At 64.1% G+C, this 230,686-nt stretch carries 211 protein-coding genes, 2 tRNA genes and 1 other RNA gene (2 of these 214 cut by a window edge); 61 read left to right on the top strand and 153 right to left on the bottom strand.

Annotated features, from left to right (window positions below):
- The 6 genes from R2669_RS19655 to rpsB all read right to left on the bottom strand — a co-directional run.
- Positions 1-808, bottom strand: partial view of a phosphatidate cytidylyltransferase gene (locus tag R2669_RS19655; protein ID WP_316901777.1) — the 5' portion only. Its footprint begins 11 nt before the window's first position; 808 of the gene's 819 nt are visible here — the first part of the coding sequence; the start codon lies at positions 806-808; its stop codon lies off the left edge, out of view.
- A 3-nt stretch (positions 809-811) separates the two neighbouring features.
- The gene (uppS, locus tag R2669_RS19650) at positions 812-1,588 is read right to left on the bottom strand and encodes a polyprenyl diphosphate synthase (RefSeq protein ID WP_147218392.1); all 777 of its coding nucleotides are present in this window, start codon (positions 1,586-1,588) and stop codon (positions 812-814) included.
- A gap of 52 nt (positions 1,589-1,640) precedes the next feature.
- On the bottom strand, positions 1,641-2,201 hold the full coding sequence (gene frr, locus R2669_RS19645) for a ribosome recycling factor (protein ID WP_147218394.1): 561 nt from the start codon (positions 2,199-2,201) through the stop codon (positions 1,641-1,643).
- Positions 2,202-2,377: 176 nt separating this feature from the next.
- Positions 2,378-3,088 (bottom strand): UMP kinase, encoded by a 711-nt coding sequence (gene pyrH, locus R2669_RS19640; RefSeq protein ID WP_009238238.1) that lies wholly within the window; start codon positions 3,086-3,088, stop codon positions 2,378-2,380.
- Between the two features lie 292 nt (positions 3,089-3,380).
- Positions 3,381-4,271, bottom strand: a complete 891-nt coding sequence (gene tsf, locus R2669_RS19635) for a translation elongation factor Ts (protein WP_027677473.1) — start codon at positions 4,269-4,271, stop codon at positions 3,381-3,383.
- 272 nt (positions 4,272-4,543) lie between these two features.
- Complete coding sequence (gene rpsB / locus R2669_RS19630) at positions 4,544-5,287, bottom strand: 30S ribosomal protein S2 (RefSeq protein WP_009238240.1); 744 nt, start codon at positions 5,285-5,287, stop codon at positions 4,544-4,546.
- A 302-nt stretch (positions 5,288-5,589) separates the two neighbouring features.
- On the opposite strand from rpsB, the gene map reads away from it, so the two are divergent.
- The 3 genes from map to R2669_RS19615 all read left to right on the top strand — a co-directional run bounded on the left by map (position 5,590) and on the right by R2669_RS19615 (position 11,040).
- Positions 5,590-6,414, top strand: a complete 825-nt coding sequence (map, locus tag R2669_RS19625) for a type I methionyl aminopeptidase (protein WP_316876181.1) — start codon at positions 5,590-5,592, stop codon at positions 6,412-6,414.
- 119 nt (positions 6,415-6,533) lie between these two features.
- Entirely contained in the window at positions 6,534-9,122 is a 2,589-nt protein-coding gene (locus R2669_RS19620; protein ID WP_316901776.1) for a [protein-PII] uridylyltransferase, read from the top strand.
- Complete coding sequence (locus R2669_RS19615; protein WP_316901775.1) at positions 9,106-11,040, top strand: pseudouridine synthase; 1,935 nt, start codon at positions 9,106-9,108, stop codon at positions 11,038-11,040. The genes R2669_RS19620 and R2669_RS19615 overlap by 17 nt, the downstream gene beginning before the upstream one ends.
- 75 nt (positions 11,041-11,115) lie before the next feature.
- Here the strand turns inward: R2669_RS19615 and R2669_RS19610 are convergent, their stop codons facing one another.
- The 7 genes from R2669_RS19610 to R2669_RS19580 form a co-directional block, all read right to left on the bottom strand.
- Positions 11,116-12,237, bottom strand: coding sequence for an alpha/beta fold hydrolase (locus tag R2669_RS19610; protein ID WP_316901774.1), 1,122 nt, complete (start codon positions 12,235-12,237; stop codon positions 11,116-11,118).
- A 68-nt stretch (positions 12,238-12,305) separates the two neighbouring features.
- Positions 12,306-12,839, bottom strand: a complete 534-nt coding sequence (gene def / locus R2669_RS19605; RefSeq protein ID WP_147219019.1) for a peptide deformylase — start codon at positions 12,837-12,839, stop codon at positions 12,306-12,308.
- Entirely contained in the window at positions 12,836-15,277 is a 2,442-nt protein-coding gene (ligA, locus tag R2669_RS19600) for an NAD-dependent DNA ligase LigA (protein ID WP_316901773.1), read from the bottom strand. The genes def and ligA overlap by 4 nt, the downstream gene beginning before the upstream one ends.
- A gap of 10 nt (positions 15,278-15,287) precedes the next feature.
- On the bottom strand, positions 15,288-16,502 hold the full coding sequence (locus R2669_RS19595; RefSeq protein ID WP_316901772.1) for a cell division protein ZipA C-terminal FtsZ-binding domain-containing protein: 1,215 nt from the start codon (positions 16,500-16,502) through the stop codon (positions 15,288-15,290).
- The gene (gene smc, locus R2669_RS19590) at positions 16,503-20,018 is read right to left on the bottom strand and encodes a chromosome segregation protein SMC (RefSeq protein WP_316901771.1); all 3,516 of its coding nucleotides are present in this window, start codon (positions 20,016-20,018) and stop codon (positions 16,503-16,505) included.
- Positions 20,019-20,267: 249 nt separating this feature from the next.
- Entirely contained in the window at positions 20,268-21,305 is a 1,038-nt protein-coding gene (locus R2669_RS19585) for an alpha/beta fold hydrolase (protein ID WP_316901770.1), read from the bottom strand.
- Between the two features lie 37 nt (positions 21,306-21,342).
- Positions 21,343-22,263, bottom strand: a complete 921-nt coding sequence (locus R2669_RS19580) for a DMT family transporter (RefSeq protein ID WP_316901769.1) — start codon at positions 22,261-22,263, stop codon at positions 21,343-21,345.
- A 141-nt stretch (positions 22,264-22,404) separates the two neighbouring features.
- On the opposite strand from R2669_RS19580, the gene dapC reads away from it, so the two are divergent.
- Genes dapC through prmB form a run of 7 tightly spaced genes read left to right on the top strand, consistent with a single transcriptional unit; the run spans position 22,405 to position 27,948 of the window.
- Positions 22,405-23,604 carry a succinyldiaminopimelate transaminase gene (dapC, locus tag R2669_RS19575; protein WP_316901851.1) on the top strand — a complete coding sequence of 400 codons (1,200 nt, stop codon included), beginning with the start codon at positions 22,405-22,407 and terminating at the stop codon, positions 23,602-23,604.
- Between the two features lie 45 nt (positions 23,605-23,649).
- The gene (dapD, locus tag R2669_RS19570; RefSeq protein WP_004626643.1) at positions 23,650-24,477 is read left to right on the top strand and encodes a 2,3,4,5-tetrahydropyridine-2,6-dicarboxylate N-succinyltransferase; all 828 of its coding nucleotides are present in this window, start codon (positions 23,650-23,652) and stop codon (positions 24,475-24,477) included.
- A gap of 60 nt (positions 24,478-24,537) precedes the next feature.
- A complete protein-coding gene (locus R2669_RS19565; protein WP_316901768.1) occupies positions 24,538-24,951 on the top strand; it encodes a hypothetical protein in 414 nt (137 codons plus the stop codon).
- A gap of 14 nt (positions 24,952-24,965) precedes the next feature.
- The gene (locus R2669_RS19560; RefSeq protein ID WP_027677486.1) at positions 24,966-25,310 is read left to right on the top strand and encodes an arsenate reductase; all 345 of its coding nucleotides are present in this window, start codon (positions 24,966-24,968) and stop codon (positions 25,308-25,310) included.
- A 37-nt stretch (positions 25,311-25,347) separates the two neighbouring features.
- Entirely contained in the window at positions 25,348-26,499 is a 1,152-nt protein-coding gene (dapE, locus tag R2669_RS19555) for a succinyl-diaminopimelate desuccinylase (protein ID WP_147219025.1), read from the top strand.
- A 10-nt stretch (positions 26,500-26,509) separates the two neighbouring features.
- Positions 26,510-27,028 carry a class IV adenylate cyclase gene (locus R2669_RS19550; RefSeq protein ID WP_316901767.1) on the top strand — a complete coding sequence of 173 codons (519 nt, stop codon included), beginning with the start codon at positions 26,510-26,512 and terminating at the stop codon, positions 27,026-27,028.
- 17 nt (positions 27,029-27,045) lie between these two features.
- Entirely contained in the window at positions 27,046-27,948 is a 903-nt protein-coding gene (prmB, locus tag R2669_RS19545; RefSeq protein WP_027677489.1) for a 50S ribosomal protein L3 N(5)-glutamine methyltransferase, read from the top strand.
- Between the two features lie 320 nt (positions 27,949-28,268).
- On the opposite strand, the gene R2669_RS19540 is transcribed toward prmB, so the two are convergent.
- The 9 genes from R2669_RS19540 to R2669_RS19500 form a co-directional block, all read right to left on the bottom strand.
- Positions 28,269-28,634, bottom strand: a complete 366-nt coding sequence (locus R2669_RS19540; RefSeq protein ID WP_027677490.1) for a chitin-binding domain-containing protein — start codon at positions 28,632-28,634, stop codon at positions 28,269-28,271.
- A 324-nt stretch (positions 28,635-28,958) separates the two neighbouring features.
- Positions 28,959-29,774, bottom strand: a complete 816-nt coding sequence (locus R2669_RS19535; RefSeq protein ID WP_316901766.1) for a M55 family metallopeptidase — start codon at positions 29,772-29,774, stop codon at positions 28,959-28,961.
- 9 nt (positions 29,775-29,783) lie between these two features.
- Positions 29,784-30,809 carry a DmpA family aminopeptidase gene (locus R2669_RS19530; protein ID WP_316901765.1) on the bottom strand — a complete coding sequence of 342 codons (1,026 nt, stop codon included), beginning with the start codon at positions 30,807-30,809 and terminating at the stop codon, positions 29,784-29,786.
- Position 30,810: 1 nt separating this feature from the next.
- Positions 30,811-31,710 carry a glutathione ABC transporter permease GsiD gene (gene gsiD / locus R2669_RS19525; protein WP_147216610.1) on the bottom strand — a complete coding sequence of 300 codons (900 nt, stop codon included), beginning with the start codon at positions 31,708-31,710 and terminating at the stop codon, positions 30,811-30,813.
- A gap of 10 nt (positions 31,711-31,720) precedes the next feature.
- Entirely contained in the window at positions 31,721-32,644 is a 924-nt protein-coding gene (gene gsiC / locus R2669_RS19520) for a glutathione ABC transporter permease GsiC (protein WP_316887708.1), read from the bottom strand.
- 76 nt (positions 32,645-32,720) lie between these two features.
- Positions 32,721-34,286: a glutathione ABC transporter substrate-binding protein GsiB gene (gene gsiB, locus R2669_RS19515; RefSeq protein ID WP_316901764.1), complete on the bottom strand. Its 1,566-nt coding sequence runs from the start codon at positions 34,284-34,286 to the stop codon at positions 32,721-32,723.
- A 49-nt stretch (positions 34,287-34,335) separates the two neighbouring features.
- On the bottom strand, positions 34,336-36,183 hold the full coding sequence (locus R2669_RS19510; RefSeq protein WP_430708831.1) for a dipeptide ABC transporter ATP-binding protein: 1,848 nt from the start codon (positions 36,181-36,183) through the stop codon (positions 34,336-34,338).
- 87 nt (positions 36,184-36,270) lie between these two features.
- Complete coding sequence (locus R2669_RS19505; protein WP_147216604.1) at positions 36,271-37,233, bottom strand: isoaspartyl peptidase/L-asparaginase family protein; 963 nt, start codon at positions 37,231-37,233, stop codon at positions 36,271-36,273.
- A 17-nt stretch (positions 37,234-37,250) separates the two neighbouring features.
- Positions 37,251-38,240, bottom strand: a complete 990-nt coding sequence (locus tag R2669_RS19500) for a MurR/RpiR family transcriptional regulator (RefSeq protein WP_102067103.1) — start codon at positions 38,238-38,240, stop codon at positions 37,251-37,253.
- Between the two features lie 239 nt (positions 38,241-38,479).
- Between R2669_RS19500 and R2669_RS19495 the strand changes: the two genes are divergently transcribed.
- Positions 38,480-40,417, top strand: coding sequence for an ATP-binding cassette domain-containing protein (locus R2669_RS19495; RefSeq protein WP_316901762.1), 1,938 nt, complete (start codon positions 38,480-38,482; stop codon positions 40,415-40,417).
- A 31-nt stretch (positions 40,418-40,448) separates the two neighbouring features.
- Complete coding sequence (locus R2669_RS19490) at positions 40,449-41,555, top strand: CaiB/BaiF CoA transferase family protein (protein WP_316901761.1); 1,107 nt, start codon at positions 40,449-40,451, stop codon at positions 41,553-41,555.
- Here R2669_RS19490 and R2669_RS19485 read toward each other — a convergent pair.
- From R2669_RS19485 to alr, 4 genes are all read right to left on the bottom strand, one after another.
- Entirely contained in the window at positions 41,538-42,065 is a 528-nt protein-coding gene (locus R2669_RS19485) for a 2-thiouracil desulfurase family protein (RefSeq protein ID WP_316901760.1), read from the bottom strand. The genes R2669_RS19490 and R2669_RS19485 overlap by 18 nt on opposite strands.
- 16 nt (positions 42,066-42,081) lie before the next feature.
- Positions 42,082-42,561: a disulfide bond formation protein B gene (locus tag R2669_RS19480; RefSeq protein WP_024975827.1), complete on the bottom strand. Its 480-nt coding sequence runs from the start codon at positions 42,559-42,561 to the stop codon at positions 42,082-42,084.
- 110 nt (positions 42,562-42,671) lie between these two features.
- Entirely contained in the window at positions 42,672-44,042 is a 1,371-nt protein-coding gene (radA, locus tag R2669_RS19475; RefSeq protein WP_009238271.1) for a DNA repair protein RadA, read from the bottom strand.
- Positions 44,043-44,110: 68 nt separating this feature from the next.
- Entirely contained in the window at positions 44,111-45,235 is a 1,125-nt protein-coding gene (alr, locus tag R2669_RS19470) for an alanine racemase (protein ID WP_147216596.1), read from the bottom strand.
- A gap of 646 nt (positions 45,236-45,881) precedes the next feature.
- On the opposite strand from alr, the gene lplT reads away from it, so the two are divergent.
- Positions 45,882-47,198 (top strand): lysophospholipid transporter LplT, encoded by a 1,317-nt coding sequence (gene lplT / locus R2669_RS19465; protein ID WP_147216594.1) that lies wholly within the window; start codon positions 45,882-45,884, stop codon positions 47,196-47,198.
- A 27-nt stretch (positions 47,199-47,225) separates the two neighbouring features.
- Here the strand turns inward: lplT and R2669_RS19460 are convergent, their stop codons facing one another.
- The 3 genes from R2669_RS19460 to tsaB are packed head-to-tail and all read right to left on the bottom strand — an operon-like array spanning position 47,226 to position 49,284.
- Positions 47,226-48,026, bottom strand: coding sequence for a uracil-DNA glycosylase (locus R2669_RS19460; RefSeq protein WP_316887699.1), 801 nt, complete (start codon positions 48,024-48,026; stop codon positions 47,226-47,228).
- Positions 48,023-48,550, bottom strand: a complete 528-nt coding sequence (rimI, locus tag R2669_RS19455; RefSeq protein WP_316901759.1) for a ribosomal protein S18-alanine N-acetyltransferase — start codon at positions 48,548-48,550, stop codon at positions 48,023-48,025. Before rimI ends, R2669_RS19460 begins: the two co-directional genes overlap by 4 nt.
- Entirely contained in the window at positions 48,547-49,284 is a 738-nt protein-coding gene (tsaB, locus tag R2669_RS19450; RefSeq protein ID WP_316887696.1) for a tRNA (adenosine(37)-N6)-threonylcarbamoyltransferase complex dimerization subunit type 1 TsaB, read from the bottom strand. The genes rimI and tsaB overlap by 4 nt, the downstream gene beginning before the upstream one ends.
- 173 nt (positions 49,285-49,457) lie before the next feature.
- Here tsaB and R2669_RS19445 point away from each other — a divergent pair, with 173 nt between their 5' ends.
- Positions 49,458-49,727 carry an acyl-CoA-binding protein gene (locus R2669_RS19445; protein ID WP_004626591.1) on the top strand — a complete coding sequence of 90 codons (270 nt, stop codon included), beginning with the start codon at positions 49,458-49,460 and terminating at the stop codon, positions 49,725-49,727.
- Between the two features lie 43 nt (positions 49,728-49,770).
- Here the strand turns inward: R2669_RS19445 and R2669_RS19440 are convergent, their stop codons facing one another.
- From R2669_RS19440 to R2669_RS19425, 4 genes are all read right to left on the bottom strand, one after another.
- A complete protein-coding gene (locus R2669_RS19440) occupies positions 49,771-51,228 on the bottom strand; it encodes a DHA2 family efflux MFS transporter permease subunit (protein ID WP_147216586.1) in 1,458 nt (485 codons plus the stop codon).
- A gap of 91 nt (positions 51,229-51,319) precedes the next feature.
- A complete protein-coding gene (locus tag R2669_RS19435; protein WP_232042998.1) occupies positions 51,320-51,790 on the bottom strand; it encodes an SRPBCC family protein in 471 nt (156 codons plus the stop codon).
- A gap of 240 nt (positions 51,791-52,030) precedes the next feature.
- Positions 52,031-53,611, bottom strand: coding sequence for a malate synthase A (aceB, locus tag R2669_RS19430; RefSeq protein WP_316901758.1), 1,581 nt, complete (start codon positions 53,609-53,611; stop codon positions 52,031-52,033).
- 73 nt (positions 53,612-53,684) lie between these two features.
- Positions 53,685-54,383: a haloacid dehalogenase type II gene (locus R2669_RS19425; protein WP_316901757.1), complete on the bottom strand. Its 699-nt coding sequence runs from the start codon at positions 54,381-54,383 to the stop codon at positions 53,685-53,687.
- Between the two features lie 216 nt (positions 54,384-54,599).
- On the opposite strand from R2669_RS19425, the gene R2669_RS19420 reads away from it, so the two are divergent.
- The 5 genes from R2669_RS19420 to R2669_RS19400 all read left to right on the top strand — a co-directional run bounded on the left by R2669_RS19420 (position 54,600) and on the right by R2669_RS19400 (position 59,246).
- Positions 54,600-55,529, top strand: a complete 930-nt coding sequence (locus R2669_RS19420; protein WP_316901756.1) for a LysR family transcriptional regulator — start codon at positions 54,600-54,602, stop codon at positions 55,527-55,529.
- Positions 55,530-55,613: 84 nt separating this feature from the next.
- Positions 55,614-56,048, top strand: coding sequence for a universal stress protein (locus tag R2669_RS19415; protein ID WP_027677510.1), 435 nt, complete (start codon positions 55,614-55,616; stop codon positions 56,046-56,048).
- 178 nt (positions 56,049-56,226) lie between these two features.
- Positions 56,227-57,717, top strand: a complete 1,491-nt coding sequence (locus R2669_RS19410; protein ID WP_316901755.1) for an NCS1 family nucleobase:cation symporter-1 — start codon at positions 56,227-56,229, stop codon at positions 57,715-57,717.
- Between the two features lie 25 nt (positions 57,718-57,742).
- Positions 57,743-58,477, top strand: coding sequence for an aspartate/glutamate racemase family protein (locus R2669_RS19405; protein WP_092970622.1), 735 nt, complete (start codon positions 57,743-57,745; stop codon positions 58,475-58,477).
- A gap of 67 nt (positions 58,478-58,544) precedes the next feature.
- A complete protein-coding gene (locus R2669_RS19400; RefSeq protein WP_316901754.1) occupies positions 58,545-59,246 on the top strand; it encodes a GntR family transcriptional regulator in 702 nt (233 codons plus the stop codon).
- A gap of 134 nt (positions 59,247-59,380) precedes the next feature.
- On the opposite strand, the gene aceA is transcribed toward R2669_RS19400, so the two are convergent.
- The 31 genes from aceA to R2669_RS19245 form a co-directional block, all read right to left on the bottom strand.
- Positions 59,381-60,685, bottom strand: a complete 1,305-nt coding sequence (gene aceA / locus R2669_RS19395) for an isocitrate lyase (protein ID WP_024975843.1) — start codon at positions 60,683-60,685, stop codon at positions 59,381-59,383.
- Between the two features lie 391 nt (positions 60,686-61,076).
- The gene (locus R2669_RS19390) at positions 61,077-61,496 is read right to left on the bottom strand and encodes a gamma-glutamylcyclotransferase family protein (RefSeq protein WP_147216572.1); all 420 of its coding nucleotides are present in this window, start codon (positions 61,494-61,496) and stop codon (positions 61,077-61,079) included.
- Positions 61,493-61,990, bottom strand: a complete 498-nt coding sequence (rraA, locus tag R2669_RS19385) for a ribonuclease E activity regulator RraA (RefSeq protein ID WP_027677514.1) — start codon at positions 61,988-61,990, stop codon at positions 61,493-61,495. The genes R2669_RS19390 and rraA overlap by 4 nt, the downstream gene beginning before the upstream one ends.
- Positions 61,991-62,036: 46 nt before the next feature.
- Positions 62,037-63,752 (bottom strand): thiamine pyrophosphate-binding protein, encoded by a 1,716-nt coding sequence (locus tag R2669_RS19380; RefSeq protein WP_316901753.1) that lies wholly within the window; start codon positions 63,750-63,752, stop codon positions 62,037-62,039.
- A 69-nt stretch (positions 63,753-63,821) separates the two neighbouring features.
- Positions 63,822-64,658, bottom strand: a complete 837-nt coding sequence (locus R2669_RS19375; protein ID WP_316887689.1) for a LytR/AlgR family response regulator transcription factor — start codon at positions 64,656-64,658, stop codon at positions 63,822-63,824.
- Between the two features lie 3 nt (positions 64,659-64,661).
- Complete coding sequence (locus tag R2669_RS19370) at positions 64,662-65,930, bottom strand: sensor histidine kinase (RefSeq protein WP_316901752.1); 1,269 nt, start codon at positions 65,928-65,930, stop codon at positions 64,662-64,664.
- A complete protein-coding gene (locus R2669_RS19365) occupies positions 65,930-66,241 on the bottom strand; it encodes a 2TM domain-containing protein (RefSeq protein ID WP_102067086.1) in 312 nt (103 codons plus the stop codon). The genes R2669_RS19370 and R2669_RS19365 overlap by 1 nt, the downstream gene beginning before the upstream one ends.
- Before the next feature lie 130 nt (positions 66,242-66,371).
- Positions 66,372-67,331, bottom strand: coding sequence for a CysB family HTH-type transcriptional regulator (locus tag R2669_RS19360; protein WP_316901751.1), 960 nt, complete (start codon positions 67,329-67,331; stop codon positions 66,372-66,374).
- A gap of 42 nt (positions 67,332-67,373) precedes the next feature.
- On the bottom strand, positions 67,374-68,483 hold the full coding sequence (locus R2669_RS19355) for a sulfate/molybdate ABC transporter ATP-binding protein (RefSeq protein WP_316887685.1): 1,110 nt from the start codon (positions 68,481-68,483) through the stop codon (positions 67,374-67,376).
- Between the two features lie 109 nt (positions 68,484-68,592).
- On the bottom strand, positions 68,593-69,570 hold the full coding sequence (cysW, locus tag R2669_RS19350) for a sulfate ABC transporter permease subunit CysW (protein ID WP_316901750.1): 978 nt from the start codon (positions 69,568-69,570) through the stop codon (positions 68,593-68,595).
- 1 nt (position 69,571) lies between these two features.
- A complete protein-coding gene (gene cysT, locus R2669_RS19345; protein ID WP_316901749.1) occupies positions 69,572-70,486 on the bottom strand; it encodes a sulfate ABC transporter permease subunit CysT in 915 nt (304 codons plus the stop codon).
- A 117-nt stretch (positions 70,487-70,603) separates the two neighbouring features.
- The gene (locus R2669_RS19340) at positions 70,604-71,278 is read right to left on the bottom strand and encodes an RBBP9/YdeN family alpha/beta hydrolase (protein WP_316901748.1); all 675 of its coding nucleotides are present in this window, start codon (positions 71,276-71,278) and stop codon (positions 70,604-70,606) included.
- Between the two features lie 7 nt (positions 71,279-71,285).
- Positions 71,286-72,170, bottom strand: coding sequence for an EAL domain-containing protein (locus R2669_RS19335; protein ID WP_102067081.1), 885 nt, complete (start codon positions 72,168-72,170; stop codon positions 71,286-71,288).
- 40 nt (positions 72,171-72,210) lie between these two features.
- A complete protein-coding gene (locus tag R2669_RS19330) occupies positions 72,211-72,426 on the bottom strand; it encodes a TOBE domain-containing protein (protein ID WP_004626558.1) in 216 nt (71 codons plus the stop codon).
- A gap of 70 nt (positions 72,427-72,496) precedes the next feature.
- Positions 72,497-73,336: an ATP-binding cassette domain-containing protein gene (locus tag R2669_RS19325; RefSeq protein ID WP_147216555.1), complete on the bottom strand. Its 840-nt coding sequence runs from the start codon at positions 73,334-73,336 to the stop codon at positions 72,497-72,499.
- A 19-nt stretch (positions 73,337-73,355) separates the two neighbouring features.
- On the bottom strand, positions 73,356-74,162 hold the full coding sequence (gene ssuC / locus R2669_RS19320) for an aliphatic sulfonate ABC transporter permease SsuC (RefSeq protein WP_316887680.1): 807 nt from the start codon (positions 74,160-74,162) through the stop codon (positions 73,356-73,358).
- A gap of 18 nt (positions 74,163-74,180) precedes the next feature.
- Positions 74,181-75,344 carry an FMNH2-dependent alkanesulfonate monooxygenase gene (gene ssuD / locus R2669_RS19315; RefSeq protein WP_316887679.1) on the bottom strand — a complete coding sequence of 388 codons (1,164 nt, stop codon included), beginning with the start codon at positions 75,342-75,344 and terminating at the stop codon, positions 74,181-74,183.
- Positions 75,345-75,387: 43 nt separating this feature from the next.
- Positions 75,388-76,419, bottom strand: coding sequence for an aliphatic sulfonate ABC transporter substrate-binding protein (locus R2669_RS19310; protein WP_316901747.1), 1,032 nt, complete (start codon positions 76,417-76,419; stop codon positions 75,388-75,390).
- Between the two features lie 5 nt (positions 76,420-76,424).
- Positions 76,425-77,417: a sulfonate ABC transporter substrate-binding protein gene (locus tag R2669_RS19305; RefSeq protein ID WP_316901746.1), complete on the bottom strand. Its 993-nt coding sequence runs from the start codon at positions 77,415-77,417 to the stop codon at positions 76,425-76,427.
- 115 nt (positions 77,418-77,532) lie between these two features.
- Positions 77,533-78,156, bottom strand: a complete 624-nt coding sequence (ssuE, locus tag R2669_RS19300; RefSeq protein WP_316887676.1) for an NADPH-dependent FMN reductase — start codon at positions 78,154-78,156, stop codon at positions 77,533-77,535.
- A 37-nt stretch (positions 78,157-78,193) separates the two neighbouring features.
- Positions 78,194-79,213 carry a sulfate ABC transporter substrate-binding protein gene (locus tag R2669_RS19295; RefSeq protein WP_316901745.1) on the bottom strand — a complete coding sequence of 340 codons (1,020 nt, stop codon included), beginning with the start codon at positions 79,211-79,213 and terminating at the stop codon, positions 78,194-78,196.
- Positions 79,214-80,489: 1,276 nt separating this feature from the next.
- Positions 80,490-83,078: an ATP-dependent chaperone ClpB gene (clpB, locus tag R2669_RS19290; RefSeq protein ID WP_316901744.1), complete on the bottom strand. Its 2,589-nt coding sequence runs from the start codon at positions 83,076-83,078 to the stop codon at positions 80,490-80,492.
- A 169-nt stretch (positions 83,079-83,247) separates the two neighbouring features.
- On the bottom strand, positions 83,248-85,425 hold the full coding sequence (locus tag R2669_RS19285) for a 3-hydroxybutyrate oligomer hydrolase family protein (RefSeq protein WP_316901743.1): 2,178 nt from the start codon (positions 85,423-85,425) through the stop codon (positions 83,248-83,250).
- A 167-nt stretch (positions 85,426-85,592) separates the two neighbouring features.
- Entirely contained in the window at positions 85,593-85,973 is a 381-nt protein-coding gene (gene crcB, locus R2669_RS19280) for a fluoride efflux transporter CrcB (protein ID WP_147213568.1), read from the bottom strand.
- A 15-nt stretch (positions 85,974-85,988) separates the two neighbouring features.
- A complete protein-coding gene (locus tag R2669_RS19275; protein WP_147213567.1) occupies positions 85,989-86,510 on the bottom strand; it encodes a molybdenum cofactor biosynthesis protein MoaE in 522 nt (173 codons plus the stop codon).
- 16 nt (positions 86,511-86,526) lie between these two features.
- Entirely contained in the window at positions 86,527-86,784 is a 258-nt protein-coding gene (moaD, locus tag R2669_RS19270) for a molybdopterin converting factor subunit 1 (RefSeq protein WP_316901742.1), read from the bottom strand.
- A gap of 12 nt (positions 86,785-86,796) precedes the next feature.
- Complete coding sequence (locus tag R2669_RS19265; protein ID WP_147213566.1) at positions 86,797-88,056, bottom strand: molybdopterin molybdotransferase MoeA; 1,260 nt, start codon at positions 88,054-88,056, stop codon at positions 86,797-86,799.
- Between the two features lie 81 nt (positions 88,057-88,137).
- Positions 88,138-88,755, bottom strand: a complete 618-nt coding sequence (locus R2669_RS19260) for a uracil-DNA glycosylase family protein (RefSeq protein ID WP_147213565.1) — start codon at positions 88,753-88,755, stop codon at positions 88,138-88,140.
- 4 nt (positions 88,756-88,759) lie between these two features.
- Complete coding sequence (thrC, locus tag R2669_RS19255) at positions 88,760-90,205, bottom strand: threonine synthase (RefSeq protein ID WP_316901741.1); 1,446 nt, start codon at positions 90,203-90,205, stop codon at positions 88,760-88,762.
- A 15-nt stretch (positions 90,206-90,220) separates the two neighbouring features.
- Positions 90,221-91,540 (bottom strand): homoserine dehydrogenase, encoded by a 1,320-nt coding sequence (locus tag R2669_RS19250; RefSeq protein ID WP_316901740.1) that lies wholly within the window; start codon positions 91,538-91,540, stop codon positions 90,221-90,223.
- A gap of 100 nt (positions 91,541-91,640) precedes the next feature.
- Positions 91,641-92,882 carry a pyridoxal phosphate-dependent aminotransferase gene (locus tag R2669_RS19245; protein ID WP_004626525.1) on the bottom strand — a complete coding sequence of 414 codons (1,242 nt, stop codon included), beginning with the start codon at positions 92,880-92,882 and terminating at the stop codon, positions 91,641-91,643.
- 297 nt (positions 92,883-93,179) lie between these two features.
- On the opposite strand from R2669_RS19245, the gene R2669_RS19240 reads away from it, so the two are divergent.
- The 12 genes from R2669_RS19240 (at position 93,180) to R2669_RS19185 (ending at position 105,055) form a co-directional block, all read left to right on the top strand.
- Positions 93,180-93,560 carry an Mth938-like domain-containing protein gene (locus R2669_RS19240; protein ID WP_316901739.1) on the top strand — a complete coding sequence of 127 codons (381 nt, stop codon included), beginning with the start codon at positions 93,180-93,182 and terminating at the stop codon, positions 93,558-93,560.
- Between the two features lie 4 nt (positions 93,561-93,564).
- Positions 93,565-95,235 (top strand): glycosyltransferase family 39 protein, encoded by a 1,671-nt coding sequence (locus tag R2669_RS19235; RefSeq protein ID WP_316901738.1) that lies wholly within the window; start codon positions 93,565-93,567, stop codon positions 95,233-95,235.
- Positions 95,236-95,361: 126 nt separating this feature from the next.
- Positions 95,362-95,733: an SMR family transporter gene (locus R2669_RS19230; RefSeq protein WP_012761830.1), complete on the top strand. Its 372-nt coding sequence runs from the start codon at positions 95,362-95,364 to the stop codon at positions 95,731-95,733.
- Positions 95,734-95,773: 40 nt separating this feature from the next.
- Positions 95,774-96,934 (top strand): DegT/DnrJ/EryC1/StrS family aminotransferase, encoded by a 1,161-nt coding sequence (locus R2669_RS19225; RefSeq protein ID WP_316887890.1) that lies wholly within the window; start codon positions 95,774-95,776, stop codon positions 96,932-96,934.
- 7 nt (positions 96,935-96,941) lie between these two features.
- Complete coding sequence (locus R2669_RS19220; protein WP_316887892.1) at positions 96,942-97,937, top strand: glycosyltransferase; 996 nt, start codon at positions 96,942-96,944, stop codon at positions 97,935-97,937.
- The gene (locus R2669_RS19215) at positions 97,934-98,875 is read left to right on the top strand and encodes a formyltransferase (RefSeq protein ID WP_316901737.1); all 942 of its coding nucleotides are present in this window, start codon (positions 97,934-97,936) and stop codon (positions 98,873-98,875) included. The genes R2669_RS19220 and R2669_RS19215 overlap by 4 nt, the downstream gene beginning before the upstream one ends.
- Positions 98,876-98,891: 16 nt before the next feature.
- Positions 98,892-99,950, top strand: coding sequence for a bifunctional UDP-4-keto-pentose/UDP-xylose synthase (locus tag R2669_RS19210; RefSeq protein ID WP_316875996.1), 1,059 nt, complete (start codon positions 98,892-98,894; stop codon positions 99,948-99,950).
- 23 nt (positions 99,951-99,973) lie between these two features.
- Entirely contained in the window at positions 99,974-100,867 is an 894-nt protein-coding gene (locus R2669_RS19205; protein ID WP_316887895.1) for a 4-deoxy-4-formamido-L-arabinose-phosphoundecaprenol deformylase, read from the top strand.
- 94 nt (positions 100,868-100,961) lie between these two features.
- Positions 100,962-101,426 (top strand): peroxiredoxin, encoded by a 465-nt coding sequence (locus tag R2669_RS19200; RefSeq protein ID WP_009238321.1) that lies wholly within the window; start codon positions 100,962-100,964, stop codon positions 101,424-101,426.
- Between the two features lie 466 nt (positions 101,427-101,892).
- A complete protein-coding gene (locus R2669_RS19195) occupies positions 101,893-103,620 on the top strand; it encodes a PhoH family protein (protein ID WP_147213558.1) in 1,728 nt (575 codons plus the stop codon).
- A gap of 118 nt (positions 103,621-103,738) precedes the next feature.
- Positions 103,739-104,164, top strand: a complete 426-nt coding sequence (locus tag R2669_RS19190) for a hypothetical protein (RefSeq protein WP_316887898.1) — start codon at positions 103,739-103,741, stop codon at positions 104,162-104,164.
- 141 nt (positions 104,165-104,305) lie between these two features.
- The gene (locus tag R2669_RS19185) at positions 104,306-105,055 is read left to right on the top strand and encodes a C40 family peptidase (RefSeq protein WP_316901736.1); all 750 of its coding nucleotides are present in this window, start codon (positions 104,306-104,308) and stop codon (positions 105,053-105,055) included.
- A gap of 81 nt (positions 105,056-105,136) precedes the next feature.
- On the opposite strand, the gene R2669_RS19180 is transcribed toward R2669_RS19185, so the two are convergent.
- The 9 genes from R2669_RS19180 to R2669_RS19140 all read right to left on the bottom strand — a co-directional run bounded on the left by R2669_RS19180 (position 105,137) and on the right by R2669_RS19140 (position 111,972).
- Positions 105,137-106,147, bottom strand: a complete 1,011-nt coding sequence (locus tag R2669_RS19180; RefSeq protein ID WP_004626498.1) for an inorganic phosphate transporter — start codon at positions 106,145-106,147, stop codon at positions 105,137-105,139.
- 14 nt (positions 106,148-106,161) lie between these two features.
- A complete protein-coding gene (locus tag R2669_RS19175; protein ID WP_147213555.1) occupies positions 106,162-106,788 on the bottom strand; it encodes a DUF47 domain-containing protein in 627 nt (208 codons plus the stop codon).
- A 146-nt stretch (positions 106,789-106,934) separates the two neighbouring features.
- Positions 106,935-108,323, bottom strand: coding sequence for a replicative DNA helicase (locus R2669_RS19170; RefSeq protein WP_027677550.1), 1,389 nt, complete (start codon positions 108,321-108,323; stop codon positions 106,935-106,937).
- A gap of 142 nt (positions 108,324-108,465) precedes the next feature.
- A complete protein-coding gene (gene rplI / locus R2669_RS19165) occupies positions 108,466-108,918 on the bottom strand; it encodes a 50S ribosomal protein L9 (RefSeq protein ID WP_027677551.1) in 453 nt (150 codons plus the stop codon).
- Between the two features lie 24 nt (positions 108,919-108,942).
- On the bottom strand, positions 108,943-109,221 hold the full coding sequence (rpsR, locus tag R2669_RS19160) for a 30S ribosomal protein S18 (protein WP_037022304.1): 279 nt from the start codon (positions 109,219-109,221) through the stop codon (positions 108,943-108,945).
- Between the two features lie 12 nt (positions 109,222-109,233).
- Positions 109,234-109,560 carry a primosomal replication protein N gene (gene priB, locus R2669_RS19155; RefSeq protein ID WP_316901735.1) on the bottom strand — a complete coding sequence of 109 codons (327 nt, stop codon included), beginning with the start codon at positions 109,558-109,560 and terminating at the stop codon, positions 109,234-109,236.
- Between the two features lie 43 nt (positions 109,561-109,603).
- On the bottom strand, positions 109,604-109,972 hold the full coding sequence (rpsF, locus tag R2669_RS19150; RefSeq protein WP_027677553.1) for a 30S ribosomal protein S6: 369 nt from the start codon (positions 109,970-109,972) through the stop codon (positions 109,604-109,606).
- Positions 109,973-110,065: 93 nt separating this feature from the next.
- Positions 110,066-111,058: an asparaginase gene (locus tag R2669_RS19145; RefSeq protein WP_316901734.1), complete on the bottom strand. Its 993-nt coding sequence runs from the start codon at positions 111,056-111,058 to the stop codon at positions 110,066-110,068.
- A gap of 137 nt (positions 111,059-111,195) precedes the next feature.
- Complete coding sequence (locus R2669_RS19140; RefSeq protein ID WP_316875987.1) at positions 111,196-111,972, bottom strand: ferredoxin--NADP reductase; 777 nt, start codon at positions 111,970-111,972, stop codon at positions 111,196-111,198.
- 254 nt (positions 111,973-112,226) lie between these two features.
- On the opposite strand from R2669_RS19140, the gene lexA reads away from it, so the two are divergent.
- Positions 112,227-112,877 (top strand): transcriptional repressor LexA, encoded by a 651-nt coding sequence (gene lexA / locus R2669_RS19135; protein WP_147213552.1) that lies wholly within the window; start codon positions 112,227-112,229, stop codon positions 112,875-112,877.
- Between the two features lie 119 nt (positions 112,878-112,996).
- A complete protein-coding gene (locus tag R2669_RS19130) occupies positions 112,997-113,182 on the top strand; it encodes a hypothetical protein (protein WP_147213551.1) in 186 nt (61 codons plus the stop codon).
- A gap of 342 nt (positions 113,183-113,524) precedes the next feature.
- Here R2669_RS19130 and R2669_RS19125 read toward each other — a convergent pair whose 3' ends face one another.
- Positions 113,525-113,836 carry a cupin domain-containing protein gene (locus R2669_RS19125; RefSeq protein ID WP_316875982.1) on the bottom strand — a complete coding sequence of 104 codons (312 nt, stop codon included), beginning with the start codon at positions 113,834-113,836 and terminating at the stop codon, positions 113,525-113,527.
- 16 nt (positions 113,837-113,852) lie between these two features.
- The gene (locus tag R2669_RS19120) at positions 113,853-115,583 is read right to left on the bottom strand and encodes a dipeptidase (protein WP_316901733.1); all 1,731 of its coding nucleotides are present in this window, start codon (positions 115,581-115,583) and stop codon (positions 113,853-113,855) included.
- A 132-nt stretch (positions 115,584-115,715) separates the two neighbouring features.
- On the opposite strand from R2669_RS19120, the gene R2669_RS19115 reads away from it, so the two are divergent.
- Both R2669_RS19115 and R2669_RS19110 read left to right on the top strand, forming a co-directional pair.
- Positions 115,716-116,111 carry a nuclear transport factor 2 family protein gene (locus R2669_RS19115; protein WP_316887905.1) on the top strand — a complete coding sequence of 132 codons (396 nt, stop codon included), beginning with the start codon at positions 115,716-115,718 and terminating at the stop codon, positions 116,109-116,111.
- Positions 116,112-116,201: 90 nt separating this feature from the next.
- Positions 116,202-116,277 (top strand) — tRNA-His (locus R2669_RS19110).
- Between the two features lie 73 nt (positions 116,278-116,350).
- Here the strand turns inward: R2669_RS19110 and dusA are convergent.
- Together dusA and R2669_RS19100 are read right to left on the bottom strand one after the other, a co-directional pair.
- Positions 116,351-117,385: a tRNA dihydrouridine(20/20a) synthase DusA gene (gene dusA, locus R2669_RS19105; protein ID WP_316901732.1), complete on the bottom strand. Its 1,035-nt coding sequence runs from the start codon at positions 117,383-117,385 to the stop codon at positions 116,351-116,353.
- A gap of 43 nt (positions 117,386-117,428) precedes the next feature.
- Positions 117,429-118,538 carry an enoyl-CoA hydratase/isomerase family protein gene (locus R2669_RS19100; RefSeq protein ID WP_316901731.1) on the bottom strand — a complete coding sequence of 370 codons (1,110 nt, stop codon included), beginning with the start codon at positions 118,536-118,538 and terminating at the stop codon, positions 117,429-117,431.
- A 146-nt stretch (positions 118,539-118,684) separates the two neighbouring features.
- Here R2669_RS19100 and R2669_RS19095 point away from each other — a divergent pair, with 146 nt between their 5' ends.
- Positions 118,685-119,590, top strand: coding sequence for a sterol desaturase family protein (locus R2669_RS19095; protein ID WP_316901730.1), 906 nt, complete (start codon positions 118,685-118,687; stop codon positions 119,588-119,590).
- Here R2669_RS19095 and R2669_RS19090 read toward each other — a convergent pair.
- Complete coding sequence (locus R2669_RS19090; RefSeq protein WP_027677563.1) at positions 119,583-120,452, bottom strand: LysR substrate-binding domain-containing protein; 870 nt, start codon at positions 120,450-120,452, stop codon at positions 119,583-119,585. The genes R2669_RS19095 and R2669_RS19090 overlap by 8 nt on opposite strands.
- A gap of 187 nt (positions 120,453-120,639) precedes the next feature.
- Here R2669_RS19090 and R2669_RS19085 point away from each other — a divergent pair, with 187 nt between their 5' ends.
- The 7 genes from R2669_RS19085 (at position 120,640) to metC (ending at position 127,235) form a co-directional block, all read left to right on the top strand.
- Positions 120,640-121,476: a transporter substrate-binding domain-containing protein gene (locus tag R2669_RS19085; protein ID WP_316901729.1), complete on the top strand. Its 837-nt coding sequence runs from the start codon at positions 120,640-120,642 to the stop codon at positions 121,474-121,476.
- A gap of 16 nt (positions 121,477-121,492) precedes the next feature.
- On the top strand, positions 121,493-122,185 hold the full coding sequence (locus R2669_RS19080) for an amino acid ABC transporter permease (RefSeq protein WP_316901728.1): 693 nt from the start codon (positions 121,493-121,495) through the stop codon (positions 122,183-122,185).
- A gap of 4 nt (positions 122,186-122,189) precedes the next feature.
- Positions 122,190-122,882 carry an amino acid ABC transporter permease gene (locus R2669_RS19075; protein WP_024975903.1) on the top strand — a complete coding sequence of 231 codons (693 nt, stop codon included), beginning with the start codon at positions 122,190-122,192 and terminating at the stop codon, positions 122,880-122,882.
- Positions 122,883-122,910: 28 nt separating this feature from the next.
- Positions 122,911-123,666 (top strand): amino acid ABC transporter ATP-binding protein, encoded by a 756-nt coding sequence (locus R2669_RS19070; RefSeq protein WP_316901727.1) that lies wholly within the window; start codon positions 122,911-122,913, stop codon positions 123,664-123,666.
- An 80-nt stretch (positions 123,667-123,746) separates the two neighbouring features.
- On the top strand, positions 123,747-124,340 hold the full coding sequence (locus tag R2669_RS19065) for a cysteine dioxygenase family protein (protein WP_316875965.1): 594 nt from the start codon (positions 123,747-123,749) through the stop codon (positions 124,338-124,340).
- Between the two features lie 91 nt (positions 124,341-124,431).
- Complete coding sequence (locus R2669_RS19060; RefSeq protein ID WP_316887916.1) at positions 124,432-126,021, top strand: rhodanese-like domain-containing protein; 1,590 nt, start codon at positions 124,432-124,434, stop codon at positions 126,019-126,021.
- Between the two features lie 26 nt (positions 126,022-126,047).
- Positions 126,048-127,235, top strand: a complete 1,188-nt coding sequence (gene metC / locus R2669_RS19055) for a cystathionine beta-lyase (RefSeq protein ID WP_316901726.1) — start codon at positions 126,048-126,050, stop codon at positions 127,233-127,235.
- Between the two features lie 73 nt (positions 127,236-127,308).
- On the opposite strand, the gene typA is transcribed toward metC, so the two are convergent.
- Positions 127,309-129,129, bottom strand: coding sequence for a translational GTPase TypA (gene typA, locus R2669_RS19050; RefSeq protein WP_027677570.1), 1,821 nt, complete (start codon positions 129,127-129,129; stop codon positions 127,309-127,311).
- Between the two features lie 250 nt (positions 129,130-129,379).
- Here typA and R2669_RS19045 point away from each other — a divergent pair, with 250 nt between their 5' ends.
- The 4 genes from R2669_RS19045 to R2669_RS19030 all read left to right on the top strand — a co-directional run bounded on the left by R2669_RS19045 (position 129,380) and on the right by R2669_RS19030 (position 134,413).
- Complete coding sequence (locus tag R2669_RS19045) at positions 129,380-129,898, top strand: MarR family winged helix-turn-helix transcriptional regulator (RefSeq protein WP_316901725.1); 519 nt, start codon at positions 129,380-129,382, stop codon at positions 129,896-129,898.
- Positions 129,899-129,967: 69 nt separating this feature from the next.
- Entirely contained in the window at positions 129,968-131,497 is a 1,530-nt protein-coding gene (locus tag R2669_RS19040; RefSeq protein ID WP_316875960.1) for an AdeC/AdeK/OprM family multidrug efflux complex outer membrane factor, read from the top strand.
- Positions 131,498-131,563: 66 nt separating this feature from the next.
- The gene (locus R2669_RS19035) at positions 131,564-132,853 is read left to right on the top strand and encodes an HlyD/EmrA/EmrK family protein (RefSeq protein ID WP_147213538.1); all 1,290 of its coding nucleotides are present in this window, start codon (positions 131,564-131,566) and stop codon (positions 132,851-132,853) included.
- A 3-nt stretch (positions 132,854-132,856) separates the two neighbouring features.
- Positions 132,857-134,413: a DHA2 family efflux MFS transporter permease subunit gene (locus R2669_RS19030; protein ID WP_147213537.1), complete on the top strand. Its 1,557-nt coding sequence runs from the start codon at positions 132,857-132,859 to the stop codon at positions 134,411-134,413.
- Between the two features lie 65 nt (positions 134,414-134,478).
- On the opposite strand, the gene truB is transcribed toward R2669_RS19030, so the two are convergent.
- From truB to R2669_RS18990, 8 genes are all read right to left on the bottom strand, one after another.
- Positions 134,479-135,435 carry a tRNA pseudouridine(55) synthase TruB gene (truB, locus tag R2669_RS19025; RefSeq protein ID WP_316901724.1) on the bottom strand — a complete coding sequence of 319 codons (957 nt, stop codon included), beginning with the start codon at positions 135,433-135,435 and terminating at the stop codon, positions 134,479-134,481.
- Between the two features lie 2 nt (positions 135,436-135,437).
- On the bottom strand, positions 135,438-135,809 hold the full coding sequence (gene rbfA, locus R2669_RS19020) for a 30S ribosome-binding factor RbfA (protein ID WP_004626422.1): 372 nt from the start codon (positions 135,807-135,809) through the stop codon (positions 135,438-135,440).
- 126 nt (positions 135,810-135,935) lie between these two features.
- Positions 135,936-138,830, bottom strand: coding sequence for a translation initiation factor IF-2 (gene infB, locus R2669_RS19015; RefSeq protein ID WP_316901722.1), 2,895 nt, complete (start codon positions 138,828-138,830; stop codon positions 135,936-135,938).
- A 62-nt stretch (positions 138,831-138,892) separates the two neighbouring features.
- On the bottom strand, positions 138,893-140,368 hold the full coding sequence (nusA, locus tag R2669_RS19010; protein WP_147213535.1) for a transcription termination factor NusA: 1,476 nt from the start codon (positions 140,366-140,368) through the stop codon (positions 138,893-138,895).
- The gene (gene rimP / locus R2669_RS19005; protein ID WP_024975916.1) at positions 140,365-140,853 is read right to left on the bottom strand and encodes a ribosome maturation factor RimP; all 489 of its coding nucleotides are present in this window, start codon (positions 140,851-140,853) and stop codon (positions 140,365-140,367) included. The genes nusA and rimP overlap by 4 nt, the downstream gene beginning before the upstream one ends.
- A 206-nt stretch (positions 140,854-141,059) precedes the next feature.
- Positions 141,060-142,844 (bottom strand): pseudouridine synthase, encoded by a 1,785-nt coding sequence (locus tag R2669_RS19000; RefSeq protein ID WP_316901850.1) that lies wholly within the window; start codon positions 142,842-142,844, stop codon positions 141,060-141,062.
- 90 nt (positions 142,845-142,934) lie between these two features.
- The gene (gene scpB / locus R2669_RS18995; RefSeq protein ID WP_316901720.1) at positions 142,935-143,777 is read right to left on the bottom strand and encodes an SMC-Scp complex subunit ScpB; all 843 of its coding nucleotides are present in this window, start codon (positions 143,775-143,777) and stop codon (positions 142,935-142,937) included.
- A 487-nt stretch (positions 143,778-144,264) separates the two neighbouring features.
- The gene (locus R2669_RS18990) at positions 144,265-145,008 is read right to left on the bottom strand and encodes a sulfite exporter TauE/SafE family protein (protein WP_316875952.1); all 744 of its coding nucleotides are present in this window, start codon (positions 145,006-145,008) and stop codon (positions 144,265-144,267) included.
- Positions 145,009-145,189: 181 nt separating this feature from the next.
- Here R2669_RS18990 and fnr point away from each other — a divergent pair, with 181 nt between their 5' ends.
- The gene (gene fnr, locus R2669_RS18985) at positions 145,190-145,918 is read left to right on the top strand and encodes a fumarate/nitrate reduction transcriptional regulator Fnr (protein ID WP_147213530.1); all 729 of its coding nucleotides are present in this window, start codon (positions 145,190-145,192) and stop codon (positions 145,916-145,918) included.
- 21 nt (positions 145,919-145,939) lie between these two features.
- On the opposite strand, the gene R2669_RS18980 is transcribed toward fnr, so the two are convergent.
- The 9 genes from R2669_RS18980 to R2669_RS18940 all read right to left on the bottom strand — a co-directional run bounded on the left by R2669_RS18980 (position 145,940) and on the right by R2669_RS18940 (position 154,010).
- Complete coding sequence (locus R2669_RS18980; RefSeq protein ID WP_004626404.1) at positions 145,940-146,194, bottom strand: hypothetical protein; 255 nt, start codon at positions 146,192-146,194, stop codon at positions 145,940-145,942.
- Positions 146,191-146,418, bottom strand: coding sequence for a FixH family protein (locus R2669_RS18975; RefSeq protein WP_316901718.1), 228 nt, complete (start codon positions 146,416-146,418; stop codon positions 146,191-146,193). Before R2669_RS18975 ends, R2669_RS18980 begins: the two co-directional genes overlap by 4 nt.
- 26 nt (positions 146,419-146,444) lie before the next feature.
- Complete coding sequence (gene ccoG / locus R2669_RS18970; protein ID WP_316887924.1) at positions 146,445-147,908, bottom strand: cytochrome c oxidase accessory protein CcoG; 1,464 nt, start codon at positions 147,906-147,908, stop codon at positions 146,445-146,447.
- Positions 147,905-148,828 carry a cytochrome-c oxidase, cbb3-type subunit III gene (gene ccoP, locus R2669_RS18965; RefSeq protein ID WP_316887926.1) on the bottom strand — a complete coding sequence of 308 codons (924 nt, stop codon included), beginning with the start codon at positions 148,826-148,828 and terminating at the stop codon, positions 147,905-147,907. The genes ccoG and ccoP overlap by 4 nt, the downstream gene beginning before the upstream one ends.
- A gap of 12 nt (positions 148,829-148,840) precedes the next feature.
- Positions 148,841-149,023, bottom strand: a complete 183-nt coding sequence (locus tag R2669_RS18960; RefSeq protein WP_009238364.1) for a cbb3-type cytochrome oxidase subunit 3 — start codon at positions 149,021-149,023, stop codon at positions 148,841-148,843.
- A 3-nt stretch (positions 149,024-149,026) separates the two neighbouring features.
- Positions 149,027-149,710, bottom strand: a complete 684-nt coding sequence (gene ccoO / locus R2669_RS18955) for a cytochrome-c oxidase, cbb3-type subunit II (protein ID WP_147213524.1) — start codon at positions 149,708-149,710, stop codon at positions 149,027-149,029.
- A gap of 10 nt (positions 149,711-149,720) precedes the next feature.
- Entirely contained in the window at positions 149,721-151,178 is a 1,458-nt protein-coding gene (ccoN, locus tag R2669_RS18950) for a cytochrome-c oxidase, cbb3-type subunit I (RefSeq protein WP_147213523.1), read from the bottom strand.
- A gap of 95 nt (positions 151,179-151,273) precedes the next feature.
- Positions 151,274-151,453, bottom strand: a complete 180-nt coding sequence (ccoS, locus tag R2669_RS18945) for a cbb3-type cytochrome oxidase assembly protein CcoS (RefSeq protein ID WP_147213522.1) — start codon at positions 151,451-151,453, stop codon at positions 151,274-151,276.
- Positions 151,454-151,463: 10 nt separating this feature from the next.
- Positions 151,464-154,010 (bottom strand): heavy metal translocating P-type ATPase, encoded by a 2,547-nt coding sequence (locus R2669_RS18940; RefSeq protein ID WP_316901716.1) that lies wholly within the window; start codon positions 154,008-154,010, stop codon positions 151,464-151,466.
- A gap of 176 nt (positions 154,011-154,186) precedes the next feature.
- Here R2669_RS18940 and R2669_RS18935 point away from each other — a divergent pair, with 176 nt between their 5' ends.
- Positions 154,187-155,029 (top strand): 2-phosphosulfolactate phosphatase, encoded by an 843-nt coding sequence (locus R2669_RS18935; protein ID WP_316887929.1) that lies wholly within the window; start codon positions 154,187-154,189, stop codon positions 155,027-155,029.
- Between the two features lie 27 nt (positions 155,030-155,056).
- Here R2669_RS18935 and zapE read toward each other — a convergent pair whose 3' ends face one another.
- From zapE to ugpB, 9 genes are all read right to left on the bottom strand, one after another.
- On the bottom strand, positions 155,057-156,154 hold the full coding sequence (gene zapE, locus R2669_RS18930) for a cell division protein ZapE (RefSeq protein ID WP_147213519.1): 1,098 nt from the start codon (positions 156,152-156,154) through the stop codon (positions 155,057-155,059).
- Between the two features lie 101 nt (positions 156,155-156,255).
- Positions 156,256-157,692 (bottom strand): dihydrolipoyl dehydrogenase, encoded by a 1,437-nt coding sequence (lpdA, locus tag R2669_RS18925; RefSeq protein ID WP_147213518.1) that lies wholly within the window; start codon positions 157,690-157,692, stop codon positions 156,256-156,258.
- A 187-nt stretch (positions 157,693-157,879) separates the two neighbouring features.
- Positions 157,880-159,133: a 2-oxoglutarate dehydrogenase complex dihydrolipoyllysine-residue succinyltransferase gene (odhB, locus tag R2669_RS18920; RefSeq protein ID WP_024975929.1), complete on the bottom strand. Its 1,254-nt coding sequence runs from the start codon at positions 159,131-159,133 to the stop codon at positions 157,880-157,882.
- Positions 159,134-159,267: 134 nt separating this feature from the next.
- Positions 159,268-162,132 (bottom strand): 2-oxoglutarate dehydrogenase E1 component, encoded by a 2,865-nt coding sequence (locus R2669_RS18915; RefSeq protein WP_316901714.1) that lies wholly within the window; start codon positions 162,130-162,132, stop codon positions 159,268-159,270.
- A gap of 291 nt (positions 162,133-162,423) precedes the next feature.
- A complete protein-coding gene (ugpQ, locus tag R2669_RS18910) occupies positions 162,424-163,176 on the bottom strand; it encodes a glycerophosphodiester phosphodiesterase (RefSeq protein WP_316901711.1) in 753 nt (250 codons plus the stop codon).
- On the bottom strand, positions 163,173-164,270 hold the full coding sequence (locus R2669_RS18905) for a sn-glycerol-3-phosphate import ATP-binding protein UgpC (protein ID WP_316901709.1): 1,098 nt from the start codon (positions 164,268-164,270) through the stop codon (positions 163,173-163,175). The genes ugpQ and R2669_RS18905 overlap by 4 nt, the downstream gene beginning before the upstream one ends.
- A gap of 10 nt (positions 164,271-164,280) precedes the next feature.
- Positions 164,281-165,129: a sn-glycerol-3-phosphate ABC transporter permease UgpE gene (gene ugpE / locus R2669_RS18900; RefSeq protein ID WP_027677598.1), complete on the bottom strand. Its 849-nt coding sequence runs from the start codon at positions 165,127-165,129 to the stop codon at positions 164,281-164,283.
- A gap of 17 nt (positions 165,130-165,146) precedes the next feature.
- On the bottom strand, positions 165,147-166,028 hold the full coding sequence (gene ugpA / locus R2669_RS18895; RefSeq protein ID WP_316887932.1) for a sn-glycerol-3-phosphate ABC transporter permease UgpA: 882 nt from the start codon (positions 166,026-166,028) through the stop codon (positions 165,147-165,149).
- 76 nt (positions 166,029-166,104) lie between these two features.
- Positions 166,105-167,421, bottom strand: coding sequence for a sn-glycerol-3-phosphate ABC transporter substrate-binding protein UgpB (gene ugpB, locus R2669_RS18890; protein ID WP_147213513.1), 1,317 nt, complete (start codon positions 167,419-167,421; stop codon positions 166,105-166,107).
- Between the two features lie 197 nt (positions 167,422-167,618).
- Here ugpB and R2669_RS18885 point away from each other — a divergent pair, with 197 nt between their 5' ends.
- The gene (locus R2669_RS18885) at positions 167,619-168,512 is read left to right on the top strand and encodes an HAD family hydrolase (protein WP_316901708.1); all 894 of its coding nucleotides are present in this window, start codon (positions 167,619-167,621) and stop codon (positions 168,510-168,512) included.
- Positions 168,513-168,677: 165 nt separating this feature from the next.
- Positions 168,678-169,007, top strand: coding sequence for a hypothetical protein (locus R2669_RS18880; RefSeq protein ID WP_147213510.1), 330 nt, complete (start codon positions 168,678-168,680; stop codon positions 169,005-169,007).
- A gap of 113 nt (positions 169,008-169,120) precedes the next feature.
- Here R2669_RS18880 and ntrC read toward each other — a convergent pair whose 3' ends face one another.
- From ntrC to R2669_RS18860, 4 genes are all read right to left on the bottom strand, one after another.
- Positions 169,121-170,629, bottom strand: a complete 1,509-nt coding sequence (gene ntrC, locus R2669_RS18875) for a nitrogen regulation protein NR(I) (RefSeq protein WP_147213509.1) — start codon at positions 170,627-170,629, stop codon at positions 169,121-169,123.
- A gap of 67 nt (positions 170,630-170,696) precedes the next feature.
- Complete coding sequence (gene glnL / locus R2669_RS18870) at positions 170,697-171,899, bottom strand: nitrogen regulation protein NR(II) (RefSeq protein ID WP_147213507.1); 1,203 nt, start codon at positions 171,897-171,899, stop codon at positions 170,697-170,699.
- 7 nt (positions 171,900-171,906) lie between these two features.
- Positions 171,907-172,431, bottom strand: coding sequence for a hypothetical protein (locus R2669_RS18865; RefSeq protein WP_024975940.1), 525 nt, complete (start codon positions 172,429-172,431; stop codon positions 171,907-171,909).
- Positions 172,432-172,589: 158 nt separating this feature from the next.
- Positions 172,590-174,005 carry a 3-hydroxylaminophenol mutase gene (locus R2669_RS18860; protein WP_147213506.1) on the bottom strand — a complete coding sequence of 472 codons (1,416 nt, stop codon included), beginning with the start codon at positions 174,003-174,005 and terminating at the stop codon, positions 172,590-172,592.
- Between the two features lie 468 nt (positions 174,006-174,473).
- Between R2669_RS18860 and R2669_RS18855 the strand changes: the two genes are divergently transcribed.
- Positions 174,474-174,950: a rhodanese-like domain-containing protein gene (locus R2669_RS18855; protein ID WP_147213505.1), complete on the top strand. Its 477-nt coding sequence runs from the start codon at positions 174,474-174,476 to the stop codon at positions 174,948-174,950.
- A gap of 11 nt (positions 174,951-174,961) precedes the next feature.
- On the opposite strand, the gene R2669_RS18850 is transcribed toward R2669_RS18855, so the two are convergent.
- From R2669_RS18850 to hrpA, 6 genes are all read right to left on the bottom strand, one after another.
- Entirely contained in the window at positions 174,962-175,780 is an 819-nt protein-coding gene (locus R2669_RS18850) for a competence/damage-inducible protein A (RefSeq protein WP_147213504.1), read from the bottom strand.
- Positions 175,781-175,803: 23 nt separating this feature from the next.
- The gene (locus R2669_RS18845) at positions 175,804-176,661 is read right to left on the bottom strand and encodes an EI24 domain-containing protein (RefSeq protein WP_147213503.1); all 858 of its coding nucleotides are present in this window, start codon (positions 176,659-176,661) and stop codon (positions 175,804-175,806) included.
- Positions 176,662-176,738: 77 nt separating this feature from the next.
- Entirely contained in the window at positions 176,739-177,713 is a 975-nt protein-coding gene (locus tag R2669_RS18840; RefSeq protein ID WP_316901706.1) for a sterol desaturase family protein, read from the bottom strand.
- Position 177,714: 1 nt separating this feature from the next.
- Positions 177,715-178,545 carry a polysaccharide deacetylase family protein gene (locus R2669_RS18835; protein WP_316901705.1) on the bottom strand — a complete coding sequence of 277 codons (831 nt, stop codon included), beginning with the start codon at positions 178,543-178,545 and terminating at the stop codon, positions 177,715-177,717.
- A 16-nt stretch (positions 178,546-178,561) separates the two neighbouring features.
- On the bottom strand, positions 178,562-179,557 hold the full coding sequence (locus tag R2669_RS18830) for a YncE family protein (protein ID WP_316901703.1): 996 nt from the start codon (positions 179,555-179,557) through the stop codon (positions 178,562-178,564).
- Between the two features lie 116 nt (positions 179,558-179,673).
- Positions 179,674-183,675, bottom strand: coding sequence for an ATP-dependent RNA helicase HrpA (gene hrpA, locus R2669_RS18825; RefSeq protein ID WP_316901701.1), 4,002 nt, complete (start codon positions 183,673-183,675; stop codon positions 179,674-179,676).
- Between the two features lie 71 nt (positions 183,676-183,746).
- On the opposite strand from hrpA, the gene argA reads away from it, so the two are divergent.
- On the top strand, positions 183,747-185,144 hold the full coding sequence (gene argA, locus R2669_RS18820; protein WP_430708825.1) for an amino-acid N-acetyltransferase: 1,398 nt from the start codon (positions 183,747-183,749) through the stop codon (positions 185,142-185,144).
- 107 nt (positions 185,145-185,251) lie between these two features.
- Complete coding sequence (locus R2669_RS18815; RefSeq protein ID WP_147213497.1) at positions 185,252-185,527, top strand: oxidative damage protection protein; 276 nt, start codon at positions 185,252-185,254, stop codon at positions 185,525-185,527.
- A gap of 145 nt (positions 185,528-185,672) precedes the next feature.
- Here the strand turns inward: R2669_RS18815 and rpiA are convergent, their stop codons facing one another.
- Positions 185,673-186,359: a ribose-5-phosphate isomerase RpiA gene (gene rpiA / locus R2669_RS18810; protein ID WP_316901699.1), complete on the bottom strand. Its 687-nt coding sequence runs from the start codon at positions 186,357-186,359 to the stop codon at positions 185,673-185,675.
- 150 nt (positions 186,360-186,509) lie between these two features.
- Here rpiA and tal point away from each other — a divergent pair, with 150 nt between their 5' ends.
- Positions 186,510-187,469 carry a transaldolase gene (gene tal, locus R2669_RS18805; RefSeq protein WP_316875913.1) on the top strand — a complete coding sequence of 320 codons (960 nt, stop codon included), beginning with the start codon at positions 186,510-186,512 and terminating at the stop codon, positions 187,467-187,469.
- 15 nt (positions 187,470-187,484) lie between these two features.
- Here the strand turns inward: tal and R2669_RS18800 are convergent, their stop codons facing one another.
- The 3 genes from R2669_RS18800 to rnr are packed head-to-tail and all read right to left on the bottom strand — an operon-like array spanning position 187,485 to position 191,629.
- Positions 187,485-188,234: an SIR2 family NAD-dependent protein deacylase gene (locus R2669_RS18800; protein ID WP_316901698.1), complete on the bottom strand. Its 750-nt coding sequence runs from the start codon at positions 188,232-188,234 to the stop codon at positions 187,485-187,487.
- Entirely contained in the window at positions 188,234-188,986 is a 753-nt protein-coding gene (gene rlmB, locus R2669_RS18795; protein WP_147213494.1) for a 23S rRNA (guanosine(2251)-2'-O)-methyltransferase RlmB, read from the bottom strand. The genes R2669_RS18800 and rlmB overlap by 1 nt, the downstream gene beginning before the upstream one ends.
- Positions 188,987-189,034: 48 nt before the next feature.
- A complete protein-coding gene (rnr, locus tag R2669_RS18790) occupies positions 189,035-191,629 on the bottom strand; it encodes a ribonuclease R (protein ID WP_316901695.1) in 2,595 nt (864 codons plus the stop codon).
- A 70-nt stretch (positions 191,630-191,699) separates the two neighbouring features.
- Here rnr and R2669_RS18785 point away from each other — a divergent pair.
- Positions 191,700-191,784: transfer RNA gene (locus R2669_RS18785), tRNA-Leu, on the top strand.
- A gap of 369 nt (positions 191,785-192,153) precedes the next feature.
- Here the strand turns inward: R2669_RS18785 and R2669_RS18780 are convergent.
- From R2669_RS18780 to ndk, 17 genes are all read right to left on the bottom strand, one after another.
- Positions 192,154-192,726 (bottom strand): phosphoribosyltransferase, encoded by a 573-nt coding sequence (locus tag R2669_RS18780; protein WP_147213493.1) that lies wholly within the window; start codon positions 192,724-192,726, stop codon positions 192,154-192,156.
- 115 nt (positions 192,727-192,841) lie between these two features.
- The gene (locus R2669_RS18775) at positions 192,842-194,182 is read right to left on the bottom strand and encodes an adenylosuccinate synthase (RefSeq protein ID WP_316887944.1); all 1,341 of its coding nucleotides are present in this window, start codon (positions 194,180-194,182) and stop codon (positions 192,842-192,844) included.
- A gap of 95 nt (positions 194,183-194,277) precedes the next feature.
- Entirely contained in the window at positions 194,278-195,441 is a 1,164-nt protein-coding gene (locus R2669_RS18770) for an ATP phosphoribosyltransferase regulatory subunit (protein WP_316901693.1), read from the bottom strand.
- A gap of 54 nt (positions 195,442-195,495) precedes the next feature.
- Positions 195,496-195,696 (bottom strand): DUF2065 domain-containing protein, encoded by a 201-nt coding sequence (locus tag R2669_RS18765; protein WP_316875905.1) that lies wholly within the window; start codon positions 195,694-195,696, stop codon positions 195,496-195,498.
- Between the two features lie 76 nt (positions 195,697-195,772).
- On the bottom strand, positions 195,773-196,687 hold the full coding sequence (hflC, locus tag R2669_RS18760) for a protease modulator HflC (RefSeq protein WP_147213489.1): 915 nt from the start codon (positions 196,685-196,687) through the stop codon (positions 195,773-195,775).
- Between the two features lie 12 nt (positions 196,688-196,699).
- Positions 196,700-198,076, bottom strand: a complete 1,377-nt coding sequence (gene hflK / locus R2669_RS18755) for an FtsH protease activity modulator HflK (protein WP_316887945.1) — start codon at positions 198,074-198,076, stop codon at positions 196,700-196,702.
- Between the two features lie 55 nt (positions 198,077-198,131).
- Positions 198,132-199,385 (bottom strand): GTPase HflX, encoded by a 1,254-nt coding sequence (gene hflX / locus R2669_RS18750; protein WP_316887947.1) that lies wholly within the window; start codon positions 199,383-199,385, stop codon positions 198,132-198,134.
- 73 nt (positions 199,386-199,458) lie between these two features.
- A complete protein-coding gene (gene hfq / locus R2669_RS18745) occupies positions 199,459-199,698 on the bottom strand; it encodes an RNA chaperone Hfq (protein WP_004626316.1) in 240 nt (79 codons plus the stop codon).
- 301 nt (positions 199,699-199,999) lie between these two features.
- The gene (der, locus tag R2669_RS18740; RefSeq protein ID WP_027677626.1) at positions 200,000-201,343 is read right to left on the bottom strand and encodes a ribosome biogenesis GTPase Der; all 1,344 of its coding nucleotides are present in this window, start codon (positions 201,341-201,343) and stop codon (positions 200,000-200,002) included.
- Between the two features lie 195 nt (positions 201,344-201,538).
- Positions 201,539-202,717 carry an outer membrane protein assembly factor BamB gene (bamB, locus tag R2669_RS18735; protein WP_316887949.1) on the bottom strand — a complete coding sequence of 393 codons (1,179 nt, stop codon included), beginning with the start codon at positions 202,715-202,717 and terminating at the stop codon, positions 201,539-201,541.
- Between the two features lie 48 nt (positions 202,718-202,765).
- The gene (locus R2669_RS18730) at positions 202,766-203,401 is read right to left on the bottom strand and encodes a YfgM family protein (protein ID WP_147213485.1); all 636 of its coding nucleotides are present in this window, start codon (positions 203,399-203,401) and stop codon (positions 202,766-202,768) included.
- A 63-nt stretch (positions 203,402-203,464) separates the two neighbouring features.
- A complete protein-coding gene (gene hisS / locus R2669_RS18725; RefSeq protein ID WP_147213484.1) occupies positions 203,465-204,787 on the bottom strand; it encodes a histidine--tRNA ligase in 1,323 nt (440 codons plus the stop codon).
- Positions 204,788-204,885: 98 nt separating this feature from the next.
- Positions 204,886-206,172 carry a flavodoxin-dependent (E)-4-hydroxy-3-methylbut-2-enyl-diphosphate synthase gene (gene ispG / locus R2669_RS18720; protein WP_147213483.1) on the bottom strand — a complete coding sequence of 429 codons (1,287 nt, stop codon included), beginning with the start codon at positions 206,170-206,172 and terminating at the stop codon, positions 204,886-204,888.
- 49 nt (positions 206,173-206,221) lie between these two features.
- Complete coding sequence (locus R2669_RS18715; RefSeq protein ID WP_316901690.1) at positions 206,222-207,304, bottom strand: RodZ family helix-turn-helix domain-containing protein; 1,083 nt, start codon at positions 207,302-207,304, stop codon at positions 206,222-206,224.
- On the bottom strand, positions 207,297-208,094 hold the full coding sequence (gene pilW / locus R2669_RS18710) for a type IV pilus biogenesis/stability protein PilW (RefSeq protein ID WP_102067007.1): 798 nt from the start codon (positions 208,092-208,094) through the stop codon (positions 207,297-207,299). The genes R2669_RS18715 and pilW overlap by 8 nt, the downstream gene beginning before the upstream one ends.
- Positions 208,091-209,242: a dual-specificity RNA methyltransferase RlmN gene (gene rlmN, locus R2669_RS18705; RefSeq protein ID WP_316901688.1), complete on the bottom strand. Its 1,152-nt coding sequence runs from the start codon at positions 209,240-209,242 to the stop codon at positions 208,091-208,093. Before rlmN ends, pilW begins: the two co-directional genes overlap by 4 nt.
- A 43-nt stretch (positions 209,243-209,285) precedes the next feature.
- Positions 209,286-209,711, bottom strand: coding sequence for a nucleoside-diphosphate kinase (gene ndk / locus R2669_RS18700; RefSeq protein ID WP_004626298.1), 426 nt, complete (start codon positions 209,709-209,711; stop codon positions 209,286-209,288).
- 368 nt (positions 209,712-210,079) lie between these two features.
- Between ndk and R2669_RS18695 the strand changes: the two genes are divergently transcribed.
- Positions 210,080-210,781 (top strand): Bax inhibitor-1/YccA family protein, encoded by a 702-nt coding sequence (locus R2669_RS18695; protein ID WP_147213480.1) that lies wholly within the window; start codon positions 210,080-210,082, stop codon positions 210,779-210,781.
- A gap of 93 nt (positions 210,782-210,874) precedes the next feature.
- Here R2669_RS18695 and rlmD read toward each other — a convergent pair whose 3' ends face one another.
- Positions 210,875-212,227, bottom strand: a complete 1,353-nt coding sequence (rlmD, locus tag R2669_RS18690; RefSeq protein WP_316901849.1) for a 23S rRNA (uracil(1939)-C(5))-methyltransferase RlmD — start codon at positions 212,225-212,227, stop codon at positions 210,875-210,877.
- A gap of 160 nt (positions 212,228-212,387) precedes the next feature.
- On the opposite strand from rlmD, the gene R2669_RS18685 reads away from it, so the two are divergent.
- A complete protein-coding gene (locus tag R2669_RS18685; protein ID WP_316901686.1) occupies positions 212,388-213,251 on the top strand; it encodes an endonuclease/exonuclease/phosphatase family protein in 864 nt (287 codons plus the stop codon).
- A gap of 37 nt (positions 213,252-213,288) precedes the next feature.
- Here the strand turns inward: R2669_RS18685 and rpoS are convergent, their stop codons facing one another.
- Genes rpoS through surE form a run of 4 tightly spaced genes read right to left on the bottom strand, consistent with a single transcriptional unit; the run spans position 213,289 to position 216,978 of the window.
- Positions 213,289-214,425, bottom strand: coding sequence for an RNA polymerase sigma factor RpoS (gene rpoS, locus R2669_RS18680; protein ID WP_316887953.1), 1,137 nt, complete (start codon positions 214,423-214,425; stop codon positions 213,289-213,291).
- A gap of 8 nt (positions 214,426-214,433) precedes the next feature.
- On the bottom strand, positions 214,434-215,261 hold the full coding sequence (locus tag R2669_RS18675) for a peptidoglycan DD-metalloendopeptidase family protein (RefSeq protein ID WP_147213477.1): 828 nt from the start codon (positions 215,259-215,261) through the stop codon (positions 214,434-214,436).
- Between the two features lies 1 nt (position 215,262).
- Positions 215,263-216,207, bottom strand: coding sequence for a protein-L-isoaspartate(D-aspartate) O-methyltransferase (locus R2669_RS18670; protein ID WP_147213476.1), 945 nt, complete (start codon positions 216,205-216,207; stop codon positions 215,263-215,265).
- Positions 216,208-216,222: 15 nt separating this feature from the next.
- Positions 216,223-216,978, bottom strand: coding sequence for a 5'/3'-nucleotidase SurE (surE, locus tag R2669_RS18665; protein ID WP_009238415.1), 756 nt, complete (start codon positions 216,976-216,978; stop codon positions 216,223-216,225).
- 211 nt (positions 216,979-217,189) lie between these two features.
- On the opposite strand from surE, the gene R2669_RS18660 reads away from it, so the two are divergent.
- Positions 217,190-218,164, top strand: coding sequence for an NADPH:quinone oxidoreductase family protein (locus R2669_RS18660; protein ID WP_147213475.1), 975 nt, complete (start codon positions 217,190-217,192; stop codon positions 218,162-218,164).
- A 76-nt stretch (positions 218,165-218,240) separates the two neighbouring features.
- Here R2669_RS18660 and R2669_RS18655 read toward each other — a convergent pair whose 3' ends face one another.
- The 7 genes from R2669_RS18655 to R2669_RS18625 all read right to left on the bottom strand — a co-directional run bounded on the left by R2669_RS18655 (position 218,241) and on the right by R2669_RS18625 (position 225,131).
- Positions 218,241-219,347 carry an alkene reductase gene (locus tag R2669_RS18655; RefSeq protein ID WP_102066998.1) on the bottom strand — a complete coding sequence of 369 codons (1,107 nt, stop codon included), beginning with the start codon at positions 219,345-219,347 and terminating at the stop codon, positions 218,241-218,243.
- A 97-nt stretch (positions 219,348-219,444) separates the two neighbouring features.
- Positions 219,445-220,074, bottom strand: a complete 630-nt coding sequence (locus tag R2669_RS18650) for a TetR/AcrR family transcriptional regulator (RefSeq protein WP_316901682.1) — start codon at positions 220,072-220,074, stop codon at positions 219,445-219,447.
- Positions 220,075-220,153: 79 nt separating this feature from the next.
- Complete coding sequence (locus R2669_RS18645) at positions 220,154-220,945, bottom strand: ABC transporter permease (RefSeq protein WP_012435311.1); 792 nt, start codon at positions 220,943-220,945, stop codon at positions 220,154-220,156.
- A 23-nt stretch (positions 220,946-220,968) separates the two neighbouring features.
- Entirely contained in the window at positions 220,969-221,781 is an 813-nt protein-coding gene (locus R2669_RS18640; RefSeq protein WP_147213473.1) for an ABC transporter ATP-binding protein, read from the bottom strand.
- 65 nt (positions 221,782-221,846) lie between these two features.
- Positions 221,847-222,896 (bottom strand): ABC transporter substrate-binding protein, encoded by a 1,050-nt coding sequence (locus tag R2669_RS18635; protein ID WP_147213472.1) that lies wholly within the window; start codon positions 222,894-222,896, stop codon positions 221,847-221,849.
- An 89-nt stretch (positions 222,897-222,985) separates the two neighbouring features.
- Complete coding sequence (locus tag R2669_RS18630) at positions 222,986-224,194, bottom strand: CaiB/BaiF CoA transferase family protein (protein WP_316901680.1); 1,209 nt, start codon at positions 224,192-224,194, stop codon at positions 222,986-222,988.
- 22 nt (positions 224,195-224,216) lie between these two features.
- Positions 224,217-225,131 (bottom strand): LysR substrate-binding domain-containing protein, encoded by a 915-nt coding sequence (locus R2669_RS18625; protein ID WP_316901678.1) that lies wholly within the window; start codon positions 225,129-225,131, stop codon positions 224,217-224,219.
- Positions 225,132-225,294: 163 nt separating this feature from the next.
- Between R2669_RS18625 and R2669_RS18620 the strand changes: the two genes are divergently transcribed.
- Positions 225,295-226,653: a carbohydrate porin gene (locus R2669_RS18620; protein WP_316901676.1), complete on the top strand. Its 1,359-nt coding sequence runs from the start codon at positions 225,295-225,297 to the stop codon at positions 226,651-226,653.
- A gap of 17 nt (positions 226,654-226,670) precedes the next feature.
- Here R2669_RS18620 and recR read toward each other — a convergent pair whose 3' ends face one another.
- From recR to R2669_RS18600, 4 genes are all read right to left on the bottom strand, one after another.
- The gene (recR, locus tag R2669_RS18615) at positions 226,671-227,291 is read right to left on the bottom strand and encodes a recombination mediator RecR (RefSeq protein WP_102066993.1); all 621 of its coding nucleotides are present in this window, start codon (positions 227,289-227,291) and stop codon (positions 226,671-226,673) included.
- Positions 227,291-227,590 (bottom strand): antibiotic biosynthesis monooxygenase family protein, encoded by a 300-nt coding sequence (locus tag R2669_RS18610; protein WP_316901675.1) that lies wholly within the window; start codon positions 227,588-227,590, stop codon positions 227,291-227,293. Before R2669_RS18610 ends, recR begins: the two co-directional genes overlap by 1 nt.
- Before the next feature lie 23 nt (positions 227,591-227,613).
- A complete protein-coding gene (locus R2669_RS18605) occupies positions 227,614-227,961 on the bottom strand; it encodes a YbaB/EbfC family nucleoid-associated protein (protein ID WP_316901673.1) in 348 nt (115 codons plus the stop codon).
- 85 nt (positions 227,962-228,046) lie between these two features.
- Positions 228,047-230,239 carry a DNA polymerase III subunit gamma/tau gene (locus tag R2669_RS18600; protein WP_316901671.1) on the bottom strand — a complete coding sequence of 731 codons (2,193 nt, stop codon included), beginning with the start codon at positions 230,237-230,239 and terminating at the stop codon, positions 228,047-228,049.
- A gap of 126 nt (positions 230,240-230,365) precedes the next feature.
- Here R2669_RS18600 and ffs point away from each other — a divergent pair.
- An RNA gene (gene ffs, locus R2669_RS18595) (signal recognition particle sRNA small type) lies at positions 230,366-230,464 on the top strand.
- A gap of 53 nt (positions 230,465-230,517) precedes the next feature.
- Here ffs and R2669_RS18590 read toward each other — a convergent pair.
- On the bottom strand, positions 230,518-230,686 hold the final stretch of the coding sequence (locus R2669_RS18590; RefSeq protein ID WP_316901669.1) for a UvrD-helicase domain-containing protein. It continues 3,353 nt past the right edge of the window; 169 of the gene's 3,522 nt are visible here — the last part of the coding sequence; the start codon falls outside the window, past its right edge; the stop codon is at positions 230,518-230,520.

The following is a 230,686-nucleotide window of genomic DNA, read 5'->3' as shown; positions in this document are numbered from 1 at the left end:
GCAGCGCAGCCAGCGGAAACACCGGCAGCAGCGCGTCGATACGATCGAGCACGCCGCCGTGGCCGGGCAACAGGCGGCTGCTGTCTTTCATGCCGACCTGACGCTTGAGCAGGGATTCAAACAAATCGCCACCCACGCTTGCGGCCACGAGGAAGATGGTCAGCACCAGGGCGACGACGGCGCCGCGCTGGTCAAACTGGTGCGAAAACCACGTCGGCGCAAACCAGTGCGTGACGCCGGCCACGGTGGCAATCACGGCGACCAGCACGGCACCGCCGATCGCGCCTTCCCACGACTTGCCAGGGCTGATGGTCGGTGCAAGCTTACGGCGGCCAATGGCCTTGCCGACAAAATACGCACCCACATCGGCCGCCCACACGAGCAACGCGACCGACAGCAGAAAGGCAACGCCGTGCGTGCGCAATTCAATGGCGCCATGCACAAACGCCGGCAGCATCACCAAGCCCAGCAGCGTAAAAACGATCCTGCGTGTGCCGTGCAGCTCGCGCACGCCCCCAGCCAGCAGCGCCCAGGCGATCACCCAGGCGATGACTGCGCCGTGGAACAGCGGCTGCACATCGCCGCGAACGGGAATGTCGTGCCAGGCGATCGTCAGCATGACGACAACAACGGCATAGAGAATCGGCCCCCACCAGCCCGGCAGGCGGACGAGACGCCCCCACTCCCACGCGGCGAGGGCTGCAAATACCGTCACCAACCCGGCCAGGCCGGCGGGCGGCGCGAAGAACAGAATGGGCAGGATGACAATCAGCAGGCAGACAGCGGTAATGACGCGAGTCAGCAGCATGTGTCAGGCTCCGGCGGATAGCGCGGGGGGAACGTCGGGCTCGAGCTGCGCGCTGGTACGGCCAAAGCGGCGCTCGCGGTTGCGATACCACGCAAAGGCGCGATCGAGTTCTGCTGCATCGAAGTCGGGCCAGTAGCGATCGGTGAAGTAAAGCTCCGAATAGGCAAGCTGCCACAGCAGAAAGTTGCTGATGCGCTGCTCGCCACCGGTGCGGATGAACAGATCCGGCTCCGGCGCGTAGGACAGTGCCATATACGGCGCCAGCATCTCTTCGGTAATGGCCTCAGGCGCAATGCCAGGCTGCGCCGCCAACAAGGCGCGCATGGCTTGCAGGATGTCCCAGCGCCCGCCGTAGTTGGCGAGGATCGTGACCGTCAGACCAGGGTTGGCAGCCGTCTTGGCCTCAGCCTCGCGAATCAAAAGCTGGATGCGCGGGCTGAACGCCGCCAGATCGCCCACCACGCGCAGGCGGATGCCGTTGTCGTGGAGCTTGCCCACTTCGCGACGCAACGCCGTCATGAACAGCTTCATGAGGAAAGTGACTTCCTCGGCCGGACGACGCCAGTTTTCGGAGCTGAAGGCAAACAGGGTGAGGTAACCGACGCCACGGCGTGCCGCTGCTTCAACGGTTGCGCGCACGGCATCGAGGCCGCGGCTGTGCCCGGCCACGCGCGGCAGGTGCCGTTCGGTGGCCCAGCGGCCGTTGCCGTCCATGATGACGGCAACGTGGCGCGGCGTGTCGGCGGTGTCCGGCACCGCCAGTGTGGAACTGATATGCATGAATCGGGCTTCCCGCCACCTGCGCCCAATGCGCCGGCGACGGGAGACGGCCTTACACCGTCATGATTTCCTTGTCTTTCTCGGCGACCAGTTTGTCGATTTCGGCGACGAACTTGTCGGTGAGCTTCTGGACTTCGTCACCACCGCGACGCTCGTCGTCTTCCGAGATGGCCTTGTCCTTCACCAGCTTCTTGAGCTGTTCATTGGCATCGCGACGCAGATTGCGCACGGCAACCTTGGCATCCTCGCCCTCGCCCTTCACGACCTTGGTCAGCTCCTTGCGGCGCTCTTCGGTCAGTGCGGGGGTCGGCACGCGAATGATGTCGCCCATCGTGGCAGGGTTCAGGCCGAGGTCCGCTTCACGGATGGCCTTCTCGACGGCTTGCACCATCTTCTTTTCCCACGGCTGCACGCCGATCGTGCGTGCGTCCACCAGCGTCACATTGGCAACTTGGCTGATCGGCACCATCGAGCCGTAGTAGTCGACTTGCACATGATCGAGCAGACCGGTGTGGGCACGGCCAGTGCGGATCTTGGCCAGATCCGCCTTGAGAGCCTCGATCGACTTCTGCATTTTCTGCTCGGCATTCTTTTTGACATCGGCGACGCTCATACTTCCTCCGAACGATAACGGCGGTCTGCCGAACTTGTGCCCCGGAACACGACACAGGGCACCGGCAAGACCAAAAAGACAATAGACGATTTTACATGGAAGCCGCTCGCCAACGCCATTCAAGCGGGGTCAGCGAACGGTAAAAAAGGCGCCTGCAACGAGGCTAGCCGCTGGCCTTAGACGTGCACCAGCGTGCCTTCGTCTTCACCCAGGATGACGCGCTTGAGCGCGCCGGGCTTCTGGATCGAGAAGACCTTGATCGGCAGCTTCTGGTCGCGGCACAGCGCGAAGGCGGTCGCATCCATCACCTGCAGGTTGCGCGAAATGGCTTCATCGAAAGTGATGGTGGTGTAGCGGGTGGCGCTCGGATCTTTCTTCGGATCGGCGGTGTACACGCCATCGACCTTGGTGGCCTTGAGGACGATCTCGGCGCCGATTTCCGAGCCGCGCAGCGCAGCGGCGGTGTCGGTCGTGAAGAACGGGTTGCCGGTGCCGGCCGCAAAAATCACGATCTTGCCCTCTTCCAACTGGCGAATCGCACGGGGGCGGATGTACGGCTCGACCACCTGGTCAAGGCGCAGCGCCGATTGCACGCGGCCTTCGAGGTTGGCGTGACGCATGGCGTCCTGCAGGGCCAGCGCGTTCATCATGGTGGCCAGCATGCCCATGTAGTCGGCCGTGGCGCGGTCCATGCCGGCCGCGCCGCCCGCGACACCGCGGAAGATGTTGCCGCCGCCGATCACCACTGCTACCTGCACGCCCAGCTTCACGATTTCAGCGATGTCGTTGACCATCCCTTCGATGGTGCTGCGGTTGATGCCGAAGGCATCGTCGCCCATCAGGGCTTCGCCGGAAAGTTTGAGTAGAACGCGCTTATAGGCAGGCATGGAGATCCTCGTGACGATTCCTGGTAGGGGAGACAGGAAAGGGGGAAATGACGCTGCGGAGATGACAACGACGTGCAAAGCGGGGACTTCGCACATCCCGCAACCTTCTTGCGCGGAAGCCGTCGGGAAAATCCCCAACGATGCCCGCGCAAGCAGGCTGCACCTGCAAACAGGGCACCTTTCGGTGCCCTGTCTGTTTGGCATTATACGGCTGCGCCAACGGTGGAAACGCCCCCTGCCGGCCTGCGCCGGAAGGTGAATCGCCGCACCGTTGGAAACGGCCGCTGCAGCATTACGCCTGTTGCTTGGCGGCGGCCACTTGGGCAGCCACTTCAGCAGCGAAGTCGTCTTGCTTCTTCTCGATGCCTTCGCCCACCACGTACAGCGTGAAAGCCTTCACGGTCGTGTTGGCGGCCTTGAGCATCTGCTCAACGGTCTGCTTGTCGTTCTTCACGAACGGCTGGTTCAGCAGCGAGACTTCCTTCAGGTACTTCTGCACGCTGCCTTCCACCATCTTGGCAACGATTTCAGCCGGCTTGCCCGATTCGGCAGCCTTCTGCTCAGCAACGCTGCGCTCCTTGGCAACCAGATCTGCGGGCACGTCGTCAGCCGAGAGCGACACCGGCTTCATGGCGGCAACCTGCATGGCCGCATCCTTGGCCGCAACTTCGTCACCCTCGTACGCCACCATCACGCCGATGCGGGCGCCGTGCAGGTACGACGTCAGCTTGGTGCCGTCGAAACGCTGGAAGCGGCGGATCGTCATGTTTTCGCCGATCTTGCCGATCAGGCCCACGCGCACGTCTTCAACGGTCGGGCCGAAGCCGTCTTGCGACAGCGGCAGCGCGCCGACAGCGGCAACGTCAGCCGGGTTGTTCTTGGCGATCAGTGCAGCCACCGAGTTGGCGAAGGCCAGGAACGAATCGTTCTTCGAGACGAAGTCGGTTTCGCAGTTGATTTCGACCAGCGCGCCGGTCGTGCCTTCCACTGCAGCCGCCACCACGCCTTCAGCGGTAACGCGCGAGGCGGCCTTGCCTGCCTTGTTGCCCAGCTTCACACGCAGGATTTCTTCGGCCTTTTCCAGGTTGCCTTCGGCTTCCGTCAGGGCCTTCTTGCATTCCATCATCGGCGCGTCGGTCTTCGCGCGCAGTTCTGCAACCATGCTTGCGGTAATTGCCGCCATTTCATGCTCCTTGTTTCAGATCGTCGTCCGGTCGCGCGCTGAAAGGTCTTTGCGTCTTCGCTGCACGCCGGCCTGTCGTCCGGTTTCCATCCGGTCGCCCCACGAGATACGACGCGTGTGGGACATCCGCATGACAAATTAAAAAAAAGGGGCGTTTATTACGCGCCCCTGTCTGGCCTTCACCTCGGATGCACCGCCTTCGCAGAACATCACCGATATGGCCTGACGCGCTTCCCGCTCGGCAATGCGGCGGGCGCGCGCCTTCTTGTGTATTAGCCTTCTTGGACTTCGACGAAGTCGTCGCCGCCGCGAGCGGCTTCAACCACTTCCTGGACCGCGTTTGCGCGGCCTTCCAGGATCGCGTCGGCCACGCCGCGCACGTACAGCGCAACAGCCTTGCTCGAGTCGTCGTTACCCGGGATGACGTAGTCGATGCCTTCCGGCGAGTGGTTCGTGTCGACCACGCCGATCACCGGAATACCCAGCTTCGCAGCTTCGGTCACGGCAATCTTGTGGTAGCCAACGTCCACCACGAAGATGGCGTCCGGAATGCCGCCCATGTCCTTGATGCCGCCAATGGACTTCACCAGCTTGTCCATTTCGCGTTCGAACATCAGCGCTTCCTTCTTGCTCATGGTTTCGGTCGCGCCGGCTTCCTTGGCGACTTCCATGTCCTTCAGGCGCTTGATCGAGGTCTTGACCGTCTTGAAGTTGGTCAGCATGCCGCCGAGCCAGCGGCTGTCGACGAACGGCATACCTGCGCGAGCCGCTTCTTCAGCCAGGATCTCACGCGATTGACGCTTCGTGCCGACGAACAGAATGGTGCCCCGGTTGGCTGCCAGCTGGCGCACATACTTCAGTGCGTCCTGGTACATCGGCAGCGTCTTTTCCAGGTTGATGATGTGAATCTTGTTGCGATGGCCGAAGATGTAGGGGGCCATCTTGGGGTTCCAGAAGCGAGTTTGGTGGCCAAAGTGGACACCGGCTTCCAGCATTTCGCGCATGGTCACGGACATGAAATTCTCCAGTCGGGTTAGGTCTAAAGCCGCCTCAGACATTTTTCGCATGCGTTACGAAAAACACCCGCGGTGAAGCGGCTCGCGATTTCAAGCGCCACCGGCCACACGACCGGCAACTGCTTAGCCGGCGATTATAGCGGCAAAAAGCCAATCGACTCAATACCTTCCGAGCATTCGCGGCAAACGGGCCGAGGCTGGCGCGCAGCGCCCGAAAACCCCGGCCGGCGTGCTTTGGTGCGATAATTCATGCTTTAGCCACGACGCGGCGCTTTGCGCTTGCGTGCAGAAAGAGTCACAGCATGGCCGTTACCATTCACACCGCCGAAGACATTGCGCACATGCGCGTGGCCTGCCGGCTTGCGTCGGAAGTCCTGGATTACATCACCCCATTCGTCGTGCCCGGCGTGACCACGGGCAAGCTGGACCAGCTCTGCCACGCTTACATGCGTGACGTGCAAGGCACCGTGCCGGCGCCTCTGAACTATGCCCCGCCGGGCTATCCGCCATTCCCGGCATCGATCTGCACGTCGGTCAACGATGTGATCTGCCACGGCATTCCCGGCGACAAGGTGCTCAAGAGCGGCGACATCGTCAACCTCGACATCACCGTCATCACCAAGGAAGGCTATTACGGCGATACCAGCCGCACCTTCGTTGTGGGCGAAGGGTCGATTCTGGCCAAGCGCCTGACGCAGGTGACGTTCGAATGCATGTGGAAGGGCATTGCCGCAGTGCGCCCGGGGGCCCGCCTCGGCGACATCGGCCACGTGATCCAGCAGCACGCCGAAGCCGCCGGCTACAGCGTGGTGCGCGAATATTGCGGCCACGGCATCGGCAAGAAATTCCACGAAGATCCGCAGATCCTGCATTACGGCCGCCCCGGTACCGGGATGGAGCTGAAGGCCGGCATGATCTTCACGATCGAACCGATGATCAACGCAGGTAAGCGCGACATCCGCACGATGCCCGACCAGTGGACCGTCAAGACGCGCGATCGCAGCCTGTCGGCGCAGTGGGAACACACGCTTCTGGTGACGGAAACCGGCTACGAAGTGCTGACTGTATCGGCATTGACGCCGCCGGCACCCGAATTCGTACACGAAGGCGCGCCGGCCACGGCCTGATCATCGCGGGCGAGCCGCGCCGCCAGCGGCAGCACCGTCACGCTGATCTCGCCCCCACACCGGCTCAACACCAGCAGCGACCGGCTCGTTCCGGTCGCTGTTTCATTCACGCTCCACTCATGCCCTCCGCTGCCGCCGCCCCTGCCGAAGAAGTCCAACCGCGTGACGCCCTGAAAGCTGAGCGCGCGCAGCTGTTCGCGCAGTTCGACCAGCACGCCAATGTTCAGCAGCTCGTGACCAAGCTGGCACGCGCGGTGGACCGTGCGCTGGTGCGGCTCTGGCGGGAAGAGCAGATGCCAGCCGACTGCGCGTTGATTGCCGTGGGCGGCTACGGGCGCGGCGAGCTGTTCCCGTATTCCGACGTCGACATCCTCCTGCTGCTGCCAGGCACCGCCGACAAGGCACTGGAGGCGCGGCTGGAGGCCTTCATCGGCCGCTGCTGGGACATGGGGCTGGACATCGGCTCGTCAGTGCGCACGGTCGACGAGTGCATCAACGAAGCGGCACAGGACGTCACGGTACGCACATCGCTGCTGGAAGCGCGTCTACTGACCGGCGACGAAGGCTTGTACCGCACGTTCGAGACGCACTATCAGGGCCATCTGGACGCGGCCGACTTCTTCCAGTCGAAACTGCTGGAGATGCGTCAGCGGCATGCCAAGTACCAGGACACGCCCTACTCGCTCGAACCGAACTGCAAGGAAAGCCCTGGCGGCCTGCGCGACCTGCAAGTCATTCTGTGGATGACGCGCGCGGCCGGCTTCGGTTCGAGCTGGAACGAGCTGCTTGCCAATGGCCTGCTGACGCGCCGTGAAGCGCAGGAGCTGGCAAGCAATGAGCGCTTGCTCAAAACCGTGCGGGCACGCCTGCACCTGCTGGCGGGGCGCCGGCAAGACGTGCTGGTGTTCGACCTGCAGACGCAACTGGCCGAATCGTTCGGCTACCGCCCGACTACCGCCAAGCGCGCGAGCGAACAGCTCATGCGCCGCTATTACTGGGTCGCCAAGGCCGTCACGCAGCTCAATACCGTGGTGCTGCAGAACATCGAGGCGCGGCTGTTCCCGAGCGAGCTGGGTATCACGCGGCGGATCAACGATCGCTTTGTCGAGCGACAAGGCATGCTCGAGATTGCCGACGCCGATCTCTACCAGCGCGAGCCAACGGCGATCCTGGAAACCTTCCTGCTGTACGAGCAGACGCGCGGCATCAAGGGATTGGCGGCCAGCACGATGCGCGCGCTTTACAACGCCCGGACGTTGATGGACGCCAAATGGCGCAAGGATCCGGCCAATCGCGCGCTGTTCCTGTCGATCCTGCAGCAGCCGCAGGGCATCACGCACGCGCTGCGCCTGATGAACCAGACCAGCGTACTCGGCCGCTACCTGGTCAATTTCCGCCGCATTGTCGGGCAGATGCAGCACGACCTGTTCCACGTCTACACGGTCGATCAGCACATCCTGATGGTGGTGCGCAATATCCGGCGCTTCTCCATCGTCGAGCACACGCACGAGTTCCCGTTCTGCAGCCAGCTCATGGCGAACTTCGACAAGCCGTGGGTGCTGACCGTGGCGGCGCTGTTCCATGACATTGCGAAGGGACGCGGCGGTGACCACTCCGTGCTGGGCATGTCCGACGCACGCCGCTTCTGCAAGGAACACGGCATCGCCAAGGAAGACGCCGACCTGATCGTCTGGCTGGTCGAGCACCACCTGACCATGAGCCAGGTCGCGCAGAAGCAGGACCTCGGCGACCCCGAAGTCATCCGGCATTTCGCCGACCTGGTCGGCACCGAACGTCGGTTGACCGCGCTGTATCTGCTCACCGTTGCCGACATCCGCGGCACCAGCCCCAAAGTCTGGAACGCGTGGAAAGGCAAGCTGCTGGAAGATCTGTATCGCATGACGCTGCGTGTGCTGGGCGGCGCCACCACCGACCCGCACGCGGTGCTCGAAGGCCGCAAGGAAGAAGCGCGCGCGCTGCTGCGCCTGGCCGCACTCGACGACACCGCGCACGAGGCGTTGTGGAAACAGCTCGACGTTGGCGTGTTCCTGCGTCACGACGCGCGCGACATTGCCTGGTTCACGCGGCACTTCTACAACCGCGTCGACACGACAATCCCGATCGTGCGTGCGCGCATTTCGCCGGCGGGCGTTGGCCTGCAGGTGGCGGTGTATTCGCCGGATCGGCCCGATCTTTTTGCGCGCATCTGCGGCTACTTCGAGCGCAAGAGCCTGACGATTCTGGACGCCAAGATCCACACCACCAAACACGGCTACGCGCTCGACACCTTCCAGGTGGCCGACCCCAGCAGCGGCCTGGTGGAGCCCGGCCATTACCGCGACATCATCACGCTCGTCGAACATGAACTGGCCGAGCAGATCTCGCGCGAAACCGCCCTGCCCGAGCCGCCGCGTGGGCGCATCTCGCGCCAGTCGCGCAGCTTCCCGATCAAGCCGCGCGTCGACCTGCGTGCGGACGAGCGCGGCCAGTATTACCTGCTCTCCATTTCTGCGACAGACCGCACCGGTCTGCTCTACGCCATTGCCCGCGTGCTCGCACACCGTCGCGTGTCGGTGCACACCGCGCGCATCAACACGCTTGGTGAGCGCGTGGAAGACATCTTCCTGGTCGACGGCACCCGCCTGACCCAGGACAACAAACTGCAGCTCGAGCTTGAAAGCGAGCTGCTCGATGCGCTCGCCATCTGAGCGCCAGCCTTACCGGTCTAGATTCATGACTACCGATTCCGATGATTTTCCGGGCGACGACGACAAGCGCCGCGCCAGCGACCCGACGCAGCGCGCCACCCGCCCGGGCAAGCGCACCACGCTCGGCGTGCGCCGCGATGACGAAGGCAATGCCGTACGTTCGACCGGCAAGCCGCTGCGCTCGTCCGACCTGAACCGCGAGCGCCAGCCGCTGCGCCCATCGCAACGCCGCCCCAAGCCGGAAGAAGGCACCGGCAAGCCTGCGCGCCCGGCACGCCCGCCCCGCCGCGACGACGATGGCCAGACGCGCGACGCCAAGCCACGCCGCATGCAAGGCGATCGCCCGCCGCAACGCTTTGACGACGAGCGCCCGCCGCGCCGGTTCAACGACGAGCAACGACCGCCCCGCCGCTCTGACGATGAGCGTCCGCCGCGTCGCTTCGAAGATCGCCCGCCCCGCCGGTTCGACGACGAACGTCCTCCGCGACGCTTCGACAACGACCAACGGCCGCCCCGTCGCTCCGATGATGAGCGTCCGCCGCGTCGTTTCGAAGATCGCCCGCCTCGCCGGTTCGACGATGAGCGTCCTCCGCGCCGTTTCGACAACGACCGCCCACCGAGGCGCTTTGACGATGAACGTCCGCCGCGCAGGTTCAGCGACGATCAACGCCCGCCCCGTCGTTTCGATGACGAACGCCCGCGCCGCTACGGCGATGATCAACGCGCACCGCGCCGCGATGGCGACCAACGTCCCCCGCGACGCTTTGATGATGAGCGTCCGCCGCGTCGTTTCGACGATGAGCAACGCCCGCCGCGCCGGTTCGAGGATCGCCCGCCACGCAAGTTCGGCGACGATCAACGGCCGCCCCGTCGTTTCGACGGCGAGCGCCCGCGCCGCTATGGCGACGACCAACGCGCGCCGCGTCGATTCGACGATGAGCAGCGGCCGCCCCGCCGCTATAGCGATGACCGCGCACCGCGTCGTTTCGATGACGAACGCCCTCCGCGCCGTTTTGACAACGACCGTCCGCCGCGCCGCTTCGAAGACCGTCCGGCGCGTCCGCAACGGCCCGAGCGCGAGCGTGAGGAGCGCGCTCCGCGTCATGCCGAGGAGCAGGCACCGCGCCAGGCCGCGCAAACCGAATCGAGCGGACTGGTCCGTCTGTCCAAACGCATGTCCGAACTGGGCCTGTGCTCACGCCGCGAGGCTGATGAATGGATTCCGCGCGGCTGGGTATTGGTGGACGGCGAGCCCGTCACCGAGCTGGGTTCGCGCGTCAAGCCGGATTCGATCATCGAAATCCACCACGCAGCGCGTTCGGAGCAAGGCGAGCGCGTGACCGTGCTGATGCACAAGCCGGTCGGCTACGTGTCTGGCCAGGCAGAAGACGGCTATCAGCCGGCGATTTCGCTGTTCGTGCCGGAAAACCAATGGGAAGGTGACCCCACACGCAAGCGCTTCGCGCCGTGGCAGCGTCGGGCGTTGGCGCCGGCCGGTCGACTGGATATCGATTCCACCGGGCTGCTGGTGTTGACGCAAGACGGCCGCGTGGCACGCCACCTCATCGGCGAGGATTCAACGGTCGAGAAGGAATACCTGGTGCGCGTGGTGTGGCATTCGCCGAACGGCGTGGTCGAGCGCGACATCTCCAAGGTGTTCCCGGAAGAGCTGATGGAAAAGCTGCGCTTTGGCCTGTCGCTCGACGGCGAAGCACTCAAGCCCGCGAAGGTGAGCTGGCAGAACGAAGAGCAGCTGCGCTTCGTGCTGCGTGAAGGCAAGAAGCGCCAGATCCGCCGCATGTGCGAACAGGTGGGACTGGAAGTGGTGGGCCTGAAGCGCATCCGCATGGGCAGCATCGTGCTGGGCGACCTGCCGGTCGGCCAGTGGCGATTCCTGGGGCCGTTCGAGAAGTTCTGAGGCAGCCTCTGCCGCAAAGAAAAAACCGGTCAGCGCGCAATACGCTGACCGGTTTTTTTATGCCTGCCACCTAAGTCAGAGACGCGGAGCCTGACAGGCTGCCCCGGTGGTGTTGGCCGATGCGGGCATGCCAAACACGGCTTGCGCGCCGCAACGCGAGCCGAACATCTTCGCCTGGTCGTGGCCTACGCCCACCACTTCGTGCGCCTGGTGGTTGACGCGCTTGCGCCCCGCCATGTGGTGTTCGTAGCGCCAGTAGTTGCGCGCGCGGTCCAGGCGCGTCGGACCTTCGGCCTCGGCACCGCACAGCTTGTCGAGCACGCGGTGGTTCGGGTCGTTGTCGTTCGTGCCGGCCAGGTAGGTCACGTGGCGCTGCGCATATCGGTTGAACAACTGACGGCCGGTCTTGCCGGCGGCATACGGCACCATGTCGACCATGCCGTATTTGTAGTGGTCGTAGTCCGGGCAGACGCTGGTGCTGTAGCGCGCAAAACCTTTGCCGCGCGGTCGCTCCGGCGTGAAATACAGATACGACGACGGATTGGCGACGACGTAGCGCAGGTCGATGCCGCGCTTGCGGATGGCCTCGTCCACGTTGTTGAGCACGGCGTAGCGCTGCACGATCTGGCCGCCACCCGAATGGCCTGCCACCGTCACGCGCTTGACGTTGGGCGCACGCGCGGGGTCGGTCACGTAGCCGATCAGGTCATCGAGCACCTTGAGCGAACTCAGGTCCGTGTACGGCGCGTTGGTGGCGTTGAAGCCGCCGATCCAACCATCCACCGACCATACCGGCATGCCGTCGAAGCCCTTGCCTTCATCGGGCGTGCCGGGAAAGTTCGGGGCGATCAGCAGGACTTCCTCGGGATTGCGGCCGCTCGCCTGAAGCAGATCGGCCCCAGCGGTGTAGTAGTCGTTGCCGTTGCGCTGCAGGCCGTGCTGCACGAACACGACTTCGCGGATGCCGCGCAGGTCGCCATCAAGCGGATGGTTGGCGTAGACAGGGAAATCGTAGGCCATAGCATCCGCGCCCAGATGCACGCGTTGCCAGACCGGCCCCTGAGGCTTCTGGGCAACCGGTGCGGCCGCCGTCGTTTCGGGCGCCTGCGGCCCCGCGCACGCAGCCAACCCCAGCATCGCCGTCATGGCGACCCCAAGCGCCAGCCCGCGCCAGCCCCTCAAACCATCGCGCTTCATATCGTCTCCGTGGTGGATGAAACACACGCCTACCCGCCCCCGCAGGTCCGACGCTCCCGCAGTCGCGATCAGTCGTCGTGATTGGCGGGCAATTCCGGGAACAGCACTTCGGTAAAGCCGAAGCGGGTGAAATCCTTCACGCGCATGGGGTACAGCACGCCCTGCAGGTGATCGCATTCGTGCTGCACGACGCGGGCGTGGAAGCCCTCGGCAATGCGGTCGATGGCGTGGCCGTGCTGGTCGAAGCCGGTATAGCGCAGGCGTGTATGGCGCGGCACGACGCCACGCAGGCCGGGCACCGAGAGGCAACCCTCCCAGCCGTCTTCCATCTCGTCCGACAGCGGCTCGATGGTGGGGTTGATCAACACGGTCTTCGGCACGGCCGGTGCATCCGGATACCGATCGTTGCGATCGAACCCGAAGATGACGACCTGGAGGTCCACACCGATCTGCGGCGCGGCCAAGCCTGCACCGCGCGCCGCATCCATGGTGTCGAACATGTCTTCGATCAGGGCAGTCAATTCGGGCGTGTGAAAGCGCTCGACCCGCTTGGCCACCCGCAGCAGCCGGCTGTCGCCCATCTTGAGGATGTTTCGGATCATGACTGGTCTCCCGCCGGATTTTTTAACAGCGCGAGCATACCCGCTTCGTCCAGAACCTTCACGTTCAATTCCTGGGCTTTGGCGAGCTTGCTGCCGGCGTCTTCTCCGGCGACAACGAAGTCGGTCTTCTTCGACACCGAACCCGACACCTTGGCGCCGGCCGCTTCCAGCATGGCCTTCGCTTCGTCACGCGTGAGGTTCGGCAAAGTGCCGGTCAACACGACGGTGTTGCCGGCCAGCAGGCCTTCTTCGGCGGCTTCGGCGGGCATGGTGGCGAGCAACTCGTCGCGCAACGCGTCGAGCTTCGTCAATTGCGCGCGATGGTCGTGCGAGGCGAGCCATTCGAGCAGCGACGCAGCCACATCCGCCGGCAGGCCAGCCAACTGCTCGGGTCCCACGCTCGCCAGCTGGGCAAGCGTTGGCGCTGCCACAGCCAGTTGCTTCGCACGCGTGGCCGTCAGCTTGGGCACGCCGAGCGTGGCGTACAGCTCTGCCGGCTCCAGCTTCTCGCGCAGCTTCGCGTTGGGCGCGTGCTCCCCTTGCGGCACAACACCGGCTTCGAGCAGCGCATCCAGCGCCTGCTGATTCTTCGGCTCGGCAAAGAAGTCGGCGATGGCCTCAGCCACCGTGGCGCCCACGTCGGGCAGCGCAAGCAGCAGCGGCGCGGGTGCGCGCCGGATGATGGCCAGGCTGCCGAGCCAGTCCGCGAGTGTCTTGGCGGTCGACTCGCCCACGTGGCGAATGCCCAGCGCAAAAAGGAAGCGCGCCAGCGGCGGCGTCTTGCTGGCCTGGATGCCCTCCAGCAGATTCTCGGCCCACTTGGTGGCGATCTTGCCGGAGGAAACCGTCTCGGGCGTCACGCCATCACGCTCATCCGCGCGGCGCTTCATCTCCAGGAAGTCTTCGAGCTTGAGCTTGTAGAGGTCGGCGATGCCGTGCACGTAATCCAGCTCGACGAGGTTGTCGATGTAACGCTCGCCCAGGCCTTCGATGTCCATCATGCGGCGGCCGGCAAAGTGGCGGATCGCCTCTTTGCGCTGCGCCGAGCAGAACAGACCGCCCGAGCAACGGGCCACCGCCTCGCCCTCTTCGCGCACGACATGCGAGCCGCACACCGGGCACGTCTTCGGCAGTTCGAACGGCGGGTACTTCGGCTGCTGCTTCGGATCGAACAAGTCACTGCCCGGCACGTCGTCCATCGGGCGGCGGTCGAGCACCACGCTCACCACCTCGGGGATCACGTCACCGGCGCGCCGGACGATCACGGTGTCGCCAACGCGAACGTCCTTGCGGCGCACTTCGTCTTCGTTGTGCAGCGTGGCGTTGGTGACCGTCACCCCGCCAACAAACACCGGCACCAGCCGCGCTACCGGCGTGATGGCGCCCGTGCGGCCAACCTGCACGCCGATCGACTCCACCGTGGTCAGCGCTTCCTGCGCCGGATATTTGTGCGCGACCGCCCAGCGCGGCTCACGCGTGCGAAAGCCGAGTTCGCGTTGCAGCGCGAGTGAGTTGACCTTGTAGACCACGCCATCGATGTCGAACGGCAAGCTGTCGCGCTTGGCACCGATGGCGTCATGAAACTCGACCAGCCCGTGTCCGCCCTTCACTGCAGCGCGTTCCGTGCTGACCGGAAAACCAAACGCCTGCAGCGCGTCGAGCATGCCGGAATGCGTATCGGGCATGCCCTTCCAGCCGACCACCTCGCCCAGCCCATAGGCGAAGAACGACAGCGGGCGCTCGGCAGCCATCTTCGGATCGAGCTGGCGCACAGCGCCGGCCGCGGTGTTGCGCGGATTGACGAAGGTCTTGTCGCCGCGCTCGCGCTGGCGTGCGTTGAGCTTTTCGAAGTCGTCACGGCGCATGTAGACCTCGCCACGCACTTCCAGCACGTCGGGCACATGACCATCAAGAGGCGACAGCCCCAGCGGAATCTGGCGGATCGTGCGGATGTTCTGCGTGACGTCTTCGCCCGTGGTGCCGTCGCCGCGCGTGGCCGCCTGCACGAGATAACCGCGCTCGTAGCGCAGGCTGATCGCCAGGCCGTCGAACTTCAGCTCGGCGGCATATTCGACGGGCGGGTCGGTATCGTCGAGGCCCAGCTCGCGGCGTACGCTGGCATCAAAGGCGCGGGCGCCGTTGGCGGTGGTGTCGGTCTCGGTGCGGATCGACAGCATGGGAATGACATGCCTGACCGCCGCAAACTCGGGCAGGACCGCCCCGCCGACGCGCAGTGTGGGCGAGTCGGGCGTCTTCAGCTCGGGATGTTCGGATTCCAGCGCTTCCAGCTCGCGATAGAGCCTGTCGTATTCAGCGTCGGGCACGCTGGGCTGGTCGAGCACGTAGTACTCGTGGGCGTAGCGGTTCAGCTCGGCGCGCAGCCAAGCTGCCCGCGCCTCGGGTGTGGCGCCGGACGCGGGTTCTGCAATCTTGCTCATCGCGGGCTCGTCAGTGGCTGAACAAGCGCACCGCGGTGCTGGAACCGGCCGGGATGCCGCGCGCTTCGAGCTTGTCGTACAGCACCCGCAGATGCTTCTGGATGGCGACGAACGATTGCTCCGTCAGCGGACGCAGGTTGTCATCCACCACCTGTGCGCCCATGCGCTGCGACAGGGTGTAGGCGTATTCGCACACCAGCTTGAAGGGCTTGCTCGCCTCTTCCGCTACCGGCACATCGAGCAACAGCGTGATCTGACGACCCGCCTTGACGGTCAGGTCATCGCGCAGGAAATTGGTGTCGCCAAACTGCAGCGTGAACAGCGCGCGCTGCACGCCATCGGCACCGGCGTGGAAGCGCGTGAAGCGCGTGCCGTCGCGCGAAAGCACCAGTCCGTCCTGCGTGGCCACCGTCTGCACATACGCCGCCGACCACGGCGCCCCGTCGGAGATCACGCTCACGCCCAGTTGCACGTCGCACTCGGCGGCAAACGCGTCGAGTTCGCGCGCGTTGGAAATCGTCTCGTTCATGTCCGGCAGTTCTGGCACGGCATCGGCCGCTTCCGACAGCGGATCGATCGCGCTGATGAATTCCGAGAACTCCAGCGCATTCAGCGGGCCCGTACGGTTGGCCAACTGCACGGCCACTTGCACGTCAAGGTAGCGCTGACCGGCGCGGATGGCTTCCCACGCATTGGCGGCGGGGTTCAAACCTTCTACGTGGATCTGCTTGGTGCCCGCGCGGCGCAGCTTGGCCAGCGACGGCAGCAGGCGGTCGCCCGACACTTCGCGTTCCGGATGCAGCGGCACGATGCAATCGATCAGCGGATCGATCACGCCATTGGCCGGCTCCAGCGAACCCGGCGCAAGCTCGGCAACCTCTTCCGTTTCGGCCGTTTCGAGCGCGGCATCGTCGGCCGAAGGCGTGATTTCAGCGCCGATCACGCCGGCTTCGGTTTCGGCGCTGCCCGTGGCAGGCGTATGCGTCTTCGCCGAGAACCCCGGCTCAAGACGCGGTTCGACGCGGTCGATTTCATCGCGCTCGCCGCCGAGGGCAGGTTCGGCGCGCTCGGTCCAACCTTCGCCGCGGGGCGTCTCGTCGACGGTCGGGTTGTATACCTCGGGGCGGCGCGCCTTGCGGATCTGCCACTGGTTGTAGACAACGATCACCAGCACAAAGACCACGCCTGCGCCCAACAGGGCCATCACCAGGTTGTTGTCCTGCATTTATGCCGCCTCCGCCATGGTCAGCGCGGCATCCATGTCCACCGCCACGATCCGGGACACACCTTGTTCCTGCATGGTCACACCGATGAGCTGTTGCGCCATTTCCATCGCAATCTTGTTGTGAGAAATAAAAACGAATTGGGTCTTGTCGGACATGCGCTTGACCATGTTGGCGTAGCGCTCGGTGTTGGCGTCGTCCAGCGGCGCATCCACCTCATCCAGCAAGCAGAACGGGGCCGGATTGAGCTGGAACATCGCAAACACCAGCGCAATGGCGGTCAGCGCTTTCTCGCCGCCCGACAGCAGGTGAATGGTCGAGTTTTTCTTGCCCGGCGGCTGCGCCATCACCTGCACGCCCGCATCGAGAATCTCTTCGCCCGTCATCATCAGCTTGGCCTGGCCGCCGCCGAACAGCGTCGGGAACAGCTCGCCAAAGTGATAGTTGACCTGGTCGAACGTGCCTTGCAGCAGCGCGCGTGTTTCCTGATCGATCTTGCGGATGGCGTCTTCCAACGTGGTGATGGCGTCGGTCAAATCGGCCGATTGCGCATCGAGGAAGCCCTTGCGCTCGCGCGCCGCCGCCAGTTCGTCGAGCGCGGCCATGTTGACCGGGCCGAGCGCGTTGATGGCGTTGTTGATGCGCGTGACTTCGCCTTGCAGGTACGACGGCTTCAGGTCGCCCGTCAGGCGTTCGGCCAATGCGGTTTCGTCCACGTTGGCAGCGGTGAGCTGCTCAGTGAACTGCTCCTGGTTCAAGCGCGCGGCCTGCTCCTTCAGTTGCAGTTCGGTGATGCGATCGCGCAGCGGTTGCTGGGCGCGCTCGGCGGTCAAGCGTTGCTCGTCGTGCGTGCGCAGTTGCGCGGTCAGCGCATCCAGTTCCATGCGCGCCAGCCCGAGCTTTTCTTCCTTCTCGGCACGGCGCTCCAGCGCTTCCTGCAGTCCGGTATGCGCAGTCTGCTCGTTGATGGTTTCCAGCTCGGCACGCGCGTTTTCCAGCGTCAGCACGATCTGCTGCGCCTGGTCGCTCGCCACCTGGATGTTGCGCTTCAGTTCGGCAATGCGGTTCTGCAGATTGCGCTCGGCAAAGTGCGCCTCTTGTGCGCCGCGCTCCTGATCGCGCAAGGCGTTGCGCGCGTCGCTCAGGCGAACTTCCAGCGCTTCGAACGCCTGCTGGTTATCTTCGAAACGCGCCTGCATGTCGGCGAGCGCCGCGTCGTGCTGCTCGAACGTCGCTTCGGATTCGGCACGGATGGCACGTTGCTCTTCGATCTGCGCGCGAATCTCTTCCAGCTCGCTGTCGATCTGGCCGCTGCGCGCGTTGTAGCGCTCCATCGCCTGCGACAGCTTGAGCACGTCCATCTGCAACACGTGCACGCGGCGCGTGGCCTGCTCGGCGCGAGCCCGCACCTGCGTGAGGTTTTGGCTGGCCTGGCTGTACGCCGCTTCAGCGCGCACGGCGGCGCTTTTGGCTTCGTCCGCCAACAGCATCTGCGCACGCACCTGCTTGCTCAGGTTTTCGATTTCCTGCGCACGCGCCAGCATGCCGGCCTGCTCGGAATCAGGCGCGTACAACTGCACGGACGACCGGCCAATCAGGTGCCCAGCCTGGACGACAAACGTGCCGCCTTCCGGCAGCGTCTGGCGCGCGGCGAGCGCAGCCTGCATGTCGTCGGCGATATAGACGTCGGCCAGCCAGTCTTGCAGCACGGCCCGCATGCCGGGCTCCGTCACTTGCACCAGCGACATCAACGGACGCAACCCGGCCGGCGCCTCCACCGGACGCGCAGCGGGCGGCGGCGCATAGAAGGCGAGCTTGGCGGGCGGCGCGTCGGCCGCAAACGCCTTGATCCAATCGAGGTTCGAGACTTCGAGCGCGCCGAGCTTCTCGCGCAGCACCGCTTCGAGTGCGGGCTCCCAACCCTGCTCGATCTGCAGCTTCTTCCAGAAGCGCGGCAATTCGCTCAGTTCGTGCTTGGCCAGCCACGGCTGGACCTTGCCGTCGGTCTGCACGTTCTCCTGCAGTTGCTTGAGCGCGGCAAGGCGGGCTTCCAGGCTGGCAATCGCGGCGGCTTCCGATTGCACGCGGTCTTGGGCGGCGCGGCGTGCCTCGTCGAGCTGCGGCACCTGCGTCTCGGCGTCTTCCAGCGCGGCTTGCGCTTCGGCCAGCACCTCTTCCTGCTCGGCCAGTTCGGCACGCAGCGTTTCGAGCTGCACGTCGTCCGGCTTGTCGAGCCCGGAGGACTCCTGCGTCAGACGTTCGCGACGCTGCTCAAGCTGCAGCACGGCCTGATCGGCATTGCGCTGGTGCGCGGCTTCGAGCTTGAGCGCCTGTTCCGATTGCAGGATCGCGGCGCGCTGGTCGTTCAGCGCGGTCTGCGCGTCGCGCCACTGCGCTTCCATGGCGGGGAGTTCGTCGGCTTTGCGCGCGACGTCCTCGGCGGCCTGCGCGGCACGCTCCTCGGCCATGGCCAATTCTTCCTCAGCGGCGGCGAGGTCTTCCTGCGCCTGCTCGCCCTGCGTGTGCCACTGCTCCTGCTGCGCGGTCAGCGTGGCGATCTGCTGCTGAATGCGGTTGCGCGATTCCACCACGTAGCGGATCTCGGCTTCCAGGCGGCTGACTTCGGAGTTGGCTTCGTAGAGCGCGCCCTGCGCGGCATGCATCGCATCGGACGACGCGTAATGCGCCACGCGCATCGTTTCCAGTTCGGCCTCGATGTGGCGCAACTGCGCGGTCTGCGCTTCCAGGTCGATCTGTGCCTGTTCGATGGCGCGCTGATGGCGTTCCTGCTCAGCCTGCGCTTCACGCTTGCGGAGCAGCCACAGCAGATGCTGTTTCTCTTCGCCGTCGGCCTGCAGCGCCTGGAAGCGCTGCGCGACCTCGGCCTGGCCCTCGAGCTTTTCGAGGTTGGAGCCGAGTTCGCGCAGGATGTCTTCTACGCGTGTGAGGTTTTCACGCGTGTCGGAGAGGCGGTTTTCGGTTTCGCGGCGGCGCTCTTTGTACTTCGACACGCCCGCGGCTTCTTCCAGGAAGATGCGCATGTCATCAGGCTTGGCCTCGATGATGCGCGAGATCATCCCCTGCCCGATGATGGCGTAGGCGCGCGGCCCGAGGCCCGTGCCCAGGAAGATGTCCTGGATGTCGCGGCGGCGCACCGCCTGGTTGTTGATGAAGTACGACGAGGTGCCGTCGCGGCTGAGCACACGCTTGACCGCCACTTCGGCGTATTGGCTCCACTGGCCGGCGGCGCGGCCTTCCGCGTTGTCGAAGACCAGCTCGACGCTGGCGCGGCCAGCAGGCTTGCGCTGGGTCGAGCCGTTGAAGATGACGTCTTGCATCGATTCGCCGCGGAGTTCTGCGGCGCGTGATTCGCCCAGCACCCAGCGCACGGCGTCGATGATGTTGGATTTACCGCACCCGTTCGGACCGACGATGCCGACAAGCTGGCCCGGAACATGGAAATTGGTCGGATCGACGAAAGACTTGAAGCCTGCGAGCTTGATCGAAGAGAGGCGCACGTTGTGTTCGTCTCGAAGGGATCAGAAAAGGGATAAAGCGGGCGCCCCAGGAGCGCGCCTTTACCGTCACACCAGCGCCGTGCGGCGCGGACTGACAAGGCGCACCCCAGGGGCGCGGATGGCGCCATCATACCATTCGCACCCCAGCCTCCCGCCAACCAAATCGCTACAAAAATGCACGAAATTTGCGGCGCGGGAGGCCAAATTGCTGCGGATTTGTAAGCAGTTTCACCTTTATGACAAACGGCGTCAGTCGGGCCGGCGGGTGCGCGAAGGCTCCGGCGTGGCAAGCCAGTCAAGCAGCGCATGGTGCAGCGCATCAGGATCCTGGATTTGTGGCGCATGGCCTGCATCCGGGAATTCCACTAGCGTCGCGCGCGGGATGGCTTTGGCGGCGGCACGGCCCAGTTCAGGGTAATGCCCCAGCTGCGCCCGTGCTTCGGGCGGCGCCGCGTCCTTGCCGATGGCGGTGGTGTCTTTCTGGCCGATGAGCAGCAGCGTCGGCGGGCGCACCTGGCCGAACTCATAGACGACGGGCTGCGTGTAGATCATGTCGTACAGCAGCGCGGAATTCCACGCCACCAGATCGCGCCCCGGGCCGCGGTACATGCCGGCCAGCATCTGCACCCAGGGTTCGTATTGCGTGCGCCATTGCCCGGCGTAGTACGTGGATTGCTCGTAGGCGCGGATGCGCTCGGCGGTGGTCTGCTTCTCACGCGCAAACCACTGGTCGACCGTCATGGGCGGCACACCCTTGGTCTTCCAGTCTTCCAGGCCGATCGGGTTGATCATCACCAGCCGCGACACCGCGTTCGGATACATCAGCGCGTAGCGCGTCGCCAGCATGCCGCCCGTCGAATGGCCGATCATGATCGCCTGCTCGATCCCGAGCGACGCCAGCAGCGCATGCGTATTGCTCGCCAGTTGCTGGAACGTGTACTGATACGCCCGCGGCTTGCTCGATTTGCAGAAGCCGATCTGGTCCGGGGCGATCACGCGGTAGCCGGCGCCCGTGAGCGCGGCGATGGTGCCTTCCCAGGTGGCCGCGCAGAAGTTCTTGCCGTGCAGCAGCACCGCTACCTGGCCATTGGGCTGCTTGGGCGCGACGTCCAGATACGCCATCTCCAGCGCACTGCCCTGCGACTCGAACTTGAAGAGCTTGACGGGCGCCGGGTAATCGAAGCCTTCCAGGCGCGGGCCATACGCGGGGCCGGTCTCCGCCGGAGCGGCGTGCGCGGCCGTCGACAGCACAAACGTCAGCGCGATGGAAATCGAACGAAGCAACATCGGCAACTCCTTGGTTGGTTGGCGAAACGCCGGCGGCCTACTTGCGCCGCGACAGCCCCGACAGCGCGCCCGCCAGGATGATGCAGGCGCCGCCCACCATCTCCTGGGGGGACAGACGCTCAGCCGTCAGCAGCGCCGACGACACAGCCGCGACCACGATTTCGAACAGCATCAGCAGCGCCGCACGATTGGCCGGCAAGCGTTGCAGGCCGCGCTGCACCATCGCATTGCCGCCGACCAGCACGCAGGCCATGCCCGCCAGCAGCAGCCACGTATTGCTCTGTGAGAAAGCCGCCGGCACCGCGCGCACGCCATCGAGCATCAGCGCAGCCGGAAAGCCCACCAGCGCGCAGCCGGTGAAGACGACCACGGTCCGCATCTCCGGACGCATGGTCGGATGACGCTGCCCCGCCAGGCGTGACAGCACGTTGTTGCACGCAAAAGCGAGCCCCGCAATCAGCCCCGCCCATTCCGCCGCTGAGCCTGGCCATGGCGTGCCGGCTTGGCCCGACCACAGCATCATCACCGCGCCCGACAGCGCCAGCGCGAGCAGCACACCGCCACGCCAGCCCAGCCTCTCGTGCAGCCACAGGCGTGCCAGCAGCGCAGTCCAGACGGGCGTCAGATAGAACAGGAGCAGCACCCGCATGACCGTGCCGTGCACCGTGCCCCAGACAAAGCCCGCGTTGGTGATGCCCGCCGCAATCCCGAGCGCTGGGATCAGCCACGACCATTGAAACGTCGAAAAGTGACGACGCAGCACCACGGCAGCCAGCACAGCCGCAGCCGCGCCCGTCATCGACGATGCCAGCATGCTGCCGAGCCCCCAGCCGGCCAGCAGGCGGTACGGATACCAGGAAATACCCCAGACCGAGGCGCCCAGCAGGATGAAGAGTGCCGCCGCCCATTGCGGCTCGTGGTGAGCGGAAGCGTCCGCCGAGGAGGCTATCGATGTCATCTAAGCAATAAAAAAACGGCGGAAATCCGCCGCATGCAGCATTGTCTTGGGGCGGCCAGCACACGTTGGCCGTATAATTTCGGGCTTCCCGGCAAGCGCCAAGCTTGCCCGCTGACCAGCCCAACACCGCCGCCCAACACCGTGAATCCGCGCCTGTCCGCCCTCCAGCCGTATCCGTTCGAGAAACTGAAAGCGCTTGTGAAGGACGTCACGCCCAGCGCCGTCCATGCGCCGATCAGCTTCGGCATCGGCGAGCCCAAGCACCCGACGCCGGCCCTGGTGAAAGACGCGCTGACGGCGGCGCTTGGCGGGCTGGCGAATTATCCCACGACGCTCGGTTCCAATGCACTGCGACAGTGCATCGCCGCATGGCTGGAGCGCCGCTACGGCTTGCCGAAGGTCGACCCGGCCACCGAAGTGATCCCCGTCAACGGCTCGCGCGAGGCGCTGTTCTCGTTCGCGCAGACCGTGATCGACGGCAGCAAGCCCGGCGCCCGCGTGCTGTGCCCGAACCCGTTCTACCAGATCTACGAAGGCTCGGCACTGCTGGCCGGCGCCACGCCGCTGTTCGCCAACAGCGACCCGGCGCGCAACTATGCGCCCGATTTCGCCGCGATCACGCCCGACGAATGGCGCAACGTGCAACTCGTCTTCGTATGCAGCCCCGGCAACCCGACCGGCGCCGTGCTCACGCTCGAAGACTGGAAGCAGCTCTTCGCGCTGTCGGACGAATACGGCTTCATCATTGCGTCGGACGAGTGCTACTCCGAAATCTATTTCGACGAGGCCAACCCGCCGCTGGGCGCACTGCAGGCCGCGCACCAACTGGGCCGCGGCTTTGATCGCCTGGTGATGTTCTCGAGCCTGTCCAAGCGCTCCAACGTGCCGGGCATGCGCTCCGGTTTCGTGGCCGGCGACGCCAAGCTGCTCAAGGCGTACCTGCTGTATCGCACGTATCACGGCAGCGCGATGAGCCCGTCGGTGCAATCCGCTAGCATCGCGGCGTGGAACGACGAGACCCATGTGCGCGACAACCGCGCGCAGTACGTCAAGAAGTTCCAGCAGGTCACGCCGATGCTGGCCGAGGTGCTGGACGTGGCCCTGCCCGATGCAGCCTTCTACCTGTGGGCCAACGTCAAGCGCACGGGCCTGTCGGACACCGAATTCGCACGCCAGCTGCTGGCCGCCAAGAACGTCGCCGTCCTGCCGGGCAGCTACCTCGCCCGCGAGGCGCACGGCACGAATCCGGGCCAGGACTACGTGCGCATCGCGCTAGTGGCCGGCGTGGACGAATGCCTGGAAGGTGCGCGCCGCATCGTCGAGTTCTGCCAGCAACGCTGAACCTGATTTTTCTCTTCTGTTTCCTCTCCGAGAGCCAACAAGACCATGACGCAACAACTGCAATCCCTGATCGATCAAGCGTGGGAAGACCGCGCCAACCTGTCGCCCAAGTCCGCTCCGGCCGATGTGCGCGAAGCCGTCGCCAACGTGATCGGCCAGCTCGATCGCGGCGCGCTGCGTGTGGCCGAGAAGAAGGACGGCGAGTGGATCGTCAATCAGTGGATCAAGAAGGCCGTGCTGCTGTCGTTCCGCCTGGAAGACAACGCGCCGATGGCTGCCGGTGGCTTCACGCAGTTCTACGACAAGGTGCCGAGCAAGTTCGCCAACTACACGGCCGAAGACTTTGCCGCGGGTGGCTTCCGCGTAGTGCCGCCGGCAGTGGCACGCCGTGGCTCGTTCATCGCCAAGAACGCCGTGCTGATGCCGTCGTACGTGAACATCGGCGCTTACGTTGACGAAGGCACGATGGTCGACACGTGGGCCACCGTCGGTTCGTGCGCGCAGATCGGCAAGAACGTGCACCTGTCGGGCGGCGTGGGCATCGGCGGCGTGCTGGAGCCGCTGCAGGCCAACCCGGTCATCATCGAAGACAACTGCTTCATCGGCGCCCGCTCGGAAGTCGTGGAAGGCGTGATCGTTGAAGAAAACTCGGTGATCTCGATGGGCGTGTACCTGGGCCAATCGACCAAGATCTACGACCGCGAAACCGGTGAAGTCAGCTACGGCCGCATTCCGGCGGGCTCGGTGGTGGTGGCGGGCAACCTGCCGTCGAAGGACGGCTCGCACAGCCTGTACTGCGCCGTGATCGTCAAGAAGGTCGACGCCAAGACGCGCGCCAAGGTTGGCCTGAACGAGCTGCTGCGCGGCGATTAAGCGCCTGCGCAAGGCATGCCTGCTAGTCTTGCGGGCATGCCAACCACTTCAAGTGCGGCCATGTCCGAACGCAATGCCACCGGCTCCCGTTTCGGCAAGCTACGCCAACGCATCATGGGTCTTGATCCAAACACCATCGGTACTGTCCTGTCGCTGCTGCCCACCATCCTGGAGCAGGCGAACAAGACCATCGACAAGTTCAAGAACCGCAAGAAAACCGGCACCGAAGCTGCCCGCGCAGAAAGCGCCGCGCCCGATCCAAATACACGCATCGCCGAGCTGGAAGTGGCGATCCTGCAGCAGGCCGAATCCGTCAAGCTGCTGGCTGAGCAGCACGCCATCACCATCGACGCACTGCGCGACGAAGCCGCGCGCCTGGAGCGCCGCCTCAAGCGCATGACATGGCTGGCGTCCATCGGTTTTGCCTTGGCCGTTGTCGCCCTCTCGTTTGCCTTGCAAGCATCTCGACACTGATTGCGAATCCCACCATGACGACCCTGCACGGCATCCCCAATTGCGACACCGTGAAGAAAGCCCGCACGTGGCTCGAATCGAACGGTGTTGCCTACACGTTTCACGATTTCAAGAAGCAAGGCGTGAGCGCCGACATGCTGGCCGGCTGGCTCAAGCATGTGCCGCTCACCACGCTGCTCAACCGCAAGGGCACCACATGGCGCGCTCTGTCTGACGCCGACAAGGCCCGCGCCGAAGACGAAGCCGGCGCCATCGCGCTGATGCAGGCCAACCCGTCGCTCATCAAGCGTCCGGTGCTCGTGCACGGCAAGAGCGTCAACGTCGGCTTCTCGGCGGATCAGTACGCCGCCCTGTTCTAACCACAACAACATCACCGTGACTGTCGTCATGTCGAACATGCAGCCCACGCTTGCCCTCACTGAAGACCTGATCCGCCGCCGCTCCGTCACGCCCGAAGACAAGGGCTGCCAGGACGTGCTGATCGAACGCCTGACCGCGGCCGGCTTCGAATGCGAAACCGTGATCAGCGGCCCGGACCACTTTCGGGTGACCAACCTGTGGGCCGTCAAGCGCGGCCGCGCCGGCACCGACGGCAAGCTGCTCGTTTTCGCAGGCCACACCGATGTGGTGCCGACCGGCCCCGTGGAGCAATGGAGTTCCGATCCGTTCGAGCCCACGCACCGTGACGGCAAGCTCTACGCCCGCGGCGCGGCCGACATGAAGACATCGATTGCCGGCTTCGTCGTGGCCTCGGAAGAATTCGTTGCCAAGCATCCGGACCACGCCGGCTCGATCGGCTTCCTGATCACCAGCGACGAAGAAGGCCCGGCGCACGACGGCACCGTCAAGGTGTGCGACCTGCTGCGCGCACGCGGCGAGCGCCTCGACTACTGCGTGGTCGGCGAGCCGACTTCGGTCTCCACACTCGGCGACATGGTCAAGAACGGACGACGCGGTTCGCTCTCGGGCAAGCTCACGGTGAATGGCGTGCAGGGCCACATCGCCTACCCGCATCTGGCCAGGAACCCGATCCACCTGGCCGCCCCGGCGCTGGCCGAGCTGGCCGCCGCCAAGTGGGACGACGGCAATGCCTACTTCCCGCCGACGACCTGGCAGATGTCGAACATCCACGGCGGCACGGGCGCGACAAACATCATTCCCGGCCACGTCACGATCGACTTCAACTTCCGCTTCTCGACCGCGAGCACGCCGGACGGCCTGAAAGCGCGCGTGCACAGCATTCTTGATGCGCACGGCCTCGACTACACGCTCGACTGGACGCTGGGCGGCGAGCCCTTCCTGACCGAGCGCGGCGACCTGTCCGAAGCCCTCGCCTCCGCCATCCAGGCCGAGTGCGGCGTGACGACCGAACTGTCGACCACGGGCGGCACGTCGGACGGCCGCTTCATCGCCAAGATCTGCCCGCAGGTGATCGAGTTCGGCCCGCCGAACGCGAGCATCCACAAGATCGACGAACACGTCGAAGTGGCGTTTATCGAGCCGCTGAAGAACGTGTATCGCCGCGTCTTGGAAACGTTGATCGCCTGAGGTTGCCCCGATGGCGCGCAACGTCGAGATCAAGGCGCGTGTGTGCGATGTGGCTGCGCTGATTGAACGCGCGGCCGCCATCGCCGATTCCGGCCCCGAGCGCATCGAGCAGGACGACACGTTCTTCGCCTGCGCGAACGGGCGCTTGAAGCTGCGGCAGTTCTCGCCCGAGCGCGGGGAGCTGATCCACTACTTCCGTGCCAACAGCGCCGGCCCGCGCGTGTCGGACTACCACATCGTTCCGACCAGCGCGCCCGATGCCCTGCGCGACACGCTGGCCGCCGCCATCGGCACGGCCGGCCGGGTCATCAAGGTGCGCCAGCTGTACCTCGCCGGCCAGACGCGCATTCATGTCGATGCGGTGAAAGACCTCGGCGATTTCGTCGAACTCGAAGTCGTGCTGCGCGATACGCAGTCCGAAGACGACGGCGTAAAGATTGCCCACCAACTGATGCACGCGCTCGGCATTGCCGAATCCGACCTGCTCGACGTGGCCTACGTCGACCTGCTCGTTGTCACCCAACGCTGAGCCAACTCACGTCACCCATGACCACGCCTACCCTCCCCGCTTCCCACCCGTTCACCACCGTGCGCGACCTGCTGCGCTACGCCGTGTCGCGATTCACCGCGGCTGGCCTCGTCTTCGGCCACGGCAGCGAGAACGCCTACGACGAAGCCGCCTACCTGATCCTGCACACGCTGCACCTGCCGATCGACACGCTGGAGCCCTTCATGGACGCGCGCCTGCTGCCCGAAGAAGTGGCGGCCGTACTGAAGGTGATCGAGCGCCGCGCCGTCGACCGCGTGCCCGCCGCGTACATCACGCACGAGGCGTTCATGCACGGCATGCGCTTCTACGTGGACGAGCGCGTGATCGTGCCGCGCAGCTTCATCGGCGAATTGCTCGAAGACGGGCTGGAACCGTGGATCGACCAGGAAGATGGCCCGACCGACGTGCTGGAGCTGTGCACCGGCTCAGGCTGCCTGTCGATCCTGGCGGCGCTGCAATGGCCCAATGCGACGATCGACGCGGTGGACCTGTCGCCGGATGCGCTGGTGGTGGCCAATCGCAATGTCGACGAATACCGCCTGCAAGACCGCATCCGCCTGCACGAGGGCGACCTGTATGCGCCGCTGCCGCCGGGCGTGCATTACGACGTGATCCTGACGAACCCGCCGTACGTAAACGAGGCGTCGATGCAGGCGCTGCCGCCCGAGTACCGTGCCGAGCCGCACATGGCGCTGGCCGGCGGCAACGACGGCATGGACATCGTGCGCCGCATCCTCGCCGACGCACCGCGCCACCTCAAGCCGCACGGCGTGCTGGTGGTGGAAATCGGCAACGAGCGTGAAAACGTTGAGGCGGCGTTCCCCGATCTCGACCTGGTCTGGCTGCCGACCAGCGCGGGCGAAGACCAGGTGTTCCTGGTGACGCGCGAGGCGCTTTAAGGGCACGGGGTTCCGAACCGCACGCTTGGGGTTCGGAACTCGGCAGGTTGGCGTTCGGAACGCCATGGTCCGGGTTACGAACGCCGCGTTTCCGGTTCCAAACGCTGCAATTGAAGTTCCGAACGCCATGTGTGGGGTTCGGAACGCCGAGTCATCGCGTTCTGAACCTCACAGCTCAGGTTCTGGACTCGATGATTGCGGTTCAGAACCTCATGCACCGGGTTTTGAACCCCGCATTTGACGTTCGGAACCCGACGCGCCGAGTGCAACACTTCGGCGAGGCCGCAACGGCCGTCACAGCCGAAGCAACCAAAACAGCGTCAGGACTTCACCTCATCACAGGCGTCTTTCACGACGCAGATCGAAAAGCGCTTATCGAACACCTGGCCGCTCGGGCAGTGGTCGAAGACGGCTTGCGACTGGGCGTCGCAGGTGGCGTAGGCGGTGGTGCAGTTGGTGCGCACGGGTTGCTTGGGGCCGCGGTTGGTACCGTCGTCGATCATGAAGCGGCCCGAGGGCGCGGGGCATTTGAATTCTGCAGCGGCCTTGGCGAGCGCGGCGGCGGCCTTTTCGGCTTTTGATGTTTGGGGCGCGGGTGGGTTGGGGGATGGGCGGCGGTCGCAGGCGGTTACCGTGACGACTGCCAGCGCACACAGCAACGTGGTGAGTGTGAGTGCGCGGGTCATGGGGGGCTCCTTCGGGGTTGGATGTCCTGAAGTTTACGCTGGGGTTGGCGGTTTTGGTCTATCCCTGTTTCGTCCCCTGGCGGGGCCGACCTACTTTCTTTGTCTTGCCAAAGAAAGGTAGGCAAAGAAAGGCGCGCCCGAGATGGCGACTTCCCCTTGAATTTATGTCGCAGAGAGGGGAAGGGAAAAACTCGCTTCGCTCAGACAGTTTCCCTTCCTTTTTCCTCTCTGCAACAGAAATTCAAGGCGCCATCCAGGGCATGAACGTCAACGACCAAACCGTCTGAGTGCGAGGGTTGGCGCTGTGATGTGCTGAGCTGCTGCTTAACGCAGCATCGCCGACATGGCGGAGAGGCTATTGAGCATGCGTACGGCATGTTCTACGGAGTCGGCGGCGAAGCGGAGCATCGTGCCGTCGATGCGCTCCAGGGCGGGCCATTGGCAGAACAGGTCGGCCAATGCGGGTGTTTGCGTTTGCAGGCGGCAGACGATCGGTGCCTGGAGGCGCAGCGGCATGCTGAAATGGCCGCGCCGTACCGTGGCTTTCACCGCTGCGTAGATGGCTTCGCACGACTGCTCGGGCGAGAGCGATGTGCCGGCGTTCTGGCCTTCGGCCTGCTTGGTCTCGACAAACGTGGTGTGCGGCAGCAGCGGCTTGGTTTCCTTGATGAACACGTCGTCGCCGCTGGCCACGGCCACCGGCACACCGCGCTCGCCGGCCAGGGCGCCGTAGAGGCCGGCTTCGCCCAGTTCCTGTTCGTTGAACCACACGCGCGCAAACGCGAAGCTGTTGATGGTGTGTGCCAGCACGCCGCGGCTGCCGGCGCGCGCGTGGTAGCCGATCATGCACACGGCATCGCAGCCGTCCACGCCGGCCATCATGCTCAGGTAGCGCGGCTTGCCGAGGACGAAGCGTGCGCGGCGGTCGATGGAATCGGGGATGAGGTTGCGGAAACCTCCGTGCGAATCGTTGACGAGCACGTCCGTGGCGCCGCCGTCGAAGGCACCGCGCACAGCGGCGTCGGCTTCGGCGGTCATCCAGCGGCGGGCGCGTTCGTATTCGCCGTTGCCGGCGCGCGTCTGCTCGGGGTGGAACACGTTGGCCACGCCTTCGATGTCGGCGGAAATCAGGATTCGCATGGCGTCAGGTCAGATCAATTCGGTCAATGCACGGCGCGTGTTGCCGTCGCGGCCGGTGACGGCGGTTGCGTGGAACAGCGCGTGCACGATGGCTTGTTCGACGCTGTCAGCGGCGGCCTGGAACAGCGGGTCGAGGTGCGATTCGTGGGTCATGGCGACGGCCGGCATGGCGCGTGTGCCTTCGTGCGGCACGGTGTAGGCAGTAGAGAACGCGAGTGCGATGTCGCCGCTGCCATGGCCGAAGACCGAGCCGGTACGCGCCAGCCCGGCGCCAGCGCGCAAGGCAAGGCGGCGCAACTGGCGTGCATCGAGCGGCGCATCAGTGGCGAGCAGCATGATGATCGAGCCCTTCTCGGGCGTCGGCGTGCCGGCGGCCAGCGCTTTTGCCAGCTCCGCACCGACGTTGCGCCCTGCAAGCGTCAGGTTTTCCGTCACGCCAAAGTTGGACAGCACCAGCGCACCCACCGTGCGCTGCGTGCCGTCGGCAAGCGTCACCACGCGCGACGCAGAACCGATGCCGCCCTTCACGCCAAACGACGACATCCCGCGCCCTGCCCCGACCGCGCCTTGCTCAAACGCTTGGGCTGCCGCAGCGTAGGCCGCGTCGTAGTGCACGTCCTGCACGGCAAACGCCTGCAGGTCGTTCAGGTAGCCGTCATTGCATTCAAAGACGAGCGGATTGACGGTCGACCATGCGCGGCCGATCTGCGGGTTGGCGGCAACCGCCTGGCGGATCTGCGCTTGCGCCACGGCGCCCACGGCAAACGTGTTGGTCAGCGCAATCGGCGTTTCCAGCACGCCCAGTTCGTCTACCTGCACGAGGCCGATGCTCTTGCCGAAGCCGTTGAGCACGACGCTGGCGGCCGGCACCTTGTCGAGGAACGGGTCCCCGGCGTGCGGGCATACCACGGTCACGCCGGTCTGGATGTCGCCGCCGGCAATCGTGGCGTGGCCGACGGTGACGCCGGCCACGTCGGTGATGCTATTGCGTGTGCCGGCCGGCAGCGTGCCGATGGCAGGAAGGCGGATCGGCATATCAACGGCGGTCGATCTTCGGATCCAGCGCGTCGCGCAGGCCGTCGCCCAGCAGGTTGAACGCCAGTACGGTCAGGAAGATGGCCAAGCTCGGGAAGATCGCCACGTGCGGCGCGGTCACCATGTCGGCGCGCGCCTCGTTGAGCATCGCGCCCCACTCCGGCGTGGGCGGCTGTGCGCCCAGGCCCAGGAACGAAAGGCTCGCAGCGGTGATGATCGAGGTGCCGATCCGCATCGAGAAGTACACGACGATGGATGAAATCGTGCCCGGCAGGATGTGCCGCATGATGATCGTCCAGTCCGACGCGCCAATGCTGCGTGCGGCTTCTACATACGTCAGGTGCTTGAGCATGAGCGTATTGCCGCGCACCAGCCGCGCAAACGCCGGAATGCTGAACACCGCCACGGCAAAGATCACGTTGATCATGCCGTTGCCCAGGATGGCCACGATGCCGATGGCCAGCAGGATGCCGGGGAAGGCGAACAGCACGTCGGAGATGCGCATGACGATGCGGTCCCACCAGCCTTCGTAGTAGCCGGCCAACAGGCCGAGCATGGTGCCCACGATGGCGCCGATGATGACCGACACGAAGCCCGCTTCCAGCGAGATGCGCGTGCCCATCAGGATGCGGCTGAAGATGTCGCGGCCCAGCGAGTCGACGCCAAACCAATGCTGCGCCGACGGCCCCGCGTTGAGCGCGTCGTAGTCGAAATAGTTTTCCGGGTCGAACGGCACGATGTGCGGCGCGAGGATGGCGATCAACACCAGCGCGATCACGAACACACCTGCGCCCATCGCCAGATGCTGCTTATGGAACTTGCGCCAGAACTCCGTCCACGGGGTGCGGACGGGTTCGGTGGCGGCTTGCGGTGCGACCGCCTGGCTTGCGGCTTGGGTCATGGCGGCCTCCTTACTTCTTGTAGCGGATGGTGGGGTTGATGACGGTGTACAGCATGTCCACCACGAGGTTGATCAGGATGAACTCCAGCGAAAACAACAGCACCTCGGCCTGGATGACCGGGTAGTCGCGCATCTCCACCGCATCTACCAGCAGGCGCCCGAGGCCCGGCCAGTTGAACACCTTTTCCACGACGATCGAGCCGCCCAGCAGAAAGCCGAACTGCAGACCCATCATCGTCACCACCGGGATCATCGCGTTGCGCAGGCAATGCTTGATGACCACCACCGTTTCGCGCACGCCCTTGGCACGGGCGGTGCGCACGAAATCTTCCTGCAGCACTTCCACGAACGATGCACGCGTGAAGCGCGCCATCACGGCGGCCACCGCTGCGCCCAGCGTGAGCGACGGCAGGATGTAGTGCTTCCAGGTATCTGCGCCGATGGACGGCAGCCAGCCGAGCTGCACCGAGAACACTTCCATCAGCAGCATACCCAGTGCGAACGCGGGGAACGAGATGCCCGACACGGCGAGCGTCATACCCAGGCGGTCCGGCCACTTGTTGCGCCACACGGCGGATGTGATGCCGATCACCATGCCGAAGATCACCGCCCACACCATGCTGGCAATCGTCAGGTTGAGCGTCGGCCAGAAGCGTTCGCCAATCTCTTCGCTCACCGGCCGCTTGGTGCGGATCGAGTTGCCGAACTCGCCGCGCAGCGCGTTACCGAAAAAGCGCACGAACTGCTCGTGCATCGGCTTGTCGAGCCCCAGATCGGCGCGGACCAGCTCGACGGTGGCCGGGTCGGCTTCGGGGCCGGCAGCCAGTCGCGCCGGGTCGCCCGGCAACAGGTGCACGAACAGGAACACCAGCACTGCCACGATCAGCAGTGTCGGGATCACGCCCAGCACACGTTTAATGAAGTAGTTCAGCATGGCAAATCCACCGCAGGCGGCAATTCAAATGCAAGGGCCCGCGCAACGGCTGCGCGGGCCGGTACGGCAATGAGACTTATTGCTTGATGTCGATGTCGTCGAAGCTGAACGAACCGTCCGGTGCCACGTACGCACCCGACAGGCGCTTCGAGCGCGCGTAGACGATCTTCTCCGTCACCAGGAAGGCCCACGGTGCGTCTTCCCAGATGCGCTTCTGCGCGTCGGTGTAGAGCTTCGACTTCTCTGCGCGATCGGTCGTGCGCAGCGCGCCGGCGATGTCGGCATCGACCTGCTCGTTCTTGTAGTACGCCGTGTTGAACGACTTGGGCGGCATGGCTTCCGATGCCAGCAGCGGACGCAGCGCCCAATCCGATTCACCCGTCGACGACGACCAGCCTGCGTAGTACATGCGCACGCCGGCGTCTTCGGGCTTCGGCACGCTTTCGACGCGCTCGACGCGCTGGCCGGCTTCCAGCGCCAGCACCGAGGCCTTGATGCCGACCTGCGCCAGTTGCTGCTGCACGAACTGGATGATCTTCTGCGCCGTCGTGTGGTTGTAGGCGGACCACAGTTGCGTCTCGAAGCCGTTCGGGTAGCCCGCTTCCTTCAGCAGCTCTTTCGCCTTGGCCGGGTTGTACGGCCACGGGCCCAGCTTGACGGCGTAGTCCACGCCCGGCGGCACCACACCTTCAGACGGCACGGCGTAGCCCGCAAACGCCACCTTGGTCAGCGCATCCTTGTTGATGGCGTAGTTGATTGCCTGACGCACCTTCGGGTTGTCGAACGGCTTCACGTTGGTGTTGAAGCTGACATAGCGCTGGATGATCGACGGCGCGGCAATCAGGTCAACCTTCGGGCTGCTCTTGAGCACCGCTGCCTGTTCAAACGGAATCGTGAATGCAAAGTCGGCTTCGCCCGTCTGCATGACGGTGGCGCGCGTGTTGTTGTCGACCACCGGCTTCCAGGTGATGGTGTCGATCTTCGGCAGGCCATGCTTCCAGTAGCCGTCGAATTTCTTGCCCTTCAGGTAGTCGGTCTGCTTCCATTCGACAAACTCGAACGGGCCGGTGCCGACCGGGTGGAAGGCGATGTCCTTGCCGTACTTCTTGAGCGCCGTGGGCGAAATCATGGCCGCCGACGGGTGCGCCAGCACGTTGATGAACGGCGAGAACGGTTCCTTGAGCGTCACGCGCGCGGTGTACGGATCGACCACGTCGGTCTTCGCCACGCGGTTGAACAGCACGAAGCGCTTGAGCTTGTTGGCCGGGTCCGTCACGCGGTCCAGGTTGGCCTTGACGGCGTTGGCGTCAAACGTGGTGCCGTCGTGGAACTTCACGCCCTTGTGCAGCTTGAACGTGTAGACCAGGCCGTCCTTGCTGACGTCGTAGCTGTCGCACAGCACGTTGACCAGCTTCATGTCCTTGTCGAAGCCGAACAGGCCTTGATAGAACGACTTGGCGGCGCTGAACGACAGCGTGTCGTTCGCGTCGTACGGGTCCATCGTGGTGAAGGTCGAGTAGACCGCCATCACGGCGTCCTTGGCGGCAAAGGCCGGCACGGTGAATGCCGCCAGGGCCAGGCCGCTGGCAACCATGGCTGCGCGCGGGCCGAATGCGACTCGGTGGGCAAAGCGATTGAACATTTCCTTCCTCCTCATCAAAGATGACGTCTCACTGCGTTCTGTATTGCGATTAATACGCGCCGCCAATCGAATGGCGGGCAACAAAGTGGTCTGGCGCCACTTGCACCAACGGCTGCACCACCGGCAGGTCGCCAACGGCACGGATCGGGCTGGGAATTTCGTGCGTGGAAAGTTCACGCTTCAGGTGACGGCGTGCCGGGTCCGCAATCGGCACGGCCGACATCAGCTTCTTCGTATAGGGATGCTGCGGGTTTTCGAAGATCGCGCGGCGCGGGCCGATCTCGACGATCTGGCCGAGATACATCACCGCCACGCGATGGCTGATGCGCTCCACCACCGCCATGTCATGCGAGATGAACAGGAACGCAACGCCAAACTCCTTCTGCAGATCGAGCATGAGGTTGACGATCTGCGCCTGGATCGACACGTCCAGGGCGGACACCGACTCATCGGCAATCACCACCTTCGGGTTCAATGCCAGCGCGCGCGCAATGCAGATGCGCTGGCGCTGCCCGCCCGAGAACTCGTGCGGATAGCGCGACGCATGCGCGGCCTGCAGGCCCACCTTGTCGAGCAGCCATTCCACGCGTTGCTGTGCCTCTTTGCCGGAGGCCACCTTGTGCACCAGCAGCGGCTCCATGATGGAGTAGCCGACCGGCACGCGCGGGTCCAGCGAGGCGAATGGGTCCTGGAAGATGAACTGGATGTTTCGGCGAAGCGTCTGGAGCGCGGGCCCCTTCAACTCGCCGATGTTCTGGCCGGCAAATTCGATGCTGCCGCTCTGGCACTCCACCAGACGCAAGAGCGACCGTCCCGTCGTCGACTTGCCGCAGCCCGATTCGCCGACCAGCGCCAGCGTCTCACCAGGGTAGAGATCGAAACTGACCTGCTCCACCGCATGCACCCGGCGCGTGACCCGGCCGAAGATGCCCGTGGGCACGTCAAAGCGCGTGACGAGATCACGCACACGCAAAATGGGTTGCACATCGTGCGACGCCGCCGGTTGCGGTGTCGTGTCGACCGCTGCGGCCGTGCCATCCACACGCAACAGCGGAAAGCGCGCCGGGCCATCGGTGCCCTGCATCGAGCCGAGGCGCGGCACCGCCGACAGCAGCGCACGCGTATACGGATGCGCCGGCTGTGCGAAGACCGTGGCCGACGGGCCCTCTTCCACGCGGTCGCCCTTGTACATCACGAGCACGCGGTCGGCCACTTCCGCCACCACGCCCATGTCGTGCGTGATGAACACCACGGCCATGTGCAGCTCCTGCTGCAGCGCGCGGATCAGTTGCAGGATTTCGGCCTGGATGGTGACGTCCAGCGCGGTGGTCGGCTCATCCGCAATCAGCAGCGACGGTTTGCATGACAGCGCCATCGCGATCATCACGCGCTGGCGCATGCCGCCCGACAGTTGGTGCGGATAGCGCCCCAGCACATTGCGCGCCTCGGGAATGCGCACCAGCTCCAGCATGCGCAGCGCCTCGGCCTTGGCTTCACTGGCGGGCTTGCCCTGGTGCAGGCGGATCGATTCGGCAATCTGCTCGCCCACGGTGAACACCGGGTTGAGCGAGGTCATGGGCTCCTGGAAGATCATCGCGATATCGGCGCCGCGCACGCCGCGCATGGCCGCGGGACTGGCGCTGGCCAGGTCCAGCACTTCGCCGTTGCGGCGGCGCAGGTGCATCTGCCCGCCGATGATCTTGCCGCCGCCGTGCTCCACCAGCCGCATCAGCGCCAGCGACGTCACCGACTTGCCCGAACCCGATTCGCCCACCACGGCCAGCGTCTCGCCGCGGTCGACATGGAACGACAGGTTGCGCACCGCGTCGACCACGCGTTCGGACGTGGCAAAGCGCACGCTCAGGTCTTGCACCTGCACGACGCGCTGATCGGGCATGGCAATGACGCTGCCGGCACTGGGCTGTTTGGTTGCTGTCACGACAAATCTCCTGCTGTCCTGCTCGCTTCTCTGCTGGGCTGCTGCTTACCGGTAGATCGACACGACAGGCGCTTCGGCCCCGCGCGCGAACCCGCGGTACATCCCTTCGGTGTTGAACGGCAACGCGACGTTGCCCTGCGCGTCCACGGCAATCAGCCCGCCGCGGCCGTTGATGGCCATCAGCTTGCGCATGACCACGTCGTCGGTGGCATCGGCCAGCGACTTGCCGGCGTATTCCATCTGCGCGGCCACGTCATAGGCGGCCACGGCACGGATGAACATCTCGCCCGTGCCCGTGCACGACACCGCAGCCACGTTGTTCGCAAAGCAGCCCGCGCCGACGATGGGCGTATCGCCCACGCGGCCAACCTTCTTGTTGGTGACGCCGCCCGTGGAGGTGGCGGCCGCGAGGCGCCCTTGCGCGTCGCATGCCACGGCGCCCACGGTGCCGAACTTGTTGTCCGGGTCGATGGGCGCGGCTTCCTTGGCCACGAGCGACGCGGCATCGTGATCGAGCAGCGCCATGCCGTCTTGCTGGCGAGCACGCTGCCATTGGGCGTAGCGCGCTTCGGTGTAGTAGTAGTCGGGCTCGACAAACTCCAGGCCCTGCGCTTGGGCGAACGCCTCGGCGCCTTCGGAGGTGAACAAGACGTGTTCGCTGCGCTCCATCACCGCGCGGGCCGCAAGGATCGGGTTGCGCAGGCGCTTGACGCAGGTGACTGCGCCGGCCGCCAGCGTGGCGCCGTCCATGATCGACGCATCGAGTTCGTACGTGCCGGCGCTGGTGAGCACCGCCCCCTTGCCGGCGTTGAACAGCGGACACTCCTCGAGCAAGCGCACGGCTTCGGTCACGGCATCCAGCGCGCTGCCGCCGTCCATGAGAATGCGTTGCCCGGCGGCCAGGATGTCGTTCAGGGCCTGCTGGTAGGCGGCTTCCTTGTCGGCACTCATGGCCGTGCGGGTGATGGTGCCGGCGCCGCCATGAATGGCGAGGATGGGCGTAGTCATGCGTGGCTCGATGTAAATCAGTTTTCAGCGGTGCGTTTGCGGCCGCGTCGGGTGGTCGTCGATGTGCCGGGAGCGTTCGCGGCGTCGTTGGCGCGCGGCGCCGGGGCGGTATGCAGCCACGGCAGCACAAATTCAGTCAGGCGTTCGGCCGATTCCAGCGAATGCGCCGAGCGATGCGCCACCGCGCCGCACAGCGCTTCGAACAGCGCCACGGCAGCCGTGTCGGACGTGGCGGAGAACTGCCGCTCCGGCCGCGCATACAACGCAATGTCGGCCAGCGGCGCGAGCGGCGACGTGGGGCTGTCGGTCAGCGCCAGCAGCTGGCAGCCTTGCTTGCCGGCCTGCTTGGCCAGCGTGATGGTGTCCGCCGCATAGCGCGGGAATGCGATGGCGATCAGCAGATCCTTCGGCCCGATCTTGCGCAGCTGGCGCGCCGCATCCGATGCGCCGCCCGGCTGCGAAACGGAGATCACCGTGTCGCAGTAAAGATCGAGCCCATGGCGCAGCAGGCCCGCCAGATAGCCGCTGGCGCCAAAGCCCATCACGTAGATGCGCTGTGCGCCGAGGATGGCGTCGACCGCGCGTTCGCACGCAGCGGCGTCGAGCATGCGGCGCGTGGCGTCGAGGTTGGCGATGTCTTCGTTGAGCGAGGCCGCGAAGATCTCCGCGCTGGTGGCCGGGCGCGCCAGCTCGTGGCGCAGTTTTTCCACCGGCGCGAGCGTCGCCTCGAAGCCGCGCAGCAGCCCCGCGCGGAACTGCGGATAGCCGTCAAAGCCCAGCGCCAGCGCAAAACGGTTGGCCGTGGCAATCGACATGTCGACCGCGGCGGCAAACTCGTCGATGCGCATGGTGGCCGCGCGGAACGGGTTCGCCAGCACGTATTCCGCCATGCGCTGGTGCGCCGGCGTGAGCGTGGCAAGGGCCGCTCCAATGCGCTCGGAGACCGTCGCATCGGCGGCAAATGCGCCTTTCGACACATCCGTGCGCTTGCTGGTGGATTTCGCCATGTTCCTGGGCCGTGAAAATTTTGTGTAAATGTATTTTCACGAATCGGCCGTGTAAAGAAAAAAACTTTCATGAAGACCTATGGTTTTCCCTAGGTCCAATGCCGCCGCACAGATTGCGGGCGACCGCTGCTTCGGTACGGTGCAATGCACCAGTCCAAACGCCTCCGGCGCGCAGGATCGTGCGACGCAGCACGCTACAATCGCAGCCTTCTCCGATTTGCCTTCAAGCGCAGTTTTTCGTGATCCGATTCGACGACCTCGTCCTCCAGCGCGGCACCAAGGTGCTGTTCGACCACGCCACCGCAACCCTCAACCCCGGTGAACGGGTCGGCCTTGTCGGCGTGAACGGCAGCGGCAAATCCACGCTGTTTTCGATGCTGCGCGGCGAATTGCACGCCGACGGCGGCGAAGTCGCCATCCCGCCCACCTGGCAGGTCGCCCACGTAGCGCAGGAAACGCCGGCAGTCGACCGCAGCGCGCTCGACTACACGCTCGACGGCGATACCCGCCTGCGCGACATCGAACGCCGCCTCGCCGCGGCCGAAGCGGCGCACGACGGCCACGCACAGGCCGAAGCCCACACCGCCTTTGCCGATGCCGACGGCTACACCGCACCGGCGCGCGCGCAGGCGCTGCTGCTCGGTCTCGGTTTCACGATGGCGCAGACGTCGCAGCCGGTGGCGAGCTTCTCCGGTGGCTGGCGCATGCGCCTGAATCTGGCGCAGGCGCTGATGTGCCCGTCCGACCTGCTGCTGCTCGATGAGCCGACCAACCACCTGGATTTGGATGCGGTGGTCTGGCTGGAAGACTGGCTGTCGCGCTACGCCGGCACGCTCGTCATGATTTCGCACGACCGCGAATTCCTCGACGGCGTCTGCAACGTCACGCTGCATATCGAGAACCAGAAACTCAAACGCTACGGCGGCAACTACACGCAGTTCGAGACGCAGCGCCTGCAGCAGATGGCGCTGCAGGAAGCGTCGTACGCACGGCAGCAGAAGCAGATCGCGCACCTCGAATCGTTCATCACGCGCTTCAAGGCCAAGGCCAGCAAGGCCAAGCAGGCGCAGAGCCGCGTCAAGGCGCTGGAGCGCATGGAGCGCCTCGCGCCCGTGCATGCGGCGGCGGGCTTCTCGTTCGAATTCCGCGAGCCTGAGGCGGCGCCCAACCCGATGCTCACGTTTGAAGGCGTCGATTGCGGCTATCCCGGCCCGAGCGTTGATGAGCCCATCACCATCCTCAAACACCTGACGTTTTCGATCCAGACCGGCCAGCGCATCGGCCTGCTGGGTGCCAATGGCCAGGGCAAGTCGACGCTGGTGAAAACGCTGGCCGAGACGCTGGCGCCGCTGTCCGGCACGATCCGGCGCGGCAAGGGGCTGCAGATCGGGTACTTCGCCCAGCACCAGCTCGAAACGCTCGACGACCACGCCTCGCCGCTGCTGCATCTGGCGCGGCTGGCACCCGACGTGCGCGAGCAGGAACTGCGCGACTTTCTCGGCAGCTTCAACTTCCGCGGCGACATGGCGACGTCGCCCATCGAGCCGTTCTCGGGCGGCGAGAAGGCGCGCCTGGCGCTCGCCCTGATCGTCTGGCAGCGCCCCAACCTGCTGCTGCTCGACGAGCCGACCAACCACCTGGATCTCGACACGCGCGAAGCGCTGACGATGGCGCTCGCCCAGTTCGACGGCACGCTGATCCTCGTCTCGCACGACCGGCATCTGCTGCGCGCCACGACCGACCAGTTCCTGCTCGTCGGCCAGGGCACCGTCGCCCCGTTCGACGGCGATCTGGACGACTACCGCGACTGGCTGCTCAAGCAAGCCGCGGCCAAGCGCGCAGCCGCGGGCGCACAGGCGGCTTCGGCCGATGCAGATGGCGCACCGGCCACCAACCGCCGCGACCAGAAGCGCGAAGAGGCCGCCGAACGTCAACGCCTGAATGCGCTGCGCAAGCCGCTGCAGAAGAACGTCGACGCCATCGAAAAACGCATGGCGCCGCTGCAAAAGGAAAAGGCAGAACTCGAAGCCTTCCTCGCCGATGGCGCCGCGTATGAGGAGGCCAACAAGGCACGCATGATGGAAAGCCTGCGCCGCCAGGCTGAACTGAACGCCGAACTCGACGAGCTGGAAGAACGCTGGCTCGAGCTGCACGAACAACTCGAACAAATCAATTGAGGCTGGCGCGTCCGGCCAAGGAGACCTGTTGATGACATCGCCGTCGCCGGACACCGCAACGCATCAGCCACTGACCGGCGTGCGCGTGCTCGACCTCACGCGCTTGCTGCCCGGCCCGGCCGCCACGCGCCACCTGGCCGACCTCGGCGCAGAAGTCATCAAGATCGAAGACCCCGGCCCCGGCGACTACGCGCGCGACATGATGCGCACCTCCGCTGACCGCGCGGCTGAACGCCCGAGCCTGTTCTTCCGCTCGCTCAATCGCGGCAAGACCGAAATGCGGCTCGACCTGAAACGCGCAGAAGACCGCGACGCGCTCATCGAACTCGTACGCCACGCCGATGTGCTGATCGAAAGCTTCCGCCCTGGCGTCATGGCGCGCCTCGGTGTCGGCTGGGACACCCTGCGCGCGGCCAACCCGGCGCTCGTCATGTGTTCCATCAGCGGCTACGGCCAGGACGGCCCGCTGGCGCAAGCGGCCGGCCACGACATCAACTACGTCGGCTATGCGGGTATACTCGATCAACTCGCCAGCGCGGATGGCACGCCCATCGTCCCGAACGTGCAGATCGGCGACCTGCTGGGCGGCGCCCTCACGGCGGTGGTCGGCATCCTGGCCGCGCTGGTCGACGCGCGCGCCACGGGCCGCGGCCGCTACGTCGATGTATCGATGACGGACTCGGTGTTCGCGCACAACCTGATGGCGTTCTTTGCCGTCGGCACGCGCGGCAAGGCCAGCCCTGCGGGCACCGATTTGCTCAATGGCGGCGTGCCGTGCTACGGCGTATATCGCACGGCGGACGATCGCTTCATGGCCGTCGGCGCGCTCGAATTGAAGTTCTGGCAGGCGATGTGCGAGGTCATCGAAAAACCCGAATGGAAAGCGCAGCACTGGGCGCTCGGCCAGCGCGTCGGCGGCGATGACGCACACGCCATTCGCGACGAACTTGCTGCGCTCTTCCTGACCGCCACGCAAGCCGAATGGACCGCGCGTTTTGCCGATGCCGATTGCTGTGTCACGCCCGTGCTGCGCATGGAAGAAGCGCTGCAACATCCGCTCTTTGTCGAGCGCAACAGCGTGGTGAAGGAGAACGGCGAGCCCGTGCAGCTCGCCTTGCCGCTACGGTTTGCCGATTGACGAATCGGCGCGGTCCTGCGCGTCGAGCGCATCGAGCAGGCGCCCGGCTTCTTCCAGCTGGTGCTGGCTGAACACGCGGATGCCGTGTTGGCGCAGCAGCGCCGCCGTCACGCCCTCGCCCTCCTGCAACTGGCTGGAAAACGTCCCGTCGTAGAGAAATGCAGAACCGCAAGACGGGCTGCGCTCGGTGAGCACGGCGACTTGCACGCCGGCAGACTGCGCCGCCTCCAGGGCGCGTTGCGCGCCCCTTACAAACGCTTCCGTAACGTCATGGCCGTGGTGCTCGACGACACTGGCTGCGCCGCGCAGTACCGCCGCGCCACCGCCCTCGCCGTGAATTTCCGCGGGCAGACGCGGCACCGGCAAACCGCCGGCCATCTCCGGGCACATCGGCACGATACGGCCTTCCATCTGCCAGCATGCCAGGATGCCGCCCTCGGTGGCGACCGTGCCGCCGTCATAGCGCACCGGCTGGCCCAGCAGGCAGGCACTCACCAGCACGCGTTGCATGATCGGCGGCCCCAGCTCAGCGGCGCTCGCGGCGGATCATCCCCACCACCAGCGTCAGCGACAGAATCACCAGCCAGATCAGCGACCACACCGGCACCGACAGGCCCAGCACCGGCGGCATCGGCCCGACGCACAGGCCATCGGCTTCGAAGACCTGCGGCAACCATTTGGCAGTCGGCAGCGCGTTGACCCAGTTCTCGATCGGATCGATGCCGCACGTTGCCTTGGGGTTCAGCAGCAGCGATACGTGGTACCCCGCCACACACAGTCCGGCCAGCCCCGACAGCATGCCCAGCCCGTGCCACAGCAGCCGCGTGGCCGACGACAGCGCCGCCAGCAGCGAGAACACGCCGATGCCCAGGAACGCAAACCGCTGCAGGATGCATAGCGGGCATGGCTGCAGCCCCTCAACGTGCTGCAGGTACAGCGCATAGCCGACCACCCCGAAGGAGATCACGGCAATCAGCAGGAAAAAGGCGCGCGAGTTGGCTTGCATGGCGGCGTCAGTTCAGAGGAGTCATGGAGAAAAGTTGGCGGATTATCGCATCGCAACGGCACATGCATTTTCAAATGGCATCAGCGATACCGTTGCGAAATATTGAACGATCAAGCCTCCAGCGAGCGCACCCGGTCAATGGCTTGCTCAATGCGCTCGACGGCAATGACCTCCAGCCCGTCGATCGCCTGCTTGGGGGCGTTGGATTTCGGGATCACGGCAATCGAGAAGCCCAGCTTGGCGGCTTCCTTCAACCGCTCCTGGCCGCGCGGCGTCGGGCGGATTTCCCCGGCCAGGCCGATCTCGCCGAACACCACCAGCCCGCGCGGCAGCGCCTTGTTGCGCATCGACGAGTGGATCGCCAACAGCACCGCCAAGTCCGCCGCCGGTTCGGTGATCTTCACGCCGCCCACCGCGTTGAGAAACACGTCCTGATCGAAGCACGCAATGCCGGCATGACGGTGCAGCACCGCCAGCAACATCGCGAGCCGGTTCTGTTCCAGCCCCACCGCCAAGCGGCGCGGATTCGGCACGTTGGCCGTATCCACCAGCGCCTGGATTTCGACCAGCAGCGGCCGCGTGCCTTCCTGCGTTACCAGCACGCACGAACCCGGCACCACCTGCTCGTGCTGCGACAGGAACAGCGCCGACGGATTCGCCACGCCGCGCAGGCCGCGCTCCGTCATTGCAAACACGCCCAACTCGTTGACGGCGCCAAAACGGTTCTTGAACGCACGCACCAGCCGGTAGGCGGAATGCGTATCGCCCTCGAAATACAGCACCGTATCGACAATGTGTTCGAGCACACGAGGGCCCGCCAGAGCGCCTTCCTTGGTCACATGGCCGACCAGAATGGTGGTCACATCCAGCCGCTTGGCAATGCGCGTCAGCTGCGCCGCGCACTCGCGCACCTGGGCCACGGAGCCCGGCGCCGAGGTCAGCGCCTCAGAATACAGCGTCTGGATCGAATCGATGACGACGACTTCCGGCTTTTCCGTCTCGATGGTCGCCTGGATGCGCTCAAGCTGGATTTCTGCCAGCAGCGCAAGGTTCGGGCTTTCGATGCCCAGGCGCCGTGCACGCAGCGCGATCTGCGAGCCGGATTCTTCGCCGCTTACGTACAGCACCCGCCGGTCGGTCGACAGGTTGGACAGCGCCTGCAGCAACAGCGTCGATTTGCCGATCCCGGGATCACCGCCGATGAGCACCACTCCGCCGCTGACCAGGCCGCCGCCCAGTACGCGGTCAAACTCGTCGATGCCGCTGGAGAAGCGCGGCACATCCACCGCGTCGATGTCCGACAGCTTGCGCACCGTCGCGCTCGATGCCAGCGACTGGAAACGCGCGCCGGCGCCGGACGTCGGCTGCGCGACGGTTTCCACCAGCGTGTTCCACTGCTGGCAATTCGGGCACTGCCCCGCCCACTTCGGTGCCGTGCCGCCACATTCGGTGCACGTATAGACCGTCTTGCTCTTGGCCAAACAACCCCCTGCTTACGGCGCCGCGCATGGGCGGCCGCCGCTTGATCTTTGTATTGACGATGCTGCGCTCAGGCAGCCTTGCCCAGGTCGCCGGCCTCTGCCGTGCTGACCGGTTCAACCGACACCGGCACGCGCGGCGCCAATGCACACATCAGCTCATAGCCGACGGTGCCGGACGCCTGCGCGACGTCGTCGATGGGCAAACCTTCGCCCCACAGCGTGACCGGTGTGCCGACACGCGCTTCGGGCACGCCAGCCAGGTCGACGGTGATCATGTCCATCGACACGCGGCCCACGATATGCGTGCGCACGCCGTCGACCAGCACCGGCGTATGGTTGCCGTCCCAACCGGGCGCATGACGCGGGTAGCCGTCGGCATAACCGCACGCGACGATGCCGATGCGCATCGGGTGCTCCACAACAAAACGCGAGCCGTAACCGATCGTCGCGCCGGGCTGCAGATCCTGGATGGCGATCAGCTCGCTCTTGAGCGACATGGCCGGCATCAGGCCCGTGCCGTCGATGTCCGCCGCCACGCCCGTCGGCGATGCGCCGTACATGATCACGCCCGGGCGCACCCAGTCGCGATGCGCTTTCGGATGCCACAGCGTCGCCGCAGAGTTGGAGAGCGACGCTTCGCCCGGCAAACCTTGCGTGGCCTGTTCAAACGCGATGAGTTGATGCTCGATGCCGCGCGGGCCGTCGGCATCGGAAAAATGCGTCATGTGAACGATCGTGCCGACGCCCGAAATGGCACGGGCGCGCTCCCAGGCGGCGCGGTAGGCGGCAGGCGCGAAGCCGAGGCGGCTCATGCCCGTATTGATCTTGAGCTGCACGCTGATGGGCCCTTTCGGGCGTGCCAGTTCCAGCATGCGCAGTTGCTCTTCGCAGTGGACGGTGGTGGTCAGGCGGTACTGCTCGACGATGGCCAGATCTTCCGGCTTGAAGAAACCTTCGAGCAGGAGGATCGGCCCCTGCCAGCCGAGCTGGCGCAGGCGGACGGCCTCGTCCAGATCGAGCAGGCCGAAACCGTCGGTCTGGCGCAGGCCTTCATATACGCGTTCGATGCCGTGACCGTACGCGTTGGCTTTGACGACGGCCCACACGCGCGAGTTGGGCGCGTGGCGGCGGGCAACCTGGAGATTATTGGCAAGTGCTGGGCCGTGGATGACGGCCTGGATGGGTCTTGGCATGACGGCAAACCTGCAAAACGTGAATGCGATGGCGCGCTCGTGGCGCGGCGTCGGTGCTGCAATGCAACAGGCAAACAGGCTGTGAGCGGGCCGTGCGCCCGGGCTCACGCGATGAGCGTTCTATTTGACCACAGGACGCTAACTGGTTCGCGTCTGTCATCAGCGTGCCAAAAAAGAAAGTGCGCGGCCGTCACCGGAAGGGCACAAGTTTCGTGATATAAAGCCGTTCAATTTAGGCATGGGAAAACCGTCGTGATGCGCTGCGGGCATGGAGAAAGTTGGGCACCAGCCACTTCTTTTTGCGCTGTGGCGTCACATCCGGTTTGACCATGCAAACAGGCGAGATCAAAAACAAGCTGCGGGCGGAACGCATGGCCCGAACGCCTGTCAGTGAAGATTCCCGAGGTTGCCCGGCGATGCGTGTTTTGCAGCACCGCAAGGGCCCCGTCCAAGGGAACCACAATCAGGGGAGCCCTCGCGGGCGCTGGCTTCAATGCCGGCTCCGCGCACCTGTGCGCTGCGCGGCCGGTCAGCCGACGCACCGCTTGGCCGGCACCCCCGGGGGGCGCTTCCGAGTGCCGGCACGCTGCCGGCAGGACGTGAAGACGAACATGGCACCGCGGTCTACGGGGACGAATTCGAAGGTATGAAGAAGGGCTTTTACACCATCATGGCGGCACAGTTTTTTTCGTCGCTCGCCGACAATGCGCTGCTCATTGCCGCCATCGCCCTTCTGACAGAGATGCATGCGCCGCAGTGGATGACCCCGCTGCTCAAATTGTTCTTCGTGCTCTCTTACGTTCTACTTGCCGCCTTCGTCGGCGCGTTTGCCGATTCCCGGCCCAAGGGCAAGGTGATGCTCATCACCAATGCCATCAAGCTGGTCGGTTGCGGCGTGATGCTCACCGGTCTGCACCCGCTGCTCGCCTATGGCGTGGTCGGTTTTGGTGCAGCGGCCTATTCGCCCGCCAAGTACGGCATCCTCACCGAACTCCTTCCCCCTGAAAAACTTGTCGCCGCCAATGGTTGGATCGAAGGGCTGACCGTCGGCTCGATCATCCTGGGCACCGTGCTGGGCGGGGCGCTGATTTCCAATCATGTGTCGGCTTGGCTGCTGTCGTTCGACATTCCCGGGCTCGAGCGCATCGATACCCCCGCCGAAGCGGCCATGCTGGTGATCATGGTGATCTACCTGATCGCGGCGCTGTTCAACACGCGCATTCCCGATACCGGTGCACGGTATCCGCAGCAGGAAAAGAATCCGGTACGTCTCATTTCGGAGTTTGCCGACTGCTTCAACGCCCTGTGGCACGACAAGCTGGGCCAGATATCCCTGGCGGTGACGACGCTGTTCTGGGGCGCGGGCGCCACGCTGCAATTCATCGTGCTGAAGTGGGCGGAGCAATCGCTGGAGCTGAACCTGTCGCAGGGTGCCATTCTGCAAGCGGTGGTGGCAGTGGGCGTGGCGGCCGGCGCCATGGCTGCCGCCGTGAAGATTCCGCTGCGCCGCTCGCTCGACGTGCTGCCAGTGGGCGTGGCAATGGGCGCGGTGGTCATGCTGATGGCGTTCTACACCAAGCATACGATTCCCGAGATCACATTCCACATCGGCGCGATGAAGCTGCCGCTGTACATGATGATCGCCTACTTGTTCCTGATGCTGGTGGGCGCCATGTCGGGCTTTTTCGTGGTGCCGATGAACGCACTGCTGCAGCATCGCGGGCACGTGCTGCTCTCGGCCGGGCACTCGATTGCGGTGCAGAACTTCAACGAAAACGTCTCGGTGCTGCTGATGCTGTGCCTGTACGCGCTGCTCATCAAGCTGAATGTGTCGGTGGGCGTGGTGATCGTGTCGTTCGGTGTCTTCGTCTGCCTGACGATGGCGCTGGTCATGCGCCGGCACCGCGTCAACGAGAAGCTCTTCCATACCGCCGCGCTCATCGGCGAAGACAAGCACCACTGACGCAGTGCCCGCCGCACCGGCGGGCAACTACTGGCCGCCGCGCTCCGCGTAGACCTTGCGCGCCAGGCAGAGATCTTCCCAGGCACGCGCCTTGTCCGTCAGCGTGCGCAGCAGATAGGCCGGGTGATAGGTCACCACCACCGGCACGCCTTCCACTTCGTGCACCTTGCCGCGCAGCTTGCCGACGGGCGTTTGCGTCTGCAGCAGATTTTGCGCCGCAATGCGCCCCAGCACCACGATGATGCGCGGCTTGACCAGCGCAATCTGACGCTTGAGATACGGATCGCACATGGCCGATTCGTCCGGCTCCGGGTCGCGATTGCCCGGCGGGCGGCATTTGAGCACGTTGGCGATGAACACGCCCTTCTCGCGCGACAGGCCGATCGATCGCAGCATGCTGTCGAGCAGCTTGCCGGCCTGGCCGACGAACGGTTCGCCCTGCTTGTCCTCTTGCTCGCCAGGCGCCTCACCGATCAGCATCCATTCCGCCTCGCGATCGCCAACGCCGAAAACGGTGTTCGTGCGGCCTTGGCACAGCTTGCACGAGGTGCAGTTGAAAACGGCGGCTTCGAGCTGTGCCCAATCGAACGCGGCGATGCGCTGGGCGCGTGGGGCAGCCGTGTCGGATGGCACCTCCGCCTCCATGACAGGCGGCTCAACTCGCACCGGTTCGGACTCGGCAGCGACAAACGAATCGACTTCCACCTCCACGGCGACCGGCTCGGCGACAGACGCCTTGACGGCCTCCACCTCGGCCGGCCCAGCCCCGCGCAAAGTCCATTCGGTCGAAACACCCAGCGCTTCCAGCATTCGGGATCGACGATTCATGCGGCCTCCACCCCGCTCGCCTCGCACACCATGCGCATGACGAGCGCATCTTCGCGCGTGTTGTTTTCGGCCGGGTAATAGCGCTTGCGCCGGCCGATCTCGGCAAACCCGATACGGTGATACAGCGCAATCGCGCCGGTATTGGAGGGACGCACTTCCAGCAGCAGGCTGCCGAAGCCATGCACCAACGTGAGCGCCGTGGCCAGACGCATGAGCCAACGGCCGAGGCCTTGCCGTTGCCACGCCGGTGCCACCGTCACGTTGAGCAGGTGCATCTCGTCCACCACCGGCATGAGGATCAGGTAGCCCGCGACCTCGTTGCCGCCATCACGCAAAACAATGCCGAGGTGGCCGGACTTGAGCGAATCCTCAAAGTTGCCGCGCGACCAGGGAAACGTGAACGCCGCCTGCTCCACCGCCGCAACGCCTGCCAGATCGAGCGCTGTCATGCGCTCTGCGCGCCAGCCCGCAGGCAGCGGCGTCTGCGTGATGACGCGGGCCAGTGCGTTGTCGATCAGGCTCATGGCTGGGTACCTGCGGCAGCCTTGGCCTGCTGCACCGCTTGTCGCTCGTCAATGGTGAGCGCGACCTTGTCACGGACATAGAGCGGCGCCGCATCTTCAGGCCGCACGGTATGGCCGGCGGCCAGGAGGCGCAGACCCACGGCGATGATTTCCCGGGCGTGCGGCGCGACCTCGGGCAACACAGCGGCGGCCCCTGCAGCGATGCTCAACTGATCGCCGAACACCGCGGCGGCATTGCCCGCCAGCCAATACGGCTGCGACGGCGCGACAATGTTTTGGGGCCCGCTGACCTGGATGGCGGAAAGCGCATGCCAGCCGGATGCGTCCTGCGCGGCATCGGCGGGAATGAAGCTGGCCCAGTAGCACTCGTCCATACGCGCATCGAGGGCGATGGTCACAGCCGTGCCGGCGGGCAACGTTGCGCGCGTCTGCTCGGCACAGGCAACAAGCGAGTTGACGGGCACGACCGGCAGATCCGCACCAAACGCCAAACCCTGCGCCACGCCGCACGCTGTGCGTAGCCCCGTGAAGGAACCCGGCCCGGCGCCAAAAGCAATCGCAGCGCAATCGGCCAGGGCGATGCCCGCCTCGGCCAGCAATTCGGAAGCCGCCGGCAGTACGCGGCTACTGGAGCGCGGGCCGGTGTGTTCATGGCGGAACAGCGTGCGCGTGCCGTCACCAAGGGCGACGGAACAGAACTCGGTGGAGGTATCGAAAGCAAGAATCCAGGGCATGGCGGCATTGTACCGGCTGGTGTGGCGCCTGAATGCGCAAACCCGTGGCTGCGCCTCGGAAAACCGGGCCAAACGTCGCGCAGAAAACCGAAGCCGTCCTCGAATTCAAACGGCCCGACCGCCGAACCCCGGCGCTATCATCGCCAGACCATTGTTTTCAGCCGGGAATCATCATGAGCGACCTGCAAGCCCGTTTCGACCAAGCCCAAATCGACGTCAAGGGCCTCTCCGAGCGCCCCGCCAACATGACGCTGCTGCGCCTGTACGCGCTGTACAAGCAAGGCGCCGAAGGCGATGCGCACGGCGACAAGCCGGGCTTTACCGACATCGTCGGCCGCTACAAATTCGAGGCGTGGGAAGGCCTGAAAGGCACGTCGCAGGACGAGGCCAAGCAAAAATACATCGACCTCGTCGAAGAACTGAAGAGCGGCGCAACGACCTGATCGTCGAATCGCCAACGAAGAACCGGGCCTCGTGCCCGGTTTTTTATTGCGCTGCAGGAATGGCGGACGGCAGCTCGCGGCGGCGCATGCGCCATGCAGCCAGCACGGCCAGTGCGCACAGCGTGCCGAGAAAGACGAAGGTCTCGTCGAAGGCCAGGATGCGCGCCTCGGGGTCGACTGCCGCACCGTGCACCGTTTCGATACCGCGCGTGGCGAGCCGCCATTGCAGAAAGATACCGGTGGCCGACACGCCGATCGCCCCGCCTAATTGGCGCAGGAAATTGACGGCGCTGGAGCCTTGCGCGATCAACGTGAAATCGACACCGCGCATGGCGCCCAGGCTCAGCGACGGCAGCACGAAACCCAGCCCGATCCGTCCGATGACGGCGATGGCGATCAGCAGCAAGTAGCTCGTTGCCCGGGTGTTGGTCGCCATCAGGAAGAACGAAAGCGCCAGCGCTGCCAGCCCGAAGGACACCAGCCGGAACGGCTCGATGCGATTGGTCAGCCGCCCAGCCAGCATGATCGTCACGGCCAGCACGAGGCCGGCGGGCAGCAGCACCAGCCCGGCGCGCGACGGCGCATAGGCCAGCGCCACCTGCATATACACCGGCACGAGGTACGTCGAGCCGTACAGCCCCGCCCCGTAGATGAAGGCCACGACCGCCCCCATCGCAAACTGCCGGTAGCTGAACAGCCGCAGGTTGAGCAACGGCGACTCCACCCGCCGCTGCCAGAACACGAAGCCCGCCAGGCACACGGCCGACACGAGCATCAGCACAACGCCGTGCGTCACATCGCCGTGCAGCGCGACCAGTCCGTTGAGCAGCGTGACGGTCGCACCGCCGATCAGCAGCAGGCCACGCCAATCGAGCGGCTTGGGTTCGCCCGCCATCGACGAATTGATGGCCATGAAGCGCCGCGCCATCGCCCAGCCGATCAGCGTGAAGGGCATCACCACGAAGAAGATCGAGCGCCAGCCGAACAACTCCACCAGGAAACCGCCGACGCTCGGGCCCACGGCCGGCGCCAGCACAACACCAAAGCCAAACAGGCCGAACGCCTTGCCCTGCTCCCGCTCCGGAAACACGCGCAGGATCAGGATGTTGGGCAGCGGCTGCATGATGCCGGCTGCAATCCCTTCCACGACGCGCATGGCGATCATCACTTCGTAATTGGGCGACAGGCCACCCGCCAGCCCGCCGACACCCAGCAGCAGCAACGCGCCGATAAACGTACGACGCAGTCCGAAACGCAGCAGCAGCCACGGTGTGAGGAGCATCGACAACGTCATCGCCACCATGAAGCTGGCTGACACCCACTGCGCGCGTTCCTGCCCGAGCACGAAATGCCGGCTGAGATCAGGGATCGCCACGTTCACGATCGTGGCGGAGATGACGGACGACACCGCACCCACCATCAGCGTGAAGAGAACGAGCCATTTGAAGCGCTCGCCGTAACGCGCGCGCAGCGCCTCCAGGGTGGGCGTGAATGTCGTCATGGTCTCGTTGTCGTGATATGTGAGACGACCAGGGTGCAGGCAGAGCAAACCCGGCCGGCGCCTCCTCCCGCGCCGGCCGGGGTGCGACACGTCAGCCGAGGCGGCCGGTGGCGGCGATCTCGCGGATGCGGCGCACGGTGTCGATGTCGGATTCGCGGTAGGCGGATTTGACGATCTCGGCGTAGCGCGTGTCGCCGGTTTCGTCGGCGTTGGGCAGCGTGGTGTCGTAGACGAAACGGATGAACGCCGCGTTGGCCTCGTTACTCTCGATCGTCATGGTCAGCGAGCCCCCAGCGTGTTCGCCGGTGGCTGCGGTGGTGTAGGTCACGCGCTTGTGCGGCTCGAGCGTCACGCGGTCCTGGATGCGCGCCTTGCCGAACACGAGTTCGCGCTCGACCCAGCCGTCGCCTTCAGCGGTGATGATGCATTCGTCCAGGCTTTCGACAAATTCGGTTTGCTCGCGCACGCGCAGCACCAGGCCTTGCCAGATCTGGTTCAGGGTCAGCGTGTCGATGAGGGGGTTCAGTGGATCGTTGACTTCCACCAGGTGTTCAAAGCGCAAAGCGGCCTCCACAAGATTTCGTGACATTATCGCGCGGCTTGGCCTGCCTTGCGCCAAATGAAAAACGCCGGCGGGTTGCCCCAGCCGGCGTTTCCGTTGCGACCCAAGCGTCGCTTAAAAAGCGTTCACGGTCCGTAGCGAGCGACCCGAGGTTGGCGCGAGAAGCGCAGCCGTACATGAGTACGGCGAGCATCGCAGAGCCAAGATCGGGGCGCGCAGTAGGACCGTGAGCGATTTTTTTTAGATTTCTTCGTACAGCGGCAGCGTCAGGAATTCGGCAAAGTCTTCCGACGTCGACATCTGTTCGAAGATTTCTGCAGCGCGGTCAAACTGGCCCACCGCGCCCGTCTCCTTCACCTTGGCCAATTCTTCCGGGATCAGCTTGCGCACCAGTTCAGCCGTGACCTTGGTGCCGTCTTCCAGCTTGCCCTTGGGCGAGCGGATCCACTGCCACACCTGCGAGCGCGAGATTTCCGCCGTGGCGGCATCTTCCATCAGGTTGTGGATCGGCACGCAACCGTTGCCGGCCAGCCAGGCACCCAGGTAGTGGATGCCGACGTTGATGTTCATGCGCAGGCCAGCTTCGGTGATCGGCGTTTCCGGCTGGAAGTCCAGCAGGTCGGCAGCCTTCACTTCCACGTCCGGACGTTGCTTCTCGAACTGGTTCGGCTTGTCGCCCAGCACCGCCACGAATTCCTTCATGGCCGGCTCGACCAGGCCCGGGTGTGCCACCCAGCCGCCGTCGTAACCGTCGGTCGCGTCGCGCTTCTTGTCGTTGATGATGCCGGCCATGGCGATGGCGTTCTTCTCCGGATCGTTCTTGATCGGGATCAGCGCGCTCATGCCGCCGATGGCGGGTGCACCGCGCTTGTGGCACGTCTTGAGCAGCAGCAGCGCGTAGGCACGCATGAACGGCGAGGTCATCGTCACCTTGGCGCGGTCGGCCAGGCAGAAGTTCTTGTCGACCTTGAACTTCTTGATGCACGAGAAGATGTAGTCCCAGCGGCCGGCGTTCAGGCCCGCGCTGTGCTCACGCAGCTCGTACAGGATTTCTTCCATCTCGAACGCGGCGAGGATGGTCTCGATCAGCACGGTGGCCTTGATCGTGCCTTGCGGCAGGCCGATCTCGTTCTGCGCCATCACGAAGATGTCGTTCCACAGACGCGCCTCCAGATGGCTTTCCATCTTCGGCAGGTAGAAGAACGGGCCGGCGCCGCGTGCGATCTGCTCCTTGGCGTTGTGGAACAGGAACAGCGCAAAGTCGAAGATGCCGCCGGACACGCGCTCGCCGTCGATCAGCACATGCTTCTCGTCCAGATGCCAGCCGCGCGGACGCACCTGCAGCGTGGCGATCTTGTCGTTGAGCTTGTAGATCTTGCCGTTTTGCTCCAGCGTCAGCGTGCGGCGGATGGCGGCCTTCAGGTTGACCTGGCCCTGGATCTGGTTGTGCCAGCTCGGCGAGTTCGAATCTTCGAAGTCGGTCATGTAGCTGTCCGCGCCCGAGTTGAACGCGTTGATGACCATCTTGGCATCGACCGGGCCAGTGATTTCCACACGGCGGCAATGCAGTGCCGGCGGGATCGGGGCGACCTTCCAGTCGCCTTCACGCACAGCCTTCGTTTCCGGCAGGAAATCCGGGCGCTCGCCGGCGTCCAGGCGCTTGGCGCGCTCGACGCGCGCAGCCAGCAGCTCCTTACGGCGCGGCTGGAAGGCACGGTGAAGCTTGGCGACCAGCGCCAGCGCTTCGGGGGTCAGAATGTCTTCGTAGGCCGGCAGAATCTCGGCCTTGATCTCCATGCCTTGGGGCAGCGTGAGCGCCATGGTTGTTCTCCAGAGGATGATGTGAGGGTTGAACGGGTTCGGCCCTATGGTTGGACCGATTAAATGCAATGCCTTACGTCGCTTGTGTTGCCTGCACGAACTGCAGCAGATCGCGCATGTCGTGGCCGGCCGCGGTGGGCGCCACGTCGAGCGCCTCGGGCGGATGCCCCAGGCGGTTGATCCAGAACGTTGTGAAGCCGTACCACGTCGCGCCGCAGGCATCCCAGCCATTGGACGAGACAAACAGAATCTGTTCCGCCGGCACACCAAACGCTTGTGGCGCCAGCGCATAGGCTTGCGGCGCGGTCTTGTAGAGCTTGACCGCATCGACCGACAGCACGTGATCGAACAGCCCGGACATGCCGGCACTCTTCACGGCAATGTCGAGCATCTGGGGGTTGCCGTTGGAGAGGATGCCCAGCGGCAGCCCCATCTCGCGCAGGCGGCGCAGCGCAGGCACGTTCTCGGGAAACGCCGACAGGCACGCATATTCGCGCATCAGCGTGGCCTCGTCGTGGGCGGAAAGCTCGACGCCGAGGCGTGCCGCCGCATAGCGCAGCGCATCGACGGTGATGTCCCAGAACGGCTTGTAGTGTTCGCCCGACGGGCCGGCCAGCGAGCGGATGCGCGTGTAGTCGATCTGTTTGTCGCGCCACAGCACCGACAGCGCTTCGCCCTTGCCCGCAAACAGTTGCTCGGCGCGCGCGGCCACGGAATACACGTCGAACAACGTGCCATAGGCATCGAAAACCACCGCGCGAATCGAACCCATCTGAAGCTCCACGGACCCGAAGGCCCGCAATTGACGTTTCATTACGCAGAACGCCTTGCCGACCTTCGCAACGAGGGCCATTGTAGAAAAGCTGACGCACCGCACAAAGACGGCAATGGTCACTTGATCTTTAACTTTTACCGACGGAATGACGAGTGATAACCTTTATATTCGTCACAATCCCGCAGGCCCCGGTCGGCACGGTATACATCAGGCATGGATCATTTCAAGCAGCTCGAAACCTTTGTCGCCGTCGCAATACGCGGCAGCCTATCTGCCGCCGCCGCCGCTGAGGGCGTGGCGCCTGCCATCATCGGCCGCCGCATCGACGCGCTGGAAGAACGCCTCGGGGTCAAACTCCTCGTCCGCACCACGCGGCGCATCACGCTGACGTTCGAGGGATCGGCGTTCCTCGAAGATTGCCAGCGCATTCTCAATGACCTGCATAACGCCGAGGCCAGCGTCTCGGCCGGTGGCGTGAAAGCCAGCGGGCATCTGCGCGTGACCGCACCTGCCGGTTTCGGCCGCCGTCATGTCGCGCCGATGGTGCCGGACTTCATCGAGACGCATCCGGATGTCTCGATGACGCTGGACCTGGGCGACCGCGTCGTCGACCTCGTCAACGAAGGCTTCGATTGCGCGATCCGTCTGGGCGACCTGCCCGACTCGAGCCTCGTGTCGATCCGCCTGTGGGAAAACCGCCGGGTGGTGGTGGCCGCGCCGTCGTACTTGGAGCGCCGTGGCGTTCCGACGCAGGTGGAGCAGCTGTCCGCGCACAACTGCCTGGCCTTTGGCGCCAGCGCCAACGTGCAGCGCGGCTGGGTCTTCCAGCAAGGCGGCAAGGCTGTCACCGTGAAGGTGTCGGGCACGATGGAATGTACCGACGGCGCCGTGCTGCGCGAGTGGTGCCTGCAAGGGTATGGCCTGGCGTGGCGCTCATGGTGGGAGGTCGGGCACGACATCGCCACAGGCAAGCTGGTGACGGTGCTCGACGCCTTTGAAGCGCCGCCGATCGGCATCCACGCGGTGTTCCCGCAGCGCAAGCACCTGCCGCTGCGCGTGCGCCTGTTCATCGACTTCCTCAAAAACACGTACGGCAACCCGGCCTACTGGCGCCGGGCAGATACCTTGATCGGGATGGATTAGCACTCACCCCGAGTGGGTGAAACACCGCATGCGGCCTACAATCAAGACAAGAACGTCTTCCCGCATCCCACCTCAGGAGGCCGCATGTTCCAGCACATCCTCATCCCGACCGATGGTTCCGAGCTGTCGCGCAAGGCGGTGGCAGGGGCGCTCGACTTTGCCAAGACGCTGGGCGCGCGCCTGACGGCCTACACCTGCCTGGAGGAATACCCGTACACGCCGTTTTCCGAGATCGTGGTGGAGACACCCCAGGCGTTCAAGGAGCGCGTCGAAGCGCAGGCGCGCGTAGTCCTCAAGGACGTGGAAGACGCCGCCGTCAGCGCCGGCATCACGTGCGACACCGACATGAGCTGCTTCGCCGTCCCGTACATGGGCATCATCGACGCGGCCGAACGCCATGGCTGCGACGTCATCTTCATGGCCTCGCACGGCCGGCGGGGGCTCGCCGGGCTGCTGCTCGGCAGCGAAACGCAGAAGGTGCTCACGCATACCGAGATTCCGGTGATCGTCTACCGCTGAAGCGCCCTCCCCCCGCAAGCACGATATCCAGCCGCCTTTTCAGGCGGCTTTTTTTTCTCCTTGACTCTTGGCTTCCTGACGCATACAACTTTGTACACAAAACAAAAACAAGTTGTGTACATTCTTGCGCACAAGATCGCCCGGTCCTGAAACCGGCAAAAAAACCAAAGGAGACAGCATGACCACGACCACCGCTTCGGCGGCGCAGGCGATTGAATCGCCGCACGCGCATTCCAACGTCATCATCAAGCCGCACTACGACCCGCGGCTCACCAACGAAGATCTCGCCCCGCTACGCAAGCAGACCTGGGGCACCTACAACATCTTCGCGTTCTGGATGTCCGACGTGCACAGCGTGGGCGGTTATCTGACGGCGGCGAGCCTGTTCTCGCTCGGTCTGTCGAGCCTGCAGGTGCTGTTTGCCTTGCTGGTGGGCATCGTGATCGTGCAGGTGTTCTGCAACCTCGTCGCCAAACCCAGCCAGGCGACCGGCACGCCGTATCCGGTGATCTGTCGCGCGTCGTTCGGCGTGCGGGGCGCGAACATTCCGGCCATCATCCGCGGGCTGATAGCGGTGGCGTGGTACGGCATCCAGACCTATCTGGCATCGAGCGCGTTCATCGTGCTGGCGCTGAAGTTCATGCCGCAGCTCGCGCCGTATGCCGACGTAGCGCAGCACGGCTTTGTCGGCCTGTCGACGCTCGGTTGGGCGGCGTTCATGCTGCTGTGGGTGCTGCAGGCGTTCGTGTTCTGGCACGGCATGGAATCGATCCGCAAGTTCATCGACTGGGCGGGCCCGGCGGTGTATGTGGTGATGATCGCGCTGGCCGCATGGCTCGTGCACAAGGCCGGCTGGAACAACATCAACCTGACGCTTTCCTTTCTCAAATACGAGGGCTGGGATGCCGTGCCGGTGGTGCTCGGCGGGATCGCGCTGGTGGTGTCGTACTTCTCCGGCCCGATGCTGAACTTCGGTGACTTCTCCCGCTACGGCAAGGATTTCACCTCCGTCAAACGCGGCAACTTCTGGGGGCTGCCGGTCAACTTTCTCGGCTTTGCGCTGCTGACGGTCATCACCACGTCGGCCACACTGCCGGTGTTTGGCGAGATGATCTCCGACCCCGTCGCCGTGGTTGCCCGCATCGACAACATCACGGCCGTGGTGCTGGGTGCGCTCACCTTCATGATCGCGACCATCGGCATCAACATCGTCGCCAACTTCGTGTCGCCGGCGTTCGACTTTTCCAACGTGGCGCCGCAGCACATCAGCTGGCGTACGGGCGGCATGATCGCGGCAGTCGCGTCGATCTTCATCACGCCCTGGAACCTCTACAACAACCCCGAGGTGATCCACTACACGATCGACGTGCTGGGCGCGTTCATCGGCCCGCTGTTCGGCATCCTGATCGCGGACTACTACTTCGTGCACCGCCAGCAGGTGCATGTCGACGATCTCTACACCCTGCGCCCCACGGGCCGCTACTGGTACCGCAACGGCTACAACCCCGCCGCCATCTGGACGATGATCCCGTCCGCGCTGATTCCGATGGCGTGCGTGGTCTTCGAACGGCTGCATGTGCTGGCCAATTACAGCTGGTTCATCGGCGTGGGCATCGCGCTGGTGCTCTACACCGTGCTCAGCCGCAAGCAAGGCACCCTCTCCCGCTAACCGGCGTCATCCACGCATCAACGACATGGACATCCGCATCATCAATCCCAACACCACGACGAGCATGACCGCGCTCATCGGCCGCTGCGCGCAAGCCGCGGCCGCATCGGGCACGCGCATCACGGCGGTGAGCCCGAAGATGGGCCCGGCTTCCATCGAAAGCCATTACGACGAAGCGCTCTCGGTGCCCGGCATCCTGGAAGAAATCCGCCACGGCGAACGCGATGGCGCCGATGCCTACGTCATTGCCTGCTTTGGCGACCCGGGCCTCTACGCCGCGCGTGAACTCGCGCACGGCCCGGTCATTGGCATCGCCGAAGCGGCCATGCACATGGCCAGCCTGATCGGTAACAGCTTCAGCGTGGTGACGACGCTCGAGCGCACCGTCGGCATGGCCTGGCACCTGGCCGAGCGCTACGGCATGCGGCATGCGTGCCGCAACGTCCATGCAAGCGACCTGCCCGTGCTCGATCTGGAGAAGCCCGGCTCGAACGCGCGCCAGATCATCCTGGAAGCCTGCCGCAGCGCGCTTGCGCAAGACCGCAGCGACTGCATCGTGCTCGGCTGTGCCGGCATGGCCGACCTGTGCGAAGACCTGAGCGCCGAGCTGCACGTGCCCGTCATCGACGGCGTGGTGGCTGCCGTGAAGCTGGTCGAAGCACTGGTCGGCATGCGGCTTTCCACCAGCAAGCGCGGCGACTGGGCCCGGCCGCTTCCGAAACCCTATACAGGGATGCTTGCCCCGTTTGCGTTGGCGTAGCGCAAAGCGGAGTGGCGCATTTGCTACCATGCACCATTCCGCTTTTTCTTCTGCACCGCCACCTGCCATGCCCGCACCCGCACGGGAACCTGCCGACAGCCAACCAGCTGCCGAACCGATTTACCAGGGCCTGCTGACGGCCATCATGGAGCACCGACTGCCGGCCGGCACCAAGCTGGTCGAAGAACGGCTGTGCGAAGCGACGGGCGCCGGCCGGCCGCGCATCCGCCAGGTGCTGGCGCGTCTGGCGCATGAGCATCTGGTGACCCTCGTGCCGAACAAGGGCGCGTTCGTCGCGCAGCCTTCGGTGAAAGAGGCGCGCGACGTTTTCCAGACGCGCCGCATCATCGAACCCGAACTGGCCAGCATGCTGGCAAACGCGTGCACGCCGGCAAAAGCCAAACGCCTGCGCGAACACATCGCAGCTGAACACACCGCACGCGAACGCGGCGATCGGGCGGCCACCATCCGTCTGTCCGGCGAATATCACGTCCTCATTGCAGAGATGGCCGGCAACCATGTGCTGGAACGGCTGACGCGGGAGGCGGTGTCACGCACCTGCCTGATCATCACGCTCTATGACCGCCCCGGCCTGCCCGCCTGCCCCGAGCACGAGCACGACACCCTGACCGAAGCGATCGCCACCGGCGATGCCAAGCGTGCGCACGACCTGATGCGCGAGCATCTGGAGCACATCGAGCACTCGCTCGACCTGCACGCGACTCCCACGTCGGCGCTGGATCTGGAATCGATCTTCAAGCGCGCCTGACGGGCAACGCAGCAACACGCCGCAATCGCGATAGACGAAAAAAAACCGCGCCCTGAAGGGAACGCGGTTCGAGAGGCCAGCGTGTGGTCAGCACGGCTGGCCCTGCTGCCCGGATGCCGGATGCGTCGGCAACCTCAGGCAACCTTCTTGGCTTGCGCCGTTTCTTCGAAGAATTGTTCGTCTTCCGTCGAGCCCTTCAGCGCCGTGGTCGACGCCTCGCGTTCGATGGTCTGCGTCACCGCGTCGAAGTAACCCGTCCCGACTTCGCGCTGATGCTTCACGGCGGTGAAGCCCTTTTCCGCCGCCTTGAATTCGGCCTCTTGCAGCTCCACGAATGCGCTCATCTGGTTGCGGGCATAGCCGTACGCCAGGTTGAACATCGAGTAGTTCAGGGCATGGAAGCCGGCCAGCGTGATGAACTGGAACTTGTAGCCCATCGCGCCGAGTTCCTTCTGGAAGCGGGCAATCGTCACGTCATCCAGATTCTTCTTCCAGTTGAACGACGGCGAGCAGTTGTAGGCCAGCATCTTGCCCGGGAACTTGGCGTGGATGGCTTCGGCAAACTTCTTGGCGTATTCCAGATCCGGCTTGCCGGTCTCGCACCACACGAGGTCGGCCACTTCCGCATACGCCAACCCACGGGAGATGGCTTGCTGCAGACCCGGCTTGGTGCGGTAGAAGCCTTCAACGGTGCGCTCGCCGGTGCAGAACGGCTTGTCGTTCTCGTCCACATCGGTGGTCAGCAGGTCGGCAGCTTCTGCGTCGGTGCGGGCGATCAGCACGGTCGGCACGCCCATCACGTCGGCAGCCAGACGGGCGGCCACGAGCTTGCTCACGGCTTCGCGGGTCGGCACCAGGACCTTGCCGCCCATGTGGCCGCACTTCTTCACGGCGGCCAACTGGTCTTCAAAGTGGACGCCTGCGGCACCGGCCTCGATCATGGCCTTCATCAGTTCGAACGCGTTCAGCACACCGCCGAAACCGGCCTCCGCATCGGCCACGATCGGCGCGAAGAAATCGATGTCGTCCTTGCCTTCCGACCACTGGATCTGGTCAGCGCGCTGGAACGTGTTGTTGATCTTCTTGACGACCTTGGGCACCGAATCCACCGAGTACAGCGATTGGTCCGGATACATCTCGCCGTTGCTGTTGGCGTCGCCCGCCACCTGCCAGCCCGACAGATAGATCGCCTTCAGGCCCGCCTTCACCTGCTGCATGGCCTGGTTGCCCGTCAGTGCGCCCAGGGCGTTGACGAACGGCTCGTTGTTGATCAGGTCCCACAGCTTTTCGGCACCACGCTTGGCCAGCGTGTGCTCAATCTGCAGCGAACCGCGCAGGCGCACGACATCTTCAGCGGTGTAACCACGCTTGATGCCCTTCCAACGCGGGTTGGTATCCCATTCCTTCTGCAGCTTTTGCACTTCGAGTTCGCGTGACATCGCACTCTCCTGTTTGATCGCATCCATCAAATAAAAACCGGTAACTCACTCTGCACCTTGCGCCGCTGGCACCCTCTTGGGGTGCCGCTGGGTGGCGCAAGTCATATGTCTTATATAAGAGTGTAGAAACGGCGAGTGCAGCGCAACAAGGGGAACCTATTGCCTGACAGAAGTTTTTCTTCTTTATCTTTCAAAGACTTATCGCCATCATTCCATGATGCGGAAAGATTTTTTCTATGATGAAAGGCGGCGATGGTGCTGTGCGATGCGGAATTTTTGCGGACCAAAAAGCCTTTCCGCATTATGAAAAAACAAAAGAACTGCTCGTCACATCCCGCCGCCAATAAAAAACGCCGCATGGGCGGCGTTTTCTTGGAGCGTAAAGGGCGCCTCAGGCACGCGCCAAGCGATGCGTCACCCAATCCCCGCACGTGATCACAGCGCGCCCAGCAATGTGTTTGGGGCTGACCGGATACACAATGCAGTCGACCGGTTCGCTGCCCAGCATGACGGCGTGGTTCTCGCGCAGGAACAGCGCGTCCCCGCCCGGGTAGACCTCTTCGATCTCGTCCAGCACCGGAACGAGCGCCGCGTCGATCCGATACACATCGCCGCGCACGGCGGTGCCGGTCGGGTCCAGCACGAGGCCGGGGTACGCACCAAAGTCGTACAGGCGGCCGTGCAACATGGCCGTACCGAGCAGCTCCGGCTCGGGAATGCCGCGCTTTGCAGCAGCAACCCGCAGGTCGTTCGCCTCACCGGCGCGCAGCGTGCCGTAGACGAACACGTGGACGGCGTTGGCGCGGCTCATTCCAGCATGTCCTGCGAAACCAGCACGCCGTCTTCATCGGCATAGACCCACTCGCCGGACTGGATGTATGCGCCCGGCATCTGCACGCCCACCTCGCGCTGGCCGGCGTTCTTCTTGATGCTCTTGCGCGGATGCACCGCCAGGGCGTGGATGCCGACGTTGCATTCGGCCAGCTCGCGCGTATCGCGCACGCAGCCGTTGAGCAGAATGCCCTCCCAGCCGTTCTCTTCGGCCAGCTTGCCGAGATTGCCGCCGACCAGCGCGCAACGCAGCGAGCCGCCGCCGTCGATCACCAGCACGCGGCCAGCGCCCTGCTCTTCCAGCGCGGCGCGTACGAGGCCGTTGTCCTCAAACACCTTCAGCGTGGAAGCCGGGCCGGCAAACGCGGCGCGCTTGCCAAAGCTGCGGAAGACCGGCGTGAGCACACGCAGGCTTCCGTACACCAGCTTGTCTTCGTGCATGTCGCACAGGTCGGTTACAGGAATCATCGTCATGGCAATGGGTGGATGGCGTTGGCGAAAACGAAAAATGAAAGCGGAATCAACTGCGCGACTGTGCCCGCAACGAATCGATCGTTGCGCGCGGGCTGATGATGTTCGGATCGGTCTGCACTTCGATGACGGACGCAACGCTTGCCGCCAGCGCGGTTTCCACGGCCGACTGAAAGCCTTCGAGCGAGCGCACCGTGTGCCCTTCGGCGCCGTAGGCTCTGGCCAGCGCGGCGAAGTCGGGGTTGCGCAGCTCGGTCCCGCTCACGTGCTCGGGATACTCGCGCTCCTGGTGCATGCGGATGGTGCCGTACATGCCGTTGTTGACCACGATAAAGATCACCGGCGCGTTGTATTGCATGGCGGTCGCCAACTCTTGGCCGTTCATCAGGAAGCAGCCGTCGCCGGCCATGCAGATGACAGGCGTGTCAGGGCAGATGATCTTGGCTGCCACCGCAGCGGGTGCGCCATAGCCCATCGCGCCGCTCGTGGGCGCAAGCTGCGTACGCGAGCCGGCCGCCAGCGGGCCATATTGGTAGAAGCGATGCAGCCACGTGGCGTAGTTGCCTGCGCCGTTGGTCAGGATGCTGTTCTGCGGGAGGCGTTCACGTAGCCACTGCATGGCGCGGGCCATGTCGATGCCCTTGCCACCGAACGGCGGCGGCGCGATGTTGGCGCGGTAGTCGGCGTTGGCGGCTTCTGTCCACTCAGACCAACGCGGCGGCGCATCCGGCGACACGCCATCCAGCGCCTCGGCAATCGCCGGCATCGACGCGTGGATCATCAGGTCGGCCTGGTAGACACGCCCCAGCTCTTCCGCGCCGGCATGCACGTGAACGAGCGTCTGCTTGGGCCGCGGCACATCGAACAGCGTGTAGCCCGAGGTTGTCATCTCGCCCAAGCGTGTGCCGATGGCGAGCACGACGTCGGCGTCTTTCACGCGCGCCGCGAGCTTCGGGTTGATGGCGATGCCGACATCGCCGGCGTAATTCGGGTGGCGGTTGTCGAACAGGTCTTGCCGGCGGAACACGCAGCCAGCAGGCAAATTCCAGCGCTCGGCAAAGGCTTGCATGCGGGCGGCCGCTTGCGGCGTCCAGCCGGAGCCGCCCAGCAGCAGCAACGGGCGCTCGGCGTTCTGCAACAGCGTCTTCAGTTGGGCAAGGTCATGCGGGCTGGGCCACGCCATCGCGCGAGGCATTGGCGGCACATCCGGCACGGTCGCAACCTCGGTCAGCATGTCTTCCGGCAACGCCAGCACAACCGGGCCGGGGCGGCCCGCGGTGGCGGTCTGGAAGGCGCGTGCGATGTATTCGGGGAGGCGCTCGACGCTGTCGATCTGCGCGACCCACTTGGCCATCTGGCCGAACATGCGGCGGTAGTCGATTTCCTGAAACGCTTCGCGATCGACGAAGTCGCGGCCGACCTGCCCGATGAAGAGGATCAGGGGCGTGGAGTCTTGGAATGCGGTGTGGACACCAATGCTGGCGTTGGTGGCGCCCGGCCCGCGCGTGCAGAAGACGATGCCGGGGCGGCCGGTGAGCTTGCCGTAGGCGTCGGCCATGTTGGCGGCGCCACCCTCTTGCCGACAAACGATAAAGCGTGCGCGGTCGCGGCGCTGGTAGAAGCCTTCGAGCACGGAGAGGTAGCTCTCGCCCGGCACGCAGAACGCCAAATCGACGCCGTGGGCCAGCAGTGCATCGACAAGAATCTGGCCGCCGTGGCGTGGCTCGGCAACGTTGCTGGCAGGGCGTGCGGCGGGTGTCTCCATGGCGGGTGCTCTCGCTCTCTCGATCCGTTGATGACACGAAGGATCATAGCGGAGCCGCCGCTGCGGCGACTACATCTGCCGGAACAAATGCGCGTATTGCCGCGCGACGGGCAGCGTCTCGGTGCGCCCGCGTATCTTCAGCCCCAGACGGCCCAGCGACAGATGCACGGCGCTCGACACATGCGCCACGTTGACCACCGTACCGCGATGCACCTGCCAGAAGTGCTCGGGGTCGAGCTGGGTCAGCAGCTCGCGCAGGCTGGTGCGAATGAGGGATTCGCCACTGCCGGCCACCACGTTGACGTATTTGTCGGTCGCTTCCAGGTAGATCACGTCGTCCACGGGAATGAAGCGCACCTCCTGCCCGACCAGCGCCTTGATGAAGCGCAGATAACCGCCCTGCGGCGTGGCTCGCGTTTGGGCCGCGCCCTGCAGCCCGGCAAGGCGCTCGACGAGTTCAGCCAGCGTCTGCGCTGGGTCCGTGGCGGCAGTGGCGGCGGCGTTGCCGTTCGGGCGCGTGCCGAGCCGGTCCTTCAGCCGCTTGACGGTCTCGGCCAGGCGCTCGGTCTGCACGGGCTTGAGCACGTAGTCGACCGCGGCCTGCTCGAAGGCGTCGAGTGCGAACTGGTCATACGCGGTGACGAACACAACCAGCGGCCGGTCTTCCCTGGCCGACAGCTCGCGCGCCACGTCGATGCCCGACAACCCCGGCATGCGGATGTCGAGAAAGACCACATCAGGCGCCTGCCCGTCGGCCGCGTCGTCAATCATATCGAGCGCCGATTGGCCGTCGTGCACGGCCGGCAGCAGCGTGGCATCGGGCCACAGCGCCGTCAGCTCGGCGACGAGGTTCTCAGCCAGCGCCGGTTCATCGTCGGCAATCAGCAAGCGGGGGGAAGCAGGCATCGATCAGGTTCCGGCGGGTGCGCGCGAAGACGGCGCAGCGGTGGCAGTGGCGTTGGCGGCGGCGCGCGAGAAGCGGCAGCGCCATTCCGGCGCGTCGGGTTGAGACGGTGCAGGCGCCGTTTCGTGCGACAACGGCAGCTCGACGATGATCGTCACGCCGTGCGGCACGGTCTCGGTGATCGTCAGACGCGCGTCGCCATCAAACAGGCGCGACAGGCGTTCACGCACGTGCGTGAGCCCCAGCCCCGAGCCCGTGGCACCGTCGTTGCCGAAGCCGACGCCCGTGTCGCGCACTTCCAGCACGAGGCGCTCGCCGTCATTGCCGGCAGCCAGGCGCGCTGACAAAGCAATCTCACCGCCCTCGCGTGCGGGCTCGATGCCGTGCACCACGGCGTTTTCCACCAGCGGCTGAATCAGCATGGGCGGGATGACGATGTTGGCGATGGCATCGTCCAGCGCCAATGAGAACCGCAGCCGACTGCCGAAGCGCAGCGCCTGGATGTCGAGATACGCGCGCAGCAGCGCAAATTCCTGCGCCAGGGTGCACTGCTCGGCGCGTGCGTGCGAGAGCGAGCTGCGTAGAAAGCCGATCAAATGCTGCAGCAGACGCCGCGCGGCGGCCGGGTCGCGTGCAATCAGCACATCGACGTGCGCCAGCGAGTTGAAGAGGAAGTGCGGCTCGATCTGCGCCTGCAGCGCCATCAGCTGCGCACGCACCACCTGCTTCTCGGCCTCTTCGCGCTCCAGGGCGTCGAGAGCGGCCTGGCGCTGCAGTGCCGCGAGCTTGCCGCGCGACCAGTAGTAATACGTTGCCCCAAGCGCGGCCAGCATGGCGATGATGAAGCTCATGCGCAGGCTGTCCGCGCGCCAGGGTTCTGCGTTGGGGCTGTTCAGGCACAGGATCGTCCGCGCGATCCACTGCCCCAGCGGCACGCCGATCAGCACTGCGCCCACGATGATCCACGGAAACACCTTCTTGTTCGGCGGGCCGTCGCCCCAGAGCACGTGGCGCGGGATCCCGATCAGCGAGAACATCGCCAGCCCGATCGCCTGGCTGAAAACGAAGTCTTTCCAGAACGTCTCTTCCGGACGGATGCCGAACGCAAGCACAGCCGCGATCAGCGTATTGATGACGATGATGGCGGCGTAGCGGATCACCCAACGCCGGGCCAGGCGCAGGCAGTCAGCAAGCGAAGGAAACGACACATTGGCGAACATGCGGGCGATCTTACCGGAGGGTTCTCCGGCGTTGAAGCTTGGGGTTTCCCGCATCACCGGCGGCCGGCTTGCTCACGCAAACGGGCGAGTTCCTGGTCAACCATCCGCTGGTAACCGTTGCCCCGGCTCCAGGCCAGGCTCAGGCCGTGTGCCGCCAGGCCCAGCCCCCAGCCCAGCAGCGGCCAGACAAACCAGAACTGGCCGCGCGACAGCGCAATCGCCGCCAGCCCGGCGTTCACGGCCAGAAAAGACAGCAGATGAATCCGGAAACCCAGGCGCGCGCCGGCGTGGTGGCGCGCGCGGCGCAGCAGCGCGGCGTCGGATTCAGCGGATTGGGCGTTCTGTGTGTAGGGCGCGGCGGACATGGCGGTCTCTGGGGGAACCGAAGATGTCCGCAGTATAGGAATGGCGCCCAGGCAGACGCCATGCCGATGCGACGAATGGCGGGATTGGACGGATGAACGGTGCGCAACCGGGTCCGCCCCGGGGGGACGATTACGCCGCCAGCGCCTCCCGCGCGGATTGCGTCACCACCGTCGAAGCCACCGCTTCCGCCACCGTTTCGCGCGACAGGTGCGGCGCGAACATCCCGATGAAGTCATGCGCATAGCCGCGCAGGTACGCGCCACGGCGCACCGCCACACGCGTGGTGTTCGGCTCGAACAGGTGATCGGCCCCGATGCAGACGAGGTTGTCGTCCTTGCGCCCGTCATACGCCATCGACGCGATGATGCCCACGCCCACGTCCAGCGCCACGTACGTCTTGATCACGTCGGCATCCATGGCGGTCAGCACGATCTCAGGGTGCAGGCCGGCGCTGGCAAATGCTGCATCGATGTTGCGCCGGCCCGTGAAGCCCGCGTCGTACGTGATGAGCGGGTATTGCGCCACGTCTTCCAGCGTCGGGAGCGGGTTCTTCGTCAGCGGATGGTCCGGGCTGACCACCAGCACGTGGCGCCAGCGGTACGCCTCGAACGACGTCAGCCCCGGCTCGTTGGCCACGGCTTCGGTGGCGATACCGATATCGGCCTGCCCCGTCAGCAGCAGCTCGACGATGTGCGAGGGCGACGCCTCCTGCAGCGCCAGCGTGACGTGCGGGTATTCCTTGCGGAACGACTGCACCACCTTCGGCAGCGCATAGCGCGCCTGCGTGTGCGTGGTCGCCACGGTCAGGCGGCCGGATTGTCGGGCGGAGAATTCCTCGCCGGCCTGGCGCAGGTTTTCGGCTTCGAGCAGCAGGCGCTCGACAATGCGGACGATCTCGCGGCCCGGTTCGGTCAGGCCCGTCAAACGCTTGCCGTACCGCTCGAAAATCTCTACGCCAAGCTCATCCTCCAGCTCGCGAATCTGCCGCGACACGCCGGGCTGCGATGTGTACAGCGCGTTGGCGACTTCGGTCAGGTTGAACTGGCGGCGCACCGCCTCGCGGATGGAACGCAGTTGCTGGAAGTTCATGGCTCGTGTCCTCTCGTATTTGGTTGTCGTCGGAGCGTCGTGTTACACGGCGGCTTGCGCGACGGGCCGTGCATTGCCTTGCGCGAACACGCGGATCGCGCGCGGGCGCACCACCAGTGTTTCGCCTTCACGGAAGCCCTCGATGCGGAAACGCTCGATGGGCAGGGAGACTTCGATGATGTCGTCGGTGTCTTCGCGCTCCAGCTCCAGCTGCGCGATGGCGCCCAGCGTGAGCGCGCGGCGCAGCGTCACGGGAATGCCCTCGGCGCCCGGCGCATAGCGCTCCAGGTCGATTTCATGCGGGCGCACGAAGGCCACGGCCTGATCGGCGCGGGACGAATCCACACCGCCCGACGGCACGGCGATGGCGGAATCGCCCACGTGCAGCACGCTGCCGCCCTCGCCCTCTTCCAGGCGGCCGTGGAACAGGTTCACGTTGCCGAGGAAGCCGTAGACGAACGGCGTGGCCGGCGTGTTGTAGACCGCATCGGGGCTGCCGACCTGCTCCACCTGTCCGCGGTTCATCAGCACCACGTTGTCGGCCACTTCCAGCGCCTCTTCCTGGTCGTGCGTAACGAACAGGCTCGTGACATGCAGATCGTCGTGCAGGCGGCGCAGCCAGCGGCGCAGCTCCTTGCGCACCTTGGCATCGAGCGCGCCGAAGGGTTCGTCGAGCAGCAGCACACGCGGCTCCACCGCCAGCGCGCGCGCCAGGGCAATCCGCTGACGCTGCCCGCCAGACAGCTGCGGCGGGTAACGATCGGCCAGCCAATCCAGCTGCACGAGTTCCAGCAGTTCCTTCACCTTCGCGCGGATCTGCGCTTCGCTCGGCCGCTGCGCACGCGGTTTCACGCGCAGGCCGAACGCCACGTTCTCGAACACCGTCATGTGCTTGAACAGCGCGTAATGCTGGAACACGAAGCCGACCTGGCGCTCGCGCACATGCTGGTCCGATGCGTCTTCGCCGTTGAGGTGAATCGTGCCCGAATCGGCATGCTCCAGCCCCGCGATGATGCGCAGCAGCGTGGTCTTGCCGCAGCCCGACGGGCCCAGCAGCGCAGTCAGTTCGCCCTGCTTGAAGTCGAGCGAAACATCGTTGAGGGCAACGAAGTTGCCAAAGCGCTTGGTGATGTGTTGAACCTGGATGCTCATGCTGCGTTCACCTCCTTACATATATCGCTATCTCGCCCGTCGCGGTGTCGGTGACCGGCAACATTCGCGGTCGTGCGCATCCCCGCCGCGCGGGGCCCCTGCTTACTGCTCATGCTGCCCCTTCCAGCGGAGATTGCACGGAGATGTGCGAGTTCGAAATCGACGATGACGGTGCGATGCGTGCGCCCGGACCTTCGCCCACGCCGGCATCTGCATCAGCCAGCTCGCGACGGCTGCGCCATTCGACCAGCGTCTTCAGCGCCAGCGTCACAAGCGCCAGCAATGTCAGCAGCGACGCCACGGCAAACGCGGCCGCAAAGTTGTATTCGTTGTAGAGAATTTCCACGTGCAGCGGCATCGTGTTGGTCAGCCCGCGAATGTGGCCCGACACCACCGACACCGCGCCAAACTCGCCCATCGCCCGCGCGTTGCACAGGATCACGCCGTACAACAGGCCCCACTTGATGTTCGGCAGCGTTATGCGAAAGAACGTCTGCCAGCCCGAGGCGCCGAGCACGATGGCGGCCTCTTCCTCTTCGCTGCCTTGCGCCTGCATGAGCGGAATCAGCTCGCGCGCCACGAACGGAAACGTGACGAACACCGTCGCCAGCACAATGCCCGGCACCGCAAAAATGATCTTGAAATCGTGATCGGAGAGATACGGCCCGAACCAGCCCTGCGCGCCGAACAGCAGCACGTAGATCAGGCCGGCAATGACGGGCGACACCGAAAACGGCAAGTCGATCAACGTCAGCAGCAGGTTCTTGCCGCGAAACTCGAACTTGGCAATCGCCCATGCCGCCGCCACGCCAAACACCACGTTCAGCGGCACGGCAATCGCTGCGGTGGTCAACGTGAGGTAGATCGCCGAAAGCGCATCGGGCTCGATCAACGCCTCGACATACACATCGACGCCCTTCTTGAACGCCTCGACAAACACGCTCGCCAGCGGCACGAACAGGAACAACGCCAGGAACACGAACGAAACGAGGATCAGCGTTGCACGCACCCAGGCGGATTCTGCGGTGGCGCCCCGGCGGCCACCAGCGGGCGCCTGACCAAGTTGACGGGAAACAGTACCGGCCATGTCAGGCTCCAGCTGCCGCGTTGGCGGTCGGGGGTTCGGGGGCACGCTCGATGGCGTCATTGCGATTGCCGCGGCGGCGCGTCCACGCTTGCAGCAGATTGATGACCAGCAGCAGCGTGAACGAGATACCGAGCATGACGACGGCAATGGCCGTGGCGCCCGCGTAATCGAATTGCTCCAGCTTGGAATAGATCATCAGCGGCGTGATCTCGGAAACCATCGGCATGTTGCCGGCGATGAAGATGACCGAGCCGTATTCGCCGGTGGCACGCGCAAAGGCCAGCGCGAAACCGGTCAGCAATGCGGGCAGCAAGGTCGGCAGAATCACGCGAGTGAAGGTCTGCCAGCGCGTGGCGCCCAGGCTGGCCGCCGCCTCTTCCAGTTCGGCCTCGAGATCTTCCAGCACCGGCTGCACCGTGCGCACGACAAACGGCAGGCCGATGAACGTGAGCGCCACCACGATGCCCAGCGGCGTGAACGCGACCTTCAGCCCCAGCGGTTCCAGCCGCGAGCCGATCCAGCCATTCGGCGCGTACAACGCGGTGAGCGCAATACCGGCCACCGCAGTCGGCAGCGCAAACGGCAGGTCGACCAGCGCATCGATCAGCCGCTTGCCCGGAAAGCGATAGCGCACCAGCACCCACGCCACGATCAGCCCGAACACGAGGTTGATCACCGCCGCGATCAGCGAAGCCCCGAACGTCAGCTTGTACGACGCCACCACGCGCGGCGCGGTGACGGTCGTCCAGAACGCGTCCCACGTCATGGTGAGCGTCTTGAGGACCGTTGCCGACAGCGGAATCAGGACGATCAGCGCGAGGTAGAGCAGCGAAAAGCCCAGCGCCAGCCCGAAGCCGGGCAGCACATTGGCGGGCTTACGCCGCTTGGAGGAAAAAAACGCGGAAGGCAGGCTCATCAGCGCACCGATAAAAATGGCCGCAGAGCAAAACACTGCGGCCGATATGCAGATGAACCGATTGTGGCGGACCGTTCTTATGACGAAAACGAATATTTGCGCATGTGCATCATCGTTTTAGATATAAGGGGTGCTCGGTAAGACATCCCACTGCGCTTGCCAGTCTGCGCCGTCGCGGGTGGTGTCTTGCGCACTTGCGCGGCCGATCAGCCGATCGAGCAAGGTCAGGCCTGCGTCCCATTCACCGAGGTTGGAATCGGCGTTGATATGGCCGGCCTCGCCGGCATCCACGAACTCCGTGCCCCAACGCGCGGCCCAGTCGATGGCGCTGCCTTGCGGCATCCATGGGTCATTGCGGCTGGCGACAAGCGTGGCCGGGAACGGCAGCGTGCGGCCGGGGAGCAGATCCCGCACGCCGAACTTGTCCGGATCGGCCGGCGCGACCAGCAGCACCGCGGCCACCGCCTCCTTGGTCTGCACCGCCCAATGCAATGACGCCAGGCAGCCGAAGCTATGCGCCACCAGGATGACCGGGCGTCTGCTGCGCGTGGGCGGACGCTCGGCAAGCGCCGCATGCACCGCCTCGCCCACACGGGCAGACCAGCGCGGCAGGTCAGGCGTCGACCAATCCGTCTGCTCCACGCGGCGCCATGCCGGGAAGCGCTGCTCCCAGCGCGTCTGCCAGTGGCCGGGGCCGCTGCCATGCAAGCCGGGAACGGTCAGGAAGACGGCGTCAGCCGGCCACTGCCAGGCGGGTGCGTCCGATGCGGTTGCGGGTGCGCTGCGTGCCATGTCGTGCTCATTGCGTCAGAGAAAGGCCGGCGGCGGATTGCTGCTGTTGCACCAGCGGCGCCTGCGCCATGGGCACCACCTGGGGCGCGGGGGCCGCGTCCGGCTCAGCTTCCGCGCCGGGCAGGATGCTGCCCTGCACATACGTGATACCGGCAGCACGGGCCAGTTCCAAGTCGCTCGGGCGCTCGCAACGCCGCAAGGCCAGCGTCACGCCCAGCTCGCGTGCCGAATCGGCCAGCGACACCACGTTCCGCGTACGCCAATCGCGCCGCGCATCGAGCTTCAGATAGGCGGGCTTGGCATGCACGAGCAGCGCGCCAGCCTCCGCCGGGTCCGACGCCTGCACGGCGACGGCAAAACCGTTGCGCCGGTAATTGTCCACCACGAACAGCAGCAGCCCCAGATCGTCATTCGCCGTCGACGGCACCTGGATGACGAACTGCTCCGGGTGCAGCCCCAGCGCCGTCACCGCACGGTGGAACGCCTTGCCGTGGTCGGCCGCCACCGCTGCCAGCAACCGGCCATGCACATTGACGACCAGCCGCCCCGCATCGGTGCGCGAAAAATAGTTGAGCGTATGCACCAGCCGGCACAGGCGGTCCAGTTCAACCAGCGTGCTGTCATCCGACGCCAGTGAAAACACCTTCCACGGGTTCAGGCCCAGATCGCCGTCGCGCGTCCACGTGCGCATCAGCGCTTCGTGGCCGGCGGGCGTCAGCGCGCCATCGGCGGCAAGCTGCCAGACCGGTTCAAACAGGCTGGTGAGCGCGCAGTGGAAGAACTGACCCTGCACGCGGCCGGTGGCATCACGCCACAAATGGCGATCCGGCGTCGGGGCGCTCGGCAGCGTGCCGAGAAATTGTGCGAGTGCTGTGGTGTGCATCAGGCTCATGGGTGAGGCTCCTTGTTGGGTCGCCGTCTCCTCCCCGTCCTTACAGTTTGGCGATCGAGACTTCAGTCGCCTTCACCAGCGCAACCACTTCGCTGCCGATCTTCAGGCCAAGGCTGTCGACCGAGCGCGTCGTAATGACCGAGGTGACGATGCCGGCCGGCGTCTCCACGTCGATCTCCGAGAGCACGTCGCCCCGGATGATCTCCTTGATCTGCCCGCGGAACTGGTTGCGTACGTTAATCGCTTGAATGCTCATGATGTTCCTTCTTAGGTGACAACGGCACTACGTGCCAATGAATGTTTTCAGGAGAAAGGTTTGCAGCGCCTTACACGGCCCAGCGCACCGCAGTGGCAGACACGTCGAAGGGTGATGCCCACGCCGTGTGCGGGCGCACATCGGTCACTTCGTTCGGATCGGTCTTGCGCTGCATCACGCGGTTGAGGATCGCTTCTTCCAGCCGGGCAAACGCGGGCGAACCACGATGGCGCGGACGCGGCAGGTCGATGCGCTCGTCCAGCGCGATGCGGCCGTCTTCGATCAGCACCACGCGGTCGGCCAGCGCCACCGCCTCGGCCACATCGTGCGTGACAAGCACGGCCGTAAAGCCCAGGCGTTGCCACAGGCCTTCGATGAGGTTCTGCATGTCGATGCGCGTGAGCGCGTCGAGCGCGCCCAGCGGCTCGTCCAGCAGCAGCAGGCGCGGCCGATGCACCAGCGCACGCGCCAATGCCACGCGCTGGCGCTGCCCGCCCGACAGCCGTGCCGGCCATTCCCCTGCCCGCTCGGCCAGACCGACTTGCGCGAGCACTTCAGCGGCCTGCGCACGCTGTGTTTTCGGCAGGCCGAGCGCGACGTTGTCGAGCACCTTTTTCCACGGCAGCAGGCGCGCATCCTGGAACATCACGCGGGCATCGTCGTGCAGGCCGTCTTCAGCTTCGCCATCGCGCCGCAGGTGGCCGTCGTCAATGCCTTCCAGCCCGGCGATCAGCCGCAACAGCGTGCTCTTGCCGCAGCCGCTGCGCCCGACGATGACGACAAACTCGCCCGGGGTGATGTCCAGATCGATGCCGTGCAGCACTTCACGGTCGCCATAGCGTTTGACGACGTGCTCGATGTGCAGGGCGGTGCCGGCCAGCGCGGCGTGTTCGGTAGCGTTGCTTTGCATGCGTCTCTCCAATTCAGCCTCAGGCCGCTGCTTGATAACCAGGGTGCCAACGCAGCCAGAAGCGCTCCAGCGCACGCGACAGCAGATCGGCCAGCTTGCCCAGCAGCGCGTACAGCAGGATGCCCAGCAGCACCACGTCGGTCTGCAGGAACTCGCGCGCATTCATCGTCATGTAGCCGATGCCGGCCTGCGCAGACACCGTCTCCGCCACGATCAGCGTCACCCACATCAGGCCGAGCGAAAACCGCACGCCCACCAGGATCTGCGGCAGCGCCCCCGGCAGGATCACCTCGCGATACAGCTGCGCACGCGAGAGCCCGTAGCTGCGTGCCATCTCCACCAGGGCCGGATCGACCGAGCGAATGCCGTGATACGTATTCAGGTAGATCGGGAAGAACACGCCCAGCGACACCAGGAACAACTTGGCCGATTCGTCGATGCCGAACCACAGGATCACGAGCGGAATCAGCGCGAGCACCGGGATGTTGCGAACCATCTGCAGCGTGGTGTCGAGCAGCGTCTCGGCGGTGCGGAAGGTGCCGGTCAGCAAGCCCAGCGCCAGCCCCAGCGAACCACCGATCGCAAAGCCCAGCAGCGCGCGCCACGTGCTCACGGCCACGTGCGTCCACAGCTCGCCCGAGCGTGCCAGCGCTACGGCGGATTTCGCCACGTCCAGCGGTGCCGGCAGGATGCGGTTCGACAGCCAGCCCCACTGGGCCGAGGCCTGCCACAGCACCAGCAGCAGCAGCGGCACGATCCACGGCGCCAGGCGTTGCCGGGCGGTGCGCAGGAACGTGTTTGTCTTCGGTTTCGATTCGGATGCCATGAGCGTGTCCTCCCAGGCTCAGCTTGCCGCCACGCGCGGCACGATGCCCGTGGCAATCACTTCGCCAAACGGGCCGTTCAGCACGTTGCCCGGCAGCTTGTCGCGCACCGAGCGCGGCAACAGCGGGAACACCAGTTCGGCAAAACGGTAGGCCTCTTCCAGATGCGGATAACCCGAGAGCACGAACGTATCGATGCCCAGCTCGGCGTATTCCTGCATGCGCGCGGCCACGGTTTGCGGATCGCCCACCAGCGCCGTGCCGGCACCACCGCGCACCAGGCCCACGCCGGCCCACAGGTTCGGGCTGATCTCCAGATCGGCGCGCGTGCGCTTGACGCCATTGGCATGCAGCGCGGCCATGCGTTGCTGGCCGGCCGAATCCATCTTGCGGAAAGCCTCTTGCGCGCGCGCAACGGTGTCGTCGTCAAGCTTGCTAATGAGCTTGTCGGCGGCGGCCCAGGCTTCTTCATCCGTCTCGCGCACGATCACGTGCAGGCGGATACCGAAGCGCACGGTGCGGCCATGCTTGGCAGCGCGCGCCCGCACGTCGGCCAGCTTCTCAGCCACGGCGGCAGGCGGTTCGCCCCAGGTGAGATACGTGTCGACCTGCTCCGCTGCCAGTTCGTGCGCCGCCTCCGACGACCCACCGAAATACACCGGCGGATGCGGCCGCTGCACGGGCGGATACAGCACCTTTGCGCCCTTTACGCTGAGATGCTTGCCGGTGTAATCCAGCGCGGCGCCTTCGTGGCTGGCCGCCAGCGTTTCGCGCCAGATGCGGATGAATTCTTCCGAGGCTTCGTAGCGTTGCGCGTGGTCCAGGAACAGGCCATCGCCGGCCAGCTCCGACGGGTCGCCACCGGTGACGAGGTTCACCAGCAAGCGGCCGTTCGACAGACGGTCGTACGTGGCGGCCATGCGGGCGGCCAGTGTCGGTGCCATCAGCCCGGGGCGCACTGCCACCAGGAAACGCAGGCGCTTGGTGACGGGAATCAGGCTCGCGGCCACGATCCACGGGTCTTCGCACGAGCGGCCGGTGGGAATCAGCACGCCCTCGTAGCCGAGCGTATCGGCGGCTACGGCCACCTGCTGCAGATAGGTTTGATCGACCTGACGTGCGCCCTCGGCAGTGCCGAGATAACGGCTGTCGCCGTGCGTCGGGATGAACCAGAAAACTTGCATGACAGCTCCTTGGACTGTGTTGTTCTCAGATCAACGCAACAACTCAAGCGCGGGCGATGGCCAGTTGCGCCGGGGTCGGGTGCCAGACCAGTTCGATCGGCTTGACCGGGCGCGGAATCAGCCCCAGCCCGTGGAAGGCATCGGCCACGCGCTGCTGTTCGGCCACCGCTTCGGGCGTGACCGGCCGCACGGGCGAAGGCGGCCGGCGCGACAGGAACAGATGCACCGTCGCCAGCGACAACCCGGAGAAATCTGCAATGCGCTGCGCGGCTTCCTTGCGGTTCTCCTGCACGAGGCGATCGGCGCGCGACAGCTCTGCAAAGATGGCGGCGATGGTGTCGCCGTGCTTTTCCGTAAAGGCCGTCGGCGCGAAGTAGAACGAGTTGTTGGACGACAGCGTGCGCCCGGTGGCCAGCACGCGCGGCTTGATCGCCAGTTCCGTAGCGGCGTAGTACGGATCCCAGATGCCCCAGGCGTCGACACTGCCGCGCTCGAAGGCGGCGCGCGCGTCGGCCGGCGTCAGGTACACGGGCTGGATGTCGGCAAAGCTCAGCCCGCCCTTCTGCAGGCCCCGCACGATCAGGAAATGCGCGCTCGAACCCTTCTGCAGCGCCACGCGCTTGCCCTTCAGGTCGGCCAGCGTCTTGAGCGTCGAATCCTGCTGCACGAGGATGGCGGAGCTGTCCGGCTTGGGCGGCTCCACGCCCACGTAGCGCAAATCCTTGCCGGCAGCCTGCGCGAACACCGGCGGCGTATCGCCCGTGATGGCGAGGTCGAGACTGCCCGCTGACAGCGCTTCGAGCTGCTGCGGCCCGGCCGGAAACTCCAGCCAGCTGATCTTGGTGCCCGGAAAGCGCTGCTCCAGCGCCCGGTTTTCTTTCACGATCACGAGGTTGACCGCGCTCTTCTGGAAACCGATGCGCAGTTGCGCGGGCGGCGTCACCTTGGGCAGGCCGCCAGCCGCTGGGGCGGCGGTTGCGGCATTGGCAGCGTGCGCGACCGGCCCGAGCGTGGCCAGCGATGCGCCCGCCACGGTGGCGCCCAGCAGGCGGCGGCGTTGGATGTCGATCGTCATGGCCATCAGCGCGCAGCTTGCTGCGTCGTCGGCTGCCACGCCGCATCGGCCACCTTGACGGGACGCGGGATCAGCTTGAGCGTGTGGAACGTATCGGCAATGCGCTGCTGGTCGGCCAGCGCCTCGGCCCCGACCGGCTGGATGCCGTAGGCAATGCGCGACACCGAACGCGCCACCACGGCCGGCTCCAGGCCGAGCTGCGGGCCGAGAATGGTCGTCACATCCTTCGGGTTGGCCGCGGCCCAGGTGTCGGTCTTTTTCAGTTCATCCAGCACGATGTTCAGCACATCGGGCCGCGCGCCCGCATAGCCCTTCGAGGCCAGGAAGTACTGCGAGTTGTTGACCACGCCCGTGCCGTCGGCCAGCACGCGCGCGCCCAGCTGCTGCTCAGCCGCGGCAAAGAACGGGTCCCAGATCACCCAGGCGTCGATGGCGCCGCGCTCGAAGGCGGCACGCGCATCGGCGGGCGTGAGGTACACGGGTTGGATATCGCTGTAAGGCACGTTGGCCTTTTCCAGCAGCTTCACCAGCAGGTAATGCACGTTGGAGCCCTTGTTGAAGGCGACGCGCTTGCCTTTGAGATCGGCCACGCTCTTGAGCGGCGAAGTCTTCGGCACGATGATCGCCTCGCCGGCCGGCGCGGGCGGCTGGTTGCCGACGTAGACGAGGTGCGCCCCGGCAGCCAGCGCGAAGATCGTCGGCGCTTCACCCGTGGTGCCGAAATCGATGGCGCCCACGTTCAGGCCTTCCAGCAACTGCGGGCCCGCCGGAAACTCGGTCCACTTCACTTCGATGCCCTGCGCGGCAAGGCGCTTTTCCAGCGTGCCGCGCGCCTTGAGCACCGTCAGCGTGCCGTACTTCTGATAGCCGATGCGCAGCTGCTTGGCGGCGGTCGGGGGCGCCGCATCGCTGTTGGCAAATGCGGCGGGCGCGCCGAGCGTGGCAAGCAGCGTGGCGGCAATGGTCAAAGTCCTGCGCAGGGGCGAATGGGTTTTCATGGCAAGTCCGGTCGATGCGGGGTGTATGGGCGGCACGATCCGCGCGCAGCGGCTGCGCGGCGTGACAACAACGGGAAAGCAGTGAGCGCGTGTGTAAGGCGGCGCGGTCAGCGCATCACGCCAGACATCGCATTCGTTCTGCGTCGGCGGCCTGGAACGTGGCGCGCACCGCGCTGCGGCTCGAAACGATGACCTGCGCCACGGCCGGATGCCGTGCCAGCGCCAGTGCCTGATGCACGCGCTCCACGCCGTCATCCAAGCGCTGCTGCAGCGCTGGGTCGACGCTCACGCCGTCATCTGCCACAACGATCTGCGAGTCGACTGCAAAGATGCCGGGCAGGATCGAACGCGCCGCCAGCGCCGTCAGCACGGGGCGCAGCGCATAGTCGATCGCCAGCGTATGGGCGAGGCTGCCGCCGGTGGCAATCGGCAGCACGACCTTGTCGCGCAGCCCGCTCTGCGGCAGCAGATCGAGGAATGTCTTGAGCAGCCCGCTGTAGGCCGCCTTGTAGACCGGCGTGGCGAGAATCACCACGCCTGCCGCTTCCACCCGCGCCACCGCATCGGCGATGGCGGGGGCCGACACCTGCGCGCCGAGCAGCGCGTCGGCCGGAAGGCTGCGCAGGTCCAGGTGGTCCGCCTGCTCGCCGGCGCGTTCGAGCTGCGCACGCACGTGGCCCAGCAGGCGCGCAGATCGCGATTGCGCCGAAGGGCTGCCGGAAATCGTCAGGATTTGCATGATGCGGATCACCCGATGTCGTTACGTCGTGTGGGCCTTACTTGCCCGGTTGATAGAGCTGGTCAAACTGCCCGCCGTCGGCAAAGTGCGTCTTCTGCGCCTTCTGCCAGCCGCCGAACGTGTCGTCGATGGTCACAAGCTTCACCTTCGGGAATTCGCTCTCGTGCTTCTTCGCCACGGCCGGGTCGGTCGGGCGATAGAAATTCTTCGCACCGATCTCCTGCCCTTGCGGCGTGTACAGGAACTTGAGATACGCCTCAGCGGCCTTGCGCGTGCCCTTCTTGTCGGCCACCTTGTCTACCACCGCCACCGGCGGCTCGGCCAGGATGGAAATCGACGGCACCACCACGTCAAACTTGTCCTTGCCTTCCACGCGCGCCGCCAGCAGCGCCTCGTCTTCCCATGCGATCAGCACATCGCCGATACCGCGCTCGGTAAAGGTGGTGGTTGCACCGCGCGCGCCCGAATCGAGCACCGGCACGTTCTTGTAGAGCTTCTGCACGAAATCCTTGGCGGTGGCGTCCGAACCGCCCGGCTGCTTCAGCGCATAGGCCCAGGCGGCCAGGTAATTCCAGCGTGCACCGCCGGAGGTCTTCGGGTTCGGCGTGATGACGGCGATGCCCGGCTTGACCAGGTCATTCCAGTCCTTGATGCCCTTCGGGTTGCCCTTGCGAACGAGGAAGACGATGGTCGACGTGTACGGCGAGGCGTTGTGCGGCAGGCGCTTCTGCCAGTCCTTGCCGGTCAGGCCGCGCTCGGCGATCGCGTCGATGTCATAGCCCAGCGCCAGCGTCACCACATCGGCATCCAGCCCGTCGATCACGGAGCGCGCCTGCTTGCCCGAACCGCCATGCGAAGCGCGCAGGGTGATGTCCTCACCCGTTTCGGCCTTCCACTTCTTGGCGAATTCGGTGTTGATTTCCTTGTACAGCTCGCGCGTCGGGTCGTACGACACGTTCAGCAGTGTCGTTGCCGCATGCGCACCCACGGTTCCCCCCGCCACGATGGCAGCCGCTGTAGCACGTACAAGCGTGTTGAAAACAAACTTGCGAATCATCTTGCAGCTCCGTTTCTGATCTCTGATGGATTTGGAATAGGAGCAAGACTACCGAGCGGGTCTTGTACGGGGAACGAATGGTTTCAGGGAATGTTCATCGTTTTTTGCATAAAGGCGGGGTTGGGGGCTGCGCGGATGCAGTGCAAAGGGCGGTGAGCGGGCATGCGAGCTTGGTGCTTGAGGGTCAAACCCTCGGCGTTGGATGTCGGAAACCCGAGCTTGGGCCTTGGACAGCGGGACTCCACGGGTTTTGGGTGGAGGTCGGGCCTTGGAGAGACGTTGGGTCGACTGTTTTTGGGTGGCGCTTGGGGGTTGGAGGGTGGAACTTGAGGGTTTTAGGGTGACGCTTGAGTGTTGGAGGGTCGAAGGCGGCGGTTTTTTTCGCTCGGCTTGGATGTCGGAGGGTCGAGATTGAAGGTTTGGGGGTCGAGATTGAAGGTTTGGGGGTGGAGGTTGAGGGTTTTAGGGTGGAGTTCGGGACTTGGAGCGTGGGACTTGAGGGTTTTAGGGTGGAGTTTGGGTCTTAGACGGTGGGGCTTGAGGGTTTTGGGGTCGCGGGGGGAGTGTCAGGATTTCCGTGTTCCAAAGGGGCTTCCTTGCCCCGGGTTTTTTTGTTGGTGGTCCATCTCTGTTTCACCCCCTGCCGGGGGCGACTCACTTTCTTTGTCTTGCCAAAGAAAGTAAGCAAAGAAAGGCGCGCCCGAGATGGCGAAGGATTCCTTGAATTTATGTCGCAGAGAGGGGAAGGGAAAAACTCGCTTCGCTCAGACAGTTTCCCTTCCTTTTTCCTCTCTGCAACAGAAATTCAAGGCGCCATCTAGGGCAAGGTACGGCCACACCATCGAAGCACAACCGCAGTAGTGCGATGTGCGGCAAGACGCGAGGCAAAGCAATAAGAGCAGGTTGAGATAGCGAGCGAAGCGAAGCAGCACACCGCAAGAAACGAAACTCCGACAGGACACGCAAACCACTGGTTTGGCCGTTGACGTTCCTGCCCTTGATGGCGCCTTGAATTTCTGTAAGCGGGCGGATAAAGGAAGGAGGCCTGTCTGAGCGCAGCGAGTTTGCCTCCTTCCCCGCCCGGTTACAGAAATTCAAGGAGTGGGTCGCCATCTCGGGCGCGCCTTTCTTTGCTTACTTTCTTTGGCAAGACAAAGAAAGTGAGTCGCCCCCGGCAGGGGGTGAAACAAAGATGCACCACCAACAAAAAACCCCAAAACAAAAAAGCCGCTCCGGAACGATCCGGAGCGGCTTTTCAACGCACCACTAAACAGCCTCAGTGCACAACCCGATCAAACGAAAACTGCCCATCCCGATAATCCACCGGCACCACATCCTTGGGCGCGAACTTGCCCTCCAGGATCATCCGTGCCACGGGATTCTCAAGCTGCTGCTGGATCGCCCGCTTCAACGGCCGTGCCCCAAACACCGGGTCGTAACCCGCTGATGCCAGTTTGGCCACTGCCTCGTCGCTGATCTCCAGCGCCAGGTCCATCTGCGCCAGGCGTGCGGACAGACGCTTGAGCTGAATCCGCGCGATCGATTCGATGTTGCGTTGGTCCAGCGCGTGGAACACCACCACCTCGTCGATCCGGTTCAGGAACTCGGGCCGGAAATGCGTCTTCACTTCCTGCCACACGGCACCCTTGATCACATCCGCCGGTTCGGTCGCCATCTGCTGGATGAGCTGCGAGCCGAGGTTCGACGTCATCACGATCACCGTGTTCTTGAAGTCGACCGTGCGGCCCTGGCCGTCGGTCAGGCGCCCGTCGTCCAGCACCTGCAGCAGCACGTTGAAGACGTCCGGGTGCGCTTTCTCCACTTCATCGAGCAGCACCACGCTGTACGGCTTGCGGCGCACGGCTTCGGTCAGGTAACCGCCTTCCTCGTAGCCGACATAACCCGGCGGCGCGCCGATCAGGCGGCTCACGGAATGCTTCTCCATGAACTCACTCATGTCGATGCGGATGAGGTGGTCTTCCGAATCAAACAGGAAGCCTGCCAGCGCCTTGCACAGCTCGGTCTTGCCAACGCCCGTGGGCCCGAGGAACAGGAACGAGCCATACGGCTTGTTCTCGTCCGCAATGCCGGCGCGTGAGCGGCGGATGGCATCCGACACCAGGCGCACGGCCTCGTCCTGGCCGACGACGCGCTCGTGCAGGCGGTCTTCCATCTTCAGCAGCTTCTCGCGCTCGCCGGTCATCATCTTCGACACGGGGATGCCCGTGGCGCGGCTGACGACTTCGGCAATCTCTTCGGCACCCACCTGCGTGCGCAGCAGCTTGTTCGGCTGCTTCTGGCCGGCCGACTCGGCGGCGGTCGCGGCCTTCAGCTTGCCTTCCAGCTCGGGCAGCTTGCCGTATTGCAGTTCGGCCACTTTCTCCAGCTTGCCTTCGCGCTGCAGCTTGGTGATCTCCAGCTTGATCTTGTCGATCTCTTCCTTGAGCGCAGCCGCACCTTGCGCGGCGCCCTTCTCGGCCTTCCAGATTTCGTCCAGATCGGCGTATTCCTTCTGCAGGCGTTCGATCTCCTGCTCGATCAGCTCCAGGCGCTTCTGCGAGGCTTCGTCGGTTTCCTTCTTCACGGCCTCGCGCTCGATCTTCAGCTGGATCAGGCGGCGGTCGAGCTTGTCCATCGCCTCGGGCTTCGAGTCGATTTCCATCTTGATGCGCGCCGCAGCCTCGTCGATCAGGTCGATGGCCTTGTCCGGCAGGAAGCGATCGGTGATGTAGCGGTGGCTGAGTTCAGCCGCGGCCACGATCGCCGGGTCGGTGATCTCCACGCCGTGGTGCAGTTCGTATTTCTCCTGCAGGCCGCGCAGGATGGCGATGGTCGCCTCCACGCTCGGCTCGCCCACGAGCACCTTCTGGAAGCGGCGCTCCAGCGCAGCGTCCTTCTCGATGTACTTGCGGTATTCGTCCAGCGTGGTCGCGCCGATGCAATGCAGCTCACCGCGTGCCAGCGCCGGCTTGAGCATGTTGCCGGCGTCCATCGCGCCCTCGGCCTTGCCCGCGCCCACCATGGTGTGGATCTCGTCAATGAAGAGGATGGTCTGGCCCTCTTCCTTGGCGATGTCGTTCAGCACGGCCTTCAGGCGCTCTTCGAACTCGCCGCGGTACTTGGCACCGGCCAGCAGCCCCGCCATGTCGAGCACCAGCACGCGCTTGTTCTTCAGGCTCTCAGGCACTTCGCCGTTGACGATGCGCTGCGCCAGGCCTTCGACGATGGCCGTCTTGCCGACGCCCGGCTCCCCGATCAGCACCGGGTTGTTCTTGGTGCGGCGCTGCAGGATCTGGATGGCACGGCGGATCTCGTCATCGCGGCCGATGACGGGGTCGAGCTTGCCGATGCGTGCACGCTCGGTGAGGTCGATGGTGTACTTCTTGAGCGCTTCACGCTGGCTCTCGGCCTCGGCGCTGCCGACGGTCTGACCGCCGCGCACGGCGTCGATGGCGGCTTCGAGCGGCTTGCGCGACAGGCCGTGTTCGCGCGCAATACGGCCGGCCTCGCCCTTGTCGTCAGCCACGGCCAGCAGGAACAGCTCGCTGGCGATGAACTGGTCGCCGCGCTTGATGCCTTCCTTCTCGGTTTGCTGCAGCAGGTTGCCCAGATCGCGGCCGACCTGAACCTGTTCGCCGCCCTGCACCTGCGGCAGGTTCTTGATGGCGCGGTCCAGCGCGGTGTCCAGCGCACCCGTATTCACGCCCGCGCGAGCGAGCAGGTTCTTGGTCGCGCCATCCGGCTGGCGCAGCATGGCCAGCAGCAGATGGACGGGTTCGATGTACGGATTGTCGTTGCCCAGCGCCAGGCTCTGCGCGTCGGCCAGCGCTTCCTGGAAGCGGGTGGTCAGTTTGTCCAAACGCATTAAAAACCCCTTGCGGAAAATGTTTCACTGCTCCGAAAGATAGGGAGCTTCGGTGGCATTTCAAGCGTGGAAACGCGGGTTTTGATGCAGATTTGCGCCAGAACAAACGGCGGCGCGCCTGCTGGCACGCCGCCGCCCCAAGTGCGCCAAAATCGTCTTGGCTATCGCATCAGTTCGGCACCGATACCGTCGCCACACCGCCCGACACGCTCACCGAGATGCGGTCGCCCGCAGCCGGCGTGCTGGTGAAGTTCGGCACGTTCGCCGCGTTGATGGCCGGTGCAGCACCGGGCGTGCCACCGCGCGGGGTGGTGCGCACCACCTGCGAAGGCGGCAGCGGCGTGCCGTTCTTCAGGTTGGCGTACATGGCGTCCAGCGCGCGCTGTTCATAGAGCACCAGCGGCACGAACAGCGTGTCGTAGCCAGGCACGAGGTCGATAAAGCCGTCGAAATGCTGCGCGTTCATCACCTCGATGTACGACAGCTTGCTCGAGCCGCCCTCCACCTTGGCGTTCAGCCCCAGGTACGGCCGCGAACCATGGTTGACCGGCAGCAGCGCGTCGTTGCGGCCCTGCACGATCAACGCTGGCTTGCCCTGCAGGTTGCCGGTGCGCAGCGTCTGGCTGATCCCCGTCTGCAACGATTGCGAAGCGGCATCGGCGCCCGTCAGCAGGTTGCGCAGGCACAGCGCGCCATCGAGGTTGGCGGCTTGCGTGCCGGTGGAGTCGATCGACTGGTTGCTGCGCGTCGGCCCGCCCTGGGCGTTGTTGTTGACGAGCTGCACCCCGGAGGTGGGCGGAATGCCGTTGCCGACCGCCGCCATCTGCGCGAGCGCCGTGGCGTTCACCGCCGTCGGATGGAACGACGCATCGGTTGCCGCGAAGCTCAATCCGCACAGGTTGTCGGTCACGCTGGCGCGCGAGAGTGCATTACCGAATGTGGTCGCCACCGATGGATCGATCTCGTAAAACGACATCGACGCATGCACGAGATCCGACTCGGGCTCCCAGCCATAGGCGCGCATCTTCTGCAGGGCTTCGTCAGCCTGGGCAGCCGCCGTGGTGGAGGTCAGCAGCCCGGCCGCCTTCAGCGCGGCGCAGCGGTTGGCCTGGGCGCCCGCCGGGAACGTCGTGAGGCTGCCAAAGAACGCCTGCGCCGGTGCCGTGGCAACGCTCGCTGACGACGCCGCGCAGAGCCGGAACACATTGGCGTAGCTCACGTAGTCGAACAGCGGTTTGCCGGTCGTCGGCAGCGTGGTGCCGCCGCGCACGACCTGCACGCCGGTGTTGGGCGGCAGGTTCAGGCCGGGCTCGCCGACGGCCACCCCGTCGATCCACCCGCCGGTGTCCTGCTCGGCCGCCGCGATGGCTGCGCCGCCGCCATTGGAGATGCTCGACGCGATGACGATGGTGTTGTCCGGACGCACCGGCAGCGCGCTGCCGACCAGCGCACCGCTCGTCGCCGAGACCTTGTCGTTGATCGCCCAGAACGCGAACTGCACGGCCTGCAACGTGAACAGGCCCCAGTCCTTCTCGGGGTTGCGCTGCGAATGCGCGTGCTTGAACGCCAGCCGGTTCGGCGTGGCCGCGTTGAAGGCGGCGAGCTGGCTGCTGGTGAGCGGCGCGGCAAAGTGCGCGTTCGACCCGGCTGCGCTGCGCGTGGTGCGCGTGCCGTCCTGCAGGGCGACGGTGTCGGTGGCCAGGTCGTGCGGACCGGCGCCGGTGCCCTTGTCGGTATAGGCGACGGCGCACTTGCGCTTGAGGCCCCATTCGCCGGTGGAAATCGCGCCGTAGATGCCGCGCGAGCCCGACGAGGTGGCGGTGATGATGCAGGGGTTGTTGACGTCGAAGCTGTCCGGAATCTGCACGAGCAGCACCACGTTCTGCTGGCCGGTGCCGTCGTCGGAGTACGTCACGTATTCGGCGCCGGCGATCATGCCGGAGCCCTGCGTGACGTTGCCGCTCGCGTCGACGTTCGGGCCATAGAGCGTGCCGTAGCCGCCCTTGGCCGCCGTGTCGACCAGCGCGCGGTAGTTGGCGTAGATCGCCAGGCGGCGCAGCTCGGTTGCCGTGGGCGCGGTGGGGTTGGCGATGGTGGGCGCAGTGGCCGAGGCAAGGCCGCTGGCGCCCAGGCCGGCGGTCAGCAGGTCGTCCGATACGCCGTCGTACCGGTTGACGGTCACCTTGCCGGCAAAGGCCGGTTTGGTATTGCTCGGCACGTTGTTGCCGTCATTGCTGCCGCCGCAGGCGCTCAACACGCCGCAGCCGGCCAGCAGCACGGCACCGGCGGCGATCAGGTTGCTGGGCGAGACGTGCCGTCGCAGGCGCGCCGTTCGGGTGGGTTTCATTGCGTCTCCTTCTCGTTATGGATGGAACAACACAAAGCAAACCCGCGGCGGCCTTCGATACTGCACATCCCTACTGGACGTCCGGACGTCCCTAAGCCACCGCAGGCACTACCAGTATGTGAACCAAACTTCTCATTCGCAACTCGATTTGCAGGCGGGGCTTGCGATCAACTGAAGGTGCGCACAGTCCAGAGACCGAGCATCGTGAGGAACAGCGAGCCGCCCAGATGCGCCACGATGTGCAGCGCGCCCATCAGGTGGTCGCCGGCCAGGATGTTGGCAACAACCTCGCTGGAAAACGTCGAGAACGTCGTCAGCCCGCCCAGAAAACCGGTGATGACCAGCAAACGCCATTCCGGCGGCAACCCCGCGTGCGTGTCGAAAACACCCACCGCGACGCCGATGAGGTAGCCCCCCACCAGATTGGCTGCCAGCGTGCCGTACGGCAAGGCCGGATTGATGGCGTTCAACAAGACGGCGAGCGCCCAGCGCAACCAGGCTCCCAGCGCAGCACCCACCCCAACTGCCAGAAAGCCCATTCCGCTCATGCGGTCGCGTCCTTGTTATTCGTAGTCGTTGGGTTGCGCCGATGCGCCGGGCTGATCAGCCGTGCGTGTCGCGGCGTTGGAGGTGGCAATGCCCCAGCGGGCGAGCGCCTTGTCGTCAGTGACACGCGCATCGACCCAGCGCGCGCCTTCGGGCGTCTGTTCCTTCTTCCAGAACGGCGCCTCGCTCTTGAGGTAATCCATGATGAATTCGCACGCGGCAAAGGACTCGCCGCGATGCTTGGACGCCACCGCCACCAGCACGATCTGGTCTTGCGGCTTCAGCTTGCCAACGCGGTGGATGACCAACGCGTCGATCAGCTCCCAGCGCTGCATGGCCGCGCTGACGATGTCGGCGAGCGCCTTTTCGGTCATGCCGGGATAGTGCTCCAGCTCCATCTCCGACACGCCGGTGCCGTCGTTGATGTCGCGCACGGTGCCGATGAAGCTGGCCACCGCGCCAATGTTCGGGCGGCCGGCACGCAGCGCGGCAATCTCGGCGCCGAGGTCGAAGTCGGCTTCCTGCACGCGGACGGACATGTTTGGTCTCCTGCGCTCAGCCGCCGGTCACGGGCGGGAAGAAAGCGACTTCACAGCCGTCGTGCACGGCGGTATCGGCCGGCACGATTTGGTGGTCGACCGCCATGCGCAGCGCACGGCCTTCGGCCAGCGTTTCGCCCCAGACCGGGCCGCGCTGCGCGAGCCAGCGGCGCACATCACCCACGGTGCGCACCCCTTCCGGCACAACCACCTGCTCCTGCGAGGTCCCCAGCTGTTCACGCACGCTGGCAAAGAAACGAAGCTCAATCTGCACGGTCATCGCTCCTTACACCAGGCCTGCAAACGGCAGGAAGCTGACGACATCGCCCGGTGCAATCGGCTGATTGGGCGGGTTGTCGATCAGGCCATCGCCCCACACGGTGGAGGTCAGCACGCCCGAGCTTTGATTCGGGAAGAGGTCCAGCCCGCCGCCCGCGTTGATGCGCGCACGCAGGAACTCGTTGCGGCGATCGCCCTTGGGCAGCGCAAAGTCGGCGCGCATCGGGATGCGCTTCGGGGCCACGTCGGCCACACCCTGCAGGCGCAGGATGAACGGCCGCACGAACAGCAGGAAGGTGACGAAGCTCGACACCGGGTTGCCCGGCAGGCCAATGAAAAAAGCGGTCGGGCCGCCCACCATGCCTTCGGGGCGGCGCACCTCGCCAAAGGCCAGCGGCTTGCCCGGCTTGATGGCGATTTGCCAGAGGTTCAGGCGCCCTTCGGCTTCCACCGCCGGTCTGATGTGGTCTTCCTCTCCCACCGACACGCCGCCGGAGGTGATGATGAGGTCGTGCGCCTCGGCCGCTTCGCGCAGCGTGTCGCGCGTGGCTTGTAGCGTGTCGGGCACGATGCCGAAATCGGTGATGTCGCAACCGAGGTTTTCCAGCAGCGCGCGCAGCGTGAAGCGGTTGGAGTTGTAGATGGCGCCGGGCTTGAGCGGCTCGCCGGGCATGGCAAGTTCGTCGCCGGTAAAGAACACGGCCACGCGCGGACGGCGCACGACGTGCAGATTGGCGCAGCCGACCGAAGCTGCCAAGCCAAGTTGCTGCGGGCCGAGGCGCGTGCCGCGCGGCAGGATTTCGGCGCCGTCAGCGATGTCTTCGCCGGCGCGGCGGATCCATTCGCCGGATTCCGGCACGTGGTCGATGACGACGGTGCCCGTGTCCGGGTCAGCCTTGCATTGCTCCTGCATGACGACCGCATCGGCGCCCGGCGGGATGAGCGCGCCGGTAAAGATACGCGCCGCCTCGCCCGCATTCAGCGGCTGGCCGACATGGCCGGCAGGAATGCGCTGCGCCACCTTCAGGCGCGTGCCCGGCGCAGTGATGTCGGCGGCGCGCACGGCGTATCCGTCCATCTGCGTGTTGTCGGCGGGCGGCACATTCAGGGTGCTGCGCACAGCCTCAGCGAGCACACGCCCGTTGGCATGCAACGTCGACACGGTTTCGGTCTCGTGCAAAGCGCGCACTGCGGCAAGCAGTTGCGACAGCGCCGCATCGAGCGTCAGCAAGGACGGTTTGACGGCGGGAGCATCGTTGGCGGACATGCGGGAATGGGAAAGCGGAATCGAAAAGGAGATTTCGATTGTATCGGTTCCAGGCCGATGCCATGCATCAGCCCAGGCGTATCAAGCGAATGCGTCGGCCAGCGCCGCCCGCAGCGCCGGCACGATGTGCGCGTCGAACCACGGGTTGTGTTTGAACCAGGCCAGGTTGCGAGGGCTCGGATGCGGCAGCGGGAACAGCACGCGGCCGTCCGCGTCGTGCACGGGCCCGTTGCGCACGACGTCGGTCAAGGACCAGTCGCGCGGCACGTCGAGGTAGTTGCGCTGGGCATAGGTGCCCACCAGCAGGGCAAGCCGCACATCGGGCATTGCCGTCAGCAGCGGCCGGTGCCATTTGGGCGCGCATTCCGGGCGGGGCGGCAAATCGCCGTTCGCGCCGGTGCCCGGAAAGCAGAAACCCATCGGCACCACGGCGATGCGCCGGTCGGCGTAGAAATCGTCGTACGAAAACTGTAGCCACTGGCGCAGGCGGTCGCCCGAGCGGTCGTTCCAGGGGATGCCGGTCTCGTGGACGATGCGGCCCGGCGCCTGCCCGATGATCAGGACGCGGGCGCGGCGGTCCGCGACGACCACCGGGCGAGGCTCGTGTGCCAATGCGCCCTGGCACTCGCGGCAGGCGCGGATGTCGTGCAGGCAGCGCTCGAACGCTGCTCCGGCGACGTCATCCGGCACTGCTTCCATCGCTTTAGAGACCGGTGTGCTGGGCGATGTAGACCTTGATGCGGTCGGCGTCTGCCGGCATGACTTCGAAGCGCTGCGGCAGCGATTCGATATCGGCGTAGCCAGCCGGGCGCTCCGGCTCGCGGTCCAGCGCTTCGCGAATGGTGTCGCCAAACTTGGCCGGCAGCGCCGTCTCCAGCACCACCATCGGGACGCCTGGCGTCAGGTTCTCGCGCGCCACCTTCACGCCGTCGGCGGTATGGGTGTCGATCATCGTGCCGTAGGTGGCAAACACATCGCGGATCGTATCGACGCGGTCTTCGTGCGAGCTGCGGCCCGAGACAAAGCCAAACTCGGCGATGCGCTCGAACTCCGGCTTGCCCGTCAGCGAGAACCCACCCTTTTCGTCCACGTCGCGGAAGAGCTGCGCGAGGCGCGCCGGATCGCGATCCAGCAGATCGAACACGAAGCGCTCAAAGTTCGACGCCTTGCTGATGTCCATGCTGGGGCTGGAGGTGTGGTACGTCTGCGCGGCCGAACGTACACGGTACGTGCCGGTGCGGAAGAACTCGTCGAGCACGTCGTTCTCGTTGGTAGCCACGACGAGCTTGTCGATGGGCAAACCCATCATGCGCGCGATGTGGCCGGCGCAAACATTGCCGAAGTTGCCCGACGGCACGCAGAACGACACCTTGTCGCCAATCTTCGCGGCGGCCAGCAGGTAGCCCTTGAAGTAGTAGACGACCTGTGCAACGACGCGTGCCCAGTTGATCGAGTTGACCGTGCCGATCTTCTGGCGGGCCTTGTAGTCGAGATCGTTCGACACCGCCTTGACGATGTCCTGCGCGTCGTCGAACACGCCTTCGATGGCGATGTTGAAGATGTTCTTGTCTTGCAGGCTGAACATCTGCGCGGTCTGGAACGCGCTCATCTTGCGATGCGGGCTCAGCATGAACACGCGCACGCCGCGCTTGCCGCGCATGGCGTATTCGGCTGCGCTGCCCGTGTCGCCGGAGGTGGCGCCGAGGATGTTCAGCTCGGCATGCTCACGGTCGAGCGCGTATTCGAACAGGTTGCCCAGCAACTGCATCGCCATGTCCTTGAAGGCCAGCGTCGGGCCGTTCGACAGGCACAGCAGCGACAGCGACGTGCCGCCCTCCTCGCCCAGCTTGTGCAGGGGGGTGATGTCGGCGGTGTTGTCGCCGGCGCGTGCGTTGCAGTAGACCTCGGGCGTGTAGGTGCGGCGGGTCAGTGCGCGCAGGTCGTCTTCGGGAATGTCGGTGGCGAACTTGCGCAGGATTTCAAACGCGAGGTCGGCGTACGGCAGGTCGCGCCAGCGGGTCAGCTCTTCAGCGCTGACTTGCGGATATTGCTCGGGCAGGTACAGGCCGCCGTCCGGCGCCAGGCCGCCCAGCAGGATGCGGGAGAAACTTTGCGGCTCTGCGTGGCCGCGGGTCGATCGGTATTGCATGCTCGTGTCCTGCGCTTAGTTCAGTTCTTCCATGCGGATGCGCGTGACCTTCGACAGCACGGTCGGCAGCGCTTCGATGGCGGCGATGGCGGCGTTCACGCGTTTCTCCACCGTCACATGCGACAGCATGATGATGTCGGTCTGCGGCTCGCCTTCGCGCGATTCCTTCTGCAGCATGGCATCGATCGAGATGCCGCCCTCGGCCAGGATGCGCGTGATGTCGGCCAGCACGCCGGTTTCATCCGCCACGCGCATACGCAGGTAGTAGCTCGAACGCACTTCGTCGATCGGCAGCACCGGCGTATCGGACAGCGCGTCCGGCTGAAACGCCAGATGCGGCACGCGGTGTTCCGGGTCCGCCGTGTGCAGGCGCGTCACGTCCACCAGATCGGCGACGACGGCCGAAGCAGTCGGCTCGGCGCCGGCGCCCTTGCCGTAGTACAGCGTCGGGCCCACGGCATCGCCGTTGACGACCACTGCGTTCATCGCGCCTTCCACGTTGGCGATCAGGCGCTTGGCCGGCACCAGCGTCGGATGCACGCGCAGCTCGATGCCGGCCTCGGCACGGCGCGTGATGCCCAGCAGCTTGATGCGGTAGCCGAGTTCTTCGGCGTAGCGGATGTCGACGGCTTCGAGCTTGGTGATGCCTTCCACGTATGCGCGCTCGAACTGCACCGGCACGCCAAACGCGATGGCGCTCATGAGCGTCAGCTTGTGCGCGGCGTCAAAGCCCTCGATGTCGAAGGTCGGATCGGCCTCGGCGTAGCCCAGGCGCTGGGCTTCCTTGAGCACGGTATCGAAATCCAGACCCTTGTCGCGCATCTCGGTCAGGATGAAGTTCGTGGTGCCGTTGATGATGCCGGCGATCCATTCGATGCGGTTGGCCGTCAGGCCTTCGCGCAGTGCCTTGATGATGGGGATGCCCCCGGCCACGGCGGCTTCGAACGCCACCATCACGCCCTTGTCCTGCGCGGCCTTGAAGATCTCGTTGCCATGCACGGCCAGCAGCGCCTTGTTGGCGGTGACAACGTGCTTGCCATTGGCGATGGCGCGCAGCACCAGCTCGCGCGTCAGGTCATAGCCGCCGATCAGCTCCACGACGATGTCGATCTCGGGCGAATCCACAATCGCAAACGGGTCGTTCACCACCGGCACGGTCGCACCGGCTTCCTGCACGATGGCGCGCGCGCGGTCGAGATTGCGCACGGCAATCATGGCGACTTCAATGCCGCGACCCGCGCGACGGCGGATTTCTTCCTGGTTCCGTTGCAGAACCTTGAGGGTACCGCCACCGACGGTACCGAGCCCGAGCAGGCCGATCTTGATGGGATTCATGAGACGTGTCGTAGAAAAACGAAAAAGCGGAGAGGCAAAAAACACACAGGGCAGACACCTCGGTCTGCCCCGCAATTACTGATCTGGCGGAAGACCGATGTTATGCGGCCCGGATGCCAGTACCGTGACGTTGACGGTACCGCTCCAGGAAGCGCGAAATTCGGCCGATCGCTTCACGAAGGTCGTCTTCGTGTGGCAGGAAGACGATGCGGAAGTGATCCGGCGAGTGCCAGTTGAAGCCCGTGCCCTGCACCAGCAGAACACGCTCTTCTTCCAGCAGCTGGCGGATGAAGGTCTGGTCGTCTTCGATCGGGTACACGGCCGGGTCCAGGCGCGGGAACATATACAGCGCAGCCTTGGGCTTCACGCAGGTCACGCCGGGGATGGCGGTGATCAGTTCGTGCGCCAGGTCACGCTGACGGCGCATGCGGCCGCCCGGCGCCACCAGGTCTTTGATGCTCTGGTAACCGCCCAGCGCAGTCTGGATCGCCCATTGGCCCGGCACGTTGGCGCACAGGCGCATCGACGACAGCATGTTCAGGCCTTCGATGTAATCCTTGGCCGGGCGCTTGTCGCCAGACACGACCATCCAGCCTGCGCGGTAACCGCACGAGCGGTAGCTCTTCGACAGGCTGTTGAACGTCACGGTGAGCACGTCTTCCGACAGCGAACCGATCGCCGTGTGCTTGTTGTCGTCGAACAAGACCTTGTCGTACACCTCGTCAGCGAAGATCACCAGGCCGTGCTCGCGCGCAATGGCAACGATGCCGAGCAGCAGTTCGTCCGAATACAGCGCGCCGGTCGGGTTGTTCGGGTTGATGACGACGATGCCCTTGGTGTTGGGCGTGATCTTCGCGCGGATGTCGTCCAGGTCGGGCATCCAGCCGTTGGCCTCGTCGCAGGTGTAGTGCACCGGCGTGCCGCCCGAAAGGCTCGTCACGGCGGTCCACAGCGGGTAGTCGGGAGCCGGCAGCAGCAGCTCGTCGCCTGCGTCGAGCAGCGCGTTGGTGGCCAGCGAAATCAGCTCGGACGCGCCATTGCCCAGATAGATGTCGTCCAGCGTGACGTTCTTGATGCCCTGTTCCTGCGTGTAGTGCATCACCGCCTTGCGCGCCGCGAAGATGCCTTTGGAATCCGAGTAGCCGGCCGAATTCGGCAGGTTACGGATCATGTCCAGCTGGATCTCTTCCGGGGCATCGAAACCGAATGGGGCGAGGTTGCCGATATTCAGCTTGATGATCTTGTGGCCGTCTTCTTCCATCTGCTTGGCCTTTTCGAGCACGGGGCCGCGAATGTCATAGCAGACGTTGTTGAGCTTGGCGGATTTCTGGATCGTTTTCACGGGCAAGGCGGCGATGGGCGACGTTGAACGGGCTTGAACTACGGGCATTCTGTGGCACAGCACAGCGGCGACGGTAACGCCACACAGCGGCAGGCACCGCTGCGCTTATTCCTTGCCGGGCATCGCTTATGGCGCGGCGGGCGAAGGAGAGAAAAAGATATAATTTAGCCCATTATGACAGACTTAGGCGGGCATTTTTGCAACGCAGCGAAACCCGCCCGGACGTCTGAAACCTAGCGCCTCTGCCAGCGCGCCGCCGCATGCGCCGCAGGCACCGCGCCCGATGGGATTCCCGCCTTGAAGCTCCATTCATCCGATTCGTCGATCATCCTCAATACCGTCACCGGCTATGGCGACGGGTATATCGAAATCAACAAGGTGCGCTACGAGCACTCCGTGCTGGTGATGCCGGAGGGCGCCGTGGTGCCGTGGGACCTTGCGCGCTTTGAAGACCTGACGCCCGAACATTTCTCCCGCCTGCTTGAACTGGGCGCTGAAGTGGTGATCTTCGGGACAGGCAACAAGCTGCGCTTCCCGCACCCGCGGCTGACGGTGCCGCTCACCGAGAAGCGCATCGGCGTGGACGCCATGGACCTGCAGGCCGCCGGCCGCACATACAACATTCTGATGCTGGAAGGCCGCAAGGTGGCCGCCGCCCTGCTGATCGAGCGCGCCTGACCGCATGCCGATCGACCGCACCGCTCAAGCGCCCACCCTCCCCTGGCGCAACGCTTCTCTTTGGCTGCTGGCTGCTGCGTTCCTGGCCGTCTGGCTCGGTACGCTGGGCTACCGGCACCTGATCCCCACCGACGAAGGCCGCTACGCCGAAATTGCGCGCGAGATGTTCGTCTCCGGCGACTGGGTGACCATCCGTTACAACGCCCTGAAGTACTTCGAAAAGCCGCCGCTGCAGATGTGGGGCACCGCGCTCGCCTATACGCTGTTCGGCATTGGCGACTGGCAGGCGCGACTGTTCACCGCGCTTTCAGGCATCGTCGGCATTGTTTTCACGATGCTGGCGGCGGCGCGCTGGTGGGGCAGGCGGACGGCCGTCATCAGCGGCCTGGTGCTGGTGAGTGCGCCTCTGTGGAACGTCGGCTCGCACTTCAACTCGCTCGACATGGGGGTGGCCGGCTGCATGACGATGGCGCTGGGCTCGCTGTTGCTGGCGCAACATCCGGATGCGACGCGCGCGCAGCAGCGCGGCTGGATGTGGGCCTGCTGGGCGTCGATGGCCCTGGCGGTATTGAGCAAGGGCCTGATCGGCGTGGTGCTACCCGGCTTTGTGCTGGTGGTCTACACGTTGGTCGCGCGCGACTGGGCGCTCTGGAAGCGCCTGCATCTCGTGACGGGGCTGATCATCTTCTTTGCCGTGGGCGCGCCGTGGTTCGTGTTGATCTCCTTGCGCAACCCGGAATTCGCTTGGTTCTTCTTCGTGCACGAGCATTTCCAGCGCTTCACGTCGACCGTGCACAACCGCAATGCCCCGCTCTGGTATTTCGTGCCGCTGTTGGTGGCCGGTTTCCTGCCTTGGCTAGCGCAATTGCCCGGCGCCGCACGGCTGACCATGGCGCGTGCCGAAACCGCCAGCAACGGCTTCCGCCCCACGCTGGTGCTCGGCCTGTGGGCCGTTCTGATCTTCGCGTTTTTCAGCATTTCCGACTCGAAGCTGCCGGGTTACATCTTCCCGATCATTCCAGCGCTCGCGATTCTGGCGTCCCTGGTACTGGAGCAAACCAGCGAGCGCGCGTGGCGCTGGCAACTCAAGGCCTTCCTGGCGCTTGCGCTGGTCGGCCTCGCAGCCAGCGGTTACGTGGCGACGATGTCGTCCGGCATGTACCCGAATGCAGTGTTTTCCCGCTTTGCGGTATTCCTAGCCGTGGCATTTGCGGCGGGAGCTGCGTTCACGTGGCTCGCCATTCGCTTGGCGGGCCGGCGCTTCGAGAGCGTGGTCGCGTTCGCGTGCGCGTGGTTCCTGACGTTTACAGCTGCGATGCTCGGCCACGAAGCCTTCGGGCGCTCGATGTCGGGTATCGATCTCGTGCCTGCCGTCCGGCCGTGGCTCAAGCCCGACGTGCCGTTCTATGCGGTGGAGCGTCTGGACCATACAATGCCGTTTTACCTCGGCAGGCCCACCATCATGGTGCAGGAACCCGACGAATTGGCTTTCGGCGTGGAGCAGGAGCCGTCCAAGTGGGTACCGACCACCGAAGGGTTCGTAGCGCGCTGGAAAGCCGGCGGCCAGGCCGTCGCCATGATGGGGCCGGGGACCTATGATCGACTGACGGCCCAAGGCGTACCGATGATCGTGATCGCCCGCGATGCCCGCCGCGTGATCGTCCGGCGCAACTAGGTTTTACCGCCACGGATTCTCGAAAGGGGCGCGCAAGCGGAATTGTCGTAACATGCGCCCCGGCGGCGGGATTGAGAACGTTCATACGGGGAAACCGCCGCAGTCTGCAAAACATCAAAAGAACACATGAATCTGGTCACTTTCGGGCTGATCCTGACGGGCGTCATGCTCAATGCCTGCGCCCAGCTGCTGCTCAAGGCAGGCGTCAACAACATCGGCCGCTTCGCGTTTTCGGCCGACAACATCCTGCCGATCGGCATCAAGCTTGCAACGCAGTGGCCCATCATTGGCGGTCTGTCGTGCTACGTCATCTCGGTGGTGGTGTGGATTCTCGGGCTGTCGCGCGTGGATGTGACCATCGCGTATCCGATGCTGTCGCTGGGCTACGTGGTCAACGCCTTCCTGGCGTGGTATCTGTTTGGCGAAGTGCTGACGGTGCAGCGCCTGATCGGCATCGCGATCATTCTCGTCGGCGTCCTTGTGCTGGCTCGTTCGTGAGCCGATCCGCCCACACCCAGCCTCCAACCTCATTCAAGTCATGACGCAAACCACCGCCACTGCCGAGCTTCCCTTCCTGCCCTTCGTGCGTCCGACCATTGACGAAGCGACCATCGCTGCCGTGGCCGAGGTGCTGCGCTCGGGCTGGATCACCTCGGGGCCCAAGGTCGCCGCATTCGAAGCCGCGCTGTCGGAATACTTCGGCGGCCGTATCGTCCGCACATTCGCCAACGGCACGGCCACGATGGAAGTCGCGCTGCGCATCGCGGGCATCGGCCCCGGCGATGAAGTGATCACCACGCCGATCTCGTGGGTCGCCACCTCCAACGTGGTGCTGACGGTCGGCGCCAAGCCTGTTTTCGTCGACATCGACCCCGTGACGCGCAACATCGACCTGGACAAGGTCGAGGCCGCCATCACGCCGCGCACCAAGGCGATCATTCCGGTCTATCTGTCGGGGCTGCCCGTCGATATGGACCGTCTGTACGACATCGCCCGCCGCCACAAACTGCGCGTGGTGGAAGACGCCGCACAGGCCATTGGTTCGCGCTGGGGCGACAAGCGCATCGGCGAGATCGGAGACCTGGTCAGCTTCAGTTTCCAGGCCAACAAGAACATCACGACCATCGAAGGCGGCGCGCTGGTGCTCAACACGCCCGAAGAAGCCGTGCTGGCCGAAAAGTATCGCCTGCAGGGCGTCGTGCGCACCGGCTTTGACGGCATGGAAGTCGATCTGGTGGGCGGCAAGTTCAACCTGACCGACGTGAATGCGGCGATCGGCCTGGGGCAATTCGCTCAGCTGGAAGCCGTCACTGCCCGACGCGCTGCGCTGGCCCGCCGCTACTTTGCCGGCATGCGCGCGGCCGACATCGAGTCGTTCGGTGTCGAACTGCCGGTGGAGAACTTTACGAATACGAACTGGCACATGTTCCAGATCGTGCTGCCGCTGGACCGCCTGAAGGTCGATCGCGCCGGCTTCATGGCCGGCCTGAAGACGCTGGGCATCGGCGCGGGCGTGCACTACCCGCCCATTCACCTGTTCAAGCTCTATCGCGAACTCGGCTGGAAGCCGGGCATGTTCCCGGTGGCCGAGCGCATCGGCCGTGCCATCGTGACGCTGCCGATGTTTGCCGGCATGGAAGATTCCGACGTGGATCGCGTGGTCAGCGCGGTCCACCAACTTTGCGCCCAGTACCAATAATCCAATAATGAAGACACCCGCTCTCTCGGTCGTCATTCCTGTTTACAACGAAGAAGACGGGCTCGCCGCGCTGTTTGCGCGTTTGTATCCCGCACTCGACGCGCTCGGCATCTCGTATGAGGTCGTGTTCGTCAACGACGGCAGCCGCGACCGCTCCGCCGCCATGCTGGCCGAACAGTTCCGCGCGCGCCCGGACAGCACGCGCGTCGTGCTGTTCAACGGCAACTACGGCCAGCACATGGCCATCCTGGCCGGCTTCGAACATGCGCGCGGCGAACGCGTCGTCACGCTCGATGCCGACTTGCAGAACCCACCGGAAGAAATCGGCCGCCTGGTCGAAAAGCTCGACGAAGGCTACGACTACGTCGGCACCATCCGCCGCGTGCGCCAGGACAGCTGGTTCCGCCGCACCGCGTCGCGCGCAATGAACTCGCTTCGCGAGCGCATCACGCACATCAAGATGACCGACCAGGGCTGCATGCTGCGCGCCTACAGCCGGACCATCGTCGACACCATCAACCGCTGCCGCGAAGTCAACACCTTCATCCCGGCGCTGGCCTACACCTTCAGCAAGAACCCCACCGAAATCGAAGTCGACCACGAAGAGCGCTTCGCGGGCGAGTCGAAGTACTCGCTGTACAAGCTCGTACGCCTGAATTTCGATCTGGTGACGGGCTTCTCGGTGGTGCCGCTGCAGTGGTTCTCGGCGATCGGGATGCTGCTCTCGTTCGCCTCGGCAGTCCTGTTCATTCTGCTGGTGATACGCCGCTTCGTCCTGGGCGCGGAAGTCCAGGGCGTGTTCACGCTGTTCGCCATCACGTTCTTCCTGATGGGCGTACTGCTGTTCGGTATCGGCTTGCTCGGCGAATACATCGGCCGGATTTATCAACAAGTGCGCGAGCGCCCGCGCTATCTGGTGCAGGGCGTGCTGGAAGAAACCTCGCACCTGCATGAAGCCGGTGCCGCCGACCTGAAGGCGGGCACGCAGCGAGGTGTCGCATGACTTCTGACACCAAACGGCGCGCCGTCGTTTTCGCGTATCACAACGTCGGTGTACGTTGCCTGCGCGTGCTGGCCGCGCGCGGCATTCAGGTCGAACTCGTCGTGACGCATGAGGACAACGCTGCTGAAAACATCTGGTTCGGCAGCGTGCGCGCCACGGCCCAGGAGCTGGGCATCCCCTACATCACGCCGGACAACGCAAACGGCGAAGACCTGCAAGCGCGCATCGGCGCCATTGCGCCGGACTTCATCTTTTCGTTCTATTACCGGCATATGATCCCGATGCGCCTGTTGAGCCTCGCCAAATTTGGCGCGTTCAACATGCACGGTTCCCTGCTGCCCAAGTACCGCGGCCGCGTGCCCATCAACTGGGCGGTGCTGCACGGCGAGACCGAAACCGGCGCCACCCTGCATGAAATGGTCGAAAAGCCGGATGCCGGCTACATCGTCGACCAGACCATCGTGCCGATCCTGCCGGATGACACCGCCCACGAAGTATTTGAAAAGGCCACCGTGGCGGCCGAGCAAACGCTGTGGCGCGCACTTCCCGCCATGATTGCCGGGCAAATCCCGCAGCACCCGAACGTACTGGCCAACGGCAGCTACTTCGGCGGCCGCAAGCCCGAAGACGGCCGCATCGACTGGTCCCAGCCGACCCAGCAGGTCTATAACCTGATCCGTGCCGTGGCGCCGCCCTACCCCGGTGCCTTTACGGACGCCGGCAGCGAACGCTACATTGTGGCGCGGGCCCGCCTGGCGCATCAAAACTTTACGAATTTGCCGCCGGGCTTGCACGTCGTGGATAATGCGATGTTCGGCGTGTGCGGCGATGGGGGAGCCATCGCCATTCACGAGCTCTGGCGCGTCGAGCCCCAAGCTGCCAGCGGAACGTCTGTCGTGACCGCGCAGCAGCTCGCCAGCCAGCTCGCCCTCTCCTGATCTTGAGTTTGCCTTCATGAAAAAAGTACTGATCCTCGGCGTCAACGGCTTCATCGGCCACCACCTGTCCAAGCGCATCCTGGAGACCACCGACTGGGAGGTCTACGGCATGGACATGCAGACCGAGCGTCTGGGCGACCTGGTCAACCACCCCCGCATGCATTTCTTCGAGGGTGACATCACCATCAACAAGGAGTGGGTCGAGTATCACGTGAAGAAGTGCGACGTGATCCTGCCGCTGGTGGCCATCGCCACGCCGTCAACCTACGTCAAAGACCCGCTGCGCGTGTTCGAGCTGGATTTTGAAGCCAACCTGCCGATCGTTCGCTCGGCTGCCAAGTACGGCAAGCACCTCGTCTTCCCGTCGACCTCCGAGGTCTACGGCATGTGCAGCGATTCCGAGTTCGATCCGGAAGCCTCGCCGCTGATCTACGGCCCCATCAACAAGCCACGCTGGATCTACGCCTGCTCCAAGCAGCTGATGGACCGCGTGATCTGGGGTTACGGCATGGAAGGCTTGAACTTCACGCTGTTCCGTCCGTTCAACTGGATCGGCCCGGGCCTCGACTCGATCTACACCCCGAAGGAAGGTTCGTCGCGCGTGGTGACGCAGTTCCTCGGCCACATCGTGCGCGGCGAGAACATCAAGCTCGTCGACGGCGGCAGCCAGAAACGCGCGTTCACGTATATCGACGATGGCATCGACGCACTGGTGCGCATCATCGCCAACAAGAACGGCGTGGCCTCGGGCAAGATCTACAACATCGGCAACCCGTCGAACAACTACTCGGTGCGCGAACTGGCCAACATGATGTTGGAACAGGCCGCCCAGATCGACGAATACAAAGACACCGCCAAGCAGGTCCAGTTGGTGGAAACGACCTCCGGCGCCTATTACGGCAACGGCTACCAGGACGTGCAGAACCGCGTGCCGAAGATCGCCAACACCATGGAAGATCTCGGCTGGAAGCCGACCACGGTGATGAAGGACGCGCTGGCGAACATCTTCGAAGCGTATCGCACGCACGTGGCTGAAGCCCGCAGCCTGGTCGAAGACGGCAACGGCAACAAGTAAAGGCAACACCCCCGCGCAGGTTCATGGCTCTCATCGTTCTCAAGATCGACGTCGACACCCTGCGCGGCACCCGCGAAGGCGTGCCCAACCTCGCGCGCATGTTGCGCGAGCACGAGGCGGGCGCGACCTTCCTCTTCAGCCTCGGCCCGGACCACACCGGCTGGGCGCTGCGCCGGGCCTTCCGCCCCGGTTTCCTGAAAAAGGTTTCCCGCACGTCAGTCGTCGAGCATTACGGCCTTCGCACGCTGATGTACGGCGTGCTGCTGCCCGGCCCCGACATCGGCCGCAAAGCCGCTGGCGAAATGCGGGGCATTGCCGAGGCAGGTTTCGAGACCGGCATCCACACGTGGGACCACGTGCTGTGGCAAGACAACGTGCGCCAGCGCGATGCCGGCTGGACCGCCCGCCAAATGACCGCCGCCCACGCGCGTTTCATCCAGGTATTCGGCAAGCCCCCCGTGACGCACGGCGCTGCCGGCTGGCAGATGAACGACCACGCCTTCCGCCAGATCGACAATTGGGGCATGGCCTACGCCTCCGACGGCCGGGGCACGCATCCGTACATCCCGAGCGTTGACGGCAAGGCGCTGAACCACGTGCAATTGCCGACCACGCTGCCCACGCTCGACGAGCTGATCGGCGTGGAAGACATCACCCTCGACAACGTCGCCCGGCACATTTTGAAGATGACCGAGTCCGACCGCGACCAGGTATTCACCTTGCATGCGGAACTTGAAGGGCAGAAACTCGCCCCGATCTTCCGCGAGTTGCTGCGAGGCTGGCGCGCACAGGGCCATCGGCTTGGGTCGATGGGCGATTACTACGCAACGCTCGATCGCAGTACCCTGCCCGTGCAACCCGTCACGTGGGGCGAAGTTGCCGGCCGCAGCGGCAGCCTGATCGTTCAGCCGGCCTGATCCTTCCGATCGCCGGTTTGGCGGCTGGCGCAGTGCCTCAGCATTGCTCGTCCACGAGCTTCCTGTCTCTTCCCGAGGTTTTCCGGAACACACCATGCCCGTCACGATCGACAAGCCTCTTCCCGATTTCTCCGCACCAGCCACCAGCGGCATCACGTTTTCGCCGGCATCGCAGCGCGGCAAGATCGTCGTGCTGTATTTCTATCCGAAGGACAACACGCCCGGCTGCACCACCGAGGCGATGAACTTCCGCGACCAGTACGACGCGTTTGAAGCGGCTGGCGCCGTGGTGTTCGGCATCTCGCGCGACAGTCTGAAATCGCACGAAAACTTCAAGGCGAAACTCGAGATGCCGTTCGAGCTGATCTCTGACGCCGACGAAGCCGTCTGCAACATCTTCGACACGATCAAGATGAAGAAGATGTACGGCAAGGACGTGCGCGGCATCGAGCGCAGCACATTCCTCATCGACAGCAAGGGCGTGCTGCGCAAGGAATGGCGGGGTGTGAAGGTGCCCAACCACGTGGACGATGTGCTGGCGGCGGTGCGCGCGTTATAACCGCGCGTAAAAGCCCATCGCGCAGAAAGCGCCGTGCACGGCATGCAGGCGCTTGCTTTTCCGTTGATTTCATCATCAATCGTGGCGCAGTTTGGACGGCGCCACACGTCACATGTGACCGATTGCAAATCACAAACGCTTCCGATACAGTCGGAACCGATGAGTACGAAATCCGGATGCCATTCCGATAGCCCACGACGGTACCGGCGGCCAAGTTGGCCTGATACCGCTTCTGCGTTTTTCCCGGCAGCCAGGCCGGGCAGAACGTCCGAATCGTGCAGCTTGTCGTGGCGTTCCCCTAGGCCGCCCCACCTCTCGCAGGTCATGGCGGCTTTTTTGTGGCCGTCGTCCGTGCATCAAATGCTGCGACGCGCCCATCCGTTTTCTCGCGTTTTCCGCCTGCACCGCCCCGCCTTGTGCGGGGACGGTGTTCCGTCGTCGTTCCACCCAGAGAGGTAATCGAAGCATGCCGCTGCCGACCATGCCCACCCAGCCAGCCCAATTGCTCGACCCGGCTGAATTCAAGCCTTTCAGCAAAGCCGGAAAGCCGAAGGCGGGTCAGGAACCTCGAAAACCGGTGCCAGCGCTCGAGCGCGAGGCGTTGTCAGAAACCGGCCGTGCGCAACCCAAACGCAATGCTGCCAGCACGGCACGCGCCCGCTCGGGCGAAGCGTCCCCCATGGCGAAAGACAGTTCGCGCGAACACGCCGGCATTCTGGCCAAGGCGGTCGACAAAGTGAGCGCGACCGGCAAATCAACCGAAACCGCTGCCCGCCGCCGCGCCCGCCGCGACGAAGGCCCGACCAAGCTGTTCGTGCTCGACACCAACGTGCTGATGCACGACCCGACATCGCTCTTCCGTTTTGAAGAGCACGACGTCTATCTGCCGATGATGACGTTGGAAGAGTTGGACAACCACAAGAAGGGCATGAGCGAAGTCGCGCGCAATGCCCGCACGGTCAGCCGCACGCTCGACCAGCTTGTGGGCGGCACCGATGGAGCGATGGATGACGGCCTGCCGCTCGCCAAGCTCGGCAACCGCGATGCGCAGGGGCGCCTGTTCTTCCAGACGCGCCTGAACGACATCAAGTTGCCCGACGGCCTGCCGCAGGGCAAGGCCGACAACCAGATCCTGGGCGTCGTGGCCGCGTTGCAGCAGCAGCGTCCGGATCGATCGGTCGTGCTGGTGTCCAAAGACATCAACATGCGGATCAAGGCGCGCGCCCTCGGCCTGCCGGCGGAGGACTATTTCAACGACCGCGTGCTGGAAGACACCGACCTGCTCTACAGCGGGATCATGGCCCTGCCGGCGGACTTCTGGCAGAAGCACGGCAAGAACATCGAGAGCTGGCAGGACCCCAAGACGGGCACGACGTTCTATCGCCTGTCCGGGCCGCTGGTGCCGTCGTTCCTGGTCAACCAGTTCGTCTTCCTGGAGCCGAATGACGGCAGCCTGCCGCTGTATGCGCAGGTGAAGGAGCTGAACGGCAAGACCGCCGTGCTGCAGACGCTCAAGGACTACACGCACCAGAAGAACAACGTCTGGGGCGTGACCGCGCGCAACCGCGAGCAGAACTTCGCGCTGAACCTGCTGATGCATCCGGAAGTCGATTTCGTTTCGCTGCTGGGCCAAGCCGGCACAGGCAAGACGCTGCTGGCACTGGCGGCGGGCCTGGAGCAGGTGCTGGATCAGAAGCTCTACAACGAGATCATCATCACGCGCGCCACGGTGCCCGTGGGTGAAGACATCGGCTTCCTGCCCGGCACGGAAGAAGAAAAGATGCAGCCGTGGATGGGTGCCTTCGACGACAACCTGGAGGTGCTGCAAAAATCCGACGACAACGCCGGCGAATGGGGCCGCGCAGCCACGCAGGAACTGATCCGCTCGCGCATCAAGGTCAAGAGCATGAACTTCATGCGCGGCCGCACCTTCGTCAACAAGTTCCTGATCATCGACGAGGCGCAAAACCTGACGCCGAAGCAGATGAAAACGCTGGTCACGCGCGCGGGCCCGGGCACCAAGATCGTCTGCCTGGGGAACATCGCGCAGATCGATACCCCGTATCTGACGGAAGGTTCGTCAGGCCTGACCTACGTGGTGGATCGCTTCAAGGGATGGAGCCACAGCGGGCATATCACGCTGGCGCGCGGCGAGCGTTCGCGGCTCGCAGATCACGCGTCGGACGTGCTGTAGGAATCACCGCGCGGCAAAGCTGTCTGCCGCAAACCGTTGTGCCATCGGGCCGTGCATTTGCGCGGCCTTTTTTTTGCTGCACGTCTGGCACCTCTCTTTTCTCTGATGGAGGCCAACGATGCCCATGCAGCCAAACCTGCAGACCCGATCGCGCTTGACCCTGACGTCGGCTGCGCTGGCGATGATGCTGTCCGCCGGCGCTTCCGTTGCGCTTGCCGACACCCTCACGCCAAAGACCGCCGGCCAGATCAGCTACGTCTGCGGCGGCGTTGCACAAGACGAGCAGCAAGCGCTGAACAGTGAAGCGCGCAACTACAACCTGTCGCTGCTGTTCACGCAAGGCGCGCGCGGCGAGTATCTGGCCGACGTGGACGTCCAGCTCACGCGGCACGGCAAGGAGGTCGCAAGCTTTCGCGCCGATGGCCCGCGCTGTCTGATCAAGGCACCGCCGGCCAGCTATAACGTCATCGCCACATACCAAGGCACCACCAAACGGGCGACGGTGCAGACCGGCAGCACGCGTAACGTCCAACTACGCTGGTAAAACTCCCCGCAAAACGCGACGCCATCAGGGCCAAATCCGCAGACCCGCGCCCCGCTTGGCGTTGCGCCTCGCCAACACGCAGTTTGGCTTTCTGACGCGGCGCGCATAGCATGCTCGCTATCCGGACTCTCCTGATGGCGCATGCTGACGCGGTACGGCTCTTCCTATGGCAATACCCGGCTAGCAGGCACAGCCCTGCTTGCGTTGGTCTGCCTGCTGTCCGCCTGCTCGTCAACGCCCACACGTTCCACTGCCTCCCGTGACCAAGGCCTGCGCACACGCGGCGCGCCCATCCAGGATCCGAGTGCGGGTCTGGAAGAGATTTCCATCGAAGCCATGGCGCTGGTCGGCACGCCCTACCGCTACGGCGGCAATACGCCCGACAGCGGCTTCGATTGCAGCGGACTGGTGCGCTACGTCGTGCAGCGCGCCGCTTCCGTGAACCTGCCGCGCACCGCCGCCGAGATGGGCCGCCGCGGTACCTCGCTCGACCGTCGCGAAGTTGCATCGGGCGACCTCGTCTTCTTCAACACGACCGGCCAGCCCAATTCGCACGTGGGCATCTATGTCGGCCAGAACCGGTTTGTTCATGCACCGGCCACGGGCGGCACGGTGCGCCTGGAAGACATGACCAAGTCGTACTGGGCAAGCCGCTACATGGGCGCGCGCCGCGTCGTCGCAGCGAGCAACCTGCCGGATGCACCCGCGCCCGCCAACACGCCAATCACACCGGCACCTGCCAGCCCTGCCCGCCCGATCGACGATGACCCGCTCGGCACCCTCGCCCGCACGCGCGAGGCCCAAGCCGAGAGTCTGATGTCGACGCGGATACCGCCGGCTGTAACGCCGCCCGCGGACGACGATCCCATCGCGCGCTTCGCCACGCAATAGCGCATCGCTCGCGCCAATGCGAAACGCCCACCGGTTTGGTGGGCGTTTCGTTTTTCGCTGTGAATCAGCAGCCGGCTTTCGTTACAGGACGTGTCGGCCAATCCACCAGGCGATCGCGGCCATGAACGCAGACGCGGGAATCGTCAACACCCACGCCCAGACGATGTTGCCTGCCACCCCCCAACGCACGGCGGAAGCTTTTTGCGCCGCACCGACACCGACGATGGCGCCCGTGATGGTATGCGTGGTCGACACCGGCACGCCCAACGCCGACGCGAAGAACAGCGTCATGGCGCCACCGGTTTCAGCGCAGAAACCGCCGACCGGCTTGAGCTTGGTGATCTTCTGCCCCATCGTACGGACGATCCGCCAGCCGCCCAGCAGCGTACCCAAGCCGATCGCCACATAGCAGCAGACGATGACCCAGATCGGCGGCTCGGTTGCAGTGGCCGAGGCGTAGCCACCGGCAATCAGCAGCATCCAGATGATGCCGATGGTCTTCTGCGCATCGTTGCCGCCGTGGCCCAGGCTGTACAGCGAGGCGGAGAGCAGTTGCAAGCGCCGGAACCATCGGTCCACCTTGGATGGTGGCGTTCGGAAGAACAGCCAGGACACCGCCACCATCAAGAGCGAGCCCAGGATAAAACCGAGCAATGGCGAAATCAGGATGAACGCCACGGTCTTGAGCAAGCCGCTGGCCACCAGCGAGCCCGTGCCAGACTTGGCCACGGCGGCCCCCACCAAGCCACCGATCAGCGCATGCGACGAGCTCGACGGAATGCCGTAGTACCACGTGATGATGTTCCACGCGATCGCGCCGACCAACGCCCCGAAGATGACGTAATGATCGACGATGGACGGATCGATGGTGTCCCGCCCCACCGTGGTTGCCACCTTGAGGTGGAAGATGAAAATGGCGATCACGTTGCAGGCCGCAGCCATCGCCACCGCCTGCTGCGGCTTGAGCACGCCGGTCGACACCACCGTCGCGATGGAGTTTGCGGCGTCGTGGAAACCATTCATGAAGTCGAACACGATGGCCAGTGCCACCAGCAGGACGACCACCCAGAGACTGATCTGAAGCGTATGCATGAGGCGTCGTCTCGTCAGGCGTTTTCGAGCACGATGCCTTCGATGATGTTGGCGACATCCTCGCAACGGTCGGTGACGCTCTCCAGTTGCTCGTAGATCGCCTTGAGCTTGATCAGCAGCTTGATGTCGTTCTCGGTGCGGAACAGCTTCGCCATGGCAGCGCGCATCACGCGATCGGCTTCGGACTCGAGGCGGTCGATTTCCTGCGCGATGGTCAGAATCTGGCGGCCGTTGTTCATGTCGTTGAGCAGCGCCACGGCCTTGCGGACCTCCTCGCAACATGCCACGCAGATGGTCGCGAGCTGGCGCGCTTCGTCCGTCACGTTGGTCACGTCGTACAGCGAGATGGTGAGCGACACGTCTTCCATCAGGTCGAGGATGTCGTCCATCGTCGTGATCAGTTTGTGGATCTCGTCGCGGTCGAGCGGAGTGATGAAGGTCTTGTGCAGCAGCTCGATCGTGTCGTGCGTGATGCGATCGGCCTTCTTTTCAAAGTTCTGCACATTGCGTGCATGCATTTCGGCATTGGGCAAGTCATTGACCAGATCCTTGAGCGCATGGGCCGCCTTGACGGCGCACTCGGCGTGCTGGTTGAAGTACTCAAAAAACTTGCCTTCGGTGGGCATGAAGCGACCGAACATGATGATCCTTGGGAACGGAAAAAGCAGGAGTCGTAAAAACAGCGCCGGACGGGATCACCGCCGGCGCTGTCATTAAAACGCAATATTTTACCGGAACCGGCCCCGCGACACGCGGCACGTTGTGACCGGCCGACACGTATTACACGTTACGTATCGTTGTCAAAGAAGGCATTGCCCCCGGTGAAGTTGTCGAACTTCGTGTATTCGCCCAGGAACGTGAGACGAACGGTACCAATCGGGCCGTTACGCTGCTTACCGATGATGATTTCGGCCGTCCCCTTGTCCGGAGAGTCGGGGTTATACACCTGGTCACGATAGATGAACAGGATCACGTCGGCATCCTGTTCAATAGCGCCGGATTCACGCAAGTCCGACATCACCGGCCGCTTGTTCGGGCGCTGCTCCAAGCTTCGGTTCAACTGCGACAGCGCAATCACGGGGCAGTTGAGTTCCTTCGCCAGGCCCTTCAGGGAGCGCGAGATTTCCGAGATTTCGGTCGCACGGTTTTCACCGCCGCCCGAGCCCGACATCAGCTGCAGGTAATCGATGACGATCAGGCCGAGCTGCCCACATTGCCGGGCAAGCCGGCGCGAGCGCGCACGCAGCTCCATCGGATTCAACGCGGGCGTTTCGTCAATGAAGAGCTGCGCGTCGTTCATCTTCTGGATGGCGTGCGTCAGGCGCGGCCAATCCTCATCGAGCAGGCGGCCGGTACGCAGGCGGTGCTGATCCAATCGACCGACCGAGCCCAACATACGCATGGCGAGCTGCGTGCCCGCCATTTCCATCGAGAACACGGCCACCGGCAAGCCCTGCTCCACGGCAACGTGTTCGCCGATGTTCAGCGAGAACGCCGTCTTACCCATCGATGGGCGACCGGCCACGATGATCAGATCGCCGCCCTGCATACCGCTGGTCATGCGGTCGAGGTCGACAAAGCCCGTCGGCACGCCGGTGATGTCGCTCTGGTTGTCGCGGTGGTACAGCTCGTCGATGCGCTCGACCACCTGCGTCAGCAGCGGCTGGATTTCCAGGAAGCCCTTCTGCCCGCGCGAACCTTCTTCGGCGATCGCAAACACCTTGGATTCGGCTTCGTCCAGCAGCTGGCGCACGTCGCGGCCCTGCGGGTTGAAGGCGCCGGCAGAAATCTCGTCGGCAATCGTCACGAGTTGGCGCAGCACGCCGCGGTCGCGCACGATTTCCGCATATCGGCGGATGTTGGCGGCGCTCGGCGTGTTCTGCGCCAGCGCGTTCAGGTAGGCCAGGCCGCCCACCTCTTCCGCCTTGCCGGCGGCCTGCAACTGCTCGTACACCGTGATCACGTCGGCCGGCTTGGCCTGCGAGATCAGCTTGCCAATGTTGTGGAAAATCAGCCGGTGGTCGTAGCGGTAGAAATCGTGCTCGTTGATGAAATCGGCAATGCGATCCCAGGCGGCGTTATCCAGCAGCAACCCGCCGAGCACCGACTGTTCGGCCTCGATGGAATGCGGCGGCACCTTGAGGGAATCGAGCTGGGGATCGGAGGGCGCGTTCATGGCCGGATTATAACGGCGCTGCTCAGTCTTCAATCTGAACCCCTGACACAAAGGACAACAAAAAAAGGCAGAGACTTTCGTCCCTGCCTTCTTGACTCGCGTCGACGGGTGACCCGGGCGCCGCGAGGTACTGCGTGCGTGCTTAGACCGACTCGCCCTGCACCGACACGTTCACGTCAACTGCCACGTCGGTGTGCAGCGACACGACGACCGGGTGGTCGCCCACGGTCTTCAGCGGGCCGTTCGGCAGACGCACTTGCGCCTTCTCGACCTTGAAGCCTTGTGCAACCAGTGCGTCAGCGATGTCGTGGTTGGTAACGGAGCCGAACAGACGGCCATCCACACCAGCCTTTTGCGACAGTTGCAGCGTCAGGCCGTTCAGCTTTTCGCCTTCGGCTTGCGCAGCGGCCAGCTTTTCAGCAGCCAGCTTTTCCAGCTCAGCACGGCGGGCTTCGAATTCCTTGATGGCGGAATCCGTAGCGCGGCGGGCTTGCTTGTTCGGGATCAGGAAGTTACGAGCGTAACCGTCCTTCACGCGCACCACGTCGCCCAGGTTACCCAGGTTGACGACCTTCTCGAGCAGAATAATTTGCATTGTGAGTTCTCCTTATCCCGCTGATTAGTGCTTGTGCTGATCGGTGTACGGCATCAGCGCGAGGAAACGTGCGCGCTTGATGGCCGTGTCCAGCTGGCGCTGATAGATCGCGCGCGTGCCGGTCAGGCGGGCCGGGGTGATCTTGCCGTTTTCGCCGATGAAGTCCTTGAGCGTGTCCAGATCCTTGTAGTCGATCTGCTCAACGCCGGCCACGGTGAAGCGGCAGAACTTCTTGCGCTTGAACAACGGGTTTTGCTGCTGGAAGCGCTTCTTGTTCTTCGCGTCGCGCTGCTTCTTGTTCATGAATGCCATGATTCAATCCTTTACGAATACGTTACATCCGGAGATGTGAAAGACCAGTGCCTTACCGCTGCGGTGCTTGCGAGCCAGGAATCCCACGCAATCCAGGACAGTGCCCGGAGCGATGCGATCCAGAACGGAAGCCATCTTGCCGGCTGCCAGTGCTTCTATCGAAAACTCGATCTGTCGCACTGTCTGCGCCTCGACCGCCTGTCCGCTGTAGGCCAGCAGACAATTGACGATCGGCACGCCGGCTGGGGTGTATCGCATCACCTCGCGCTCGACCAGAGTGGCGACGAGCTGCAGGCGGTTGATGGCGTTGTCCCCGTGGGTTTCGTTCATGCTGGTGATGCGCGATCAGGCTTGCGCAGCACCGCGCGCGGCATCAGGCGGCCTGTTCGGTCTGAGCGGCGGCCTTCTTGGCCTCTTCGCGTGCGACTTCCTTCATCATCGGCGACGGCGCCGTTTCAGCCTTCTTGGTCTGAACGATGAGGTGACGCAGCACAGCGTCGTTGAACTTGAACGCGTGCTCGAGCTCAGCCAGGGTTTCCTTACCGCACTCGATGTTCAGGCACACGTAGTGAGCCTTCGCGAGCTTCTGGATCATGTAGGCCAGTTGACGGCGGCCCCAGTCTTCGACGCGGTGCACTTGGCCGCCCTGCGTAGTGACCGTGCTCTTGTAGCGCTCGATCATCGCGGGCACTTGCTCGCTTTGGTCCGGATGGACGATGAATACGATTTCGTAATGACGCATTGACGCTCCTTGTGGATTAAGCCGCCCGGGCGTCACACTCCGGTGCAGCAAGGTTGGTTAGCCTGCCATTATACGCAGGCTTTGGCGATTTTTTCAATATCGATCAATGACTTGCTGCAGGGAGGCAACTTCTGCCTGGGCGCGCCCCGAGGCCAGAAGCAACGTCAGCAGCACACGCGCTTTATAGGGATTGAGCGAGCCACTCGATGCCCAGCGCTCCGCGCCCGGCTGGGCAGGCACCACGCCTGCCCCTGTACGCGTGGAACGCAGTATGAAAACGCCCTGCTGACTCGCCCTGTTCAGCGCCGCCTCAAGATTGGCATGGATGGACCCGGCGCCAGTTGCGGCAATCACGAGCCCCTTCACGCCAGCAGCCACCAGCGCATCAACGACACGCGCATCGGGTTGCGCATAGCTCGCCAGCACTTCCACCCATGGCCACTGGCCCGTGGGCGGCATCGGCAGGACATCCTCTGCGCTCACACGTTGCGCTGCACGCTGAAACTGCACCTGGGCGTCGAGCACGAAACCCAGCGGCCCCGCATCCGGCGAGACAAACGCCTCCACCGCATAGGTGTGACCCTTCTGCACATCGCGCGCGGCATGCACGCGCTGATTTAGCGCTACCAGAACGCCGCGTCCGCGCGCGGACGGACTGGCGGCGAGCCGTACCGCGTTCAGCAGGTTCAGTGGGCCATCTGCAGACAGCGACGTCGACGGCCGCATCGCCGCCGTCAGAACGATCGGCGTATCGGTCTGCTGCGTCAGGTGCAGCAACATGGCGGTTTCTTCCAGCGTGTCGGTGCCGTGCGTGATGACCACGCCGTCCACACGTTCGACGTCGATCCAATGACGGATGCGTCCAACGAGCTTTTCCCATACGTCGAACGTGAGGTCCTTGCTGTCGATCTGGGCGACCTGCTCGGCGCGCACGTTGGCGAGGCGCTCCAAACCAAGCTTGCTGGCAGCGAGCAGTTGATCGATGGGGACGGCGCCAGCGCGATAGCGTGCGGCGGAGCCAGCGTCGTCAGCAGAGCCGGCGATCGTGCCGCCGGTGGCGAGGATGGCGATGGTAGGCAAGGACATCGTTGCAGACATGCGTGGTGGGCAAGGCGCGCATTGTATCCGCCCGCCCCGCCTTTGCCGACGCGGGATAGCCCTCGGCGCCGGCAAAAACAAAACGCCGGCACACAGGCCGGCGTTTGCAGCGGAAGCCGTATCGATTATTTCTCGACGAAGGCGCGCTCGATCACGTAGTCCCCCGCTTCGCCCATGCGCGGCGAGATCTTGAAGCCGCGGGCATCGAGCAGCTTGCAGGTGTCTTCCAGCATGGCCGGGCTGCCACAGATCATGGCGCGGTCGACTGCCGGGTCCATCGGGGGCAGGCCGATGTCGGCAGACAGCTTGCCGCTGTCGACGAGATCCGTCAGGCGGCCCATATTGCGGAACGGCTCACGCGTGACGGTCGGGTAGTAGATCAGCTTCTCGCGCACCTGATCGCCGAAGAATTCGTTGTTCGGCAATTCCCGGGTGATGAAGTCGGCATAGGCCAGCTCGCTCACTTGCCGCACGCCGTGCAAAAGCACAACCTTCTCGAAGCGCTCGTAGGTTTCCGGGTCCTGGATGATGCTCATGAACGGCGCGAGGCCAGTGCCGGTGCCGAACAGGTACAGGTTCTTGCCCGGCAGCAGGTCATCCAGCACGAGCGTGCCGACCGGCTTCTTGCTCACCAGCAGCTTGTCGCCCACCTTCAGATGCTGCAGTCGCGACGTCAGCGGGCCGTTCTGCACCTTGATGCTGAAGAACTCGAGATGCTCTTCGTAGTTCGGGCTGGCGATACTGTAGGCGCGCATCAGCGGCTTGCCCTCGACCTCCAGCCCAATCATGACGAAGTGGCCGTTATGGAAGCGCAGCGCCTGATCGCGCGTGGTCTTGAAGCTGAACAGCGAGTCATTCCAGTGATGGACGCTCAGAACGGTCTCTTGATTGAAGGCGGACATGGTGACGTTCGGGCCGGCCCAACGAGGCTCCATCGGGCTATGTGGCGATGCAATAAATCGGTCAAGGCCTTGATTTTATGCGATTCCCTCCGGCCGCGCCTGCATGGATTGCGCATAAGCTTCTAACCAGTCGCGTAGGTTTTGACGCCGATCAGAAGGACTGGGCGCGCGCGCAACAGGTCACAACAAAATCACTTGCGCTTCCTGCGTCACTGTATAAAATCACAGCACCTGTTCAAATATACAGTACGCCGATGGCCACCCTCACCCCCCGCCAACAGCAGATTTACGACCTGATCCGCCAGACGATCCAGCGCACGGGCTTTCCACCCACGCGCGCCGAGATTGCCGCGGAGTTCGGCTTCTCGTCGCCCAATGCAGCCGAGGAACACCTGCGTGCGCTGGCACGCAAAGGCGTGATCGAACTGACCCCGGGCGCCTCGCGGGGCATTCGGCTGCGGGCGGCAGGCGACACGTCGCAGCATCAGTTCTCGCTGCCGTCGATGGGGTTGATGCAGCTGACACTGCCTCTGGTGGGCCGCGTGGCCGCCGGGAGCCCGATCCTCGCAGCAGAGCACATTGATCGCCAGTACCAAGTTGATCCGTCGCTGTTTTCTGCGCAGCCCGATTTTCTGCTGAAGGTGCGTGGCATGAGCATGCGCGACGCCGGCATTCTGGACGGCGATCTGCTGGCCGTGCAGCGCGCCGCTGAAGCGGCCAACGGCAAGATCGTCGTGGCTCGACTGGGCGATGACGTCACGGTCAAGCGTTTCCAGCGCAAGGGCCGACATGTCGAGCTGATCGCCGAGAACCCCGATTTCGAACCGATCCATGTTGATCTGGATCGCGATGAGTTTCACCTGGAGGGCTTGGCCGTCGGTCTGATCCGGCCTGCCGCGCCATAAGTCTTCGGCGCATCTCCGCGCCAAATCTTCGCTGTTTGATCCAACCTGGAGGTGAGCCATCGGCTCGCCAGGGCGGAGTCTTGCCACTCGCTTTTCCACCCGAACTCACGAGGTCTGTCATGCGACTCGGATCGATGTCTTCCCGCCGCCGCCCGGTACAGCCGGTGCCCTTCCGCCAAACCCAGGGCGTGCGCATCTATCAGGGGGAGCAGCGCCGTACGATGGTCGGCAGCATGGCCGCCATCTGCCGCATGCTGGATGCGATCCCGGTGGGCTCACGTGCCGCTGGGGCTGAAAGCTGCTGAGGAAAAGAAAGACGGGCAAGGGCTGCAAACCGCATTGCGGCGCCCGATCAGGGCATACCCCAATGCTGCCGCCGCAACTGATTTCATACACTTGCCGTGCCCTGAGGACAGGGCTTTCTTCAACTGATTTTCGGCCCGCCGTTTGAGCGGGCTGTTTTTTCTGTCCGGAAGTTGCTGCAGCGGCACATTCGACGGTGTTCCACTAGCAAAACGGACGTTTACCCGGATGTTGTTTGGCGTACGTGACAGTAGTATTGCCAATGCCCTCAGGGGCAATGAGATCGCTGAATTCGAAGCCCGCACATCGCGGGCTTTTTTTTGTCCTAACCGGGCGGCGAGCTGCTAAACGCTTCCCGCTTTCTCGACGACGAGAATCCGAGCCTCGCCACGCGGGTGCGCCACATGCTCACAACCGATACCGGCGAAGAAAATGTCGCCGGGCTCCAGCGTCGCGACCTTCTCTTCACCGGCTTCGCGGTAATGCATGTCGACCGTGCCGTCGAGCACCACGAACACCTCCTCGCCGTCGTTTACGTGCCAGCGATAAGGCTGGTCCGTCCAGTGCAGGCGCGTAGTAATGCCGCCCATATTGGCAATATCGAGCGCACCCCAGGCACGCTCGGCAGTGAACGACTTGGCGCGGATGATGTTCATGGCCGTCCTCCAACGGTTACTGCATCGACTGCAGATTGCCGATGCGCACCAGCATCTCGGTGAACATCTGCATATCGAGGTCGAGGTCCGGCACTTCCTTGTACTCGTTGGCGTTGTGCGCGGTGTACTTCTTGCCCGGCATGGCGGGGCCAAAGTTGATGGCGTTCGGCATCAGCTTGGCCGTCGTGCTGCCGGCCGTCGGCACGGGCTTGGCATCGAGGCCAGTGGTGTCGCCGTAGATGTTGAGCAGCGTCGACAGCCACGCGCCCTTCGGATCGCGCGCCATCCAGTTGCCCTGATCGTGGTTGATCTCAACGGCGACATGGTTGGCGTTGGCCCATGCGTTGATCTTGCCGGCGATCTCGCCGCGCAGTGCGTCGGGCGTTTTGCCGCGCGGCATGCGCACGTTGGCGGTCACCTCCACGCGGCCATTCTTGTCACCGATCACGGTGGGTGAAATGGTCAGCGGGCCCATGAAATCATCCTTGTAGGCGACGCCCATGGTGTTGCCAAGGTAATCGGTACCGTAAACATCGGCCAGATACCGCACAGCGTGGGCGTAGGCGTTGTCTGCCAGGCCGAGATCGGCTGCACGCAGGAACAGCGCCAGGCGCGGCAGCGGGTTGACGCCCTCTTCCGGACGCGAGCCGTGCGCCGACGTGCCGGTCGCTTTCACCACGATGCTGTCCGCCGTGCGCGCGATGTCGATCGAGAACTTGCCTTGCGCCGCTAGGCTGTTCACAAATGCGTCGCGCTTGGCTTCGAGCGCGGCGGCGGCCACGCCCAGATCTCCGCCCTTGAGCGTGGCCGTGGCCGTTTGTGGGATGGAACTGGCCGACGCCGCGCCCGTCATCGCGACGATGGCTGTGTGCGAAGCATCGCCAGCCTGCGCTGGGAAGAAGACTTTCAATGCGCCCGTGCCTTTCTCTGCCACCACGGCCGGATACTTGCTGTCGAGCACGATGTTGTACGCGGGCAATTGGGTGTGCTCGCGGTAGTACTTCATGCCGTCACCGCCGGTTTCTTCGGTGGTTTCGATCATCAGGCGGATCGTGCGGGCGAGCGGCACCCCGCTGTCCTTGACCGTTTTCATGGCATACATCGCGGCGGCGATCGAACCCTTGTCGTCAATCGTGCCGCGGCCGTACAGCAGATTGCCGACGCGCGTGACCTTGAACGGATCGAGCTTGGTGCCGTCGCCGAGCACCCACTCCTCCGCCTTTGCGGGCACAACGTCGGCGTGGGTCAGAATGCCGAATTCGTCCGAGCCGGTGCCTGGCAACGTGACTTCAAAGACGCGGTTGTCGACGTTGCGGTATTTCAGGCCGAAGTCTCGCGCCATGCCCTCGACCAGCTTGCCAAACGCGACGATGGCGGGGTTTTCGTACTGCGGGATCTTGTCGTCGCGCACCGTGGGCAGCGCGACCATCTTCTCGATCGACGCAATCACGGCCTGCTGGTTGTGCAGGCGGTTGTACAGACCCAGCAGGCGCCCAATGTTGACGAGGTCATCGCCGGCAAGCTGGGCCTTCTTCTGGTACGCGGCGACACTGCCGGCGACTTGCGGATCCGCCTTCGCGGCTGCCGCGAGAAAGCTGTTCAGGTCAGCCGATGCCTTGGATTGTTCGGCGGCGAGCAGCGCGTCAAGCTGCGGTTTCTGAAGCGTGGCGGCAAAGGCGCCGGCGCCGCAAGCCAGCGACAGTGCGATCGTCAGCGAAGACAGGCCAATACGGGCAGTGCGTTGCATCGAAGTGGATTCCGGGAAAGGCGAAGGCGCCATCATAGGGGCGAAGCGCGAGCCACGCATTGTGCAGCGCGAAAAACGCTAAGCCACGCCCACTGCGCGGTATGCTGGGAGCTTTCCAAGGAGGCCTGCCGCATGGAACCGTCTCTGGATACCGCCCCTGGTCTGCTGAACGTGCTCGAAGAACTGCGCCGGCGCGAGCCCATCTTCCATCGCCCAGAATTCGGCACGCGCCGCGAAGACTTCGAGCGCATGACCACGGAAGACTTCTGGGAAACCGGCGCATCAGGCCAACGCTATAGCCGCAGCTATGTGCTCGGCGTTCTCGATGCGCGGCACGGCCATATCGGCGAGGATTTCTGGCAAACGCGTGATTTCCGCTGCCAGGAGATCGCGCCGGACAACTACTTGCTGACCTACACGCTGGTGCAGTCGAACCGGACAACGCGGCGGGCGACGTTGTGGCGGCGGACGGCGGATGGCTGGAAGGTGGTGTACCACCAAGGAACGGTCGTGGCGGAGGCTCGTTGAACTCCGTTGCGAAACCCTCTAGGCAAGTCCAAAGAATGTTTGTATAATCGCTGTTTCCTTGAACGGCAACGCGCTGTTCAAGTGACAACGGTGGCTGTAGCTCAGTTGGTAGAGTCCCAGATTGTGATTCTGGTTGTCGTGGGTTCGAATCCCATCAGTCACCCCAAGTTTCAAGAAAAAGCCCGCGAAAGCGGGCTTTTTTGCATTCAGCGGTCAGGGCAGCGCCCCGTTCCTCTGCATCAAACCGCTACCGCCTCCTCGTTCGATTCTTCGCCGCGCCGCAGGTGCGCCCGCGCTTCGTCGAACAACGCATGCGCGTCGGCCAACGTCTTCACGCGGCCGAGCGCCTTGGAATCCGACAGCACGCGCCGCCAGCCACGCGCCCCGGCCACGCCGCGATACAGCCCCAGCATGTGCCGCACCGCCGCCCCCGCGTAGCCGCCGCGCTCAACCCAGCGGCCGACGTAGCGAATCATCGCGTCTTCCACCTCGGCGCGCGTGGGGGCCTCGGTGCCTGCGCCGTAGTACCGCGCATCGAACGCGGCCATCAGGTGCGGATGGTGATACGCCTCGCGGCCGATCATGACGCCATCAACGTGCGCGAGATGCGTGTCGATCTGCTCCAGCGTCTGCACCCCGCCGTTGAGCAGAATTTCCAGATGCGGGAAATCCCGCTTGAGCTGATAAACGACTTCGTAGCGCAGCGGCGGAATCTCGCGGTTTTCCTTCGGGCTCAGGCCTTTGAGGATGGCATTGCGCGCGTGGACGATGAATGTCTCGCAGCCGGCCTCGGCGATGGTACCGACGAAATCCCGCACAAAATCGTAGGTTTCGATGGCGTCGATGCCGATGCGGTGCTTGACCGTGACCGGAATCGACACCGCATCCCGCATCGCCTTGACGCCCTGCGCGACGAGCTTCGGCTCAGCCATCAGGCACGCGCCAAACGCCCCTCGCTGCACGCGCTCCGACGGGCAGCCGCAGTTGAGGTTGATTTCCTTGTACCCCCACTGCTGGCCGAGGCGCGCGGCCTGAGCCAGATCATAAGGTTCGCTGCCGCCAAGCTGCAGCGCCACGGGATGTTCGACTTCGTCGAAATCGAGGTGACGCGGCACGTCGCCGTGCAGCAGCGCACCGGTGGTCACCATTTCCGTGTAGAGCCACGTGTGGCGCGAGATCTGGCGATGGAAAAAACGGCAATGGCGGTCCGTCCAATCCATCATGGGCGCCACCGACAAGCGGCGGGGGTTGGGCGTGGGGCGTTCAGCGGTCACAGCAAGTCAACGATTCAACATCCAGGCGCGCAGTTTACCGGTTCTAGTCCGACAGCCCCAGCAGCGGATGCTGCTCACGGCGCCAAGGCGAAACAAAGAAGGCGGCGACTTCGTCCTCGCGCACGGCGTCGATGCTGGCGTGCTTCCACTTGGGCGCATGGTCCTTGTCGACGGCGAGCGCGCGAATGCCTTCGATACCGTCGCCTTCGGCAAACACGTGCGTCATCATGTCGAGTTCGCGGCGCAGCTCATCGGCCAGCGTGGTGTGGCGGCCGCGGCGGATCAGCTCCAGCGTCACCGCCATCATCAACGGCGAGCGCTTGGCCATGTGCGCCGCGGTCTGCGCGGCCCATTCGGCATCCGTGCTGCCGGCCAGATCCGCGAAGATGCCTTGCACGCTGCCCTGGCTGAAGCAGTCATCGATCGCCTCGCGGTGAGGCGCGATGATGGCCTTGGCATCATCGGGCGCCGATGCGGCTTCGGTAAAGCACGCGGCGATCTGCTCGCCGCTGCTCCAGTTGCCGTCGCGCAAACGCTGGACGATGGACGCCAGCGCCTCGGTAGTGACGTGGCAATCGGCGAGGCCGACCGACAGCGCGTCAGCCGCTTCGATCATCTGCCCCGTCACGCCCAGGTATTCGCCCACATGGCCCGGCACGCGCGCCAGGAACCAGCCGCCGCCCACATCCGGGAACAGGCCGATGTTGGTTTCGGGCATGGCCATCTTCGTGCGCTCGGTCACCACGCGCAGCGATGCGCCTTGCGAGATGCCCATGCCACCGCCCATCACCACGCCGTCCATCAGCGCGATATACGGCTTGGCATAGCTGAAGATGAGGTGGTTGAGGCGGTATTCCTCGGTGAAAAAGGTGATGAGCTGCGGGTCGCCGGCCGTGGCGGCGCGGTGGAAGAAGCGGATGTCGCCGCCGGCACACAGGGCCTTGCCGCCCTCGCCACGCAGGATGACGGCGTGGACTTCCGGATCGTGCTGCCACGCCAGCAGCGCATGCGACATCGTGCGGATCATCTCCAGCGACAGCGCGTTCAGCGCCTGCGGCCGGTTCAGCGTCAGCCAGCCGATGCCGCCGCGTACTTCGGCGATCACGTTGGGTTGAACTTCAGCCTGGGGCGCGGGGGAAGCGGTGGATTGCATGTCTCGGATGTTGTTGTGGAAATCACGGCTCGCACTGTACACGACCGCGTATTGAAGCGAGGAAGGGCTCTAGCGTGCCCCCTTTCGCAGCGCGGGTGTTGGGCGTATACCTGCCGGTTGGAGACGACACACATCACAACAATCCAATGACCCCTGCCAACGCCGCCCCGGGCGCGTCGAGTTTCGACCCCGGCCTGATTCTGCTGGCCTTCGCGCCGGTCTTCCTGCTGACCATCGGCGCCGAGGCGTGGTACTGGCGCAAGCGCGACCCGTCCGTCTACAGCTTCAAGGACACCGTTTCAAACGCCTGCCTCGCGCTCATGCACCAGGCGTCGGATGCATTCTTCCTGTGGCTGATGATCAAGACGGTGTACGCATGGACGTACAGCCACGGCCTGCGCGCGGTGCCTGAAACGTGGTGGTCATTCGTGCTGCTTCTGCTGTTGCAGGATTTTCTGTACTACTTCTTCCACCGCGCCAGCCATCGCGTGCGCTGGATGTGGGCGTCGCATGTGACGCACCACTCGTCGGAAGGCATGAATTTTTCGACAGCATTCCGCCAGAGCCTGACCTATCCGATTTCCGGCATGTGGCTGTTCTGGATTCCGCTTGCATGGATCGGCTTTACGCCGGACTGGGTGATCCTGGCCGTGGGCCTGAACCTGGCGTTCCAGTTTTTCGTCCATACGCGGCTGGGGGCGCTGGATTCGCGCTACGCGGGCTTCTGGCGGTGGCTCGGGCAATACCTGAATACGCCGTCGGTGCATCGCGTGCACCACGCCAAGAATCCGCAGTACATCGACCGCAACTACGCCGGCGTGCTCACCATCTGGGATCGCATGTTCGGCAGCTTCGTGCCGGAGGAGGACGCCCCCATTTTCGGCATCACGCGGCAGGTCCACACACACAACCCGATCACCCTCACCTTCCACGAATGGCGCGACATGTGGGCCGACGTGTTCCGCGACAGGGACATTCGCTACCTGTGGAAACCGCCCGAGTGGCGCAGCCCGCGCGCTGCGGTCACGGCCGAGGCGATGCCGCTCACATGAACGGCGGCCCGAAGCGGGTGGCGACGCGATCGGTGGAATCGAACAGATCGCGCAGCACGGCGCTCGTGCACGTCGGCTGCACGTACAGGTAAAACGCCACTTCAGGCAGACGCGGCAGGCCATCGGCTTCGGTCAGCACGCGCATGTTTGCGTCGAGCAATTCGGTCGTGCGTGCTGTTACGCCGAGCCCCGCGCTGATCGCCGCTTTGATGCCCGTCAGCGTGGGCGACAGATAACTCGTGCGCCACGGAATGTGGTGCGCGTCCAGGCATTCGATCGACAGCTGCCGGAACAGGCTCAGCTCGTCGGCCATGACCAGCGGCACCGGCGCGGCGGGATTGAAGATGAAGTCTTCCGCGCAGATCCACACCATCGGCGACGTGCGCAGCTTGATGCCGGGAAAGGCATCGTCATAGCGCGTGGAGATCGCCAGATCGAGCGTCTTGTCGCGCAGCGCGTCCATCAGGAACGGGCTGCGGCCAACGTTGATTTCCATCTGCAATTCCGGCGACAGCTTGGACAACCGCCGCAGCAGATTCGGCAGGATCGAATCGGCCACGTCGTGCGGTGAGCCGATGCGGATTTTCTCGATCGGGCCACCGGTCTGGATCACCTGCACGGCCTGGTCGTTCAACGCCAGAATCTTGTGCGCATAGGCAACGAGCCGCACGCCATCGGGCGTCATCGTCTTGTGGCGGCCGCGTTTTTCGAACAGCGCACAGCCCATTTCCTCCTCCAGCCGTTGCATTTGCTGCGTGACCGCAGACTGCGTGCGCCCCACCCGCGCGGCTGCCGCGGCAAACGTTTCGTGCTGTGCGATCGCCACGAATGTGCGCAGCAGATCGATGTCCAGATTTCTCATCTCGGCCCCGATACTTCAGAGTTCCTAATCGATTCCAGCCAAAAATTAAATTGTTCTGCGCAATTCTGGCCGATAACCTGCCGGAAATACAAATAACACTGAACGAACAATACGTTCAGGCAGACACCCGAGCCGCAGGGACATCGCGGTCCGACACAGAATCGGTTGCATACAAAGGAGGAACACCATGTGGGTATGGAAATGGGCACAGGCCGCGGCGACGCTCACCTTGGGCACGCTGGGCGTGGCGAGCGTGGCGCATGCTGACGCGCTGGCCGACATCAAGTCGCGCGGCACGCTCGTCTGCGGCACTCAGAACGCCAGCGAGCCGTATGCCTTTCCCGACGCCGCAACGCGGCAGATCGTCGGCTTTGACGTGGATGTGTGCAACGCATTGGCCAAGGGCCTGGGGGTCAAGCTGGAGCACCGCGCGCTGTCGACCGATGCCCGCATTCCCGAACTGAAGACGCATCGCGTGGATGTCCTGGCCGCTGCCGTGGCGTGGATGCCGGCGCGCGCCGCGCAGGTCGATTTCAGCAACCAGTATTTCGTGGCACCGATCCGTGTGCTGGTGCGGGCGGACTCGCCCATCCAGACGCTCGATCAGCTCGCCAACAAGAAGATCGCCGCCTCGGAAGGCTCCAGCTCGGCGGCGGTGTCTGTGACGCGCCTGCCGGATTCGCGGCTGCTGACGTTCCACGATATTTCATCAGCGTATCTGGCGTTGCAGCAAGGCAAGGTCGATGGGCTCGTGGCGGGGCAGCTCGTGCTGGCGCGCTTTGCCAACGAGGCGGCGCAGAAAGGCGGCCAGCAATATCGCCTGCTGAACGCGCCGGTTTATGAAGAGCGCTGGGGCGTGGTGATGAACAAGAACGAGCCTGCGCTCATGGCCGCCGTCAACAAGGTGCTGGCGGATTACGACCAGTCGAGCGGCCTGCAGACGAGCTTCGACAAGTGGCTCGGCGCCAAGTCGGTCTACAAGTTCTGGCGCGACTACAAGGTCGAACCGATCAAGCCGCAGTAAGCCCCGGGCGGCCGACATGTTCGATCTCTCCTTCCTGCTCGAAGACGGCTATTTGCACCTCTTGCGGGACGGCATTCTGACCACGCTGCGTCTGTTTGTCGTCTCGGGCCTGCTGGCCATCGCCGTCGGGGTGTCGCTGGCAACACTGCGGGCGCTGCCGGTGCGCGTGTTTAAGGCGTTCGTCATCGTGGTTGTGGAATACCACCGCAACGTGCCGATGCTGGTGCAGATCCTGGTGTGGTATTTCGGCGTGCCGCAGTTGCTGCCGGAATCGCTCAAAGCCTGGATCAACGCCGGCAATACCGAATTCTTCTTTGCGGCGATTGCCCTGGCGCTGAACTCCGGCGCGTTCACCTCCGAAGACCTGCGTTCGGGCCTGCGTGCGATTCCGCATACGCAGCAGGAGGCGGCGTGGTCGATCGGGCTGACGCATCTGCAGGCGCTGCGCTACGTGATCCTGCCGCAGGCGATTCGCGTGGCGCTGCCCGCGCTGCTCAACCAGGCATTGCTGTTGTTCAAGAACAGCTCGCTGGCGATGGCCATCGGCGTGCATGAACTGCTTTACCGCACCCGGCAGATCGACAACCTCACCTTCCGCACGTTCGACGTGTTCCTCATCGCCACGCTGCTATATCTGCTCGGCACGCTCGCGTTGATGGCACTGTCTGAACGCGTGGCCAACCGTCGAACGACGCCGCTGGGGGTCTGACGCCATGCTTGAAATCCTGCATGACTATCTGGCGTTGTTCCTGGTCGGGTCGTGGCCGAATGGGCCGCTCGGCGGCGTGGCGGTGACGCTGGTGCTCTCGGTGCTGGGCTTGGTGATGTCGTTCCCGATTGCGGTGCTGATCGGGCTGGCACACGTGAGCCCGTGGCGCTGGCTGCGTCGCATTGCCGGGGTGTGGTCGCGCCTGGTGCGCGGCATTCCGCTGCTGATGATCATCTTCTGGGCGTACTTTGCGGTGCCGCTGCTGGTGGGCAAAGAGGTGTCGGCGTTCACCACGGCCGTCTGCGCAATCATCGTCTACGAAAGCGCATTCCTCTCGCAGATCGTGCGCGCCGGGCTCGAAGGCCTGCCGCGCGGGCAGATGGAAGCCGCGCGCTCGAATGGCCTGTCGTGGCTGCAGAGCATGCGCTACGTGCAGCTGCCGCAAGCGCTGACCAACATGCTGCCGTCGATCGTCAACCAGTTCGTGTCGATCATCAAGGCAACGTCGCTCGCCTATGTGATTGGCGTGCCGGAGCTGACGTACTCGGCCGCGCAGGTCAACACCATCACGCTGACCAAGCCGCTGGAGACGTTTCTCGTGCTGGCAGCCTTCTACTTCGTTTTGTGCTTCGCCATCTCGCGGTTCGCGGGACAGCTGGAGCGCCGCATTGCCCGCCATCGCGCCGGGCTGGCCTAGGAACAAACCCTGCCGGAGACCCCATCCCATGCTGGCATTTGAAAACGTCGACAAGTACTACGACGACTACCACGCGCTCAAAGGCATCCACGCCACCATCGCGCGCGGTGAAGTCGTCGTGGTGTGCGGGCCCTCGGGCTCGGGCAAATCCACGTTGATCCGCACGGTCACGCGGCTGGAGGCCATCCAGGGCGGATGCATCCGCTTCGAGGGGCGCGATGTCCATGCACGCGACATGCGCGTCAATGAACTGCGTGCGCGCATCGGCTTCGTGTTCCAGAACTTCAACCTGTTCCAGAACCTTTCGGTGCGGCAGAACCTGATTCTCGGGCCGACCAAGGTGCTCGGTCTGTCGCGCGACGAAGCGACGGCGCAGGCCGAGGCGCTGCTTGCCAAGGTGGGCCTGGCTCACAAGATCGACGCGATGCCCGCAAACCTGTCGGGCGGCCAGCAGCAGCGCGTGGCCATTGCGCGGGCGCTGGCGATGAAGCCGCCGCTCATGCTGTTCGACGAGCCGACCAGCGCGCTCGATCCCGAGATGGTGCAAGAGGTGCTGCACGTGATGCGCGAGCTGGCCGGCGACGGGCTCACGATGATGATCGTGACCCACGAGATGGGCTTCGCGCGCGACGTATCGAGCCGCGTCTGGTTCATGGACCACGGCCAGCTGCTGGAGGACGCGCCGCCCGACCAGTTCTTCAGCCGCCCGAAGCACGCTCGCGCACAGCGCTTCCTGCAAGACGTTCTGCGACCTGCGCCACGCATTGCCGAACTCGTCGCCTGATGCCGACACCGACAACGACAACGACAACAACGCCGCGAAATACAACGCAAGGCGCCCCAATCCCTCAGGAGAATCCATTCATGACCACGTCTCTTCCTCAACAACGCCAAGCGGCCGTGGCCGATGCCATTGCAGCCATGAAAGCCGCGCTCGCGCCCGAAGGTGAAACGCGTCGCGCCCTGGCCGACGTGCTCGAAGAGGTCAAAGGCCTCGCCGCGCGCACCGAGTTCTGGCAAGACACCGATTTCCCGGCCCCCGCCGACGGCGAGCTGCAAGCCCGCTACCTGATCCATGAAGATGCCGACCAGACGTATGCGCTGTACCTGAACGTCATGCGCCCCGGCAAGAAGATCACGCCGCACAACCACACCACGTGGGCCTGCATCGCCGCGGTGGACGGCACGGAATACAACTATGTCTACCGCCGTACCGACGACCGCGCCACGCCCGGTGTCGGCACGCTGGAAATGACCGACACCGTCGTCGTCGAGCCCGGCACCGGCATCGCGCTGGCGGCCGAAGACATCCACGCCGTCGAGATCAAGGGCGAGGCGCCGATCCGCCATCTGCACATGTACGGACGCGCGCTCGAAACGCTGACCGAGCGCATCACGTTCGACCTCGAAACCGGCCGCTATCAGACCATGGGCATCGGCGTGAAGACGCGCCGCTAACCGGCCAACCACAACCCGAATCGCGTTGCCTGCAATCCGCGCTGCGTGCGCGGAGGGCGTCGTTCACCCTTTTGATTCGTTTCGCATCGATATGACATCGTTCGTTACCGCCAAGACCCTGAAAGCGTGGCTGCACGACGGCGCCGAGATCGCGCTGTTCGACGTGCGCGAGCACGGCCAATACGGCGAAGCCCACCTCTTCTACGCCATCCCGCTGCCGTACAGCCGTCTTGAGATCGACGCCCCGCGCCTCGCGCCTCGTCGCGCTGTGCGCATGGTCATTTATGACGACAACGACGGCGTTGCCGAGCGCGCGGCCGAACGCCTGAACGCCATCGGCTACACCAGCGTGCACGTACTTGAAGGCGGCGCACAAGGCTGGGCGCACGCAGGCTTCACGCTGTTTGCCGGCGTCAACGTGCCGTCCAAAACCTTCGGTGAACTGGTCGAGATGGCGTACCACACGCCGCGCGTCACCGCGCGCGAACTTGCGGCCATGCGTGAACGCGGCGACGACGTCGTCATCGTCGATGGCCGCCCCGTCAGCGAATACCTGAAGATGACGATCCCGTCATCGATCTGCTGCCCGAACGGCGAGCTTGGGCTGCGCATCCGCGAGCTTGTACCCAACGCGACAACGCCGATCGTCGTCAACTGCGCGGGCCGCACGCGCAGCATCATCGGGGCGCAGACGCTGATCAACCTCGGCATCCCAAACCCGGTGATGGCCCTGGAGAACGGCACGCAAGGCTGGTATCTGGAAGACCTGCCGCTGGAGCAAGGCAGCACGCGGCGCTATCCCGATGTCGTTGCCCCGGCCACCGTCAAAGACATGCGCGAGGCCAGCCAGCAACTCGCCACACGCTTTGCCGTGCCCGAGGTGGATGCGGCCACGCTCGCACGCTGGGTTGCAGAAGGCGAACACAGCCTTTTCCTGTGTGATGTACGCACACCCGAGGAATTCGCCAAGGGCAGCCTGCCGGGTGCGCAGCATGCGCCGGGCGGCCAGTTGATCCAGGCAACCGACCAGTACGTCGGCGTGCGCCATGCCCGCCTTGTGCTGTTCGACGCCGACGGCGTGCGCGCGCCAATCGTTGCAAGCTGGCTGCGGCAACTCGGCCACGATGCCTATGTGCTGCGTGACGGGTTGAACAGCAATGCGAGCCTGCCGGCGCCCGCAACGGCGCTGCCGCAGCCGTTGCCCGAGATCAGCGCGCAGGCACTTGCCGGCGCGCTGGCGGCAGGCACCGTGCACGTCATCGACTTGCGTCCCAGCATGACCTTCCGCCGTGCCCATGTGCCTGGCGCCACTTGGGCCATTCGCCCGCGCCTGCCGGCCCTGGCCGCTGACCGCGATACCGTCCTGATTGCCGACGACCCGCGCATCGCACAGCTCGCCGCGGCAGATTGGGCTGCACGCGCGCCGCAGGCCGCATCGCGTCTCAAGTTGCTGGCCGGCGGCATTGCCGCGTGGACTGCCGCCGGCTACGCCACCGAAGGTTCCGACAGCGCACCGCCCGACGCCGATTGCATCGACTATCTCTTCTTCGTGCATGATCGGCACGACGGCAACAAGGCTGCGGCCAGGCAATACCTGGCCTGGGAAACCGGCCTCCTCGCCCAGCTCGATGCGCAGGAACTTGGCGCCTTCCGCGTGGGCGCCGCTGCCGTACAGCCATGACACGCAACCGACAGGATCTACACACCATGTCATCGCAGAAAACGGAGCCACGACTGGCCACCCGCCTGGTCAAAGGCGGCACCTCGCCGGCGTTTGAAGGCGGCCGGGCCGTCAACCCGCCCGTCGTGCGCGCCTCCACCGTGCTGTTCGATTCGATGGACGACATGAACGACGCACGCCGCCGCCGCGGCACCGAACGCATGTTCACCTACGGCGCGCGCGGCAACCCGACGGGCTTCGCGCTGGAAGACGTCGTCGCGCAACTCGAAGGCGGGTATCGCACGCGACTCTTCCCGACCGGCTTGGCTGCCATCTCCATGGTGTTCCTCGCGTTCGCGCGCCCTGGCGATCATGTGTTGATTGCCGATTGCGTCTACCAGCCGCTGCGCCATTTCGTCGATACGTTCCTGCGCCCCTGGGGCGTGGAGGTGACGTACTTCCGCGCCGACGGCACCGATGTCGCACAGCAACTCAGGCCGACGACCAGGCTCGTCTACGTGGAATGCCCCGGCTCGCTCGTCTACGAGATGTGCGACCTGCCTGCGCTCGCCGAGATCGCGCATCGCCATGGAGCGCTGGTCGTCGCCGACAACACGTGGGGCTCGGGCCTGCAATACCGTCCGCTCGCGCTCGGCGCCGACGTTTCGGTCATGGCAGCGACCAAATACCTCAGCGGCCACTCCGATGTGATGATGGGCACAGTCACCACCACACAGGCGTGCTGGCAAACCCTCGCCACGATGTGCGACGCGCAGGGCGTGGCGGTCAGCCCTGACGATGCCTATCTCGTGCTGCGCGGCACCCGCACGTTGGCGGCGCGCCTCGCCATGCATGAACGCCATGCGCTGGAGATTGCACGCTGGCTGGTGGCACGGCCGGAAGTCGCGCGGGTCTTCTGCCCCGCCCTTCCCGAGGACCCCGGACACGCCCTCTGGCAACGCGATTGCCCCGGCACCAACGGACTGGTCTCATTCGAATTCGCTCGAGCCGATCCGCAAGCCGCCGCGCGCTTTGTCGACGCGCTGACGCTGTTCGGCATCGGCGCCTCTTGGGGTGGGTTCGAGAGCCTGGCGACTGTCAGCAACGTGGCGGGCACGCGCACCTGCACGGATTGGTCCGCCGCCGGCCCGATCGTGCGCCTGCACATCGGACTGGAAGACCCGCAAGACCTGATCGACGATCTGGCGCAAGCCTTCGCCCGCGTTCAGGCATAACGCGAGCGTCATCGCCGAGCAAAAAAAACGCCCCGAAACCTCGGGGCGTTCTTCTTGGCAGATCGACTGGCGATCAGACCGCTTCTTCACGCGATGCGCGCTTGCGCTCGTGTTCCTTCAGGTGGCGCTTGCGGAGGCGGATGCTCTTCGGCGTGACTTCCACCAGCTCATCGTCGGCGATGAACTCCACCGCGTATTCCAGCGACATCTGGATGGGCGGCACCAGGCGCACGGCTTCGTCGGTACCCGACGCGCGCACGTTGGTCAGCTGCTTGCCCTTGATCGGGTTGACGACCAGATCATTGTCGCGGCTGTGGATGCCGATGATCATGCCTTCGTACAGCGCGTCGCCCGGCGACACGAACATGCGACCGCGATCCTGCAGCTTCCACAGCGCGTAGGCCACGGCAGCGCCGTCGTCCTGCGAGATCAGCACGCCGTTGTGACGCTCGCCCAGGTCGCCTTCCTTGACCGGCGAGTAGTCGTCGAAGATGTGGCTGATCAGGCCCGTGCCACGCGTCAGCGTCAGGAATTCACCCTGGAAGCCGATCAGGCCACGGGCGGGAATGCGGTATTCCAGACGCGTACGGCCCTTGCCGTCCGACGCCATGTCGAGCAGTTCGCCCTTGCGGCGGCCCAGCTCTTCCATCACGCCGCCCTGGTGGCTGTCTTCCACGTCCACGGTCAGGCGTTCGAACGGCTCGCATTTCACGCCGTCGATTTCCTTGAACACCACGCGCGGGCGCGACACGGCCAGCTCGTAGCCTTCACGGCGCATGTTTTCCACCAGAATCGTCAAGTGCAGTTCGCCACGGCCCGACACTTCGAAAACCGTGTCGTCGCCGGTGTCCTTCACGCGCAGTGCCACGTTCGACTTCAGCTCACGGTCCAGACGGTCGCGCAGCTGGCGGCTCGTCACGAATTTGCCTTCGCGGCCCGCCAGCGGCGAGGTGTTGACGCAGAAGTTCATCGTCAGCGTCGGCTCGTCCACCTTCAGCATCGGCAGCGCGTCCTGGGCGTCCGGCGCACACACCGTGCAGCCGATGCCCAGCTCTTCAATACCGTTGATCAGCACGATGTCGCCGGCTTCCGCTTCTTGCACCAGCTCGCGCTCCAGGCCGCGGAACTTCAGCACCTGGTTGATGCGGCCCTTGATCGGCGCGCCTTCCGGACCGAACTTGACCACCACGTCCTGCAGCGGACGCACGCGGCCACGCGTGATACGGCCCACGCCGATCTTGCCGACGTAGCTCGAATAGTCGAGCGAGATGATCTGCAGCTGGAGCGGGCCGTTCGGGTCGTCGTCACGCTGCGGCACCTTCTCCAGAATGGTCTCGAACAGCGGCTTCATGTCGCCGCTGCGCACATCGTCGGTCAAGCCGGCGTAGCCGTTCAGGCCCGAGGCGTACACGATGGGGAAGTCGAGCTGCTCGTCAGTGGCGCCCAGCTTGTCGAACAGTTCGAAGGTCTCGTTGATCACCCAGTCCGGACGTGCGCCCGGACGGTCCACCTTGTTGACCACCACGATCGGCTTCAGACCCAGGGCCAACGCCTTGCGCGTCACAAAGCGCGTCTGCGGCATCGGGCCCTCTTGGGCATCCACCAGCAGCAGCACGCCGTCGACCATCGACAGCACACGCTCCACTTCACCGCCGAAGTCGGCGTGCCCCGGCGTGTCGACGATGTTGATGTGCGTGCCGTTGTATTCCACCGCGCAGTTCTTGGCCAGGATCGTGATGCCGCGCTCTTTTTCGATGTCGTTCGAATCCATCACGCGCTCGGCGATCTGCTCGTTCTCGCGGAACGTGCCGGCTTGGCGGAGGAGCTGGTCGACCAGTGTGGTTTTGCCGTGGTCGACGTGGGCAATGATTGCGATGTTGCGAAGCGCGCGCATGGGATGTGAACTCGAAAAGACGTGACACGAGCCCGGGACAGCACCCAAATTCAGCTCGCGGAATAACCTGACATTCTAGCATGCTGCGATGCGCAAGAGATGACACTCCTTGACGAATCGATGAAGGGGCGTTGCACGAGTGGATCAAAGATCACCAATTATTTCTAAAACTGAAATCACATGTTCGGCACCTTGCCGTTTGGTGCGTCGATTCGTATATTTGTCCGGACAATGATTGTGCATACATAAGATGTCCGAACAAACAAGACCCGCCACCGAAGTTGCTGCCGGAACGCTCTTCCGGGTGGAGGACTACCGCATGTGTGAAAGCGTTGGCTATCTCGTGGGGCGCGCAAAGACAGCGCTGTCCATGGCGATCGAGCAGGAAGTCGCTGCGATGGACGTGACGCATTCCCAGGCCAGTTGCCTGGTGCTGCTCGCCAACGGCCGCTGCCAGACGGCCACCGACCTCGGCCGCGAACTGAACACCGACATCGGCTCGCTCACGCGCATGCTGAGCCGCATGGAAAAGCGCGGCCTGATCGAGCGCGTGCGCAGCGAGTCCGACCGCCGCGTCGTGCACTTGGAGGTGACCGAAGCCGGCCGTGACTTGGCCGACCGGATGCCGGCCATCTACACGCACGTGCTGAACCGCTTTTTTGCCGGCTTTACACCGGCTGACGTCGATACGCTGCGCGAGCTTCTCAAGCGCATTCTCAGCAACGGCGCCGCCACGGAAGGCCATCGCGCGCGCCCCGCAGATCACTGACGTCGCTCTATCCGACATTGCACCAGCCGCCCCGAACGCCCTCCTCGATCGCTTGATACATCAAACAACATGAACGCCTTGAACTCCGCCCCTCAGGCACTTTCGCCCCAAAGCCGCGCCGGCAACACGCGCGCGCAATGGCCGGCGCGCCTGGGCGTGGCGCTCTCCGCCGTGACGCTGGCTGTGCTGGCCGGCTGCGCCAACCTCGGCAATTCGCACAGCACGCAGACGCTGACCGCGCCCGGGCAGCTCGCGAGCGCGCAATCGTTGCCTTCACAAGGTGGCCAGTGGCCTTCGCAGAATTGGGTCGACCAGTTCAACGATCCGCAACTGCGCGCTCTGGTAGACGAGGCGATCAAGGACAACCCCAACCTGCAGGTCGCTTTTGCCCGCGTTCGTGCTTCGCGTGCGATGGCCGATGTGGTGCGCGGCAATCTGTATCCGAGCGTCGGGCTCGATGCCGACATGACGCGTCAGCGCCTGTCGGAATACGACATGTTTGAAGGCACGCCGCTCGCTGGCCGCTGGTTTACAGAATCGAAGATCCAGCTCGGCGTGAGCTACGACCTGGATTTCTGGGGCAAGAATCGCTCCGCGCTGGAAGCCGCGCTGTCTGACGACAAAGCAATGGAAGCGGAGAGCCAGGCTTCGCGACTGATTCTGTCGACCACGGTGGCACGCACCTACGCCAAGCTGGCCGCGCTCTACGCGCAGCGCGACGTGGCCGAACGTGCGATCGCGCAGCGCAAGGACTTGACGAACCTGGCAGGCCAACGCCTGCGTGCCGGCCTGGATACGCAAGTCGAAACGACGCAGGCGCGCGCCAACGTCGCTGCGGCACAAACGGAACTCGAGCAGGTGGACGAGCAAATTACGCTCGCCCGCAACCAGCTGGCCGCACTCCTGGGCAAAGGCCCGGACCGCGGCCTGGCGATTGCGCGCCCCACGCTGCTCGCACAAGCCACGCCCAAGCTGCCGAACAACCTGACCATCGACCTGATCGGCCGGCGGCCGGATCTCGTGGCCGCGCGCTGGCGCGTGGAAGCCGCGTCGAAAGATATCGACGTGGCCAAGGCGCAGTTCCTGCCGGACATCAGCCTGACGGCATTCCTCGGGCTCGCTTCGATTGCTCCGGAAAACCTGCTGCTTGGCGCATCGCGTCAGCTCGGTATCGGCCCGGCGCTCAAGTTGCCGATCTTCCAGGGCGGCAAGCTGCGCGCCAATCTGCGCGGCAAGTACGCGAACTATGACGCTGCTGTCGCGAGCTACAACCAGACGCTGACCGAGGCGCTGCACGACACCGCTGACCAGATCACCACGCTGCACAGCATCGATTCGCAGATCACGATCCAGCGCAACGCCTTGAGCGAAGCCGAGCGCGCCTACAGCCTTGCCCGCACGCGCTACAGCGCCGGTCTCGGCACCCAGCTGGTCGTGCTGAATGCGGAGACAACCGTGCTGCAGCAACGCAAGCTCGCGACCGACCTGCAGGCACGCCGACTTGACGCGCAGATGGCCCTCATCAAGGCCCTCGGCGGCGGCTACACGGCAGAAGACCTGCCGGGCGCCAAGCCCGAGACTGCCGCATCGCATGGCTGACCTGTACTGAATTGAACTGAATTGAACTGAACCGACCGTTCCAACGCATTCTTTCGAGCCAACATCATGAGTGACAACAAGCCCCAAGCCGCTCCGTCCGCTGCTCCCGCCCCCGCAGCCCCCGCGGCAACGCCCACCGGTAACGGCAATGCCAACGGAAAGCGCAAGCGCATGCTGACCACGCTGGCCGCCGCACTGGTGGTTGCCGGCGTCGGCTACGGCCTCTACTGGGGCCTGTACGGCCGCTGGTTCGAGTCGACCGACGATGCCTACGTGCAAGGCAACGTGGTTCAGGTAACCCCGCAAGTGGCGGGCACCGTGGTGGCCATTCGCGCCGACGACACGCAGCTTGTCACCTCCGGCCAGCCCGTGATCGAACTGGACCGTGCCGACGCACGCGTTGCGCTCGAGCAGGCCGAAGCCGCGCTCGCGCAAACGGTGCGCCAGGTGCGTACGCTGTACTCGAACACCAGCGCGTACACCGCCACCCTGGCCATGCGCGAAAGCGATCTCGCCAAGGCCAAGGACGACCTGGCACGCCGCAAGCAGATCGCCGGTACGGGCGCTGTGTCACAGGAAGAAATCTCGCACGCACAGACCGCTGTGCAGGCTGCGCAGTCCGCACTGGAAGCCGCCAAGGAGCAACTGCAGGGCAACCGCGTGCTGACCGAGCAGACCACGCTGGAGCGCCACCCGAACGTGTTGCAAGCCGCGGCCAAGGTCCGCGAGGCTTACCTCGCCTATGCGCGTACAAGCCTGCCGGCTTCGGTCACGGGCTATGTGGCCAAGCGTTCGGTGCAGGTCGGCCAGCGCGTCGCCCCGGGCACGCCGCTGATGGCAATCGTGCCGCTGGACCAGCTCTGGGTGGACGCCAACTTCAAGGAAGTCCAAGTGCGCCATATGCGCGTCGGCCAGCCGGTTGAACTGGTGGCTGACGTGTATGGCAGCAGCGTGACGTACCACGGCAAGGTGGTCGGTTTCTCGGCGGGTACGGGCTCGGCGTTCTCGCTGCTGCCGGCACAGAACGCTACCGGCAACTGGATCAAGGTGGTGCAACGCCTGCCGGTGCGCGTGTCGCTCGATCCGAAGGAATTGAAGGACCATCCGCTGCGCGTGGGCCTGTCGATGGAAGCCAAGGTCGACATCCATAACGAAGGTGGTCAGAGTCTGGCTACCGCGCCGACGGCGTCGCCGCTGCAAACGACGGTGTACGACCAGGCCGGCAAGGATGCAGATCAGGTCATCGCCAGCATCATCAGCGCCAATGCCGGACGCGGCGGTGCCACGGCACCGGCGGCTGCCAACGTGCCGGCCGCATCGGCTCCGCGCAATTCACAACCCGCACCCAAGGTCTGACGCATGGCAACTGCCGCGCCCAAGCCGCTACCGCCGCTGACCGGCGCCAAACTGGCGATCGGCACAGTTGCGCTGTCGCTGGCCACCTTCATGAACGTGCTGGATTCGTCCATCGCCAACGTGTCGATCCCCGCAATTTCGGGCGACCTGGGCGTGGCCCCGAACCAGGGCACGTGGGTCATCACCTCGTTTGCGGTGGCCAACGCCATCTCGGTGCCGCTGACGGGGTGGTTGACGCAGCGTTTCGGGCAAGTGCGCCTGTTCGTCACGTCCATCATGCTGTTCGTCCTGTCGTCATGGGCGTGCGGGCTGGCGCCCAATATGGGCATGCTGATCGCCGCCCGGATCATCCAGGGCGCCGTGGCGGGACCCATGATTCCGCTGTCGCAATCGTTGCTGCTGTCGACCTATCCGCCCGCCAAAAGCTCAATGGCGTTGGCACTATGGGGGATGACCACGCTGGTCGCGCCGATCATGGGGCCGATCTTCGGCGGCTGGATTTCCGACAACATGAGCTGGCCCTGGATCTTCTACATCAACATCCCGGTGGGCATCCTGGCCGCCTACGCGACGTGGGTCATCTACAAGGACCGTGAATCGCCGACGCGCTCGCTACCGATCGACAAGATCGGCCTGGCGCTGTTGATCGTGTGGGTCGGCTCGCTGCAGTTGATGCTCGACCGCGGCAAGGAGCTCGACTGGTTCAACTCGACCGAGGTCGTGGTGCTGACGGTCATTGCCATCGTGGGCTTCGCATTCTTCCTGGTGTGGGAACTGACCGAAGATCACCCCGTGGTGGACCTGACGCTGTTCAAGGGGCGCAACTTCAGCGCGGGCGTCGTCGCCATCTCGGTGGCGTACGGCCTGTTCTTCGGCAACCTCGTGATCCTGCCACTGTGGCTGCAGACCATCGTTGGCTACACCGCTACCGATGCGGGCCTGATCATGGCGCCGGTGGGCATCTTCGCCATCATCCTGTCGCCCGTGATCGGCAAGAACCTGCCGAAGATGGACGCACGCTGGGTGGCGACGACAGCGTTCATTACCTTCGCGCTGGTGTTCTGGATGCGCTCGCGCTTTACCGTGCAGGTCGATACGTGGACGCTGATGATCCCGACGCTGATCCAGGGGGCTGCCATGGCGATGTTCTTCATCCCCCTCACGTCGATCATCCTGTCGGGTCTGTCGCCCGAGCGGATTCCGGCGGCATCGGGGCTGTCGAACTTCGTCCGGATCATGTTCGGCGGCATCGGCGCCTCGATCTCAACCACGGTGTGGGACAACCGCTCTGCCCTGCACCACGCGCAACTGGTCGAACACGTGAATCCTTACAACCCGGCGTATGCGTCCTCGATCAACCAGTACACGCAGCTGGGCATGCCGAACTTGCAAGCCAACGGCGCGATTGAACGCGTGATCTCGCAGCAGGCCGCCATGCTTGGGGCCAACGACATCTTCTGGATTTCGGCCGTGCTGTTTATCGTGCTGATCGTCTTCATCTGGCTGACAAAGCCGGCGAAGTCAGCCGGAGGCGCCGAAGCCGCGGCCGGCGCGCACTGATCCAATATCGCGCAAACAAAAAAGCCACGCGTAGCTGCGTGGCTTTTTTTGGTCAGTCGTCCGACTTAAAGATGGACGAGCCGTTCCGGTCGCAATACACCGTCTTGCCAGGCAGCCACACCGAGCAGCGACGCACCGGCATCCACGGCAATCGCGTCACGCAAGCCGTAGACGCGCACCTGATCCGCATTCGGCAACGCCAGTCGCAACGGCAAGCGCTGGCCATGCAAGAAACGACGGCTCTCTTCCGCATCCAGTTCCACGCGCGGCAGGGTCTGCAACAGCGCATCGACGGGTGCCAGCAATGCAGCGCGCGCATCCTCGGCGGCAGCGTCCAACGCTTCGAGTGTCACCGCGCCATTCAGTGTCAGGTTGCCCACCTGGGTGCGACGCAGTGCAACCAGATGTCCGCCGCAACCCAGCGCCTCGCCAATGTCTTCACCCAACGTGCGGATGTAGGTCCCCTTGCTGCAGGACACGCGCAACGTAATCGTCGGCTCCGCCGACTCCAGATCCGTCCCCAACACGTCAATCGAGTGGATCGTGACCCGCCGCGCAGCACGTTCCACGGTCTGCCCCGCGCGCGCGTATTCGTACAACGGCTTGCCGTCCTTCTTCAACGCAGAGTGCATCGGCGGCACCTGATCGATTTCGCCGACAAAGCGTCCGATGGCAGCCTGCAGTTGCTCCCGCGTGACGGATACCGGGCGCTCACTCAGCAACTCGCCTTCCGCATCCGCAGTGCTCGTCTTGATACCAAGACGCACGACGGTCTCGTACGTCTTGTCCGCATCCAGCAAATCCTGCGAAAACTTGGTCGCCTCACCAAAGCACAGCGGCAGCAACCCCGTGGCAAGCGGATCGAGCGTCCCTGTATGCCCAGCCTTCTTGGCCCACAGCAGGCGCTTGGCACGGACCAGCGCATCGTTGCTCGACCAACCGATCGGCTTGTCCAGCAGCAACACACCGTGCACGTCGCGACGCGGCGGCTTCTGTGGCTTGGGCGCATGTGGCTCAGCCATCTTCAGTCGTCTTTGGCGCGCGTGGCGTTGGCCTCGTCGATCAGTCGCGACATCTCGATACCGCGCTCGACCGAACCGTCAAAGTGGAAATGCAGAGTCGGTACGGTATGGATATGCAGGCGCTTGAACAGCAGCGAATGCAGGTAGCCCGCCTTCTCGTTCAGGATGGCGCCGGCGACTTCCGGCTCGGCACCGAGCACCGTGAAATAGATCTTGGCGTGCGCGTAGTCCGGCGTGAGCGTGACAGATTGCAGCGTCACCAGACCCATTGCCGGGTTCTTGATTTCGCGCTGGATCAATTCGGCCAGATCACGCTGGATCTGGTCGGCAATGCGCACGTTGCGGCCAGCGGCCGATCCCGATTTCTTCGGCATAGTATGTTCCTCGCATGGGCGCCGCCAGCGCGCGCCGGCCGGCCCCAAAAGACAAAACGGTGGCGCGGGACGCGCCCGGGCCACCGTCGCAAATCGAACCGGACACCGCAGTGTCCGGCCAACGTATTACAGCGTACGCGCCACCTCGGTGATCTCGTAGATCTCGAGCTGATCGCCTTCCTGAACGTCGTTGAAGTTCTTGATCGACAGGCCGCATTCGAAGCCTTGCTTCACTTCCTTCACATCGTCCTTGAAGCGCTTGAGCGAATCGAGCTCGCCCGAGAAGATGACCACGTTCGCACGCAGCACCCGCACCAGCGAATTGCGCTTGACGAAGCCGTCCAGCACCATACAGCCGGCCACCGCGCCAACCTTCGGCACGTGGAAGACTTGACGCACCTCCACCAAACCCGTCGTCTCTTCGCGCTTTTCCGGCGACAGCATGCCCGACATCGCGGCCTTCACCTCATCCACAGCGTCATAGATGATGTTGTAGTAGCGGATGTCGATGCCCTGATGCTCGGCCAGCTTGCGCGCGCCTGCGTCGGCCCGCGTATTGAAGCCGATAATGACGGCCTTCGACGCGGTTGCGAGGTTGACGTCCGACTCGGTGATACCGCCCACGGCGGCGTGCACGATCTGTACCCGCACTTCGTCGGTCGACAGCTTCTGCAGCGAGTGCACCAGTGCTTCCTGCGAACCCTGCACGTCGGCCTTGATAATCAGCGGCAGCGACTTCACGTCGCCTTCGCTCATCTGCTCGAGCATGTTCTCCAGCTTCGCAGCCTGTTGGCGCGCCAGCTTCACGTCGCGGAACTTGCCTTGGCGGAACAGCGCGATTTCGCGCGCCTTGCGCTCGTCCGGCAGCACCAGCACTTCTTCGCCGGCGCCCGGCACTTCCGACAGCCCCTGGATTTCCACCGGGATCGACGGACCGGCTTCCTTCGCCGGCTTGCCGTTTTCGTCGAGCATGGCGCGCACGCGACCGTAGGCCGTGCCTGCGAGCACGACGTCGCCGCGCTTGAGCGTACCGCTCTGCACCAGCACCGTTGCGATCGGCCCCTTGCCCTTGTCCAGCTGCGCTTCCACGACCAGACCCTTGGCGGGCGCGTTGACCGGCGCCTTCAGTTCCAGCACTTCGGCTTGCAGCAGCACGTTTTCCAGCAGGCTGTCGATGCCTTCGCCAGTCTTGGCGGACACCGGCACGAACGGGACATCGCCGCCGTACTCTTCCGGAATCACGCTCTCAGCCACCAGTTCCTGCTTGACGCGGTCGGGGTTGGCTTCGGGCTTGTCGACCTTGGTGATCGCCACCACGATGGGCACCTCAGCCGCCTTTGCGTGGGCGATGGCTTCCTTCGTCTGCGGCATGACGCCGTCGTCGGCGGCCACTACCAGAATCACGATGTCGGTTGCCTTGGCACCGCGTGCACGCATGGCCGTGAAGGCCTCGTGACCCGGGGTGTCCAGGAACGTAATGACGCCGCGATCGGTTTCGACGTGGTACGCGCCAATGTGCTGCGTAATGCCGCCGGCTTCGCCCGCCGCAACCTTCGCACGACGGATGTAGTCCAGCAGCGAGGTCTTGCCGTGATCGACGTGACCCATGACGGTCACGACCGGCGGACGCGTTTCGGCTTCAGCGTTCGTCGGCTCTTCCACGCCGCCAATCAGCAGCGCTTCCGGATCGTCCAGCTTGGCCGCAACCGCCTGGTGGCCCATTTCCTCGACCACGATCATCGCGGTCTCTTGGTCCAGCACTTGGTTGATCGTGACCATCTGGCCGAGCTTCATCATCTGCTTGATGACCTCGGCGGCCTTGACCGACATCTTGTGCGCCAGATCGGCCACGGAGATGGTTTCCGGCACGTGCACTTCACGCACGACCGGCTCGGTCGGCGCCTGGAATGCATTGCGGTTGTCGTCGCCATGGCGATTGCGGCCGCCCTTGGAGCCGGAGCGCCAGCCGTCGGCACCGCCGCCAGTGTCGCCGCGCGTCTTCAGGCCGCCACGCTTGCCGGTACGGTTATCGTCTTGCCAACCGGACTTGCCACGACCGCCCTTCTTGTCACCCGTAGGCGAACTCGGTGCAGCAGCTGCAGGAGCCGGGGCAGCCGGCTTCTTGGCAGTAGCAGCCGGACGTGCTTCGCCAGCCGGCTTGACCGGCTTGTGCAGCGTGCCCGACTGCTCGGCCTTCTTGACCTCTTCGGCCTTGCGCTCGGCAGGCGTCTTCAGCACGCGAGCCGGGGCGCTCATCATCTCGCGGATCGCGCGGGCTTCGGCTTCAGCAGCTTCGCGGCGCTTGCGCGCAGCGTCTTCCTCGGCCTTGATCTTGTCGGCGGCGACGCGCGCTTCGTCGGCGGCCTTCTGCGCGGCTTCGCGTTCGGTTGCCAGGCGTGCGGCGTCCTCCTCGGCCTTGCGGCGCGGGGCTTCGTCCGAGGCTTCAGCGGCAGCGCGGGCAGCCACGGCTTCCTCTTCCGCCTTCTTGGCGGCGAGTTCAGCCTGACGCTTCTGCTCGGCTTCGGCGGCTTCCTGGCGGGCGCGGCGCTCGGCTTCCTCGCGCTCCATCGCTTCCTGGCGTGCCTTCAGCTCGGCTTCCTGGCGGGCCAGCAATTCGGCCTGGCGGCGCTGTTCTTCCTCGCGACGCGCGACTTCCTCGGCATCGACCACCGGCGCGGCCTCTGCGGCCTCCGATTCTGCCTGTGCCGCGTTCGGCTCATCACGCTTGACCAGCACGCGCTTCTTCTTGACTTCCACTTGCACGGTACGCGTCTTGCCCGTGGCATCCGCCTGGCGGATCTCGCTGGTTTCGCGTTTGGTGATCGTGATCTTCTTGCGCGCGCCATCCTCGGCGCTGCCGTGTGCTCGCTTGAGATAGTCGAGCAGACGGGTCTTGTCCGATTCGGTGATGACGTCTTCCGGCGTCGCCTTTTGCACGCCCGCGGCCTGCAATTGTTCCAGCAACGCCGATGCGCTACGGTTCAATTCGCCAGCGAGTTGGGCAACTGTTGTGCTTGCCATTCAAACCCTTTCGATGCTTGGTTTCAGTGAGGATTGCGATAAACGGTCAACGCTTATGCGACTCACGAAAACCAGTGTTCACGCGCCTTCATGATCAGCGCCTTGGCCTGTTCTTCGTTGACGCCGGTCATCTCGACCAATTCGTCCACGGCCAGCTCGGCCAAGTCGTCACGCGTCTGGATGTTCCCCTCGGCCAGCTTGCCGATCAGCTCCGGGGTCAGCCCCTCGAGGTCGCGCAGGTCTTGCGACACCTTCTCGACCTTTTCTTCCTTCGCCAGCTCCATCGTCAACAGCACGTCGCGAGCGCGGTTGCGCAGCTCGTTGACGGTGTCTTCGTCGAACGCTTCGATTTCCAGCATTTCCTGCAGCGGCACGTAGGCCACTTCTTCGAGCGAGCTGAAGCCCTCTTCGATCAGGATGTCCGCAACCTCTTCGTCCACGTCCAGCTTCGCCATAAACAACTGGCGAACGACGGAGCTTTCTTCAGCCTGCTTCTGCGCAGACTCTGCCGGCGTCATGATGTTGATCTGCCAGCCGGTCAACTCCGACGCCAGGCGAACGTTCTGGCCGCTCCGGCCGATGGCCACGGCGAGGTTCTCCTCGTCGACCACCACGTCCATGCTGTGCTTTTCCTCGTCTACGACGATGGATTGCACTTGCGCCGGCGCCAGCGCGCCGATCACGAACTGCGCCGGATCTTCCGACCACAGCACGATGTCTACGGCTTCGCCGCCAACCTCGTTACGCACGGCGGTCACGCGGGTGCCGCGCACGCCGACGCAAGTGCCAATCGGATCAATGCGCTTGTCGTGTGCAACGACCGCGATTTTCGCACGCACGCCCGGATCGCGCGCGGCGGCCTTGATCTCCAGGAGGCCCTGTTCCATTTCCGGCACTTCGTTTTCGAAGAGCTTGATGAGGAACTCGGGGCACGTGCGCGAAAGCTCGATCTGCGGGCCGCGTGCGGTACGGTCGACATTCAGGATGTACGCGCGGACACGGTCGCCCGTGCGCAGGTTTTCCTTCGGGATCATCTGGTCGCGGGCCAGCAGCGCCTCGACACGGCCGGTTTCAACGATCAGGCCCTTTTTGTCGGCGCGCTTGATCGTGCCGGTCATGACCTTCTCGCCACGATCCAGGTAGTCGTTCAGGATCTGCTCGCGCTCGGCATCGCGGATGCGCTGCAGGATCACCTGCTTGGCAGCCTGCGCGCCGATGCGGCCGAACTCGACCGATTCAATCTGCTCTTCGACGAAGTCGTCGACTTCCAGATCAGGATTCTGCTCCTTGGCTTCGAACAGCAGAATCTGCTTGTCCGGCTCCTGCAGGCCTGCATCGTCGGGAACGACGAGCCAGCGACGGAAGGTTTCGTGTTCGCCCGACTCACGGTCGATCGCCACGCGCACATCCACGTCTTCTTCAAAGCGCTTCTTGGTCGCAGAAGCCAATGCGGCCTCCAGCGCCCCGAACACCACATCCTTGTCGACGTTTTTTTCGCGCGCAAGCGCATCGACGAGCAACAGAACTTCGCGGCTCATTGCTTGTTCCCTTTGTTTCGATTTCCTTTGAAGTCCAGCACGGGCACCAGCCGGGCGCGGTCGAGTTCCGACAGCGTGAATTCCAGCAGCGCGGGGCCTTCCTTGCCCTCAAACTCGAGGCCGATTCGTTCCTGGCCCGGCTCGCCCGTCGGAGCCTGAATGATTCCCGTGAAATTCTTTTGCCCGCCCACTGGCAAGCGCAGCGTCACCTTGACCTCAAGGCCAGCGAAGCGCGTGAAGTCGGCCAGGGTGCGCAGCGGGCGGTCCAGCCCCGGCGACGACACTTCCAGCCGTTCGTAGTTGACGTTTTCAACCTCGAACACGCGTGTGAGCTGATGGCTCACTTTTTCGCAATCTTCAATGACGATGCCGTTCTCTGCCTGATCGATATACACGCGCAGCAGCCCGGCGGGCGCGCGCTCCACTTCCACCAGTTCATAACCCATGGCGGTGAGGGTTTTCTCAATCAGATCAGTCAGATGCACGTTTTTCCTGAAGAATTTCCCGGTGTGGCCACCCTGCCGAAGCAAAAAAAAATGGGCGCAACGCCCATATCATTCGCCCATCTTCTACAGGATGACTTTTGATTAGACTCACATTGTAATACGCCTCGAGGCAAAACGCAAAACTGCCCCGCAGCTGCCACCAAATGGGGCGTTGCGACGATTGCCGCACACAACGCCCGCATTTTTCAGCGCTTACCGCCGCGCTTGCCGCCACCGCGCGGCGCCTTGTTGCCGTTCGGCATGCCACCCCCGCTCTTTCCGGGGCGCTTGTTGCCGGGCACGCGATTGCCGTCACGCATACCACCCCCCCCGACCGCGCCGCCGCGACCGTTCGTGCGCTCGCCCATACGGGTGCGCGCTGTCAGCGTGGTCGGTCCGCCCACATTGATGTAGCCCATCGACGTTTGCATCGGATCGGGCTGACGCGGGCTGGAGGGACGGCGCTGCGCGGGCTGCGCACGATTGCCGTTCTCGATACCCATTCCGCGTGACTGGAAGTTCGCTTCCCCGGCAAAACCGGACGACATCGGCCCCATCAGCACCGGCGCGGGCCCACGGCGACGGTTGCCCTGGCGATCTTGCCCACCACCGGAACTGGCCGTCGGCACCTTCATGCCGAGCGTGCCCATCAGCGTACGCACATCCTCTGCCGACACCTCCTGCCAACGGCCGCGCTTGAGCCCACGCGGCAGCACGAAGCTGCCATAGCGCGTACGGATCAGTCGCGACACGGTCAGGTTGACCGCCTCGAACATACGACGCACTTCACGGTTCCGGCCCTCGGTCAGGGCGACGTGATACCAGTGATTGACACCTTCGCCGCCGCCGTCGACGCAGCGCAGGAAGTTGGCTTCGCCGTCCTGGAGCGGGATGCCGTGCAGCAGCTTCTGGCGGTCAGTCTCAGTCAATTCGCCGAGCGTACGCACTGCGTATTCACGCTCAACGCCATAGCGCGGGTGCATGAAACGGTTGGCGATGTCGCCGGAAGTCGTGAAGATCAGCAGGCCTTCGGTGTTGAAGTCGAGGCGACCGACGGCAACCCACTTGCCTGTCTTCATGCGCGGCAACGCATCGAACACGGTCGGACGGCCTTCCGGATCGGACTGGCTGACAATTTCACCGGCCGGCTTGTGATACAGCAGCACGCGCGGCGGCTTGTTTGGAAGCTTGCGCTGGATCAGCTTGCCGTTCACACGCACCTGGTCGGTCGCGAGAATGCGTTGGCCGATGTGGGCCGGCAGACCATTCACGGAGACGCGCCCTTGCAGGATCAGGTCTTCCATGTCGCGGCGCGAGCCAAGTCCGGCATCAGCCAGGATCTTGTGCAGCTTCGGCGCGTCGTCGTCAGAAGTCAGTTCGCGCGTCTTGGGAGGCTGCGACGCGCCGCCGGTGTCGGTCTCCGAGTCATACGCACCAGAAATCACATATTGGAAGACGTCTTCCGAGCCCTTGCCGCCCTTCAACCCCTTACCGCCACGATTCTGATTCTGGCCGCCAGCCTTGCCCTGCGGTTTGCCGTTGCGGTTCTGCTGTTTGCCACGACCACCGGCGTTCTTGCCGGCTGCGCCTTCCGTGCGCTCGCTGCGCTCGGCACGTTCTGCCGGCTGGCCTTCGCCCTGGCGGCGACGGTTCTTGCCGAAACGGCCGCGCGGGCCACGTCGCTCGCCCTGCCCCTCGGCGGGCGCCTGCTCCGTCGGCACAACGCCTTCTGCGGTAACCACCGCCGACTCACCGGCCGCCTCTTTCGGCTTGCGTGCCCGGGGGGTGCGGCTCTTGCGCGGTTGCGCCGGCTGGCCGGCGTCTGCACCACCCGCATCAGCGGCTTCGCCTTCGGGGCGACCATCCTGCTGCTGGCGGCGAGAAGCCACCAGGTTGCGCAAGCCGCGGCGCAATCCCTTGCGACGAGGCGCGGCCTCAGTCCCATCACCGCCGTCTTGTCGCGGCGGCTGAGCGTCGGCGTCGGCCGGCATACGTGTATCCATGGAGTCTGGCTGGGTGCTCACAACGTCTTTCAAATCTAGGGGTTCAAGCCATGCGCCGACTGCGCGGCGGACATGGCGTTATGAATGTTCATTGGCAGGAGCCGCAGGCGGCTCGGCCGGTGTTTTGTGTTCGTCTTCGGACGCGACCTCGGTCGCACTCACCGCCTGCGATTCGGCCTCCAGGGCCGGTTCCTGGCTCGCGACCACCTCCGACTGCGCCGGCGTTTCAGCAGCCACCTCGACAGGCGCCTCGACCACCGGCAATTCCGAGGTTTCCGCCACCGAAACGTCTGCACTTTCGGCACCTTCCGGCGCGTCGTTGACCATCGCCGTCAACTCTTCCACTGCAATTGCGCCGCCCTCGAATTCGATGGCGCCCTGCTCGAGCAGGCTTGCCTGCGCTTGGGCGCGGGCATCTTCCAACGGCGGCAGTTCATCCAGCGAGCGCAGGCCGAGGTCGTCGAGAAACTGCTTGGTCGTCGCATACAGCGCCGGGCGGCCCGGCACGTCACGATGACCAATGACTTCGATCCAGCCGCGGTCTTCGATCTGCTTGATGACCTGCGTGTTGACCGTCACGCCGCGAATGTCTTCGATATCACCGCGCGTAACGGGCTGGCGATACGCGATGATCGCCAGCGTTTCCATGACGGCGCGCGAGTACTTGGGCGGCTTTTCCGGGTGCAGGCGATCGAGATACACACGCATCTCGGGGCGGCTCTGCAAACGCCAGCCGGAGGCCAGCGCAACCAGTTCGACACCGCGATTGAGCCAGTCCTGGCGCAGCTCTTCGAGCAGCACACGGATGGTATCTGCGGAAACATCTTCATCGAACAGCTTGCGCAAGTCATTGACTCGCAACGGGTCCTGCGCGCAGATCAGCGCGGTCTCGAGGACGATCTTCGCCTCTTGGGTATTCATCGGGTTGAGCGGCTCGTCATTGCTCGCGCGCGGCCAGTCGCCGTCACGCTTGAGGTTTGTCGTCCCGCCGCGAAGCACGCGGCATTTCTGAATGCTGTTTGCCCACCCGGGCCCGGCGCGCGAAGGCCAATTAATTCAATTGGACCCTGCACCGAAACGCAGTGGCTGTGCCCGCAAAGTAGGGCCGGAGGAGCGAGTTGATCCGGTGCCGGTCAGGCACCACAAGGGCAATTTCTTCCGCCGCCATGGGGACGGATACTGCACCGGACGACTACCGAGAAGAATGGCAGCCCGCCCGAATCGACTGTCCAGGGTGACTCTACCGCTGGATGGCATCGCTTGGCACCGCGCTTGGGATTGTTGATTTGCGCGGTTGGCGAATCGAATTGTTGTCGATTGTAGGGCAATTTCCGGCGACGCCGCAACCGGGAAGATGACCTAGGTCCCCGTCCCAGACCGGATGGCATTTGGCGCGCGCTTTAAACGCTTACAGCACCAGACAGAATCCGTGTGCGTTCAGCATCTCAGGAAGCCAGATCGCGTGCGCCAACCCCCAGATTCCGAACCCGGCGATGGCGACGCCGGCGGCGCCGCGCGCCCATCGCCGGCGGGACAGTCCGCGCAGCCAGCCTGCCAGGCCCGACATCATCAGCAGGTTGGGCAGCGTACCCGCCCCAAAGGCTAGCATGACCACGGCTCCGGAAGCGGCGTTGCCTGCCAGCAACGCCACAGCCAATGCGCCATAGACCATGCCGCACGGCACCAGCCCCCAGGCCATACCCGTGACATAGCGGCGCAGCAACGGCGGCTGACGTTGTAGCCTGCTGCCCAGCATGGCGGCCCCTTGAGACAGAGCTCCAGCAAACCGGCCGAGCAAGCGCTCAAGCCATACACTGCGCCACACATCTCCGGCGGAACGCACGAGCAGCAAAATCCCGTAGGCGAGTAGCAACGCGCTGGCAAACGCGAACAAGCCACGTTGAATCGGCAGCCATTGCTGGCGCCAGACGGTCGCGCCCATCGCACCCATGATCGCGCCAAGCAGCGCATAGGTGGTCAGCCGGCCGGCATGCATGACGACCTGCTCGAACCATAGCCGGCGACGGGACACGATCCGCACTGCCACGGCGCCACGTTCGGCCGCGAGGGCGATACCGCTGCACATTGCCAGACAATGCACACCGCCCAGCAGCGCAATCAGGAAAACGCTCAGCAGCGCGGCGGCACTCATCTTTCTGACGCTCTTTTGATATGGGCCAAAGTTTTCGTTTTACTGTTGCGAACTAAGCGTAATTGCCGCGTTTTGCCGCATCGGAAATGTCCGAGGACAAGGAGGTCACCGTTATAATAAGGCTGAGTTGCGCCACAAGAATTACTCATTTCACTTTCTCGAAATTCAGTCGCCCCCACCCGTGCTCACTCGAATCGCACTTACCGACCAAGCCTCGCGTTGTTCCACCTGTGTACTCGGGCAGATCTGCCTGCCGGTGGGAATGAACTCGGACGATGTGCGCAAGATGGACGATTTGGTCGGCGAGCGCATCCGCATTAAGAAGGGGCAATCGCTCTACTCCCTGGGTGAGCCGCTGGAAGCGGTGTACGGTATTCGTTTCGGCACGCTCAAAACCCATCTGACGCTGGAAGACGGTCGACACCAGATCACGGGGTTCCATCTGCCGGGTGAAATCGTCGGGCTCGACGGGATTGGCGATATGCGCCACGTGTCGGACGCCACCGCGCTCGAAGACACCGAGGTCTGCGTGGTGCGCTACGACGAGCTGCAACAGCTGTCACGCCGGCTGCCTTCGCTGCAGCATCAGTTCCTGCGCATCATGAGCAAGGAAATTTCGCAGGATCATCTGATGCTGCTCACGCTCGGTTCCATGCGTGCGGAAGAGCGTCTCGCCGCGTTCCTGCTCAATCTCTCGAAGCGCTCTGCCCAGCGCGGCTATTCGTCGACCGAATTTGTGCTGCGCATGAGCCGCGAAGAACTGGGCAGCTATCTAGGGTTGAAGCTCGAAACCGTCAGCCGCCTGTTCTCGCGCTTTGCCGAAGCGGGTCTTATTCAGATCCGCCAACGCCACGTCAAGCTGATCGACCTGGCGGGCCTGCGCCAGGTCATGAGCGGTCAGGCCGCCTAAGCCGCCTCTTATGGCGCCCGCTCAAACGAGCGGGTGTTCATGCGCTTCCAGTTTGCCGATGCCCGGCGACACATAGAGCGTCAGCGCGCTCGACAATCCGCACAGCAACCAGAATACAAAGAACGACACGGTGTAGACCGCCTGGGCCGACACCGTGATCTGCTCGCCGAAGAAGCGCAGATCGGCAGGATCGACCACCGCAAAAACCACAAGCTCAGCCAGCGCGGCCGACAGAAATGCCGGCCACAGTATCCACATCAGCAGTCGACGCTTCATCGGGCCTCCGCATGAATGGCATGCGTGGGCGAGGCGATCGTCTTTTCGACGACCAAACCGCGCCGCACGACGTTATCGTGAATGACGGCATCGGGATGCGACATCGCCAACCAGATGGTGACGCCACAGCCGATCATGGCGACGAACGGCCCTGCCATCAGCAGCCACGGCCATGGCTCGCGCCACCACGGACGGGCCTGTGCGGAAGATTGCGTTGCGTGCATCGTTGCCTCCTGTTGGGGATGCCGCATCAGCGCGGCACGATGAAGCTCGAGGGTTCGCGCAGCACGAGGCTGTCGCTACCACTGTCTGCGTGGATGACGAAACGGATTTTGTGCGAGCCCGGAGCAGCATCATCTGCCGGCCGGCGCACGCGCACTGGCAGCAAGCGGTTGGCCGCTGGCGGAAGCTCCAGTGTGGTGGATTCGCCCTGACCGCCCTGCACGTCGAGTTCCGGCATGCCCTCGGCGGTGATCGTCACGCGTATGGGATGCTCGGAGGCGTTCATCAGCTGCAGGCGATAAACGTTCTCGATCTTGCCGCCGTCCACTTCACGGGCCAGCGCACCACGATCGCGAATCACGTCAACCTTGAGGGGCTGGCGCATGGCCAACGCCACGATGAACCCGGTGATGAGCACCAGCATGATGCCGGTGTAGATCAGCACGCGCGGGCGCAGCAGATGCCGACGGGCTTCCTTCGAACTGAGCCGATCGCGCATCGCCCGTTCCGACGTATAGCGGATCAGACCGCGCGGGTAGCGCATCTTGTCCATGACCTGATCGCAGGCGTCAATGCAGGCGCCGCAACCAATGCATTCGTATTGCAGCCCCTGGCGGATGTCGATGCCGGTCGGGCAGACCTGTACACAGATGCTGCAGTCGACGCACGAACCCAGACCTTGCGCTTCGAAATCGGCATTGCGCGAACGGCTGCCGCGCGGCTCGCCGCGCTGGGTGTCATACGTAACGACGTAGGTGTCGGGGTCGACCATCACGCTCTGGAAACGAGCGTACGGGCACATGTAGCGGCACACCTGCTCGCGCATGAACCCGGCGTTGCCCCAAGTCGCGAATGCGTAGAACAGCATCCAGAAAGTCTGCCAAGGGCCGAGCGACAGCGTCCATGTCTCCATGCCCAGGTCGCGGATTGGCGTGAAGAAGCCGACGAAGGTGAACCCGGTCCACAGCGCGATCACAACCCAGGCCGAATGCTTGGCTGCCTTGAGGCGCAGCTTGCGCAGGCTCCAACGCTCGCCGTCGAGCCGGATGCGGGCAAAGCGGTCCCCTTCGATATGCCGCTCGATCCACATGAAGATTTCGGTGTAGACCGTCTGCGGACAGGCATAGCCGCAGAAGAGCCGCCCTGCCACCGCCGTGAACAGGAACAGCGCCAGTGCCGACAGCACCAGCAGCACCGTCAGATAGATGACGTCCTGGGGCCACAGCACGAGGCCAAAGAGGTAGAACTTGCGCGCCCCCAGGTCGAACAGCACGGCTTGGCGACCATTCCACTGGAACCACGGCAAGCCATAGAAGATGGCCTGCGTGGCCAGCACCAGCCAGACACGCCAACGCGCAAAGGCGCCGGTGACGGCGCGCGGATAAATTTTGCGCCGCACCTCATAGAGCATCTGCTCGGTCGGTGCATCCTCGGCGCCCGCCGCCGCAGTGGCGGGCGTCATGGGGCGCCAGGCTGGTTCTTTGTCGCTCATTGCGTGTGACTCGTGTTGCTATTCGACAGACCCCAGACATAGGCCGCCAGCATGCGGATCTTCTCCGGCGAGAGCAGGTTCTCGTGTGCCGGCATCGTGTTGTCACGGCCCTTGAGGATGGTCTCGACGATGGTCGCTTCCGAACTGCCGTACAGCCAGACGCGGTCGGTCAGGTTGGGTGCGCCCAGGGCCTGATTGCCCTTGCCGGTGGCCATGTGACAGGCCGCGCAGACCGACTTGAACGTCGGTTCGCCGCGCGCCGCCTTGATGGGGTCGTAAGACAGGCCCGACAGCGAGCGCACGTAATTGGCCACGTTGACAGCCTGATTGCCGTCCACCACTGCCGCCAGCGACGGCATGACACCGTGACGCCCCTTGGTGATGGTGGTCAGGATCGTGTCCGGCTCGCCGCCGTACAGCCAGTCGCCGTCGGTCAGGTTCGGGAAGCCCTTCGAGCCGCCAGCGTCCGAGCCATGGCACTGCGCACAGTTGTTCAGGAACAGGCGCTGGCCGATCTCATGGGCTTGCGGATCAGCGGCGATCTGCTTGATGTCCATGTCGGCGTACCGCTCATAGAGCGGGCGGACCTGCGCTTCGGCCGCCGCACGCTGCGAGGCCAGCTCGCCACGCGTGGAGAAACCGAGCACACCGCCGTATGCACCCAAACCCGGGTACAGGATCAGGTAGCCCAACGCAAAGATGCACGACAGCAGGAACATCCACATCCACCAGCGCGGCAGCGGATTGTTCAGTTCGCGCAAATCGCCGTCCCAGACGTGGCCGGTATCTTCACCGGCGCTGTGCCCCGGTGCCACTTGAATACGCCGCTGGGAGAACAGCAGCCAGACACACCACACGATGCCGACCAGGGCGATCGCTGCGATGTAATACCCCCAGAACTCCGAAATGAAGTCGCTCATGATTCTGTGTCCTTATTGATGCGGGCGCGACGCGTCTGCGCGCGCACCGGCGACCTCGGCCTCATCGGGCAGCAGGAACGGCAGCATGGCCGATTCCGCATTCGCAGCGCGGCGATGCGCAGAGAACGCCCACCAGGTAATGCAGACGAACAGCACGAGAAAGACGGCCGTCGCAATTGCACTCAGCATGGCCATGGCTCACTCCTTGGCAGCAACGGTGGCAGGTGCAGCAGCCGGCCCGACAGCCACGTCGCGGACGTTGCGCAGTTCCACACCGAGGCCTTGCAGATAGGCGACCACGGCGTCCTCTTCCGTCTTGCCCGCCAGTTGCTCGCGCGCACCGGCGATCTGTGCATCCGTGTACGGCACACCGAGCTGGCGCAGGACGTGCATCTTCTTTTCGATGTCGCTGTTGTCCAGCGGCGTCTTCGACAGCCACGCATACGACGGCATGTTCGACTCGGGCACCACCTCGCGCGGATCACGCAGGTGGATGCGATGCCAGTCATCCGAGTAGCGCTGTCCCACACGCGCCAGGTCCGGACCCGTGCGCTTGGAACCCCACAGGAACGGATGATCGAAGACCGATTCACCCGCCAGCGAATAGTGGCCGTAGCGCTCGGTTTCGGCGCGAAGCGTACGCACTTGCTGCGAGTGGCAGCCGACGCAGCCTTCGCGGATGTAGATGTCGCGCCCCGCCAGCCGCAGCGGCGAATACGGTGCGATGCCGTTGACCGGTTCAGTGGTCGAATGCTGGAAGAACAGCGGCACGATCTGCACCAGCCCCGCGATGCTGACCACCACCAGCGTCAGCACGATCAGGAAGCCGATGTTCTTTTCCAGCGTCTCGTGCGAGAAAAACTTGTTGGATTGGTTGCTCATGTTCCCCTCCTCACTGAGCCGCGACCATCGGGGTCTGGGCGGATTGAGGAATCGGTGCATCGATTGCCTTGCTGCCCTGGATGGTCTTGAACACGTTGAATGCCATCAGCAGCATGCCGCCCAGGAAGCACAGGCCGCCAGCCAAGCGAATCAGGTAGAACGGATACGTTGCCTTGACTGCCTCGACAAAGCTGTAGGTGAGCGTGCCGTCAGCCTCGGTGGCACGCCACATCAGGCCTTGCATCACGCCGGCAACCCACATGGCGGCGATGTAGAGCACCACGCCGATGGTCGCCACCCAGAAGTGCACCTCGATCAGGCGCGTGCTGTACATCTTCTGTTGACCGAACAGGCGCGGGATCATGTAGTACATCGAACCGATGGTGATCATTGCCACCCAGCCCAGAGCACCGGAGTGCACGTGGCCGATCGTCCAGTCGGTGTAGTGCGACAGCGCATTCACGGTCTTGATGGACATCATCGAGCCCTCGAACGTCGCCATGCCGTAGAACGACAGTGCCACCACCAGGAACTTCAGGATCGGATCGGTGCGCAGCTTGTGCCAGGCACCCGAGAGGGTCATGATCCCGTTGATCATGCCGCCCCACGACGGCGCCAGCAGGATCAGCGAGAACACCATGCCGAGCGACTGCGCCCAGTCGGGCAGTGCCGTGTATTGCAGGTGGTGCGGGCCGGCCCACATGTAGGTGAAGTTCAACGCCCAGAAGTGCACGATCGACAGGCGATACGAATAGATCGGGCGCTCGGCCTGCTTGGGCACGAAGTAATACATCATGCCGAGGAAGCTGGTGGTCAGGAAGAAGCCCACTGCGTTGTGGCCATACCACCATTGCACCATCGCATCCTGCACGCCCGCGTAAGCCGAATACGACTTCAACAGCGACACAGGAAGCTCAGCGTTGTTGACGATATGCAGCAGCGCGATCGTGATGATGTAGGCGCCGAAGAACCAGTTGGCCACGTAGATGTGGCGGGTCTTGCGCTTGGCGATCGTGCCGAAGAAGACGATCGCATAGGCCACCCACACCACGGTGATCAGGATGTCGATCGGCCATTCGAGCTCGGCGTATTCCTTCGAGCTTGTGTAGCCCAGCGGCAGCGTGATGGCCGCCGCCACGATCACTGCCTGCCAGCCCCAGAACGTGAAGGCAGCGAGCTTGTCGGAAAGCAGGCGCACCTGGCAGGTCCGCTGCACGATGTAGTAAGACGTCGCAAACAGCGCGCTACCGCCAAACGCAAAGATGACGGCATTCGTGTGTAGAGGACGCAGCCGGCCGTAGGTCAGCCAGGGCACCCCGAAATTCAGTTGCGGCCAGATCAACTGGGCCGCGATCAGCGCACCGACCGCCATACCGACGATGCCCCAGACGATCGTCATGATCGAGAACTGGCGAACAACGCGGTAGTTGAAGGTCTGGGTGGGCTGCAACGCGCTGGACGATTGCATGCTTGCTCCCCGAGAGTGTTGGTTTGATAGGGTCATGTTAAGAATGGGGCGACATTCGGGTCTTGACGTGCATCAAGGCACCCCAGCCAACGTGGTCAAGTAGTTCCGTCCCGCGACACTGCGTCACGCACGGGGGTATCAGGGTCGAGCAGAATCGATTCGGCAGGCGCCTTGAGATCGTCGTACTGTCCCGAGCCAACGGCCCACCAGAGCACCCCGACAATTGCCACCACCAGCATCAGCGACAGCGGAATCAACAGGAACAGGGTTTCCATGGCAGCCCTCCTAGACCGCGCGCGACAAGCGCCACGCATTGAGCGCCACCAGCAGGGATGACACCGACATGCCAATGCCCGCAACCAGTGGCGACAGCCATCCCAGCGTGGCGAGCGGAATACTGATCGCGTTGTAGGCAAAGGCCCAGCCGAGGTTCTGGCGCACCACGCGCAACGTGCGGCGGCCAATCGATACGGCCTCGCTGATCGCGTACAGGCGCGGCTCGGTGAGGATCGCGTCGGCGCCGGCCTGGGCCAGCGGCGCACCCGATCCGATGGCGATTGACACCTGCGCCTGTGCGAGCAGTGGCGCATCGTTGATTCCGTCGCCGACGGCCAGCACACGAGCGCCGTCCGCCTGCAGCTTGTGCACGTAGGCGCGCTTATCTTCGGGGCTGGCTCCGCCTTCGGCGTGGTCGATGCCGAGGCGATTGGCCCACCAGTGCACCGTCTCAGGCGCATCCCCTGAGACGAGGTGCAAGCGCAGTCCTTGTGCACGCAACGCGCTCAGGCATGCGGGTGCATCGGCACGTGGCGTATCGGCCAGCGTGAAGCGCGCAAGCGGTTGGCCATCGCGGCCGAGCCAGACCGACGTGCATGCGGCTGGCGGCGGCACCTCCTCCATGGGCGCTTCGGCGCCGTAACGGACCGACGCAATGGGCTGATCTGCGTAACGCACCGCGGCAAACGACTGCGTGCCCAAACGCATCAACCTGTTCCCAGCCATGGCATACACGCCCTGCCCCGGCACATTCGTCACGCGCCCCAACTCAGGCAACGGCATTGCGTCTGAGGTCGCAGCGCGCAACGACTGGGCGATCGGATGGTTCTCGGATTGCTCCATCGCGCATGCCAATGCGAGGCAGTGCTCGGCATCGACATCGGCGAAGGTCTCGATGCTCAGCAAGCGCAAACGTCCCTCGGTGAGCGTGCCGGTCTTGTCGAGCAGCACATCGGTTACGGCTGCAAGGCTTTCGATGGCGTGGCCCCGCGTGACCAGCACACCGCGCCGGGCCAGCGCACCGCTAGCCGCAGCCAGCGCAGACGGCGTGGCCAGCGACAGCGCACACGGGCAGCTCACCACCAGCACCGCCACGGTGACGGCAAACATGCGTGCCGGATCGATCCACCACCATGCAATCGCAGTCAGCAACGCCCAGCCGAGCAGCACTGCCACGAAGCGCCCGGCCACACGGTCAGCAAGCTCGGCCATGCGCGGCTTGTCCGTCAGGGCGCGATCGAGCAGATCGACGATGGCAGCAAGCCGTGTCTGCGCCCCTACGCGGTTCACACGCACGCGAATCGCGCTGACCACGTTGTAGCTGCCTGCCAGCACGATCGCGCCCACGTCGCGCGGGCGCGGCACACTTTCACCGGAGAGAAGCGATTCGTCGATCTCGGTGGTGCCGTGTTCGATGGTGCCGTCTGCCGGCAGCACCTCACCGGCGCGCACTTCCACGCAATCGCCCTGCTGCAAGCTGGCCACAGGGATGGTTTCGAGCGCACCACTTTCGCCATTGACGCGTCTGCAGGTGGCTGGCAACTGACGGACCAGTGCTTCGGCGCCGGAAGCCGCGCTCTGCCGCGCACGCAGTTCGAGATAACGCGCGGCCAGCAGAAACGCGACGAACATCGTCACGGAATCGAAATACGTTTCACCATGACCGCGCAGGGTGGCGACCACGCTGGCAATGAACGCCGCGCCAATCCCAAGCGCCACGGGCACATCCATGCCGACGTGCGCGTGCCTGACCTGCCGCCACGCGTTGACGAAAATGGGCCGCGCAGAAATCAATACCACCGGCACGGTCAGCAGCAGGCTCGCCCACTGCATCAACCGTGTCTGGCTCATGGGGATGTCGCTGCCGTGCAGGTACACCGGCCATGCGTACATCATCACTTGCATCATGCCGAGCATCGCCAATCCCAGGCGGATCAGCAGGCTGCGGCGCTCACGTGCCTCGGCAGTGCGGCGGGCGGATGGCTGATCGGGCCAGGCTTCATATCCGACGTCGGCAATGGCGGCGAATACCGCGGACAGCCGCATTGCTCCGGCATCTCCGACGATGCGCGCCCGCTCCGTCGCGTAATTGACGGTGGCCTCACGCACGCCCGGCACACGGGAGAGCGCCCGCTCGATCAGCCAGACGCATGCGGCACAGCGCATGCCGCTGATGGCCAGGGAAAGTTCTTCAGTGCCGTCTGCGCGGGGGCGCACAAAGCGCTCACGCATGACCGGCAGATCGTAGGTTGCCCAAACCGCCTCGGCTTCTGCGCGGCGGTCTCCTTCGATGGGTTTGGCGAAGGCGATTGGGCCGTCATAGACGTGCCCCATGCCGGAAGCGTGCAGCGTTTGCGCGACAGCCTGGCAACCGGCACAGCAAAATTCCCGAGACTTGCCGCCGATGTCGGCATGGAGTGCGGTAGCGCCGTCCAGAGGCGATGCACAGTGATAGCAGGTGACGACGTCCGACGCGACTGCCCCTCTCGGGCCAATAGGCGAGCTTGTGCCGGCAACCGGCGCGGTTGAATCGGTGGGGGCGAATGTCGTCGTCATTATGAAGACGATGCTAGCCAGCATCCCCGGGCGCGCCCTTGATGCGCATCAAGCCCGCGGCAATAAGAACCGACGGGACATGCGACCCTCAGCGCACTCTCGGCAACCTCCCCTCCCCATAAAAAAACAGGCCGCCTATAGTGAATAGCTGCACCGGAGCAAACAGGAGGGGCGACATGGCAACCGAATTCAGCCTGTACAACATCCACTGTGAATGGGGCGAGCACGGCGCCTCCACGCTGGCGCCGCATTGCGACGCCGTCATCGTGGTGGACGTGCTGTCTTTCTGCACCTGTGTGGATGTGGCTGTGGCGCGCGGGGCACGCATCTATCCGTATCCATGGCGCGACGCCAGCGCCGAAACGTTCGCGCGCCGCGCTGGCGCCATGCTGGCGGGGTACAACCGCGGCCAGGCGGGCTATACGCTCTCGCCGGCGTCGCTGCGGGAGTTGCCAGCCGGCAGCAGTCTGGTCCTGCCCTCGCCCAATGGGGCAACGCTGGCACTGGCGACCGGCTCGACGCCGACGTTTGCGGGTTGCCTGCGCAACGCGCGCGCCGTCGCAGAGGCTGCGTCGCGGCTGGGCCGGCGCGTGGCCGTGGTCGCCTCAGGAGAACGCTGGGCCGACGGCAGCCTGCGCCCGGCCCTGGAAGATTGGCTCGCGGCCGGTGCGATCGTGCATCACCTGTCGGAAACCGTGGCAGGGTTCCTGCCGCAAGCGCTGTCGCCCGAGGCCCTCGCCGCCCGTGCGATCTATCGAGAGGCGTCGCAGACCGGCATGATGAAAGCGTGGCTGCTCGATTCCGTGTCGGGCCGCGAACTGTGCGAACGCGGCTTTACCGAAGACGTGACGATGGCGTCGCAAACCGATGTGAGCAATGTCGCGCCCATGCTGGTGGAAGGCGCGTTCCGCAACGTCAACCGCAAGACCGAGCGCCTGCCGCAGGACTTCTTTGGCGCAACCCTGCGGACATCGCAGGCACCGCCGTCGCACCGCAACCCGCCGCCGACGTCACACTGAGCCCCGGGGGCGCGGCGCCAGGCGAAATCAGGTCAGCGACGTATCCACCTCGCGGCGAGGTGCCTCGAGGTACTCACGCGACTGCATCTCGACGATGCGCGACACGGTGCGCTGGAATTCGTTCGCCATCTGGCCTTCTGTGTACAGCTCGTCTGCCGGCACCTCCGCCGACATCAGCAGCTTGACCTTGTGGTCGTAGAACACGTCGATCAGCCACGTGAAGCGGCGCGCCTCGGACGCCATGCGCGGCGTCATCTTCGGCACATCGGCCAGGATGACGGTGTGAAAGCGCGAGGCGATTTCCAGGTAATCGTTCTGTGACCGCGGCCCCCCGCACAGCGTGGCGAAGTCAAACCACACCACGCCGCCGGCCTTACGGGCTGCCCGAATCTCACGATGCTCGATGCGCAGCACCGGCGATTCGTCCGGCACTCCCGCCACGGCGGCAAATGCATCGCGCAATGCCGAGTTGGCCTTGGCGCCCAGCGGCGTGTAGTACGCCTGTACCTGCTCCATTGCGCGCTTGCGGTAATCGACGCCTGCGTCGACGTTGAGGACGTCGAGCTTCTCCTGCAGCAGCGCAATGGCCGGCAGCACACGCTCGCGGTGCAGGCCGTCCGGATACAGCAAGTCCGGCCGATAGTTGGACGTCATGACAAACTGCACGCCGTTGGCAAAGAGCTGATCGAGCAAGCGGTGCAGGATCATCGCGTCGGCAACGTCGCTGACATGGAATTCGTCAAAGCAAATCAGGCGGTAGCGCTTGGCGATGCGGCGCGCCAGTTCGTCCAGCGGATCCGCCCGGCCGCGCAGTTCTTCCAGTTGACGATGCACTTCGCGCATGAACTCGTGGAAGTGCAGACGCGTCTTGCGCACCACCGGCACGCAGCTATAAAACGCATCCATCAGGAACGACTTGCCGCGCCCCACCCCGCCCCACATGTAGACGCCACGGGGCAAATCAGGGCGCACGAGCATCTTGCGCAGCGCATTCGAACGACGGGCCTTGTAGGCAACCCATTCGTCGTAGCACCGCTGCAGGCGATCGACAGCGCGTTGCTGCGCTTCGTCAGGCCGATAGCCGCGCGCCTTCAGTTCCTGTAGGTAGGTTTCCTGGACGTTCATCTGCTTGATCTGCTTGGGGCGCCGTTTGCGGGCCCAAATGGACCGATGCCCGGCAATCTTGTGGATTCACCGGGCATCGTGCTTGCCTTGCGGCTTGCGATTTACATATTGAGCTGACGCTTGTCGACGGCCAGCGCAGCTTCGCGCATCACTTCCGACATCGACGGGTGCGGATGGCAGATGCGGCCGATGTCTTCGGCTGCAGCCTTGAACTCCATCGCCACCACGGCTTCGGCAACCAGGTCCGAGGCGTTGGCTGCGACGATGTGCACGCCCAGGATTTCATCGGTCTTCGCATCGGCGATGACCTTCACGAAACCGTCGGAAGCGCCCATGCCCAGCGCGCGGCCGTTCGCCATGAACGGGAACTGGCCAGCCTTGATCTCGCGGCCCTCGGCCTTGAGCTGCTGCTCCGTCTTGCCGACCCATGCAATTTCCGGGTAGGTGTAGATGACCCACGGAATGCAGTTGTAGTCGATGTGCGGCTTCTGGCCGACGATGCGCTCGGCCACGGCCACGCCTTCGTCTTCTGCCTTGTGCGCCAGCATCGGGCCGCGCACCACGTCACCGATCGCCCACAGGTTCGGCAGCTTCGTCGCGCAGTGCTCGTCCACTTCGATAAAGCCACGCTGATCCGCCGCCAGGCCGATCGCTTCCAGGCCCAGGTTGTCGGTGTTCGGCACGCGGCCGATCGACACGATCAGCTTGTCGCACTCCAGCACTTGCGCAGCGCCGGCAGCGTCGGTGTAGTTGACCTTCACGCCCTTGGCCGACGATTCGATCTCGCCGACCTTCACGCCGACGTTGATCTTCAGGCCCTGCTTGGTCAGCAGCTTGTTGGCTTCCTTGGCAACCGATTCGTCAGCCGCGCCGAGGAAGCTCGGCAGCGCTTCGAGGATCGTCACTTCTGCACCCAGACGGCGCCACACCGAGCCCAGCTCCAGGCCGATCACGCCAGCGCCGATTACGCCCAGCTTCTTCGGCACTTCGCCAAACTTCAGTGCGCCTTCGTTGTCGGCAATGGTCACGTTGTCGACCTTCACGCCCGGCAGATGGCGGGCCTTCGAGCCGGTGGCGATGATCACGTGCTTGGCGGTCACGACTTCCGCGCCGGCCTTGCCTGCGATCTCGACCTGATAGCCGGCGTCGGTCTTGCCGACGAACTTGCCGTGGCCCTTGAGCAGCGTCACCTTGTTCTTGCGGAACAGGAATTCGATGCCCTTCGTCATCTTGCCGACGATGTCGTCCTTGCGCTTGAGCATCTTGGCCACGTCGACCTTGACGCCATCCACCGTGATGCCGTGGTCGGCCAGGTGGTGGTTCACGTTCTCGAACTCTTCCGACGAGGCCAGCAGCGCCTTCGACGGAATGCAGCCGACGTTCAGGCAGGTACCGCCCAGGCGCGGCTCGCCCTTCGGATCGTCATAGGGGTTGTCTTCGCAGCAGGCCACGTTCAGGCCCAGCTGACCAGCGCGGATGGCGGCGATGTAACCGCCGGGGCCGGCGCCGATCACCAGCACGTCAAATTCTTTGCTCATGGAGAAATCCTTTAGTCCGTCGTTCCCGCTCAGGCGGGAACGACAACAGTCGGTTTAAACCTGTTCACGGTCCGTAGCGAGCGGCCCGAGGTTGGCCTGACGAATTTGCCAGAATCGGCAGCCGTACATGGGTACGGCGGGCATCGCAAGGTCAAGATCGGGGCGTGCAGTAGGACCGTAGGCAGGTTTACAGATCCAGCAGCAGGCGGGCCGGGTCTTCCAGCGCTTCCTTCATCGCCACCAGGCCCAGCACGGCTTCGCGGCCGTCGATGATGCGGTGGTCATAAGACATAGCCAGGTAGTTCATCGGGCGAACCACGACTTGGCCGTTTTCCACCACGGCACGATCCTTGGTGGCGTGCACGCCAAGGATGGCCGATTGCGGCGGGTTGATGATCGGGGTCGACAGCATCGAGCCGAACGTGCCGCCGTTCGAGATCGAGAACGTGCCGCCAGTCAGGTCGTCCAGCGTCAGCTTGCCGTCCTTGGCCTTTTGGCCGAATTCGGCAATCTTCTTCTCGATATCGGCCAGGCTCATCTGGTCGGCATTGCGCAGGATGGGCACCACCAGGCCACGCGGCGAGCCGACAGCGATACCGATGTCGAAGTAGCCGTGGTAGACGATGTCGTTGCCGTCAACCGATGCGTTGATGACCGGGTACTTCTTCAGCGCGTGGACAGCCGCCTTCACGAAGAACGACATGAAGCCCAGCTTCACGCCGTGGGTCTTCTCGAACTGGTCCTTGAACTTGGCGCGCAAGTCCATCACCGGCTTCATGTTGACTTCGTTGAAGGTGGTGAGGATGGCGTTGGTCGATTGCGATTGCACCAGGCGCTCGGCGATACGGGCGCGCAGGCGGCTCATCGGCACGCGCTCTTCCGGGCGGTCGCCCAGGGCGGCAAAGTCCACCGGTGCAGCCACTTGCTGCAGCGCCGGACGTGCGGCCTGCGGAGCGGCAGCAGCAGCCGGCTTGGCACCACCAGCGACGGCACCCAGCACGTCACCCTTGGTGATGCGGCCGTCGCGGCCCGTGCCGGCCACTTGGCCAGCCGACAGGTTGTTCTCAGCCATCAGCTTGGCGGCCGACGGCATGGCCACGCCACCTGCTGCAGCGGCCGCCGGAGCGGCAGCAGCCGGTGCCGGTGCAGCAGCTGCGGGAGCCGGTGCAGCAGCAGCCGGAGCGGCGGCGCCTGCCTTGCCTTCGGTGTCGATCTTGGCCAGCAGCTGTTCCGACGTCACGGTTGCGCCGTCCGCCACCAGCACTTCAGCCAGCACGCCAGCCGACGGGGCTGGTACTTCCAGCACGACCTTGTCGGTCTCGACTTCGATCAGGATTTCGTCCTGCGCCACGGCTTCGCCCGGCTTCTTCTTCCAGGAGATCAGCGTGCCTTCTTCAACGGACTCGGAAAACTGCGGGACCTTGACTTCAACGATAGCCATTTCGGTGGTTCCTTGGATTCATGTGCACGTGCTCCTCTTGTGCGGGAGCCGCGCTAATTCGATATACGGTGGAATTCGGGAGCGAAGATGCGTCAAGGCGACAGCCGAAGCTGCCGCCTTGGTACAGAGGTCGCTTACTTGTTCAGCACGAAGCCCTTGAGCTTGCTAAATGCGGCATCGATCAGCGCCTTCTGCTGCTCGTTGTGCTTTGCGTAGTAGCCCACGGCCGGCGATGCCGATGCCGGACGGCCTGCGTAGCCCAGCTTCTGACCCTCGGTCATGTTCTCGAGGATGTAGTGCTGCACGAAGAACCAGGCACCCTGGTTCTGCGGCTCGTCCTGGCACCACACCACTTCAGCGAGGTTCGGATACTTCTTCAGCTCGGCTGCGAACGCCTTGTGCGGGAACGGATAGAGCTGCTCCACACGGATGATGGCCGTGTCGGTCAGGCCACGTTCCTTGCGGGCGTTAACCAGGTCGTAGTAGACCTTGCCCGAGCAGGCCACGACGCGCTTGACCTTGGCGGCGTTCAGATCTTCGGTCGTATCGGCGATCACCGTTTCGAAATGGCCCTTGGCCAGATCCGACAGCGGCGACACAGCGTCCTTGCTGCGCAGCAGCGACTTCGGCGTCAGGATGATCAACGGCTTGCGGAACATCCGGATCATCTGGCGACGCAGCAGGTGGAAGATCTGCGCCGGCGTGGTCGGCTGCACCACTTGCATGTTGTGGTCTGCGCAGAGCTGCAGGTAGCGCTCCAGGCGTGCCGAGCTGTGCTCCGGACCTTGACCTTCGTAGCCGTGCGGCAGCATCAGCGTCAGGCCGGAGGCACGGCCCCACTTCACTTCGCCCGACGAGATGAACTGGTCGATCACGACCTGCGCACCGTTGGCGAAGTCGCCGAACTGGGCTTCCCAGATCACCAGGGTGTTCGGCTCGGCCGACGAGTAGCCGTACTCGAAGCCCATCACGGCTTCTTCCGACAGCACCGAGTCGATCACCGTAAAGGGCGCTTGGCTTTCCGACACGTTCTGCAGCGGGATGTAGCTGCCGGCGTCCCAACGCTCGCGGTTCTGATCGTGCAGCACGGCGTGGCGGTGCGTGAACGTGCCACGGCCGGCATCCTGACCGGTGATGCGCACCGGGTAGCCCGACGCCACCAGCGATGCGAAGGCCAGGTGCTCGCCCATGCCCCAGTCCAGCGGCAGCTCGCCCTTGCCCATCTTGGCGCGGTTGTTGACGACATTCTCAACCAGCGGGTGCAGCTTGAAGTGATCGGGGATGGCGGTGATGCGCTCGGCCAGACGCTTGAGTTCGGCCATCGGCACAGCAGTATCCGCAGCATCCGTCCACTTGCGGTTCAGGAACGGCAGCCAATCCACTGCGAACTTGTTCTTGAAGTTCGACAGGACCGGGTCGACCGTGTGCTTGCCCGCGTCCATGGCGGCGCGGAATTCCTGCACCAGGGCGTCCGGCTCTTCGGCCTTCAGCGTGTTTTGCGTGACCAGCTTGTCGGCATAGAGCTTGCGCGTGCCGGGGTGCGTGCCGATCTTCTTGTACATCAGCGGCTGCGTCATCGCCGGCGTATCCTGCTCGTTGTGGCCGAGCTTGCGGAAGCAGATGATGTCGACCGCGATGTCCTTCTGGAACTCGGTACGGAAGTCCACGGCCAGTTGCATGGCCAGCACGACGGCTTCCGGATCGTCGCCGTTGACGTGCAGGACCGGCGCTTCGATCATCTTGACCACGTCGGTGCAATACAGCGTTGAGCGCGAGTCGCGCGGGTCCGACGTCGTGAAACCGATCTGGTTGTTGATGACGATGTGGATCGTGCCGCCCGTGCCGTAACCACGCGTTTGCGCGAGGTTCAGCGTTTCCATCACAACGCCCTGGCCTGCGAAGGCCGCATCGCCGTGCACCTGCACAGCCAGCACTTGCGCGCCGTGCTTGTCACCGCGACGCTCCTGACGTGCCTTGACCGAGCCTTCCACGACCGGGTTGACAATTTCCAGGTGCGACGGGTTGAACGCCAGCGACAGGTGGACGGGGCCACCCGGGGTCGTCACGTCGCTCGAGAAGCCCTTGTGGTACTTCACGTCGCCGGCCGGCAGGTCGTCCACGTGCTTGCCTTCGAATTCGGCAAACAGGTCCGCCGGCATCTTGCCCAGCGTGTTGACCAGCACGTTCAGACGGCCGCGGTGGGCCATGCCGATCACGATTTCCTGCACGCCCTTGGCGCCGGAATGCTGGATCAGTTCGTCCATGGCCGCGATGAAGCTCTCGCCGCCTTCCAGCGAGAAACGCTTCTGACCGACGTACTTCGTATGCAGGAAGCGCTCGAGGCCTTCAGCGGCCGTCAGGCGTTCCAGGATGTGCTTCTTCTTTTCAGCCGAGAACGTCGGCTTGGAGCGAATGGTTTCTAGACGCTCTTGCCACCAGCGCTTCTGTGCCTGGTCGCTGATGTACATGAATTCCGCGCCGATCGAACCGCAGTACGTTTCGCGCAGGTTGTTGAGCAGCTCGCGCAGGCTCATCGATTCCTTGCCGAAATACGTATTGCTGGCGTTGAAAACGATGTCCTGATCGGCTTCGGTGAAACCGTAGAAAGCCGGGTCCAGATCCGGAACCGGGGGGCGCTCCTGACGCTTGAGCGGATCAAGATCGGCCCAACGCAGGCCCACGTTGCGGTACGCGGCAATCAGCTGCGTTGCCGCCACGCGCTTGCGACCCATGTCGGAATCGGCAGACGCGACGATCGTCCTAATCGGGCCATGCTTGGCGCGCTCGGCGAACGAGGTGACGATGGGGGCGTGGGGGATATCCCGGGCGTTGGAACCGTCGACGGCGGGGACGTTCTGCAGCGCATCGAAGTACGCGCGCAGTGCCTCGCTAACGGACGTGGGATCTTGAAGATACGCTTCGTACTGATCTTCAACGTAGGCGGCGTTACCGCCGGACAGGTACGAAGTGTCCAGGTACTGCTTATACAGCTCTGTCATGGGGCGCTCACTTTTCTCCGGGTCTGCCGGAGTTCAGCGGGTTCATCAACCTTCCGCGACACGGCTTGACCGGTTAGCGGATCGCAAACTAAATCGCCTGAAATCACCTGGTCGGACCGGATCGCGCAAGGCAGAAAGGAGGTACCGAGACAGCTTTTACAGACAAGTTGTGCGGGAAGGACCTAAGTCTTCACGGAGGGGAAGCATAGCATGTTTATAAGCAATATTCCGATTCTTTGACGTGACAAAGGACCGTTGTTATGCCACGTCAAAGCCATGCTTCCATCACATTCAGGCGGGCGAAATACGGTCGACCCAGTCGGTGATCAGGCCGTCCAGCCCTGCACCCCAGAGCCACTGCGCGCGATCCAGGTCGTTGACGGTATAGCAGCACACGCGAAACCCCGCGGCGTGTGCCTCGTCAATGATCTCGGGTGTCAGTTCGCGATGATTGGCGTCGAGGGCAACACAATCCAAAGCGTGCAGGCGATCAAGCCAATCGGCAGGCAGTTTGTCGAGCAGCAATGCGCGGGGCAATTCCGGCGCGGCCTCGCGTGCGGCTGCCAGCGCGTCTTCGGAAAACGACGACAGCAGCGGCGGCACGTCGGCGCCGGCCCACAGCGTGCGGGCGTCGAGCGCGACAGCGGCGCCCGTGCGCCACTCCGCGCCAGGCACCGGCTTGATCTCGATATTGGCCAGGAAGTTGTTGGCGCGCAGGTAGCGCGCGATGGCTGCGAGCGTGGGCACTGGCTCGCCGGCGTAGGCAGGGCTGTGCCAACTGCCGGCGTCCAGTTGCGCGATCTGCGCAAGCGTGAGCGCATCAAGGCGGCCGGCGCCGTTCGTGGTGCGATCCAGCGTGGCGTCGTGCAGCAGGACCGATGCGCCGTCGCCGGCGAGCTTCACGTCGAACTCGAACATGCGGTAGCCGAACGACGCGCCATGGCGGAACGCCGCGAGCGTGTTCTCGGGCGCCAGCTTGCCCGCGCCACGGTGCGCGATGGCACGCGGATACGGCCAGGCCGGCAAGGCGCGCGCGCCCGTCATGCCAGGGCCTCGATGCGGCGCGTGGTTTGCGGATCGAACCAGTGCAGGTGCTCGGCCGAGGCGGTGATCGGCAGCTTGTCACCAGCCTTGACGCTGGCGTGCGGCTCAAGACGAACCACGACCGGATGACCGGCCAGCGTGCCGTACGCAAACGCGTCCGCGCCGAGCGCTTCGACCACGCGTACGTCGATCAAGGCGATGGCTTGGTCAGCGGAGCATGGTTCGATGTGTTCGGGGCGCAAACCCATCAGCGCGCGCTCGGGCAGATGAAGGCCCATCGGCAAGTGGCCGAGCGTGGCGGCTGCATCCCCCTGCTTCGCGCCATCCACCCGGATCTGCGTGTCGCCACCGGCGTTGCGCGACACGGGCACGAGGTTCATCGGCGGCGAGCCGATAAAACCGGCCACGAACGTGCTCGCCGGACGCGAGTACACCTCAAGCGGTGTGCCGATCTGCTCGACCCGGCCACCGTTGAGCACCATCATGCGATCGGCCAGCGTCATCGCTTCGACCTGATCGTGCGTGACGTACAGGCTCGTCGTGCGCAAACGGCGATGCAGATCCTTCAGCTCCAGGCGCATCTGCACGCGAAGCTTGGCGTCAAGGTTGGAGAGCGGCTCATCGAACAGGAACACGGCCGGCTCACGCACGATCGCGCGGCCCATGGCCACACGCTGGCGTTGGCCGCCCGAGAGCTGGCGCGGCTTGCGATCCAGCAGCTTGCCCAGTTCGAGAATGCCCGCGGCCTGCTCCACACGGGCTTGAATATCGCTCTTGGGCAAGCCGCGGATCTTCAGCCCGTAGGCCATGTTGTCGAACACGCTCATGTGCGGATACAGCGCGTAGTTCTGGAACACCATCGCGATATCGCGCTCGGCCGGCTCAAGTTCGTTGACGACGCGGTCGCCAATCCAGACTTCGCCGCCGGTGATGGGCTCGAGGCCCGCCACCATGCGCAGCAGCGTGGACTTGCCGCAGCCCGACGGGCCGACGATGACGATGAACTCCCCGTCGCCGATTTCCATGTCGATGCCGTGCACGACCTGGAGGTTGGCGTAGTGCTTCTGGACGTTGCGTAGCGAAAGTTTTGCCATCTTGCTTCTTTTACTTTTCGGTTTCGACGAGGCCCTTCACGAACCACCGCTGCATGCCGATCACGATTGCCGCGGGCGGCAGCATGGCCAGCATCACGGTGGCCATCAGCAGGTTCCAGTCGGTGGCGGAATCGCCGGAGCGGGAGATCATTTGCGTCACGCCCAGCACGATGGGAGTCATGTTCTTTTCTGTCGTGATCAGCAGCGGCCAGAGGTACTGGTTCCAGCCGTAGATGAACTGGATCACGAACAGTGCCGCGATGCTGGTGCGCGAAAGCGGCAGCACCACATCCCAGAAGAACTTGAGCGGCCCCGCGCCATCGATGCGCGCAGCTTCCGCCAGTTCATCGGGAATCGTCAGGAAGAACTGCCGGAACAGGAACGTTGCCGTGGCCGAGGCGATGATCGGAATCGTCAGGCCCGCGTAGCTGTTCAGCATGCCAAGATCCGACACGACCTTGTACGTGGGCAGGATCCGCACTTCCACCGGCAGCATCAACGTGACGAAGATGAGCCAGAAGAATGTCTTGCGCAGCGGGAACTTGAAATAGACGATCGCGAAGGCCGAGATGATGGAGATCGCGATCTTCCCGAGCGAGATGCCCAGCGCCATGATCAGGCTGTTCATGAGCATCGTGCCGACCGGCGTGGCTGAGTTGCCCATGCCCGACGTGAGCACCGTGCGGTAGTTTTCGATGAGGTGCGGACCGGGGATCAGCGTCATGGGCGCCTGCAGGACGTCTTCGGCCGTCAACGACGACGCGACGAACACGACGTACACCGGAAACGCCACGACGATCACACCGAGAATCAGCACGACGTGGGTGAGGAAGTCCAGGAACGGACGGCGTTCAATCATGGTGCGGTGCCCTCCTTTCAGTATTGGACTTTGCGTTCGACATAGCGGAACTGGACGATCGTCAGCACGATCACCAGGCCCATGAGGATCACCGACTGCGCCGCCGATCCGCCGATATCGAGACCGCGCACGCCGTCTTGGTAGACCTTGAACACGAGCGTCTCCGTCGCCTTGAACGGCCCGCCCTGCGTGACCGAATCGATGATGGCGAAGGTGTCGAAGAACGCGTACACGACGTTCACCACCATCAGGAAAAACGTGGTGGGCGACAGCAGCGGGAACACGATCGACCAGAAGCGCTTCCACGGCCCGGCGCCGTCAATGGCCGCCGCTTCGATCAGCGACTTCGGAATGCTTTGCAGACCCGCGAGGAAGAAGAGGAAGTTGTAGCTGATCTGCTTCCAGGCCGCGATGATGACCACCAGCGTCAGCGCCTGCCCGCCGTTGAGCACGAAGTTCCAGTCCACGCCCAACTTGCGGATCACGAACGAGACGATGCCCAGCGAGGGGTTGAAGAGGAAGCTCCACAGCACGCCCGCAACGGCCGGCGCAATCGCGTACGGCCAGATCAGCAGGGTCTTGTAGAACGTGGCGCCACGCAGCGCACGGTCGGCAAAGTACGCCAGCGCCAGCGAAGTGCCGAGACCGACCAGAGCGACGCCAATGGCGAACACGGCTGTGGTCTGGAACGACCCGAGGTAGGTCGGATCGTTGAAGAGATCATGAAAGTTCTCCAGCCACACGAATTCGAGGTTGATGCCGAAAGCATCCTGGCGCAGCAGCGACTGATACAGCGCTTGCCCGGCCGGCCAGAAGAAGAACACCAGAGTGATGACGATCTGCGGGGCCACCAGCACATACGGCAACCAGCGCGATCGAAAAACGACGCGTTTTTCCATGCGACATTCCAAAAACGCACCGCCGGCCGGTGCAAGCGCACGAGGCCGGCGGTTTAGACGAGCGCTGAATCGGCGCTTATTCCTTGACGGTCTTTTCGAAGCGGACGAGCAGCTCGTTGCCGCGTGACACAGCCGTGTCCAGCGCTTCCTTCGGCGTCTTCTTGCCGGCCCAGACCGATTCCAGCTCTTCGTCGATCACCTGACGAATCTGCGGGAAGTTGCCCAGACGGATGCCGCGCGACTTGTCGGTCGTCTTGACGATCATCTGCTTGACGGCCACATCGGCGCCCGGGTTCTTGTCGTAGTAGCCGGACTTTTTCGTCAGTTCATACGCTTCCAGCGTCACAGGCAGATAACCCGTCGACTGGTGCCAGTCGGCCTGCACTTCGGGACGCGACAGGAACGTGAAGAACTTCGCCACGCCCTTGTACTCCTCAGCCTTGTGGCCGCCCATCACCCACAGCGAAGCGCCGCCGATGATGGTGTTCTGCGGGGCTCCAGGCACGCCGGCTTCGTACGGCAGCGGTGCGGGGCTGAAGCTGAACTTGGCGTTCTTGCGGATGTTCGCCAGCGCTGCCGACGAACCCGTGTGCATGGCGCACTCGCCGGCGATGAACTTCGCCTTCGGCTCGTCCTTGCGGCCGGCGTAGGTGAAGTAGCCCTTCTTCTGCATGTCCTGCAGGTTCTCGATGTGCTTGATCTGCACCGGGCCATTGAAGTTCAAGCGAGCCTTGGCACCACCAAAGCCGTTGTTCTCCGTGGCGAACGACACGTTGTGCCACGCCGAGAAGCTCTCCAGATGCACCCACGACTGCCAGTCGGTCGTGTAGCCACAGGCCACGCCCGCTGCCTTCAGCTTGGCCGCGTCGACAGCCACTTCCTGCCACGTTGCGGGCGGCTTGTTCGGGTCAAGGCCGGCCTTCTTGAAGGCGTCCTTGTTGTAATACATGATCGTCGTCGAGCTGTTGAACGGGAACGACAGCATCTCGCCCTTGTTCGACGTGTAATAACCCGCCACGGCCGGCACGTAGGCCTTCGGGTCAAACTTCTCGCCGGCGTCCTTCATGATCTTGGCGACCGGCACGATAGCGCCCTTGGCGTTCATCATCGTTGCGGTACCGACCTCGAACACCTGCAGGATGGCCGGTGCATTGCCGGCGCGGAAGGCCGCGATGCCCGCCGCCAGCGATTCATCGTACTGGCCCTTGTAGACCGGCACGATCTTGTAGTCGGACTGGCTGGCGTTGAACTTGGTGGCGATCTCGTTCACCTTGTCGTTCAAGGCGCCTTCCATCGAATGCCACCACTGGATTTCCGTCACTGCGTACGCGCCCTGCGCAAACGTACACGCGGCCAGTACTGCTGCGGCCCCCGCAATCTTCTTGATCGACATCATTTCTCCTTGTTTCGACCCGGCGGGCTCCCTCGCTCCGCCCACGGCGCGCCGACTGTAAATGCACGGTCGGTCATTTTTATGACAGCGGGATGTTACTTGGCTTTCTGTCACAAAGAAATCGGGAAATCCCTCCAAGGTTTGGCTTGCAACGGCCGTTAGAATGGATTGAAGACACTCTCTATTGCACCCGCAGCATGCTCGCCCCACCCGCCACTCCTGCCGCTCCGGACTCGCCTGAAACCACGCCGGTCATCGCCGAGCGACGTGTTCCGCTGCCCTTGCATCAGCTCCCGGATGATGCACTGCGCAATATCACAGGCGTCTTCACCGACGTGGATGGAACCCTCACCACGAGGGGGAAGCTTCCCGCGCAGACGTACTCCGCGCTGGAGCGGCTGCATCGGGCTGGCATCAAGGTCGTGCCGGTCACGGGCCGGTCGATTGCCTGGTGCGAAGTCATTGCGCGGCTGTGGCCCGTCGATGCCGTGATCGGCGAAAACGGCGCGTTTGCCATGCGCGTCGATTCGCGCGGGCATCTGGCGACCGATTTTGTCGACGACGCCCAAACACGCGCACGCAATCTGGAGCGCATTCGTGAAGTGGGTGCGGAGATCCGGCGCGCAGTGCCGGGCTCAGCCCTGGCGACGGACCAGGCGTGGCACGCTGCCGATCTGGCTGTCGATCATGCCGAGCAAGTCCCGCCGCTGCCGCAGCACGCCGTACAGCACATCGTCGACATCATGCGCACGCACGGGATGCATGCCACCGTCAGCTCGATCCACGTCAACGGCTGGTTCGGCAAGCACGACAAGCTGAGCGCCAGCGTATCGCTCGCACGCCGCGCATTCGGCCTTGACCTACATGCCGAGCGCGACCGTTGGGTGTTCGTAGGCGACTCCGCCAACGATGCGGCAATGTTCGAGTTCTTCCCACTTTCGGTGGGCGTGGCCAATGTACTGGACGTGATCGATACGCTGCCCATGCCACCGGCGTACCTCACCGAGGCCGAAGGCGGCGGCGGCTTTGCCGAAGTCGCCGAGCGCATCCTGGAAGCGCGATCCCTCGCCCTGCCCGCGCCGCGCGCCTGAGGCGAAATCCTCGTACCGCGACACGAACTGGAGTTTGGCGTTGTCTGCCGCACACGGCACGCCGCTTGCGCCGAAATTGGGCGTTGCACCGCTTTGCACCATGTGACGGCCTCACAACGGTGCATGCGGCGCGACGCCTTTTCACGCAACCGACAGGAGCCCTCTATGCAAACAGAGAAACTGCGCCAGCGTTTTGAACATGCGGAAAGCACCATCGCCGAACTGGCCCGGACCTGTGCGTCGCACAAGGACGTGCCTGACTCGCTGAAGCAATCGATCCAGCAACTGGATGACCAAGCCCGCCAATGCCACTCACGGCTGGAAGGTGCTGAAGACCAGCAGACCTTCGTCGAGGCCGTCGACAGGCTGGAAGCGTATTCCGATCGCGCGAAAATGGCCTGCCAGAACGCCACCGGCAAGGTAGACCAGTCCGTGGAATCTGCCGTGATGCGCGCCCACGAAGAACTGTCCCAGTTGAAGCACAAGCTGCACTAAGCGCACCCCTATTCACGCACAAAAAAAAGAGGCGGATTCCCATATCGGAAATCCGCCCAATCCCAATCGCCAAGCTCGACGATATTCGGTGGACTGGCCCTGCTGACGGTGCGTCAGTCGAAGCCCAGCTCCTGCAATTTGCGCGTGATGGTGTTGCGGCCGATGCCCAGCCGCGTTGCAGCCTCAACACGACGACCGCGCGTGACACCAAGCGCAGCCTCGAGGATCGCCTTCTCGAAGCGACGCGTGAGCGCGTCCATCACATCGGGCTGGCCAGCCTCGAGCATGGCCTTGGCCTCGCCCGCAAGCGCGCGCTCCCAGCCTGCAGCGATGGATGCCCCTACTGAAGTCGTCGAAAGCAACGTATCGACCGACGGCGTCACGCCATACGGTTCGCCACCATGCGACGGCTCGCCGATGAAGGCGGGGCGCGCCGGGGCATCGCCCATGGCCGGCAGCATCTGCGCATTGCCACGCACCAGGTCAGCGGGCAGGTCCTTGGCCTCGATGGTCTGCGCCGGCGCCATCACGGTCAACCAGTTGCAGAGGTTTTCGAGTTGCCGCACGTTGCCGGGGAACGGCAGCGTGGCGATATGTGCCAGCGCATCGTCCGACATGCGCTTGGGCTCCACGCCCAGCTCCTTGGCGCTCTTCTGCAGGAAATGGCGGGCCAGCAGCGTGATGTCTTCCGGGCGCTCGCGCAGCGCGGGCAAGCGCAGACGGATCACGTTCAGGCGGTGGAACAAGTCCTCGCGGAACAGGCCGTCCTTGACCCGTGTTTCAAGATTCTGGTGCGTAGCCGCAATGACGCGCACGTTGGCCTTGAGCGGGTTGTGACCGCCCACGCGATAGAAATGCCCATCCGACAGCACGCGCAGCAACCGCGTCTGCAGATCGAACGGCATGTCGCCGATTTCGTCGAGGAACAGCGTGCCGCCCTCGGCTTGTTCGAAGCGCCCGCGGCGCATGGTCTGCGCGCCCGTAAAGGCGCCACGCTCATGGCCGAACAGCTCGGATTCGAGCAGGTCTTTCGGAATCGCCGCCGTGTTCAGCGCGATGAAGGGGCCGCTCGCACGCGGGCTGTGCTTATGCAGCGCCCGCGCTACCAGTTCCTTACCCGTGCCCGACTCCCCGGTGATCAGCACGGTCACGTTCGACTGCGACAGCCGCCCAATCGCGCGGAACACATCCTGCATGGCCGGCGCCTGACCGAGAATCTCCGGCGCATCGCTCAGGCGATCGTCGATTTCCTCTTCGCGCAGGCTCTCTTCCAGCGCCCGGCGGATCAACTCGACCGCGCGATCCACGTCGAACGGCTTGGCCAGGTACTCGAACGCACCGCCCTGGAACGCTGCTACGGCGCTGTCCAGGTCCGAATACGCCGTCATGATGATGACCGGCAGTCCGGGATGCTTGGTCTTGATGGCCTGCAGCAGATCGAGCCCCGAACCGCCCGGCATGCGGACGTCGGAAATCAGGACTTGCGGTGTTTCTTCGTCGAGCGCGTTGAGCGCGTCGCGCACGTTGGTAAAGCTGCGCGAGAGCAGGCTCTCACGTGCGAGCGCCTTCTCGAGGACCCAGCGGATGGATTGATCGTCGTCGACTATCCAGATTGGCTTCATGTGTTGGTTCGTCTGCTTGACTTCGTCTCGCCTGGGCCTTCTCGCGCTGCGTCGTTGAAGCTGACGCTCAATGCAGCGGCACGAGAATGCGGAAATCCGTCTGACCTGGCCTGCTCTCGCATTCGATCAGTCCGTCGTGCTGCTGCACGAACGTCTGCGCGAGTGTCAGGCCCAGCCCACTTCCCCCCTCCCTTCCTGACACCAGCGGGAAGAAGATTCGCTCGCGGATGTCGTCCGGGATACCAGGACCGTTGTCCACTACATGCAAGTCCAATGCCAGCTTGTAAAGACGTTTTGCAATCGTAACTTTGCGTGCCACGCGAGTGCGCAAGATGATTTCGCCATCGCCCTGCGCAATGCGAGGGCCCAGCGCATGTGCCGCGTTATGAACGATGTTGAGCACCGCCTGGATGAGCTGCTCCTTGTCGCCTCGGAACTCCGGCAGGCTCGCGTCATAGTCGCGCACGATCCGCAGGCCCTGGGGGAACTCCGCCAGCACCACGGAGCGCACGCGCTCCAGCACCTCGTGGATGTTCACATCGCCCACGATATGCGGATGCCGGTGCGGTTCGAGCAGGCGGTCGACCAGCGTCTGCAGCCGGTCGGATTCCTTGATGATGACCTGCGTGTACTCGCGCAGCGAGCGCTCCGGCAGTTCGAACTCCAGCAACTGCGCCGCGCCGCGAATGCCGCCCAACGGGTTCTTGATCTCATGAGCCAGGTTGCGGATCAGCTCTTTGTTGGCAGAGGTCAGGTCCAGCAAGCGCTCCTCGCGCTCGCTGCGGATCTTCTGCTCGTTCGGCAGCAGCTCAAGCAGCACCGATCCTGGGGCAAAGTCCAGTGCACCGACCACGGCGTGCGCGTGCAGCGGCTCATGGCCCACACGGTCGAGTGACACGTCGCGCCGCTTGGCATCGAACTGGCGAGCCGCCACGGTGGCGATCATCTCCGCCAGCTCCGACGGATCGGCAAACAGCTCGTACAACGACATCTCCACCAACTGACGGCGGGACACGGCCAGCGCGGCTTCAGCGGCGGGATTGGCGTAGAAAATCGTCAGCGCCGGATGGCGGACGAAGAGGATGGGATTGGGCACCGCGTCGAGCCCGGGGAACGATGGCGGTGCACCATGTGAAAACGGAATCGGCGGCGGCCCGTCGATGGGCGCACCTGCGGAGACTTCCACGCCGGTGGCGAAGGCTGACGGCGCGGATGGCGTCGTCTGTTCCTGTTCATCGCGGCGTGCCGCTTTGCGGATCAGTCGACGCATGGTTCATCTAGTCCTTGAGATTGCCCAGCTCCCGGCGGATGGAATCGACATTGGCCTGGCTGCGTTCGATGTCGCCCTTCAACTGCGCGGTGCGGTCCAGATACTTCTGATAGTTACGTTCATTGCCCTGGCGCTCGGGCTGGCCGTTGTTGTATTCGGCCTTCAACGCCTGGAGCTTGCGCTCCTCGTCTGCCAGCTCGGCTTCCAGCACCTGGCGGCGTTCACCGTCACGTGCCTTCTGCGTGGCGTTGTCCACGCGGGGGAAACCACCGCCTGCATTGTTTTGCGCCGGCGCGGGTGCAGCCCCTGCACTGCGCGGGCTGCGCGTGCCAGGGACAGTCACCACATCCGGCAGCGTCAACTTCTTGCAGCCTTTCACATTGCCGCTGTTGCGGTACTCCGGCACGCCGTTCGGACCGGTGCACAGATAGACGTCATCGGCGTACGCGGGTGCCTGCACAGACAGCGTGGCAAACACCGCCGCAGCGGCGGCAAGCAGTCCGGATGCGATGCGTGGGGAAGGACGGAACATGAATGGAACCTGGCGGATACGTCGATCGGGCGCCGGAGTCCGGCGGACGATCATTCTAGCCACAAAACCCCGCTTCATAAAAAGGAAGGGCGACCTGCGCCGCCCCTCCTCTCACAACCGTCTCTTCGCCCCGACACATCGCTCGGGGCGCTCGCAGATTACAGCGAGTAGTACATCTCGAACTCGAGCGGGTGCGTCGTCATGCGGAAGCGCGTGACTTCTTCCATCTTCAGCTCAATGTAGGCGTCGAGCATGGCGTTGGAGAACACACCACCGCGGGTCAGGAATTCGCGGTCCTTGTCCAGGTACTCGAGGGCCTGATCCAGGCTCGAGCACACGGTCGGGATCTTTGCGTCTTCTTCCGGCGGCAGGTCGTACAGGTTCTTGTCGGCAGCTTCGCCCGGGTGGATCTTGTTCTGCACGCCATCCAGGCCGGCCATCATCAGTGCCGAGAAGCCCAGGTACGGGTTCATCAGCGGATCCGGGAAGCGCGTCTCGATACGGCGGCCCTTCGGGTTCGCAACGTACGGAATACGGATCGAAGCCGAACGGTTACGTGCCGAGTAAGCCAGTTTGACCGGAGCTTCGAAGCCCGGCACCAGACGCTTGTACGAGTTCGTACCCGGGTTGGTGATGGCGTTCAGCGCGCGAGCGTGCTTGATGATGCCGCCGATGTAGTACAGAGCGAATTCCGACAGGCCGGCGTAGCCGTTGCCAGCGAACAGGTTCTGGCCGTCCTTCCAGATCGACTGGTGAACGTGCATGCCCGAACCGTTGTCGCCCACGACCGGCTTCGGCATGAACGTGGCGGTCTTGCCGTAGGTGTGTGCCACGTTCTGGATCACGTACTTCTGCAGTTGAGTCCAGTCGGCGCGTTGCACCAGCGTGCTGAACTTCGTGCCGATTTCGTTCTGGCCTTGGCCTGCGACTTCGTGGTGGTGCACTTCGACCGGAATGCCCAGCGATTCCAGGATCAGGCACATTTCCGAGCGCATGTCTTGGAACGTGTCGATCGGGGCGACGGGGAAGTAGCCGCCCTTCTTGCCCGGACGGTGGCCCGAGTTGCCGTGTTCGAAGTCCTTGCCCGACGACCACGGAGCTTCTTCGGAATTGATCTTCACGAAGCAACCCTGCATGTCGATGTTCCAGGTCACGCCGTCGAAGATGAAGAATTCGGGCTCCGGACCGAAGTAGGCAGTGTCGCCCAGGCCGGTGCTCTTCAGGTAGGCTTCAGCGCGCTTGGCGATCGAGCGCGGATCGCGGTCGTAGCCCTTGCCGTCCGACGGTTCGACCACGTCGCAGGTCAGGACGAGGGTCGGTTCTTCGTAGAACGGGTCGACGTGTGCGGTGTTTGCATCCGGGACCAGCAGCATGTCCGACGCTTCGATGCCCTTCCAGCCGGCAATCGACGAGCCGTCGAACGCGTGGCCGCTTTCGAACTTGTCTTCGTCGAAGTGCGAAACGGGGACCGAGACGTGCTGCTCCTTACCCTTGGTATCGGTGAAGCGGAAATCGACGAACTTGACGTCGTTTTCCTTCACGAGCTTCATCACGTCTGCAATGCTTTGGGACATGCCATTCTCCTGGTAGCGCAATAACGCAAAGTATTGTGAGCCGGTTGTGTGACGGTTCGCCGCGCAATCGGCCGCAACTCGCCCTCACTCCGAAACATCTTCTTTCCAGCAAGGTCATCCGACACGAACGGACGCCCCCGAAAAAGACCGCGGGAATCTTAGCAGAAACTATGCCAATTCCCGATCGCCAAGGGGCATGCGCTCCCGCAAACAGTGCAGGGCTGCGCCAGCCCATGTCTGACACGGTGCGCAGGCCTCCCACACCGCCCGACTGGCGCCGCTACGACCGGACCGGAGGAAGGGCTGAAGCTGTCCTGGCAGAATAGTCAACGCACCGAATAGGTGCTGAAAAACCCATAAAGCACCGTATAAGTGCATTCATGGTGCGACCGCACCAATTTTGGGATTTTCGCCCGTGCCCTATGACGGCGGCGCTAGAATGATTGTTTCCTATTTCCCCAGATCGCCATGACCGCCACCACGCTCACCCGCGAGTCCCTGCTGGAAGCCGCCGCCGCTCGCCGCGAGGCTGATCAGCTGCCGTACTTCGGCGCGCTGTCGCCACAAGAAGCTGCCGCCCTGCTGGCCGCGGACCCGCAAGCGCGCCTCGTGGATGTGCGCACGCGCGCAGAACTGGACTGGGTGGGCACGCCCGACGTTTCGCCCGGCCAGTTCGTGCATGTGGAGTGGAATCAGTATCCGGGCGGCGTGCGCAATGCCAACTTCCTCAGCGCGCTGGAAGCGGCCGTGCCCAAGGATGCTCCCGTGCTGTTCCTGTGCCGCAGCGCGGCGCGCTCCAAGCACGCTGCGGCTGCAGCCGCGCAGGCCGGCTACGCTATCGCGATGGATGTATTGGAGGGTTTCGAGGGCGCCAAAGACACCGAAGGCCACCGCAAGACCGTGGAAGGCTGGTGCTTCCGTGGTCTGCCCTGGCACGGCGCCTAACGAAAACGGCGTCAGGAACCGGCGGGGGCACCCGCCTCGAAAATTTCTCCGCCCAGCGCCAACGCGCCCTCTCGCAGCACCAGATAGGCGCTCGCTACGGCTTCCGGCGCTCCCTTCACGCCCAGGTCGATGTGCGAGCGGGCATAGCGCTCGCCGCGCGCCGCGTCGCCCACGCTAGGCAGGCTGAAGACCTTCACGCCATCGAACTCTGCTTCGATGCGCTCCATCAGCGGCGTGAGCCGCGACTCCGGCAGGCCGAACACCAGGAACGAGCGCTCCTCGCGCGGCGCGCGGTGGAATTGATCGGCGTAATAGGTGTCGAGCACCCACTCCATCATCGGCCACGCCATCACCGGAAAACCCGGCATGAAATGGTGATGCGCGACCGAGAAACCGGGGATGCGGTTATAGCTGTTCGGAATGATGCGCGCGCCCTGCGGAAACTCGCCCATCTTGAAGCGGTGCTGGTTTTCGGGCGTTGAGACATCCGCCTTGACCGGGTCGCCGTTGGCCGACTCGGCGATGCGCAGCGCGATCTGCTCACGCGCCTCCGGATGCAGCTCCAACGGCACGCCCAGTGCGGCAGCGGCGCATTGGCGCGTGTGGTCATCGGGCGTGGCGCCGATGCCACCAGTGCAGAACACCACGTCATCGCTGGCAAACGTACGCTTGAGTACGTTTGTGATGCGCGCAGGCTGGTCGCCGACGTACTCGGCCCACTCCAACGTCAGGCCGCGCTCCCCGAGCACTTCGATCAGCTTGCGCAGGTGCTTGTCTTCGCGGCGGCCGGAGAGGATCTCGTCGCCGATGATGATCATGCCGAAAGCCATGTCAGTTCCGATGGTTTTTTTGATTATTCGCGAGGCAGGTCGATGGTCGTGACCTCAATCACGCTGACATCGACCATGCGCGCAGACGGCGCTTCGGCGCGCAGACGCGTCAGCGCGCGCAAGCAGAAATGGCCGAACCACAGCGCCGAGAAGACAAAGATCAGCACATAGAGCCAGATGACGGCGATGGCGATGATCGGGAACAGCACAATCGTCACCACCGACGAGACCCACAGCAGCGTCGGTGCCGAGCCGAGCATGCCAACGGCTACGCCGATACCCAGAAGCGGCAGCCGATAGCGCTGCATGATCGCGCGGCGCTCTTCAGCGGTAGCGTGGTCAGCCAGCGCGTCGTAAGTCATCAAGCGGTATGTAAGCCAACCCCACAGCAGCGGGGGGATCAGCGCGAAGAACGGCGGAATCAGCCACAACGGCAGCGTAACGATGGCCACCAGGATGACCACCAGCGTGCATAGCAGTGCATGCGTCAGACTGCCCAGCACCGAGCCGCCCTTGCGACGCTCAAGCTGCGGATAGCTGCGATCAAGAAAACGCATGACCACCGGCACCGACGCTACGCTCACCAGCACGAGAATCGACACGACAATCACCGGTACCAGCAAGGTGATCACGAGCAGCGGCGCGATGGCCGACCACAAGCCTGCCATGCCAATGGCGTTGAGGCCGCTCTTGATCCAGCCCATAAAGGCCCAGCCTTCCACGGCGTTGCGAGCCATGCCGTTCATGGCATCCCAGCCGAAATACAGCACGCCGCCCCAGACCACCACAGCCACGACGAACGGCAGAACCGTCAGGAACAGCATGCGCGGATGCAGTTGCGAAAGCAGCGCGCGGCCAAATGAGCGAATCAGGTCGTTCATGCAGGAATCGGGAAATCAGGGAGCGAACAGCCTAGCACAGCGTGCGGACATGACGCAGGCGCTGCCCCGCCCGGGCTTTACGCCCGACCGAACAGGCGCTTGACGCCGAGCCACTGCTGACGCAGCACGCCGCGCCCGTAGTCGCGCGAGCGCCCGTGCGGCGCGGGAAGTTGGTCGCGGATACCGGTGGCGTGGTACTCGGGCGAGAAGATGGCGGTGCCGAACAGCATGTCCCACCACGGGAAGAGCACGCCAAAGTTGCAGCCGCCCAGCACGCCAGGCTTGCCCGGCACCTCATGCCCCAGCCCAATTGCGTGATGCAGCCGATGGAAGCGTGGCGAGATCAGCAGCCGGTCGCCGAGCCACCCGAAATGCAACCGCACGTTGGCGTGCTGCAGGCTTTGCAGTAACTGCGAAATGGCCACCAGCAGCACGTATTGCGAGGGTTCAACCCCGATGACCAGCGCCGCAATGGCAAACACCGCACCATGCAGCACATCGTCGAGGATGTGGTTGCGGTCATCGGACCACAGCGTCATCTGCTGCTGACTGTGATGCAACGAGTGCAGGTTCCACCACCAGTGGAATTTGTGCGACAGACGGTGATACCAGTAGTCGAGCAGGTCGAACAACACCAGGTAGATCAGAAAGCTGACGACAGCGACGGACGTGACGCCGGGCCACCAGTCTTCGACGTTCAGATGCGCCCAGCCCCAGAAACGCAGCTTGCCGTCGAGGTCGTCGATTAGCGGCTGCAGCGTGAAAAACATCAGCAGCGGGAAGAAACCCAGGCGGTGAAAGAGTGTGTAGAAGATGTCGGCGCGCACGGCCTTGCGGTCTTGCAGCGGCTCCACCGGACGCCAGCGCTCCAGCGGGCGGAAGATCAGCAGCAGCACCGCGATCTGCACCAGCCCCATCAGCAGCCACTCGGTGCCTGGGTAGGCATCTTCAACGTAACCGCCCAGGCCGATGGCATAGGTGATCGGCATCACGACGTGCTGGAAGAGCACGTCCTGCGCTTGCGTGAAGGTGTCGGCGATCCAGTCGAACATGTCAGCGTGCCGCTGTGCGTGCCGGGTGGGCAGCAAACCAGGCCTGGTACTGCGGATGATCGCGCAGCGTGGCAAAGCAGAAACCCTTGCGTTCCAGGCCGATGATCAACGGTTCCAGATCCGCCGGCGCCCACGGATCCTTGCGCGACCAGATGCCCAGATGCGCCATGGTGATGTCGCCATCGCGCAGGCTGGATAGCGCCTTCTGCAACAGCGCGTCGTTCGGATAACGCTCCGACGGCAACTCGTCGCCCAGGAAACCGGCGGGCGCCCAGGCAACGTGGGCAAACCCGCATTGCTTGGCCCAGCCTTCCGTCGTTGCCGAAAGATGACCTCCTGGCGCCCGCCACAGCGGGTCCATCGACTGACCGGTCATGGCCTTGAAACGCTCGGCGCTGCGTTTCAGCTCTGCACAGAATTCAGGCTCGCCCCACACAACATTGCGTCCGCCCTGCTCGCCAAACTGCGGGCGGAAACGGACCTTGCCTGCCCCGGCCTCGCCCTTGTAGTAGACGTGATCAAAGGTGTGTGTGCCGAAGGCGTGGCCGTCGGCGGCAAGCGATTTCCAATAGGGTGCCCAGCCGTCATCCAACGTGCTGTCGCCGTGGATGGTTTTCTCGTTGGCCAGGAAAAACGTGGCGTGAATGCGATGACGACGCAGCGTATCGGCAATCAACTGCGCCTGGCTCATGCTGCCGGTGTCGAATGTCAGGTAGACGGTGCCCTTGCACGCACCGGCATTCACCCCACCGGGCGCAGCCGTGGCCAATGCGCACAGCGCCAGCGCAGCCGTGGCAGCTGCAGCGCGCAACATCGACAGGCCGGATTTCATCGTCGTCTCGTGACGCTCAAATCAGCGGAGCGCGCGTGCGGAAGTAAATACCATGCGGCGAGCGCCCAACCTTGATCTCTTCCACCACCTTGCGGCTTGCGACGTCGACGATTGCCACGCGCTTTGCCCAGCGGCAGGTCACCCACAGTTGCTTGCCGTCGGCGGTCAATTCCATATCGTCGGGGCCGGGCGGCAGGCCGGTGATGTCGCCCACCTTGGTCAGCGTTTGCTGGTCGATGATGCTGATCGTGCCGGACACGCGGTTCGACAGGAACAGGTGGCGCTTGTCGCCCAGCGCACGGAAGTTGTGCGCGCCCTTGCCGGTGGGGATGCGCTTCACGCTGGTGCGGGTGTGCCAGTCGATTACTTCGACGTAATCGGCGCCGGTCATGCCGACCAGCAGGTATTTCTGGTCAGTCGTCACCCACACGCCGGCTGGCGCGGAGCCAATGGTCATGCGCCACATCACGTTCTGCGTGGGCAGGTCGATGGCCATCACCTCGTTGGAATCCTGCACGGTGACGAACGCGATCTTGCTGTCGGCGGTAAAGGCAATGTGGCTGGGCGTCTTGGCCGCTGGAATTTGCTTCGCGATGGTCAGCGCATGGCCGTCCCAGCGGTAAATGTCGATGCGGTCCAGACGGTTGCCCGTGGTCAGGAACCACTTCTGGTCAGGCGAGAAGCCGATCTGGTAAGGATCGTCGATGCGCGGCACGCGCTGCTGAATCTTGCCTGTGACGGGATCAAGGAAAACGAGGTCGTTGCCGACGGCGTTGGCGACGATCAACGACTTTTCGTCAGGCGTCGCGATCAGGTGGTGCGGCTCCTTGCCGATCGGGAACGTCTCGAGCACCTTGCGGGTGTCCTTGTCGATCAAAGAGACGGTTGCGTCGCCCGAGTTCAGCACGGTGACGACTTCAGCACGCGCCGCATGCGGTGCCATCAGAGCAGCGGCCGACAGGACCAGCGTGGAAAACCAACGGGAGGCAAACGAGGCGCGCAAGGCAGACATAACGAGAAGATTCAGCAACTTAGCCAGCCATTCTAACGCTCGCATTTACGCCACCGCTGACACAAATCAAAAAAAGAAAGCGGGAACTTTCCTCGCTCCCCACAACGCACGGCGAGCTACCGCTGCATTGATTCCCACACCTTCTGCAGCCGCTTGACCGACATCGGCACCGGCGTGCGCAACTCCTGTGCAAACAGGGCGATGCGTAGTTCCTCAAGCATCCAGCGGAACTCTTCCATGCGGGGGTCGCTGCCGCCCTGCCCTTGCACGCGCAGCGCCTTCTCGGCACGTTGGTATTGCTGGATGAGCGGCGCCATCTCCTGCATGCGCTGCGTGTCGCGCGCCGGGTCCGCCTTGAGCTTGTCGATGCGCAGCGCGATGCCCTTCAGGTAACGCGGGAAGTGCTGCAACTGCGCATACGGCGTCGCCTCGATGAAGCGCTTGTGCATCAGCGTCCTGAGCTGTGCGTCGATATCGGCGGTGGCCGCGGCAAACGGCTTGGCGATCTGCATTTTGCGCGGCAGTTGCGCGTATTCGGCCAGGATCGCGCCGACCAGCCGCGCAATTTCCTGTGCCAACAACGTCAGGCGTGCGCGGCTTTCGTCCTTGCGGGCACCGAAGCTGGCGTCATCGGTCGGCAGCGGGTCTTGCAGGCAGGCGCGCTCCAGCGTGGCATCCAGGATCTGGTCGCGCAACTCATCCTGCGTACCGAGGTTCATGAACTGGATCGCCATCTGCGACAGGCCCGGAATGTTCTTTTCCAGGTATTTCAACGGCTCGCGCAGTTGAATCGCAAACAATCGCCGCAGGCCCAGGCGATGGATGCGCGCGGCTTCGGCCGGGTCGTCGAAGACTTCCACATCGCAGTGGTCGCCGGCATCGACGAGCGCCGGATAGCCGAACAGCGTCTGGTTGCCCTTGCGGACTTCCAGCAGTTCCGGCAACTCGCCGAAATTCCAGGTCGTCAGGCCAGAGTACAGCGCGGCGTTGGCCGGCGCTTCCGACTTGCCGCTCTTACCTGCCTTGCCGGGCTTGGCGCCGTCGTTCTGAGCGCCGGCCACGGCGGCATCCTGCGCGGCGATCGACTGGAAGGTCTGCTGCGCGCGGCCGCCGAGTTCCGCCCGCAGCTGGGCCAGATTGCGCCCCATGTCGAGCTGGCGACCGTGCTCGTCAATCACCTTGAAATTCATGAAGTGATGCGCGGGCAGCGTTTCGAGCTTGAAGTCGGCGCGCTTGAGCGCGATGCCGGTCTGCTCGCGCACGTCGGCAATCAAGCGGTCAAGCAGGTCGCCATCGCCCAACCGCACGCGCGAGACAAATCCCGCGGCGTAGTCGGGCAGCGGCACGCAATGGCGGCGCAGCTTCTGCGGCAAGCTCTTCAGCAGCAGATGCACCTTCTCCTTGAGCATGCCCGGCACCAGCCATTCGGTGCGTTGCGCGGGCACCTGGTTGAGCGCATACAGAGGCACGGTCAGCGTCACGCCATCGCGCGGGCTGCCGGGCTCGAAGTGATACGTCAGGCCCATGTCGATGCCGGCAATCGGCAGCACCTTCGGGAACAGGTCGGTGGTGATGCCGGCCGCCTCGTGTCGCATCAGGTCGTCACGATTCAGGTACAGCAGCTTCTGGCCGCTCTTGCCACCCGCGCTGGCGGCTTCGGCATACCAGCGCTCGAACGACACGGTGTTGTAGATGTCCGCCGGAATCTGGCTGTCGTAGAACGCGTAGATCAGCTCGTCGTCCACCAGCACGTCTTGCCGGCGTGACTTGTGTTCGAGGTTTTCGATCTCGCGCACCAGGCGCTGGTTGTGCGTGAAGAACGGCAGGCGCGTTTCGAACTCGCCGTCGACCAGCGCGCGGCGGATGAACATCTCGCGCGCCTCCTTCGGCTGCATTGGCCCGAAGTGCACGCGGCGCTGTTGATAGATCGGCAGTCCGTACAGCGTGCCGCGCTCGAAGGCCATCACCTGGCCGGCCTTCTTTTCCCAATGCGGATCGCTCCACGACACCTTCAGCAGGTGCGCGCCGACCTTTTCCACCCATTCCGGCTCGATGCGCGCCAGCGTACGGCCGAACAGACGGCTGGTATCGACCAGCTCGCCTGCCACGACCCACTTGCCCGCCTTGCGCGCGATGACCGAACCCGGCCACAGGAAGAACTTGATGCCGCGCGCGCCGAGGTACTCGCGGCCCTTACCGTCGGCCTCCTCGATGCGCACACCGATGTTGCCGAGCAGGCCCGTCAGCAACGCCAAGTGCAGCTGCTCGTACGTCGGGTCGGATTCGTTGAGCTTCCAGCCCTGCTCTGCCACCGTGGTATGCAACTGCGAATGCACGTCGCGCCATTCGCGCAGCCGCACATGCGACAGGAAGTGCGAGCGGCACTGATCCTGCAATTGTTTGTTCGACTTCTTGTGCGCGATGGCCTCTTCAAACCACTTCCACAGCTTCACCCAGCCGAGGAATTCCGATTTTTCGTCGGCGAACTGCCGGTGCGCCTGATCGGCCTGCTGTTGCAGTTCTTGCGGGCGCTCGCGCGGGTCTTGCACCGACAAGGCACTCGCGATGATCAGCATCTCGCGCAGGCATTGATGGTCACGCCCCGCCAGGATCATCCGCGCCACGCGCGGGTCCAGCGGCAGGCGGGCAACCTGTTTGCCAAGCGGAGTCAGCGCATTTTCATCGTCGACGGCACCGAGTTCCTGCAGGAGCTGATAGCCGTCGGCAATGGCACGGCCCAGCGGCGGCTCGATGAAGGGAAACTGCTCGACATCCGTCAGCCGCAGCGCCTTCATGCGCAGGATGACCGCCGCCAGGGACGAACGCAGGATCTCCGGATCGGTGAAACGCGGCCGCGCAATGAAATCCGCCTCGTCATACAGGCGAATGCAGACGCCGTCGGCGACCCGGCCGCAACGACCGGCGCGCTGGTTGGCCGCAGCCTGCGATACCGGCTCGATCTGCAGTTGCTCGACCTTGTTGCGATACGAATAACGCTTCACGCGCGCCAGCCCCGTATCGACCACGTAGCGAATGCCCGGCACCGTCAGCGACGTTTCGGCCACGTTGGTCGCCAGCACGATGCGACGCGCGTTGGACGGCCGGAACACACGTTCCTGCTCCTGCACGGACAAGCGCGCAAACAGCGGCAGGATCTCGGTATGTGCCGGATGGTGCTTGCGCAGCGCCTCGGCCGCCTCGCGAATCTCGCGCTCGCCAGGCAAGAAGATGAGCACGTCGCCCGGGCCTTCACGGGCCAGTTCGTCCACCGCATCGACGAGCGCTTCGTAAAGATCGCGCTCCTTGTCGTTCTCGTCGCGCTGGATCGGGCGGTAGCGCACCTCGACCGGATACAGCCGGCCGCTGACTTCGATAACCGGCGCTGGCCCCTTTGGACCGGCAAAGTGCTCGGCAAACCGCTGCGCGTCGATGGTGGCCGAGGTGATGATCACCTTGAGATCGGGCCGGCGCGGCAGAAGCTGCTTGAGATAGCCGATCAGGAAGTCGATGTTGAGGCTGCGTTCGTGCGCCTCGTCGATGATGATCGTGTCGTAGGCGCGCAGCAGCGGATCGTTCTGCGTCTCGGCCAGCAAGATGCCGTCGGTCATCAGCTTGACCGACGCACCCGCAGACAGCGTGTCGTTGAAGCGCACCTGGAAGCCGACGTGCTCGCCCACCGGCGTGCCGATTTCCTGGGCGATGCGCTTGGCGGTAGACGTCGCGGCAATCCGGCGCGGCTGTGTATGGCCGATCAGCCCGGTGCCGCCCGCGCCAATGCCTCGTCCGATCGACAGGCAGATCTTGGGCAACTGCGTGGTCTTGCCGGAGCCGGTTTCGCCCGAGACGATCACCACCTGGTTGGCGGCGATGGCCTCGGCGATTTCGTCGCGCCGGGCCGACACGGGCAGCGCTTCGGGAAACGTGATCGGCGGGACACGGTTCGCACGTGCGCGGCGCGCCTCCAGCGCCGCGGCGAGCTCTTCCGCGGAGGGCTTTGGGCGGCGCTGCGGACGACCATTGCCGCCGGGCTTTCGCTCGGGCGGCGGCGTGTCTTTCGGCGATTTCTGGGAGGGCGCCGCCGGGCGTGGCCGGGGCGGCTGGGCGTGGGAATCTGACATCGGGCGGGATTATAATCCGCGCATCTTTCCTATGCCGGCCCGCGCCCCGTGCCGCTTTTCCTCCTCCGCCCGTGACCGCTCGTTCCTCCGCCCCCGCCTCCGGCGTTTCCCTGGTGGCGCACACGCCAGCCTCCGTCGACGTCGCCCCGATTCCACCCACGCCCGAACAGCAGCAGTTCGTGCACTGGCTGCGCGAGGTGGCGCCGTACATCCATTCTTTCCGCGACAAGACGTTCGTGATCGGCTTTGGCGGCGAATTGGTCCAGGCGGGCATGCTGGGCGCCCTGGTCAACGATGTCGCCCTGTTGCATGCGATGGGCATGCGGATCGTGCTGGTGCATGGCTCGCGCCCGCAGGTGGAAGAACAGCTTGCCCTGCGCAACGTGAAAACCCAGTTCGTGGATGGCGTGCGCGTGACGGACGGCGCCGCGCTGGAATCCGCCAAGGAAGCTTCCGGCGAACTGCGCCTGGATATCGAAGCCGCCTTCAGCCAGGGCCTGCCGAATACGCCGATGGCCGGCGCGCGCATGTCCGTCGTGTCGGGCAACTTCGTGACGGCGCGGCCGGTGGGCATCGTCAACGGCGTGGACTTCCAGCACACGGGACTGGTGCGCAAGATCGATGCGGAGTCGATCCAGCACTCGCTGTCCAACCGCAAGATCGTGCTGCTCTCGCCGCTGGGCTTCTCGCCCACGGGCCAGGCGTTCAACCTGTCGATGGAAGACGTGGCCGCCAACACCGCCACGGCGCTCAAGGCCGACAAGCTCATCTTCATCACGGAGCTGCCGGGCATCATGGACCGCGTGGGCAAGCTGCAGCAGGACCTGTCGATGGAAACGGCCATCGAGCGCCTGCGCGACGGCAGCCTGTCGCACGACACCGCCTATTACCTGCAGCACATCGTCAAGGCGATGCGCGGTGGCGTGCGCCGGGCACACGTCATCCCGTTTGCGCTGGACGGCAGCATCCTGCTGGAGCTGTTCCTGCACGACGGCGTGGGCACCATGGTGTCGCACACCGATCTGGAATACCTGCGCGATGCGACGCTCGACGACGTGGGCGGCATCGTGTCGCTCATCGAACCGCTCGAGGCGGACGGCACGCTGGTGCCGCGCGAACGCCGGCTGCTGGAGCGCGACATCGCCAACTTCTCGGTCATCGAGCACGACGGCATCATCTTTGGCTGCGTAGCGCTGTATCCGTACCCGAAGGACGGCATGGCCGAAATGGCCTGTCTCATCGTCTCCCCCGACAGTCAGGGCACCGGCGACGGCGAACGCCTGCTCAAGCACACCGAAGTGCGCGCCCGTGCGCTGGGCCTCAAGCGCCTGTTCGTGCTCACCACGCGGACGGAACATTGGTTCCTCAAGCGCGGCTTCGTGCGCGCGAGCGTGGACGACCTGCCCGAAGACCGCCGCAAGCTGTACAACTGGCAGCGGCGCTCGATGGTGCTGATGAAGAAGCTCTAAACCCTTGGCGCGCGTCGTGGAATCCAAGCCCGGCGGCGCCCGGCCTTTACAATAGCGGCACCTGCGTCGCGCTTGAGCGGCGCTCCCGCCACACAAGAGGAATCCCCATGGCCCGCATGGTCCACTGCGTCAAGCTCAACAAGGAAGCCGAAGGTCTCGACTTCCCGCCCCTGCCCGGCGAACTGGGCAAGAAAATCTGGCAAAGCGTCTCGAAGGAAGCGTGGGCCGGCTGGCTCAAGCACCAGACCATGCTGATCAACGAAAACCGCCTGAACATGGCGGATTCGCGCGCACGCCAGTACCTGCTCAAGCAGACCGAAAAGTACTTCTTCGGGGACGGTGCAGACGAAGCCGCCGGCTACGTGCCGCCGCCGTCGGCCTGATCTGCCGTTACCCATAAAAAAGCCGTTCAGCGCAAAACTGAACGGCTTTTTGTTTGGGCAGCGCCAATTCAACACGCCGCAACGACCACAAAAAAAAAAGCCGCCCATTTGCGTGGGCAGCTTTTCGACAATGCGCGAGCACCGATTAGAAATCGCGACGCTGCACTCCCGCTTCGGTACCCAGCAGGAGCACGTTAGCGCCGCGCTTGGCAAACAAGCCGACCGTCACCACGCCCGGAATATCGTTGATCACCGATTCCAAACCCTTCGGATCGGCGATGCACAGGCCAACCACGTCGATGATCACGTTGCCGTTATCGGTCTTGTAGATCTGGCCTTCCTTGGTCATGCGCAGTCGCGGCTGACCGCCCAGCGCAGCCAGTTGGCGCGCCACGGCTGCACGTGCCATGGGCACCACTTCCACCGGCAACGGGAAGGCACCCATCGTTTCAACTAGCTTGCTGCCGTCGGCGATGCAGACAAACACGCTGGCGACCGAGGCAACGATCTTCTCGCGTGTGAGCGCACCGCCACCGCCCTTGATCATGGCGCCCGAGGCGTCGATCTCGTCAGCCCCGTCTACGTAGACGGGGATGGCATCGACCTCATTCAGGTCGAGCACCGTGAAGCCGTGGCCCTGCAGGCGGCGCGTCGAAGCCTCGGAGCTGGACACCGCGCCGGCGAAGCGTGCCTTGTGCGGCGCCATGGCGTCGATGAACAGGTTGGCGGTCGAGCCGGTGCCGACACCCAGCACGGCGCCCTCGGGCACGTTGGCCAATACGTAATCTGCTGCGGCCTGCGCTACCAGCGCCTTCAGTTCATCCTGCGTCATCGCAAACACTCGGTCGGGATCGGAAAACCCGGTAGTGTACCGGATCAATAGAATGGCTCCCGGCCGGCTGGCGGAGCGAAACCTGCGGAGTACAATCGATTCATCCTTCCACCTCCAGCGCAACGCTGGAACGTACTTCGGACTCGCTTCATGACTCAGCTCGATCAACTCAAGCAGTTCACCACCGTCGTCGCCGACACGGGCGACTTCCAGGCCATGCGCGCCTACGCACCGCACGACGCAACGACCAACCCGTCGCTGATCCTCAAGGCCGTGCAGAAAGCCGAATACCGCCCGCTGCTGGAGCAAGCCGTGCGTGACGCCCGCAGCGACAGCGTGGAGGACATCATCGATGCCGTGCTCGTGGCGTTTGGCTGCGAGATCCTGTCGATCATCCCGGGCCGCGTGTCGACCGAGGTCGATGCGCGCCTGTCGTTCGATACCGAAGCGACGGTCGCCAAGGCCAAGCATTTGATTGCGCTGTACGAGGCGCGAGGCGTGGCCCGCGAGCGCGTGCTGATCAAGATCGCGTCGACGTGGGAAGGCATCCGCGCGGCTGACCAGCTTCGCGCAGAAGGCATCCGCTGCAACATGACGCTGCTGTTCTCGCTGGCCCAGGCCGTGGCGTGCGCGGAAGCGGGCGTGCAGCTCATCTCGCCGTTCGTCGGCCGCATCTACGACTGGTACAAAAAGGATGCCGGCGCGAACTGGGATCCGGTCGCCCAAGGCGGCGCGAACGACCCCGGCGTCCAGTCCGTCCTGCGCATCTACAACTACTACAAGAAGTTCGACTACCCCACCGAGGTCATGGGCGCGAGCTTCCGCAATGTCTCGCAGATCGTCGAACTGGCTGGCTGCGACCTGCTCACGATCAGCCCGGATCTGCTCGCCCAATTGCAGCAGTCCGATGCGCCGGTCGAACGCAAGCTGTCTCCGGAAAACGCCAATGCCGCCAACATCGTGCGCCTGCCTGCCGACGAGAAATCGTTCCGCTGGCACATGAATGCGGACGCAATGGCCACCGAAAAACTTGCTGAAGGCATCCGCCTGTTTGCGGCGGACGCGATCAAGTTGGAAGCGTTGATTGAGCCGCTGCGCGCAGCGGCGTAAGAAGAAAGCGGGGTCTTATCCCAGCATGGCGGGCAGGCATTCGCCCGCCGGCTGGTGGATCACCAGATCGGCCGTTGCATCCAGGGCGCTTGGTTCCGGATTCACGACGATCACCTTGGCACCGTGGTCCTTCGCCAACCCCGGCAACCCGGCGGCCGGATACACCATGCCCGATGTGCCGACCACCAGACAAAGGTCGCACGTATTGGCCGCCTCTTCAGCGCGGTAGTTCGCTACCAGCGGCAGTTGTTCGCCAAACCACACCACGCCCGGGCGCAGCATCGCGCCACACGTCGCACAACGGGGTGGGCGTCCCGGCTCGGCGGTGGCGATATCGCATTTGCCGCAGCCACCCAGCCACTTGTCCGCAAAAAGGTTGCCGTGCAGCTCGATCACCCCTTCGCTGCCAGCGCGCTGATGCAAACCATCGACGTTTTGCGTGACGAGCGTAACCGTCTTGCGCTTCGCCAGCGCGGCAATCGCAAGATGAGCGGGGTTCGGCTGCGCCTGCAGCACGCGCTCGCGGCGCTCCTGATACCAGTCCCACACCGTGCGCGGGTGCTTGCGATACGCGGCCTCGGTGGCCATGTCTTCCGGGTTGAATCGCGACCACAGGCCGGTGAGCGCATCACGGAACGTCGGCACACCGGATTCAGCCGAGACGCCCGCGCCTGTCAGCACCATGATGCGCTGGGCGGCCTCGATCCAGGCGTGGGCCTGGGCCAATGCAGCCGCATCGGATACGGCTGTGGGTTCGATGCTCATTACTTCTTGGCAGGTGCCGCCGCGCGTTGGCGTACCGCTTCGAACAGGCACACACCGCTCGCCACCGACACATTCAGGCTTTCCACGCTGCCAGCCATCGGAATGCTGACCAGCGCGTCGCACGTCTCACGCGTGAGGCGGCGCATGCCCTCGCCTTCGGCGCCCATCACGATGGCGATGGGGCCCTTGAAGTCCGCTTGGTAGAGATTCTGTTCGGCCTCGTCAGCCGTGCCGATCACCCACACACCGCGCTCCTGCAACTCGCGCAGCGTGCGCGCCAGGTTGGTCACGGTGATGTAGGGAACCGTCTCGGCCGCACCGCTCGCGACCTTGGCGACCGTCGTGTTGATTCCAACGCTGCGATCCTTGGGCGCGATCACGGCGTGCGCGCCTGCGGCATCCGCCACGCGCAGACAAGCGCCGAGGTTGTGCGGATCCGTCACACCGTCGAGCACCAGCAGCAGCGGCGTGCCTTCGATGCCGTCGAGCAGCTCATCGAGAGTGAGCGCCAGCGACAGCGACTCTGCCTTGGCAACCACGCCCTGGTGGCGGTCGGTGCCGGCAATGCCGCGCAGACGGTCGGCGTCAGCAGGAATGAGGCGCACGCCCGCTGCTTCCGCCGCTTTCAGGAAATCCTGCATGCGGCGGTCGCGGCGGTTGGCCTCGAAGTAGATTTCGTCGATCGACTTGGCGCCGTGGCGCAGTCGGGCGGTAACGGCATGAAAGCCGATGAGGAGCTTGGATTTAGACATGGCGCGATTGTACCCGTCCGCCCTCGCTCCCCGGCCGCTTTAACGGCTTTAACGCCCCTTGGTCTTGCGCGCAGGCTTGCCCGCCGCCTTGCGCGGCGCAGCGGTCTTGGCGCCACCCTTGGGTTTCGTGCCTCGCGCCGCCTGCTTCTTGCGCGCAGGTTTGGCGTGAGGATGGCCCGGGGGCAGTGCGCGGCCGCCCGGCTCGAACACCGGCTGCTCTTCGATGACGCGATCCAGCGTCTCGTCGAACGACTCCTCCGGCTTGGCCGTACCGCCCAGCAATGCTGCCAGCTGGCGCGGCTTCTTGCGGCCAACCGCCGGCGCGGGCGTCGCCGCTGCAGGCTGACGCGCGGCCGTGGCTTCGGGCGCGCCCGTCACCTTGGCCGGACGCAGCGCCTTGGTCGACGGCTCCTGGATCAGACGGAAATCCATCTTCCGCGCATCCAGATCCACGCGCAGCAATTGCACACGCACGCGGTCGGTCAACCGATAACGGATGCCCGTCCGCTCGCCGCGCAGCTCGTTGCGGGCTTCGTCGTACTGGAAATAATCGCTGCCCAGCTCGGTCACGTGCACAAGGCCTTCCACGTACAGCTCGTCGAGCTGCACGAAGATGCCAAACGAGGTGACGGCGCTGACGGTGCCCGAGAACTCGTTGCCGAGCTTGTCGCGCATGAAGTAGCACTTGAGCCAGGCTTCCACGTCGCGCGAGGCTTCGTCGGCGCGGCGTTCGTTGGCGGAGCAATGCACCCCAAGCTCATGCCAGATCGCTTCGACCTTGGCCTTGTTGACGACTGCCGCCGGCACGCCTTTCTCGGCTTCGGCCTGCAGACGACGGGCCTTGGGCGATAGCGCACTGTTCAACTGCACGCCCGGCGCCAACGCCGGCACATAACGCGTGCGATTCAGGATCGCCTTGATGGAGCGATGCACCAGCAAGTCGGGGTAGCGGCGGATCGGACTCGTGAAGTGCGCATACGCCGGATACGCCAGCCCAAAGTGGCCGATGTTGTCCGGGCTGTAGACCGCCTGCTGCATCGAACGCAGCAGCATGGTCTGCAGCATAGGCGCATCGGGGCGTGCGGCAATCTTCTCCATGAGTTCGGCGTAATCGGCCGCCTGCGGCTTGTCACCGCCGCCCAGCGTCAAGCCGCTGGTTTTGAGGAATGCGCGCAGCGCCTGCAGCTTTTCTTCGGTCGGGCCTGCATGAACGCGATACAGCGCCGGGTGCTTGTATTTCTCGAGCATCTCGGCCGCGCAGACGTTCGCCGTCAGCATGCATTCTTCGATCAGCCGGTGCGCGTCGTTGCGGGTGCGCGGCAGGATCTGCTCGATCTTGCCCTGCGCGTTGCAGACGATGTACGTCTCGGTGGTGTCGAAGTCGATCGCGCCACGCTCGCGGCGCGCCTTGAGCAGCGTCTGATACAGCTCGTACAGGTCTTGCAGATGCGGCACCAGCGGCGCCCGCTTGGCCGCTTCCGGACCCTTCACGTTCGACAGGATCGCCCAGACCTCGTTGTAGGTCAGACGCGCCTTCGAGTGCATCACCGCCGGATAGAACTGATAAGCCTTGATCTCACCCTTGGCCGTGATCACCGCATCGCAGACCATGCACAGCCGGTCCACTTCCGGGTTCAGAGAGCACAAACCGTTGGAGAGCTTCTCGGGCAGCATCGGAATCACGCGGCGCGGGAAATAGACCGAAGTCGCGCGATCAATGGCGTCTGCATCCAGCGGATGCCCGGGCCGCACGTAATGCGACACGTCGGCAATCGCCACAATCAGGCGCCAGCCCTTGGTTCGACCGATCTTGACGGGCTCTGCGTAGACCGCATCATCGAAGTCGCGTGCGTCTTCACCGTCGATGGTGACGAGCGGCACATCGCGCAGATCGATGCGGCCCGCCAGATCGGCGTCGCGCACCACGTCGGGCAGCGCTTCTGCCTCGCGCTGCGTCGGCTCGGAAAACTCATGCGGCACGCCGTACTTGCGCACCGCGATTTCGATCTCCATGCCAGGGTCGTCGATCTCACCCAGCACCTCGACCACGCGGCCGATCGGCTGCACGTAGCGGTCCGGATATTCCAGAATCTCCACGCTCACCACCTGGCCGACCTTGGCCTTGCCCTGCCCCTTCGGTGCGATCAGGATGTCGCGACCCAGGCGCTTGTCTTCGGGCGCCACGACCAGCGTGCCGCTCTCCGAAAGCAACCGGCCGATAACACGCTTGTTGGCCCGCTGCAGGATCTCGACGATCTGCCCCTCCGAACGCCCACGGCGATCGTAGCCGACGGCCCGCACCAGGGCGCGGTCGCCGTGCATGGCCTTTTGCATCTCCCGCTCAGGCAGGAAGATATCGGGCTCGCCGTCGTCGCGCACGAAGAAGCCGAAGCCATCGCGATGGCCAATGACGCGGCCTTCGATGAAATTGGGCTGGTGCGCCAATTCGTAGCGCCCTTTGCGGTTGAGTTCGATCTGACCATCCCGCTCCATGGCGGTCAGACGCTTGATAAAGCCGTCATGCTCCTTGCGCGTGACCGACAGCGCCTTGGCAATGTCGGTGGCAGACAGCGGAGATCCCGACGTGCGCAGCACACCGAGGATTTCCTCGCGGCTCGGGATCGGATAAGTCGGTTGATTCAATTTTTTCTTCTAGAGTGTTGACAGGATCGCTGGATCCCGTAATAATTACAGCTTCGGTACACGCACACCTGCCCAGGTGGCGGAATTGGTAGACGCACTAGTTTCAGGTACTAGCGGGTAACTCCGTGGAGGTTCGAGTCCTCTCCTGGGCACCAGAGTTTAGGAACGGCGCAACGCAAGTTGCGCCGTTTTTCTTTTCCGCAACCGGATTGTTGTTCAGCAGCTGATGCGACATTCCGCGAAGGGCGACGTGCATTGTGTCTTGGCTTTCGCGCCAGGGCCCGGCCAGGCTCACCGGCCTCACCTGCCCCAACACTGGGTGGGCTCGAAGCCTAGTGCACCCACAAAGACGCACCACGCTTCGATCAACCGCGCAGCTCGCATTGGGCAATTCCTGCAAAGCCAATCCGTACGCGGGTTTCGGGCCAATGTTGCAGCCCGTGACAGCAGGTTACCGAAGTGGCACGCACGACGCAAGCCGCACACGCCACTCCATTCACACCTCGACGCAATCGACCAACGCGTCAGGCCGCCGATGTTTCGCCGTTACCGGCCGAACGCGACTTCCCGCGCTTGATCCAGGCCGCCAGGTTGTGGGGACGCAGCGTGTCGTACTCCTCGAACGGCTGATGGATCCACGGATTGGTCGCAAGAAACTGCACGGCGTAATCCGGTTTGATCTTCGAGCATGCCTTGTGCCACAGCACAGCGGTGCGCACATCGGTCACGGCCGGATAGCGCTCTTTCAGGTGACGCCCGACACGCTCCAGCGTGACGCCCGAATCCACCAGATCGTCCACCAGCAACACGCGGCCCGACAGCTCGCCACGCGTCATCGTGATGTACTGCGCGATATCGAGATCGCCCTGCTGCGTGCCAGCGGCCTCGCGATAGCTACTGGTCGCCAGGATGGCCAACGGCAGGTCGTAGATGCGCGAAAGCTGATCGCCAACACGCAAGCCGCCACGCGCTAGGCACAGAATCTTGTCAAACTTCCAGCCCGACTCATGCACGATGAGCGCCAAGCGCTCAATCAGACCGTGGTAGTCGTCCCAGGAGACCCACAGGTGCGAGTCGTCGTTGATCGGCTGGTTCATGGTGTACCTCTTCGTATCGTAAATGCGGCGTCAGTTGCCGCTATCGTGTTCTATGAAAACGGCGCTCCATGCAAATTCGCCCGGCGAAGCACCGGGCGAATCTGGGAGCAGCGCGTCAGTCCTTGTAGGGATGACGCAGCAGGATGGTCTCGTCGCGGTCAGGGCCGGTCGAGATCATGGCGATCGGAATACCGGCCACTTCTTCGACGCGCTTCAGGTAAGCCTGGGCGGTTTCGGGCAATGCGTCCCACTCCTTCAGGCCGAAGGTCGAGGTATTCCAGCCAGGGAATTCTTCGTAGATCGGCTGGCAACGCGCCACGGCATCGGAGCCGCGCGGCAGGATGTCGATTTGCTTGCCGTCGAGCGTGTAACCGACGCACAGTTTGAGCGTTTCCAAGCCATCCAGAACATCGAGTTTGGTCATGCACAGGCCCGACACGCCGTTGATCTGGATCGCACGACGCAGCGCCGCAGCATCCAGCCATCCCGTGCGGCGCGGGCGGCCCGTGACCGACCCGAATTCCTTACCGACATTGGCCAGGCGCACGCCGATGGGATCTTGGCGCGCGGGGTTATCCGCATCATAGAGCTCGCTCGGGAACGGGCCCGAACCCACGCGCGTGCAATAGGCCTTGGTGATACCCAGGATGTAATGCAACTGACCCGGGCCGACGCCCGCACCGGCAGCGGCATTGCCAGCCACGCAGTTGCTCGACGTGACGAACGGATACGTGCCGTGGTCGATATCGAGCAGCGTGCCTTGCGCGCCTTCGAACATCAGGTTCTTGCCGGCAGCGTTGGCGGCAAACAGCTCGGCCGATACGTCCGTCACCATCGGAGCGAGGCGGTCAGCGTAAGACAGCGTCTCGTCCAGCGTCTGCTGGAAATCCAGCGCCGGGTGATTCAGGTACTGCGTCAGAACGAAATTGTGGAAATCCAGGTTTTCGCGCAGACGCTCGGCAAAGTAAGCCGGGTCGAAGAGGTCCTGCACGCGCAGCGCGCGGCGGGCCACCTTGTCTTCGTACGCCGGGCCGATACCGCGGCCTGTGGTTCCGATCTTGGCGGCGCCGCGCTTGGCTTCACGCGCCTTGTCGATGGCCACGTGGTAAGGCAGGATCAGGTTGGTCGCTTCGGAAATGCGCAGTCGGTTCTGCACCTGCACACCAGCCGACTCCAGCTCGTCGATTTCCTTGAACAGCGCTTCAGGCGACAGCACGACACCGTTGCCGATGTAGCACGCGACGCCGTCGCGCATGATGCCCGACGGAATCAGACGCAGAATCGTCTTCTTGCCGCCGATGATGAGGGTGTGGCCTGCGTTATGTCCGCCCTGGAAACGAACCACGCCTTGCGCATGATCGGTCAGCCAATCGACGATTTTCCCTTTACCTTCGTCACCCCATTGGGTGCCGATGACGACGACATTGCGTCCTTGGCTCACTGCTGGTGCGGACATGTTGAATTTGCAGATGGGTTAAAAACGTATTCTACCCTTGTTGCCAGGGGCTTCCCTGAAATTACCGGGTATTTACACAACGTTATGCAACAGCTTCAGATCGAAGCGTTGCGGGGCTTGACGATCCAGCGACCGCTCTCTTCCACGAGCTGGCGGTCGTAGGCAAACTCCTCCAGATCTTCCGGGTGGCCTGGCAGCGACTGGATGACGATTTCGCCCGCGGCGCGCAGCGCGGCGATCGCCTCGCGCAGCTTGGCATCGCCCGACCACGGCGCATGAATGGCGGCGGCACGTGCTTCCACTGGCGAAATGCCTGCAACCTCGCGTAGGTCCAGGGAAAAGCCGGTGGCCGGGCGAGCGCGGCCGAAAGCTTCACCAACCTTGTCATACCGGCCACCGCGCGCCACAGCATTCGGCACACCAGCGACATAGGCAGTGAACATCACTCCGCTGTGGTAGTGATAGCCGCGCAGATCCGCGAGGTCGATGTTCACGGTCGCACCACCTGCGCGCTCGGCCAGCGTTGCCAAGTCGTCCAGCGCACGCCCGATGGCGGGCAGCGCGGGCAACTGCTTACGCGCACGAGCGAGCACATCGACTCCGCCGTACAGCGCCGGCAGCAGATTGATGGCATCGCGCTGCGCCGGCGGCAGATCGGCGGTGATGGTGCGCAGAGCGGGGACATCCTTGGCAGCCAGCGCGGTAAAGAGATCGTCCTGAATGCGCGCGGCAATCGGCGACTGCTCCAGCAACGCGGCCACCACGCCAACGTGGCAAAGGTCCAGGCGCACATCGGCCAGACCCGCGGCCGACAGCGCGGCAAGCATCAACTCTTGGATCTCCAGATCAGCTTCTAGGCCCGCGTGGCCATAGATTTCAGCGCCGATCTGCAGAGGCTCGCGCGTGACGTGGAATCCACTCGGACGCGTATGCAACACCGAACCCGCATAGCACAGGCGCGTCACGCCAGCGCGGTTCAGCAGGTGGGCGTCGATACGGGCAACTTGCGGCGTGATGTCGGCGCGCAAGCCGATGGTTCGACCAGAGAGTTGGTCGACAAGCTTGAAGGTCTTCAAGTCCAGATCATGACCCGTGCCCGAGAGCAGCGACTCGATGTATTCCAGCATCGGCGGCATGACCAGTTCGTAGCCGTAGGTGCGGAACAGGTCGAGCATGCGGCGACGCAACTCTTCTATCTTGCGCGCCTCGGAAGGCAGCACGTCAGCAATGGATTCAGGCAGCAGCCAATTGGTCGGCATGGCGGTCTCGCTCGGGAGTCTTGGTACGGCAGAAATTCGTAAAAACGCTGGGCGCTAGCGATGCAGCAATCGCAGGAGAATCAGCCCGATCGCCATCGACACCAGACCGATCACGCGCAGCTTTTCATCTGGCAGATCGGTCAGCGTCTGGAAGGCACGTCGCCAAGCCCGCGGCGCTACGAACGGCAGGATGCCCTCGAACACGAGCACCAGCGCGCACGCTGCCAGCAAAACGGTGGGGAGTGATTCTTCCATGGGATACGGTTGGCGAACGAACAAAACCCCGGCAAGCCGGGGTCTGTCCGCCTCAAATGATCAGCGACGCATTGTACTAGCGATGGCGCCCCGTCTGGGCAGCCGGTGCTGCCGGGGAGCTGCCGCCGTTCGGGCTGCGCATGTATTTGAAGAAATCGCTGTTCGGCTGCAGAACCATCACGTCCTTCCGATCGCGGAACGATGCGCGGTACGCCTCCATGGAGCGCCAGAACGCCGCGAACTGCGGGTCACGGCCAAACGCATCGGCGTAAATGTCAGCGGCGCGGGCATCACCCTCACCCTTGATCTTCTGCGCATCGCGGTAGGCGTCGGCCAGGACGACTTCGCGCTGACGATCGGCATCGGCGCGGATCTTTTCACCCTCTGCCGCCCCCGTCGAACGCAGCTCGTTGGCCACGCGCTTGCGCTCGGCTTCCATCCGGCGATAGACCGATTCCGTCACGCTGGCGAGCAGATCCACCCGCTTCAGACGGACGTCGATGATGTCCACGCCGACAGACTTGCCATACTCCTGCACGCCTTTGAGGATGCTCTGCATCACAGCTTCACGATCTGTCGAGACCACGTCGGAAACCGTGCGGCGCGCAAATTCATCGCGGGCGATGGAGTTGATCTTCTGCGTCATGCTGTCCTGCGCGAGGCGGTTATCGCCTTTGAAGCTCACGTAGAACAGACGCGGATCCGACACGCGCCACTTCACGAACCAGTCGACCAGCAGGTTCTTCTTCTCCGCCGTGATGAAACGATCGGCGCCGGCGACATCAATGGTCTGCAGGCGCTTATCCATGAACACAACGTTCTGCAGCGGCGGCGGGAGCTTGAAGTGCAGCCCGGGCTCCTTGATGACCTGCTTGATTTCACCAAAGGCAAACACCACGGCGTACTGCCGCTGGTCCACCACGAACACCACCGACGAGAACACCGCCAGGGCAATGACCAGCGCCACGAAGGCAGAAATCAGACGATTCATAGTGCCCTCCTGTTAGCGCGAATCGCGGTCACGGTTGCGCAGTGCTTCGCGCGAGCGCGAATCTGCGTCATTGGCCGGTGACGGATTGGAGGGAGTCGGCACGCTCTGCGCAGAACCGCTGTCCTGCGCTGAGGCGCCAGGCGCAGCGGCCGGACGCGACGTGTCGCCTTGCGTTTGCGCGATCAGCTTGTCCAGCGGCAAATACAACAGGCTGCCATTGCTCTGGTCGACCATGACCTTGGTCGAGTTGGCGTAAATGTCCTGCATGGTTTCCAGATAAATGCGGTCGCGCGTAACCTGCGGCGCCTTCGCATATTCGCGTTGCACCGAGGCAAAGCGAGCCGCATCACCTTCGGCACGTGCGATGACCCGCGCCTTGTAGCCTTGCGCCTCTTCACCCAGACGGGCGGCCGTACCCTTGGCGCGCGGCACCACGTCGTTGGCGTAAGCCTGGCCTTCGGAAATGGCACGTTCGCGATCCTGACCGGCCTTGGTCACGTCGTCGAACGCCGCCTGCACCTGCTCGGGCGGCTGCACACTCTGTACGTTCACGCTGAGGATTCGGATGCCGGTTTTGTATGCCGACAAAATGCGTTGAATCGACTCGGCAAGATTGCGCCCAACGGCATCGCGACCTTCGTACAGCACAGCATCCATCTTGTTGCGGCCGACGATCTCGCGCACCGAAGTCTCTGCTGCCTGCGTCACGAGTTCTTCATCGCCGCCGCGGTCCGTACGGTTGTAGAACAGGTAATCGACCGGGTTGGCAATGTTGTATTGAACCGAGAAGCGCACGTCGACGATGTTCTCGTCCTGCGTCAGCATCGACGAGTCCTTCAGGTTCGTGTCCTTGATCTGCGTCGTACGGCCGATTTCAAGCGTGCGCACGCCTGACAGGTTCACGATTTCGTGCGACTCGATCGGGTACGGCAGGCGCCAGTTGATACCGGGCGTTGCCAAATACTTGAAGCGACCGAACTGCAGGATCACGCCTGTCTGGCCTTCCTGAACGATGAAGAAACCGCTCGCCAGCCACAGGCCAACCAGCACCGCCAGCAGCACGCCGACGCCCAGCCCCGAGCCACCACGCCCGTTACCCGGACGCAGCGGCGTGGGGCCGTCGTTACCGTTACCGCTGTCCTTGCGGCCGAACAGGTTGTTCAGACGGCGATTGAAGTCGCGCCACAACTCGTCGAGGTCCGGAGGACCATCCTGGGGCGGCTTGCTTTGGCGCTTCGGCTCATCTTTGTCTTCGCGCTCGGCATTGTTGTCATCGCCGCGACCCCAGCGCGGATCGTTCAGCGAAAGCAGCACACGCAAGCGGTGCCACAAACCTCGCGCCAGACGCGGCGAGGCCATGGAAGAAGACTGGGTCGAAATCTCGGGCATGAGCGGTCGGGCTTGTCCTGATTGTCTGACTGCGAAGAAGGAACGGGCCATTCTATCAGCCCTCTTCGTCACCTTTGGCGGAAGAACCGCTGCCCGGCAAGCTTTGCGACAGTTCGTCACGGTGCTCCGGCGGCAAATCGCGGCGAGTGTCGAAGCGCGGATCGAAGTCGCCGCCATGCGACGCGGGGTGCTCACGCAGGCGAATCGCGGTCTCGACCAGCGCTTCGCGCAACAGATCAAGCCCGGAGCCTTCGATGGCTGAAACGAACACACGCCGTACGGCGCCGGTTTCGTCGCGCTCGATGCGCGGGCCAGCCGCACGCAGCTCCTCCGCCGCGTCGATCTTGTTCATCACGAGAATCTGCGGGATGCCGCTGGCGTTGATTTCATCCAACACCCGGTCGACCTGCTCCATCTGTTCATGCTTGACGGTGCTGGCGGCGTCCACCACGTGCAGCAGCACGTCGGCGTGCACGGTTTCTTCCAACGTGGCCCGGAAGGCCGCCACCAGCTGCGTCGGCAAATCGCGGATGAAACCGACCGTATCCGACAGCACCACATTCCCCAGCCCTTCCAGGTAAAGCCGGCGCGAGGTGGTGTCCAGCGTGGCGAACAGCTGGTTGGCAGCATACGCACGCGCCTTCGTCAGCGCATTGAACAGCGTCGATTTGCCGGCATTGGTATAGCCGACCAGCGAGACAGAAAAAGCGTCGTTGCGGCTGCGTGAACGGCGCTGCGTGTCATGCTGACGCTGCAGTTTGTCCAACTCGGACGACAGACGCTTGGCGCGCTCATCGAGCATCCGGCGATCCAGCTCGAGCTGACGTTCACCGGGGCCGCCGCGCAGGCCGACACCGCCCTTCTGACGCTCCAAGTGACTCCACGCCCGGACCAGACGGGCCGCCTGATAGCGCACGCGTGCGAGTTCCACCTGCACCTTGCCGACGTGGCTTTGCGCACGCTGGCTGAAGATGTCGAGGATGAGGCCGGTCCGGTCCACCACGTGGCGACCGAAAAAGCGCTCGAGGTTACGCTGCTGCGCCGGGCTCAGCGCGTGGTTGAAGATGACGATTTCCGCATCCTCCTCGTCTGCGGCGATCTTCACCTCTTCCGCCTTGCCGGCGCCGATGAACAGCGCGGCGTCGGGCCTGGAGCGCTTGCCCGTGACGGCGCGCACCGGCTCAGAACCGGCCGTCGAGGCCAGCAGGGCCAGTTCGCTCAAACTTTCCTGAAAATCATGCTTGCCGAAATCGACGGCGACCAAAATGGCGCGCGTCGGCTCCGAGCTGGAGGTGGGATGGGATGCCAAACGGGGGAATAGAGAAGGGAGAAACGGGGTGGGTGCGTCCCGCCGCGCAGAGGGCGGCGGGAGCGAGGCAGAATCAGGCGTCAGGCGCTTCGTCCACGCGGAAATTCACGGCACGAGCCGGCACCACGGTGGAGATTGCATGCTTGTACACCATCTGCGTCACGGTATTACGCAGGAGCACAACGTATTGGTCGAACGACTCGATGTTGCCTTGCAGCTTGATACCGTTGACGAGGTAGATCGACACCGGCACATGCTCCTTACGCAGCGCATTCAGAAACGGGTCTTGTAGCAATTGCCCTTTGTTGCTCATGGCACACTCCAGATTTATAGGTTTAGTGGTGGGTTATGGGGCTAGGAAGCCCGGGTTCAAGCAGGCGACGCAAAAAAAGTTCGTCAAAAGAGTCGGCCAGACGCGTCCAAATGACGCCAATGGCGCCTGGGGTTTGCAGACACCAAGCGCCATGTCTCGAGAATTTAGCCTTAGAAATCAGGGAAAGCAAACGGAAAACCGATGACCCCGCCATGTGAAATGGCTCGGCCTTTTTGGTGATCCCCCGTTCGAATGCCCCAGCATCACACGCCCCCGCCGCAGAGCACCGCCCGCGCGATGCTCATTCGTTCGATTGGGCGTACGGGTTTTTGTTCGTACGAAATTCAATCCGCAGCGGCGTGCCCTTCAGCTGGAAGGCCTCGCGGAAGCGCCCTTCCAGGTAGCGGCGGTAGGTCTCGGGGATATTCGACAGCGCATTGCCGTGAATCACCACGATCGGCGGGTTGGAACCGCCCTGGTGCGCGTAGCGCAGCTTCGGGCGCGAGACGCCTGCGCGTCGCGGCTGCTGATACTCAACCGCTTCCATCAGCACGCGCGTGAGCTTGGGCGTCGGCAGCTTGACCATGGCGGCAGCATAGGCGGCGTCCACGGACTTCATCAGCGCGCCAATGCCAGTGCGCTCCTTGGCCGAGATGTAATGCACATTGGCGAACGACAGGAACTGCAGCTTGCGCTCCATATCGTGCTTGATGCGATCGCGAGCATGCCCCGTCAGGCCATCCCACTTGTTCACGCCGATCACGAGCGCACGGCCGGATTCGACGATGAAGCCGGCGATATGCGCGTCCTGGTCGGAAATGTCCTGCTGCGCGTCGAGAATCAGCACAACCACGTTGGCGTCCGCAATCGACTGCAGCGTCTTCACGACGGAGAACTTCTCGATGGCCTCGAACACCTTGCCACGCTTGCGCAAGCCTGCCGTATCGATCAGCGTGTAAGGCTTGCCGTTACGCTCGAAATCCACGTAGATGGCATCGCGCGTGGTGCCCGGCATATCGAATGCGATCACGCGCTCTTCGCCGATCAGCGCGTTCACCAGCGTCGACTTGCCCACGTTCGGACGGCCGACGATGGCGATGCGAGTGCCGTGGTCGTGCGCGTCGGCTGCCTCGGCAAGCTCGGGGCGCTCGGCAAATGCCAGGTCAAGGGCTTCGGCCACAAGGTCGTTGACCCCGTCGCCGTGCGCGGCCGAGATGGCAGCCGGGTCACCCAGGCCGAGTTCGTAGAAATCGCTGGCGACGGCGGTGTAGCGCATGCCCTCCGCCTTGTTGACGGCCAGGAGAATGCGGCGCCCGGTTTTGCGCAGGTAGTCGGCAATCACGCGATCCTGCGGCGCCAGCCCCAGCCGGCCGTCGACGATGAAGATGACGACGTCGGCTTCGACCACGGCCTGGCGCGTCTGCTTGGCCATCTCGGCAACGATGCCTTCCTTGGCGACGGGTTCGAAGCCGCCGGTATCGATGGCGATGAACGGACGGTCGCCCACGCGGCCTTCACCGTAGTGGCGATCGCGCGTCAGGCCAGGGATATCCGCGACCAAGGCGTCACGCGAGCGCGTCAGGCGATTGAAGAGGGTCGATTTGCCGACATTCGGCCGCCCTACGAGGGCAATGACTGGTTTCATGCTTGTGTGCCGCACGCGAATGGCGCCACGGCAAATTCCGGTTGCTGCAACTGCGGTTGGCATCTGTACGGCCGAATGCCTGATAACACAGATGCAAGACGCCCGCGGAGTACGCGGGCGCAAGTTCAAGGCGGCGATGCCGCCCCGATGTGATGCGTGTGCCGCCGCAGCCCCTTCGGGCCAAGGCGGCCAATGTTACTTTGGCAGGTAGCCGTAGACGCCACCGCCGCGGGTCTGAACAACCAGCGTCTGGCCGACCACCACCGGGGCTGCGCCAATGGCGCTGCTGTCGGTTTTTACGCGGGCGACGAACTTGCCGTCGTCACGCGACAGGAAATGCAGCCAACCTTCGGAATCGCCGACGATGACCGCGCGGCCGAAGGCCAGCGGCGTGCCGAGGTCGCGCCACAGCAGCGCGTCGTTCTTCCACAGGTCGGCGCCATTCTGTGCGTTAAAGCCGTAGACGATCGACTTCTCGTCGGCGGCGAACAGCCCGTCCTCATCTTGCGTCACACCGGTCGGCGACGAGAAATCGCGGCCCCAACGCGGTGCACCGGTGCTGATATCAAAACACGCCACGCGACCCTGGAAGCTGGCCGCACAGACTTGCGAACCATTGATCGACGGTGCGCCCGTCACATCGTTCAGACGCTCGATCTCCGATACGCCACGCGGATACGACACGGCCGCCTCCCAACGCAGTGCGCCATTGCTGGCCGACAACGCACCCAGTTTGCCACCGGCAAAACCAAGGATGATGTTATCGCCGGCAAAAATCATCGGCAGACTGCTGCGCAGGTTCAGCGCCGACGGAGAACGCTGATAGATCCACTTGCGTTCGCCGTTGGCGGGGTCCAGACCCAGGACGCGGCCATCCGTCGTGCGGACAATCACCAGCCCCTGACCGACCAGCGGCGCCGTCAGGACTTCACCGTTGACGGCAACCTTCCATTTCTGCGCGCCCTTTTCGTCGAAGGCCACGACTGCGCCCTTCTCACCTGCCACCGCCGTCAGCGTGCCATCGCTGCCCGGGCCGGACGTCAGGTCCACATCCGCCTTGCCTTGCCAGACGGTGCGGCCAGTAGCGCCATCCAGGGCGGTCACAGTACCGCCGGCCGCCGACACGTAGACGTTGTTGCCTGCCACCGCCGGTTGCATCACGTAGCGGCCGCTCTTGCCGACGCTCACGCTCCACACCTGGCGCACGGCCAACACTTGCTGAACGTCCTTCAGCTTGGCCGGCTCATGCTTGTTCTTGCTGCTGAACAGCGAGCAACCGCCAAGGACAGCCGTCGCTGCCAGTGCCAGCACTGCCACGCGTGCCGCCTTGGCAACACTGCGCGCGACACCACCCTGCTCAAGTGCGTGAATCATGAAATCGGGATCCTTTTGTTATGCGTTGAATTGCTCGGGTTACGCCAATCAGGCACCACCCAGGGCATCCAGCTTGAACTGCACGATCTGGCGAGCCGAAGCATCAGCCGGACCGAACTTCTCCAACGCCAGCTTGTAAGCCGCGCGGGCGTCTTCGTTCTTGTTCTGCGCGGCCAGCAGATCGCCGCGACGATCGGCGTACAAGCCGGCAAAGGCCGGAGCAACGTCGCCGGAGACTAGCGCGATGCCCTGATCGTAGGCTTTCTCGTCGAGCAGAAGCCCAGCCAGGCGCAGCTTGGCGAGCGCCTTGTACTCATCGTCGCGCGCGTGATCGACCGCCCATTGCAACTGCGCCTTGGCGCCCGCCGCATCGTTGGCTTCGTACAGCGCCTTGGCCGTGGCCAAAGCAGTCATCTGCGCATAGGCCGTGCCGCCAAACTTGTCTTCCATGTCGGTGGCGGCACGCTTGATCTTTTCAGCGTCCTTGCCATCAACCGCCTTCTGTACCTGCTCGTACAGCACCGACGCTTCGCCGGCCTGCTTGCGCTGCCAGTTCTTCCAGCCGAACCAACCGGCCACGGCCAGCAGCACCACGATGGCGATCCACGTGATCACGTTGCCGTTGTCACGCCACCAGTGCTTGAGACTCTCTATCTGTTCCTGTTCTTCGAGATCGTAGGCCATGCTTTGCAGAGCTTGAATATTGGAGGTGAATCGCGGTCGTTCGCTGCGAACGCACTGCCGCGGTTAGTCGTTGTTGGCCACCATGGCATCGATCAGGCGGTCGACCAGCTGGTCCGACGGCACGGTCTGCTGGGCATCCGCAGTCGGATCGCCACGCAGGGGCTTGATCTGCGCAACACCTTGAGTGACTTCATCGTCGCCAATGATAACCGCATAGGATGCGCCACTTGCGTCAGCGCGCTTGAACTGCGACTTGAAACTACCGTTGCGGCCTTCCGGCGAGGCGTGAAGGATGACGTCGAGGCCGGCGTCGCGGAGCCGCTCGGCGGCGACCAACGCCTGCACCTGCGCCTCATCGCCCTGATGGACGATGTAGACGTCGCAACCTTGCGCTTCGGGCTCGAGCTTTTCCTCGCGCAGCAGTTCGATGATGCGCTCCACGCCCATCGCCCAGCCGCACGCGGGGGCCGGCTTGCCGCCGATCTGCTCGATCAGGGGGTCGTAGCGACCGCCGCCCGCCACGGTGCCTTGCGCGCCCAGCTTGTCGGTCGTCCACTCAAAGACGGTAAGGTTGTAGTAATCCAGACCGCGCACCAGACGCGGATTGATCGTGAACGGAATATTGTTCGCCTTGAGCAGCTTCTGCACACCCTCAAAGTGCGCGCGCGATTCGTCGCCCAGGTAGTCGATGAGCTTCGGCGCGCCGGCGGCCATGTCCTGCAGCGCCGGGTTCTTGGTGTCGAGCACACGCAGCGGGTTGGTGTACAGGCGGCGCTTGCCGTCCTCATCCAGAATGTCCTGGAAACCTTCCAGATATTTGATGAGATCGGCACGGTGCGCTGCGCGCTCTTCCGCCTGACCGAGCGAGTTCAACTCGAGCTTCAGGCCGACAAGGCCGAGGTCATCCCACAGTCGCTGACACATCAGGATGACTTCGGCGTCGATGTCGGGGCCAGCAAAGCCCAGCGCTTCCACACCCACCTGATGGAACTGGCGATAGCGACCACGCTGCGGACGCTCGTGGCGGAACATCGGGCCGGTGTACCACAGGCGCTTCGGGCCGTCGTACAGCAGGTTGTGCTCGATCACGGCGCGCACGGCGGCAGCGGTGCCCTCCGGGCGCATGGTGAGTTGTTCGCCGTTCAACGCATCGGTGAAGGTGTACATCTCCTTCTCGACGATGTCCGTCACCTCGCCGATGCCACGCACAAACAATTGCGTCTGCTCAACGATCGGCGTGCGGATCTGCTGGTAGCCATAGGCGCGCAGCATGCTGCGCACGGCGTTGTCAAAGTGCTCCCACAGCGGGGCGTCGCTGGGCAACAAGTCGTTCATGCCTTTGACGCCGGCGATCTTCTGCACGCGTTGTTTTTGTGTATCGCTCATGATGTCACGTTAAAAACCGGCCTCTCGCATTTGGCTCCATGCGGGGCCGGCCGGTCGTTTCCTGCTTCGACTTCGAGTCCCGAAGCCTGATGCCGTTTTTAGACTGTCGCCGAGGCCTGTGCGCCGTAATGCGTCCGCACGTATTCGTCGACGATCGTCTGGAATTCTTCTGTAATGCGTTCGCCGCGCAGCGTTTTAACCTTCACGCCGTCAACAAATACCGGCGCCGCTGGCGACTCACCCGTGCCCGGGAGCGAGATGCCAATGTTGGCGTGCTTGCTCTCCCCGGGGCCGTTGACGATGCAGCCCATCACGGCCACATTCATCTCTTCAACGCCGGGGTACTGCGTCTTCCACTTCGGCATCTGCTCACGCAAGTACGACTGGATGCGCGCGGCGAGTTCCTGAAACACCGTGCTCGTCGTGCGTCCGCAACCAGGGCACGCAATGACCATCGGCGTGAAATTGCGCAGACCCATGGTCTGCAGAATCTCCTGCGCAACGATGACTTCCTTCTCGCGCGGCGCGCCCGGCTCGGGCGTCAGCGAAATGCGGATCGTGTCGCCGATACCTTCTTGCAGCAACACCGACAGCGCTGCCGTGGAAGCGACGATGCCCTTGCTTCCCATGCCGGCCTCGGTCAGGCCCAGATGCAGCGCATAGTTGCAGCGACGCGCCAGTTCTCGATACACAGCAATCAGGTCCTGCACGGCCGAGACCTTGCACGACAAAATGATCTGGCTGCCCGGCAAGCCCAATTCTTCAGCCTTCTGCGCGGACTGGATCGCAGAGGTAATGAGCGCCTCCACCATCACGGCGCGAGCGTCCCACGGCGTTGCGCGTTGCGCATTCTCGTCCATGATGCGCGCCAGCAAATCCTGATCGAGACTGCCCCAGTTCACACCGATACGCACCGGCTTGTCGTAGCGGCAGGCGATTTCGATCATCTGCGCGAACTGCGTGTCCCGCTTGGCGCCCTGCCCGACGTTGCCGGGGTTGATCCGGTACTTGGACAGCGCCTGCGCGCACTCCGGATAGTCCTGCAGCAGCTTGTGGCCGTTGTAATGAAAATCGCCGACCAGCGGTACATCCACGCCCATTCGGTCGAGCTGCTCGCGGATGGCCGGCACCGCTGCGGCGGCGGCGGGCGTATCCACTGTGATACGCACCAACTCCGAGCCCGCCCGCGCCAATTCCTTCACCTGGATTGCGGTGCCGATGGCGTCCGACGTGTCGGTATTCGTCATCGACTGCACACAGACTGGCGCGTCGCCGCCAACGTGCACGACACGGTCACCCCAGCGGATTTCCGCGGCGCGCGAGTTCCGGCGCGGCAGCGGACCCACCAAGGCTGGAGCGCAATCGAGAGGCGTGGAGATTTCCATGATCAGACAAGGCGCGCCGCCTACAGGCGCGCGCCACTTACAAAACGGTTCAGGGCAACGTAGCCCGTGCCACGCGGTTGCGGGCGTACTTCTGAAGGTCGACAGGTGCGCCACCGACGGCCAGCGATGCAACGGCTTCCGCATTACCGAAGACAACCTTGAAAGGAGGTGTGCCGTTCAGATCGCGCGCGTCGCCTTCCTTGGAGATGCCGCTGGCGAGCGTCTTGCCGGTCTTGTCCTTGATTTCGTACCAGGACGAACCGGAGAAACGCACCGATACCGTGCCCGCGCCCGATTCAGCCGGCTTAGCGACTTCTGTCGACGCAGCGGCGACAGGAGCATCGACATTGAGGACAGCCGGCTTCGCACTGGCAGCCGCTACAGCGGGCGCCGGAGAAGCACCGTTGTCCGAACGCGGCAGCGTAGGCGGCGGCGCCAACGGCGCGGTCACCACGCCCGAGGTCGGAGCGGCCGGCGTGACAGGCGTCAACGGTGTTGGCATCGAAGCGGCCGACGTTTCCGCCGGAGCCTGCTCTGGTACAGGAGACGCTTGCGTGGGCGCGGTTTGCTCCGCAGTCGGCGCCTCCTTCGCAGTGGATTCGGCGTTCTGCGTGGCTGCGGTTTGTGTGGCGAACCATTGCTTCAGACGGTCCATACCGGCCAGCGCGCCGGCCGCCACAATGACAGCAACCAGCACGCCAATCAGCCAGCGGCCATTGCCGCCGCGACGCTTTGCAAAGCTGGGCTTGTCGGAGAACGATTCACCCAGCCCGCCCTCCGGACGCAAGCCGATGTTGGTCACCGGCGCACGCGCGTTCAGGCGCGCAAGCTGGTCATCGACATCGACCTGCAGCGCCCGCGCATAGGCGCGGATGAGGCCCTTCGTGAACGTCATGTCAGGCAACGCGCTGACATCCGCCGATTCCACCGCCAATAATTTGCCCGGCGCCACCTTCAGGCGCGTCGCCAGATCGTCAACCGTCAGACGCTGACGCTCACGGCCGGCACGCAGGCGTTCGGAAATCTCGCGCAGCGCATCGTCGCGCTCCGGCGACGATGCGGCTGACGAATTCGAGGCAGGCGCTGTGCCGTGAGAGAAATCGGCAGCGCTTGCCACGTCGCGGTCAGTCATCCCAGGCTCCTCGTTCGAATGCTGCCTCTTCGGGCGCATTGGGGAAGCGGCGCTGCAATTGCGCGCTCCATGCGTTCTGCTGTGAAGTGTCGCCGAGGCGGCGTGCGATGCGAGCGCCTAGCCACAGGCTTTCGGCCGTCGGGTTGCCCCGGCCGTTCACACGTTCGATAAACGGCATGGCACGCGAATATTCGCGGCGTTTGTAATACAGCTGCGCCAATGTCAGGTTGGTCAGCGGATTGTTTGCGTCGATGTAGGTGGCACGCGTCAGACTCTTCTCCGCGCCATCCAGATCGCCCTGACGCATCTGGCAGACACCCAGATTCGTCCATGGCTTGGCTGGGCTGCCGGCGGCCGGGGCCTCGATGGCCTGGCGCAGCATCGCCATACCCTGATCCGGCTTGCCACCTTGCGAGCAGAGGAACCAGCCGTAATTGTTCAGAAGGTCACCATCTTGCGGTGTCGCGGCCAGAGCGCTGCGGAAACTCTCGTCAGCCTGCTCACGTTGGCCGAGGTTCATGTAAGCCAGCGCGCGGATGTGATACGCATTCGGCACGTTTGGATCGATTGCGATGGCGTTCTTGATTTCCTCAAGCGCTGTCGCATTCTGGCCGGCTTCCAAGTATTGCGTCGCGAGCTGTAATCGGATTGCAGCCCGACGACCGGCGTCAGCCTTTTGATCGGGGGCGGTCGTGACTTCTCGTGTCTGTGTCTGGACCGGCGGCGACAATGCGCACCCGGCGGCTGCCAGCGTGAAGACCAGACTGACAGCAGTCGACCAACGCTTCATGCGGTACCCATGCGGTGAGTGGAGTCGGCCCCGACCACGGGGATCTCGACGATCTTGCCAAACTTGCCGCGCTCGGCAAGGCGTGTGCGGTCCTTGACCTCGCCGGCGAGCTGCCCGCAAGCCGCATCGATGTCGTCGCCTCGCGTTTTGCGGATGGTGGTAACAATGCCAGCATCCACCAGCACTTGCGAGAAGCGGCGGATCTGCTCATTGTTCGAGCGCTTCAACCCCGATTCCGGGAACGGGTTGAACGGGATCAGATTGAACTTGCACGGCACGTCGGCCACGACGCGCAGCAGTTCACGGGCATGCTCGACGGTATCGTTGACACCGTCCAGCATGCAGTATTCAAAGGTGATGAAATCGCGCGGCGCGAACTCCAGATAGCGGCGGCAGGCAGCCATCAATTCGGCCAGCGGATACTTCTTATTGAGCGGCACGAGCACGTCGCGCAGCGCATCGTTGGATGCATGCAGCGACACAGCGAGCGCCACGGGCACATCGCGCGCGAGGCGGTCCATCATCGGCACCACGCCCGAGGTGGATACCGTTACGCGACGGCGCGAAAGGCCATACGCGTTGTCGTCCAGCATCAGCGACAGAGCAGGCACCACGGCGTCGTAGTTCAGGAGCGGCTCGCCCATACCCATCATCACCACGTTGGTGATGACGCGATCGTCCTTCGGCCCGCGCCCGAGCTGCTTGCGCATGGCAAATTCCGCCATCCACAGTTGGCCAATGATCTCGCCAGTACTGAGGTTGCGCGAGAAGCCCTGCTTGCCGGTCGAGCAGAACCGGCAGTTGACGGCACATCCCGCCTGAGACGACACACACAACGTGCCGCGCGTCTCTTCGGGGATGTAGACCGTCTCGACGGCATTCCCCTGCCCCACGTCGACCAGCCACTTGCGCGTGCCGTCCGACGAAAGGTGGTCGGTAATGACCGCCGGTGCCTGGATGTGGGCACGGGTCGCAAGCTTTTCGCGCAGCGACTTGGCGAGATCGGTCATCTCGCCAAAATCGGACGCCCCCGACTGGTGAATCCAGCGCTGCAACTGCTTGGCGCGAAACGACTTCTCGCCCAGGCTCTCGCAGTACGCGAGAAGACCCTGTGCGTCGAAATCGAGGAGATTCACCACATCGCTCATGACTTGCAACCCGAAACTACCAATTCCAGTCTAGTGTTGACGCTTAGCGGCTGTAAATGTTCAGGCCCGGGAAGAAGAACGCGACTTCCACGGCAGCCGTCTCAGCAGCGTCCGAACCGTGCACGGCGTTGGCGTCGATGCTGTCGGCGAAGTCGGCGCGGATCGTGCCCTTCTCGGCCTTCTTCGGGTCGGTTGCACCCATCAGATCACGGTTCTTGGCGATTGCGTTTTCGCCTTCCAGCGCCTGCACCATCACCGGGCCCGAGATCATGAAGTCCACCAGATCCTTGAAGAACGGGCGCTCCTTGTGCACGGCGTAGAACTGCTCGGCTTCTGCGCGCGACAGGTGGATCATCTTGGCTGCGACGATCTTCAGGCCTGCACCTTCGAAGCGGGCGTAGATCTGGCCGATGACATTCTTGGCCACGGCATCCGGTTTGATAATCGACAAAGTGCGTTCGAGCGCCATCAAAAACTCCAAAAAATGAAGGTGTTACGTGAAAGATAAACGTTAGATTCTAACACGGGAGGGCACTGGATTGGATGTCAACCGGTGCAACCGGATGTCGCGTACGCTGGCAGCGCTGGGAGGCGACATAGTCACTTACCACGGAGCGGTCCGTCGGCCTGACGAACACGCCTTAGCATCCCCTTATTGAGAGCACGAAAAGTCACCCAGGAAGGGTATTTTCCATCGCGATCGCCCACCTGCGGCCGGAACCGCGTGGCATGCTGACTCTCCAAGTAAGGACGAGGCGGCTTGCAAAAGCGGGCTTCGGATGCCACATTCGCTGTGTCGTCGCATTGTCTGCAATGTCATTCACCCAAGGAGTTCGCATGGACAACCAACTCAACACGTACGGTTTTGGCGCTTCCGGCACCGCCGGCGCGTTGGCCGTCCGCAACCGCGTGCTGCGCAATACCTATTGGCTGCTCGCGCTTTCCATGATCCCCACCATCCTCGGTGCCTGGATCGGCGTTACTACCGGCTTCAACCTGATGGGACGCAACCCGCTGATGGGTTTCGTCATCTTCATGGCAGTGGCTTTTGGCTTCTTCTACGCCATTGAGCGCTTCAAGAACAGCGGCGTTGGCGTGGCATTGCTGCTCGGCTTCACGTTCTTCATGGGGCTGATGCTGTCGCGGCTGATCGGCATGATTCTGGGCTTCTCGAATGGTGCGTCACTGATCATGACGGCGTTCGGGGGCACAGCGGTCATCTTCGGCGTGATGGCGACGGTGGCCACGGTCAGCAAGCGTGACTTCTCGGGCCTGGGTAAGTGGCTGTTCATGGGCGTGCTGGTGCTGATCGTTGGCTCGGTGGCCAATATCTGGCTGCAACTGCCCGCGATGATGCTGACGATCTCGGTGCTGGCCATCGCGATCTTCTCAGCGTACATCCTGTTCGACGTGCAGCGCATCGTGAACGGCGGCGAGACCAACTACGTGACGGCTACCCTGGCCATCTACCTGGACGTCTATAACATCTTCACGAACCTGCTGGCGATCCTGGGAATCTTTGGCGGGAATCGCAACTAAGCGAAATTCAACCTCATAAGCGCCAGCGATGGCGCAAAAAACCGGCGCACTAGGCGCCGGTTTTTCTTTGTCTGCGAGACGCCCGACGAACGGTCAGTCGCGCTCGAATACCGCCATCGATTCCACGTGCGACGTGTGCGGGAACATGTTGACCACGCCCGCTCCGGCCAATCGATAGCCGGCTTCATGTACAAGCAAACCCGCATCGCGCGCCAGCGTCGCCGGATTGCAGGACACGTAGACGATGCGCTTCGGCAGCAAATCAGCCGCTTCACCGCCACGCTGCGACAGTTCGGCCAGCGCCTTGGAAACAGCCAGCGCTCCTTCGCGGGGCGGATCGATCAGCCACCGATCGAACTTGCCCAGCGCGGCAATATCATCGGCCGACACCTCGAACAGGTTGCGGCAAGCGAATGTTGTCTTCGCGTCTAAGCCGTTGTATTGGGCGTTGGCAAGCGCACGTGTGGTGAGCGCCTCGCTGCCTTCGATGCCCATGACTTCGCGTGCCCGCGTCGCCATCGGAAGCGTGAAGTTGCCGATACCGCAGAACAGGTCAAGGAGCCGATCGCCCGGCTGTGCGTCGAGCAGCTTCAGCGCCCGCGACATCAGCACCCGGTTGATCTGGTGATTGACCTGCGTGAAATCCGTCGGCTTGAACGGCATCGTGATGCCGAATTCCGGCAGCGTGTACGTCAGCGTGCGGTCGACGGGATGGAACGGATAAACGGTGTCCGGCCCCTTGGGCTGCAGCCAAAACTGGACGTTGTGCTGATCGGCAAAAGCGCGCAGCTCGGCCTCATCCTCGGCGGTAATTGGCTCCAGATTGCGCAATACCAGCGCAGTTACGTCCTGCCCGACCGCCAGTTCGATCTGCGGCATGCGTTGTACGATCGACAGGCGCCCCACCAACTCGCGCAACGGCACCAGCAGCGCGGATACGTGCGGCGGCAACACTTCGCACGACGTCATGTCCGCCACATAGCTGCTCTTGCGCTCGTGAAAGCCCACCAGTACGCCGCCTTTGGCCGCAACATGGCGCACGGTCAAGCGCGCGCGATAGCGGTAGCCCCAATCCGGACCGGCAATTGGCCGGAACACCACATCCGGACGCAGCTTGGCCAAATGCCACAGGTCGTCCTCCAGCACACGCTGCTTGATCGCGACCTGCGCGCGCGAATCCAGATGCTGCATGGAACAGCCACCGCACACCCCAAAGAACTTGCACTGCGGCGTCACGCGCGAAGCGGACTGGCGCAGAATGGTCACCACACTCGCCTGCTCGTACGAAGGCTTGACGCGGTGACTGCGGTACATCACGCGCTCCCCCGGCAAAGCGCCTTCCACGAAAACAACCTTCCCCGGCGTGCCATCCTCGTTCGTCAAACGTCCGATGCCACGCGCCTCGCCATCGAGCGAGACGATGTCCAGCGGGCCTGCCACCGGCATTTCGGGCTTACGGCGCCCGCGGGGCTTGGCGGGCGGCGTGTCCGGCGCGACCGTTGCTGGAACAGAAGAGGAAGGCGTGACGTTAGGTGCAGCTTGAGACACGAGCGAGCCTGGGCAAAATGAGGACAAGGGCGGCATTGTAAGACACCGGAGGATCAGCATGGGCACCATCATCCTGACGTGGAATATCCAGTGGGGCCGTGGCGCCGACGGGCACGTCAGCATTGCGCGTCAACTCCCGCAAGCACGTGAGATGGCCGAGTTCGATGTGCTGTGCCTCCAGGAAGTCACGTCCGGTTTCGGCGATCTGCCAGGCGGGCCGGGCAGCGATCAATGGACTGAACTCGCTGACGCGCTTGGCCCCGAATACACCGTGATCGAAGGCTTTGCGCTGGAGCGCCACAACGGCATGCATGTGCAGCGCTTCGGCAACGCGATTGCCACACGCCTACCCGTGCATCACATCCGGCGCCACGCTTTACCTTGTCCGGCGGATGTCACACCGTATATGCCGCGCATGGCCATCGAGGCGACCGTGCAGGCGCCGTTTGGTGCCTTGCGCATCATCACCACGCATCTGGAGTACTACTCGGAGCGTCAACGCGTGGCGCAAATCGATGCCCTGCGAGCCATCCACGTGGAAGGTTGCGCGCGTGCGGATCATCCGTCTGTGCTTGGCACCGAGCCCGAAGCGGGTCCTTTCCGCCCACTCGCACAGACGGCCGCAACCATCATTTGCGGCGATTTCAACTGCAAGCCGGACTCCACGCCTAAACGCCTGGCGACCGTGCCGTTCAGTCAGGAACCCGCTTTGCACGACGCGTGGGAGATTGCCCACGGCACAACGCCGCAGCCGCCGACTTTCGGCGTGCACGACCGCACCGGCTGGACCGAACCGGCCTACGCGTGCGATTTCATGCTGATCAGCGATCCATTGAAACCGCGCGTGCTGAGGACGGAAGTCAACAGCACCACGCAAGCATCGGATCACCAACCGATGCTGCTGGAGCTGCGGAACGACTGAATGAAATTGGAGGAGAAAGAAGAGAGGCAGCGGCGCCTTACAGCACCGCGTCCTTGCGCACGCCCTGCGAAGCGAAATGGCGCTTGAGTTTGACCAGCGCTTCCTGCTGAATCTGGCGAACGCGTTCGCGCGTCAGGCCCATCTCCGCGGCCAGCTCTTCCAGCGTCGCAGGCTCGATGTAGTTGAGGCCGAAGCGGCGCTCCACCACATAGCGGTGCTTGTCGGACAAGCGCGCAAGCCACGACTTCATCAGCAGTGAAAGCTCGCGATGTGCCACCTCTTGATCCGGCGAGGCGCCATGCTCGTCCGAGAGGAAATCGAGCAGGCTCGTGCCCGGATCAAGATCGAATGGCGTATCCAGCGAAGTCGTGTGCTCGTTGAGCGAGAGCACGTCCTGCACTTCCTCCGTGGTCTTGCCGAGCAAGTGAGCGATGTCTTCAAGGCTCGCGTCCCGGCCGTCCACACCGCTCTTTTCCAGATGACGCTTGGCACGCAGCACCTGGTTGAGTTCGCGAATCACGTGCACCGGCAGACGAACCGTACGCGCCTGATTCATGATCGCGCGCTCGATGCTCTGGCGGATCCACCACGTTGCATACGTCGAGAAGCGGAACCCGCGCTCCGGATCGAATTTTTCGATCGCGTGCATCAGCCCCAGGTTGCCCTCCTCGATCAGATCGAGCAACGGCACACCGCGGTTCAGATAGCCTTTTGCAATGCTCACGACCAAGCGGAGGTTGCGCTCGATCATGACCTGGCGCGCGGCAAATTCGCCCGCCTTGGCCAGCGTCGAAAAATGCAGTTCTTCCGCTGGCGTCAGAAGCGGCTTGATGCTGATGCGATTGAGATAATGCTGAACCGTGTCGGCGGCCAGTTCGGCCTGAAGCACCTTGCGGAAATCTTCCTCCGGTGCAACCTCCTCGGCCTCTTCACCCTCTTCCTCTTCTTCATCCGGCTCGTCGGCACTGTCCGACGTGTCGTTGAGATCAGCAGAATCAGAGGCAGGTAGATCGTCGACCAGCGCGTCGACGACTTCGATCTCTTCAGCAGGAGGCTGTGCCGCGCCGCGCGCACGCCGCCCCGCGCGCCCATTTGGGGTGCGCTGGCCCTCTACAGCAGCGTCGATGTTGTCATCGGCGGGGGTGACGGGCGTGGCGGCTTTCTGGCGCGGCATGCATTCCTCTATTGAGGCGGCAAGTAGCGCATCGGATCGACCGGCTTACCGTTGCGGCGCACTTCAAAATGAAGCTTCACGCGATCCGCATCGGTACTGCCCATTTCGGCGATCTTCTGCCCTTTCTTGACCGTGGATTGCTCGGTGACCAGAACCTTATCGTTGTTGCCGTAGGCGGTCAGGAACGTGTCGTTGTGTTTGATGATGACAAGATTCCCGTACCCACGCAAGGGTCCAACGTGGATCACTTTTCCGTCGTCGGCAGCGACCACCGCGTCACCACGTTTGCCGCCAATGTCGATGCCCTTGTTGCTCTTGTCATCGAAACGGTTGATGAGCGAACCGCGTGCCGGCCAGGCCAGCGAGATTGCGTTGTCAGTTGCCCCGGCAGGAGCGCTGGACGACACTGCGGACGGCGGCGTGGCGGGCGTCGAATCGACCGGTTGCGTCGTCGTGTTAGGCGGGCGAACCGGTGTGACGACGGCCCCGGTGCTGCTGACATCTGCGTTCGGCGGAACAACGCGTAGCAGCTGATCGACTTCGATCTGGTTAGGGTTGGCGATATTGTTCCAGGCCACCAGATCGCGGGGCGCCTGGCCGTTACGCAGGGCAATGCTGTACAACGTATCGCCACGCTTGACCCGATAGTAGCCGGGGGGCGGCGGCTCTTGCGACGTGGCCCCGGTGCTGCCGGCGCGCGAGGTGCGATCGAGAACAGGGGCTTGGTTGCCGGAGGATGCGCAAGCCGCCAATAGTGCGGCCGACACCATCGCCACGGCGAGCCGGCCTGCGCGTGCGGGGCTTGGACGGTTCATGGAGCTCCGGGAAATGAACATGCTAAACAGTTCCTGATTTTAACGGGACAAAGAAAACGCCTTCAAGCGCGGTACTGTGAAACTGGAAGCGGCTGCGGCGCTCGATGAGAACGAGCTGCTGCGCCGGGCCGCTGGTGCGGTCGGTGGCCACAGGGGCAATCAGCCGGCCGCCCACGGTGAGCTGGTCGAGCAGCGCCTGCGGCACCTCCAGCCCCGCCGCCGCCAGGATGATGGCGTCGAACGGCGCGGCCTTCGGGAGCCCCAGCATGCCGTCGCCATAGTGCAGACGGATGTTTGGCACGCGGAGTGGCCGCAAGTTCGCTTTGGCTTTTTCATGCAGCGGGCGAACGCGCTCGATCGAGTACACCTCGTCGGCCAGCTGCGCCAGAACCGCTGCCTGGTAGCCGCAGCCGGTACCGATTTCCAGCACGCGCGCGAGCGGCATGCCAGTACGGTCGGGCCGCCCGCTCAATAACAACTCGATCATTCGCCCGACCACTGACGGCTTCGAGATCGTTTGCTGATGGCCGATGGGCAATGCGGAATCTTCGTAGGCCTGCGAGGCCAGGCCGGCGTCGACGAACAAATGGCGCGGCACGGTGCCAATGGCTGCCAGCACGCGCTTGTCGCTCACGCCCCCGGCTTGCACACGGCCAACCAATGCCTGACGCGCCCGGTCCGACGCCATGCCGCCAGCCGCCGCGTGCGCCGCCGCCGTGCGGGCCTGCACCGCGCTCGCAGCAACGGCGCCAACCGCCGCGTCGACCCCCGCCACGCGCTGCGGCGCAGGTGCCGGGGCGGAAATCGGTGACGCGCGTTCGACCGATGCCGCACGCGCCGGCGTCGGGCGTGACACGGCGCTCACCCCGGACGAGATTCGCGTTTCACGCTGGCGTTCCACTGGCTTGCGCTCGACCACTGCATCGAGCGGCAACGGAAAACGCCGGTCGCGCGGACGTTCAGACATGAGCCACCATGCCGATCATGGCGTCTGCCAGCGGCGCACGGTGCGCAGTTGGGCCGTATCGGTCAGATCAAGCTGCAGCGGCGTCAGCGAGACGAAGCCATGCGCAACGGCGTGGAAATCGGTGCCTTCGCTCGCATCCTTTGCATCGCCGGCGGCACCGACCCAGAAGATCGGCTCGCCGCGCGGATTGGCCTGCCGGATCACGGGCTGCGACTGGTGCCGCTTGCCCAGACGCGTCGCACGCCAACCTGCCAGCTCGGCGTACGGCAGATTCGGGATGTTGACGTTCAGCAGGACCGGCCCGTCGAGCGGATCGGACAGATAGCGTTCGACCACCTCGCGGGCCACGCGCTCGGCGGCGTCGAGGTGCGTCCAGCCCTTGTCGGCCTGCGAGAACGCAATCGACGGGATACCGAACAGGTAGCCTTCGATGGCGGCGGCGACGGTGCCGGAATACAGCACGTCTTCGCCCATGTTCTGGCCCTGGTTGATACCGGAGACGACCAAGTCGGGCTTCTCTTCGATCATGCCGGTGAGGGCTATGTGCACGCAATCCGTCGGCGTGCCGTTGACGAAGCGAAAGCCCTTCTGGGCACCTTCCGTCGCCTCGAACACCGAAAGCGGACGCTGCAGCGTAAGCGAGTTGGAGGCGCCGCTGTGGTTCTGCTCCGGCGCGACCACCGTCACGCGGCCCAGCGGGCTCAGCGCACGATGCAGCGCCGCGAGCCCGGGCGCGAGGTATCCATCGTCGTTGGCAATGAGAATATGCATGGCGCGGATTGTAACCGAGCAACGTTCGCGAATCGTGCTCCTGCACACGTTCTGCACGCTTACAAAAAATGCGTCGACAAGCGTCGCGATTCATCGCACTCGGCCAAATCGAACGACCGTGCTTTTATTCGGTTACACTGCCGGACGAGATCGCGTGCGATGCATGCGAGATGGCGAACAATCCAACGCAAGACTGTTGAGGAGACACATGATGAAAGCCGTCGTCTGCAAAACCTGGGGCCCGCCCGAATCGCTGGTGATCGAAACGCTGCCGGACCTTTCGCCCGGCGCCGGCGAAGTCGTGATCGACGTAAAGGCCGCGGGGGTGAATTTTCCTGACGTGCTGATCATCCAGAACAAGTACCAGTTCAAGCCGGAGCTGCCGTTTACGCCCGGTTCGGAAGTCGCGGGCGTGGTCAACGCCGTCGGCGAAGGCGTGTCGCATCTGAAGGCGGGCGACCACGTGATCGCGTTTCTTGGCCAGGGTGCGTTTGCTTCACAGGTCAAGGCCTCGGCCAAGGTAGTCATGCCGATGCCGCCGGGCATGGCGTTCGACACCGCCGCGGCGTTCACGCTGACGTACGGCACGTCGCACCACGCGGTGGTCGATCGCGGGCAACTGAAGGCCGGCGAAACGATGCTCGTGCTCGGCGCGGCGGGCGGCGTCGGGCTGGCGGCCATCGAGATCGGCAAGGCGATCGGTGCGCGCGTCATCGCTGCGGCATCGAGCGACGAGAAACTCGCAGTCTGCAAGGACCACGGCGCCGACGCTGTCATCAACTATTCGACCGAAGACCTGCGCGAGCGCATCAAGGAACTGACGGACGGCAAAGGCCCCGACGTGATCTACGACCCGGTCGGCGGCATCTACGCGGAGCCGGCGTTCCGCTCCATCGCCTGGCGGGGCCGCTACCTCGTGGTCGGATTTGCCAACGGAGAGATCCCCAAGATGCCGCTGAACCTTGCGTTGCTGAAAGGCGCATCGCTGGTGGGCGTGTTCTGGGGCGAATTCGCGCGCCGCGAGCCGAAGGCGAATCTGGCGAACATGATGCAGATGCTCGGCTGGATGCAGGAAGGCAAGATCCGGCCGCATATCTCTGCGCGCTATCCGCTGGAGCAGACAACGCAGGCGCTGCTGGACATGGCGGCGCGCAAGGTGACGGGCAAGGTCGTGATTCAGCCTTAAAAACGTCAGCGCTGAACAAAAAAAAGCCGCGCAGGTTGATCGCCTGCGCGGCTTTTTTCTTTGATGCAACGGATGATCAGGCCGCTTCTTCCAGCGTCGGGTAGTCGGTGTAGCCCTTTTCCTGGCCGCCGTAGAACGTTGCGCGATCCGGCTTGTTGAGCGATGCGCCGGCACGGAAGCGCGCCACTAGATCGGGATTGGCGATGAACGGACGACCGAACGCAACGGCATCCGCCAAACCGGAGGCGATCATCTGCTCGCCCTCTTCCGCCGTGTATTGGCCGCACACGATGAGCGTGCCCTTGAAGGCATCGCGCAGTTGGCGACGGAAATCGTTGCTCAGCTCGGGACCGCCGGCCCAATCCGGTTCGGCGATGTGCAGGTAGGCGATGCCGCGCTTGGTCAGCTCGCGCGCAAGGTACAGCGCGCTTTCTTCAGCTTGTTCATCGGCAATGTCGTGCGCGACGAAGTGCGGCGAGAGGCGAATGCCGACGCGGTCTGCACCGATCTCTGCGATGGCGGTGTCGACGACTTCGAGAATCAGTCGGGCGCGGTTTTCCAGGGAGCCGCCGTACTGGTCGGTGCGCTGGTTGCTGTTGGTCGACAGGAATTGGTGCAGCAGGTAACCGTTGGCGGCGTGGATTTCAACGAAATCGAAGCCGGCGCGACGTGCACGCAGCACGGCCTGGCGGTATTGCGCGATCACACCGGGGATTTCTTCCGTGGCCAGGGCACGCGGCTCGCTGGTCGGCACATTGGCGGGCGTGCCGTCCGGCTGCACCACAAAGCTCTGCGCGCCCTTGGCGACGATGGCCGACGGCGCGACCGGGGCCTGGCCGTTTTCCTGCAGCAGCGTGTTGGAGATGCGGCCCACATGCCACAGCTGTTGCGAGATGCGGCCGCCCTTGGCATGCACGGCATCCACCACCGCCTTCCAGCCGGCTTCCTGTGCGTCGGTGTACATGCCCGGGGTCCAGGCGTAGCCCTGGCCCTGGCGGGAAATTTGCGTGGCCTCCGTGACGATCAGGCCAGCGGTTGCGCGCTGGGCGTAGTAAGTCACGTTCAGTTCGGTCGGCACGTCACCCGGCTGGCCGGCGCGCGAGCGCGTAAGCGGCGCCATGACGACACGATTGGCGAGGGTCGTACGGCCGGTCTGAACCGGGGACAGCAGTTGTTGAGTCATATCAGCTCCTGAAATGCACTATTCGACCGGTCATCTAGAACCGGAATCAAAGAAAAAGCGAGGAACGTGCCTCGCCGGCAGTCGGTTTCGTTCGACGTCAGTGTTTGGGCTTGGCCAGCAGCATTTCCGTTTGCGCGACGCAGCTCTTGAACGCGTCGACCGTGCGGTGCGCCTTGGCCAGCAGTGCACCGCCCATCCACATGGCGTACAGGCCTTCGGCCAGTTCGTGCGCGTCCTGCACGGGCGCCAACGAACCGTCGGCGACACCGGCCTCGATTGCGGCGGCGATGCGCTCGACCATGCGCGTCATCCCCTTCGACAACACCTTGCGCATCGGTTCCGACAAATCCGACACCTCTCCCGACAGCTTGACCGCTAGGCACGTGACTTCGCATGCGCTGCGCTCGTGCAGATCGATCCAGGCCATGAAATAGCGCAGCAGCCGTTCACGGGCGGCGATGCGCGTGTCGTTGAAGAGGCTGACAACGCCCGCGTCGTAGTCCTGGAAATAGCGCTCCAGCATGGCGACGCCAAAATCTTCCTTGGAGCCGAAGTAGTAATAGAACGAACCCTTCGGCACCTGCGCACGGCCCAGGATTTCCGCCAACCCGACGGCCGAAAAGCCACGCCCGAGGATCAGCTCGGCACCGGCGTCCAGGATGCGGTCGCGGGTGTCGTGCCGGGCTTCGGCGCCTTCAGCGGTGACGGGTTCGGGGTGCTTGCTCATGATGGGTCGCATTGTAGTAGACCGACCGTCTAGTTGCATGACCCCGCTCATGACAGGGTCGATGTGACGTTTGCGTCGCTCAGAGCTTTTCCGTCTCGCCGCTCTTCGGTTGCCAGCGCATCAGGCGTTTTTCCATCAATCCGACGAGCCAGTCCAGGACGAGCGCGAAGACCGTCAGCACGACGATGCCCGCAAACACCGTGTTGATGTCGAACGTACCCTCTGCCTGGAGGATCAGGTAGCCGACACCGCGTGCGGAACCGAGATACTCCCCCACCACCGCCCCGACGAACGCCAGGCCCACCGACGTATGCAGCGACGAGAACACCCAGCTCGTTGCGCTCGGCAGATAGACGAAACGCAGCAGTTGCCGCTGGGATGCCCCGAGCATGCGCGCATTGGCCAGCACGACGGGGCTCACCTCCTTCACGCCCTGGTAGACGTTGAAGAAGACGATGAAGAACACGAGCGTCACCGCCAGCGCGACCTTTGACCAGATCCCCAGCCCGAACCACACGCCGAAGATCGGCGCCAGGATCACGCGCGGCATCGAATTGGCCGCCTTGATGTACGGATCCAGCACCGCCGATGCCGCCGGGCTCAGCGCCAGCCACAAGCCGGCACCCAGGCCCGTGGCGGTGCCGATGGCAAAGGCCAGCACCGTCTCGGCCAACGTCACGCCAAGGTGCTGATAGATATCGCCTTCGGTGACGAACCACGCCCAGATGCGCTGGGCAACGATGAGCGGTTCTCCGAAGAAGAACGCAACTTCCTGCGAGCGCGTGGCGAAGTGCCACACACCCAACGTGACGACGAGCAGGCCAAGCTGCCAGGTGCGCAGCGCAAAGGGAGAAAGCGGACGGTTAGCCATGGATGCAATCGATCAGATTCAGGTCAAGCCACGCGGCGGTGCTGCGCATAGCCTTTGAGCACTTCTTCGCGCAGGACGTCCCAGATGCGCGAATGCAGGTCGACAAAGCCGGCCTGGTCGCGAATCTCGGCCACATCGCGCGGGCGCGGCAGGTCAATCGTGAATTCGCCGATCGGATGCGTACCGGGGCCGGCGGCCAGCACGACCACGCGGTCGCTCATGGCAATCGCTTCGTCCAGATCGTGCGTGATGAACAGCACCGCCTTGCGCTTGGCGGCCCAGAGGTCGAGCACCTCGTTTTCCATCAGCTGGCGCGTCTGGATGTCGAGCGCGGAAAACGGCTCGTCCATGAGGATGATGTCGGGGTCGAGCACCAGCGTTTGCGCTAGGCTCACGCGTTTGCGCATACCGCCGGAAAGCTGATGCGGGTAGCGGTCTTCAAAGCCAGCCAGCCCGACGCGCGCGAGCCACGACATGGCGAGGTCACGCGCCTCCTTGTCGAGCATGCCCCGGAACTCGAGCCCGGCCATCACGTTGTCAAGCGCGCTGCGCCATGGCATCAGCGCCTCTGCCTGGAACATGTAGCCGGCACGGCGGTTAATGCCGACCAGCGGTTCGCCAAACACGCGCACCTGCCCGGAAGACGGCTGCAACAGCCCCGCCGCCAGATTCAGCAATGTGGATTTGCCGCAGCCGGTGGGGCCGACCACGGAGACGAACTCGCCGGCATGTACCTCCAGCGAGGTGTTTTGCACGGCGGTGTAACGCTGGCCCGGCGTGTCGGGCGAGATGAACGTGCAGGTGATCTGATCGAATGAAAGCGCGGGATGCGGCATGGTCTGCGGTCCAAAAAGCAATGCGCCCGGGCGAAACCGGGCGCGTTGCTGAAAGCCTGTCGAAATTACTTGTACTTAGCGTTGGCCTTCTGCACGAAGGTATTGGTGAAGGTCTGGTCGAGCTTGATCTGCTTGCCCTTCACTTCCGCATCGAACTCCGACAACGTGCGCAGCGCCGTGGCGGGGCCGTCGGCGGGCATCGTGCCGTCCGGCGAAATGGCCTCGCGCACCTTGTCCCATGCCGCCAGATAGAGCGCACGGTCACCCAGCAGATAGGCGTCCGGCACCGTCTTGACGATGTCCGACGGGCCGGCCTTCTGCAGCCACTTGAGCGCACGCACCATGGCGTTGGTCATCGCCTGCGTCGTGTTCGGATTCTTCTGGATGAACGCGGTGGACGCGTACAGGCAGCCGGCCGGCATGTTGCCGCCGAAGACGGCCTTGGTATCGGCCAGCGTACGGGTGTCGGAGACGACGCGCACTTCGTTCTTCTGTGTGAGCATCGACATCACGGGGTCCAGGTTGGCCAGGGCGTCGATCTGGCCTGCACGTACTGCCGCAATCGCCCCGCTGCTCGGGCCCACGCCGATGATCGACACTTCGTTCGGCTTGATGCCGGCGCGCGCCAGCACGTAATTGACCATGATGTTGGTCGACGAACCCGGCGCCGTCACGCCGATCTTCTTGCCCTTCAAGTCGGCGATCGACTTGTAGTTGGGCATCGTCTTGTTGTTGACCGCCAGCACGATCTGCGGGGCGCGCCCCTGCAGCACGAACTCCTGGTACATCTGGCCCTTGGCCTGCAGCACCAGCGTGTGCTCGTAGGCACCGCTCACGACGTCGGCGCTACCGCCCACGACGGCCTGCAGCGCTTTTGCACCGCCGGCAAAGTCGACGATTTCAACGTCCAGGCCTTCGTCCTTGAAGTAGCCCAGGCGCTCGGCAATGGTCAGCGGCAGGTAGTAGAACAGCGCCTTGCCGCCCACCGCGATGGTGACCTTGCTCTTTTCAGGTTTGCCCTGTGCCAGAACGGCGGGGCTGGCAGCCAGCAGGCTTGTCGCGCACAGCGCTGCGCCCATCCATTTTGCCCAGCGCCCAATGACTCGTGTCCCCATGCCTGTCTCCTGTTCTGTGGCGTTCACTGCCTTGGCGGCGATATTACCGCAACGATTTGCAACACAACATGCGGGATCGTCCTAGCTGCTTAGCTTTTGGCTTCGGCAACGATGCCCTGCGAAACCAGCGTGTCGATCTGCGCATCGGTCAGGCCGTGGCCGCGCAGGACGTCCCGCGTGTGCTGGCCCAGGCGCGGCGCGCTCGCCTGCACAGCGCCCGGCGTGGCGGAAAGCTTGGGCACCACGCCCGGCATCTCGACCTCGATGCCCGACTGCGCACGCACGGTTTCGATCACGCCGCGTGCGCGGTAGTGCGGGTCGGCGGCAATGTCGGCGATGGTGTAGATCGGGCCGCTGGGCACTTCGGCCGCATGCAGCGCAGCCAGAACCTCGGCGATGGGCAACGTGCTCGTCCACGCGTTGATGGCAGCGTCGATTTCCTCGGCACGCGCGGCCCGGCCGTCATTGCGGGCCAGGCCGGGATCGTCAGCCAGATCTTGCCGGCCCATGTGTTGCATCAGGCGGCGGAAGATGTTGTCGCCGTTGGCGGCAATCAGAACGTATTCGCCACCGGCGCAGCGATAGGCGTTCGACGGTGCGATACCCGGCAGCGCCCCGCCCGCCGGCTGGCGGATCGCGCCGAACACCGAATACTCCGGCAGCAGGCTCTCCGTCAGGTTGAACACGGATTCATACAGCGCCACGTCGATCACCTGCCCCTTGCCGCCGCGCGCATCGCGTTCGTACAGCGCCAGCAGCACGCCCAACGCGCCATGCAAACCGGCGATGGTATCGCCAAGCGACAGCCCCGCCCGGGCAGGCGGGCGCCCCGGTTCGCCGGTCAGATAGCGCAGGCCGGCCATGGCTTCGGCAATGGCCGCAAAGCCCGGCTCATCCCGTTTGGGGCCCGTCTGGCCGTAGCCCGACACACGCAGCATGATCAGTTTCGGGTTGATGGCGGAAAGCGCTTCGTACGACAGCCCCCACTTTTCCATCGTCCCCGGGCGGAAGTTCTCGATCAGCACATCGGCTTCAGCAGCCAGCTTGCGAACGACTTCCTGCCCTTCCGGGACACGCAAGTCGACGCAGACCGACTGCTTGTTGCGCGATTGCGCCTCCCACCAGACTGATGTGCCCTCATGCAGCATCCGCCATTTGCGCAGTGGATCGCCCTGCCCCGGCGGCTCGATCTTGATGACCTGTGCGCCGAAGTCGGCGAGCGTCTTGGCAGCAAACGGCCCGGCAATCAGTTGCCCGAGTTCGAGCACGCGGATGTCCTGCAAAACCTGTGTCGGCATGGTCGTATGGAAGGCGTTGAATTCAGAGTGCGGCGGGGCTGCCGAGCAGATGCGTCATCAACAGGCGCGCGGAGCTGGTCAGCGCATCGGGGTCGCGCACGCCCACCAGCAGGCGGCGATGCGCCCATTCGTCTTGGAGCGCCACGAGCGCCAGACCGGCGCCCGGCAGGCTGGATACATGCCCTTGCGCGGCGATGCGCGGCAACACACCCACGCCCAGGCCCGAGGCCACCATCCGGCAGACGGCTTCGAAGCTGCGCACCTGGATGCGCAGGCGCAGCGGCTTGCCCAGCCGAAGGCTTTCGTCGACGAGTTGGGCCGCCAGCGACGTGCCCGGCGGCAGGCTGACGAAATCGAAATCCACAGCGTCGGCGAAATGGACCTGCTTGCGCCCGGCCAACGGATGACCGCGCGGCGTGACCAAGGCGAGATCGTCTTCGCGGTAGTCGAACGATTGCAGCCCATCGCACGGCGTACCGGCCGCGAAGATGCCGAGATCCGCCCGGTTCTCGCGCAGCGCGGCGACGATATCGCCGCTGTCCTGCTCCTCCAGCGCGATGCGGATGGCCGGATTGGCCAGCATGAACGCGGCGAGGTCATCGGCCAGGAATTGCGTAATCGACGAGGTGTTGGCCCACACGCGCACCAGCCCCCGCGTGCCGGCGGCAAAGTCCGACAGCGCACCCGCCATGCGCTCGACGTCCTGCAGGATGCCCACGGCGTGGCGGAAGCACGCCTGGCCGGCTTCAGTCAGCTCCACGCCCGCAGCATGGCGATACAGCAACGGCGCGCCCACGGCCGCTTCCAGATCGGAAATCCGCTTGCTCGCCGCGGCCACGGCCAAGTGCGATTGGCGGGCCCCAGCCGAGATGCTGCCCAGCCGGGCCACCGCCACAAACAGGCCGAGGGTGACGAGATCGAAGCGGGCGAGATTCATCGCGGAGAGCTGAAGGTGGGAAATACACAACATCGATGCAATATCAGGGCATGTTTCCTGCGTGTTTCATCCGGCCGTCATCCGCCCACGGTTAACATGGCGGGCTTTTGGCCGTTCCCCGATCCGAGAAGGGATTCTAACGGCGTTCTCCCTGCTTGCTGCCATGTTGCTTCCGTTCCGTCTTGCCCGCCTGACTGCCCTGTGCGCGCTCTCCCTGAGCGCCGGCCACGCCTTGGCAGCTGAAAGCACACCAGATGACAGCAGCAAGTGGGCGATCAACGATCCAGACCGCTTTGCCGTCCACGGCCAGGCGACGTACGTCTGGCAGCACGACCTGTCGTTCCACTCGCCGTACAGCGGGCCGAACAGCCTGTCGGGCAAGTCGACGACGAGCTATTCGGTCACGACGACGCTTGATCTGGGCATGCGCCTCTGGCAAGGCGCCGAAGTCCATATCAACCCCGAAATGGCGCTCGGTCAGCCGTTCTCGGGCCTGCATGGTCTGGCCGGATTCACCAACGGTGAGCTGGCAAAGACGGCCGGCCCGGATCCGACGCTCTACCGCGCACGCGCCTTCTTCCGCCAGACCGTTGGCCTGGGCGGCGGCACCGAAGACCAGGAAGCCGAGATGAACCAGTTTGCCGGCCCGGTCGACAAGCGTCGCCTGGTCGTTACGGCAGGTAATTTTTCGGTGCTGGACGTGTTCGACAGCGTCACGTACGCACATGACCCGCGCACGCAATTCCTGAACTGGTCATTCCTCACGCACGGCGCGTTCGACTACGCCGCCGATGCCCGCGGCTACACCTGGGGCGCCGCCCTGGAGTATTACGACGGCGATTGGGCGTACCGCATCGGCCGCTTCATCCAACCGGAAGAATCCAACGGCCTGCCGCTCGACACGCGCATCGGCCGCCACTACGGCGATGTCTTTGAAGTCGAGCGCAGCCACACGCTTGCCGGCCAGCCAGGCAAGCTGCGCGTCATGCTGTTCCGCAACCGAACCAATATGGCGCGCTACAACGATGCCCTCGCCCTGGGTCAATCGACAGGCAGCGCGCCGGACGTCAGCCTCACGCGACGCGACAACACCAAGGTCGGTGTCGGCATCGGCGGCGAACAGCAGATCAACGACGACATTGGCGTCTTCGCTCGTGCGTCGTGGGCGGATGGCAAGACGGAAACCTACGCCTTCACGGAAATCGACCGTTCGGTGTCGTTCGGCACGATCGTCAAGGGCAGCAAATGGGGACGTTCGGAAGACACGGTGGGCCTGGCCGCGGCCATCAACATGCTATCCCCTGATCACCGCCGCTACCTGCAGCAAGGCGGCGTGGGCGTATTCCTGGGAGACGGCAAGCTGAACTACGCGCCCGAGCAGATCGTCGAGGCGTTCTATAGCTTCCAGGCGGCCAAGCACCTGTGGATCAGCGCCGACGTGCAATGGATCCGCAACCCCGGCTACAACGCGGATCGCGGCCCCGCCGTATTTTTCGGTACGCGCCTGCATACCGAGTTCTGACATTCAGCGGCGCCGGCTCAGAGCTGACGCCGATCCAGCACCGCGCGGGCGATGGTGCCCGCGTCCACGTATTCCAGCTCACCGCCCACCGGCACGCCACGCGCCAGACGCGTTGCCTTGATGCCGCGGGCCTTCAACATCTCGCCGATGTAGTGCGCCGTCGCCTCGCCTTCGCTGGTGAAGTTGGTGGCGAGGATGACCTCGGTGCACGGCCCGCCCAGCGCAGGATCGGTCGCACGGGCCAGCAAGCGTTCGAGGTGAATCTCTTTCGGGCCGATGTTGTCGAGCGGCGAGAGCCGCCCCATCAGCACGAAGTATTGACCGCGATACGTCAGCGTCTGCTCGATCATCATCTGATCAGCGGGCGTTTCCACCACGCACAGGACCGATGCATCGCGGCGCGTGTCCAGGCAGGTCTCGCAAACTTCCTGCTCGGTAAAGGTATTGCAGCGGCTGCAATGCTGGATGGATTCCGTCGCGTCAGACAGCGCCTGGGCCAGCTGCGCCGCGCCCTCGCGGTCATGCTGCATCAGGTGATAAGCCATGCGCTGGGCGGACTTGGGGCCGACCCCCGGCAGCACGCGCAAGGCCTCGACCAGCATCTGCAGCGCCGACGGCGTGCCTGGAGCGTTACGCATCACGCGTGCTCCAGAACAGTCGTGTGGTGCAGCACTTCCGGCACCGGATCATAGAAGTGGTGCAGCAGCGCACGCCAGCGCCGGTACTCCGGCGACTGCCGGAAGCCGATGGTGTGATCTTCCAGCGTCTGCCACTGCACGAGCAGCAGATAGTCGCTCGCCCGCTCCATGCAGCGCGACAACGACAGCGAAACGAACCCCCGCATCGCACCGATGAGGTGACGCGCCTCACCGAAGGCCGCCTCGAAGGCGGCCTCCTGGCCGGGCCTGACGTGCAGCAGCGCAGATTCCAGCACCATGGCGCGATCCTGATCAGCGTCGATTAGAACGGCAGCTTGAAGCCGGGCGGCAACATGCTCGCCATGCCGCCCAGGCCGGAAGTGAGCGAGCCCATCTTCTCTTGCGTGGTGGCCTCGGCCTTTCGCACGGCGTCGTTGAACGCAGCGGCGATGAGGTCTTCGAGCAGATCCTTGTCCTCGCCTTCGGCCACAAGGCTCGGGTCGATCGACACACGCTTCACGTCGTTCTTGCAGGTCATCACCACCTTCACGAGGCCAGCGCCCGACACGCCTTCCACTTCGATCAGGGCGAGTTGCTCCTGCGCCTTCTTCATGTTTTCCTGCATCTGCTGGGCCTGCTTCATCAGCCCGGCGATCTGGCCTTTCATCATGGTCGTTGCTCCTTGAAATGGGTCATGCAAGGCGCGCCGCTCCGTGGGCGCGCCGATGTTCAATGTTCAGGTCTGGGGATGCGGTTCAGTGCGCGTGCGGTTGGATCGAACCAGGGACGACCTGCGCCGCAAAGTCCCGAACCAACGCCTGCACAAACGGGTTGGCGGCGATGGCGTCTTCGGCATTGCGTTGACGCTCAGCGCGCTGCTCGGCATCGACAGCCGCCGCGGTGGCGCGTGCAGGCCCGATATCGCACGCCACGCGAACGGGCGTGCCGAAGTGTTCTGTCAATGCTGCCTCCAGGCGCTCGACGACGTTGGCGTCGGTCAGCGGGGGCAGCGGAACACGCAGGCGCATCGTTACGCCTTCCACGGCCGCCAATTCGCTCTGGTAAGCCAGTTGTTGGGCAAGACCGCGAATCGGCAGGCTCGCTGCCAGCGCCGGCCAATTGCCGTCGAACGTGGTCAGACCGCTGGCGCTCAGGTCAGGCGGTGTAGCTGCCGCTACCGGCTCTGGAGCGACCGCCTTGGCCGGAGCGGGTGCCGCTACCGGCGCCTCGATCTGTGCGGGACGTGCTACCGACTCAGGCGCCCCAGGGCGCACGCTCGAAGCGGAATCCCAGCCGGCAAAGGCTGCATCCATCTCTTCAAGCGACGGTGGAGCCAATTCGCCCGGCATTTCATCCCAAGGCGGCGGGCCGTCGTCGGAAGGCGCGGCAGCCGCAACCGGCGGCTCACGGCGCTGCGGCACGGATGCCGGCGCAGCAGCCGAATTCGGACGTGGGCCTGCAACGGGAGGGGCAGATCGTGCGACAGGCGCTGGCGCGGCCACCGGCGTAGCGGCGGGTGCAGATGCTCCACCACGGCCACGACTCGACGCCTGGCGCGCGGCAGCCAAGGCTTCCATCGCCGGCGAACGACGCGCTGGCGCGGCAGCCGGCGTCTGCACAGCCGCTGCAACGGGCGCTGGCGCCGCCGGTGTCGCTTGATAACTCGCACGCGGCGCCTCGACCATTGGCTCCGGACGCACTGCCACCGGCGCAACCTGAGCGGCCGGCGCTACCACGGGCGCCGTCGCAGTAGCCGCAGGCCGCATCGATGCGGCAGGGGTTGCCGCCAACGGCATCGCCCGCTTCGCGCCGCCACCGCCCGAAGGCGGCGCCGCGTCCCCACCCGACTGCCCGGGCTGGAACGCCAGCATACGCAGCAGCGTCATCGTGAAACCGGCGTATTCGTCCGGCGCAAGCGCCAATTCGTTGCGGCCCAGGTTGGCAAACTGGTAGAACAGTTGCACCGACTGCGCATCGAACCGCTCGGCAAGGCGGCGCACATCGTCGGCCTCGGGCCAGTCGTCTTGCACAGCGGCGGGCACAACCTGCGCCAGCGCAATCTTCTGCAGCAGCGATGCAAGGTCCTGCAGTGCGCCCGAGAAGCTCAGACTGCGCCCAGCCATCTCATCGGCAATCTCGACAAGCGCGGCGCCGTTCTCGTCGGCCAGCGCATCCAGCAGGCGCACGAGGTAGCTTTGATCAATCGCGCCAAGCATGCCGCGCACGGCAGCTTCGCTGACCTCGCCCGCGCTATACGCGATGGCCTGATCGGTGAGCGACAGCGCATCGCGCATCGAACCTTGTGCGGCCGCCGCGAGCAGACGCAGCGCGTTCGGCTCGTGGGCGATGCCCTCTTCCCCGAGGATGCGATCGAGGTGAGACACGATGTGTCCCGGCGGCATCTGCTTGAGGTTGAACTGCAGGCAGCGCGACAGCACCGTCACCGGAATCTTCTGCGGATCGGTGGTCGCGAGGATGAACTTGACGTGCTCGGGCGGCTCTTCCAGCGTCTTCAACATCGCGTTGAAGGCGTGGTTGGTCAGCATGTGCACTTCGTCGATCATGTAGACCTTGAAGCGACCGCTTGTGGGCGCGTAGACCGCGCGGTCCAACAGCTGCGCCATCTCGTCGACGCCGCGGTTGGAGGCGGCATCCATCTCGATGTAATCGACAAAGCGCCCGGCATCGATCTCGGTACAGGCGCGGCACACGCCGCACGGCTGCGCAGTGATGCCGCCCTGCCCGTCCGCGCCGACGCAATTGAGCGATTTGGCAAGGATGCGCGACAGCGTCGTCTTGCCGACACCACGCGTGCCCGTGAACAGGTATGCGTGGTGCAGGCGCTGCTGTTCGAGCGCATGCGTGAGCGCTTTCACCACGTGTTCCTGACCGACCAGCGTGGTGAAATCGCGAGGGCGCCACTTGCGGGCGAGCACTTGATAACTCATGCGGCGGATTGTAGCAAAGCGAGGTGGATTTCCGACGCGGTTTTGGAGGGGTCAACCGCCATGCGCGCCGAGCGAATTGCAAGGATATTCAAGTGAGGACGTGCGAGTCGGTTACAATGGCGGTCGGACGGGCCTCCTCGCATGGTGGCGCGGTCAACCTGGTCAGGTCGGGAACGAAGCAGCCACAGCCGTTTTCCGCCAGTGCCGAGGGTCAGGCTCGTCCCCCTTCTCTTTTCCCTTCCGCATCACCCTTCCCCTTTTCGTCTGTCCTGCCCGCGTCAGAACAACGCGCCTTGGCCGTCGTCGTGTGACGTCTGCACCGGCTTGGGCAGGGCATCCAGGTCGATCCACTCCCCCTGCGCAGTCGCCACGCCCGCGCGCACGCTGCGCCCCGGATACATCGGCGCGACGGCGGCCACATAGTCGCGCAGCTGGTCCGCATAGGCG

It is taken from the genome of Ralstonia edaphi, from assembly GCF_958350185.1.
Taxonomy (GTDB): Bacteria; Pseudomonadota; Gammaproteobacteria; order Burkholderiales; family Burkholderiaceae; genus Ralstonia; species Ralstonia edaphi.
This window is presented reverse-complemented; position numbering and strand designations above follow the sequence as displayed.

Coding starts and splice junctions, on each gene's coding strand:
- R2669_RS19400 (WP_316901754.1), top strand. CDS start 58,545: ATGCCCGCACCCGCACGGGAACCTGCCGACAGCCAACCAGCTGCCGAA.
- thrC (WP_316901741.1), bottom strand. CDS start 90,205: ATGCAATACCGATCGACCCGCGGCCACGCAGAGCCGCAAAGTTTCTCC.
- gsiB (WP_316901764.1), bottom strand. CDS start 34,286: ATGTTCAATCGCTTTGCCCACCGAGTCGCATTCGGCCCGCGCGCAGCC.
- R2669_RS19190 (WP_316887898.1), top strand. CDS start 103,739: ATGCCCATGCAGCCAAACCTGCAGACCCGATCGCGCTTGACCCTGACG.
- def (WP_147219019.1), bottom strand. CDS start 12,839: ATGATCCGAAACATCCTCAAGATGGGCGACAGCCGGCTGCTGCGGGTG.
- R2669_RS19325 (WP_147216555.1), bottom strand. CDS start 73,336: ATGCAAAGCAACGCTACCGAACACGCCGCGCTGGCCGGCACCGCCCTG.
- R2669_RS18850 (WP_147213504.1), bottom strand. CDS start 175,780: ATGGCTTTCGGCATGATCATCATCGGCGACGAGATCCTCTCCGGCCGC.
- der (WP_027677626.1), bottom strand. CDS start 201,343: ATGAAACCAGTCATTGCCCTCGTAGGGCGGCCGAATGTCGGCAAATCG.
- R2669_RS19260 (WP_147213565.1), bottom strand. CDS start 88,755: ATGGAAGCAGTGCCGGATGACGTCGCCGGAGCAGCGTTCGAGCGCTGC.
- zapE (WP_147213519.1), bottom strand. CDS start 156,154: ATGAACGTCCAGGAAACCTACCTACAGGAACTGAAGGCGCGCGGCTAT.
- R2669_RS19375 (WP_316887689.1), bottom strand. CDS start 64,658: ATGCCTGCTTCCCCCCGCTTGCTGATTGCCGACGATGAACCGGCGCTG.
- R2669_RS19440 (WP_147216586.1), bottom strand. CDS start 51,228: ATGACGACATTCACGCCCACCCTGGAGGCGCTGCGCGCGCGTTACGGC.
- rraA (WP_027677514.1), bottom strand. CDS start 61,990: ATGACGATGATTCCTGTAACCGACCTGTGCGACATGCACGAAGACAAG.
- dapD (WP_004626643.1), top strand. CDS start 23,650: ATGACGCAACAACTGCAATCCCTGATCGATCAAGCGTGGGAAGACCGC.
- R2669_RS18935 (WP_316887929.1), top strand. CDS start 154,187: ATGGCAACCGAATTCAGCCTGTACAACATCCACTGTGAATGGGGCGAG.
- R2669_RS19540 (WP_027677490.1), bottom strand. CDS start 28,634: ATGACCCGCGCACTCACACTCACCACGTTGCTGTGTGCGCTGGCAGTC.
- lexA (WP_147213552.1), top strand. CDS start 112,227: ATGGCCACCCTCACCCCCCGCCAACAGCAGATTTACGACCTGATCCGC.
- R2669_RS18675 (WP_147213477.1), bottom strand. CDS start 215,261: ATGTTCATTTCCCGGAGCTCCATGAACCGTCCAAGCCCCGCACGCGCA.
- alr (WP_147216596.1), bottom strand. CDS start 45,235: ATGCCAAGACCCATCCAGGCCGTCATCCACGGCCCAGCACTTGCCAAT.
- rpsB (WP_009238240.1), bottom strand. CDS start 5,287: ATGTCCGTGACCATGCGCGAAATGCTGGAAGCCGGTGTCCACTTTGGC.
- R2669_RS18990 (WP_316875952.1), bottom strand. CDS start 145,008: ATGAGTGCCGCCGCGCTGCTGAGCGTTTTCCTGATTGCGCTGCTGGGC.
- pilW (WP_102067007.1), bottom strand. CDS start 208,094: ATGAAGCGTTGGTCGACTGCTGTCAGTCTGGTCTTCACGCTGGCAGCC.
- rpsR (WP_037022304.1), bottom strand. CDS start 109,221: ATGAACAAGAAGCAGCGCGACGCGAAGAACAAGAAGCGCTTCCAGCAG.
- R2669_RS18765 (WP_316875905.1), bottom strand. CDS start 195,696: ATGGAAGAATCACTCCCCACCGTTTTGCTGGCAGCGTGCGCGCTGGTG.
- tsaB (WP_316887696.1), bottom strand. CDS start 49,284: ATGCCCTGGATTCTTGCTTTCGATACCTCCACCGAGTTCTGTTCCGTC.
- R2669_RS19480 (WP_024975827.1), bottom strand. CDS start 42,561: ATGCAAGCCAACTCGCGCGCCTTTTTCCTGCTGATTGCCGTGATCTCC.
- R2669_RS19415 (WP_027677510.1), top strand. CDS start 55,614: ATGTTCCAGCACATCCTCATCCCGACCGATGGTTCCGAGCTGTCGCGC.
- R2669_RS18655 (WP_102066998.1), bottom strand. CDS start 219,347: ATGACTCAACAACTGCTGTCCCCGGTTCAGACCGGCCGTACGACCCTC.
- surE (WP_009238415.1), bottom strand. CDS start 216,978: ATGCATATTCTCATTGCCAACGACGATGGATACCTCGCGCCCGGGCTC.
- frr (WP_147218394.1), bottom strand. CDS start 2,201: ATGAGCGTCGCCGATGTCAAAAAGAATGCCGAGCAGAAAATGCAGAAG.
- lpdA (WP_147213518.1), bottom strand. CDS start 157,692: ATGAGCAAAGAATTTGACGTGCTGGTGATCGGCGCCGGCCCCGGCGGT.
- bamB (WP_316887949.1), bottom strand. CDS start 202,717: ATGATTCACGCACTTGAGCAGGGTGGTGTCGCGCGCAGTGTTGCCAAG.
- rlmN (WP_316901688.1), bottom strand. CDS start 209,242: ATGAGCGATGTGGTGAATCTCCTCGATTTCGACGCACAGGGTCTTCTC.
- R2669_RS18975 (WP_316901718.1), bottom strand. CDS start 146,418: ATGCACGCAACGCAATCTTCCGCACAGGCCCGTCCGTGGTGGCGCGAG.
- rpoS (WP_316887953.1), bottom strand. CDS start 214,425: ATGCCGCGCCAGAAAGCCGCCACGCCCGTCACCCCCGCCGATGACAAC.
- map (WP_316876181.1), top strand. CDS start 5,590: ATGGCCGTTACCATTCACACCGCCGAAGACATTGCGCACATGCGCGTG.
- ugpE (WP_027677598.1), bottom strand. CDS start 165,129: ATGATTGAACGCCGTCCGTTCCTGGACTTCCTCACCCACGTCGTGCTG.
- R2669_RS19250 (WP_316901740.1), bottom strand. CDS start 91,540: ATGAATCCCATCAAGATCGGCCTGCTCGGGCTCGGTACCGTCGGTGGC.
- prmB (WP_027677489.1), top strand. CDS start 27,046: ATGACCACGCCTACCCTCCCCGCTTCCCACCCGTTCACCACCGTGCGC.
- hrpA (WP_316901701.1), bottom strand. CDS start 183,675: ATGTCAGATTCCCACGCCCAGCCGCCCCGGCCACGCCCGGCGGCGCCC.
- R2669_RS19230 (WP_012761830.1), top strand. CDS start 95,362: ATGAATCTGGTCACTTTCGGGCTGATCCTGACGGGCGTCATGCTCAAT.
- R2669_RS18625 (WP_316901678.1), bottom strand. CDS start 225,131: ATGAATCTCGCCCGCTTCGATCTCGTCACCCTCGGCCTGTTTGTGGCG.
- rplI (WP_027677551.1), bottom strand. CDS start 108,918: ATGCAAATTATTCTGCTCGAGAAGGTCGTCAACCTGGGTAACCTGGGC.
- priB (WP_316901735.1), bottom strand. CDS start 109,560: ATGAACGAAACCCACGGGGACAACGCCATCAACCGCCTGCAGCTCGTC.
- R2669_RS19125 (WP_316875982.1), bottom strand. CDS start 113,836: ATGAACATCATCCGCGCCAAGTCGTTCACTGCCGAGCGTGCCTGGGGT.
- ccoN (WP_147213523.1), bottom strand. CDS start 151,178: ATGCAATCGTCCAGCGCGTTGCAGCCCACCCAGACCTTCAACTACCGC.
- rpiA (WP_316901699.1), bottom strand. CDS start 186,359: ATGACGCAGGATGAACTGAAGGCGCTGGTAGCGCAGGCCGCAGCAGAT.
- R2669_RS18660 (WP_147213475.1), top strand. CDS start 217,190: ATGAAAGCCGTCGTCTGCAAAACCTGGGGCCCGCCCGAATCGCTGGTG.
- R2669_RS18715 (WP_316901690.1), bottom strand. CDS start 207,304: ATGACTGACCGCGACGTGGCAAGCGCTGCCGATTTCTCTCACGGCACA.
- R2669_RS19305 (WP_316901746.1), bottom strand. CDS start 77,417: ATGAAAACCCATTCGCCCCTGCGCAGGACTTTGACCATTGCCGCCACG.
- R2669_RS19585 (WP_316901770.1), bottom strand. CDS start 21,305: ATGTTGCTTCGTTCGATTTCCATCGCGCTGACGTTTGTGCTGTCGACG.
- gsiD (WP_147216610.1), bottom strand. CDS start 31,710: ATGACCCAAGCCGCAAGCCAGGCGGTCGCACCGCAAGCCGCCACCGAA.
- lplT (WP_147216594.1), top strand. CDS start 45,882: ATGAAGAAGGGCTTTTACACCATCATGGCGGCACAGTTTTTTTCGTCG.
- R2669_RS18830 (WP_316901703.1), bottom strand. CDS start 179,557: ATGTCTGCCTTGCGCGCCTCGTTTGCCTCCCGTTGGTTTTCCACGCTG.
- rbfA (WP_004626422.1), bottom strand. CDS start 135,809: ATGCCGAAGAAATCGGGATCGGCCGCTGGCCGCAACGTGCGCATTGCC.
- R2669_RS18915 (WP_316901714.1), bottom strand. CDS start 162,132: ATGACAGAGCTGTATAAGCAGTACCTGGACACTTCGTACCTGTCCGGC.
- R2669_RS19390 (WP_147216572.1), bottom strand. CDS start 61,496: ATGAGCCGCGCCAACGCCGTCCACGTGTTCGTCTACGGCACGCTGCGC.
- R2669_RS19275 (WP_147213567.1), bottom strand. CDS start 86,510: ATGTCCGTCCGCGTGCAGGAAGCCGACTTCGACCTCGGCGCCGAGATT.
- aceA (WP_024975843.1), bottom strand. CDS start 60,685: ATGTCACGCGAACTCGAAGTGCAAAAGCTGCAGAAGGAATGGGATACC.
- tal (WP_316875913.1), top strand. CDS start 186,510: ATGACTCAGCTCGATCAACTCAAGCAGTTCACCACCGTCGTCGCCGAC.
- hflK (WP_316887945.1), bottom strand. CDS start 198,076: ATGCCCGAGATTTCGACCCAGTCTTCTTCCATGGCCTCGCCGCGTCTG.
- ssuE (WP_316887676.1), bottom strand. CDS start 78,156: ATGCAAATCCTGACGATTTCCGGCAGCCCTTCGGCGCAATCGCGATCT.
- R2669_RS18835 (WP_316901705.1), bottom strand. CDS start 178,545: ATGAAATCCGGCCTGTCGATGTTGCGCGCTGCAGCTGCCACGGCTGCG.
- R2669_RS19205 (WP_316887895.1), top strand. CDS start 99,974: ATGGCTCTCATCGTTCTCAAGATCGACGTCGACACCCTGCGCGGCACC.
- pyrH (WP_009238238.1), bottom strand. CDS start 3,088: ATGCCTGCCTATAAGCGCGTTCTACTCAAACTTTCCGGCGAAGCCCTG.
- R2669_RS19620 (WP_316901776.1), top strand. CDS start 6,534: ATGCCCTCCGCTGCCGCCGCCCCTGCCGAAGAAGTCCAACCGCGTGAC.
- R2669_RS19035 (WP_147213538.1), top strand. CDS start 131,564: ATGAGTGACAACAAGCCCCAAGCCGCTCCGTCCGCTGCTCCCGCCCCC.
- R2669_RS19145 (WP_316901734.1), bottom strand. CDS start 111,058: ATGTCCTTGCCTACCATCGCCATCCTCGCCACCGGCGGCACGATCGCC.
- ispG (WP_147213483.1), bottom strand. CDS start 206,172: ATGGAAATCTCCACGCCTCTCGATTGCGCTCCAGCCTTGGTGGGTCCG.
- tsf (WP_027677473.1), bottom strand. CDS start 4,271: ATGGCGGCAATTACCGCAAGCATGGTTGCAGAACTGCGCGCGAAGACC.
- ugpA (WP_316887932.1), bottom strand. CDS start 166,028: ATGGAAAAACGCGTCGTTTTTCGATCGCGCTGGTTGCCGTATGTGCTG.
- R2669_RS18780 (WP_147213493.1), bottom strand. CDS start 192,726: ATGAACCAGCCGATCAACGACGACTCGCACCTGTGGGTCTCCTGGGAC.
- R2669_RS18940 (WP_316901716.1), bottom strand. CDS start 154,010: ATGACGACGACATTCGCCCCCACCGATTCAACCGCGCCGGTTGCCGGC.
- glnL (WP_147213507.1), bottom strand. CDS start 171,899: ATGCGTCGACTGATCCGCAAAGCGGCACGCCGCGATGAACAGGAACAG.
- uppS (WP_147218392.1), bottom strand. CDS start 1,588: ATGCATATCAGTTCCACACTGGCGGTGCCGGACACCGCCGACACGCCG.
- R2669_RS18840 (WP_316901706.1), bottom strand. CDS start 177,713: ATGTTCGACTGGATCGCCGACACCTTCACGCAAGCGCAGGACGTGCTC.
- R2669_RS19560 (WP_027677486.1), top strand. CDS start 24,966: ATGACGACCCTGCACGGCATCCCCAATTGCGACACCGTGAAGAAAGCC.
- hflC (WP_147213489.1), bottom strand. CDS start 196,687: ATGAATCGTCTGATTTCTGCCTTCGTGGCGCTGGTCATTGCCCTGGCG.
- R2669_RS18630 (WP_316901680.1), bottom strand. CDS start 224,194: ATGCCGACACAGGTTTTGCAGGACATCCGCGTGCTCGAACTCGGGCAA.
- R2669_RS18650 (WP_316901682.1), bottom strand. CDS start 220,074: ATGAGCAAGCACCCCGAACCCGTCACCGCTGAAGGCGCCGAAGCCCGG.
- R2669_RS19195 (WP_147213558.1), top strand. CDS start 101,893: ATGCCGCTGCCGACCATGCCCACCCAGCCAGCCCAATTGCTCGACCCG.
- R2669_RS18605 (WP_316901673.1), bottom strand. CDS start 227,961: ATGATGAAAGGCCAGATCGCCGGGCTGATGAAGCAGGCCCAGCAGATG.
- R2669_RS19130 (WP_147213551.1), top strand. CDS start 112,997: ATGCGACTCGGATCGATGTCTTCCCGCCGCCGCCCGGTACAGCCGGTG.
- hisS (WP_147213484.1), bottom strand. CDS start 204,787: ATGAGCGATACACAAAAACAACGCGTGCAGAAGATCGCCGGCGTCAAA.
- infB (WP_316901722.1), bottom strand. CDS start 138,830: ATGGCAAGCACAACAGTTGCCCAACTCGCTGGCGAATTGAACCGTAGC.
- R2669_RS18610 (WP_316901675.1), bottom strand. CDS start 227,590: ATGGTGCTGGAATCTGCGCTGCTGCACGTCAGGCCCGGCCAGGAGGCC.
- recR (WP_102066993.1), bottom strand. CDS start 227,291: ATGCGTAACGCTCCAGGCACGCCGTCGGCGCTGCAGATGCTGGTCGAG.
- R2669_RS18645 (WP_012435311.1), bottom strand. CDS start 220,945: ATGGCTAACCGTCCGCTTTCTCCCTTTGCGCTGCGCACCTGGCAGCTT.
- R2669_RS19200 (WP_009238321.1), top strand. CDS start 100,962: ATGCCCGTCACGATCGACAAGCCTCTTCCCGATTTCTCCGCACCAGCC.
- R2669_RS19095 (WP_316901730.1), top strand. CDS start 118,685: ATGACCCCTGCCAACGCCGCCCCGGGCGCGTCGAGTTTCGACCCCGGC.
- R2669_RS18670 (WP_147213476.1), bottom strand. CDS start 216,207: ATGTCTGAACGTCCGCGCGACCGGCGTTTTCCGTTGCCGCTCGATGCA.
- R2669_RS19535 (WP_316901766.1), bottom strand. CDS start 29,774: ATGCGAATCCTGATTTCCGCCGACATCGAAGGCGTGGCCAACGTGTTC.
- ssuD (WP_316887679.1), bottom strand. CDS start 75,344: ATGCAAGTTTTCTGGTTCATCCCGACGCACGGCGACAGCCGTTATCTC.
- R2669_RS19510 (WP_430708831.1), bottom strand. CDS start 36,183: ATGCCCGATCAGCGCGTCGTGCAGGTGCAAGACCTGAGCGTGCGCTTT.
- ntrC (WP_147213509.1), bottom strand. CDS start 170,629: ATGAAGCCAATCTGGATAGTCGACGACGATCAATCCATCCGCTGGGTC.
- rpsF (WP_027677553.1), bottom strand. CDS start 109,972: ATGCGTCATTACGAAATCGTATTCATCGTCCATCCGGACCAAAGCGAG.
- rlmB (WP_147213494.1), bottom strand. CDS start 188,986: ATGTCTAAATCCAAGCTCCTCATCGGCTTTCATGCCGTTACCGCCCGA.
- rimI (WP_316901759.1), bottom strand. CDS start 48,550: ATGAGCCTGATCGACAACGCACTGGCCCGCGTCATCACGCAGACGCCG.
- R2669_RS19580 (WP_316901769.1), bottom strand. CDS start 22,263: ATGACATCGATAGCCTCCTCGGCGGACGCTTCCGCTCACCACGAGCCG.
- aceB (WP_316901758.1), bottom strand. CDS start 53,611: ATGGCGCTCACGCTGCCCCAAGGCATGGAGATCAAGGCCGAGATTCTG.
- R2669_RS19180 (WP_004626498.1), bottom strand. CDS start 106,147: ATGCATACGCTTCAGATCAGTCTCTGGGTGGTCGTCCTGCTGGTGGCA.
- R2669_RS18885 (WP_316901708.1), top strand. CDS start 167,619: ATGCTCGCCCCACCCGCCACTCCTGCCGCTCCGGACTCGCCTGAAACC.
- clpB (WP_316901744.1), bottom strand. CDS start 83,078: ATGCGTTTGGACAAACTGACCACCCGCTTCCAGGAAGCGCTGGCCGAC.
- R2669_RS19380 (WP_316901753.1), bottom strand. CDS start 63,752: ATGGAGACACCCGCCGCACGCCCTGCCAGCAACGTTGCCGAGCCACGC.
- R2669_RS18770 (WP_316901693.1), bottom strand. CDS start 195,441: ATGCCGACCAATTGGCTGCTGCCTGAATCCATTGCTGACGTGCTGCCT.
- R2669_RS19330 (WP_004626558.1), bottom strand. CDS start 72,426: ATGAGCATTCAAGCGATTAACGTACGCAACCAGTTCCGCGGGCAGATC.
- ccoG (WP_316887924.1), bottom strand. CDS start 147,908: ATGAGCGACAAAGAACCAGCCTGGCGCCCCATGACGCCCGCCACTGCG.
- R2669_RS19045 (WP_316901725.1), top strand. CDS start 129,380: ATGTCCGAACAAACAAGACCCGCCACCGAAGTTGCTGCCGGAACGCTC.
- R2669_RS19370 (WP_316901752.1), bottom strand. CDS start 65,930: ATGCGGGAAACCCCAAGCTTCAACGCCGGAGAACCCTCCGGTAAGATC.
- R2669_RS19210 (WP_316875996.1), top strand. CDS start 98,892: ATGAAAAAAGTACTGATCCTCGGCGTCAACGGCTTCATCGGCCACCAC.
- R2669_RS19220 (WP_316887892.1), top strand. CDS start 96,942: ATGAAGACACCCGCTCTCTCGGTCGTCATTCCTGTTTACAACGAAGAA.
- R2669_RS19410 (WP_316901755.1), top strand. CDS start 56,227: ATGACCACGACCACCGCTTCGGCGGCGCAGGCGATTGAATCGCCGCAC.
- R2669_RS18865 (WP_024975940.1), bottom strand. CDS start 172,431: ATGTTCCGTCCTTCCCCACGCATCGCATCCGGACTGCTTGCCGCCGCT.
- R2669_RS19065 (WP_316875965.1), top strand. CDS start 123,747: ATGACCACGTCTCTTCCTCAACAACGCCAAGCGGCCGTGGCCGATGCC.
- ugpB (WP_147213513.1), bottom strand. CDS start 167,421: ATGTCGATCAAGAAGATTGCGGGGGCCGCAGCAGTACTGGCCGCGTGT.
- R2669_RS19170 (WP_027677550.1), bottom strand. CDS start 108,323: ATGAACGCGCCCTCCGATCCCCAGCTCGATTCCCTCAAGGTGCCGCCG.
- ndk (WP_004626298.1), bottom strand. CDS start 209,711: ATGGCGCTCGAACGCACTTTGTCGATTATCAAACCGGATGCCGTGGCC.
- R2669_RS18845 (WP_147213503.1), bottom strand. CDS start 176,661: ATGAACGACCTGATTCGCTCATTTGGCCGCGCGCTGCTTTCGCAACTG.
- R2669_RS18905 (WP_316901709.1), bottom strand. CDS start 164,270: ATGGCAAAACTTTCGCTACGCAACGTCCAGAAGCACTACGCCAACCTC.
- R2669_RS19085 (WP_316901729.1), top strand. CDS start 120,640: ATGTGGGTATGGAAATGGGCACAGGCCGCGGCGACGCTCACCTTGGGC.
- hfq (WP_004626316.1), bottom strand. CDS start 199,698: ATGAGCAACAAAGGGCAATTGCTACAAGACCCGTTTCTGAATGCGCTG.
- dapE (WP_147219025.1), top strand. CDS start 25,348: ATGCAGCCCACGCTTGCCCTCACTGAAGACCTGATCCGCCGCCGCTCC.
- R2669_RS19285 (WP_316901743.1), bottom strand. CDS start 85,425: ATGAAACCCACCCGAACGGCGCGCCTGCGACGGCACGTCTCGCCCAGC.
- R2669_RS19595 (WP_316901772.1), bottom strand. CDS start 16,502: ATGCAGGACAACAACCTGGTGATGGCCCTGTTGGGCGCAGGCGTGGTC.
- ligA (WP_316901773.1), bottom strand. CDS start 15,277: ATGAGCAAGATTGCAGAACCCGCGTCCGGCGCCACACCCGAGGCGCGG.
- R2669_RS19490 (WP_316901761.1), top strand. CDS start 40,449: ATGACATCGCCGTCGCCGGACACCGCAACGCATCAGCCACTGACCGGC.
- R2669_RS19295 (WP_316901745.1), bottom strand. CDS start 79,213: ATGATTCGCAAGTTTGTTTTCAACACGCTTGTACGTGCTACAGCGGCT.
- R2669_RS19070 (WP_316901727.1), top strand. CDS start 122,911: ATGCTGGCATTTGAAAACGTCGACAAGTACTACGACGACTACCACGCG.
- cysW (WP_316901750.1), bottom strand. CDS start 69,570: ATGGCCGGTACTGTTTCCCGTCAACTTGGTCAGGCGCCCGCTGGTGGC.
- R2669_RS19445 (WP_004626591.1), top strand. CDS start 49,458: ATGAGCGACCTGCAAGCCCGTTTCGACCAAGCCCAAATCGACGTCAAG.
- R2669_RS19340 (WP_316901748.1), bottom strand. CDS start 71,278: ATGGCACGCAGCGCACCCGCAACCGCATCGGACGCACCCGCCTGGCAG.
- R2669_RS18880 (WP_147213510.1), top strand. CDS start 168,678: ATGCAAACAGAGAAACTGCGCCAGCGTTTTGAACATGCGGAAAGCACC.
- R2669_RS19355 (WP_316887685.1), bottom strand. CDS start 68,483: ATGAGCATCCAGGTTCAACACATCACCAAGCGCTTTGGCAACTTCGTT.
- R2669_RS18685 (WP_316901686.1), top strand. CDS start 212,388: ATGGGCACCATCATCCTGACGTGGAATATCCAGTGGGGCCGTGGCGCC.
- ccoP (WP_316887926.1), bottom strand. CDS start 148,828: ATGAGCGACTTCATTTCGGAGTTCTGGGGGTATTACATCGCAGCGATC.
- nusA (WP_147213535.1), bottom strand. CDS start 140,368: ATGAGCCGCGAAGTTCTGTTGCTCGTCGATGCGCTTGCGCGCGAAAAA.
- R2669_RS19215 (WP_316901737.1), top strand. CDS start 97,934: ATGACTTCTGACACCAAACGGCGCGCCGTCGTTTTCGCGTATCACAAC.
- R2669_RS18980 (WP_004626404.1), bottom strand. CDS start 146,194: ATGAAGCGTCGACTGCTGATGTGGATACTGTGGCCGGCATTTCTGTCG.
- R2669_RS19610 (WP_316901774.1), bottom strand. CDS start 12,237: ATGAAGCGCGATGGTTTGAGGGGCTGGCGCGGGCTGGCGCTTGGGGTC.
- R2669_RS18775 (WP_316887944.1), bottom strand. CDS start 194,182: ATGTCCGCACCAGCAGTGAGCCAAGGACGCAATGTCGTCGTCATCGGC.
- R2669_RS19060 (WP_316887916.1), top strand. CDS start 124,432: ATGACATCGTTCGTTACCGCCAAGACCCTGAAAGCGTGGCTGCACGAC.
- R2669_RS19405 (WP_092970622.1), top strand. CDS start 57,743: ATGGACATCCGCATCATCAATCCCAACACCACGACGAGCATGACCGCG.
- R2669_RS19040 (WP_316875960.1), top strand. CDS start 129,968: ATGAACGCCTTGAACTCCGCCCCTCAGGCACTTTCGCCCCAAAGCCGC.
- R2669_RS19310 (WP_316901747.1), bottom strand. CDS start 76,419: ATGACGATCGACATCCAACGCCGCCGCCTGCTGGGCGCCACCGTGGCG.
- crcB (WP_147213568.1), bottom strand. CDS start 85,973: ATGAGCGGAATGGGCTTTCTGGCAGTTGGGGTGGGTGCTGCGCTGGGA.
- R2669_RS18960 (WP_009238364.1), bottom strand. CDS start 149,023: ATGGCCATGCTGAGTGCAATTGCGACGGCCGTCTTTCTCGTGCTGTTC.
- R2669_RS18600 (WP_316901671.1), bottom strand. CDS start 230,239: ATGAGTTATCAAGTGCTCGCCCGCAAGTGGCGCCCTCGCGATTTCACC.
- R2669_RS19425 (WP_316901757.1), bottom strand. CDS start 54,383: ATGGGTTCGATTCGCGCGGTGGTTTTCGATGCCTATGGCACGTTGTTC.
- R2669_RS19460 (WP_316887699.1), bottom strand. CDS start 48,026: ATGAATCGTCGATCCCGAATGCTGGAAGCGCTGGGTGTTTCGACCGAA.
- R2669_RS18635 (WP_147213472.1), bottom strand. CDS start 222,896: ATGGGGACACGAGTCATTGGGCGCTGGGCAAAATGGATGGGCGCAGCG.
- R2669_RS19505 (WP_147216604.1), bottom strand. CDS start 37,233: ATGACTACGCCCATCCTCGCCATTCATGGCGGCGCCGGCACCATCACC.
- ssuC (WP_316887680.1), bottom strand. CDS start 74,162: ATGGCATCCGAATCGAAACCGAAGACAAACACGTTCCTGCGCACCGCC.
- R2669_RS19265 (WP_147213566.1), bottom strand. CDS start 88,056: ATGTCCGCCAACGATGCTCCCGCCGTCAAACCGTCCTTGCTGACGCTC.
- R2669_RS19075 (WP_024975903.1), top strand. CDS start 122,190: ATGCTTGAAATCCTGCATGACTATCTGGCGTTGTTCCTGGTCGGGTCG.
- R2669_RS19120 (WP_316901733.1), bottom strand. CDS start 115,583: ATGCAACGCACTGCCCGTATTGGCCTGTCTTCGCTGACGATCGCACTG.
- cysT (WP_316901749.1), bottom strand. CDS start 70,486: ATGAGCCTGCCTTCCGCGTTTTTTTCCTCCAAGCGGCGTAAGCCCGCC.
- R2669_RS19500 (WP_102067103.1), bottom strand. CDS start 38,240: ATGGCGAAATCCACCAGCAAGCGCACGGATGTGTCGAAAGGCGCATTT.
- R2669_RS19530 (WP_316901765.1), bottom strand. CDS start 30,809: ATGCCGATCCGCCTTCCTGCCATCGGCACGCTGCCGGCCGGCACACGC.
- R2669_RS19365 (WP_102067086.1), bottom strand. CDS start 66,241: ATGTCCGCCGCGCCCTACACACAGAACGCCCAATCCGCTGAATCCGAC.
- R2669_RS18730 (WP_147213485.1), bottom strand. CDS start 203,401: ATGGCCTACGATCTCGAAGAACAGGAACAGATAGAGAGTCTCAAGCAC.
- gsiC (WP_316887708.1), bottom strand. CDS start 32,644: ATGCTGAACTACTTCATTAAACGTGTGCTGGGCGTGATCCCGACACTG.
- R2669_RS19550 (WP_316901767.1), top strand. CDS start 26,510: ATGGCGCGCAACGTCGAGATCAAGGCGCGTGTGTGCGATGTGGCTGCG.
- R2669_RS19090 (WP_027677563.1), bottom strand. CDS start 120,452: ATGAGAAATCTGGACATCGATCTGCTGCGCACATTCGTGGCGATCGCA.
- R2669_RS19565 (WP_316901768.1), top strand. CDS start 24,538: ATGTCCGAACGCAATGCCACCGGCTCCCGTTTCGGCAAGCTACGCCAA.
- R2669_RS19185 (WP_316901736.1), top strand. CDS start 104,306: ATGCTGACGCGGTACGGCTCTTCCTATGGCAATACCCGGCTAGCAGGC.
- R2669_RS19100 (WP_316901731.1), bottom strand. CDS start 118,538: ATGCAATCCACCGCTTCCCCCGCGCCCCAGGCTGAAGTTCAACCCAAC.
- scpB (WP_316901720.1), bottom strand. CDS start 143,777: ATGAATACCCAAGAGGCGAAGATCGTCCTCGAGACCGCGCTGATCTGC.
- R2669_RS18855 (WP_147213505.1), top strand. CDS start 174,474: ATGACCGCCACCACGCTCACCCGCGAGTCCCTGCTGGAAGCCGCCGCC.
- odhB (WP_024975929.1), bottom strand. CDS start 159,133: ATGGCTATCGTTGAAGTCAAGGTCCCGCAGTTTTCCGAGTCCGTTGAA.
- ugpQ (WP_316901711.1), bottom strand. CDS start 163,176: ATGACGGGCGCGCGCGCCTTGCCGGCCTGGCCGTATCCGCGTGCCATC.
- R2669_RS19420 (WP_316901756.1), top strand. CDS start 54,600: ATGGATCATTTCAAGCAGCTCGAAACCTTTGTCGCCGTCGCAATACGC.
- ccoO (WP_147213524.1), bottom strand. CDS start 149,710: ATGAGCAACCAATCCAACAAGTTTTTCTCGCACGAGACGCTGGAAAAG.
- R2669_RS19115 (WP_316887905.1), top strand. CDS start 115,716: ATGGAACCGTCTCTGGATACCGCCCCTGGTCTGCTGAACGTGCTCGAA.
- R2669_RS18620 (WP_316901676.1), top strand. CDS start 225,295: ATGTTGCTTCCGTTCCGTCTTGCCCGCCTGACTGCCCTGTGCGCGCTC.
- R2669_RS19485 (WP_316901760.1), bottom strand. CDS start 42,065: ATGCAACGCGTGCTGGTGAGTGCCTGCCTGCTGGGCCAGCCGGTGCGC.
- R2669_RS18815 (WP_147213497.1), top strand. CDS start 185,252: ATGGCCCGCATGGTCCACTGCGTCAAGCTCAACAAGGAAGCCGAAGGT.
- R2669_RS19615 (WP_316901775.1), top strand. CDS start 9,106: ATGCGCTCGCCATCTGAGCGCCAGCCTTACCGGTCTAGATTCATGACT.
- R2669_RS18695 (WP_147213480.1), top strand. CDS start 210,080: ATGGACAACCAACTCAACACGTACGGTTTTGGCGCTTCCGGCACCGCC.
- rlmD (WP_316901849.1), bottom strand. CDS start 212,227: ATGCCGGTGGCAGGCCCGCTGGACATCGTCTCGCTCGATGGCGAGGCG.
- R2669_RS19335 (WP_102067081.1), bottom strand. CDS start 72,170: ATGAGCCTGATGCACACCACAGCACTCGCACAATTTCTCGGCACGCTG.
- R2669_RS19360 (WP_316901751.1), bottom strand. CDS start 67,331: ATGAACTTCCAGCAACTGCGTTCCATCCGCGAGGCGGTGCGCCGCCAG.
- R2669_RS19080 (WP_316901728.1), top strand. CDS start 121,493: ATGTTCGATCTCTCCTTCCTGCTCGAAGACGGCTATTTGCACCTCTTG.
- R2669_RS18800 (WP_316901698.1), bottom strand. CDS start 188,234: ATGAGCATCGAACCCACAGCCGTATCCGATGCGGCTGCATTGGCCCAG.
- truB (WP_316901724.1), bottom strand. CDS start 135,435: ATGGCTGAGCCACATGCGCCCAAGCCACAGAAGCCGCCGCGTCGCGAC.
- typA (WP_027677570.1), bottom strand. CDS start 129,129: ATGCGCGCGCTTCGCAACATCGCAATCATTGCCCACGTCGACCACGGC.
- ccoS (WP_147213522.1), bottom strand. CDS start 151,453: ATGGAAACCCTGTTCCTGTTGATTCCGCTGTCGCTGATGCTGGTGGTG.
- metC (WP_316901726.1), top strand. CDS start 126,048: ATGTCATCGCAGAAAACGGAGCCACGACTGGCCACCCGCCTGGTCAAA.
- R2669_RS18860 (WP_147213506.1), bottom strand. CDS start 174,005: ATGTCCCAAAGCATTGCAGACGTGATGAAGCTCGTGAAGGAAAACGAC.
- R2669_RS18640 (WP_147213473.1), bottom strand. CDS start 221,781: ATGCCGCATCCCGCGCTTTCATTCGATCAGATCACCTGCACGTTCATC.
- R2669_RS19030 (WP_147213537.1), top strand. CDS start 132,857: ATGGCAACTGCCGCGCCCAAGCCGCTACCGCCGCTGACCGGCGCCAAA.
- R2669_RS19175 (WP_147213555.1), bottom strand. CDS start 106,788: ATGTTCGGTCGCTTCATGCCCACCGAAGGCAAGTTTTTTGAGTACTTC.
- R2669_RS19000 (WP_316901850.1), bottom strand. CDS start 142,844: ATGCCGGCCGACGCCGACGCTCAGCCGCCGCGACAAGACGGCGGTGAT.
- R2669_RS19235 (WP_316901738.1), top strand. CDS start 93,565: ATGCCGATCGACCGCACCGCTCAAGCGCCCACCCTCCCCTGGCGCAAC.
- R2669_RS19140 (WP_316875987.1), bottom strand. CDS start 111,972: ATGTCCGCCTTCAATCAAGAGACCGTTCTGAGCGTCCATCACTGGAAT.
- R2669_RS19225 (WP_316887890.1), top strand. CDS start 95,774: ATGACGCAAACCACCGCCACTGCCGAGCTTCCCTTCCTGCCCTTCGTG.